At 49.7% G+C, this 230,686-nt stretch carries 199 protein-coding genes, 3 pseudogenes, 3 riboswitches and 1 other annotated feature (2 of these 206 cut by a window edge); of the genes and pseudogenes, 173 read left to right on the forward strand and 29 right to left on the reverse strand.

The features are described from left to right. The 31 genes and pseudogenes from AC4PHM_RS14685 to AC4PHM_RS14835 form a co-directional block, all read left to right on the forward strand. On the forward strand, positions 1-870 hold the 3' portion of the coding sequence (locus AC4PHM_RS14685; protein ID WP_492018483.1) for an HRDC domain-containing protein. The gene continues 180 nt to the left of window position 1, outside the view; only the last 870 of its 1,050 coding nucleotides appear in the window; the start codon falls outside the window, past its left edge; the stop codon is at positions 868-870. 62 nt (positions 871-932) lie between these two features. Next, positions 933-1,412 (forward strand): DUF4365 domain-containing protein, encoded by a 480-nt coding sequence (locus AC4PHM_RS14690; protein ID WP_492018484.1) that lies wholly within the window; start codon positions 933-935, stop codon positions 1,410-1,412. A 91-nt stretch (positions 1,413-1,503) separates the two neighbouring features. Further along, on the forward strand, positions 1,504-2,013 hold the full coding sequence (locus AC4PHM_RS14695) for a hypothetical protein (protein WP_492018485.1): 510 nt from the start codon (positions 1,504-1,506) through the stop codon (positions 2,011-2,013). A 388-nt stretch (positions 2,014-2,401) separates the two neighbouring features. Beyond that, entirely contained in the window at positions 2,402-3,742 is a 1,341-nt protein-coding gene (locus AC4PHM_RS14700) for a topoisomerase DNA-binding C4 zinc finger domain-containing protein (protein ID WP_492018486.1), read from the forward strand. 308 nt (positions 3,743-4,050) lie between these two features. After that, positions 4,051-4,362: a hypothetical protein gene (locus AC4PHM_RS14705; RefSeq protein ID WP_492018487.1), complete on the forward strand. Its 312-nt coding sequence runs from the start codon at positions 4,051-4,053 to the stop codon at positions 4,360-4,362. Positions 4,363-4,552: 190 nt separating this feature from the next. Beyond that, positions 4,553-5,731 (forward strand): M20 metallopeptidase family protein, encoded by a 1,179-nt coding sequence (locus AC4PHM_RS14710; RefSeq protein ID WP_492018488.1) that lies wholly within the window; start codon positions 4,553-4,555, stop codon positions 5,729-5,731. Between the two features lie 123 nt (positions 5,732-5,854). Then, positions 5,855-6,361 carry an immunoglobulin-like domain-containing protein gene (locus AC4PHM_RS14715; protein WP_492018489.1) on the forward strand — a complete coding sequence of 169 codons (507 nt, stop codon included), beginning with the start codon at positions 5,855-5,857 and terminating at the stop codon, positions 6,359-6,361. 404 nt (positions 6,362-6,765) lie between these two features. After that, positions 6,766-7,977: an ATP-binding protein gene (locus AC4PHM_RS14720; RefSeq protein WP_492018490.1), complete on the forward strand. Its 1,212-nt coding sequence runs from the start codon at positions 6,766-6,768 to the stop codon at positions 7,975-7,977. A gap of 589 nt (positions 7,978-8,566) precedes the next feature. Next, on the forward strand, positions 8,567-9,160 hold the full coding sequence (locus AC4PHM_RS14725; RefSeq protein WP_492018491.1) for a type IV toxin-antitoxin system AbiEi family antitoxin domain-containing protein: 594 nt from the start codon (positions 8,567-8,569) through the stop codon (positions 9,158-9,160). Between the two features lie 86 nt (positions 9,161-9,246). Further along, positions 9,247-9,990, forward strand: a pseudogene (locus tag AC4PHM_RS14730) (nucleotidyl transferase AbiEii/AbiGii toxin family protein). Positions 9,991-10,506: 516 nt separating this feature from the next. After that, entirely contained in the window at positions 10,507-11,217 is a 711-nt protein-coding gene (locus AC4PHM_RS14735; RefSeq protein WP_492018492.1) for a methyltransferase family protein, read from the forward strand. 494 nt (positions 11,218-11,711) lie between these two features. Further along, complete coding sequence (locus AC4PHM_RS14740; RefSeq protein WP_492018493.1) at positions 11,712-12,533, forward strand: BRO-N domain-containing protein; 822 nt, start codon at positions 11,712-11,714, stop codon at positions 12,531-12,533. A gap of 1,112 nt (positions 12,534-13,645) precedes the next feature. After that, positions 13,646-13,999: a hypothetical protein gene (locus tag AC4PHM_RS14745; protein ID WP_492018494.1), complete on the forward strand. Its 354-nt coding sequence runs from the start codon at positions 13,646-13,648 to the stop codon at positions 13,997-13,999. 12 nt (positions 14,000-14,011) lie between these two features. Continuing rightward, positions 14,012-14,095 (forward strand): annotated as a pseudogene (locus AC4PHM_RS14750) (hypothetical protein); the annotation flags it as partial. Between the two features lie 21 nt (positions 14,096-14,116). Then, a complete protein-coding gene (locus AC4PHM_RS14755; protein WP_492018495.1) occupies positions 14,117-14,506 on the forward strand; it encodes a VOC family protein in 390 nt (129 codons plus the stop codon). A gap of 355 nt (positions 14,507-14,861) precedes the next feature. Further along, positions 14,862-15,431, forward strand: coding sequence for a YdeI/OmpD-associated family protein (locus AC4PHM_RS14760; protein WP_492018496.1), 570 nt, complete (start codon positions 14,862-14,864; stop codon positions 15,429-15,431). An 895-nt stretch (positions 15,432-16,326) separates the two neighbouring features. Beyond that, the gene (locus AC4PHM_RS14765) at positions 16,327-16,911 is read left to right on the forward strand and encodes a helix-turn-helix domain-containing protein (RefSeq protein WP_492018497.1); all 585 of its coding nucleotides are present in this window, start codon (positions 16,327-16,329) and stop codon (positions 16,909-16,911) included. Positions 16,912-17,261: 350 nt separating this feature from the next. Beyond that, the gene (locus AC4PHM_RS14770; protein WP_492018498.1) at positions 17,262-18,146 is read left to right on the forward strand and encodes a LysR family transcriptional regulator; all 885 of its coding nucleotides are present in this window, start codon (positions 17,262-17,264) and stop codon (positions 18,144-18,146) included. A gap of 311 nt (positions 18,147-18,457) precedes the next feature. Further along, positions 18,458-20,041 carry an acyl CoA:acetate/3-ketoacid CoA transferase gene (locus AC4PHM_RS14775; RefSeq protein WP_492018499.1) on the forward strand — a complete coding sequence of 528 codons (1,584 nt, stop codon included), beginning with the start codon at positions 18,458-18,460 and terminating at the stop codon, positions 20,039-20,041. A 70-nt stretch (positions 20,042-20,111) separates the two neighbouring features. Further along, positions 20,112-20,540 (forward strand): MaoC family dehydratase, encoded by a 429-nt coding sequence (locus tag AC4PHM_RS14780; RefSeq protein ID WP_492018500.1) that lies wholly within the window; start codon positions 20,112-20,114, stop codon positions 20,538-20,540. An 85-nt stretch (positions 20,541-20,625) separates the two neighbouring features. Next, a complete protein-coding gene (locus tag AC4PHM_RS14785; protein WP_492018501.1) occupies positions 20,626-21,600 on the forward strand; it encodes a ketopantoate reductase family protein in 975 nt (324 codons plus the stop codon). 14 nt (positions 21,601-21,614) lie between these two features. After that, positions 21,615-21,989, forward strand: coding sequence for a VOC family protein (locus AC4PHM_RS14790; RefSeq protein ID WP_492018502.1), 375 nt, complete (start codon positions 21,615-21,617; stop codon positions 21,987-21,989). 77 nt (positions 21,990-22,066) lie between these two features. After that, on the forward strand, positions 22,067-22,504 hold the full coding sequence (gene aroQ / locus AC4PHM_RS14795) for a type II 3-dehydroquinate dehydratase (RefSeq protein ID WP_492018503.1): 438 nt from the start codon (positions 22,067-22,069) through the stop codon (positions 22,502-22,504). A 622-nt stretch (positions 22,505-23,126) separates the two neighbouring features. Continuing rightward, positions 23,127-23,936, forward strand: a complete 810-nt coding sequence (locus AC4PHM_RS14800) for a creatininase family protein (protein ID WP_291405551.1) — start codon at positions 23,127-23,129, stop codon at positions 23,934-23,936. Positions 23,937-24,120: 184 nt separating this feature from the next. Then, positions 24,121-25,140, forward strand: a complete 1,020-nt coding sequence (locus AC4PHM_RS14805) for a LacI family DNA-binding transcriptional regulator (protein ID WP_492018504.1) — start codon at positions 24,121-24,123, stop codon at positions 25,138-25,140. A 498-nt stretch (positions 25,141-25,638) separates the two neighbouring features. Beyond that, the gene (locus AC4PHM_RS14810) at positions 25,639-26,391 is read left to right on the forward strand and encodes a YkgJ family cysteine cluster protein (protein WP_492018505.1); all 753 of its coding nucleotides are present in this window, start codon (positions 25,639-25,641) and stop codon (positions 26,389-26,391) included. A 182-nt stretch (positions 26,392-26,573) separates the two neighbouring features. Further along, positions 26,574-27,182, forward strand: a complete 609-nt coding sequence (locus AC4PHM_RS14815; RefSeq protein WP_492018506.1) for a DUF4230 domain-containing protein — start codon at positions 26,574-26,576, stop codon at positions 27,180-27,182. A gap of 138 nt (positions 27,183-27,320) precedes the next feature. Further along, entirely contained in the window at positions 27,321-28,262 is a 942-nt protein-coding gene (locus AC4PHM_RS14820; protein ID WP_492018507.1) for a dimethylarginine dimethylaminohydrolase family protein, read from the forward strand. 74 nt (positions 28,263-28,336) lie between these two features. Further along, positions 28,337-28,903, forward strand: a complete 567-nt coding sequence (locus AC4PHM_RS14825) for a DUF4256 domain-containing protein (RefSeq protein WP_330583806.1) — start codon at positions 28,337-28,339, stop codon at positions 28,901-28,903. 100 nt (positions 28,904-29,003) lie between these two features. After that, positions 29,004-30,356, forward strand: a complete 1,353-nt coding sequence (locus tag AC4PHM_RS14830; RefSeq protein WP_291405561.1) for an ATP-binding protein — start codon at positions 29,004-29,006, stop codon at positions 30,354-30,356. A gap of 123 nt (positions 30,357-30,479) precedes the next feature. Further along, positions 30,480-30,914 (forward strand): DUF1801 domain-containing protein, encoded by a 435-nt coding sequence (locus AC4PHM_RS14835; protein WP_492018508.1) that lies wholly within the window; start codon positions 30,480-30,482, stop codon positions 30,912-30,914. A 211-nt stretch (positions 30,915-31,125) separates the two neighbouring features. On the opposite strand, the gene AC4PHM_RS14840 is transcribed toward AC4PHM_RS14835, so the two are convergent. Beyond that, complete coding sequence (locus AC4PHM_RS14840; protein WP_492018509.1) at positions 31,126-32,133, reverse strand: uroporphyrinogen decarboxylase family protein; 1,008 nt, start codon at positions 32,131-32,133, stop codon at positions 31,126-31,128. A gap of 393 nt (positions 32,134-32,526) precedes the next feature. Between AC4PHM_RS14840 and AC4PHM_RS14845 the strand changes: the two genes are divergently transcribed. The 11 genes from AC4PHM_RS14845 (at position 32,527) to guaA (ending at position 45,002) form a co-directional block, all read left to right on the forward strand. Beyond that, positions 32,527-33,546, forward strand: coding sequence for a LacI family DNA-binding transcriptional regulator (locus tag AC4PHM_RS14845; protein ID WP_492018510.1), 1,020 nt, complete (start codon positions 32,527-32,529; stop codon positions 33,544-33,546). Positions 33,547-33,953: 407 nt separating this feature from the next. Continuing rightward, entirely contained in the window at positions 33,954-34,763 is an 810-nt protein-coding gene (locus tag AC4PHM_RS14850) for a creatininase family protein (RefSeq protein ID WP_492018511.1), read from the forward strand. 88 nt (positions 34,764-34,851) lie between these two features. Continuing rightward, positions 34,852-36,123, forward strand: coding sequence for a histidinol dehydrogenase (gene hisD, locus AC4PHM_RS14855; protein WP_492018512.1), 1,272 nt, complete (start codon positions 34,852-34,854; stop codon positions 36,121-36,123). 62 nt (positions 36,124-36,185) lie between these two features. Next, positions 36,186-36,704: an ester cyclase gene (locus AC4PHM_RS14860; RefSeq protein ID WP_492018513.1), complete on the forward strand. Its 519-nt coding sequence runs from the start codon at positions 36,186-36,188 to the stop codon at positions 36,702-36,704. A gap of 69 nt (positions 36,705-36,773) precedes the next feature. Then, positions 36,774-37,286, forward strand: a complete 513-nt coding sequence (locus tag AC4PHM_RS14865) for a hypothetical protein (protein ID WP_492018514.1) — start codon at positions 36,774-36,776, stop codon at positions 37,284-37,286. Between the two features lie 206 nt (positions 37,287-37,492). Next, a complete protein-coding gene (locus AC4PHM_RS14870) occupies positions 37,493-38,404 on the forward strand; it encodes a carbon-nitrogen hydrolase family protein (protein ID WP_492018515.1) in 912 nt (303 codons plus the stop codon). 439 nt (positions 38,405-38,843) lie between these two features. Next, positions 38,844-39,953: an ABC transporter ATP-binding protein gene (locus AC4PHM_RS14875; protein WP_492018516.1), complete on the forward strand. Its 1,110-nt coding sequence runs from the start codon at positions 38,844-38,846 to the stop codon at positions 39,951-39,953. Positions 39,954-40,159: 206 nt separating this feature from the next. Continuing rightward, positions 40,160-41,527: an ABC transporter substrate-binding protein gene (locus AC4PHM_RS14880; RefSeq protein WP_492018517.1), complete on the forward strand. Its 1,368-nt coding sequence runs from the start codon at positions 40,160-40,162 to the stop codon at positions 41,525-41,527. Between the two features lie 137 nt (positions 41,528-41,664). Next, positions 41,665-42,549, forward strand: a complete 885-nt coding sequence (locus AC4PHM_RS14885; protein WP_492018518.1) for a carbohydrate ABC transporter permease — start codon at positions 41,665-41,667, stop codon at positions 42,547-42,549. Positions 42,550-42,551: 2 nt separating this feature from the next. Further along, positions 42,552-43,436, forward strand: a complete 885-nt coding sequence (locus AC4PHM_RS14890; RefSeq protein WP_492018519.1) for a carbohydrate ABC transporter permease — start codon at positions 42,552-42,554, stop codon at positions 43,434-43,436. 276 nt (positions 43,437-43,712) lie between these two features. Further along, the gene (gene guaA, locus AC4PHM_RS14895; protein WP_492018520.1) at positions 43,713-45,002 is read left to right on the forward strand and encodes a glutamine-hydrolyzing GMP synthase; all 1,290 of its coding nucleotides are present in this window, start codon (positions 43,713-43,715) and stop codon (positions 45,000-45,002) included. Positions 45,003-45,545: 543 nt separating this feature from the next. On the opposite strand, the pseudogene AC4PHM_RS14900 reads toward guaA, so the two are convergent. Together AC4PHM_RS14900 and AC4PHM_RS14905 are read right to left on the reverse strand one after the other, a co-directional pair. Further along, positions 45,546-45,842 (reverse strand): annotated as a pseudogene (locus AC4PHM_RS14900) (group II intron maturase-specific domain-containing protein); the annotation flags it as partial. Positions 45,843-45,881: 39 nt separating this feature from the next. Beyond that, a complete protein-coding gene (locus AC4PHM_RS14905; RefSeq protein WP_492018521.1) occupies positions 45,882-46,127 on the reverse strand; it encodes a hypothetical protein in 246 nt (81 codons plus the stop codon). A 1,002-nt stretch (positions 46,128-47,129) separates the two neighbouring features. Here AC4PHM_RS14905 and AC4PHM_RS14910 point away from each other — a divergent pair. From AC4PHM_RS14910 to AC4PHM_RS14935, 6 genes are all read left to right on the forward strand, one after another. Beyond that, entirely contained in the window at positions 47,130-47,501 is a 372-nt protein-coding gene (locus tag AC4PHM_RS14910; protein ID WP_492018522.1) for a hypothetical protein, read from the forward strand. Positions 47,502-47,706: 205 nt separating this feature from the next. Further along, on the forward strand, positions 47,707-48,297 hold the full coding sequence (locus AC4PHM_RS14915) for a Mu transposase domain-containing protein (RefSeq protein ID WP_492018523.1): 591 nt from the start codon (positions 47,707-47,709) through the stop codon (positions 48,295-48,297). Continuing rightward, a complete protein-coding gene (gene istB / locus AC4PHM_RS14920; RefSeq protein WP_492018524.1) occupies positions 48,290-49,063 on the forward strand; it encodes an IS21-like element helper ATPase IstB in 774 nt (257 codons plus the stop codon). The genes AC4PHM_RS14915 and istB overlap by 8 nt, the downstream gene beginning before the upstream one ends. Further along, complete coding sequence (locus AC4PHM_RS14925; protein ID WP_492018525.1) at positions 49,063-49,242, forward strand: hypothetical protein; 180 nt, start codon at positions 49,063-49,065, stop codon at positions 49,240-49,242. The genes istB and AC4PHM_RS14925 overlap by 1 nt, the downstream gene beginning before the upstream one ends. Positions 49,243-49,916: 674 nt before the next feature. Next, entirely contained in the window at positions 49,917-51,221 is a 1,305-nt protein-coding gene (locus AC4PHM_RS14930) for an MFS transporter (protein ID WP_492018526.1), read from the forward strand. Between the two features lie 285 nt (positions 51,222-51,506). Beyond that, positions 51,507-52,712 carry a glycosyltransferase family 4 protein gene (locus AC4PHM_RS14935; RefSeq protein WP_492018527.1) on the forward strand — a complete coding sequence of 402 codons (1,206 nt, stop codon included), beginning with the start codon at positions 51,507-51,509 and terminating at the stop codon, positions 52,710-52,712. A 324-nt stretch (positions 52,713-53,036) separates the two neighbouring features. Here AC4PHM_RS14935 and AC4PHM_RS14940 read toward each other — a convergent pair whose 3' ends face one another. Beyond that, positions 53,037-54,221, reverse strand: coding sequence for a cytochrome-c peroxidase (locus tag AC4PHM_RS14940; protein ID WP_492018528.1), 1,185 nt, complete (start codon positions 54,219-54,221; stop codon positions 53,037-53,039). Positions 54,222-54,777: 556 nt separating this feature from the next. Then, positions 54,778-56,109: a glutamate-5-semialdehyde dehydrogenase gene (locus tag AC4PHM_RS14945; protein WP_492020523.1), complete on the reverse strand. Its 1,332-nt coding sequence runs from the start codon at positions 56,107-56,109 to the stop codon at positions 54,778-54,780. Between the two features lie 376 nt (positions 56,110-56,485). On the opposite strand from AC4PHM_RS14945, the gene AC4PHM_RS14950 reads away from it, so the two are divergent. The 16 genes from AC4PHM_RS14950 (at position 56,486) to AC4PHM_RS15025 (ending at position 75,817) form a co-directional block, all read left to right on the forward strand. Continuing rightward, a complete protein-coding gene (locus tag AC4PHM_RS14950; RefSeq protein WP_492018529.1) occupies positions 56,486-56,749 on the forward strand; it encodes an NAD(P)H-dependent oxidoreductase subunit E in 264 nt (87 codons plus the stop codon). Then, positions 56,730-58,442 (forward strand): [Fe-Fe] hydrogenase large subunit C-terminal domain-containing protein, encoded by a 1,713-nt coding sequence (locus AC4PHM_RS14955; RefSeq protein WP_492018530.1) that lies wholly within the window; start codon positions 56,730-56,732, stop codon positions 58,440-58,442. Before AC4PHM_RS14950 ends, AC4PHM_RS14955 begins: the two co-directional genes overlap by 20 nt. Position 58,443: 1 nt before the next feature. After that, a complete protein-coding gene (locus tag AC4PHM_RS14960; protein WP_492018531.1) occupies positions 58,444-59,604 on the forward strand; it encodes a SpoIIE family protein phosphatase in 1,161 nt (386 codons plus the stop codon). Beyond that, the gene (locus tag AC4PHM_RS14965) at positions 59,597-61,102 is read left to right on the forward strand and encodes a 4Fe-4S dicluster domain-containing protein (protein ID WP_492018532.1); all 1,506 of its coding nucleotides are present in this window, start codon (positions 59,597-59,599) and stop codon (positions 61,100-61,102) included. The genes AC4PHM_RS14960 and AC4PHM_RS14965 overlap by 8 nt, the downstream gene beginning before the upstream one ends. A gap of 346 nt (positions 61,103-61,448) precedes the next feature. Next, entirely contained in the window at positions 61,449-61,766 is a 318-nt protein-coding gene (locus AC4PHM_RS14970; RefSeq protein ID WP_492018533.1) for a PadR family transcriptional regulator, read from the forward strand. 1 nt (position 61,767) lies between these two features. Further along, on the forward strand, positions 61,768-62,406 hold the full coding sequence (locus AC4PHM_RS14975; RefSeq protein ID WP_492018534.1) for an ABC transporter ATP-binding protein: 639 nt from the start codon (positions 61,768-61,770) through the stop codon (positions 62,404-62,406). After that, positions 62,403-63,179 (forward strand): ABC transporter permease, encoded by a 777-nt coding sequence (locus tag AC4PHM_RS14980; protein WP_492018535.1) that lies wholly within the window; start codon positions 62,403-62,405, stop codon positions 63,177-63,179. Before AC4PHM_RS14975 ends, AC4PHM_RS14980 begins: the two co-directional genes overlap by 4 nt. Before the next feature lie 101 nt (positions 63,180-63,280). Beyond that, a complete protein-coding gene (gene chrA / locus AC4PHM_RS14985; RefSeq protein WP_492018536.1) occupies positions 63,281-64,453 on the forward strand; it encodes a chromate efflux transporter in 1,173 nt (390 codons plus the stop codon). Positions 64,454-64,924: 471 nt separating this feature from the next. Continuing rightward, positions 64,925-65,914 (forward strand): asparaginase, encoded by a 990-nt coding sequence (locus AC4PHM_RS14990; protein ID WP_492018537.1) that lies wholly within the window; start codon positions 64,925-64,927, stop codon positions 65,912-65,914. Between the two features lie 21 nt (positions 65,915-65,935). Continuing rightward, positions 65,936-67,564, forward strand: a complete 1,629-nt coding sequence (gene aspD / locus AC4PHM_RS14995; RefSeq protein ID WP_492018538.1) for an aspartate 4-decarboxylase — start codon at positions 65,936-65,938, stop codon at positions 67,562-67,564. Between the two features lie 216 nt (positions 67,565-67,780). After that, entirely contained in the window at positions 67,781-68,593 is an 813-nt protein-coding gene (locus tag AC4PHM_RS15000; RefSeq protein ID WP_492018539.1) for a DUF169 domain-containing protein, read from the forward strand. A gap of 124 nt (positions 68,594-68,717) precedes the next feature. Continuing rightward, the gene (locus tag AC4PHM_RS15005; protein WP_492018540.1) at positions 68,718-69,188 is read left to right on the forward strand and encodes a (2Fe-2S)-binding protein; all 471 of its coding nucleotides are present in this window, start codon (positions 68,718-68,720) and stop codon (positions 69,186-69,188) included. Then, on the forward strand, positions 69,178-70,038 hold the full coding sequence (locus AC4PHM_RS15010; protein WP_492018541.1) for an FAD binding domain-containing protein: 861 nt from the start codon (positions 69,178-69,180) through the stop codon (positions 70,036-70,038). The genes AC4PHM_RS15005 and AC4PHM_RS15010 overlap by 11 nt, the downstream gene beginning before the upstream one ends. 4 nt (positions 70,039-70,042) lie before the next feature. Next, positions 70,043-72,295: a xanthine dehydrogenase family protein molybdopterin-binding subunit gene (locus AC4PHM_RS15015; RefSeq protein ID WP_492018542.1), complete on the forward strand. Its 2,253-nt coding sequence runs from the start codon at positions 70,043-70,045 to the stop codon at positions 72,293-72,295. A 214-nt stretch (positions 72,296-72,509) separates the two neighbouring features. Then, positions 72,510-74,171, forward strand: a complete 1,662-nt coding sequence (locus AC4PHM_RS15020) for a BCCT family transporter (RefSeq protein ID WP_492018543.1) — start codon at positions 72,510-72,512, stop codon at positions 74,169-74,171. A 128-nt stretch (positions 74,172-74,299) separates the two neighbouring features. Continuing rightward, positions 74,300-75,817, forward strand: a complete 1,518-nt coding sequence (locus tag AC4PHM_RS15025) for an HAL/PAL/TAL family ammonia-lyase (protein ID WP_492018544.1) — start codon at positions 74,300-74,302, stop codon at positions 75,815-75,817. 126 nt (positions 75,818-75,943) lie between these two features. Here the strand turns inward: AC4PHM_RS15025 and AC4PHM_RS15030 are convergent, their stop codons facing one another. After that, complete coding sequence (locus tag AC4PHM_RS15030; protein ID WP_492018545.1) at positions 75,944-78,979, reverse strand: ATP-binding protein; 3,036 nt, start codon at positions 78,977-78,979, stop codon at positions 75,944-75,946. Positions 78,980-79,330: 351 nt separating this feature from the next. Next, complete coding sequence (gene katG / locus AC4PHM_RS15035; RefSeq protein WP_492018546.1) at positions 79,331-81,517, reverse strand: catalase/peroxidase HPI; 2,187 nt, start codon at positions 81,515-81,517, stop codon at positions 79,331-79,333. Positions 81,518-82,011: 494 nt separating this feature from the next. On the opposite strand from katG, the gene AC4PHM_RS15040 reads away from it, so the two are divergent. The 5 genes from AC4PHM_RS15040 to brnQ all read left to right on the forward strand — a co-directional run bounded on the left by AC4PHM_RS15040 (position 82,012) and on the right by brnQ (position 88,615). Next, on the forward strand, positions 82,012-82,566 hold the full coding sequence (locus AC4PHM_RS15040) for a hypothetical protein (RefSeq protein WP_492018547.1): 555 nt from the start codon (positions 82,012-82,014) through the stop codon (positions 82,564-82,566). A gap of 12 nt (positions 82,567-82,578) precedes the next feature. Next, positions 82,579-83,133, forward strand: coding sequence for a hypothetical protein (locus AC4PHM_RS15045; RefSeq protein ID WP_492018548.1), 555 nt, complete (start codon positions 82,579-82,581; stop codon positions 83,131-83,133). Then, positions 83,130-86,021, forward strand: coding sequence for a hypothetical protein (locus AC4PHM_RS15050; protein ID WP_492018549.1), 2,892 nt, complete (start codon positions 83,130-83,132; stop codon positions 86,019-86,021). The genes AC4PHM_RS15045 and AC4PHM_RS15050 overlap by 4 nt, the downstream gene beginning before the upstream one ends. Positions 86,022-86,031: 10 nt before the next feature. Then, positions 86,032-86,937 (forward strand): hypothetical protein, encoded by a 906-nt coding sequence (locus tag AC4PHM_RS15055; RefSeq protein WP_492018550.1) that lies wholly within the window; start codon positions 86,032-86,034, stop codon positions 86,935-86,937. Between the two features lie 340 nt (positions 86,938-87,277). Then, complete coding sequence (brnQ, locus tag AC4PHM_RS15060) at positions 87,278-88,615, forward strand: branched-chain amino acid transport system II carrier protein (RefSeq protein ID WP_492018551.1); 1,338 nt, start codon at positions 87,278-87,280, stop codon at positions 88,613-88,615. A 126-nt stretch (positions 88,616-88,741) separates the two neighbouring features. On the opposite strand, the gene AC4PHM_RS15065 is transcribed toward brnQ, so the two are convergent. Then, positions 88,742-90,370: an amidohydrolase gene (locus AC4PHM_RS15065; protein ID WP_492018552.1), complete on the reverse strand. Its 1,629-nt coding sequence runs from the start codon at positions 90,368-90,370 to the stop codon at positions 88,742-88,744. Positions 90,371-91,074: 704 nt separating this feature from the next. On the opposite strand from AC4PHM_RS15065, the gene AC4PHM_RS15070 reads away from it, so the two are divergent. The 5 genes from AC4PHM_RS15070 to AC4PHM_RS15090 all read left to right on the forward strand — a co-directional run bounded on the left by AC4PHM_RS15070 (position 91,075) and on the right by AC4PHM_RS15090 (position 97,444). Then, positions 91,075-92,373, forward strand: coding sequence for an IS110 family RNA-guided transposase (locus AC4PHM_RS15070; RefSeq protein WP_492018262.1), 1,299 nt, complete (start codon positions 91,075-91,077; stop codon positions 92,371-92,373). 192 nt (positions 92,374-92,565) lie between these two features. Next, positions 92,566-93,282 carry an ABC transporter ATP-binding protein gene (locus tag AC4PHM_RS15075; protein WP_492018553.1) on the forward strand — a complete coding sequence of 239 codons (717 nt, stop codon included), beginning with the start codon at positions 92,566-92,568 and terminating at the stop codon, positions 93,280-93,282. After that, positions 93,275-94,885, forward strand: coding sequence for a hypothetical protein (locus AC4PHM_RS15080; RefSeq protein ID WP_492018554.1), 1,611 nt, complete (start codon positions 93,275-93,277; stop codon positions 94,883-94,885). Before AC4PHM_RS15075 ends, AC4PHM_RS15080 begins: the two co-directional genes overlap by 8 nt. Before the next feature lie 142 nt (positions 94,886-95,027). Continuing rightward, positions 95,028-96,485: a diguanylate cyclase gene (locus AC4PHM_RS15085; RefSeq protein WP_492018555.1), complete on the forward strand. Its 1,458-nt coding sequence runs from the start codon at positions 95,028-95,030 to the stop codon at positions 96,483-96,485. 35 nt (positions 96,486-96,520) lie between these two features. Continuing rightward, entirely contained in the window at positions 96,521-97,444 is a 924-nt protein-coding gene (locus tag AC4PHM_RS15090) for a DMT family transporter (protein WP_492018556.1), read from the forward strand. Positions 97,445-97,601: 157 nt separating this feature from the next. Here AC4PHM_RS15090 and AC4PHM_RS15095 read toward each other — a convergent pair whose 3' ends face one another. The 3 genes from AC4PHM_RS15095 to AC4PHM_RS15105 all read right to left on the reverse strand — a co-directional run bounded on the left by AC4PHM_RS15095 (position 97,602) and on the right by AC4PHM_RS15105 (position 102,303). Next, a complete protein-coding gene (locus AC4PHM_RS15095) occupies positions 97,602-97,991 on the reverse strand; it encodes a secondary thiamine-phosphate synthase enzyme YjbQ (protein WP_492018557.1) in 390 nt (129 codons plus the stop codon). A 182-nt stretch (positions 97,992-98,173) separates the two neighbouring features. Further along, on the reverse strand, positions 98,174-100,243 hold the full coding sequence (locus AC4PHM_RS15100; protein ID WP_492018558.1) for an ABC transporter ATP-binding protein: 2,070 nt from the start codon (positions 100,241-100,243) through the stop codon (positions 98,174-98,176). Further along, a complete protein-coding gene (locus AC4PHM_RS15105) occupies positions 100,240-102,303 on the reverse strand; it encodes an ABC transporter ATP-binding protein (RefSeq protein ID WP_492018559.1) in 2,064 nt (687 codons plus the stop codon). Before AC4PHM_RS15105 ends, AC4PHM_RS15100 begins: the two co-directional genes overlap by 4 nt. Before the next feature lie 399 nt (positions 102,304-102,702). On the opposite strand from AC4PHM_RS15105, the gene AC4PHM_RS15110 reads away from it, so the two are divergent. From AC4PHM_RS15110 to AC4PHM_RS15160, 11 genes are all read left to right on the forward strand, one after another. Further along, a complete protein-coding gene (locus AC4PHM_RS15110) occupies positions 102,703-102,888 on the forward strand; it encodes a hypothetical protein (protein WP_492018560.1) in 186 nt (61 codons plus the stop codon). Between the two features lie 261 nt (positions 102,889-103,149). Beyond that, positions 103,150-103,494 carry a Fe-S cluster assembly protein HesB gene (locus tag AC4PHM_RS15115; protein ID WP_492018561.1) on the forward strand — a complete coding sequence of 115 codons (345 nt, stop codon included), beginning with the start codon at positions 103,150-103,152 and terminating at the stop codon, positions 103,492-103,494. 268 nt (positions 103,495-103,762) lie between these two features. Next, the gene (locus AC4PHM_RS15120; RefSeq protein ID WP_492018562.1) at positions 103,763-105,718 is read left to right on the forward strand and encodes a fructose-1,6-bisphosphatase; all 1,956 of its coding nucleotides are present in this window, start codon (positions 103,763-103,765) and stop codon (positions 105,716-105,718) included. Positions 105,719-106,286: 568 nt separating this feature from the next. Next, positions 106,287-106,790: an acetyl-CoA carboxylase biotin carboxyl carrier protein gene (gene accB / locus AC4PHM_RS15125; protein WP_492018563.1), complete on the forward strand. Its 504-nt coding sequence runs from the start codon at positions 106,287-106,289 to the stop codon at positions 106,788-106,790. Then, positions 106,787-108,166 carry an acetyl-CoA carboxylase biotin carboxylase subunit gene (accC, locus tag AC4PHM_RS15130; RefSeq protein WP_492018564.1) on the forward strand — a complete coding sequence of 460 codons (1,380 nt, stop codon included), beginning with the start codon at positions 106,787-106,789 and terminating at the stop codon, positions 108,164-108,166. The genes accB and accC overlap by 4 nt, the downstream gene beginning before the upstream one ends. A gap of 2 nt (positions 108,167-108,168) precedes the next feature. Continuing rightward, positions 108,169-109,239 (forward strand): acetyl-CoA carboxylase, carboxyltransferase subunit beta, encoded by a 1,071-nt coding sequence (gene accD, locus AC4PHM_RS15135; protein WP_492018565.1) that lies wholly within the window; start codon positions 108,169-108,171, stop codon positions 109,237-109,239. Beyond that, on the forward strand, positions 109,229-110,182 hold the full coding sequence (locus AC4PHM_RS15140) for an acetyl-CoA carboxylase carboxyltransferase subunit alpha (RefSeq protein WP_492018566.1): 954 nt from the start codon (positions 109,229-109,231) through the stop codon (positions 110,180-110,182). The genes accD and AC4PHM_RS15140 overlap by 11 nt, the downstream gene beginning before the upstream one ends. Before the next feature lie 730 nt (positions 110,183-110,912). Continuing rightward, complete coding sequence (locus AC4PHM_RS15145) at positions 110,913-112,589, forward strand: hypothetical protein (RefSeq protein WP_492018567.1); 1,677 nt, start codon at positions 110,913-110,915, stop codon at positions 112,587-112,589. Positions 112,590-112,787: 198 nt separating this feature from the next. Continuing rightward, a complete protein-coding gene (locus tag AC4PHM_RS15150) occupies positions 112,788-112,952 on the forward strand; it encodes a hypothetical protein (protein ID WP_492018568.1) in 165 nt (54 codons plus the stop codon). Positions 112,953-112,996: 44 nt separating this feature from the next. Next, entirely contained in the window at positions 112,997-113,509 is a 513-nt protein-coding gene (locus tag AC4PHM_RS15155; RefSeq protein WP_492018569.1) for a hypothetical protein, read from the forward strand. A 58-nt stretch (positions 113,510-113,567) separates the two neighbouring features. Next, positions 113,568-113,999: a DUF4362 domain-containing protein gene (locus tag AC4PHM_RS15160; RefSeq protein WP_492018570.1), complete on the forward strand. Its 432-nt coding sequence runs from the start codon at positions 113,568-113,570 to the stop codon at positions 113,997-113,999. 171 nt (positions 114,000-114,170) lie between these two features. On the opposite strand, the gene hcp is transcribed toward AC4PHM_RS15160, so the two are convergent. The 4 genes from hcp to AC4PHM_RS15180 form a co-directional block, all read right to left on the reverse strand. Continuing rightward, positions 114,171-115,880: a hydroxylamine reductase gene (gene hcp / locus AC4PHM_RS15165; RefSeq protein WP_492018571.1), complete on the reverse strand. Its 1,710-nt coding sequence runs from the start codon at positions 115,878-115,880 to the stop codon at positions 114,171-114,173. Between the two features lie 118 nt (positions 115,881-115,998). Beyond that, positions 115,999-116,883 carry a Mut7-C RNAse domain-containing protein gene (locus tag AC4PHM_RS15170; protein WP_492018572.1) on the reverse strand — a complete coding sequence of 295 codons (885 nt, stop codon included), beginning with the start codon at positions 116,881-116,883 and terminating at the stop codon, positions 115,999-116,001. A gap of 132 nt (positions 116,884-117,015) precedes the next feature. Further along, entirely contained in the window at positions 117,016-118,110 is a 1,095-nt protein-coding gene (locus AC4PHM_RS15175) for a GerMN domain-containing protein (RefSeq protein ID WP_492018573.1), read from the reverse strand. A gap of 163 nt (positions 118,111-118,273) precedes the next feature. Continuing rightward, entirely contained in the window at positions 118,274-118,819 is a 546-nt protein-coding gene (locus tag AC4PHM_RS15180; RefSeq protein ID WP_492018574.1) for a hypothetical protein, read from the reverse strand. Between the two features lie 391 nt (positions 118,820-119,210). Between AC4PHM_RS15180 and AC4PHM_RS15185 the strand changes: the two genes are divergently transcribed. The 5 genes from AC4PHM_RS15185 (at position 119,211) to AC4PHM_RS15205 (ending at position 122,997) form a co-directional block, all read left to right on the forward strand. After that, positions 119,211-120,170, forward strand: coding sequence for an SGNH/GDSL hydrolase family protein (locus tag AC4PHM_RS15185; protein WP_492018575.1), 960 nt, complete (start codon positions 119,211-119,213; stop codon positions 120,168-120,170). A gap of 306 nt (positions 120,171-120,476) precedes the next feature. Beyond that, a complete protein-coding gene (locus AC4PHM_RS15190) occupies positions 120,477-120,698 on the forward strand; it encodes a sulfurtransferase TusA family protein (protein ID WP_492018576.1) in 222 nt (73 codons plus the stop codon). Between the two features lie 40 nt (positions 120,699-120,738). Then, positions 120,739-121,158, forward strand: a complete 420-nt coding sequence (locus AC4PHM_RS15195; RefSeq protein ID WP_492018577.1) for a DsrE/DsrF/DrsH-like family protein — start codon at positions 120,739-120,741, stop codon at positions 121,156-121,158. An 11-nt stretch (positions 121,159-121,169) separates the two neighbouring features. Continuing rightward, on the forward strand, positions 121,170-122,345 hold the full coding sequence (locus AC4PHM_RS15200) for a cysteine desulfurase family protein (RefSeq protein WP_492018578.1): 1,176 nt from the start codon (positions 121,170-121,172) through the stop codon (positions 122,343-122,345). Between the two features lies 1 nt (position 122,346). Beyond that, the gene (locus tag AC4PHM_RS15205; protein ID WP_492018579.1) at positions 122,347-122,997 is read left to right on the forward strand and encodes an iron-sulfur cluster assembly scaffold protein; all 651 of its coding nucleotides are present in this window, start codon (positions 122,347-122,349) and stop codon (positions 122,995-122,997) included. A 165-nt stretch (positions 122,998-123,162) separates the two neighbouring features. On the opposite strand, the gene AC4PHM_RS15210 is transcribed toward AC4PHM_RS15205, so the two are convergent. Then, entirely contained in the window at positions 123,163-124,056 is an 894-nt protein-coding gene (locus AC4PHM_RS15210; protein WP_492018580.1) for a LysR family transcriptional regulator, read from the reverse strand. A 288-nt stretch (positions 124,057-124,344) separates the two neighbouring features. Between AC4PHM_RS15210 and AC4PHM_RS15215 the strand changes: the two genes are divergently transcribed. The 12 genes from AC4PHM_RS15215 (at position 124,345) to AC4PHM_RS15270 (ending at position 139,374) form a co-directional block, all read left to right on the forward strand. Continuing rightward, on the forward strand, positions 124,345-128,115 hold the full coding sequence (locus tag AC4PHM_RS15215) for a phosphoribosylformylglycinamidine synthase (RefSeq protein WP_492018581.1): 3,771 nt from the start codon (positions 124,345-124,347) through the stop codon (positions 128,113-128,115). A 206-nt stretch (positions 128,116-128,321) separates the two neighbouring features. Further along, positions 128,322-128,810 (forward strand): 5-(carboxyamino)imidazole ribonucleotide mutase, encoded by a 489-nt coding sequence (purE, locus tag AC4PHM_RS15220; RefSeq protein ID WP_291401506.1) that lies wholly within the window; start codon positions 128,322-128,324, stop codon positions 128,808-128,810. 134 nt (positions 128,811-128,944) lie between these two features. Continuing rightward, complete coding sequence (gene purC / locus AC4PHM_RS15225; RefSeq protein ID WP_492018582.1) at positions 128,945-129,649, forward strand: phosphoribosylaminoimidazolesuccinocarboxamide synthase; 705 nt, start codon at positions 128,945-128,947, stop codon at positions 129,647-129,649. A gap of 20 nt (positions 129,650-129,669) precedes the next feature. Further along, positions 129,670-131,127, forward strand: a complete 1,458-nt coding sequence (gene purF, locus AC4PHM_RS15230; RefSeq protein WP_492018583.1) for an amidophosphoribosyltransferase — start codon at positions 129,670-129,672, stop codon at positions 131,125-131,127. Between the two features lie 14 nt (positions 131,128-131,141). Beyond that, positions 131,142-132,218: a phosphoribosylformylglycinamidine cyclo-ligase gene (gene purM, locus AC4PHM_RS15235; RefSeq protein WP_492018584.1), complete on the forward strand. Its 1,077-nt coding sequence runs from the start codon at positions 131,142-131,144 to the stop codon at positions 132,216-132,218. Beyond that, on the forward strand, positions 132,215-133,063 hold the full coding sequence (gene purN / locus AC4PHM_RS15240) for a phosphoribosylglycinamide formyltransferase (protein WP_492018585.1): 849 nt from the start codon (positions 132,215-132,217) through the stop codon (positions 133,061-133,063). The genes purM and purN overlap by 4 nt, the downstream gene beginning before the upstream one ends. After that, positions 133,060-134,592 (forward strand): bifunctional phosphoribosylaminoimidazolecarboxamide formyltransferase/IMP cyclohydrolase, encoded by a 1,533-nt coding sequence (gene purH / locus AC4PHM_RS15245; protein ID WP_492018586.1) that lies wholly within the window; start codon positions 133,060-133,062, stop codon positions 134,590-134,592. Before purN ends, purH begins: the two co-directional genes overlap by 4 nt. A gap of 71 nt (positions 134,593-134,663) precedes the next feature. Continuing rightward, the gene (gene purD / locus AC4PHM_RS15250; RefSeq protein WP_492018587.1) at positions 134,664-135,947 is read left to right on the forward strand and encodes a phosphoribosylamine--glycine ligase; all 1,284 of its coding nucleotides are present in this window, start codon (positions 134,664-134,666) and stop codon (positions 135,945-135,947) included. 530 nt (positions 135,948-136,477) lie between these two features. After that, positions 136,478-136,759: a type II toxin-antitoxin system Phd/YefM family antitoxin gene (locus tag AC4PHM_RS15255; RefSeq protein ID WP_492018588.1), complete on the forward strand. Its 282-nt coding sequence runs from the start codon at positions 136,478-136,480 to the stop codon at positions 136,757-136,759. Further along, a complete protein-coding gene (locus AC4PHM_RS15260; RefSeq protein ID WP_492018589.1) occupies positions 136,746-137,075 on the forward strand; it encodes a type II toxin-antitoxin system RelE/ParE family toxin in 330 nt (109 codons plus the stop codon). The genes AC4PHM_RS15255 and AC4PHM_RS15260 overlap by 14 nt, the downstream gene beginning before the upstream one ends. Positions 137,076-137,386: 311 nt before the next feature. Further along, positions 137,387-137,734 (forward strand): cupin domain-containing protein, encoded by a 348-nt coding sequence (locus AC4PHM_RS15265; RefSeq protein ID WP_492018590.1) that lies wholly within the window; start codon positions 137,387-137,389, stop codon positions 137,732-137,734. Positions 137,735-137,859: 125 nt separating this feature from the next. Then, positions 137,860-139,374 carry a Ppx/GppA phosphatase family protein gene (locus tag AC4PHM_RS15270; protein ID WP_492018591.1) on the forward strand — a complete coding sequence of 505 codons (1,515 nt, stop codon included), beginning with the start codon at positions 137,860-137,862 and terminating at the stop codon, positions 139,372-139,374. Between the two features lie 88 nt (positions 139,375-139,462). On the opposite strand, the gene AC4PHM_RS15275 is transcribed toward AC4PHM_RS15270, so the two are convergent. Then, a complete protein-coding gene (locus AC4PHM_RS15275) occupies positions 139,463-141,082 on the reverse strand; it encodes a PucR family transcriptional regulator (protein ID WP_492018592.1) in 1,620 nt (539 codons plus the stop codon). Between the two features lie 424 nt (positions 141,083-141,506). On the opposite strand from AC4PHM_RS15275, the gene AC4PHM_RS15280 reads away from it, so the two are divergent. The 6 genes from AC4PHM_RS15280 to AC4PHM_RS15305 all read left to right on the forward strand — a co-directional run bounded on the left by AC4PHM_RS15280 (position 141,507) and on the right by AC4PHM_RS15305 (position 148,235). Next, positions 141,507-142,229, forward strand: coding sequence for a DUF5058 family protein (locus AC4PHM_RS15280; protein WP_492018593.1), 723 nt, complete (start codon positions 141,507-141,509; stop codon positions 142,227-142,229). A gap of 13 nt (positions 142,230-142,242) precedes the next feature. Then, positions 142,243-142,965, forward strand: coding sequence for a hypothetical protein (locus AC4PHM_RS15285; protein ID WP_492018594.1), 723 nt, complete (start codon positions 142,243-142,245; stop codon positions 142,963-142,965). A gap of 121 nt (positions 142,966-143,086) precedes the next feature. Next, positions 143,087-144,253: an amidohydrolase gene (locus AC4PHM_RS15290; protein WP_492018595.1), complete on the forward strand. Its 1,167-nt coding sequence runs from the start codon at positions 143,087-143,089 to the stop codon at positions 144,251-144,253. A gap of 156 nt (positions 144,254-144,409) precedes the next feature. After that, positions 144,410-145,684 carry an ATP-binding protein gene (locus AC4PHM_RS15295; RefSeq protein WP_492018596.1) on the forward strand — a complete coding sequence of 425 codons (1,275 nt, stop codon included), beginning with the start codon at positions 144,410-144,412 and terminating at the stop codon, positions 145,682-145,684. After that, a complete protein-coding gene (locus AC4PHM_RS15300) occupies positions 145,681-146,520 on the forward strand; it encodes a DNA-binding domain-containing protein (RefSeq protein ID WP_492018597.1) in 840 nt (279 codons plus the stop codon). The genes AC4PHM_RS15295 and AC4PHM_RS15300 overlap by 4 nt, the downstream gene beginning before the upstream one ends. A 305-nt stretch (positions 146,521-146,825) precedes the next feature. Further along, positions 146,826-148,235 carry an alanine/glycine:cation symporter family protein gene (locus AC4PHM_RS15305; protein ID WP_492018598.1) on the forward strand — a complete coding sequence of 470 codons (1,410 nt, stop codon included), beginning with the start codon at positions 146,826-146,828 and terminating at the stop codon, positions 148,233-148,235. A 77-nt stretch (positions 148,236-148,312) separates the two neighbouring features. On the opposite strand, the gene AC4PHM_RS15310 is transcribed toward AC4PHM_RS15305, so the two are convergent. Then, positions 148,313-149,575, reverse strand: coding sequence for an ATP-binding protein (locus AC4PHM_RS15310; RefSeq protein ID WP_291405971.1), 1,263 nt, complete (start codon positions 149,573-149,575; stop codon positions 148,313-148,315). Between the two features lie 296 nt (positions 149,576-149,871). On the opposite strand from AC4PHM_RS15310, the gene AC4PHM_RS15315 reads away from it, so the two are divergent. The 10 genes from AC4PHM_RS15315 to AC4PHM_RS15360 all read left to right on the forward strand — a co-directional run bounded on the left by AC4PHM_RS15315 (position 149,872) and on the right by AC4PHM_RS15360 (position 161,572). Beyond that, positions 149,872-152,181 (forward strand): ABC transporter substrate-binding protein, encoded by a 2,310-nt coding sequence (locus AC4PHM_RS15315; RefSeq protein ID WP_492018599.1) that lies wholly within the window; start codon positions 149,872-149,874, stop codon positions 152,179-152,181. Between the two features lie 136 nt (positions 152,182-152,317). Beyond that, the gene (locus AC4PHM_RS15320; RefSeq protein ID WP_492018600.1) at positions 152,318-153,304 is read left to right on the forward strand and encodes an ABC transporter permease; all 987 of its coding nucleotides are present in this window, start codon (positions 152,318-152,320) and stop codon (positions 153,302-153,304) included. 19 nt (positions 153,305-153,323) lie between these two features. After that, positions 153,324-155,120, forward strand: coding sequence for an ABC transporter permease (locus AC4PHM_RS15325; protein ID WP_492018601.1), 1,797 nt, complete (start codon positions 153,324-153,326; stop codon positions 155,118-155,120). A gap of 7 nt (positions 155,121-155,127) precedes the next feature. Then, complete coding sequence (locus tag AC4PHM_RS15330) at positions 155,128-156,327, forward strand: ABC transporter ATP-binding protein (protein ID WP_492018602.1); 1,200 nt, start codon at positions 155,128-155,130, stop codon at positions 156,325-156,327. A gap of 14 nt (positions 156,328-156,341) precedes the next feature. Continuing rightward, the gene (locus AC4PHM_RS15335) at positions 156,342-157,373 is read left to right on the forward strand and encodes an ABC transporter ATP-binding protein (protein WP_492020524.1); all 1,032 of its coding nucleotides are present in this window, start codon (positions 156,342-156,344) and stop codon (positions 157,371-157,373) included. Then, positions 157,370-157,579 carry a hypothetical protein gene (locus AC4PHM_RS15340; RefSeq protein WP_492018603.1) on the forward strand — a complete coding sequence of 70 codons (210 nt, stop codon included), beginning with the start codon at positions 157,370-157,372 and terminating at the stop codon, positions 157,577-157,579. Before AC4PHM_RS15335 ends, AC4PHM_RS15340 begins: the two co-directional genes overlap by 4 nt. A gap of 22 nt (positions 157,580-157,601) precedes the next feature. Continuing rightward, positions 157,602-158,186, forward strand: coding sequence for a nitroreductase family protein (locus AC4PHM_RS15345; RefSeq protein ID WP_492018604.1), 585 nt, complete (start codon positions 157,602-157,604; stop codon positions 158,184-158,186). Between the two features lie 122 nt (positions 158,187-158,308). Further along, the gene (locus AC4PHM_RS15350; RefSeq protein WP_492018605.1) at positions 158,309-159,286 is read left to right on the forward strand and encodes a hypothetical protein; all 978 of its coding nucleotides are present in this window, start codon (positions 158,309-158,311) and stop codon (positions 159,284-159,286) included. A 34-nt stretch (positions 159,287-159,320) separates the two neighbouring features. Further along, on the forward strand, positions 159,321-159,830 hold the full coding sequence (locus AC4PHM_RS15355) for a (2Fe-2S)-binding protein (RefSeq protein WP_291405969.1): 510 nt from the start codon (positions 159,321-159,323) through the stop codon (positions 159,828-159,830). A 443-nt stretch (positions 159,831-160,273) separates the two neighbouring features. After that, entirely contained in the window at positions 160,274-161,572 is a 1,299-nt protein-coding gene (locus tag AC4PHM_RS15360; RefSeq protein WP_492018262.1) for an IS110 family RNA-guided transposase, read from the forward strand. A 157-nt stretch (positions 161,573-161,729) separates the two neighbouring features. Here AC4PHM_RS15360 and AC4PHM_RS15365 read toward each other — a convergent pair whose 3' ends face one another. Further along, positions 161,730-163,130, reverse strand: a complete 1,401-nt coding sequence (locus AC4PHM_RS15365; protein ID WP_492018606.1) for an amidophosphoribosyltransferase — start codon at positions 163,128-163,130, stop codon at positions 161,730-161,732. Positions 163,131-163,615: 485 nt separating this feature from the next. On the opposite strand from AC4PHM_RS15365, the gene AC4PHM_RS15370 reads away from it, so the two are divergent. The 28 genes from AC4PHM_RS15370 (at position 163,616) to AC4PHM_RS15505 (ending at position 190,762) form a co-directional block, all read left to right on the forward strand. Then, positions 163,616-164,314, forward strand: a complete 699-nt coding sequence (locus AC4PHM_RS15370) for a hypothetical protein (protein ID WP_492018607.1) — start codon at positions 163,616-163,618, stop codon at positions 164,312-164,314. A gap of 222 nt (positions 164,315-164,536) precedes the next feature. Continuing rightward, on the forward strand, positions 164,537-165,232 hold the full coding sequence (locus AC4PHM_RS15375; protein WP_492018608.1) for a TVP38/TMEM64 family protein: 696 nt from the start codon (positions 164,537-164,539) through the stop codon (positions 165,230-165,232). A gap of 27 nt (positions 165,233-165,259) precedes the next feature. Continuing rightward, positions 165,260-165,994 carry a TVP38/TMEM64 family protein gene (locus AC4PHM_RS15380; RefSeq protein WP_492018609.1) on the forward strand — a complete coding sequence of 245 codons (735 nt, stop codon included), beginning with the start codon at positions 165,260-165,262 and terminating at the stop codon, positions 165,992-165,994. After that, a complete protein-coding gene (locus AC4PHM_RS15385) occupies positions 165,981-166,820 on the forward strand; it encodes a sulfurtransferase (protein ID WP_492018610.1) in 840 nt (279 codons plus the stop codon). Before AC4PHM_RS15380 ends, AC4PHM_RS15385 begins: the two co-directional genes overlap by 14 nt. A 223-nt stretch (positions 166,821-167,043) precedes the next feature. Next, on the forward strand, positions 167,044-167,802 hold the full coding sequence (locus tag AC4PHM_RS15390) for a heterodisulfide reductase-related iron-sulfur binding cluster (RefSeq protein WP_492018611.1): 759 nt from the start codon (positions 167,044-167,046) through the stop codon (positions 167,800-167,802). Next, on the forward strand, positions 167,803-168,393 hold the full coding sequence (locus AC4PHM_RS15395; RefSeq protein WP_492018612.1) for a CDP-alcohol phosphatidyltransferase family protein: 591 nt from the start codon (positions 167,803-167,805) through the stop codon (positions 168,391-168,393). 61 nt (positions 168,394-168,454) lie between these two features. Further along, a complete protein-coding gene (locus AC4PHM_RS15400; protein ID WP_492018613.1) occupies positions 168,455-169,762 on the forward strand; it encodes an ABC transporter substrate-binding protein in 1,308 nt (435 codons plus the stop codon). Beyond that, positions 169,762-171,501 (forward strand): ABC transporter permease, encoded by a 1,740-nt coding sequence (locus AC4PHM_RS15405; protein WP_492018614.1) that lies wholly within the window; start codon positions 169,762-169,764, stop codon positions 171,499-171,501. The genes AC4PHM_RS15400 and AC4PHM_RS15405 overlap by 1 nt, the downstream gene beginning before the upstream one ends. After that, positions 171,501-172,508: an ABC transporter ATP-binding protein gene (locus tag AC4PHM_RS15410; protein WP_492018615.1), complete on the forward strand. Its 1,008-nt coding sequence runs from the start codon at positions 171,501-171,503 to the stop codon at positions 172,506-172,508. Before AC4PHM_RS15405 ends, AC4PHM_RS15410 begins: the two co-directional genes overlap by 1 nt. Positions 172,509-172,656: 148 nt before the next feature. Next, a riboswitch (cobalamin riboswitch) is annotated at positions 172,657-172,852 on the forward strand. Between the two features lie 130 nt (positions 172,853-172,982). Next, on the forward strand, positions 172,983-173,723 hold the full coding sequence (locus AC4PHM_RS15415; protein ID WP_492018616.1) for an energy-coupling factor ABC transporter permease: 741 nt from the start codon (positions 172,983-172,985) through the stop codon (positions 173,721-173,723). A 21-nt stretch (positions 173,724-173,744) separates the two neighbouring features. Continuing rightward, complete coding sequence (locus AC4PHM_RS15420; RefSeq protein WP_492018617.1) at positions 173,745-174,041, forward strand: energy-coupling factor ABC transporter substrate-binding protein; 297 nt, start codon at positions 173,745-173,747, stop codon at positions 174,039-174,041. Beyond that, the gene (cbiQ, locus tag AC4PHM_RS15425) at positions 174,025-174,807 is read left to right on the forward strand and encodes a cobalt ECF transporter T component CbiQ (protein WP_492018618.1); all 783 of its coding nucleotides are present in this window, start codon (positions 174,025-174,027) and stop codon (positions 174,805-174,807) included. The genes AC4PHM_RS15420 and cbiQ overlap by 17 nt, the downstream gene beginning before the upstream one ends. Next, positions 174,804-175,649: an ATP-binding cassette domain-containing protein gene (locus AC4PHM_RS15430; protein WP_492018619.1), complete on the forward strand. Its 846-nt coding sequence runs from the start codon at positions 174,804-174,806 to the stop codon at positions 175,647-175,649. The genes cbiQ and AC4PHM_RS15430 overlap by 4 nt, the downstream gene beginning before the upstream one ends. Continuing rightward, a complete protein-coding gene (gene cbiD / locus AC4PHM_RS15435) occupies positions 175,646-176,851 on the forward strand; it encodes a cobalt-precorrin-5B (C(1))-methyltransferase CbiD (RefSeq protein WP_492018620.1) in 1,206 nt (401 codons plus the stop codon). Before AC4PHM_RS15430 ends, cbiD begins: the two co-directional genes overlap by 4 nt. After that, entirely contained in the window at positions 176,848-177,534 is a 687-nt protein-coding gene (gene cobI, locus AC4PHM_RS15440) for a precorrin-2 C(20)-methyltransferase (protein WP_492018621.1), read from the forward strand. The genes cbiD and cobI overlap by 4 nt, the downstream gene beginning before the upstream one ends. Further along, positions 177,531-178,286: a precorrin-4 C(11)-methyltransferase gene (gene cobM, locus AC4PHM_RS15445; protein ID WP_492018622.1), complete on the forward strand. Its 756-nt coding sequence runs from the start codon at positions 177,531-177,533 to the stop codon at positions 178,284-178,286. The genes cobI and cobM overlap by 4 nt, the downstream gene beginning before the upstream one ends. Then, complete coding sequence (locus AC4PHM_RS15450) at positions 178,283-179,353, forward strand: cobalt-precorrin 5A hydrolase (protein ID WP_492018623.1); 1,071 nt, start codon at positions 178,283-178,285, stop codon at positions 179,351-179,353. The genes cobM and AC4PHM_RS15450 overlap by 4 nt, the downstream gene beginning before the upstream one ends. Beyond that, positions 179,350-180,354 (forward strand): glutamyl-tRNA reductase, encoded by a 1,005-nt coding sequence (locus tag AC4PHM_RS15455; RefSeq protein ID WP_492018624.1) that lies wholly within the window; start codon positions 179,350-179,352, stop codon positions 180,352-180,354. The genes AC4PHM_RS15450 and AC4PHM_RS15455 overlap by 4 nt, the downstream gene beginning before the upstream one ends. Beyond that, complete coding sequence (gene cobJ, locus AC4PHM_RS15460) at positions 180,351-181,088, forward strand: precorrin-3B C(17)-methyltransferase (protein ID WP_492018625.1); 738 nt, start codon at positions 180,351-180,353, stop codon at positions 181,086-181,088. Before AC4PHM_RS15455 ends, cobJ begins: the two co-directional genes overlap by 4 nt. Beyond that, complete coding sequence (cobK, locus tag AC4PHM_RS15465) at positions 181,085-182,317, forward strand: precorrin-6A reductase (protein ID WP_492018626.1); 1,233 nt, start codon at positions 181,085-181,087, stop codon at positions 182,315-182,317. The genes cobJ and cobK overlap by 4 nt, the downstream gene beginning before the upstream one ends. Next, positions 182,307-183,260, forward strand: a complete 954-nt coding sequence (hemC, locus tag AC4PHM_RS15470) for a hydroxymethylbilane synthase (RefSeq protein ID WP_492018627.1) — start codon at positions 182,307-182,309, stop codon at positions 183,258-183,260. The genes cobK and hemC overlap by 11 nt, the downstream gene beginning before the upstream one ends. Further along, positions 183,191-184,711, forward strand: a complete 1,521-nt coding sequence (gene cobA / locus AC4PHM_RS15475; protein ID WP_492018628.1) for a uroporphyrinogen-III C-methyltransferase — start codon at positions 183,191-183,193, stop codon at positions 184,709-184,711. Before hemC ends, cobA begins: the two co-directional genes overlap by 70 nt. Then, a complete protein-coding gene (hemB, locus tag AC4PHM_RS15480) occupies positions 184,686-185,666 on the forward strand; it encodes a porphobilinogen synthase (RefSeq protein WP_492018629.1) in 981 nt (326 codons plus the stop codon). Before cobA ends, hemB begins: the two co-directional genes overlap by 26 nt. Next, on the forward strand, positions 185,666-186,967 hold the full coding sequence (gene hemL, locus AC4PHM_RS15485) for a glutamate-1-semialdehyde 2,1-aminomutase (protein ID WP_492018630.1): 1,302 nt from the start codon (positions 185,666-185,668) through the stop codon (positions 186,965-186,967). The genes hemB and hemL overlap by 1 nt, the downstream gene beginning before the upstream one ends. A gap of 38 nt (positions 186,968-187,005) precedes the next feature. Next, entirely contained in the window at positions 187,006-187,359 is a 354-nt protein-coding gene (locus tag AC4PHM_RS15490; RefSeq protein WP_492018631.1) for a sirohydrochlorin chelatase, read from the forward strand. 4 nt (positions 187,360-187,363) lie between these two features. Beyond that, the gene (gene cbiE, locus AC4PHM_RS15495; RefSeq protein WP_492018632.1) at positions 187,364-188,557 is read left to right on the forward strand and encodes a precorrin-6y C5,15-methyltransferase (decarboxylating) subunit CbiE; all 1,194 of its coding nucleotides are present in this window, start codon (positions 187,364-187,366) and stop codon (positions 188,555-188,557) included. Positions 188,558-188,590: 33 nt separating this feature from the next. Further along, a complete protein-coding gene (locus tag AC4PHM_RS15500) occupies positions 188,591-190,078 on the forward strand; it encodes a cobyric acid synthase (protein ID WP_492018633.1) in 1,488 nt (495 codons plus the stop codon). 66 nt (positions 190,079-190,144) lie between these two features. Then, entirely contained in the window at positions 190,145-190,762 is a 618-nt protein-coding gene (locus AC4PHM_RS15505; RefSeq protein WP_492018634.1) for a precorrin-8X methylmutase, read from the forward strand. Between the two features lie 264 nt (positions 190,763-191,026). Here AC4PHM_RS15505 and AC4PHM_RS15510 read toward each other — a convergent pair whose 3' ends face one another. Together AC4PHM_RS15510 and AC4PHM_RS15515 are read right to left on the reverse strand one after the other, a co-directional pair. Next, entirely contained in the window at positions 191,027-191,767 is a 741-nt protein-coding gene (locus AC4PHM_RS15510) for a hypothetical protein (protein WP_492018635.1), read from the reverse strand. Next, positions 191,751-192,269, reverse strand: a complete 519-nt coding sequence (locus AC4PHM_RS15515) for an ECF transporter S component (protein ID WP_492018636.1) — start codon at positions 192,267-192,269, stop codon at positions 191,751-191,753. Before AC4PHM_RS15515 ends, AC4PHM_RS15510 begins: the two co-directional genes overlap by 17 nt. Positions 192,270-192,412: 143 nt before the next feature. Further along, positions 192,413-192,599: riboswitch (cobalamin riboswitch) on the reverse strand. A gap of 262 nt (positions 192,600-192,861) precedes the next feature. Between AC4PHM_RS15515 and gap the strand changes: the two genes are divergently transcribed. The 5 genes from gap to AC4PHM_RS15540 all read left to right on the forward strand — a co-directional run bounded on the left by gap (position 192,862) and on the right by AC4PHM_RS15540 (position 198,481). Beyond that, positions 192,862-193,941: a type I glyceraldehyde-3-phosphate dehydrogenase gene (gene gap / locus AC4PHM_RS15520; protein WP_492018637.1), complete on the forward strand. Its 1,080-nt coding sequence runs from the start codon at positions 192,862-192,864 to the stop codon at positions 193,939-193,941. Positions 193,942-194,141: 200 nt separating this feature from the next. Next, positions 194,142-195,029 carry a foldase protein PrsA gene (locus AC4PHM_RS15525; protein WP_492018638.1) on the forward strand — a complete coding sequence of 296 codons (888 nt, stop codon included), beginning with the start codon at positions 194,142-194,144 and terminating at the stop codon, positions 195,027-195,029. A 270-nt stretch (positions 195,030-195,299) separates the two neighbouring features. Further along, positions 195,300-196,034, forward strand: coding sequence for a polyphosphate polymerase domain-containing protein (locus tag AC4PHM_RS15530; RefSeq protein ID WP_492018639.1), 735 nt, complete (start codon positions 195,300-195,302; stop codon positions 196,032-196,034). Beyond that, positions 196,035-196,730: a DUF4956 domain-containing protein gene (locus AC4PHM_RS15535; protein ID WP_492018640.1), complete on the forward strand. Its 696-nt coding sequence runs from the start codon at positions 196,035-196,037 to the stop codon at positions 196,728-196,730. 29 nt (positions 196,731-196,759) lie between these two features. Further along, complete coding sequence (locus AC4PHM_RS15540) at positions 196,760-198,481, forward strand: carbohydrate-binding domain-containing protein (RefSeq protein WP_492018641.1); 1,722 nt, start codon at positions 196,760-196,762, stop codon at positions 198,479-198,481. Between the two features lie 153 nt (positions 198,482-198,634). Here AC4PHM_RS15540 and AC4PHM_RS15545 read toward each other — a convergent pair whose 3' ends face one another. After that, the gene (locus tag AC4PHM_RS15545; RefSeq protein WP_492018642.1) at positions 198,635-198,901 is read right to left on the reverse strand and encodes a 2Fe-2S iron-sulfur cluster-binding protein; all 267 of its coding nucleotides are present in this window, start codon (positions 198,899-198,901) and stop codon (positions 198,635-198,637) included. Between the two features lie 137 nt (positions 198,902-199,038). On the opposite strand from AC4PHM_RS15545, the gene AC4PHM_RS15550 reads away from it, so the two are divergent. From AC4PHM_RS15550 to AC4PHM_RS15575, 6 genes are all read left to right on the forward strand, one after another. Beyond that, positions 199,039-199,527 (forward strand): QueT transporter family protein, encoded by a 489-nt coding sequence (locus AC4PHM_RS15550; RefSeq protein ID WP_492018643.1) that lies wholly within the window; start codon positions 199,039-199,041, stop codon positions 199,525-199,527. A 92-nt stretch (positions 199,528-199,619) separates the two neighbouring features. Continuing rightward, positions 199,620-199,734, forward strand: a riboswitch (FMN riboswitch). 193 nt (positions 199,735-199,927) lie between these two features. Then, a complete protein-coding gene (locus AC4PHM_RS15555) occupies positions 199,928-200,527 on the forward strand; it encodes an ECF transporter S component (RefSeq protein WP_492018644.1) in 600 nt (199 codons plus the stop codon). Positions 200,528-200,536: 9 nt separating this feature from the next. Next, entirely contained in the window at positions 200,537-201,778 is a 1,242-nt protein-coding gene (locus AC4PHM_RS15560) for a BaiN/RdsA family NAD(P)/FAD-dependent oxidoreductase (protein ID WP_492018645.1), read from the forward strand. A 291-nt stretch (positions 201,779-202,069) separates the two neighbouring features. Further along, positions 202,070-202,297, forward strand: a complete 228-nt coding sequence (locus AC4PHM_RS15565; protein WP_492018646.1) for a FeoA family protein — start codon at positions 202,070-202,072, stop codon at positions 202,295-202,297. A gap of 3 nt (positions 202,298-202,300) precedes the next feature. Further along, entirely contained in the window at positions 202,301-204,280 is a 1,980-nt protein-coding gene (feoB, locus tag AC4PHM_RS15570) for a ferrous iron transport protein B (protein ID WP_492018647.1), read from the forward strand. Between the two features lie 90 nt (positions 204,281-204,370). Continuing rightward, entirely contained in the window at positions 204,371-204,553 is a 183-nt protein-coding gene (locus tag AC4PHM_RS15575) for a hypothetical protein (RefSeq protein WP_291405608.1), read from the forward strand. 125 nt (positions 204,554-204,678) lie between these two features. Here the strand turns inward: AC4PHM_RS15575 and AC4PHM_RS15580 are convergent, their stop codons facing one another. After that, the gene (locus AC4PHM_RS15580) at positions 204,679-205,203 is read right to left on the reverse strand and encodes a GNAT family N-acetyltransferase (RefSeq protein ID WP_492018648.1); all 525 of its coding nucleotides are present in this window, start codon (positions 205,201-205,203) and stop codon (positions 204,679-204,681) included. A gap of 198 nt (positions 205,204-205,401) precedes the next feature. On the opposite strand from AC4PHM_RS15580, the gene AC4PHM_RS15585 reads away from it, so the two are divergent. Beyond that, positions 205,402-206,604: a sensor histidine kinase gene (locus AC4PHM_RS15585; RefSeq protein WP_492018649.1), complete on the forward strand. Its 1,203-nt coding sequence runs from the start codon at positions 205,402-205,404 to the stop codon at positions 206,602-206,604. A gap of 116 nt (positions 206,605-206,720) precedes the next feature. Beyond that, the gene (locus tag AC4PHM_RS15590; RefSeq protein WP_492018650.1) at positions 206,721-207,422 is read left to right on the forward strand and encodes a response regulator; all 702 of its coding nucleotides are present in this window, start codon (positions 206,721-206,723) and stop codon (positions 207,420-207,422) included. A 111-nt stretch (positions 207,423-207,533) separates the two neighbouring features. Here the strand turns inward: AC4PHM_RS15590 and AC4PHM_RS15595 are convergent, their stop codons facing one another. Together AC4PHM_RS15595 and AC4PHM_RS15600 are read right to left on the reverse strand one after the other, a co-directional pair. After that, positions 207,534-207,848 (reverse strand): hypothetical protein, encoded by a 315-nt coding sequence (locus AC4PHM_RS15595; RefSeq protein ID WP_492018651.1) that lies wholly within the window; start codon positions 207,846-207,848, stop codon positions 207,534-207,536. Positions 207,849-207,867: 19 nt separating this feature from the next. Continuing rightward, complete coding sequence (locus tag AC4PHM_RS15600; RefSeq protein ID WP_492018652.1) at positions 207,868-208,140, reverse strand: hypothetical protein; 273 nt, start codon at positions 208,138-208,140, stop codon at positions 207,868-207,870. Positions 208,141-208,342: 202 nt separating this feature from the next. Between AC4PHM_RS15600 and AC4PHM_RS15605 the strand changes: the two genes are divergently transcribed. From AC4PHM_RS15605 to gatB, 11 genes are all read left to right on the forward strand, one after another. Continuing rightward, on the forward strand, positions 208,343-209,368 hold the full coding sequence (locus tag AC4PHM_RS15605) for a hypothetical protein (protein WP_492018653.1): 1,026 nt from the start codon (positions 208,343-208,345) through the stop codon (positions 209,366-209,368). 5 nt (positions 209,369-209,373) lie between these two features. Then, a complete protein-coding gene (locus AC4PHM_RS15610; protein ID WP_492018654.1) occupies positions 209,374-210,312 on the forward strand; it encodes an ABC transporter ATP-binding protein in 939 nt (312 codons plus the stop codon). Positions 210,313-210,328: 16 nt separating this feature from the next. Further along, entirely contained in the window at positions 210,329-211,771 is a 1,443-nt protein-coding gene (locus AC4PHM_RS15615) for an ABC transporter permease (protein ID WP_492018655.1), read from the forward strand. Next, positions 211,722-212,879: an ABC transporter permease gene (locus AC4PHM_RS15620; protein WP_492018656.1), complete on the forward strand. Its 1,158-nt coding sequence runs from the start codon at positions 211,722-211,724 to the stop codon at positions 212,877-212,879. The genes AC4PHM_RS15615 and AC4PHM_RS15620 overlap by 50 nt, the downstream gene beginning before the upstream one ends. Before the next feature lie 226 nt (positions 212,880-213,105). Then, positions 213,106-213,486, forward strand: coding sequence for a RidA family protein (locus AC4PHM_RS15625; protein WP_291401610.1), 381 nt, complete (start codon positions 213,106-213,108; stop codon positions 213,484-213,486). A gap of 259 nt (positions 213,487-213,745) precedes the next feature. Beyond that, positions 213,746-214,042 (forward strand) — a binding site (T-box leader). A 94-nt stretch (positions 214,043-214,136) separates the two neighbouring features. Further along, entirely contained in the window at positions 214,137-215,165 is a 1,029-nt protein-coding gene (gene asnA, locus AC4PHM_RS15630) for an aspartate--ammonia ligase (protein ID WP_492020525.1), read from the forward strand. A 248-nt stretch (positions 215,166-215,413) separates the two neighbouring features. Then, complete coding sequence (gene pcrA / locus AC4PHM_RS15635; protein ID WP_492018657.1) at positions 215,414-217,801, forward strand: DNA helicase PcrA; 2,388 nt, start codon at positions 215,414-215,416, stop codon at positions 217,799-217,801. A 23-nt stretch (positions 217,802-217,824) separates the two neighbouring features. Continuing rightward, positions 217,825-219,825 carry an NAD-dependent DNA ligase LigA gene (gene ligA / locus AC4PHM_RS15640; RefSeq protein ID WP_492018658.1) on the forward strand — a complete coding sequence of 667 codons (2,001 nt, stop codon included), beginning with the start codon at positions 217,825-217,827 and terminating at the stop codon, positions 219,823-219,825. Positions 219,826-219,918: 93 nt separating this feature from the next. Then, positions 219,919-220,206 carry an Asp-tRNA(Asn)/Glu-tRNA(Gln) amidotransferase subunit GatC gene (gene gatC / locus AC4PHM_RS15645; protein WP_492018659.1) on the forward strand — a complete coding sequence of 96 codons (288 nt, stop codon included), beginning with the start codon at positions 219,919-219,921 and terminating at the stop codon, positions 220,204-220,206. A 21-nt stretch (positions 220,207-220,227) separates the two neighbouring features. After that, positions 220,228-221,691: an Asp-tRNA(Asn)/Glu-tRNA(Gln) amidotransferase subunit GatA gene (gatA, locus tag AC4PHM_RS15650; RefSeq protein WP_492018660.1), complete on the forward strand. Its 1,464-nt coding sequence runs from the start codon at positions 220,228-220,230 to the stop codon at positions 221,689-221,691. 11 nt (positions 221,692-221,702) lie between these two features. Next, entirely contained in the window at positions 221,703-223,142 is a 1,440-nt protein-coding gene (gatB, locus tag AC4PHM_RS15655) for an Asp-tRNA(Asn)/Glu-tRNA(Gln) amidotransferase subunit GatB (RefSeq protein ID WP_492018661.1), read from the forward strand. A gap of 122 nt (positions 223,143-223,264) precedes the next feature. Here gatB and AC4PHM_RS15660 read toward each other — a convergent pair whose 3' ends face one another. The 4 genes from AC4PHM_RS15660 to AC4PHM_RS15675 all read right to left on the reverse strand — a co-directional run bounded on the left by AC4PHM_RS15660 (position 223,265) and on the right by AC4PHM_RS15675 (position 227,774). After that, complete coding sequence (locus AC4PHM_RS15660) at positions 223,265-223,489, reverse strand: MoaD/ThiS family protein (RefSeq protein ID WP_492018662.1); 225 nt, start codon at positions 223,487-223,489, stop codon at positions 223,265-223,267. Between the two features lie 54 nt (positions 223,490-223,543). Further along, a complete protein-coding gene (locus tag AC4PHM_RS15665) occupies positions 223,544-223,879 on the reverse strand; it encodes a MoaD/ThiS family protein (RefSeq protein WP_492018663.1) in 336 nt (111 codons plus the stop codon). 68 nt (positions 223,880-223,947) lie between these two features. Next, a complete protein-coding gene (locus tag AC4PHM_RS15670) occupies positions 223,948-225,687 on the reverse strand; it encodes an aldehyde ferredoxin oxidoreductase C-terminal domain-containing protein (RefSeq protein WP_492018664.1) in 1,740 nt (579 codons plus the stop codon). Between the two features lie 161 nt (positions 225,688-225,848). Continuing rightward, the gene (locus AC4PHM_RS15675; RefSeq protein WP_492018665.1) at positions 225,849-227,774 is read right to left on the reverse strand and encodes a sigma-54-dependent Fis family transcriptional regulator; all 1,926 of its coding nucleotides are present in this window, start codon (positions 227,772-227,774) and stop codon (positions 225,849-225,851) included. Between the two features lie 693 nt (positions 227,775-228,467). Between AC4PHM_RS15675 and AC4PHM_RS15680 the strand changes: the two genes are divergently transcribed. The 3 genes in view from AC4PHM_RS15680 to AC4PHM_RS15690 are tightly spaced (at most 17 nt apart) and all read left to right on the forward strand, a layout consistent with a single transcriptional unit that may run on beyond the window. Beyond that, positions 228,468-229,388, forward strand: coding sequence for an ABC transporter permease (locus tag AC4PHM_RS15680; protein WP_492018666.1), 921 nt, complete (start codon positions 228,468-228,470; stop codon positions 229,386-229,388). An 11-nt stretch (positions 229,389-229,399) separates the two neighbouring features. Continuing rightward, complete coding sequence (locus tag AC4PHM_RS15685; protein WP_492018667.1) at positions 229,400-230,599, forward strand: ABC transporter permease; 1,200 nt, start codon at positions 229,400-229,402, stop codon at positions 230,597-230,599. Between the two features lie 17 nt (positions 230,600-230,616). After that, on the forward strand, positions 230,617-230,686 hold the 5' end (the start) of the coding sequence (locus AC4PHM_RS15690) for an ABC transporter ATP-binding protein (RefSeq protein ID WP_492018668.1). Its footprint extends 947 nt past the window's final position; only the first 70 of its 1,017 coding nucleotides appear in the window; its start codon is at positions 230,617-230,619; the stop codon falls past the right edge of the window.

The following is a 230,686-nucleotide window of genomic DNA, read 5'->3' on the forward strand; positions in this document are numbered from 1 at the left end:
GAGCTGAAAAACAGCTTCATGCCGATGGTTGTCCTGCATGACCTCTTTCTTGAACACGAAGGCTTAAGCGCTCAAATCGATTATTTGGTCGTCACCAAGAAAATGATCTTTATTATCGAATGCAAGAATCTATTTGGCAACCTAGAAGTCAACAGTAATGGTGACTTTATACGAACCATCGGGTTCAATGGCAAGGTAAAGAAAGAAGGCATCTACAGTCCAATTACCCAAAACCAAAGGCACATGGATCTGCTCAGGAAACTTCGGAAGGACAACAAGAGCAATTTCCTTTCGAAGATGCTTTTTGATACCTTTTTCGAGGAGAATTACCAGTCCGTTGTGGTGCTGGCGAATCCAAAGACTGTGATCAATATGAAGTATGTCAAGAAGGATGTTAAAGAGAAAATCATCCGAAGTGATCAGTTGATAGACTATATGAAAATGGCCAATAGAAAAAGCAAAAACGATCCAACGCCGGATAAGAGAATGCTTGAGATTGCCGAATCCTATCTGAGTTATCATAAAGAGAAGACTATAGATTATAGTCAGAAGTATCAGCAGCTGACAGATGAGCCGGAAGTTGAGCAGGAAGTAGAGCAAGCAGTTGAGGTTAATTCGAACTTGATGCCGGCGCCTGCGGTCAATTTGGAAGAAACTGAGGTATACAAGCAATTAAAAGAGTATCGCTTGAAGAAGAGCAGGGAAGAGAATATCAAGCCTTATTACATTTACAACAATGCGCAAATGGAAGAGCTGATCCGTGCTATGCCGAAGACGAGTGATGAAATGATGCGGATTTCAGGCTTTGGTGAGGCGAAGTGCGCGAAGTATGGGGAGGATATTTTGGGGGTGCTGGAGGGGTTTAGGTAGGGGGCTATATGAAATGTAAGTATGTTCATACTTGATGAATTTATTGTTTTGGAGGTTGCCTAATGCCTGACATGAACTGGTCTAGATTAAACAGCTTGCAAATCGGAAGGTATGCTGAGTACTATGCAAAAATGGAATTTGCCTCATTTGGCTTCGAAGTCTATACCTCAGAAGTTGATGACCATGGCATAGATTTTGTTGCAAAAGTCAGAAATGGCAAGTTCCTTGAAGTGCAGGTGAAATCAATAAGAGATAGCAGTTATGTATTAATGAGAAAAGATAGATGGAATATTAGAAACGAAAACCTTTATCTTGTGCTGCTTGTATTTGAAGATGGCAAATTGCCCGATGTATTCCTGATACCTTCAACAGCATGGGTGAATGAGAGTCCGCTTTTTAGATCCAGAGAGTATATTGATTTAAAAAGCAAACCGGAATACGGAATCAACCTATCGAGAAGAAACAGAGTGTTGTTGGATGAATATCGAATCGATATGAGCATAAAAATAGTCCTAAATAAAGATAACCTACAGGCAAAGTAATTGCTGGAACGCGCTGTATTCATTTTATAAAAACAAATGTAGATCTAAAGTATTTCAGCACTCAAATGGCGTATGTTGGGAGAGGATATTTATGAGTAAAAAAATTGATGAGCACCAATTGTCTACCATATTGGACGATTTATATTCAAAGGCTTTGGATGGAGTACCTAGAGTAAGCAAGTCTGTGGATGAACTTGCAGATGATTATCTTCAAAAAGGTGGAAGCATCGAGAAAGCAGCGGATGCTTTTATTAATAATCAAATTACTAAATGTGGGATATCTGGATTTTTAACTGGATTGGGTGGTTTAATCACACTACCTGTAGCGATACCCGCAAATGTAAGCAGTGTATTATATGTACAACTTCGCATGATAGCAGTAGTCGCTAAAATAGGTGGATTTGATGTGCGTTCAGATCAAGTTCAGACACTTGCATATGCTTGTTTAACTGGTTCTGCTATTGCGGATATATTAAAACAGACTGGGATAAAGGTTGGTGAGAAAATAACTGTCTCTGCAATCAACAAAATTCCTGGAAAAGTGCTTACATCAATAAATCAAAAGGTTGGGTTCAGACTTTTAACAAAATTTGGTACATAAGGAGTTGTGAACTTTGTTAAGTTAGTCCCACTTGCAGGAGGCGTTGTGGGTGGTGCTATCGATATAGGATCAACAAAAATAATAGCAAAAAATGCATATAATATATTCATAAAGAATCAGATTCCTAATTATGAAAACAATCAGGAGATCTAATAATTATTTTGTTTCAATGTTGATAACCTACGTGGTACGAACGTTGCTGTACCAAGTCACCTCGAGTGAAGTTGACGAAGTTTTTTTGATGAGATTCAAGCAATAGAAGTCTTTTCAATAATGTTTAACGATAATGTTCCGAAAAATGTGCCAGATACGGGCCTATTCGCTTCTGATAGGATCAAAGAAGTAACAGTGAAATATTTAAAGAAGCAGTAAAGGGGATGATGACAATATGGCACAAAGAACGGTTGCTCTTAGTAATGGAAAATATATTGGAATTGAATCAATCTATACGGTCATCAATGGCCAACAGATTAATATCCCAGAGAAGTTAAAAGAACTTAGAGTGAAGAGCCAGAACAATGAACTGTTTTGTCCATGCGGATGTGGTTCTAATCTGATATTAGTTGCAGGGGATAAGAACCTTCGTGAGCAGCATTTTAGATTAAAGGATTGTGCCTACAACCAGGATTGCAATGTGATTACAGAGGGAAAGATATCTGTAGATTCCAAAATTGTTCTTAAGTGTTGGTTAGATGATAAGCTAAAGGCTACTGACATAGAGTCTCGTGTTCCGATTCAGGCTGTCGATGATATAAGTAGAAAATATGAGTTCTCATTTCTTTCTAGAGAAAAGAAGATTGCGTTGAGCTACTGTCATGAAAGAGTAAATCTTTCTGATGAGAAAATGGAGTTATTGGACAGTAATAGCCAAGGTATTCAAATTATATATGTAGTTGATTGCATGAATGGTGGAAGTGATGGTCAGTATCCGGAAGGGCTTATGAAGATCCAGAACAAACAAGGTTATTGTTTGCTTCTTAATGTTGATGAGGCTGATTATATTTCAGCTTCGATGGAAGCGGTATTCTACGCAAAGAATATTGATGGATTATGGCAGGAGGAGTCTTTTGCAGACGGCCAGTTGAGTGATTTTTTCATAGATGATTATGGAAAAGTAATGTTTACCGGATATACTCTCGATATGATGAAGATTGAAGCTGAAGAACAGTTCAACCGGAGAATTGAGGCTGAGAAAAACCAACGCATTATGGATGAAGATCGTAAACGTGAAGAACGTATAAAACAGCAGGAAGAGGCAGAAAAAGAACGCATCCGCCAAGCAGAAGAAGCTGCCAAACGCAGAACTGAACTCGAGGAGAAACGCAGATTAGAAGAAGAACAGCGTCAGGCTGAAAGGCGAAGGCATGAACAAGATTTCAGAAGTAACATGGAATCTAACTTCACACAACAGGAAACGCAGGTCAAAGATGCTGAAGGGAATCGCTGGATTAAATGCGAATTCTGTGGAAAGATTGCTAAAGATAATGAATTTATCTCTTACGGTGGAGTTGGGCACGTTAATCTTGGAACTTGCAAAGAATGCTCAGCAAATAATCCAAATGTGAAGTTGAAGTTAGAAGAGATGGCTGCAAGTCCGAGATGCAAGTACGATGATAATACTTGTCCAGAGTGTGGAGGCCGATTATGTGAGCGTAGTGGACCATATGGAAAATTTATGGGATGTAGTAATTATCCGGCTTGCAGGTTCAATAGAAAAATCAGAAATTAACTACTAAATTGCGGGGATCCGGGATCTGTACCAGACACGGTCGAAGAAATTTTCCAAATTGCTTCGGCTTTTTTCTTAAGATCAGTAGCATCGCGACGTGATTTCACAAATGCGGATTCCTTACGTTACAACTCTTTACAGATAGGGAAAATCCATATTTGCAATAAATTTGGTTTCTTAAGGGGTCGTTGCATGTGAGAAGCTATAAGCATAAATTAATTATGTTTTATGTTATAGTGGGATGCTTATTGTTAAGCAATATATTCTTCTATAGTAAATTCGTTACAATTCAGAGGGATGTTAATTACATGACGAATATAGCTAATAAAATTAATCTCGCAAAAACGATTAAAAGTATAGATCCAATTAAAACGTTAATATCAGATCGAGATAAAGATTTATTTATGCCTCTATTGGAAGAAATGGCTGTTAAAGGTGGAGATGCATATAGCTTAGAAAATTATGTTGTTTTAAAATATAACAATGGGAATACTCTGTTAGTTCAAACTGCTCAAAATGAAGAAGGAAATTTCTTTATTCAAGATATATTTTTTCTAGACGAACAAAGTTATGATAAATTAATTTGGAGTGCTGATGATGAACAATCCGTACAGTTTTGAGCCGCTGTTCCGACTTTGTGAATGGTAAAATATATTAGGCAGTTTTGGACAAGAAAACACTCCAACTTTGGTCATCAAAACTTGGCAGTTTTGGCCACAAAGTCGTCACTTCCATTCACTTTAATCTTTTGTGACCAGATATGGCTAAAGTACACAGTATAAAGAATTACTGTGAATAAGGGGGATTTTTATGGGAAGGTTTGATCAGGAAATTGAGGCGCTATTTGATACGCTTGTGGACATAAGACGCAGGCTGCACCAATATCCAGAACTGGGCACGGCGCTTCCGCAGACGATTAAAACGATCACGGGTGTGCTGGATCAGTACGACATTCCTTATGAAGTGATTGAAAATTGTGGGATTCTTGCCTGCGTTGGACCTGCAGACGGCAGAGCCATCATGCTGAGGGCGGATATGGATGCGCTGCCGATTGACGAGGCAACCAACCTGGCATTCAAATCGAAGTTGGAAAATAAGATGCACGCCTGTGGACACGATCTTCATTCTGCCATGCTGCTTGGGGCGGGCATCCTTCTTAAACGACATGAGGATCAACTGAATGGCTGTGTGAAGCTGTTATTTCAACCGGATGAAGAAGGTTTGGGCGGTGCGAAAAGGATGATTTATGCCAAGGTGATGGAACAGCCAAAAGTTGAAGCGGTCGTTGGACTCCATGTCGTGCCAGGTCTTTTCCTGGAGACAGGTGACATCATTGGTCAGAGCGGACCGGTCATGGCGGGCAGCATCCCTTTTGAGGTTGAAATTACAGGTAAGGGCGGCCATGGTTCTTCGCCTGAGAATGCGATCGATCCAATTTATGCTGCGGTTCAAATGTATCAGGGGATCACGTCCATAAAAATGCGTGAGGTCAGCGCTCAGGAACCGCTGGTGATGACCATCGGCGAATTTTCTTTTGGGAAGACCTGCAATGTCATTCCCCAATCTGGTCGGATCTCCGGGACAATCAGGTTTTTCAAGAGTGAGATCGGAGAGTATGCGGTCAGAAGAGTTGAGGAAATTGTGATGTCGATCGCCTCTGCGTTGAAGGTTGAAGCTGACTTCAAGAAAGGTGTGTTTTTACCGCCTGTAATCAATGACGACCAGTTGACTCAGAAGCTGTTGTCGTCAATAAAAGCTGAAATTGGTGAAGAAAAAGTCCGGGATTACCAGCATAAATTTATGAGCTCCGAGGATTTCGCATTTTATGGTGCGCTGGCACCTGCCATTTATTTGAATATAGGAGCAGGATCCAAAGAAGCTGGCTATGACTATTCGCTCCACCATCCCAAAGTGTTATTTGATGAAAATGTGATAAGATACGGTGTAGCAAGTCTTGTCAGTGCTGCTTTTGGATTTTTTGAAGCTTAGTTGAGCTTCTTGAAGATGCAAAAGCTGAACGTTCCAAATTGGGATTAGGATGTGTGACCATCGGCATATTACTTTGTTCTAGTGGAAACGCTTTAATTCGTTCGACTGAAAGGGGTAGGACGTGTGAAAATAGTCACGAATCCAACCGGAAGACTTGTGCTCATCTCAGTGGTTATGGTTGCAGCTATCGTTACAGCTCTAATTATCAAAGACTGGTTTACATTAAATGGCGACGAGGAACCTTCTGAGACACTGCTTAAATCAAACGTGTCTGAAGCGCGCTTGAACGGACTCGAGGGTGTTAGTCTTGAGACTGGAGAATACAATCTCGACAGCAATTCGATCGATTATACACTGACGAATGAGTCGAGTACTCCAGTTTACTATGGCGATAGCGTTCTCCTTGAAATAAAATTGAACAGCCAATGGTTTGAGATTCCATATTCCGGTGACATTGGTTTCCTTCCCGTACTAAATCGCCTGGAGCCAAATAAGTCGGTGAAATTTAGTGTACCCATGGAGGTATGGATTGATGTTTCATCAGGAGAATACCGCGTGGTGTTGGAGGTTTCAAATCAGGAGCGAATGGAAAATGTGTACCCAATTTGCGTCAGTTTTTGGATTGAGTGAGGGTTAGCAGACTTATATGAGCTGTCAAATTAATCGTACTGTTAAGAAAATTTCTGAAGTTGATCAACAAATAAACCAACCCATTATCGTTCAATCAGATGATGGGTTATAAAAAACCCGTCACTTCCAAAATTTTACACACCTAAAATCATTTGAAGTTGGGTGACCATCGGCAGAATAAGTCTTTGCCTTAGTCTTTTGTTGCGTAATAAAAGCTGTCATACAATTCTTCTACATAAGTATTGGATATCAAAAATCGCATTTAGTTTCGATACAAAAGAATAGTTGAGATAGTTTCAACCAAGGAATATAATATAGTTAGAATTTTAGTTTCGGTATAAAAGAATTGATTGGATGAATACTATATTAATTACTGCACAAAAAAACTAGAGTGGAGGGGCAAGATGAATCCTAGAACTTTATTTGTGAACCAGTTGTTCAAATATATTGATCTGCCGATGATAAAAATTATAACAGGCGTCCGCCGATGCGGGAAATCTTACTTGCTTAAATTGCTGGAGCGCGAATTAATTCTGAAAGGTGTTCATAAGGAGAATATCATTAGGATCAATTTCGAGTCCTTGATCTTTGACGAAATAAAAGATTATCAATCATTTAATCGATATGTCATAGAGCAGGCAAAACAGCTGAGTGGAAAGGTCTATCTCCTCTTTGATGAGATTCAGGATGTGGATCAGTGGGAAAAAGCCATTCGATCATTCGCCGTTGAACTCGATTGCGATATCTATATTACAGGATCCAATGCACGCTTGCTGTCAAGTGAATTGGCAACCTATTTGTCAGGTCGGTATGTGGAATTCTCCCTGTATCCACTTTCATTCAAAGAATACCTCGATTTTTATCAGATCGATGTGAGCCGGAGCGATTTGGTCGATGCGGCATTTTTCGACTTTTTGAAATATGGCGGATTTCCAGCACTACATCTTCTACCGGACGATGATGACCTAAAAGTTCAATACATCAAAGGTATTTTTGATTCTGTAGTATTGAAGGACGTCATCCAAAGGAACAACATCCGAGATCCTGAGTTGCTTGAAAGAATTTTGATCTACATTATGGACAATATTGGACAAATCTTCAGTGCCAAAAGCATTGCGGATTATTTAAAGAGTCAGGGACGGAAAGTCGGAATAGAATCAGTTTACAATTATATTCGGTCACTTGAAGATGCTATGATTCTGTATACAGCCAGACGATATGACATCAAGGGGAAGAAAATTCTTGAACGAATGGAGAAATATTTCCTTGTGGATCAAGGTTTACGTTATGGTGTACTGGGATACCGGGAGGATGATGTTGCGCAGCTTCTTGAAAACATTGTATTCATTGAACTCAAAAGGAGAGGTTATCGCGTTTTTGTTGGTAAGGATGGCGATACTGAAATTGATTTTATAGCAGAAAAAAACGATGAGAAACTATATTTGCAGGTCACTTACTTGCTGGCATCCGAAAGTGTCATAGAGCGAGAGTATGTTCCGCTGACACGAGTTGATGACAACTTTAGAAAGGTCGTCTTGTCACTCGACAAATTGCCAATTGGGAGGCGCAAAGGGATTGAATGGATGAATCTGATTGATTTTTTAATTGGAGATTAACAATAAAGCGCTGCCGTTTATCATTCAAACAGCATGGGCAGATCCACTAAAATTAGGTCCTGTAAAATATGTTAATTATCGCTGAGTCAGAAAATGATAAAACGAAATGCGGGAAAAAACTAAAATGAAAATGCAGAAAAAACTTAAATAACAAAGCCCGTACCTGGTAACGCCAGTGAAGTTGCGGAAGTTGTTCTTGCAAGAAGTCTGATATATCAAGGTTTTCAAAGGACTCTTTTAAAAAAACAAGTTCATCTCTACCAGGTACAATTAAAGAAATTCCTGAAGTTGATCCACAATTTAATCCAACCCATTATCGTCCGACTCCCGATAATGGGTTATAAAAAACATGCGCCTTCCAAATTTTAACACAAACGAGATCAATTGAAATTGGGTGACCATCGGCAGAGGAAGTCTTTACTCTGGTCTGTTCTTCAGATAGAAAAATCTCGCTGTCACAGATTAGTTGTTAGTTTTATCATGCTTATTTAATTAATGAAACGAGCATGAATGTAAAAGTTGTTTTTGATTATTGTGCTAGTTTGCTGTATGATATGAGCATAAAAACAAATAAAGTGGAGGTGGCAGTGTGGCATTACCTAGTGAACTTCAATCCATCATTACGCAAAAAGGCGGTATTGTGACAACCGCGCAAGCCAATGAAGTAGGGATCTCAAATGAGCGCCTCCGTCTGCTGGTAAAATCAGGTGATTTAGAGCGAGTCAATTTTGGGGTTTATATACTGCCTGATGAAATTTCCGATAAAATGTATATCGCTCAATTACGGCGGCCAAAAATTATCTATTCCCATGAAACAGCACTGTTTCTACACGATCTGACAGACCGTGATCCGATCAGCTACACGGTTACCGTGCCAACAGGCTACAACGCTTCACGGCTTCGAGATGATGGCTTCACAGTTTTTACAATTAAGCGGGAGCTACACGAAATTGGAGTCACGAAGCTAGCGACGATGTTTGGAAACTCGGTCATGGTTTATGATCTGGAACGTACAATATGCGACTGTCTGAGAAGTCGAAACCAGTTAGACATAGCCATCGTGACAGATGCAATTAAAAGATATGCCAGACGCAAAGATAAAAATTTGAATGCGCTTATGCAAATGGCAGAAATATTCCAAGTGACCAAACTTCTCACTAACTATTTGGAGGTACTCTTGTGAGAACGTCTACACAATTAAAAGCTCAGATTCGCAATCTTTCTCATGAGTCGAAGGTGGAAACAGAGGTCCTTCTGCGGAATTTCATGATGGAGCGTTTTTTGGAGCGAATAGCCGTTTCGAAGTACAAGCATAACTTCATTCTGAAAGGTGGCATGCTGATTACTTCAATGGTTGGTATTGACGCGCGTACTACGATGGATATGGATGCGACGATCAAAGGTCAGTCGCTATCTTAGTCAGAATTAACAGCTATTATCGAGGGTATTCTCGATATTCAATTGAATGATGCTGCTGTATTTTCATTTCAAAGTATTGAGGAGATACGGGAGGAAGCAGATTATCCAGGTTATCGCCTATCTATTGGGGCAATATTCGATAAAACACGACAGATGTTAAAAATTGACATCATGACTGGTGACTATGTCACGCCAAAGGAAATTGAGTATGCTTATAAACTGATGTTTGAGGATAGGACTATCAGTATTATGGCATACAACTTGGAAACTGTACTGGCTGAAAAGTTTGAATCCATTATTACCCGTGGTGTTGCCAATACTCGAATGAGGGATTTTTACGATATCTATATATTGACCAACACACAAACTTTTGACGGGAACACGTTCAAGGCTGCTTTAGATAAGACTGTTGAAAAGCGCAGTACTTCCAAACAAATGTCTGATGGAATTACAGATACGATAGTTAGAATTTTGGGCAATCAGACAATGGCTGATCTCTGGCAAAGGTACCAAAAGAAATACTTTTATGCTGCAGACATATCTTGGTCTATGGTGATCAGTGCATTAAATGCTTTAGCAGAAAAAGTAAAGTAATGATCATGAGATATGGTGCTATCGGTGAAGTTGCGGAAGTTGTTTACGCAAGAACCTGCAAATAGCAAGACTTCGGATAGCCCGTACATGGTAACTCCGGTGAAGTTGCTTATGCGAGAATCTGCTTATAGCAATACTTACAAGGGATGTTAATCATATTCCGCTGAAATGGGTTGGCTTATTAAAGATTAATTTGAGGCTGTTGAATTAGTCTAGATTATAAAGACAACTTCAATTCAGTACTCATTTGCTGCTTTCCCAATATCTCTGCTATACTGAGGGAGATAGCCGAAGGCAGCCATCGGCAAAGATCGCCCGTACCTGAGGAATCCAGCGACGCATTTGAATAGCTTGAAGATCGCCTGTACCTAGTCACCATGTTTGAAGTTAATGAAGTTGTTTTTTTTGGAATCTAGTTAGTGCAAGCTTTTCAAAATTATTTAGCGTCATTGTTACGAAAAATGTGCCAGGTACAGGCCTGAATACAACTGCAGGGGCTAATAGGGAGGCGTTAAAATGGGAAATTTGAAAAAGCTTGCCGATAGCACACCTGAGTTTAGAAGAAACGTTATTCGAAGGATAGGACAGCTTGCAGTTGTTGATTTATTGACTGGAGTGTTCTTGTTTGCAGGTGCGGGTACGATCCATTGGCTCTACGCATGGATCTATGTCGCGTTATGCTGGTTGGTTACTTTGTCAGCACCCTTTGTTTCACCGCTGGAAATCATGGCCGAGAGGGGCAGCAAGAAAGAGAATGTTGAGAAATGGGATAAAGTTATTGTCAAACTCCTTGCTTTGAGTGGCTTTAGCATATACTTGATCGCAGGACTTGATTTCAGAATGCGTTTGACTTCTGAATTGAGTATGGCATTGCATATTTGTGCAATATTTGTATTTCTGGCAGGATTCGTTTTGATGGTTTGGGCAATGTATTCTAATCGTTTTTTTTCTACTGCAGTGAGAATCCAGTTTGATCGAGGACACGAAGTTTGTATCAGAGGTCCATACAAATATATTCGTCATCCTGGGTATCTGGGAATGATAGTGTATTATTTAGCTACGCCAATATTTCTTGGTTCATTTTGGGCCATGATTCCTGCAATTATGACAACGCTTTTATTTATTATCCGTACAGCGTTGGAAGATCGAACGCTGATTCAAAAACTTCCGGGATATCAAGAATACACTATTCGAACGCTGTACCGATTAATACCAGGGGTATGGTGATAGGGCTTAGATAGCCCGTATCTGGTAACCTCGGTGAAGTTGCTGAAGTTGCTTATGCAAGAATCTACTTATAGCAATACCTACAAGGGATGTTAATCAAAAAACGAGGTGATTTGTCCCAGGTACGGTCGAAGAAAATTTTGAAGTTGATCAACAACTCAACCCAACCCATTATCGCCCGGCTCGATAATGGGTTATAAAAAACCTACTACTACCAAAATTTAACATTATAAAATCAATTGGAGATGAGTGACCATCGGCAGAGAAAGCTTTGCTCTTGCACATGATTAACACTACAGGTTGAATCCCCAAAATTCATTGCTTTAACAAAGTTTAAGAACGCTTGTTCTTTTGTTCGGTTAGCAGTACAATGATTTTAAAGAGAACACATCTGCAGTGATTAATAGTTGAGGTCAAATAATATCGCATAACAAGTTAATGAGTCATTCATGCTCATGGATTGGAAAACATTACATGTACACTGGAGGTATAAAGTGGATAAGGAGACCGCAATCAAGCTATTTGAAGATAAAAGAGTTAGAGCCTTGTGGGATGAGGATCAAGGGAAATGGTTTTTTTCAATAATTGATGTGGTTGGCATACTCAGCGATAGTGAGAATTCTAGAAAGTACTGGAGTGTTCTTAAAACAAGGTTGAAGGCTGAAGGAAGTCAACTGGCTACAAATTGTAGCCAGTTGAAAATGAAAGCTGAAGACGGGAAAATGCGATTGACTGATGTTGCAGATACCGAGGAACTCTTAAGGCTAATTCAATCAATACCATCTCCTAAAGCAGAGCCTTTCAAAATGTGGCTTGCCAAGGTGGGGAGTGAAAGAATTGATGAGACCGCTGATCCGGAGCTTTCTATAGAACGTGCGTTAGAAACCTACTTAAGAAAAGGTTATTCAAAAGAATGGATTAACCAAAGGCTCAAAACCATAGAAGTCAGAAATGAACTGACAGATGAATGGGATCATCGAGGTGTGCAGAAGGGCTTAGAATATGCAATTCTAACGGATGAGATCACAAAAGCATGGGCTGGGTTAAGTACAAGAGAATATAAAAATTTAAAAGGTTTGAAAAAAGAGAGTTTGCGGGATAATATGACGAACCTTGAGTTGGTTCTGAACATGCTTGCGGAAGCATCAACCACCGAAATTTCAAAGGAAAAGGAACCGGAGACATTTGAAGAAAACAAGGCAGTGGCTCGGCAGGGGGGACTAGTTGCTAATGCTGCCAAGAATCAGCTTGAAGAGACAACGGGCAAAAAAGTCGTTACCAGCAAAAACGCAAATGAGATCAAAAGGCTCAAATAAGCTGACATAAAAAAACCCATTATCGTATGATCAGATAATGGGTTTAAAAAGAATTTCGACTTCCATATTATGACATATGTTAAGAGAGTGGCGAAAAGGAACCATCGCAGCGTATGGAAACTCGTCTATTACCAACACGTCGTCTTCCATACATGACATCAAGTTGAAATGTATTCTTGGCATAGAGCTTTTCCGGTGTGTTCAATTTTTGTGACAACCTACAAACATAACATCACCTTTTTGTATACTTATGATTATAATAATCGTAATTCAACAATATTCTGTGGTATCTATTCTGCTAAGTAAAATAGAAAAAGGTATGAACCCCATGAAAATTATATCAGTCAGATCATCCGGTTCTGGTAACCCCAGTGAAGTTGATCAACAATTAAACCCGCACCCAAAATCTCTTGAAGTTGGGTGACCATCGGCAGAAAAAGTCTTTGCTTGGGCACTTGCTTAACTTGGAACAGCACCATGAGCGAATAGATGAGCAATACTCTTGGACATTAACTAATCACTTATGAAATCGCTTGATCTGGTTCAACAATCAATTCGGACATGAGCAATTCCAGAGTGCCATAGGGTGGTCGTGGATACGAGTCGATATTTCATCTCATCACCCCTTCTTGTTCTTGTTATAGCTCAAAACATTCCTAAAAAGAACTGTTATGTGCAAAAGCCGGAATGGGATTTTGCTACTTTGTCTGTATCTGGTATCCCTAGCGAAGTTGATAAAGTTATATAAGCAAGAATCTAAACATAGCAAAGCTTACAAGATCAAATGAAGAGGGGGCAGCCATCTGCGGAGTTTCTTTGATTTGATTCTATACTAGAGACTGAAAAGCTTATCATGTGCAGATGAGTTGGTAGGGCCTATGAATTCCACACTTCAAAGTCTAAGTGTTTTATTACAAAGTATTGAGGACGAAATCCGATATATTGCAACTCATACTGTGTTGAAAAATATGTTTAATTATCAAAGAATCAGAAAACACTAAAGTGAAATACCAGAAAAAACTTTAATTAGAATCCTGTTAAATAACCCCACCGCAGAACGTTCGTTCTTTAACGCTGCTTGAAGTATAATTAGTATAACGACAACGCAGATAATGAAATCTTTAAAGGCGGCTAAGAATGTCAAAGAGCCGGCTAAAGAGGTAATTCATGCCAAAGGATTCGACATCTTCATTTACACTGAAGATTTTCATAATGAATTCATTTCGCTAACGGATATTGCAAGGTACAAAAGTGATGAGCCATTTATTGTAATCAATAATTGGATGCGAGGGAAAGATACAATTGAGTTTTTAGGGCTATGGGCGCAACTTCATAATCCAGAGTTTAAACCTATCGAATTCGATAGGTTTAGAAAAGAAGCAAGGTACAATGCGTTTACCTTATCCCCCCAGAAGTGGATTGCAGATACGAATGCAATTGGTATCGTCTCGAAATCTGGTCGATAAGGTGGCACATTTGCCCATTCAGATATTGCCATTGAATTTACTTCGTGGATCTCTGCTGAGTATAAACTTTACACTGATAGTGACTGGATCGTATGAATGATTGGAGGTTGGCATATTATGAGATTGGATGGGTTTGGAATCTTCGTCAAAGACATGGCAGCAATGGTCCGCTTTTATAGGGATGTTCTGAATTTTGAAATCCAGGAAGATGAAAATGCATCAAATGTGTATTTGATAAAGGATGGAACCTTGTTCTTATTATATCGTCGGACAGACTTTGAAAAGATGACAAACAGAACCTTTGGATACGCGAATAACATTAATGGACATTATGAAATTGCCCTAAGCGTTGAAAACTATGAGGCGGTGGATTTGGCTTTTAACGAAGTTGTATCAAAAGGGGCAATCCCTGTTTTGGAGCCTGTTACTGAGCCTTGGGGCCAACGCACATGTTATATTTCAGATCCAGAAGGCAATCTGATTGAAATTGGTTCGTTCAATAAATAAAGCCAAGGTAAAAATCAATAGAAGTTGGGTGACCATCGGCAGAAAAAGTCTCTGCTCTGGTCTGTTTTTCAGATATTAAAGCCTGACTATCAAAGACTTGTTGAAAATTTCATGGGTAATCAGATTGTAATTAAGATTATGTTTAATTTCATTTATAGCGCTAATTTGAAAGCAAGTATTTCTTAATTGCAGTTAGTGTCTTTAAGTGCAGATAAAAAAACTTAATCATTTCAGATTCTGGTGAATCTTTTGATGATAGCGTCTTTAACCTGGCAGCCCCACCTCCTACCATTAGTGTGTAGTTTGCTGGAACCGGCCAAAATACAGGTAAGGAAATCATTCGGGGAGGAGAACAATGGAACCTCTTAAAACTTTTTTTACAAGTGAAAGGCAGAAGTGGCGGGAATGGCTTTCTGAAAACTTCGATAAAGAAAATGAAATATGGTTCGTGTTTCCAAAGAAAGCGTCAGGAGAGAAAGGTCTTTCCTATAACGACGCAGTGGAAGAGGCACTCTGTTTTGGCTGGATTGACAGCACTGTTAAGAATTTAGATTCACTGCACAAAATCCAACGGTTTTCTCCTCGGAGAAAGGGCAGCGCCTACTCCAGAGCAAATGTTGAAAGGCTGATTTGGCTTGAGAGTCAGGGACTGATTCACCCAAAGGTCAGAGATCCCATTCTAGTTGTCATTAGCACACCCTACGAATTTCCGGCGGATATTCTTGAAGCAATCAGGCGTGAGGAAAAAGCTTGGGAGAACTACGAAAAATTTCCGGAAGCCTACAAAAGGATTCGGATTGCTTATATTGATGGCGCGCGAAAGCGTCCTGTGGAGTTCAAAAAACGTCTGGAAAACTTTATCAGGAAAACAAAGGAAAATAAAATGATAGGGTATGGAGGCATCGACAAATACTATGCAAAGTAGTTGCACATAAAATCAAGCACTATTCCAAAATCGATTGGAGTTGGGTGACTATCGGCGGGATTTTTTGTATTGTCTTTGTCATTCAGTAAAAAAATATCAACCGAAGCAAAGACAGTAGTTTGATCGCTTGAACTGCAACAAATAGAACTCAATGATTTAATTTATACTTTGAACACTGGAGAAAAATCAATCTGTTTAAAGATATAACTGAAATGTCATGGGATCAATGATCATCAGATTCTGGCACCAAACTTTGAAGACATAGCCAATTTGGATTCGACAGATGGCCTTAAACTCCACGAGATGGTAATGGCCAAAGCCGTGGAGAGTCCTGCAGTGGATCCGTACCCGGTAACCCAGTGAAGTTGTGGAAGTTGTTTGCGTATGAATCTGCATATTGCAAGTCTTTCAAAGGGCAGTAATGAAGAAACAAGTCGAACAGTACCAGATACGGTCGAAGAAATTTTTGAAGTTGATCAACAATTCAACCCAAGCCATTAACGCCTGACCTGGTAATGGGTTATAAAAAATGCAGCTTCTATATTTTGTCATGCTCAATCGGTGTGAGATGGGTAACCATCGGCTGAATTCTTTGCTTTGCTTGTTTCCACAAATTAGAAAAGACCATGAAACAAAGCAGAGGCATCAGCTTTATCCTTTGGGTCACGCGCTTCAAAACACAAGTGATTATAAAACAAACATTGCTCTTATAGAATAGAATCAATAGACTAATGTTGAAGCGCGTAAAGCAGAATTTGAATTACGATTCATTGCTATTTTCATGTTATAAACCGCTTTGTTTGTTTTCTGGGATGGATTTTTGTTTCAATCTCTACGGAGCGTTTATTGTCTGGGAAGTAAAAGATCGATATACTTTGCATGCGGAGGTAATCTTATGCAAAATGAACGAATAGGTAAAGTCATAAAAGTTTTACGAACAGAGCGGAAACTTACACAGAAACAGCTTGCGGATAAATTGGGGATTAGCGACAAAGCGGTATCCAAATGGGAGCGGGGGCTCGGTGCGCCGGAGCTTTCTTTAATTGGTGAGTTGTCTGACGTGCTTGATGTGAGTATAGGCAATTTATTGTCTGGCGATCTATCACCCAATGATTCTTTTGGAGGTAATATGAAGAATTTGAAGTATTACATGTGTAACAACTGCAATAATTTTACCGTTAGCACAGGAAATGCTGAAATTTCCTGTTGTGGGAAAAAACTTGCACCGCAAATCCTGGTGAAAGCAGCGGATGAACAAAAGCTGAAAGTTGAAATGGTTGAAGAGGATTGGTACATAACAAGCAATCATCCAATGACGAAAGAGCATCATATTTCCTTTGTCGCCTTTGCAACTGGTGATCGTGTTCAGATCATAAAGCAATATCCGGAATGGAATTTTGAAGTTCGAATTCAAAAGCGTGGACATGGAATGCTGATTTGGTACTGTACAGAGCATGGTTTGTTCTATCAATTGCTGTAAAAAGCATGAATTCTGGGTAGGGTCGAAGAAAATTTTGAAGTTGATCCACAATTCAATCCAACCCAATCCATTATCCAATTGAAGTTGGGTGACCATCGGCAGATTAAGACTTTGCTCTGGTTTGTCCTTCGGACATAAAAACCTCACGATCACAGGCCTGTTGAAACTTTATTGGGAGGCAGATAGCGCTAAGGTTATTTTTTGTTTTTCTTTAGGCATCCAGTGCCGCAGTTAAAAAGAAAAACAGACTTATGCCGATGGTCGTTTTCGTCTTTCGCTTTTCTGATTGCCTGCAGTGTTTAATGAATGTATGATAAACTGTATACACACAGGTTTTGGAGGTGGAAGACGTGGAGTTTCACCAGTTGGAATATGTTTTGGCTGTAGCGCGATATCAGAGCTTTACCAAAGCTTCGGAGGAGGTCAAGGTTTCCCAGTCCTCGCTCTCTACCCAAATCAACAAACTTGAATCGGAGCTGGGGGTGCGGCTGTTTGAACGGACGACCAGATCGGTACTGCTGACTGCGGCGGGCAAGGAATTTCTGCCCTTTGCTGAGCGGATGATTAATGATTCCAAAAATGTGAAAATGAACATGGAGGAATTTATCTCCGAGGATCAGGGCAATATTTTCATAGGCGTGTTTCCGGGTTCGAAATATTATGGATTTATTGATGAGATTGCCGACTTTAAGAAGAAATTTCCAAATATAAAATTTGATATCTACGAGGCGGAGTGTTCTGAGCTTTTGGCCCTGCTGACAAATCTGGATATTGATGTGGCCTTTCTAAGCGAATCTGCCGAATCTGAAGGGATTAGGTACTATCCCTTGGTTGAAGACCATCTTGTCGCTGTGACGCATGCAAACCATCCCTTCAGCCAACGCCAAAGTATCACGCTGGAAGAGCTGCTGAAAGAACCTTTGATTCTGAATGAGGCGACAACACTTCACAAGAATATTCTTGAGGCGTCCGGCGCCAGCCAAATGAAACCCAATATTGAATTGCTTTGCACTCACGGCCAATTGACAAGCATGCTTGGATTTGTTGCCGCAGGATTGGGCACGACGGTTGTCTCTTCTCTTGTCGCGAAATTTTATGCGGATTGGGGCGTTGCATTTATTGATGTGGAACCGCACATCTCCAGAAAAACCTATCTTGCTGTGCCGGAAGCCAACGCGAGAAGACCTATCGTTAAAAACTTCGTCAATACCATTCAAAATCGCCATACCAGGTAGTCTATTGATAACTTAATAAATGTGATAAATACCCATCGGCTATAAGCATCCCGCTTACGGCTGATGGGTATTTTGTTTGGAAAGGATTAGGGCGTCGGGCGTCAAAGGGTGCTATCAGACGCGGTTCAAAATTCTATTTATTTAAAAATCGAAATAAACTCATCTTAAATGCGAATTGCTTCACAGGTGTCGTGGGCGATATGATTGAATCAGGCGGTCGATAGAAATTTGAATGTTTGACATATGAGCAGTGCTCGGATCTGATGGATGAAACCGAGACCTGAAGTCATTGAATATGAGGAGTGTCAGAAGTGAAGAAGAGATTAAGAAAAGGGAATAAGGTCGCTGTCTTATCCGCGCAGGAAGCGGTAGGGCTGATCCCGGACCAAGCGACTGTGGCTATTTGCGGCGCCGGCGGTGGATTGACTGAAGCGACAGCGTTGATTCTGGGTCTGGCAGATCGATACAAAGAAACACATTCTCCCAAGGATCTGACGTTCTACCATACCTCCGGGTTGGGAGACAGGGCGGACAGAGGGATGTCACCTTTAGCGCTGCCGGGGTTGGTGAAGCGAATTATTGGCGGGCATTGGGGGCAGTCGCCAAGACTGGCTGAAATGGCTGAGCGAAATGAGATTGAGGCTTATAATTTTCCCCAAGGGGTCATGAGCCAGCTTCTTAGATCTTCAGCATCTGGTCACCCGGGTTTGCTGACGCATGTTGGTTTGGGCACCTTCCTGGATCCCAGGAAGGAAGGCGGGCGTCTTAACGAGAAGACAAAAGAAGCTCTGATTCGCCTGATGGAAATCGATGGACAGGAATGGCTGTTTTACCCTTCGATCAAACCTGATGTGGCCATCATACGTGGTACCACTTCGGACACTGAGGGCTATATCAGTATGGAGGATGAAATTGCCTATCTGGATGTGCTGGCTATGGCACAAGCTGCCCATAACAATGGCGGTATAGTCATAGCCCAGGTATCCAGGCTGGTCAAGGCAAGGTCACTGCATCCCAGAATGATTAAGGTGCCCGGCTATCTGGTAGATGCTGTGGTGGTGGTTTCGGATCAGTCTCAGCTATATACGGGGGGTGTCAACCGGTATTTTTCAGGGGACTATACGTTGGATATGAGCCAGTTAACGCCTCTGCCGCTTAATGAACGCAAGCTGATTGCAAGAAGAGCGCTTTGTGAAGTCGAGCCCGGAGATGTGGGGAATGTCGGCGTTGGCATAGCGGACGGCATTGGAGTTGTGGCTCAGGAAGAGGGTGTCGAAGAGGCGTTTACCTTAACCGTTGAACTGGGACCGGTGGGAGGCGCTTCGGCACAGGGCATATTTTTCGGCGCGACTGTTAATATGCAGGCGATGATGGACATGCCGTCACAATTTGACTTTTACGATGGCAGAGGATTGGATGTCAGTTTTTTGAGTTTTGCTGAAATCGACAGGCATGGCAATGTCAATGTCCATAAATTTAATGGCAAAATTATGGGTACCGGCGGATTTGTGGATATCAGTCAGAACAGCAAAAAGGTCATCTTTTGCGGCACTCTGACAGCGGGAGGACTAAAGACCTCTATTGAAGAGGACAAGCTTAAAGTGCTCCAGGAAGGTAAATTCATAAAAATGGTTTCTGAGGTGCCTGAAATCACGTTCAATGGAAAAGATGCCTATAATCGAGGACAGGAGGTTTTTTACATTACAGAGCGGGCGGTCTTCAAACTTGTGGCGGATGGACTGGAACTGATTGAACTTGCCCCTGGAATGGATCTCGAAAAAGATGTGCTTTCTCATATGGCTTTCACTCCGAAAATTTCGGAGCATATAAAACTCATGGATCAACGGCTCTTTAAGCCTGAGCCCATGAATCTAAAAGCTGAATGGGACTTTTAAGGTATTATTCTGGGATATGAATGCAACATAAAAATTTATAAGTGTGATCAATAGAAATGGAGTGTATGATATGAATAGTAAATTACCTTTGAAGGTTGGCGATACCTGTTCTTTTACCAAGACCATAAGCGAGTCGGATGTCTATCTTTTCGCGGGCATTACAGGAGATTTCAGTCAGATGCACATGAATGAGGAATTCATGAAAACCACTCCGTATAAAACAAGGATTGTCCACGGCGTTTTGACCTTTGCACTGGGATCAACCGCTTCAACCTTGATCCAACTTCAGGTCAACTCACCAATACCGAGTGTTTCCTATGGTTATGATCGCCTCCGCTTTGTAAAGCCTGTCTTCTTCGGCGATACGGTAACCGCGGTTTATACGGTGACTGAAGTGGATGAGGACAGCATGAAAACCTTCGCAAAACTGGAGGTACTCAATCAGCACGGACAAGTCTGCACGGTGGCGACACACATCCTCAAGTTTATACCGGCCTAAATCTTCGCCCTCAGAATGTGTGCTGAAAGGCGAGTGGAAACAGCAACAGATAATATTGATTTGGAATTCACGAGGAGGAACCAGAATGAAAATCTGCTTCATTGGTGCAGGCGCCCTTGGCAGCGCGTTGGGGGGAACGCTTGCCTTTCACGGGTTGGATGTGACTTTGATCGATCATAATCAGGCTCATGTTGATAAAATCACCTCTAATGGCTTGAACCTCAAGGAAGGGGATGAAATCAGAAACGTTAAAATCAAAGCGGCAACTTCAACTCAGGGGTTGCCGGTTATGGATCTGATTATTGTTCTTGTAAAATCCTTTGGGACAAAAAAGGCAATTCAGGATGCTTTGCCAATGATTGGGGCACATACCTTGGTGATGTCTCTTCAGAATGGCCTGGGCAATGAAGAGGCCATCATGGAGGTCGTGGGATCTGAACGAGTTATTGGCGGTAAAACCTATGCTGGCGGTGTTTTTCAGGAACCCGGTGAGGTCATTGCCGGGACCATCAACAAATTGACAGTGATAGGCGAAATGGACGGCAGAGTCACGGAGCGCATTAAAAACCTGGCGGAGATTCTGACGGCACATGGTTTGATGACACAAATCAGTGACAATATTGTGGGCATGATTTGGGACAAGCTGCTGATCAACGCAGCCACTGGCGCAGTCAGTGCCCTCACCCGGCTTCCCTATGGCGGGCTTTACAACGTACGGGAAGTGAAGGACGTCGCATTGGAGGCGGTGGCGGAAGGTATCACAGTAGCCAAAGCCAAAGGGGTTGAACTTTCGGTGGAAGATCCGGCTGCGATCTGGTATAAGGCCGCCGCTGGTCTGCCCTATATGTTCAAGGCTTCGATGCTTCAAAGCATTGAAGCCGGGAAAGCAACTGAGGTCGACTTTATCAACGGTCAGATTCTGTATCACGGCGAGCGTCTTGGCATTCAGACACCGGTTAATAAAACATTGGTTGCCATGGTTAAAGGCTATGAGTATTGGATGAAGAATTTCAGCGGAAAAGTCATCCCGGATCAACCCGTGGATTTGCCCCGACTTTAAGGAGGGAAATCAGAATGGCATACGTCAAACGTTCCTACGCGGAGCATGTAGCCATTTTTGTTAAGGATCTAGACTGGCATGTACGATTCTTTCGCGAAGCGCTGGGCATGACGCTTAGGGATGAATCCAAATACCCTGAACAAGTCTGGACGATTGGCGGTATTCAACTGATCTCTGCGCCGGATTTTCAAGGCCCGGAAGGCCGATTGGCGCATATAGGTATTATGACAGAAGATTTGGAGGCGGCACTGGCTGAGATTTACAACTGGGAAGTCAAGGAAATGCCTCAGGGAAGAAATTGGGTTGAATTGCCGGATGGTCTTTGCATTGAAGTGATGCAGGCTGCAAGGCAGTCGGTTACAGAGGCATTAAGCGTACAGCCAAGATGAGGTCTTTCGCTTATTGAACTACAGAATCAAAGTTTAAAAAATATAAATACTAACATAAGATCAGGGAGGATCAAGTCATGAAGAAAGTTCTTATGCTCCACGGCATCAATCACAATATGTTCGGCAAAAGAGATCCCGTTCAATATGGCACGATTACGCTGGATGAAATCAATGAAAAAATGCGAGAACTTGCCAAGGAATTAGGTATTGAGGTCGTCGCTTACCAGACCAATTGTGAAGGTGAAATGTGCCAACGGATTCACGACGCGTTTCTGGAAGGCATTGATGCCATTGTCATCAACGCGGGCGCCTGGACCCACTACAGCTATGGCATCCGGGACGCGCTGGCCATTTTTACCGGTCCAATTGTGGAAATCCATATGTCCAATATTCATGCCCGGGAAGCGTTTCGACACCAATCCGTCTTCGCTGAAATTGCTCAAGGTCAAATCAGCGGATTCGGCGTGGAGAGCTATTTGCTCGGTCTAAGGGCTGCGGTGGCATATATCAAGTAGATAAATTGAAGTTGATCCACATTTTAGCTCAACCCATTATCGCCCAATCCGATAATGGGTTTTAAAAAATCCGAAACTTCCAAATTTTAACACACCCGAAATCAATTGAAGTTGGGTGACCATCGGCAAAAGGAAGTTTTTGCTTTTGGCTGTTACAACATCATCAATTGCAGCGAACAATTACTCTGCATAAGTATTAGATGTGAAATAGTGTATTTGGTTTAGGTACAAAAGAATTATTGAAATTGCTTTTTACATTCATTTGTTTTAAAAGTGATTCAGTTTAGATAATGGAAATTCTATATTTTTACATTATCTGAATGAGACAAAACTTAGTTTTTTCAACGAGTTGAGCCAGATAAAATGAGCGAAGCAACTTGTCTTAAATTTTGTAGGTTCATTTCTCTAAGAAGTTAATGTTATAGATCGTTGAAATCACTGGATTTATTGCAAAATAACTGAAAATAGTGACAATTCCGAATCGCAACTAACGATTATTACATTATATGTAAAATGTGTTCGTTGTACCCTGAACAACTAAACTGTATGATTTGACTGAGTTTTCAATTTGATTATAAGCAATATTATTATCTTACAATTAAAACCAAAAAGGGGAATAGACATGTTGAAAAGAAAATATTTGTGGTGGGATCAGTTGTCAAAAGATGAAATTTTAGAAGATGTTAAAGCGTGTGATATCGCAATTTTACCAATTGGCGCAATTGAGCAGCATGGCCCTCACTGTCCTTGCGGCAGTGACGCATACAACGCAAAAGGTTTAGCAGAACGCATTGCTGAAAAGACAGGCGCAATGCTCCTGCCGCTTATGCAGTACGGTGCACATCCGTATCATCACTGGTATATGCCGGGCAATCTGCCGCTTTCTTATGAAACCCATATTGGAGTGCTGTGTGACATTATTCGTGCAGCCTCATTTACCGGATATAAGAAATTCTTCATTTTATCTGCGCATGGTCAACTCTCCACCACCATGATTGCTGTACATAAATTGGGTCTGGAAGGTTTCTTTACATTATCTTGCCACTGGTATGATTTGCTTAGGGATAACCAGACCGTCCTTTCGACTCCAATGGTACATGCTGATGAGGCAGAAACCTCATTAGCTTTATACATGTATCCTGAATATGTCGATATGAGCAAAGCTATTGATGATGGTGGGGAGCCGCTGGTCAGCAGAGAATTCGTGAGCCTTCCCGGCATGTCGCCAAAACCTGGCCAAATGTTCTATTTTGAAGGCACCATGGCTCGACCTGAATACAAGGAATTGGAAAGCGGCGTTATTGGATGGGCAACGAGAGCGACGACAGAAAAAGGCGAGAAGATCGTTACTGCTACCGTAGATTACATTAGTAAAATCATTGAGGATATCAAAGAGAGATATCCTGTGGGCGTAGTACCTCCGGTTAAATAACACAAAGTCATTTGAAACTTTATAAACTTCCTCGAGAAGTATCTGAGGCATTGCTTTAATTGTCATATAGTGAACATACAAAAACGCTCAAAACCATTTATACAAATGGTTTAAGAGCGTTTCTGCATATCTATTTACTGTTTTTGATTCCTGATTTCGTAACGTTGATGAATGGGGGAGGAGCATGGTTAAAGCAGGCACAGAGAAGCAAAGGATTACTTCAAAAGATGTGGCGCGCATTGCAGGTGTCTCACAACCTACCGTTTCAAGGGTTTTTTCACCGGCAAGCAAAGTTAAACCTGAAACTCGTGATAAAGTTATGAACGCTGTTTTAGAACTTGGATATAAGCCAAATGCTATTGCTCGAAGTCTTACCTCTCAAAGGACAAACATTGTTGGAATTGTAGCTCAGTTAAACAAAGATTTTTCTCTCTACACTTTGGATTTAATTTCGAGAAAACTTCAGACAGAAGGCAAGCAAGTGTTGCTCTTTAACGTTGATACAGACCAGGAATTGGATGATGTCATCTCCAAGGTACTGCAGTACCGGGTAGATGGTTTGATTATAACCGTCACAACATTCACTTCTAAACTCGTAGAAGATTGTGCAAGACAAGGAACCCAGATTTTACTTTTTAATAGACATATGATGGGGTTGAATATTAATTCTGTAAGCTCGGATAATGTAGAAGTCGGGCGAATGGCAGCGAATTACTTATTGGATACAGGACATAAGCGACTGGCCTATATTGGTGGCAGAGACAAAGTTTCATCCAGTAATGACCGTCTGAAAGGTTTCAGAGACCGGATTCAAGAACGGGGCGTCGATAATCCCATTGTAGTGTATGGCGGTGAATACTATTATGAGACTGGCAGAAAAACTGCTGGGCAATTACTTCAAAGACAAGACAGGCCGGATGCAATTTTTTGTTCGGGTGATGTTTTAGCGTTTGGTGCGATGGATGCTGCTCGCTATGATCTGGGTCTCAACATACCTGAGGATGTTTCAATTATTGGCTTTGATGATGTGACGCTTGCCTCGTGGCCTTCCTACTCGTTGACCACAGTGAGACAACCTATTGTGGAAATGGTGGATACGGGCATAGAAATGCTTTTAAAGAGTATTGAAAATAGTGACTTTGAGCCTGAACTGAAACTATTTCAGGGTCAGCTGATCGAACGATCAACGGTGCGAAGATTATAAGCCATTTGAGGGGGTCGCTGCCAGATACCCCCAGTACGGTCGACTAATTTCAAACTCAAATGAAGCTGTGCGACCATTGGCAGAGCACTGGTTTTCAAGGATTTTAAGACATGCCGATGGTCATCCAGCCCACAATTTGCATTGTGTTTTACCCCGATGTGATGGATAATAAAGTTAGAGGTGCCATAGTCAGAGCGTCAGACGAATTTTCACCGCGCCTGACGCAGTAGGCTTTTTTTGGTGCGATCAAATCCTGATCCATATTTCTGTAATTGTAAGGCACCCGGGTTCTGAAAATGGTGCTTGAGAGGGAAATGATCTTGTGACTTTTGACCGGAAAGGGGGGAGGTCAGGCACGTGACTTGAGCGGTGTTAAAAGTATCCGCTGGGAACACTGTCTGACCAAGTTGGAATGAATACAGTATTGTTTGACCGGGTCGTTGGCAAGATTTTTCTGGGGCTGACCGAACTGATGGCGACAGAGTGGATCGTGAACGGATGAAGCCAGTGAAGCCAATGAACCATCTGAAGCCAATGAACGCTGTGAAACCTATGAACTCGATGAAACCAGAGGTCACCATAAGCGAGCCGTTTACCCTGGCATCCATTTCCGACGGAAGACTTTACGAACTTGAGGACCTGGTCAGGGCGGATTCCGACGGGTGCGAAGGCTGCAGTGCATGCTGCTGCGGTGTCGGTGAGCTGGTGAAGTTAACACCCTTTGACATCTATGAGATGAAGCAGGGGCTTGGGGATACCTTTGATGTCTTGCTCGCGAAGCACCTGGAGCTGAGCACCGTTGATAAAATCACGCTTCCGTACTTGAGAATGTTAGGTCCTGATGAACGCTGCAGCTTTCTGAACGAAGTGGGACGCTGCTCAATTCATGCGTATCGACCCAATATCTGCCGATTGTTCCCCCTGGGAAGAGTCTATCAAGAAAAGGATTTCAAATATTTCCTGCAGGTAAACGCCTGTGTGAAGCCTAAACTTAAAAAGGTCACAGTGGAGCAGTGGATAGGCATTGAGAACTATGAGAAAAACAAGGCATTTCTTCTGGCCTGGCATACCTGTCTGAAGGCCCTTGCATTTCGTTTCAAGTTCATTCGGGATGCAGAAGAACTGAAGGCTGCCAATGACTACTTGTTGGAGACGTTCTACCGAAGACTGCCTAATGACAGTGACGATTTTTACGATGACTTTTTTAAGGCCCTGGCTGAAGCCAAGGACCGGTTGGGGATTATTGTTTAGTGACCTTTTTCGAAAGGGTCACGTCTGTACCCATTAGGGTGAAAGAAATTTCTGAAGTGGATCGACAATTAAATTAACCCATTATCGTACAATCAGATAATGGGTTATAAAAAAAGTGTAACTTCCATATTTCACCATGAATAGGCAATGAATAAAGCATCCGCATAGAGGGGGCGCCTACAATGAGAAGGATTAAAGCTGCTCTATTGTCAATACTTCTTATAATAATTATTGGTATAGCCGGATACGTGATCCTTGCGAAAGTGGATTTATTTTCTATTGGAACGAATAAGAGCTCAGAAATATCTTTGGTACAGGACAAGCTGGTGGAACTTTCAGAATGGACAACCCTCAGGTATGATTATAGAAACGTCATAGTAAGCCGTACAGAAAGAAGTCTGTCTCTTCCCATTATTAGCGATATACAATTTGCAGAAACCATTAAGCTCATTGAATACACGGGTTATCTAAAAGCCGGAACAGATCTTTCAAAAGTTGAAATCACGTATGACGAAACATCCCAACAGTATAAAGTCCGAGTTCCAAAATCACGAATACTGGATAATGTTGTGGAAACTGAAAATACGAAAGTTGAAGATCTAAAAGGCAGTATTCTCTCGGATTATCCTACTCAGACCATCTTGGATGAAATAAACGCAAGCAAGAAAACCCTTGAGGAAGAAAAAATAAGCCAAGGATTCTTAGAAGAGGCTGATCTTCGAATAAGCGCCCTGATGATTTCCTTTCTAAAATCCTTTGACTTTGACAATGTGGTTATTGAATTTTATTAAACTTCAGTTGTTGGTCAATATGACCATCGGCAGAAGAAATCTTTGAAGTGTCTCATTATTGCAGCTGAGCATGCACACCTGAATCCGCCGTTATTGAGATATAATTAAATCAGATGAACAAAATGGGAGGTCGCTTGCATGAAGACTACGGACATTGATGCTATACCGGGAGAAAAATGGTTCCCCAAGGAGACGCATTTTATTGAGGATCTGCAGGAATACTGGGGGGACTGGGGTGTTTCATCTGAAGTGGACAAATTGAGGGCGGTTTTGATGAGGCGTCCCGGCAAGGAAATTGAAAAATTTGATGCTAAAGAGGTTCGATTTTCGGAGGTGCCTGTAGATATTGAGTTGATGCGCAGGCAGCATGACGCGGTTGCCAATATTTACAGAGACCATGGCGTCAAGGTCTATTATGTGGAGGAGCAAAGGGAAGATCGCCCGAATGCCGTCTTCTGCAGAGATTTAATGTTCATGACCCCTGAAGGCGCTATAATTTCCAGGCCTGGCATGTCAGCGCGCCGCGGGGAAGAGCGGTATGTCGCTCAAGCCCTGGCAAAATTGGGTGTTCCAATTATTAAGACCATTAATGGCGACGGGATCTTCGAAGGTGCCAATGCCATGTGGGTGGATCGTGAGACCTGTGTGATCTCGACGGGCAGCAGATGCAACCGCAGCGGCTATGACCAGGTGGCGGAAGAGCTGCGCAGAATGGGCGTTTCCAACATCCTGCACATGCAGCAGCCTTACAGCAATATTCATATTGACGGCCTGATGAACACGGCGAGTCATGATACGGTGCTGGTTCACGCCTCGCAGGTGCCTTATGATGTGCTGAATGTGCTGAAAAAGAAAGGGTACAATATACTTGAAGCGCCGTCGACCACTGAAGTGCGGTCGAACTTTGCGTGTAATTTTGTCGCCTTAGAGCCAGGGATGGTTGTCATCCCTGAGGGAACGCCAAGAACGCAGGCGTTGCTGGAAGACAATGGGATTAAAGTTATTCCCGTGGAGGTGTCGGAGATTCTTAAAGGCCGCGGGGCGATTCACTGTATAACGGCCTACCTGAAAAGGGGCTAGGGGGCTAGAGGGCTCGACGGCTCGACGGCAATGCACAATAAAGTCATAACATCTATAAGAGGGAGATGGCTTGGTTGAAAAAAGAAAAAGCGACATTGTCACCGGAACAACGCGCAGAACTTCTCAGTGTATTGAAAATCCGTTTTGAGAAACATAGAAATCGCCATCAGGGGCTTGATTGGGATCGGGTTCAGGAAAAACTGGAGAAGAATGCAGAGAAGCTGTGGTCGCTGTTTGAAATGGAAAGAACCGGCGGTGAGCCGGATGTCGTTTGCGGTGATCAACTATCAGATGAATTCAATTTTTATGATTGTTCAGCGGAAAGCCCAAGCGGACGCAGAAATGTCTGCTATGACCGTGAAGCGCTTGAGTCAAGGAAAGCAAACAAACCAGAGCATAGTGCCATGGGCATGGCGGAAGACATGGGGATTGAGATTTTAACGGAGGAACAATACCGGCAGCTGCAGGCATTCGGAAGCTTTGATACTAAAACGTCGAGTTGGGTGAAGACACCGGACAAGATCAGAAAGCTTGGTGGGGCCATTTTCTGTGATCGCCGCTATGATACGGTGTTTATGTACCACAACGGTGCGGAGTCGTACTATGGTTCCAGAGGATTTCGCGGCGTGTTGAGGGTTTGAGTTTTATCAAGAGAAGAATAGGTATACAAGCAAATAAAAACGATGTATCATAACTGTATCGTGATAAAGTTTATCAAGAGGCAGTTTGGAGGACGGCTTTATGTTTATTGGTAGAGAGAAAGAAATTAAGATACTGGAGAAAAGAGTCAAATCTAAAGGATTTGAATTTGGATTAGTTTATGGCCGAAGAAGAATAGGAAAGACCAGATTGTTGAAAGAGATTGTAAATAAATATCAGGGGATTTACTATGTCGCAAATGAAATGGGACTTGAATATAATTTAAAACAGCTGAGCGCTGTGGTCGCAAGCTATTACAATGAATCATTTACATTTGAGAACTTTGATCAGCTTTTTCAATACATTGCAAAAAGGAGTCATGAGCAGAGAACAATTTTTGTTCTTGATGAATTCACGTATCTTATATCATCAAATGTAGAATTGCTCTCTGTATTTCAAAATGCCATTGATCAATATTTATTGAATTCAAACGTAGTTATGATTCTATCTGGAAGTCACGTTGGCATGATTGAGGATGCCATTTCGTATAAAAAGCCTTTGTATGGAAGAACAACCTTTAAAATTAAAGTAGAGCCATTTGATTATTATGATTCAGCAAAATTTTATCCTAATAAAACGTCTGAGGACAAGATTCGTCTCTATAGTATATTTGGTGGGGTGCCATTCTATACGAGTAAGATAGACGATTCGAAAAGCGTAAAAGAGAATATTGTGGACTTGATAATTGAAGAGGGTTCAATTTTTGAAGACGAAATTGCATTTTTTTTAAGTCAGGAAGTGCGTAGTGTCTCGACCTATGGGAAAATATTGAATGCTATAGCTTCGGGAGCGACAAAACTTAGCGAGATCACTACAAAAAGTGGAAGTGTAAATACGGGTACGACATCGAAATATTTGGATTTGCTTCTTACACTTGGAATTGTAGAAAAGGAATATTGCTTTGGAGAAAATAACAAATCAAAAAAGACGATTTATAGGATTCGAGATCAATTGTTTAATTTCCATTACTCATTCATTGAGAAGAATAGATCCCGAAAAATTATCATGGATCCTGACAATTTCTTTGAGCAAGTTGTGCTTCCTCATTTGGATGAGTACGTCTCTGTTGAATTTGAAACGATTTGCAAAGATTTTCTGAAGAGAAAACATGTTTCTTCGATTCAAGAAATTGGACGTTTTTGGCATAATGACGCGTCGAAGCGTCAGGATGTTGAAATTGATATAGTTATGAGAGCTAATGAGCAAATCTATTTATATGAATGCAAATGGACGAATACTCGAATTGGTATGAGCATAATAAAGAACTTTGAGCATAAGTCAAATTATTTTACCGGTGCGCTTCTTGGATTCTTTTCTAAGACGGGATATAACAGCGATTTGATTGATAAAGGGTATGACTTATATGAGATAGATGATTTATACAATTTCGACTAAATGAAACTGCAAAAGTTTAATAATAACTGAGGTTGAAATCTTGTGGCCATCGGCAGAAATCATCTATGCTTTGTCCAACTGTTGGGATCCTACACTTACAAACAAACGGCAGGAGGCATTCCTATGTCGGAAATAAAGACCAAACAGCACGATCAAGATGTCTTTGAATTCATCAATACCTTCGCGACTACGGAGCAAAAGCGTCAGGACAGTCTTGAGCTTGTGAAGCTGATGCAGGACTTTACAGGGCACCCGCCAAAGATGTGGGGGCCTACTATGATTGGGTTCGGTATGTATCACTATAAGTCGGAGCGGAGCAAGCAAGAAGGGGATTGGCCTTTAATTGGATTTTCACCGCGAAAAGCGGCAATTTCGCTTTACGTGTATACGGGAAACCCGGAACATGAGTATTTGCTGAAGGACCTGGGCAAGTATAAGGTCGGGAAGGCCTGCATCTATATCAAAAAGCTGTCGGACATTGACCAAGAGGCGCTGAAGAGGTTAATGCGGGTCAGTATTGATTTTTTGGAAGAGAAGTATGGTCGGGCAAGTGAGTAATAAAGGACACTATGAAACTTTAACGACCATCGGCAGCGCCTTGAGTCCTTTTAGGGATTTCGTCCTTTTAAGGATTAGGGTGTGCCGATGGTCGTTTATGCAACGTGTAGACATTATTATCTTACAGCAAGAATTTTTCGCTGCAAGGTTCATAGGAGATTAAAGTGATTATTGGATTGTTTTTAACAAAGATTCGTCTGGAGGCAATGCATCAGATGGTTTTATAGTAGTCATCCACTGCATCAAAAAACGCCAGGATGTTGTCCCAATTTGACAGCGGCGGGATATCGCAACCGGAAGAAATAACGAAATTGGGATATTTTGCGCAGTCCTTCAGCAGACTAAGCGTTTCGGCTGTTATAGATTCAACCGTTCCGTTTCTAAACTGTTCAGAAGGTGAGATGTTGCCCATTGCGACGACATTCTCAGGAATATACTTCATCATTTCACGCATATCGATGGCATCTCCAAAGTGGAATGCGGCAGCGTTGGTTCCCAAAATAGAATTTATGCTCGGAATGGTCGCGTTGCCGCAGTTGTGGTAGATGATCGCAAAATTCTCATCCTGGACAGCGTTTACAATTTTCTTGACGTAGGAGGATGAAAATTCTTCAACTAATCCCGGTGACAACAGACCGGCAAGCGGTTCTGCCATAACTATGCCGTCAGCGCCTGCGGCTTTGTAGGCTTTACTGTATTCAATCAGAAAGTCTGTCACTTTTTCAAGGACCAGGTGGACCATGTCTGGATCTTCATAACAATAAATCATTGCTTCTGAGACATCCATTAGTCGTCCAGCCAGTGAAAATGGACCGATTACGCCGCCGAACACAGGCTTGTCATTGATGGACTGCGCCGCCAACCGGATCGCTTCAATGTAAATGCCAGTTCTGCCGCTGCCCACTTCGGGAATATTTAGTGCTTCTGCTTCTTCAATAGTTGATATTATTTTCCCAATTACAGTAGGCACTTCGTCATCGCAAAATTTAATTTTTGAACCGAAGGACTCAGCTTCCACGGATAAATCCATCATACTTACCGCAGCGGCTGAGTTCACTTTTTCTGAGATCAGTTTCATGCCTTTTGCCTGCTGCTTACTGTCAGAAATAAGCTCAACAACACTTATATCCAGCAGTTGGATCGAAGGAAATGACAAGACTGGCATAGCCTTCTTCGTTGGTGATTTAATTATTTCAGAGAACCAATTTGTCATGTTCATAATGCGCCACCTCTTAGGTTTGATTTAGTTTAATTATATTGATTGTTAAATTTTTGTTGTAGAAAATTCGTTTGATTTTTTGTATTATTTTTAACAAATTAAATAAAATACGTCTTCTGTTTTGAATTATTCGGCTTGGAGGTTGGGCTGAAACTGTGGACATTATAAAAGTGTTTGACCGAGCAGAGACATAATTATATAATTCGGAGATAATATTGAGTAATGAAATTTTTAAAGGGTAAAAACAAGTCAGATTATTTCAGATCATGCTAAAATTTAAGTGATTTATTTAATTTTATAAATGAGATAAGATGGTGTCAGGAATTGAAATGATGATGGCATATTTATTTTTGATTAGTTGAGAATACGTATACTTATTTTGGGGGCGCTGGCATGGCTAATAAAAAAATTGAGGAACGCAGAATTACTGCAAAAGATGTGGCGCGTCTAGCGGGTGTTTCTCAGCCAACGGTTTCCCGTGTCTTTTCATCTGATACCAAGGTGGCGCCGGAAACCTGTGAGAAAGTTTTGGCGGCTGTTCTTGAACTCGGCTATAAGCCAAATGCAATCGCTCGCAGTCTTACCTCTCAAAGAACGGACATAATTGGGATCGTCACGCAGTTGAGCAAAGGTTTCTTTCTCCCAACACTGGACCTAATCTCAAGAAAATTACAAAAGGCAGGCAAACAGGTGCTCTTGTTTAACGTTGAGCCTGACCAGGAGTTGGATGATGTTATTTTCAGAGTCCTCCAGTATCAGGTAGACGGTCTGATTATAACAGCGGCGACCCTCTCTTCAAAAATGGCAGATGTTTGTGCCAGACAAGGGACCAAAGTGCTCTTATTCAATCGTTACATCCTGGGGACCCAAGTAAATGCGGTCAGTTCTGATAATGTAGAAGGCGGACGTATGGTAGCCAATTGCTTACTGGATACCGGACATAAACGACTCGCTTTTCTAGGTGGCGGAGAAATGGTGACGACCACGGTGGATCGCTTGAAAGGTTTTGGTGATCGGATTAGAGAACGGGGTATTGAGGATTTTATTATTGATTACGCCGGAGAATACTTTTATGATGCGGGAAGAAGTGCTGGCATACGGTTGCTCCAATTGCCGGACAGACCGGATGCGATTTTCTGTGCAGGTGATGTATTGGCGCTTGGCGTCATGGACGCAGCTCGCCATGATTTAGGATTGAGGGTGCCTGAGGATGTTTCGGTTGTGGGCTATGATGACGTCGCTGTAGCATCTTGGCCGCCTTATGATCTGACTACAGTCAGGCAGCCGTTTGATGAAATGGTGGATACTGGAATTGAAATGCTGCTTCGCAGTATTGAAAACCGAGATTCGGATCCGGAATTGAAACTATTTCAGGGCAAGCTTGTTAAACGTTCAACAGTGAAGAACCTATAATTTAAATTCAATAGATCCAGTTAATTTGACTACCCGTCTTGCGGGTAGTTTAATTTTTTGGAGTGATTATTGATCTGCAGGGCGATGTTACTTTTTAAAAGCTAATAGTCATCATAGGAAAATGCACCGCAAATCCCATTATGAACTTAAAAACAACTTGACACCGTTTATTTTAAGGAGTAATAATAGAGTAAAGCATGAATGCGTATTCACGAATTTGAAAAAGACGAAAAATTATACTCGAAGTTCTTTTTTTAACCCAGTTTTGCTTAGCTTTTGAACTATAATCAGTTTGTTTCATCTATCTTAGGGGATGCCCCATCAAAACTTAAATTGTCAGAATATTCAAACGGACGAGAGGCTGTAACATTATCAATCCATAAAAATTATGAAAAAGGAGAAATGACATGTTGAAGAGAAAGTATTTGTGGTGGGACCAATTATCAAAAGATGAAATTTTGGCAGATGTCAAAGAATGTGATATTGCAATATTACCTATTGGAGCCATTGAGCAGCATGGACCTCATTGTCCATGCGGCAGCGATGCCTACAATGCCAAAGGCTTAGCAGAACGGATCGCTGAAAAGACAGGCGCAATGCTGCTGCCGCTTATGCAATATGGTGCACACCCTTATCATCACTGGTATATGCCGGGAAACCTCCCGCTTTCTTATGAAACTCATATTGGTTTACTCTGTGATATTATTCGAGCTGCGTCATTTACGGGCTACAAAAAATTCTTTATATTATCTGCACACGGACAACTTTCGACAACGATGGTTGCTGTACATAAATTAGGTTTGGAAGGTTTCTTCACCTTATCTTGTCACTGGTATGATCTGCTGAGAGACAATCAAACCGTACTTTCTACCCCAATGGTTCATGCGGATGAAGCGGAGACCTCCCTGGCATTATATATGTATCCTGAATATGTTGATATGAGCAAGGCCGTAGATGATGGCGGAGAGCCGTTAGTCAGCAGAGAATTCGTAAGTCTGCCTGGCATGTCACCAAAACCTGGTCAAATGTTCTATTTTGAAGGCACAATGGCCAGACCTGAATACAAGGAATTGGAAACTGGTGTTATAGGCTGGGCAACGAGAGCGACAACAGAAAAAGGCGAACAAATTGTCACTCAGGCTGTCGACTACATTAGCAAGATTATTGAAGACGTCAAGCTCAGATATCCTGTCGGAGTTGTACCTCCGGTTAAATAGACCGAGTTAAATGCGGTATTGAAGCAACCAAGGTCAGGCATCTTAAAATCACAGTTATATTTTGACAATTTTGAGGAGGCTAGTCAAAATGGCATATGAGTATTTGAAAGAAGCAAAGCCAGCTAAAGCAGAGGACCTCAGTGAACTTAGAGTAACCGTTGCGGATTTGATCCAGCAGGTAAAAGTCGGCGGAGATCAAGCTGTTTACGAATTAGCGAAGAAATTTGATAAGATAGATCGCAGAGCCCTCAAAGTAACGGAAGAAGAGTTTTACAACGCCAGAAAAGAAGTTCAGCTGACACTAAAAGAAGATATTAATTTTGGGATCAACCAAATCAGAAATTTCGCGAAAGCGCAGCGGGAGTCGCTGTCAGAATTTGAAGCAGAAATTTACCCGGGTATTCACCTCGGACATAGATTAATCCCTGTTGAAAATGTTGGTACATACGTGCCGGGTGGCCGTTATCCAATTTTGTCTGCAGCGCAAATGCTGATCGTACCGGCAAAAGTTGCCGGATCCAAACGCGTCATTGCCTGTACACCTCCAAGAAGCGATGGAAAAGTTCATCCTGCTGTCCTTTATGCGGCTCAGGAATCAGGCGTAGATGACGTTTACTGCATAGGCGGCGTCCAGGCAGTTGCAGCCATGGCTTATGGTACAGAAACGATTAAGCCGGTAGACATCATTGCGGGACCGGGAAACAAGTGGGTAACCGAAGCGAAGAGACAGGTTAATGGGATCGTTGGGCTCGACTTACAAGCCGGACCGAGTGAAATCCTGATTATTGCAGATGAAACGGGTGAAGCCGATATCATAGCTGCGGATCTTCTTGGGCAACTCGAGCATGATCCAAACGCGAGATGCTTACTTGCTACAACGTCACGACAATTGGCAGTTGAGACAATCGCAGAGGTTGAAAAACAATTAAGTGTATTGTCAACTGCAGATGTGGCCAGAGTTGCATGGGAAAATCAGGGAGAGGTCGTAGTTGTCTCTGATCTGAACGAAGCTGCGCATGTTGCAAACGACTGGGCGCCAGAGCACCTTGAAATTCACACGAAATATCCTAAAGTGTTGTTGCCAAAACTCACGAACTACGGCGCTGCATTTCTTGGTGTAGAAACCGCTGAAGTGTTCGCAGATAAAGTTGCCGGGACAAACCATACATTGCCAACTGCGAGAGCAGCACGTTATACTGGTGGCGTATGGGTGGGCACTTTCCTCAAATGGCTGACTCATCAGTGGGTATCTCAGGACGGAATGAAGCTGCTTGCTGAAATTACGGTGAATCAGTCTACTATCGAAGGTATGGCTGCTCATGCAGAATCAGCCGCCATTCGTCTGAGAAAGATGAAGTAACGGCAGTCGAGTGGTTTCAGACTTAGCTTAAATTCATCAAACGTACAAGGAGGCTGTGCCGCATGGATCAATGCACAAGTATGGTATTGGAAAGAAAAGAGATCGAAAGCGTACTTGAAAAATCTGAGATCAGCACAACTGAAGAGGCCGTGGCATTTGCTGACGCACTGACAAAAATCATTTGGAACCACAATCAACTCGGGCTGATCTATGACTACTATGATGAAAATGTAGTGTATAAGGGTGCTTATGGTAAAAAGATCACGGGCCCTGACAGTGTTGTTCTTGAATTTTTGGCCATGCAAGCAGCGTTTCCAAATTTGAGGGTCCATATTACAGAAAGCTTTGGCAGAGCCCTGGATGACGGCGGTTATGCTGTCTACCAGCGTTCCTATGCTGAAGGTACGAACTCCGGAACCAGCCAATATGGACCACCTACGGGGAATAAGCTAAACGAGAGCAATTCTATGGGGCAAACGGTCTACCAATTTCATAAAGTCAATACGAGGTGGAAGGTAACGGAAGAGGTGTCGCTTCGCAGCGAGGAAGTCATTGAGAAGTTGCTGAAAAACGAAGCTTAGTGCCTTTAAACGTCATAACCTGTCATCAAGGGATGGAAAGAAGACTTTTATCGAATGGGGGGCCGGGATATGTTGCCTAAGAGAAATAATGAAGAATTTCAAAGACTTCTGAATATAGTCAAACGTGCGGATCTGCAAACACCCGCGGATGTGGAAGAATTTTTTGTGGCATACACCAAATGTATTTGGGATTATAAATTGGTCGGGTTGATCTATGATCATTACACGGATGAAACAGTCATTCACGGTGAAAATGGTGTAAATATAGCTGGGATTGATGCTGTCGTTCACCATACTCTGGAGCGCCTGTATACTTTGCCGGATATGAGGATCAATTTCTCCGGGATTCATGCTTCCAAGGTGAGTGATGATGAGTTCAAGTTCATTCAAATGACTTACCCTGAGGGAACTTTTACCGGGCCATGTCAATATGGACCAGCAAACGGGAAAAAACTCAGCCAGGATAATATCATGAATATGTGCGAATGCACCGTCAAGAAGATCGATGGTGTATGGAAAATCACCGAGGAGTGGGGACTGCTTGGATACAAGAAGTTTCTGTCTCAGGGCAGTACGAATTAAATCAAACGGTTATTAGAATCTATGTCATAAATTAATGCAATTTAATAGTCAATCCCTTCTGACGGCTTAGGCGTTCATCCATTGTAAATGTCACTCATTTGTTTCAACTGGCAAATTGTACATGACGAACGCCGAGCCGTCCATTTTTTACATAGAATCCGAAAAGTAATCCAATGATTCATCTCTGAAGGTCAAAGGAGAAAAATATGACACAGCTCAGCCAGGAAATGAGTATTGCCATTGTCAACTTCAGTGTAAAATCCGGTGATAAAGCAACTAATCTCAAGAGAATTGGAGAATTTGTTGAGGAAGCGGCACATCAAGGCGCGAACCTGATCTTATTCCCCGAAATGAGCTTAACAGGCTATGATTACTATATTGACGACTCGGTCAAGAATGAGAACAAACTTGAGTTGGCAGAGACCGTTCCTGGGGAGGCTACGGATTATATTTCCGAACTGACTAAACAGCATAAACTCTATGCGGTGTTTGGCATGCCGGAACGGGAGATCGAAGGCGGTCATATCTTCAATTCTGCTGCTGTCGCGGGGCCGGAAGGATTTATTGGCGTATATAGGAAAATTCATCCTTATGACAAGGAAAACAAATGGTGTGTTCAAGGTGACAAACCTTTTATGTTTAATACACCATGGGGACCGATTGGTATTGGTATATGTTACGATACTTATCATTTTCCGGAACTTATGCGGTATTATGCCTGGAAAGGCTGCAGGCTATATTTGAATCTCACTGCTGTGATCAGGGAAACCGTTGTGGAAGACGCGCTCCAAGAGGGCTATTTAACTTACTTAAAAAGTGGTGTCTTAATGAACCATATTTTTATTGCAAGCTCCAATCTGGTAGGTCTGGATCTTAAAAATACTTTTGGCGGCGGAAGTATACTTCTGGGGCCACAAGTTGTCAGCAACGACACAATTGCGTATAGCAGCTGTTATGGTGGAGATATTGAGTGTGATTATGAGCGAATGTATATTTCAAAAATTGACCTTGCCTTGGCAAAGAGAACAATTTTTGAGAATAATCCATATACGGCGAAACCTGCTTTCAGGCCTGATTTATACTCGAATTTCTACTCAACTTTCTACTCAACTTTCTAAGATTAAACCATTTATACCGGTTTGAATTATCTGAAAATTGTAATAATTATGTTGATTCAAACATGTAAAAGCGTTATAATAACGATTGAGAATACGTATTCAAAGGAGTCGCTGCATTAATACAAATTAAACATTTCTATTAAATATTGGAAACACGCAACTGATAACCTGTCCATTTTTAGCGAAATACCAAAATTATATTGCATATTGCTCTGATCACAGTGAAATATGGCATCAGATTAAGTGATTCAGTGTGAAGGATCGAAATTTCACTTAGAGATTTGACATTGAACGAACGCTTTTGATATGTGTGAAGGGATCATTTGTTTTAATTGGGCATTATTGTTTTTTTTGACTCAAACAAGAATACGCATGCATTTCGTTCTCTACTCGTACTTTTTTCGAAAGAGTGATTTGAGCTTAGGAGGTATCAATAAAAATGGCAAATGTGGTTTTGGAAAATATTAGCAAGGCTTATGGGGACACCCTGGTTGTTGATAACCAATCATTGGAGATTAAGGACAAAGAGTTTCTAATATTAGTAGGTCCATCCGGATGTGGCAAATCTACAACGCTTCGCATGATAGCCGGACTTGAGGAAATTTCAGAAGGCAATATTTACATAGACGGCCGAATCGTCAATGATGTTCAGCCAAAGGATCGCGATATAGCAATGGTGTTCCAAAATTACGCCTTGTATCCGCATATGAAGATTTATGATAATTTGGCGTTTGCGTTGAAATTGCGTAAATATTCAAAAGCTGAAATTGATGAAAGAGTCAAAGCTGCTGCTAAAATGCTCTCCATTGAGGAGTATTTGAATCGTAAACCAGCTCAACTTTCAGGCGGACAAAGACAAAGGGTCGCGCTGGGCCGGGCAATTGTCCGTGAACCAAAAGTATTTCTAATGGATGAGCCTTTGTCAAATTTGGATGCGAAGCTCAGAGTTCAGATGAGAACAGAGATCAAGATGCTGCACGAGCGTTTGAAAGCGACCATGATTTATGTCACCCATGATCAGACGGAAGCTATGACAATGGGAGACCGCCTTGCGGTTATGAAAGATGGCATCTTTCAGCAGGTGGATACACCGCTGGAACTGTATAGCCGACCGGTAAATAAATTTGTTGCTGGCTTTATTGGTTCGCCGCATATGAACTTTGTAGAAAGTCTCTTAGTCTTTGACCAAGGTGAATGGAGTCTCAATATTGACGCGTTTAAGCTTGTACTGGATCAAGATAAAGTGACCGAAAGGATGAAATCTTTTTCAAATAAGAAAGTCATTTTGGGCATCCGTCCTGAGGACATTTACGAGGCCTCCAGAGATAAGACCCATTCTTTGAACAATAAGGTCATGGCTCGGGTTGAAGTGACTGAACCAATGGGTTCCGAAACGTTTGTCAGTCTGAGGATCAACGATAAAAAGGTGCTCGCAAAATTGACAAGTGCATTTAATGCTTCCTATGGAGAACCTTGTGAGTTGGCTTTTGATATGTCTAAATGTCATATTTTTGATATTGAAACGGAGGAGAACATCAGCCTGCGATAGTCGGGCTGAATTAAAGTGTTTCTTGGTTAATCCACCGCAGAGAATTGGATCAGGAGACTCCAAGACCCAGTTCTTTGGCAGTTCATAAATCTAGAATTAGAAGGAAATGACGCAAGACAGTAACTGAATCCAATTCAGGTTAGAAGAGAGGTGGAGAAGCAGTTTTTATTTAGGGGCAAGAGAATGATCATAGGAGGGGAAAAGTAATGTCGAAAAAGTTGTTAGTCATCTTTATCATTCTAAGTTTAGTTCTAACTGGTTGTAGTTCGCAAGTCGCACCTGAAGTCGCTGCAGAAAAAGAATTAGAGTATATTGAATACAATCTGCTGGCAGGAAAACCTTTTGATGGCGAAACTATCAAAATCCTAAGTACTGCTGGTACTGTTCCTCAATTTTTAGCGATTAAGAATATGACGGCTGAATTCACAGAATTAACAGGAATTAACGTAGTTTGGGATTATGTGGCTTGGGATGCTTTCCAACAAACTTTTATGACTGAAGCCACTGCAGGTGCAGGTACATATGATCAGCTGGTCTGGATTGATGCATGGGGTGCAGGCGCACAAAACTATCTCCTGCCTTTAGATGACTATATTGCTAGAGACAATATTGATATGAGCGATTATCCGGAAGGTTTCCTTCAAACGGTAAAAATTGGAACAGACAACATTTATGGTATGCCGCACCGTGGCAACGGACTGATTCTGTTCTATAATAAAGCGATCTTTGATGAGCTTGGACTTCAACCACCTGCGACTTGGGATGATTTTGTCACGGTTTCCAAAGCAGTTGAAGAAGCAAAAGGATTCAAAGGCACAGCGCTTCCTTATACCATTAGTAACGGCCAGAACCTCATGGTTTGGTATGGTATGCTGTGGGGCAAAGGCGGAGATATCTTCAATGAGAATTGGGAACCAGTCTTTAACAGTCCTGAAGGCGTAGAAGCTACTCAAGACTATATTGATTTCTTACTCAAGGACAAAATCGTACCTGAAGGTGCCGTCACTTGGACCGAGGGAGAGACAGTCACTGAACTGCTTCAAGGAAGAAGTGCAATGAACGTGACTTGGTCGTGGCGTTATGAGAGCATGACGGACCCTACACAAGCTGTTGAAGGCGTCCTTGGCAACATCGCTATGGCTCCGGCACCTGTCTATCCAGGTCAAAAGGAATCCGTCAACTACGCTACAAACTTTGCGGTCAGTATTTCAAAGGACTCCAAACATAAAGACGCGGCTTGGGAATATATGAAGTTCATGAACAATGCTGAAGTTGAAAAACGTCTGGTTATGGACAAATCCAGCCCTGAAACCAGCACAGTTGTGACCATGCACTCGTCAAATCTGCTGGATCCGGATATCAACGCACTTCATGATGATCTGCAAAAAGTCACTTATGAAGTGCTCAAGTCATCCAGAGCACTGCCTATTACGCCTATGTGGCTGCAGGTTCAAGGTGTTTTGGAAGTTGCCATGAACAAAATGGCTTCCGGTGAGCCGGTTCAAGCATCGCTGGATGCTGCTGCAGAAGAAGTAAAAGGTATTATGGAGCGCGCAGGCTACTATAAGAAATAAGTCACATTCAAAAATTTCAGTGAAGCACGGATTCGTGCTTCACTGAAATAACCATTGAAATTATGACTGACAGAGAACATAAAAACGTCCAACATTTGGACTCTGGCACCAAGGCATCTCTGATTGGGGGTACATAAGTGAGTGAGCTTCGACCTAAAGCGATTAAGAAATATCTGATTTTGCTGCCTGCATTGATAGTAATCATACTGACCTCGACTTATCCAATACTCTATTCATTTTGGTTGGGCTTCCAAAGATGGATGGTTTGGGAATCGCCGGCACCACTTGGATTTGTGGGCTTTGAAAACTTTGTCCGTGGATTTGCAGATCCTAAATTTCAAGAGGTCGTTGGTACAACTGCCCTATATACTGTGATTTCAGTTTCCATGTCAGTTGGAATAGGTCTCGGGATCGCAATGCTGCTTCAAAAATCCGGGAAATTGAATACGGTCATTAAAATGTTTTTAATCTTTCCGTTTGCAGTAAGCCCTGCACTCAAAGGCTTTACGTTTAAATTCATGCTTAACCCTTCATTTGGCATTCTGGACAGATCAATAAAATATATTTTCCCGTTCTTAGAAAATGTGGTTTGGTTAAATCATCCCTTCTGGGCACTGTTTTGGCTGGCAATGTCCGAAGTTTGGGGATGGGCACCTCTCGTTGCTTTAATGTTTCTTGGTGCTCTGGGCTCGATTTCACCTTCAATATTTGAAGCAGCAAAACTTGATGGAACCAATAATTTTCAGCTCTTTATACATATTACATTACCTTTACTTAAGCCGGTCATTTTGGTAGTCACGTTACTCAGAACCATTTTTTCACTTAAAATGTTTGATCAAGTTGTAACTATGACAGGTGGCGGACCTGGCTCATCGACACAAGTAATTAACTACTTCATTTATCAGACAGGATTTCGCTTTATGGATATGGGATATGCAGGCGCTTTGGCTACGACTCTGGTAATTGTGATGACAATCATTGCGTCAATATATGTCCGTACTCTTAATGGTAAGGAGGCGTAGTTATGGAAGCGCCGCAAAATATGATAATGAAGGTTAGAACGATGAATAAGACAAAGTCTCGGATTTCTGTCAAAAATTATGTGCTAATAATATTGGAAAAAATGCTTCAGATCTTGGTACTTTTGTTTGTTCTATTTCCCATCGTCTGGATTATTTTGACAGCATTCAAAAGCTCCACTGATGCTTATTCGACAAGTCTCTTGTTTAAACCGACGCTCGACAATTTCAGAACAATAATTGCTCCGCCTTATAGCGTGGGGCCACTCTTTCGAAACAGTATAATAATTTCCTTCGCTACCGTGGGCATCGCAATCCCTTTGGCGGTCATGGCGTCCTACGTGTTTTCACGTTACAAATTCAAAGGCAGCAACAGTTTGCTGGTCTATATCCTCATGACACAGTTTATTCCAGCGGTAGTCATAGTCATGCCGTTTTATATGCTGTTCAGAAATTTAGGCATGCTGGATACAAAGGCTGCGCTGATTACAGTTAACTTGTCGGTCGCTTTGCCGTACGCCATATGGCTGCTTAAGGGCTTTGTAGACGCCCTTCCAAAAGAAATTGAGGAAGCGGCATTGATCGATGGCTGTACTCAGCTGCAAATGTTAAGACACGTTGTTTTTCCTCTTATTGCTCCCGGAGCCATTACCACCGCCGGCTTTGTGTTTGTCGGTGCGTGGAATGAATTCCTTTATGCCATGATCCTTTCTAGAACAACATCTTCAATGACGCTGACGATTGGCTTAATGAATACCTTGGGGCCAAGAGGCGTCATCTGGGAATACATGTCAGCCGTTGGTTTGTTGGTCATGATTCCTGTCTTCCTGCTATCGTTGACTATTCGTAAGCATTTTGTTCAAGGGTTAACCATGGGTGGCGTCAAATAGCTTTTCAATTTGGGGATTATCTTAAGCACAAAAACTATAAAAATCTATTCGGAAGATGGTCTCTTTAAACGCAGGGGTCATCTTCTTTTTTTTGGATCTGGAAGGGTACTGATGAGATTCAGTAAGAACCAGTACTTTGCCGATGGTCGACCATCGGCAGTATTCGTCTTTGGAGCTAATAATTTGAATCTCCTTAGAGTATTAATGTTGGATACCCTGGTGTTGTGGTAAAATGAACCCAATAATACCATTCCAAGACTAACCAGGAGGGACTTTATGGAACAGGACAAAATATTGATTATTGATATGGGCAGCACCAGAAATACTTACATTGCAAGAGAAATCAGAGAGATGGGCGTCTTTACAGAAATCCATCATCACGACATGACCGAGGACGAGCTCTCGAAAATCACCAATATTAAAGGCATCATCCTAAATGGCGGACAGAATCGTGTTGTGGATGGGGTTGTCATTCAGGCTTCCGAAGCCCTCATGAAGGCGGGCATTCCGGTTTTGTCCGTGGATCATAACGGCAGCGCGCCGTGGCCGGAAGAGGTCGAGGTGCGGCTTGAAAAACTGCAGGCTTTTATCTTTGGGGCGTGCAAGGCACAAGCCAACTGGAATATGGAGAACTTCATTGCTGAGCAAGTCGCTCAGATCAAAGCTCAGGTAGGTGATGGCAAAGTTCTCCTCGCGCTTTCCGGCGGGGTGGATTCATCTGTCGTGGCGGCGCTTTTGATCAAAGCCATAGGCAAGCAGCTGACCTGCGTCCACGTGAATCATGGCCTCCTTCGAAAGGGCGAGCCGGAGGAAGTGGTTCATGTGTTCCGGGAAGAGATGGGCGCCAATCTGGTTTATGTGGATGCGGTGGATCGCTTCCTCGACAAGCTGGCTGGGGTATCGGATCCGGAGAAGAAGCGCATGATCATAGGCGCTGAGTTCATCCGCGTCTTCGAGGATGAAGCTGGAAAGCTTGAGGATGTCAAGTTCCTGGCTCAAGGCACCATTTATCCGGATATTATTGAGTCCGGCACGAAAACCGTAAAGGCAGTCAAGAGTCACCATAACGTGGGCGGACTTCCAGAGGATCTGGAATTTGATTTAGTAGAGCCGCTGAAGATGCTGTTTAAGGATGAAGTGAGGGCGTGTGGCTTGGCACTGGGGCTGCCGCGCAGTATGGTATTCCGCCAGCCGTTCCCGGGTCCAGGCCTTGGCGTTCGATGTATAGGCGCTATTACGCGTGACCGTTTGGAGGCAGTGCGCGAGTCGGATGCGATTCTTCGAGAGGAGTTTGCGAAAGCAGGCCTTGAGGGAAAAGTCTGGCAGTATTTTACGGTGGTGCCGGATGTAAAGTCCGTGGGCGTGCGCGATCACAAACGCAGCTTTGAGTGGCCGGTGGTGCTGCGTGCGGTCAACACAGTGGATGCAATGACTGCCACTGTTGAACGTGTCCCATATGAAGTGCTGGAAATAATAACACACCGTATCACCCATGAAGTGAAGGGTGTTAACAGAGTGCTCTATGACCTGACGCCAAAACCGGCGGGGACTATAGAGTGGGAATAGACTGGCAGGGTCCTTTGGACCCTGCCTTTTTCTGTCCGTAGGACAGAAAAACCCAACAGGCGTAGGCCTGTAGGGAGGCTATTCACGAAGGATGCCGCTGAGCGGGGATTTGCTTGATTTGGGGTAATGGAGGGATGAAAGATTCAAAGATGGTGTAGGTGAAAAAAGGTGTGAGCGTAAGCAGCATCCGAGGGATTGTGACTCTCGCGCGATAGAAGTTAGAAAAGCGTGCGCGCCCTGCCTTTTTTCTGTCCGTAGGACAGAAAAACCCAACAGGCGGCGGCCTGTTGGGAGGCTATTCACGAAGGATGCCGCTGAGCGGGGATTTGCTTGATTTGGGGTAATGGAGGGATGAAAGATTCAAAGATGGTGTAGGTGAAAAAAGGTGTGAGCGTAAGCAACATCCGAGGGATTGTGACTCTAATAAGAGAGTGTTTAGAAACGAACTTCTATAAACTGGTCGAGTAGTTCAAGCCTCGCGGCTTTTCACCCTCACAGAACCGTGCATGCGCAACTAACGCACACGGCTCTTCGCTTCAACATTCACGTCAGATAACTAACTCCAGCACCAAGATTATAAATCATCACATTAGTTTGCACTATAGGGAGCGGGTATTTCTGGAGAAACTTGACATAGCCCGCCAGGTTGAAACTTTTTCTCTGGCTCCGACGGTTCAACCAACGAAATAGCAGTTTTCGTACTTCTGTCACAAAATAACCTACACTTCGTCTGTTTCCCCTGACTCCGTAGTAATTGATGTGTCCTTGCACCTTGCTTTTCATGATTTTCATAATTTCTTTTGTCGGTAATGTCCTATTGTCACGCATCCATTCTTTGCATCTTTTGAGACTGGCTTTATATTTCTTCTTGCTCGTTTTTTACTTGATCTCTTTGAAACCAAATTTGTTTGGGTTTTTGTCTATATAAAATGTGAACCCTAGGAAGTCAAATGGATCAGTGTCATCTTTATCATCTTTACGTTGGTAAAGTTCGATGATTCTTGTTTTGTCCTCGGCGACTTCCAGCTTGAATTTAGCCAGTCTTTCAATGAGTGCGTTGTAGAATTTGATGGCGTCTTCTTTGTATTCGAAGCAGAAAACGCTGTCGTCTGTGTCCCTCACCATATAGGCTCTCCTCTGCAGTGTTTTCTGAACAACTTCTCGAACCATAAATCCAGAACATAGTGTAGATAAATATTGGCGAAAATTGGGGATGCAACACCACCTTGTGGAGTACCTTGTGGTGTGTCTTTCTTTATCCCCGCTTGAACAATGCCCGCTTTGAGTATTCTTTGAATTAGTCTTATGATGTTTTTATCCCGAATCTTGTGTTTGATAAATTTGATCATCCATGTGTGATCTACGTTGCAAAGAAACCCTTGATGTCAGTATCCTCTACGAAATTTATACGCGTTTTATTCACTATTTTTCGTAGCATTTTGATCGCGTCATGGCAGCCTCTGCCGGGTTAGTATCCAAAGGAGCAAACAAGAAATATTTCTTCGCAGATGGAATTCAGAACTTTTGCGAGGGCTGCTTGTACCGATTTATCTTAATACGCAGGTAGTCCAAGTGTCCTTTTGGGATCCGTGCCTGGTTGAATAATCCGGACCAGTTTGAGCCACCGTTCCGACGAGCCAGAGCCACTTGTCCGATGTTTTAGAGCCACCATTCCGATCAACGGAGCCATCCGATAGAATAGTCATGGCACAAAAATGTGACCAAATATTCTAAGGAGGTTCTAATGAAGAACATCAGAGAAATTCTACGGCTGAAAAGCCAAGGGATCAGCGAACGAAACATCGCATCAAGCCTGAAGTGCTCAAGGAATACGGTGTCCAAAGTATTGCTAAGAGCCAATGAATTAAATATCAGGTGGCCACTGGAAGTCGATTATACAAATGGAGAACTGGAAGAGCTGTTTTTTCCGAAAGAAAGTGCTTCGGCAAGTACCCATCGTCCTCCTAATGTTGAGTACATCCACTCGGAAATGAAAAAACCCTCAGTTAATTTAAGGTTGCTTTGGTTCGAGTACTGCGAAACCTGTAAACAGTCTAAGGAACTACCGTTGATGTATTCTCAGTTCTGCAATGTCTACCAGAAGTATGCACGTCAAAACGTGCAACGATGCATATACCCAGAAAACCAGCTGAAGCGATTGAAGTAGATTGGGCAGGGCAAACAGCATACATCTATGATCGCGAGACTGGTGAGGAAATAGATGTCTATCTGTTTGTTGGCGTCCTCTCGTATAGCCTATATGCTTACGCTGAAGCCATCTATGACCAGTCAAAAGTGAGTTGGATCAACGCTCATATCAATATGTACAACTTCTATGGCGGGTCAACACGGATCCTTATTCCAGACAATCTAAAAACAGGCGTTACTAAGCCTGATACGTATGATTCGGTGATCAACAAAACTTATGCAGTGATGGCAGAGTACTACAACGCTGCTGTATTACCGGCCAGGATTAGGCGTCCCAAAGATAAAACCTAGTGCGGAAGGAACTGTTGGCGTTATTTCCACTTGGATTATTGCAGCGCTTCGCAATAGAAAGTTCTTTAGTTTTCATGAACTAAATATTGCAATACAAGAAAAGCTTGTAGAATTCAACACAAAACCATTTCAAAAAAAGAACGGAAGCAGGTTATCTGCATTTGAAGATGAGGAGCAACCCTACCTTCAACCGTTACCTGCTTCCATGTATGAAATAGCTGTCTGGGCTATAGCAACCATACAACCTGATTATCTCATAAATGTGGATGGAAACAAGTATTCAGTTCCTCATGTGTTTATTGGTAAACAGGTGGATGTCAGATACACTGGAAAAGCCATTGAAGCATTCTTTCACAACAACAGAATCGCCTCACATACCAGAAGATATGGGATTTGCGATCCGGTTATACTGCCAGAACATATGCCCGAGTCCCACAGACAGTATCTAGCCTACACTACTACCAATTTCCTTGAGTGGGCAAACGGAGTTGGGCGTTTTACTGAAACCGTCATGAAAGCTCTCCTCGCTGCAAACAAGGTCGAAAGACAGTCGTACCCCTCATGCAAAAATTTGATGAAACTTGCAGACAAGTTTTCCGTTGAGAGAATTGAAGACGCCTGCGAGCGCGCGCTTGCTTACACTCCAAGCCCTAGTCTCAAAAACATTCAGATGATTCTCAAGACAGGACAGGATCGAGTAAAACCCGAAATAGATAAAACTATGTCCCGACCTAGTGGACAGTATGGCATCACTAGGGGAGCCGCATACTACGGAGGAGGAAAATCCAATGATTAACCAACCTACCGTTGATAAACTTCATCTTATGCGGCTTAGCGCTATGGCTGATGCTTTTCAGTCTCAAAGTGGCGACCATTCCTATGATGGCCTTTCCTTTAGTGACCGTTTCGGAATGCTTGTAGACGCAGAATACCAGAAAAGGCGATCCACAAAACTTCAGCGTGCAATTAGGACGGCTGCATTTCGATTCCCAGATGCGTGTATAGAGGATATAGAATATCACGCTGACAGACAATTAGTGAAATCTGATATTCTTCAACTATCAACCTGTCGTTATATTACTGAAGGTCATCATATCCTATTAAAAGGGGCTGCAGGTAGTGGAAAAAGCTATCTTGCGTGTGCCTTTGGTAATGCAGCTTGTAGAAGTTTTTTCAAGGTTAGGTATATCCGACTGCCAGAATTGTTGAATGATTTGACCGTTGCAAAGGGAGAAGGAACATATAAGAAAGTGATTAAAGCTTACCAAAAGTTTGACTTACTGATCATCGATGAGTGGCTTCTTAAACCACTTTCAACGAATCAGGCTATGGAGTTATTTGAGATCATTGAAGCCCGAACAAGAAGTGGCTCAATGATTTTCTGCACTCAAATCGATCCTCCTGGTTGGTACGAACGTATTGGAACTGCTGAGGATGGAACGGTTTCTGAAGCGATTATAGACCGCATCAAGCATAACTCTTATGAAATATTCATTGAGGGCGATATGTCTATGAGGGAGCGCCACGGACTGAAATCTAACAGACCAGGGGGATCCTACTGATGGGTCAAGAAAATTACAAAGTGCGATATGAAGAACTTCATGGTATCTTTGATGAATTGCTGTTTGCACACCAACAAGTCCTAATTGAAGTTGGAGAATTGCGAACTGAAAACGAAATCCTAAAAAGCATTTTAGATAAACAGGGCATTGAGATACCCAGCAGATACAACGATTTTTAGCAGGTTTAATAATAAATCTTGGATATGCCACTTCGGTGGCATATCCATAAAACTTCAGAGTTGCTCTGTCGTCCGAGATCAGTGCACTCTTTTGCCGAGACGGGCGCTCTGGTTTACCGTGATACCTGCTCTCTTACGACGAAATATTCAAACTACCTCAACTCGACCGATCGCAGACAGAAGCGTATATCAAGTCACATATCGATTATGCCGAAGGCGCGAGTGAAATCTTCACAGAAAAAGCGGTAGATGAAATCTACAAGTACTCTGCTGGTACACCAAGAGCGATCAACAAGGTATGCACCCATTCTTTGATGTTTGCTGCACAACGGGCTAAAAAGCTGATTGATGATCACATGGTTAAAACGGTGATCTCAGCGGAATTACCTTGATCGATCTGGCCACATTACATGATGTTTTGTGGCCATCCATTGAACAAACGACGGCAAAGTTAGTGAGCTAATTTTGGCAAGTTATGCGAGCAAGGCATGGACAGAGCTAGAGAGCAGCAACACACGTGAATGTAAAAAATAGCCTCATTTGGTAAAGTGAAATTATTTTCATATTTATCAAAATACTTGTCAAAATTCGAAATATTCTTACGTTGAAAGCCTCTGAGTTTATGTGGTATTTTATAATAACTAAAACCAAGAGAAAGCGGAGGCTGATCGACAGTGATACAAAGCAATCAGGGCTATGTTCTGGACCGACCGGAAGTCAAGAAACTCGAAAAATACAGATGGGTAGTGTGGACCATCTTGGCACTCACGTATGTTTTTGTTACCTTTCACAGAATGGCAACCGGTGTTGTCAAAGCAGAGCTGCAGGAGACCTTTGGAATTGGCGCTGCTCAGTTCGCGACTATTGGATCAATGTATTTTTATGCCTACTTCATTATGCAGATCCCTTCCGGCATCTTAGCGGACAAGATCGGTCCTAGGAAAACAGCAACGTGGTTTTCAATTCTGGCCGCGATTGGATCAGTGATTTTCGGTTTGGCACCAACCTTGGAAATCGCGTACCTCGGAAGATTTATCGTGGGGATTGGGGTCTCGGTTATCTTCATTTGTCTTATCAAAATCCAGTCTCGCTGGTTCTATTCTAAAAACTTTGCACTGATGATTGGTTTCGTTGGAATGGCCGCCAACACCGGCGCGCTCATGGCTCAAACGCCGCTGGTTTATGCAACTGGGGTACTTGGATGGCGTACGACGTTCGTCGTCCTTGGAATTATGATGCTGTTTTTCGCCGCGTTGACAAAAGCTTTCGTCAAGGATGATCCAACTGAGATGGGGCTGCCGGGGATGGATGAGCTTGAAGGAAGACCATCGGCAAAGTCTGATGTTAAAGTGATGCCAGCGCTGAAGTCAGTGCTGTCCAACCCGAGAACCTGGACGGTCTCAATCGTCAATGTTGGAATGTACGTAGGTTACATTGTACTGCTGGGGCAGTTTGGCGTGCCGTACCTCATGGAATCCTACGGGCTGGAGCGCGTTCAGGCGGCGAACATGATCATAGCTGCTGTCGTGGGGTCTGCCGTAGGTGCCATGGTGATTGGGTACGTTTCCGACCGAATCAAAAGAAGAAAGCCGGTGCTGGTGGTGCTGAGCGTCGCTTCGCTGATTGGATGGCTGTTGTTTGTTTATGTTGGAATCCCTGTGGCAATCCTGCCTGTGTTCCTGTTCCTGCATGGCTTTGCGATCACCAACTTCACCATGACATGGACCATAGCCAACGAGGTCAACGACAGAAGGCTTTCAGGCATTGCGACGGGTGTAGTGAACTGCATAGGCTTTGCAGGGGCTGCCATTGTGCCGGTATTCATGGGCAGAATCCTCGACACCTACAGCGCAATGCCGCAGGTTGGCTATGACAAAGCGTTCTTGATTCTGATTGTCGTGGTTACTATTAGTGTCCTGGCGTCCTTCTTTGCTAAGGAGACAAATGCGGTGAATGTGTTTGAGGCGTCTGCGAAATAAGAACGCTTAGAAGTGCGCTTCATTTTAGGTGATGAGTACCTTTTGGAGTTTTGAGTAAGATTAACTGAGATGATGCGTTCATAGGAATGCCCGCAGTCTGCGCGTCGACTGCGGGCATTTTATTTTGAAGTATGACGATGTAAATAACAGTTCTTTGCCGCATGTCGTAAAGGTATGATAAAATGATATCCAGAGTCAGTGATCTGGAGCGGAATCAAGCGCAAACTGAGGCGCGGACGCTCGGGAAATGTGCTTGTCGTCAATTCCAGGCTGGAGTGATATAAAATGAATATTGGAATTTTTACAGATTGTTATTATCCGCAGATCAACGGCGTCGTCACCTCGGTCATGACCCTTCGTGAAGAACTTATGCGGCGGGGGCATCATGTAACTATTGTCACCGTGCAGGTGCCGGGTTATAAGAACTCGTCCGACGGCGTCATAAGAATCAAAGCGATCCCAAAGATAAAACTGATGGATTTCAGAATGGCGCTGCCGCTGTTCTACCAGGATTACCAGCGCATCAGGGATCTGCAGCTGGACGTGATCCATACCCATACGGAGTTTACCATTGGACTCTTTGGGCAGTTTATGGCCAGCCGCCTGAAGATTCCTATGCTGCACACCTACCATACCATGTATGAAGACTACACTAACTATATTCTGCGGATCAAGCGAGGGCGCGGGCTGGTCAGGCACTTCATGCGACATTCAAGCAAACGGTATGTCAGGCGCTATGACGCGGTCGTCGTGCCATCCCTTAAAACAGAAAAAGCGCTGCGAAGCTATGGGATTAAGAACAGCATTCATATTCTCCCGACGGGGATTGACCTGGCAAAATTTCCGCGCTATGAAAAGGATGATCCCCATCTGGCGGCGCTGCGTCAAAGTCTGGGGCTTGGGGATTCGACCAAGGTCATCCTGTCTCTTGGGCGCGTTTCTGAAGAAAAGAGTGTGGATGTGATTATTGCACAAATGGAGGCACTGTCCGCGCGGATTAGTGACGTCAGGCTGCTGATTGTGGGAGATGGTCCTTATATGGCGACGCTGCAGCGGTTAGCGCTGGAAAAGGGGCTGGAGCATCACGTGCAGTTTGTTGGACGCGTGCCGTGGGAAGAGGTGCCCTTTTACTACAGCCTTGCGGATGTTTTCGTAAGTGCCTCCAAGACTGAAACCCAGGGGCTGACCATTCTGGAGGCCATGGCCTGTCAGGTGCCGGTGGTTGTCTATGAGGACGACAATGTGGCCGATTTGATCAGGGATGGCGTGTCGGGCAGGCTGTTTAAGACCTCTGAAGTGTTGACGCAGTGTCTTGAAAGCGTGCTGCTTAATCCTGATAAAGCTGAGTCGCTTGCGGTCAGCGGCAGACAGGTTGCGGCTTCGCTGTCCACGGAGAAGTTCGGTGAGATGGCGGAAAAGCTTTACTTGGGTCTGCTGGAGAGAACTGTTGAAATTGAAGGCGATGCAGATCGGGCTTCAATATCTCTTTAAACGAGGGGAATGGTTCTGTAGGCTGTGAATTGATGAGCCAGAAGATTGAAGCAGCGGATCGACGAAGGCTTATGAGTTGAAATTGACATGACCATCGGCAGAATGATTTTACAGCTTTTAAAAGTGCTGTAAGGCAATTTGCCGATGGTCATTTTTCATGCCAAAATTCTTTACCTTAGACCCTGAAATCGATGATCATTGAAGCTTAATAAAGCTCAACGGAATCGAAATAAAACGCGCCGGTATCCGAATTGTCAAATAGAATCTCAATGGGATCGATCTGCGTCAGATCCACAATTTTGAATGTCATTGAATTATGAACGTTTATGGCTGAGTTACGACATAGCCATCAGAGAGGGTTTTCATGAAAGCGACGAGGGCGGCTTCTTCCTCAGCGGTAAGACCGAGGTTGCCAAGCTCATCTGTGTTGACGGTGGCTGGGTATTCTGGTTCCGGCCAATCTTCCGCAACGACGTCTCTTGTATTATAGAAATGCGTAATGTCTTCCAGTGATTTGAAGTAACCATTGTGGCAGTAAACCTTCACGAATTCAGGGTATGGTCTCAGATCCACGTTTCTGAGGGTTGGAACTTTGAATTTCCCGAGTTCAGACATGTAGATGTCTTCCTCAAAGCCGGCAGCCTCGAGGAACCCCCCAAGTCCTAAGTCGATCCATTCAGCGTCATCTGGATTCCATTTTTTAGGCATGGCGTAGAACGGATTATCGGGATTTTTAGGAATCCCAAGGTTGTCGTAAGTGAAGTCGGTGAAGAGCGGCTTATCACCATCTGAGATATGACAAGCGGAGCACATGGCCTTACCTTCGAATAATTCAAGGCCCCAAGCTTCTTCATCGGATAGCTCAACTTCACCCATTAAGTAATAGTCGAATTTCGATGTAAACGGATTAACTTCGTCGCTACGCTCATAGGCGGCAATGGAACGGGCAATGCGTTCATAAGTGCCAGCTACATCTTTCGCAAAATCCAGGGAGCCTGGTCCCCAAACTTCTTCGAACAGATCCGCGTAGTCGGATTTTGCTGCCATGAGTACAACCGTTCTCGCATTAGGCATAGCCTGTTCGAGTGGATTCAAAAACGGGCCCTGGGCTTGCTCAGCCAATGGATCGCCAAGGGTCCAGCCTGTAGCGCGGCCATCCCAGAACATGCCGCCGATCCAAAGGTCCTCAGTCTCATCAAAATAGAGGATTGGACTTTCCCCACCGTAGGCAGCGGTTGGAGGTTTGCGGTTGCCGAAGCGGGTGGTTATAGCACCGGGATAAATGGCAAAGGTGTCGTTGATCTCTGAGTCAGGCCCTACAAACCCAACCTCAGGCGCATGGCAGGTCGCACAGGACATGGTGCCGTTGACGGACAGGTTTTCGTCAAAGAAGATTTCCTTGCCCAGTTGTTCCATAGGAGTCAGCTCGGTGTCGCTCGCAGAAAAAACAACAAGCGTGAAAATTAAGGCAATGGAGAGGAGTAAAGAAACCAACACTTTCCTTTTCATGGTTAACAATGCCTCCTTACTAAATGGGGATTGGTTCAGGAGAGTCTATTGGCCATAGGCAGCACCTCAAAATGGAATTAATGCTGTGATATTAAGTTGTTTCAATGGATTTGAGCGCTGAAAATCTATTTCGCTGTTATGTAATAAGCTGAATATCACAGGTGTATGGTTGACATAATATTCATACCCAGAGAGAGTAGATTTAGACAGTTGTTAAACATTCGAGAGAAACGAAGTGAATAACTGGCATTGAGGATCGAATATACCAACGGCAAAAAGAGACATTAAATGAAGGAGAATAAGGCTGGCCAGCAGCCCTATGACTACTGCGACTATCACATATTAATCCCGATTCTCCAGTGAAGTTGAAAGTCAATGTCGCAAGCTCTGGCACCAGATCAAATCCTGTCCGCGTCACCAAGTTCAAGTTGGTGACAGTCACCAAGTTCATTTCTGTCCGCGTCACCAACGACCTTCTTCCAATAAAAAAACAGCCCGCTGTCAAGCGGGCTGTTAACATTTTCAATCCAATTCCACCTTTTCAATCCAATTCCATCTAAAGCGGGCAGTCCTTGTTCAGTGCCTCATGCTTGTAGGTCAGTTTGCCGGAGGCAAACTCGCCTACGGTTTGGCCGTGACCAATGAGCTTGTATTTGTAAATCATCAGACCGTCCAGACCCACCGGGCCTCTGGCGTGGATTTTGCTGGTGCTGATGCCGACCTCGGCGCCGAAGCCATAGCGGAAGCCATCGCTGAAGCGAGTGGAGCAGTTCCAGAACACATTCGCGGAGTCGACCAGGGTCATGAAGGTCTTGGCTGCGGCCTCGTCCTCCGTGAGAATGGCGTCAGTGTGGCCTGAGCCGTAGGTGTTGATGTGTTCAATGGCGTCTTCGAGGCTGGACACGACTTTGATGGAGAGCTTATAGTCGACGTACTCCGTGCGCCAGTCTTTTTCAGTGGCTTCGCCGATTGAAATAATTTTTCGGGTCTGATCACAGCCGACCAATTCTACGTTCTTGGCTTCCATTGCCGCCTGAATCTTTGGCAGCAGACGCTCCGCCACGCTTTCATGGACGAGCAAAGTCTCCATGGTGTTGCAGGCCGCCACGTACTGGGTCTTTGCGTCGACGAGGATTGGGAGCATTTTCGCCTCATCTGCGTCTGGGTGGAGGTAGATGTGGCAGACACCATCGGCATGGCCAAGCACTGGGATGCTGGAATTATCCATGATGTACTTGACGAAGTCGTTGGAGCCCCGCGGGATGAGCAGGTCGATGTCGTCGCTGAGCCTCAGCATCTCGCTTACGTCCGCACGGGTCTCGATGAGCTGGATCCAGCCCTCCGGAAGGCCCGCTTCCACGCTGGCCTCAGAGATAATCTGTGCCAGGATCCGGTTGGTGCTGGCCGCTTCGGAGCCGCCCTTCAGGAGCACGGCGTTGCCGCTCTTGAGGCAGAGGCTGGAAATCTGAACCAGGGCATCCGGCCGGGACTCGAAGATGACGCCAATGACGCCAATAGGGCAGCTGATCCGGTAAAGGTCAAGGCCATTGTCCAGCTGCGTGGCGAGTTTGGTCTGGCCGACGGGCTCGGGAAGCTTGATCAGGCTGCGGATGCCTTCGGTGACTTCAGCGAGCTTTTCGTCTTCAAAGCGCAGGCGCTTCAGCAGCGGGGTATTAGGGCTTTCCGCCTCGACGCGGGCGCAGTCCTCGCGGTTCGCCGCAATGATGTCGCTCTTTCTGGCCTCGAGCTTGATCGCAATGGCCTCCAGAGCGTTGTTCTTGGTCTCGGCGTCCAGCGCCGCCAAGCGGATTGACGCCTTTTTCGACGCGTGGGCACGTTCTTGTATACTCATGGGATTCACCTCATTTAGCTTAGTTGTTGGTTCAATATTATATCACAACTGGGGTGAGGGGGGAATGGGGAGACCATCGGCAAACTTTTTTGGCTAAAGCTTGCTCAGAACGGTTTGCCGATGGTCATAGGACTTACACTATCGCTCAAACTTTATCCATCAAGTTAAAATAATAACAAATATGACTGGTGAATTAAGTACTGGTTTTAAAAATAAAAACATAGCAATTCGAAGGACTGAATGAATGTGTAAAAGTATTTACGGCTGACTTGCGCGCTCTAAATAAAAAAAAATTACATAAAAAAAACAAAAAAGCCCGCAATGTTGTTAAAATAATAACAAAATAGTATACTTTATACCAGATAGCGATTCACATCCACATGGATACCACAACCGACTTAAGGAGGTTATTATGATAATTCAAGTCTGCATTGGAAGCGCCTGTCACCTGAAAGGCTCCTACAAAGTGATCCAAACCCTCAAGGGACTGATTGAGGCGGAGGGGCTGGAGGACCAGGTCATCCTCAAATCGTCCTTTTGCCTTGGCGCCTGCTCCGGCGCGGTTTCGATTCAGGTCGACGAAAACCCTGTGGAACCGCTGCATCCCGAAGAGGTGGTTCACTTTTTCGAAGACCGTGTCAAAGGGGTGACGCTGCGTGAAATTCATAGAGTTTGATCATCATAAGTGCGACGAATGCTACAAATGCCTGCGCGTGTGTCCCACCAAAGCCATCAAGTTCACCGACCACAGCCGCGACATCATGAACAGCCTTTGTATCAAGTGCGGGCTGTGTCAGGCCAGCTGCCCCCAAAGTGCGCTGACCATTCAAAATGACCGGCACCAAATCAAGAAGCAACTCCATCTTGGACGTAAAATTGCCGTCTCCCTCGCGCCCTCCTTTCCCGCGGCCTTTGAGGACCAGGATCCCAAAAGGATCATCACCGCGCTCAGGACCCTGGGGGTAACATGGGTTGAGGAAACAGGTGTCGCGGCGGAGCTGGTCTCCAGAAATTATGAAGCCATGCTGGAGACTATGGGGACGGAGAATGTTCTGACTACCTGTTGTCCATCCGCAAACTACCTGGTTCAGCACTATTATCCCGAGCTTCTGGACGCCATGCTGCCGGTGGTTTCGCCCATGATTGCCCACGGGAAGCTCCTCAAGGAAAAGTATGGGACGGACTGCTACACCGTATTTATTGGGCCGTGCCTGGCCAAAAAGGCGGAAGCGGAGGAAACGCCTTACATAGACGCAGTATTGACCTTTAATGAACTGGCGGCGTGGCTGGAAGATGAGGGGATCTCCTACAGACAGCTGGCACCGGGGGTCTTCGATGAAAAAGCCACCATCCGGGGCATGGCTTATCCCATGGGCGGGAGCCTTTTTAAGAACGACCGCCAGACGCCCATTCACAGCGGGTACAGAATGATCCGCGCGGACGGCATTGACCGCTGCAAAGATCTGCTGGAAACCCTTAGAATAGGCGGCATTAAAAATTACTGTATAGAAATGAATATTTGCAGCGGCAGCTGTATTAACGGGCCGGATATGCCCCACGATGGGCTGAAGTTCTTCCAGCGTAAAGACCGGATGCTGGATTACCTGAAAGCCCACGCCGACCACCGGGAGTTGGATCAGTTGCTGTGCGACTGTTCCTCGGATTTATCCTTCAAGCATGACTTTGAAGCTCATGTGGTTCAGCTGAAAAAGCCTTCTCAGGAGGCCTTGAATGAGATCCTGCGCAAAATTGACAAATTCAGTGAAAAGGATCACCTCAACTGCGGGGCATGCGGCTATGATACCTGCCTCGACAAGGCCATAGCCGTTTACAATCAGATGTCAAAGCCCCAGATGTGCCTGCCCTATTTGCGTTCAAAGGCAGAAAGTCTCAGTATGGCATTGTTTGAGCATACACCTAATCTGGTGTGCGTCCTGGATCACCAGCTGACTATAGTGGAGTACAATCCTACTTTCGCCAAGACCTTCGAAATGGAATCGCATTCCCTTAAGGAGGTCCCGGTAGTGGCGTTCCTTGATGGCGCGCTTTTCAGAGAGTGCGTCAGGACGGAGAAAAGCGTCTTTGGGCAGAGGGTACATCTTGAGACCATCGGCAAAGTCTTGTATTGTAATGCCATTTATACGGAGCGCTTTATCTTGGGGATCATGACGGACATGACCGCCTTCGAGAAGAGCCGCCGGGAGCTGGCGGCCGTGAAGGAGAAGACGCTGGTGGCCTGTCAGGAGGTCATCAACAAGCAGATGCGCGTGGCCCAGGAGATTGCCAGCCTGCTGGGGGAGACGACCGCGGAGACGAAGGTCAATCTCAACCGGCTGAAGGAGATCGTGATGATGGACGAGGGCTATTGAGATGGGAAAAACGGAAACCTATATTGACGTGGCCCTTCACGCGCTGAACAAGAAGGGGGAGGAGCTCTGCGGCGATCAGGCGGACCTCTTCAAGTCCGACGACGAAATTTTCTTTGTGATGGCCGATGGTCTCGGGAGCGGCGTCAAAGCCAACATTCTGGCGACGCTGACGGTCAAAATCGCCATGACCATGCTGCGGCAAGGGGAGTCGCTGGAGGAGACCATTGACACCATCATGCAGACCCTGCCGGTGTGCAGTGTCAGAAAGGTGGCGTATTCGACTTTTTGCATGGTTCACCTGAAAAACGACGGCCGCTGCCGGCTCATTGAATATCACAATCCGCCGGTGTTCTTCTGCAGGAACGGCCGGATCACCCCCTATGTCAGCACCTATGAGACTTACGGGGACAAGGAGGTCCGGATCTCGGAGCTTGAGCTGGGGATTGGGGACTATCTGACCATAGTCAGCGATGGGGCGGTGCACGCGGGGGTGGGGACCATGCTCAACCACGGGTGGGAGTGGCCGCACATTGCGGCGTTCCTGAACCGCCAGCAGCCCAAATCCGCTGAGCTGATCTCGAAGACCTTGATTGAGACCTGCAACAACCTATACGGCGGCCTGCCCGGGGATGATACCAGCGTGGCCACTCTTATGCTGGTGGCGCCCAAGGTTACTCGGTTGTTTTCGGGGCCGCCGGTGCAAAGAGAGCAGGATCATGAGGTGGCGGCGCGGTTTGTTCAGGGTTCGGCAAAGCGGGTGGTCTGCGGCGGCACGGCAGCCAATTTGATGGCCCGGGAGCTGAATCGAGAGCTGTGTTGCGAGATGGATTATTATGAGCCGTCCATTCCGCCGATTGCCCACATCAAGGGCATAGACCTGGTGACGGAGGGGGTGCTGACGCTGAAGCGGGTGTCGGAAAAGCTGGAGGACTATGCCGATGGTCACATAATCGCCTTTGAGAAGCCGGACGCGGCCACGCTGATCCTGGACCTGTTGATCAATGACAGTACCCATATTGAGTTTTGGATTGGGAAGGCCATTAATCCCGCCCACCAGAATCCGGATTTTCCTTTTGAGCTGAGCATCAAGCAGAACATACTGGACAGGATCATAGCGACGCTGAGGCAGATTGGGAAGATTGTGACGGTACAGTATGTTTAAGGAAGAGGTGGTCGCTGTGAGAACCTTTGAGAATCAAGTACAGCTTGTCAAATATGAAGTCTTGAAAGAGGTCGCCAGACTGGCGTTTCAGGATCAGTTGGAGGCGCTTTATGTGCGGATCCCGAAAGTTGTGGATCCCGGACCGGAGCCCAGGTTCAGGTGCTGTATCCATCATGAGCGGGCCGTGACCAAGGAGCGGATCAAAATGGCCATGGGGGGCACGCCGGCGATCCCGGGGGTCGTCGAAGTTCTGGATGCAGCCTGCGACCAGTGCCCCGTCAGCCGCTATAAGGTAACTGAATCCTGCCGGGGCTGTCTTGCCCACCGCTGCCAAGGGGCGTGTCCGGTTAGCGCGATCCAGATGATCCAGGGCAAGGCGATCATCGATGAAAGCAAGTGCGTGGAATGCGGGCGCTGCCAGTCGGCCTGCCCCTACAACGCCATTGTCGACAACCTGCGTCCCTGTATGAGAGCCTGCCCTGTGGAGGCGCTCTCGATCAACGCTCAGAAGAAAGCTGTGATCGATTATAGGAAATGCATCCAGTGTGGAGCGTGTGTGTATAACTGTCCTTTTGGTGCCATTCAGGACAAATCTGAAATTGTGCCTGTAATCCGAAAGCTGATGGCCGCCCGCCGGCCTGGCGCGCCGCAGGTTTATGCGGTCATTGCCCCGGCCTTCGCGTCTCAGTTCAACTATGCGAATCTTGGGCAGATCATCACCGGCATTAAGCGGCTTGGGTTCAGGGATGTGGTTGAGGCAGCCCTGGGCGCGGATTTGGTGGCGGTGCATGAGGCGGGGGAGCTGCTAAGTCATTTGGAGAATCACCACTATATGACAAGCTCCTGCTGCCCGGCATTTGTGGACTTTGTTCACAAGAAGCACCCGCAGGTCCTTGAAAATGTCTCTGGGACGGTGTCGCCCATGATTGCGGCGTCGAAGCTCATCAAAGCGGTGGATCCGTCTGCAGTGACGGTGTTTATTGGTCCGTGCATTGCCAAGAAGGCTGAAAAAGCGCTGCCTGATCTCACTGGGATCACGGATTTTGTGATGACCTTTGAAGAACTGCTTTCGCTTTTGGATGCCCGAGAGATCCACCTGGAGGAACTTCCGGAATCCCCGATGAACAACGCTTCTTACTACGGAAGGATCTTTGCCGGGGCAGGGGGGCTGTCTAAGGCGGTGGTGGCTACGGCGCTGAAATTGGCGCCGGATTCAGACGTCAAAGCCGTCGCCGCTACAGGCGATGGCATCAAGGCCTGCGATAAACTTTTGAAGCTGGCCAAGGCCAATCGTCTGGACGGCAACTTCATTGAAGGGATGGCCTGTGAGGGCGGGTGCATCAAGGGTCCTGTGGCGCTGCATCATGGTGCCAAAGACTTGAAGGCACTGGAGTCTTATGCCAAGCTGGCGCTCGAAGAGGATGCCATTGCCGCCACGAGGATTTTTGGTGAGGTGGAGATTAAACTGAGGCGGAAGTTGGAAAAGGAATTGGCGTAAGGGAGTGCGAAAAAGGGTGAAAAACGCTGCTGGCGGTCGTTAAATGACCACTGGCAGCGTTTTTCGTTCATTATGAACGAAAGATGTGGAAGAGGATGGTGCCCCATCTGAGAATGGATATCGCAAGCTCTGGCACCGAAAAAAAAGCTGTCCGCGTCCCCAAGTTGAAAGCTGTCCGCGCTACGCGCTTGAATCGCGTCTGCAACCACCAACTTCCACACGGGTTGACGAGCAGAGAATCCCATGTTACAATGATATCGAAACGCGATAACGAAAAACGAAATTGAAAAGCGAAATCAACAAATACAACGATAACCACGAAAATCACAATCAAAGCGAGGTTCCTATGAGCGGATACGTCAATAAAAGACTGTTTCAAGGCTTTATCCTCCTCCATATCCTTCACCACGCCAGCGAAACGCCGGTGTTCGGCAGCTGGCTCATTGAAGAGCTTTCGGAGCATGGGTACAAGCTCAGCCCTGGAACGCTCTATCCCATCCTGCACCATTTGGAAGAAGAGCAGCTTCTGGAGCACTATGAGGAAAACGTCAATGGCAAGATCAGAAAATACTATGTCACCACGGAACAAGGTCTGGCAGAGCTGAACGAGGCCAAGCGCTACCTCGCCGAGTTGACTAAAGAGATTGGCATCATGGAGGCCTAACATGTTTGAAATTCGAGATTTGAAATACCAGGAGATCCTTGAGATCCCAGCCCTCAGCCTTAAACCGGGCGTGACAGTCATAGCAGGCGCCAGCGGCTGCGGGAAGACCACCTTTTTGCGGCTTCTCAACAAGTCTATTTCTCCTACAGCGGGGAGCATTACGTATAACGGCATAGAGCTAAAGGAACTGCCATCAGTAAAATTAAGACGAGAAGTCCTCCTGCTCTCCCAGCAGCCGGCGATCTTCAATGGAGACCTAAGACACAACCTGGAGATAGGCTTTAAACTTCAGGGTAGAGCGTTGCCTTCCGAGGAGGTCATGCTGGAAATGCTGCATCAGGTCCATTTGAATAAGGCGCTGGAGACTGAAGTGCGGCTTTTGTCGGGTGGTGAGAAGCAGCGGCTGGCCATAGGCAGAGTATTTTTGCTGGCGCCGGCGGTCTTCCTTCTGGACGAGCCATCCTCAGCGCTGGACGACGCCACGGAGGAATCCGTCATCAGCCTGGTGGTCGAAAAGGCGCGTCGGGATGGGCAGTCCATCATCATGGTGACCCATTCCAAGGCAGTGGCGGCTCAGTTCGCGGACGAGATCATTGAACTTGCGGATGGAAAAATCAAGGACAGGGGGGCGAGGTCATGAGCGGGGTCATGACGCTTTCCATATGGCAGGTAGCACTGTCCTATGTCTTTGTCCTTGTAGTACTGAGCATCCTCATCAAACGGGGGATCCGCAGAGAGCGCGAGCTGCTGCTGGCGTCCCTCAGGATGACCGTGCAGCTGATCCTGACGGGATACGTGCTCACCTTCATCTTTGAAACGCCCAGTCCTTGGCTCACGCTGTTCATCATCACCTTCATGGTGGCCTACGCGATCCGGACGGTGTTTCAGAAGTTCAAGGGCCGCCTGTCAACCTCTTTGAAGAAGACCATTGCAGGCGCCATGGCAGCCGGCACTCTTTCGTGTATCTTCTACTTCATACTGGTCGTGATCCAAATTGATCCCTGGTATCAGCCCCAGTATTTTATTCCCCTTGCGGGCATGATGATTGGGAATTCAATGACGGGCATCTCCCTGGGGGTCAAATCCCTGCTGGAGGGCATGACGACCCAGCGCCAACTGGTGGAGGACGCCCTGAACCTGGGGGCGACACCGAAGATGGCGACCCACGACATCATCAACTCCACCTTTGACGCGGCGATCATGCCGACCATCAACGCCATGCTGAGCATGGGCGTCATCTCCCTGCCTGGCATGATGACAGGCCAGATCTTGTCCGGGACGGCGCCCACCACGGCGGTCATGTACCAGATCGCCATCATGCTCGGGATCCTGGGTTCTGTGTCGCTGACGGTCATTCTCCTGCTCCAGTTTGGCTACAAGAGCTTTTTCAACGATCAGGACCAGCTGGTGTGATAAAAGAAAAAGCTTTTGCCGATGGTCACTTAACACCCAACCAGAGGATCAACCTATACCGGATTGCTGCCACCAAACAACCTTACAGTTAAGGAGGCATTATGAAAAACCATAAATGGACCAGTTTTCTCAAAGACGTCTTTATCTGTTCCCTCGGATCTTACGGCGGACCGGAAGCGCACATTGGGGTATTTATAGATCAATTGGTCACTAAAAAGAAGCACTTGACCGAGGAAGAACTAATTGAACTCGTCGCGCTGTGCAGTATCCTTCCGGGGCCGACCAGCACCCAGACCATCGTTGCGATTGGTCACAAAGTGGGCGGGCCCATGCTGGGCTTTCTGACCATGCTGGTCTGGGCGCTGCCGGTATTAGTGCTGATGACACTTCTTTCCTTCTTGTATCAATTCCTCGATAGGCTTAATATTTCAACTGACAGTCTCCGCTATATTGGCCCTCTGGCGGTTGGATTTATCGTCGTCGCTGCCTTTAAAATTGGCGGCAAAGTCGTGACCAATCGGCTGACCGCCCTCTTGATGGTCTTTGGCGCCGTGACGACCTACTTCATCAGATCCCCGTGGATTTTCCCGATGGTCTTATTAATCGGCGGCGTCATCAGTGTGCTGGCGTCAGGGGAAAGAAACGTATGGAACCACGTGAAGCTCAGCCCGCCGTGGCGCTACTTGGCAGCATTCGCGGGCCTCGCCATTGGCAGTGTCATATTGACCCTGACCTGGGACAATATCCTGGTGCACCTCTTTGAAAGCTTCTACAGATATGGCTACCTGGTTTTCGGTGGCGGCCAGGTCGTCGTGCCGGTCATGTACAGTGAAATGGTGGATATCCGCCAATATATGAACAACCAGGAATTCCTGACGGGGTACGGTCTCGTGCAGGGCCTCCCGGGCCCAATGTTCAGCTTCAGCGCCTACGTGGGCGGCATGGCGGCCCGGAGTTATGGAACTTTTACTCAGGTGATGGCGGCTGCGCTGAGCGGCATCGGCATTTTCCTGCCGGGTCTGCTCCTGATCTATTTCGTTTATCCGGTGTGGGAGCGGCTCAGACAAATCCGGGGCATCAAGATTGCCCTGAAGGGGATCAATGCCATCGCGGGCGGCATGATTGCCGTGGCCGCAGTGATCGTTATGCAGAAGAGTGGTTTCCAGCTTGATAACCTATTGGTGTCCGCTGTTACGATTGTGCTGCTGCTGACGAAGAAAGTTCCAGCGCCAATCATAGTGCTGCTTGCGCTGGTGGCGGGATTTGTGATGTGAAGGTAAAAAAAGGAAGGAAGCCGGTTTCCCAGGAACCGTCTTCCAAAAAGGAAACACCCCCTCAACCAACAGGCCGCCGGCCTGTTGGTTGAGGGGGTGTTTTTCCTTGTAAGTGTCATCCCCACTGAGAATGATTTTCGCGGGCTCTGGCACCAAATTAATTTCGGTGTCAGACACTCAATCGAAACCGGTGTCAGACACCCAACTTAAACCGGGGACTGACACTCAACTGATTTCTGTCCGTCACCAACCTGAAAGTTGTCCGCGTCACCAACCTCACAGCTTTATCAGCCACGCGAAATTTATGTCCCGAACAGTCCTTAAACTGACACCTTATTTTTCTATGGTGTTTTCACTAATCTATTAAAGAATCGTTGTCAAAAATCAGAATATTCCATGCTATCGTCCTGTAATTTCAAAATCAACTTCATTATAATGGGGTCATAGATTAGACGTTTTCGGAGGTGTTCCATGAAAAATAAAAAAGTTCTGATTATTTTTACAGGCGGTACCATTTCTATGAAGAACGACGAGAAGACCAATGCTGCAATACCGGCCATGACAGGGGAAGACATTTTAAATCTGGTTCCGGAGATCAAAGACATAACGACCCTGGAATTTATCAATTTTGGGATGATGCCCGGACCGCATATGACCCCGGACCACATGCTGGAGCTCTCGATTCTCATCAACCACAAGATTGGAAAAGAGGACTATGATGGCATTGTTGTGACACACGGCACGGACTCCCTGGAAGAAACAGCCTATTTTCTCGATCTGACCTATGATCAAAAGGCGCCTGTCATATTTGTCGGCTCCATGAAAAATTCGACAGAGTTTGGATGGGACGGACCGGAAAATTTGATTGCCGCAGTTCGAACTGCAATAAATGAGGATGCTGAGGGACGGGGTGTCATGGTGGTAATGAACAACGAGATTCATTCCGCAGCGCAGGTGACGAAAACGAAGACGCACACCATCGACACGTTCAAGAGCAAGGATTTTGGACCCATTGGGTTTGTTTCACGGGATAAAGTACATTTTTATTATTCATACACGAAACGGCAGTATTTCAAAATATCAAAGGTTGTGAAAGACATCGATCTAATCAAATGCGGTTGTGGTATGGATGATAAATTTCTCAGATTTTCAGTGGATTCCGGGGCGAAGGGAATCGTGGTTGAAGGCCTGGGTAAAGGGAATATCCCTCCCACTATGGTCTCGGGCATCGACTATGCCATCGGGAAAGGGATTCCCGTTATTCTGGTGTCGCGCTGTATTATGGGACGCGCCATGGACGATTATGGATATCCAGGTGCCGGACGGGACTTGACGACTAGAGGCGTGATCCTTGGAGACAACTTGCCAGGGCAAAAGGCCAGAATTAAGCTGATGATTGCTCTAGCTTCTACAAGTCGTATGGAAGAAATCAAGGATATCTTTGAGAAAAACTATTATTAAGGTGAATGGAGGTTCACACTTATGAGCAAGAGTATTCAAAGAGAAGAAATCGAAAACATCTATGGCAAGGTCAGTCCTTTCGAACTGAAGGACAAGCTGATCAGCTACGCCAGCGAAGCCAGAGAAAGCGGCACGAGGATGCTGCTCGACGCAGGACGGGGGAACCCGAACTGGACAGCTTCAACCCCAAGAGATGCCTTCTTTACCTTCGGTCATTTCGCAGTTGAAGAAACCAGAAGAACCTATTGTGATGGTGCACTCGCAGGAATGCCGCAAAAAACAGGGATCGCGGAACGCTTTTATGCCTACGCGGATCGCAACAGCAGCGCGCCGGGTATAGAGCTGTTAAAACAGATGATGGATTATGGGGTTTCCGTCAAAAGCTTTGACCCGGATGCCTTTGTCCACGAGCTGGTCGATGGCATTATTGGCGACAATTACCCGTTCCCTGATCGTATGCTGCGTCATTCGGAGCAGATCGTCCTCGACTATCTCGTTCAGGAGCTCAAATATGACTTGGACGCTGGTCAAATTAAGCTCTATGCGGTAGAGGGCGCCACGGCGGCCATGTGTTATATCTTTGATACCTTGATTGCCAACAACATCTTCTCTCAAGGGGATACTATCGCTCTCATGACGCCAATTTTCACCCCTTATCTGGAAATCCCGCATCTACCGAGATATAACTTTAAAGTGGTTGAAATTAAGGCCTCGGAACTCAATGAAAAAGGCGAGAACACATGGCAATACCCAAAATCTGAAATGGACAAGCTTAGAGATCCGTCCATCAGGGCGCTGTTTATTGTCAATCCAAGTAATCCGCCGTCGGTGGCAATTCATAAAGAGACCATTTCCTATCTTTCGGAGATTGTCAAAGAGGATAACCCGGATCTCATGATTATTTCGGACGACGTCTACGGCACCTTTGTGGAAGGGTTCAGTTCTTTGATGAGGGAGATCCCTTACAATACCATCGGCGCCTATTCTTTTTCGAAATACTTTGGCGTGACAGGCTGGCGACTCGGCACCATTGCACTCCACGAGGACAATGTCTTTGACAGACTTCTTGGAAGGCTTGACGAGAATAAGAAGGCGCGGGCACGACGCAGGTACTCGGCGCTATCTATCGAGCCAGAGTCCATAGCTTTCATGGACAGAATTGTCGCGGACAGCCGACAGGTGGCGCTCAATCACACTGCTGGCCTATCGACACCTCAGCAGGTCCAGATGGTGTTCTTCTGCCTGTTCGCACTGATTGACCGCGACAACGTCTATAAAAAGCAAACCATCAGCCTGCTGAAAAAAAGGCAGAGGCTTTTGTTCGAAGGCCTCGGCATGGCGGTCAGGGAGGACCCTAACGACGCCGCCTACTACACGCAATTTGACCTGCTGCAGTGGGCCGTGCAAAACTATGGAGAAACTTTTGCCAATTACCTTCAAAAAACCTATAAGCCGGTGGACATTCTCTTGAGGCTCGCGGAAGAATCAGCTATTGTGCTGCTGAGCGGCGGCGGTTTCAGCGGTCCGGAGTGGTCCATACGGATTTCCCTCGCCAACCTCAGCGACGAATCGTATTCTACCATTGGTGTGGTGACCAGAAAGATCCTGAATCACTATGTGGAGGCGTGGAAGGAAAGTCAGGGGCGGTAGGGCGCTGCTCGTACCGTAAACCTAAGTATAAAAAGCTTCAAAGTTTGAATTGAATGACCATCGGCAAATGTGATTTTAAAGCGCTTATCATTTAAGGCTTTAGAACGCGCTTGCCGATGGTCATTTTTTTCACACCTCACGCAGAAAATCCATACCTCATTCTTTAGCCTTTTTATAGACACCTGTCTGATATTAATACTTTAGGGAGGCGATTTAATGTCTAAACAAACCGTTGGCACTCAAATTGAGAAACTTTTAGGCCTGGAACGCAAACTTGTAGGCGTGAAATTTATATTCGACAAGCGTGACTTTGAGGAAGAGTCTGCACCAAGAGTGAAGTACAAAATGTCCTACTGCAGTATGGTCAGAATGGCTTCGGAAGGAAAGAGCTTTAAGGCGGATCTGGACAATTTTCTGTGTGTGGGCTCGGCAAAAGCTCTGGGACTAGTCAAACCCGACGCCCGGGCCATCTCCGGAAGAATTTATTATAGCTTCGGGATTTATGACAGCCTGGGGACGGCAAGAAATGTTCAGAAAGACGTTACATTTCTCGATCATGAGGCAACAGCGGTGGTGGTCAAGCCGCTGGAGGCTTTTGAGAACCGTCCGGACGTGGTGTTGATGCTGGTCAATCCTTATCAGGCCATGCGCGTGACACAGAGCTATGTGTACTACAGGGGCACGCCAAAGAACATCAAAATTGCCGCCAACTCCGGGATCTGTTCAGAGTGCACCGCGACGCCCTATGACACCAATGACCTGAATGTGTCACTCCTTTGTTCCAACACCAGATACGCAGCCAAATGGCATGACCATGAAATGGGCATAGGCCTGCCGTATGGGATGCTAAGCATGATTCATGATGGACTGGTCAAGACCGTTAATCCATGCGAACCCAACGAAAGAAAAGAGGCCATTCTGGAGCGCCTCGGAGATGATGAAGTTGCAGGGAAGATCATGATCAACAGCACTTACTTTAAAGCCTCAGGGAATGGCCTGTCGGGCAGCAAGAAAGAAAAATTGAAATAGTTAGATTTATTAGACGATTAGAAGGCGGCATTAAGATACAGTGATTTTGTGAAAAGAAAGACATATCGCTTCTTTGATTCAAGTGAAGCGTTTTGGATCAAGTGTGGAAAGCGGGAGGCAAAGTATGAAAATTAACCTGACCATTAATCATGAAAATAGAGAAGTCGAGGTCGAACCTCTCGAGAGGCTGATAGACATGCTGCGCAACCGTCTTGGACTGACCAGCGTCAAGGAAGGCTGCGGCGAAGGCGAGTGCGGGGCGTGCACTATTATTGTGGATCAGAAGGCGGTCACGTCCTGTACCATGCTGGCAGTGCAGGTCAACGGGTGCGAGGTGCTGACGACGGAAGGGCTCCAGCAGGGTGGTGAACTGGACAGACTTCAGGAGGCGTTTATAAACAATGGCGCCATCCAGTGCGGCTATTGCACGCCGGGTATGCTGATGTCGGTCAAGGCGCTGCTGCTTCAGCGGCCGGATCCATCCAAGGAAGAGGTCATAAAAGCGATAGAAGGCAATCTCTGCCGGTGCACGGGGTATCACCCCATCATCAAAGCGGTGGAATCTCTGAAGGAGGAAGCGGTTCATGGCCAATAAGATCATACAGCCGGATAATATGGCAGCTTTACTTGAATCCCTTCAGGGGACCGGCAAAAAAATCATGGTCGCCGGCGGAACCGACATTATGATCCGCATGAGAGCCAATCCGCCGGAAGCGGCATTGATTATTGATCTGTCACATATGGAAGCCCTGAAAGGTTGTGACATTAATGAAGAAGGTCTCCGAATAGGCGCTATGTGCACTATGACTGAGATCTGGGAATCTTCGCTGGTACAACATGCTGCGAAGGTGCTATCCTGCGCGGCGTCCCAAGTGGGATCCACTCAGATTCGGAATCGGGCGACCATCGGCGGGAACGTGGCTAATGCAGCTCAGTGCGCGGATACCATTCCGGCGCTGATCGCGCTGGATGCCAGTGTTGAATTGATGAAAGCAAACGGCGCGACAAGAAGGATCAAAGTTGAAGATTTTGTGACGGGGATTGGAAGAACCCTGATCGACGAAACCGAAGTGGTAACGGCATTTGTCATACCTGCCTGGAACTTAGGCAAGGCGGGCGGCTACTGTAAGATTGGCTCGCGCGCGTCTGTGACCATAGCTAAAGTCAATTGCGCCGGGATTTTCAGCTTCAGCGGCGGCGTCATCAGAGAGGCCAGAGTGGCATTCGGATCCCTTGGTCAGAGAGGCTTCCATTCAAGTCTGGTCTCAGAAGGACTAACCGGCATGACGCTGGATGAATTAAAGACAGAAGCGTTTATCGAACTATTCGTTCAGCAGGTTGAACAGGCAATTCCGGGAAGAGTATCACTGGCTTACAAGCGTTCGGCAGTGAAGGCGGTCGCGGTGTCTATTGTTGAACAGGCTACTTCAGAGTATCGAGGGTGATGGGATGGAAACAATAAAATATAAGGTTGTCGGCCAGTCCGTCCTCCGGCTGGATGGTCTTGAAAAAGTTACCGGAACAATTAAGTATACAGGGGATTACACAGCAGCAGGCATGCTATACGCCCGGCTGGTCACCTCCGATCAAGCAAGCGCGAAAATTTTGAGCATAGATTCAGCAGAAGCCCTTAAAGTGCCCGGTGTCGTAAAAATCTATACAGCCGCAGAGGTGCCTGAAACCCTTTACAGCGCCCATAACTGGCTGATGGACATGAGCGATCTGGAGGACGAACCGCTGCTGACCATGGAGCCCAAACATGACGGCGACCGGGTAGCCATAGTTGTGGCTGAGACTGACGAAGCGGCGATCTCTGCGGCCCGTCGCATTCGGATTGACTATGAGCCGCGGCCTGCGGTGCTCGATATTGAGACCGCGCTGAATGAAAATTCGCCTGCGGTTCACCCTTATGGCAATGTGCCCTTTGATACCGTCAAAGAATTTGGAAGCTTTGAAGAAATTGTCTCAAAAGCCAAATACATAATAGACGACACGGTGACAACGCCAGCCCAACACCACGCGGCTATAGAATGCCACGTTTGTCTGGCGTCTATGGAGGATGGGGTCCTGACCCTGAAAACACCTTGTCAAATCACCTTCCAGGTCCAGATGATGCTGTCGAGAATCACAGGGCTTCCAATGACCCAGGTCAGAATTATCAAAACCCCAACGGGTGGTTCCTTTGGCGGGAAAAGTCAGCCGGTCCTCGAGCCGCTGTGCGGCTATCTGGCCTATGATCTAAAGAAACCGGTTCTGATGACCATGGACAGGGCTCAGAGCATAGTCTCCAGCAGGAGGCGCAATTCTGTCAGAGGCCGGATCCGGCTTGCTGTCAGTGAAGAGGGTAAAATCCTGGGCCGGGACCTGGATGTTGTGACAGATACAGGGGCTTATTTCAGCAATGGCGCTGCGGTGTCCATGGCCATGCTCAAAAAATCCGTCAGGCTCTACAAAATGGAAAGCCAGCGGTACAGAGCCAGAGCGGTCATCACGAATACGCCGGTGGGCGGCGCGGCCAGGGGCTACGGCTCCCCTCAGATTCACGCGCTTACGGAAATCAACATTGAGAACGCTGCCAGAGCACTTAAGCTCGATCCCCTTGACTTCCGACTGGCCAACATTGTCAGCGGCAGCGACGCTGATCCCATGGGCGGTCCCGCCCTCGGAAACGTCCAGATTGAAGCTTGTCTGAGGCAAGGTGCGGCGCGTTTTGGCTGGAAAGAAAAATATCTTAAGGCACCGGACAACGGTCGCTATAGAACAGGCGTTGGTATGGCGGCTATTGTTCATGGCAACGGCTACTTTGGCGGGTATCCTGAATTCACTGCCATTCAGCTGACTCTGATGCCGGATGGGACCATCCTGGTCAATTCCGCCCTTCACGACCTTGGGTGCGGCACGCTGACCGTGGCATCCCAGATCATCTCAGAAGCCATCGGCGTCGGACTTGAAAAAGTTCGCGTTCTAGAAGCGGATACCCTAAGGTCGCCTTATGATCCGGCCGGAACCCAGGCATGCCGCGTCACCTTTGTCTGTGGTGAAGCCGCGAGGCAAGGTGCCGAGCAGCTGAAAGAAAAAATTATTCGCAGAGCCTCAGAGCTTTTGGAATTGCCGATGGTCACGCTTCAACTCAAAGACAGCATCATCACGGATCTTTCCGGCTTACCCCTTATGGACCTTCCGACGCTGGCATCGAAATGCCATCGCAGTTTTGGAGAAACCCTTTGCGTCAACTTCGACTATCAGGCCAGCGCCAACCCAGGCTCCTATGGCGCGAACTTTGTCGAAGTAGAGGTGGATACCTGGACTGGATTTGTACAGGTGAAGCAAATCGTCGCAGCACATGATATCGGAAAAGCCATCAATCCGGAATTCGTCAAAGGTCAGATCTACGGTGGAATCCAGATGAATCTGGGCTACGCGCTCTGCGAAGAGATTGTTGTGAACGAAGATGGCAGAGTGAAGAACAAAAGTTTTTCCAAGTATCACCTCATCAATGCACCGTCAATGCCGCCTGTGGAGATTGTCCTCATTGAGGCGGGAGAACCGGGAGGTCCTTATGGGGCGAAGAGTATTGGAGAATCCTCTTCTGTGGCCACGGCACCGGCGGTGATCAATGCCATCAATCACGCCCTTGGGACTCGTCTGTCCGTTTTGCCGGCAACGCCGGAGCGCATCATTGAAGCGCTCAGTGATAACTAAGACATAGACTGCAGAGAAAAAGAAACTTCGAAAATCATACGGAAAAAGGGGCGTGAACCAATGAACTAAAGAAGCGATCAATGATATAATCCAAGAACAGCAGTTTCATTCGGCCTTATTGTTTAACCGTGCGTCATGCATCTCGTTATAACACGATATTCTCGAAATTGAATACATGGTTGTCTGGCAGTCAGATCGTGAGGGAGGTAATTCTGTGAGCAATAAACAAGAGTCGAAAGGGAATAAAAAGTTTAACCAGGGAACGAAGCTGCAAAAAAACGCCATCCGCTGGGAAGTTTTTACGCCGGCCTATTTGGTCATTGGCAGTGCTGCTGTCATAGGCATTGTCAACAAAGAACTTTTAACAACAAGTGTAATGAACTTTTTCTTCTGGTCACTGCGCAATTTCGGCTGGCTGTTCCAGTGGACCATTATGGCCGCGTTTGTCTTTACCGTAATTATGATGTTTTCCAAGTATGGCAACATTCGTCTGGGTGGGAGAAACGCCAAGCCTAAATTCAGCTTTGGTACCTGGTTCGCCATGACACTCACCGGCGGGGTGGCCACCGGCATTGTCACCTGGGGTGTCAACGAGCCTTTGATCTATTACGGAAATGTCTGGGGCGAGCTTAATACGCTGGGGATTGAGCCTAATACCACTCAAGCGGCTGTCTTTGCCATGGCACGTTCCTTCTATAACTGGACTTTTGTCCCTTACGCGATCTACGCCTTCTGCGGACTCTTGGTCGCCTACATTTACTTTAATAAGCGGGAGCGCCTGGCCGTCACCTCTACCTTGAAGCCGCTTTTTGGCGAGAAAGTCACTAAAGGTTTATTTGCAGGCATCGTGGATATGCTCGCTATGCTGGGTCTTGCCATCGGCATAACAACAGGCATTACCATGTGTATTACCTTAGTCATGTCGGGCTTAAAAGGTGCTTACGGCATTGAATCCAGTGTCCCTCTGTTTGCGGGGATCGGCATTTTCATCATCTGCATGTTTACTTTTTCATCCTATGTAGGCCTTGAAAAAGGTCTTGCAAGACTCGGGAAAATGAATGCATGGTTCTATTATTTTCTTTTGGCACTTCTGTTCGTCACCGGCCCAACGGTCTACATACTGAGAATTGGCACAGCGGGTGTTGCGGAATGGCTTCAGAACTTCTTCCGATGGGGACTTGATCCTATCGACATAGGCGGCGAGGCACTGACCATGTATTGGACGCTCTTCGACTGGGCATTCTGGGTTGGATTCGCGCCTGTTACCGGCATCTTCCTGGCTATGATTTCCTATGGACGTACCATTCGTGAATACATGATCGTGAACTGGATTCTTCCATCAATATTTGGTATTGTCTGGTTCTCTGTCTGGGGCGGCAGCGCTATTCATATGCAAACCACTGGTGTTGTGGATCTCATCAACGTCATTAATGAAGGTGGCGCGGTCGCAGCCCTTTGGGCATTTCTCGACAACCTGCCGTTTGGCCTTGGCAGAATTATTATTCCGTTTAACATAGTCGTCATTTTAGTTTCTTTTATCACAGCTGCGGATGCGACTTTGACCAATATTGGATCCATGTGTATGAAGGACGTTCCTATCGGCACCGAACCACCTGCTATGGTCAAAGTGGTTTGGGGTGTGGCCCTTGGCGCTGTCGCCATTGTTATGGCAGCCTTTGGCGGCGGGGTTCAAGGCGTCGACGGTGTCAAGGCATTGGCGGCTGCGAGTGGATTTGTCGTGTTGTTCATTTTCGCCATTCAGTTGGTGTCGTTCTTTAAGTGCTGGTTCATGGACAGGATCATTGAAGAACCTGATGACGAGCCCTCAGGTGAAATCATGAAGTCTGAAACCTTGGTACCGGTGGTAGAGGAATAGCCTTCAATGACTTCGTGAAACGGGCTGATTCCTAAGGGAGGAAGCCCGTTTCTAAATGACTGTTTATCTGAGTGATGCAACTTCTGTCAGGTCAATAAAGAAGCGCAGGAAATGGAGGAAGACGGACAATGAAAATGATTTTGGACGGCCGCAATCTCACTCTGGAAGAGGTTTACAGGATTTCAACCGGCAGCGTTCAACTAGAGATTGCTGGCGACACCATTGAACAACTCCAGAAGACCAGAGACCTGGTCTACAAGCTGGCAGACAGTGATGTACCAATTTATGGGTTCACCGTAGGTGTTGGCTGGAACAAAGACAAGCATGTCTTCGGGAGTTTTTTTGAACAGTATAACCGGAACTTGATCTATGCCCATTGCTGTTCAATTGGACCGGCGCTTTCTGAAGAAAAGGTCCGGGCGGTATTGTTGGCGCGGTTGAATACACTATTAAGCGCCAGAACCGGCATTCAACTCGAAATTGTGGAGATGTACAAGGAATTTCTGAACCGCGGAATCCATCCGGTCATTCCTGCCCGAGGCAGTGTCGGTGAAGGGGATATTGTCAATCTGTCTCATGTGGGACTGGCAATGATTGGTGAAGGAGATGTGTTCTATAAAGGCAGCCGGGTGGCAGCTATGGAAGCACTTGACGCTGAGGGATTGAAGCCTATAGTTCTCGGACCTAAGGACGGTCTCTCTATTGTCTCTTCCAACGCCCTCGCCGCAGGAACCGGCGCTTTGGTGTTTGAGAAAGCCAAGCGCCTTGTTGAAGTGGCCAATGCCGTCTATGCACTGTCTGTAGAAGGATTGGATGGCAATATTACACCGCTCAGGCCTGAGCCGAACGCAGCCAGAAGAATGAAGTCTCAGAGTGTGTGCGCTTCTGGGATGCGTAAGCTTCTGGAAGGCAGTTATCTAGAAAAGAAGGGTATCACCAAAACGCTTCAGGATCCTCTTGGATTCCGCTGTGCTTCGGCAATTAACGGAACTGTTCTGGATGCGCTGGACTATATTCGGGAATTGCTCACTATTCAGCTTAATGCGACAGATGATAACCCATGTATTATTCTCGAAAATGAAGAAATCATCTCCTGCTGTAATTTTGAGATCACAAACTGGGTCCTTGGCTTTGAACTGCTGGGACAAGCTGTGGCACACCTGGCCAGAAGTGCCTGCCACAGAACGATTAAACTGTCCACGCCGCAGTTCACAAACTTATCGAGGTTTTTAAGCCCGCGCGAAGGCGAAGTTCAGGCGTATCAGACAATTCAAAAACCGTTTACTTCCTTGGATGGCGAGATCCGCCATCTGATGAATCCTGCCAATACGGATTACTTCTCCGTTGCTGGAGACATTGAAGACCATGCGACCAATGCGCCTTATGTCATTGAAAAGACAGAGAAAATTATTGACAACGCCTTTTATATTTTAGGCATTGAGGCGATGCATGCAGCACAGGCTGTCGATCTTAGAGCGGACGTTGAGATGGGCAAGGGTTCAAAATTGCTTTACGATGCGATTCGAGCCAAAGTACCATTTTTGGACAAAGATAGACCGCTGACGCCGGATATTCAGGCAGCCTATGAAGTACTTAAGAGTGATGCGCTTCTTGAAGGGCTCCGATCAGTTGCGGGAGAATTGTAATTGGTAATTTTCGACGCGGGAATGCGTTATAAGTCCTCTTCAAATTTCAAATCAAAATAAGAAAAAAGGACGACCTCAGTGTTCGAGTTTTCTCGACATCTTGAGGCCGTCCTTTTATTGCTTCCTTTAATTGAATTGACTGCACTCTCCGCAGATGCCGTGAATATCCTGAAGGACCTTTTTTTCGTAAGTGAAACTATCATTGTCATTAAAGTAGCGAATGGCAGCTTTACAGTAACTGTTGTCATCAAAATTCAGATAATTGCTTAGAATTTTTGAGGGCCTGCTGTGCCGCGTCAGACTGCAGAGTTCGGCTTTTACCCGCAGCATTAAGCCTGTTTCGTAGACGCGTCCAATCAGTATGACTTGATCGTCAGCCTTCTTGAGATACTCCAGGCAGCGCTTATAATTGCCCTCCCGATAACTGATCAGCGCCCAGTAAGCATAAGCGGGGACTTGTCCCCATTTGAAATCCAGGTGGTCATAGAAATCAACAGCTCTGCTTAGATTTTCTGCAGCTTGGTCCATTCTGTCAGCATCATATAAGGCAATGCCTTTGCCACATAAGATGAGCGGCAAATGGCTGATAAAACCTTGGTCGACACAAATTTTCTCAGCCTTGAGATACCAGTTTAATGCGCCGTCGGTATCGTTTTGCAGTCGTCTGCTCTCACCGAGATAATAATAGGACGCGACAAGATTCAACGCGTAGGGTTCTCTATATTCAGATCTGCTGAAAATTTCAGCGGCGCTCATGAGGAGTTCCTCGCCGTGCTTGAACCGGTTCATCAGAAGCATGAGATAGCCTTTCAAGCGGATGAGTACGCCGAGTTCACCTTTGTCGGCATGATTCTTGAAAATTTGAAAGGCTTGATTGACATAGATCTCCATCATCTGAATCCGGCGTTGATTGATGCAGTGAAAGATTAATTGAAGGTAACCTTTGTATACAAAATCCATCAAGTTCAGATTTTGAGCAAGGCTAATCATGGTCTGAGTCAGTGAATAGCCCAGATCCACATCTCCTTTGATCAGATGATAACGACTGATCATGTTGAGATATTCTATCTGAATCAGGCCTTGAGTGTCTGCCTCCGGTACAATTTTCATCAGTGTATCTATTCGCTCAATTTCCCGCTCAATAAAGGACGTGTTATAATCTTGCCGACTGTGCATTCTGAGGATTGCCTGGTCACGAATCCGAGGAAAGAGTTCGTGACTGAGCTCAAGGTAGTCGAATAGATTCAGGATTCTGTACTGGAGTTGGGAGCGTTTGTCTCCGCTTCTTTCAAAATGATAGATTAGTTTTGGGTAAATAAGACGGTCTGAGGGTTTTCCGGTAAGCTGATCACGGAAATACTCCCCGATACGCTTATGAAGAAGTCTTCGCTTGGTAGCGCTTTGACCTTCATAGATGAAGTCCTTCAATTTCTGATGGGAAAAGGTGTACTGGAGTTCATTGGTATCAAGCGGTACTTCCCGGATCATATCGCTCTGAATAAGTTCTTCTGCAATGTCCAATAGGACAAGATCGTCCTTTCCGGTCAGGGCGGAAATGTCTTCCCATGAGATCATTTCAGGAAATATGGAAAGCAGTTCTGCTATCTTTCTGGCATCCTCACTCAATCGGTTGAAACGGGAACTAAAGATATGGCGAATTTTCTGAGGAAGCTCTTTAAAAGATTTATGTCCTTGCAGGCACTTAAGAATTTCTGTCAAGTAAAGAGCGTTGCCCTCTGATTCAGAATAGATCATGGTTTGAGTTTGAGAATCAAGAGACATGCCCTCCAGATAGGCTGAAATAAACTGATCTGTTTCATCCTTTGAAAAACGTTTTAGCTCAATATGATCAAAGTTCTTCAGGCGCCTTAAATTGGATATTATATACCAAGAGACATCAGCGCTTGAAGAACGCATTGTGGTGATAAACAACACATCTCTTCCGGTGCCGGTTTCTGAAGCCAGACGCCCCAGAATCTCAAGGCTCCATTCGTCCAGCCACTGAATATCTTCAAGGCAGATTATTATTGGACCTTGCTCGCGAATTTGCGTAATGAGTTCCACGATCCCTCTCAGAATTGCAGAAAAATAAAGAGGGTCCTGTCTGTCAATCTGAGCAGATGACGTACTGTGGTCAGGCTGCATAAAAGGCGGGAAGGCTTTTGACAAAATGTCCATATAGACGCCGTCAGGTTTAAGATCATTTTGCTCAAGCAAGTCGCCCAATTTCATCACCAGAGGATGCCAAGCACTCAGCCGATGATTTTCATCACCTTCATGACAAGTGGTTTCAATAACTCGGCATCCTAATCCCTCTGATAACTCAGAAAATTTTCTTAACAATGTTGTTTTGCCAACACCGGCTTCACCGGAGATCAGCATGAGACCGGATTGCCGCTGTTCCGCAACATATTGGCGGAACTGATTCAGCCTTTCCATTTCGATTCCTCGACCAATAAAATGGACCAGAGACGGAGGTGTATTCTTGTTCACAGTTCTTCGCTTTCCTAAAACACTTTTAAAAAGCTGAACGGTTTCAGGCTCGGGTTGTAGTGAAAGTTCAGCATCCAGTACTTTTTCAAGTTGATTATAGAGTTCAATGCTGCGGCTGATTTGGTTCATTTTTTCATAGTGCTGCATCAGCGCTCTTACAGAAGCTTCGTCATAGGGGTCGAGTCGGATCAGGCGTTTATAAAGAAATTCCGGATTGCCTCCGGTTTTCAGTACTTCAGCAAGTTTTGCCTTAATCTCGCTGACCGTCTGTTCACGAAATGCGTCTCGTGTAAAGGAAATCCATTCATCAAAGGCTGGGATATCTTTAACGACAAAATCCTGAAGAAATCCTTGATCGTTTTCGATACTTGACATCAGATCGGATTCGAACTGGATTTGTTCTGACAGTGTAATCATACGCTGTCCCAGATTTTCAAAAACTTGAAAGCCAAAGGCCTGACGTATGGAATAAAGCGCGTTTCTCAGGTTTTTTCTGGCGTTTTCTTCCGGTTCATCCGGCCAGAACACCGTCATGAGTCTAAAGCGGTCTACCGTCTTGTGATAGACCGCGTAATAAAAAACCGCTTCAGCTTTTTGATACTTAAATGAAATTGTCTTGTCGTTTAATGTGACGCTGGGGATCCCTAGAAAATTGACTTTGACCTTCATGGATTCTTCTCCTTAAATGTGGCTGAAGCCTTTAAAACATGGGGATACAGACTCTCTTATACTATACCACATGGCACGGGAGAGGACCAGGAAAGTGAGCGTGAAGGCGGGTTAGGAAATGAAAATGGAAGAGGGTGTCTGACGCCGACTTCCACTTTAAAAGGAAACACCCCCTCAACCAACAGGCCGCCGGCCTGTTGGTTGAGGGGGTGTTTTTCCTTGTAAGTTTTACATCCACTGAGAATGATTTTCGCGGGGCTCTGGAACCAAATCAATGTCAGTGACAGGCACTCACTTGATTGTTGTCCGCGTCACCAAGTTGAAAGTTGTCCGCGTCACCAACTGCACAATTTAAAACCGATCCGCATTCATCACCTTATTCCAAGCCGCGACGAAGTCTTTCACGAACTTCTCCTTACCGTCTTCGCTGGCATAAACCTCTGCAACGGCTCTCAACTCGGAGTTAGATCCAAAAATCAGATCCACTCGGGTAGCGGTCCACTTGGTCTCGCCGGTTTTTCGGTCGGAGCCCACGAAGAGATCCGCGTCGTCGGTCATTGGCTTCCACTGGGTGCCCATATCGAGCAGATTGACGAAGAAGTCGTTGGTCAGCTGTTCAGGGCGCTTGGTGAAGACACCATGAGGGGCTTTTTTGTAGTTGGCGTTCAGTGCCCGCATGCCGCCTACGAGGACGGTCATTTCAGGGACTGTGAGGCCCAGGAGCTGGGATTTGTCCACCAGGAGTGCCTCTGCAGAGACTGCATATTTGGCTTTGGTGAAGTTGCGGAAACCATCGGCTAATGGCTCAAGGACGGAGAAGGACGGGACGTCGGTTTGCTCGAGAGTGGCGTCGGTGCGGCCAGGGGTAAAAGGCACCACAACCTCAAAGCCGGCATCCGCTGCAGCCTTCTCAATAGCCGCGCAGCCGCCCAGGACAATTAGATCGGCCAGTGACACTTTCTTGCCGCCGCACTGGGCGCCATTGAAGTCGGCTTGGATCTTTTCGAGGACGCCCAGGACCTTCTGCAGCTGCTCCGGTTGGTTGGCCGCCCAGTTCAACTGAGGCTCCAGGCGGATGCGAGCACCGTTCGCGCCGCCCCGCTTGTCAGAGCCGCGGAAGGTAGAGGCGGAGGACCAAGCGGTGTAGACCAGTTCAGAGACTGACAGTCCGGAAGCGAGTATTAAGGCCTTCAATACCGCAATATCCGCTTCATTAACCAGCTCAAAATCCACTGGCGGAACTGGATCCTGCCAGATCAGGTTTTCAGCAGGGACTTCCTTGCCCAGGTAACGGGATTTCGGTCCCATATCCCGGTGGGTGAGCTTGAACCAAGCGCGGGCAAAAGCATCTTCAAATTCCTTAGGATTTTCCATGTAGTGACGGGCTATTTTCGAGTAGGTCGGATCCATGCGAAGGGCGAGGTCGGCCGTGGTCATCATAGGGGCGTGTCGTTTGTTCGGATCATGGGCATCCGGCACCGTGGTTTTGGCTTCCGGATCTGTTGGAATCCACTGCCATGCGCCGGCCGGGCTCTTGACGAGATCCCAGTCATATTTGAACAGGGTCTCAAGATAGCTGTTGTCCCAGTCGATCGGGGTCGGCGTCCAGGCGCCTTCTATGCCGCTGGTGATGGCGTCTCCGCCCTTGCCGCTGCCAAAAGTGCTCTTCCAGCCAAGACCCATCTCTTCAATAGGCGCGGCCTCCGGTTCCGGACCCACGTGAGTAGGGCTACCGGCACCGTGGCACTTGCCAAAGGTATGGCCACCGGCGACCAGCGCGACGGTTTCTTCATCATTCATAGCCATGCGGGCAAAAGTCTCCCGAATGTCCTTGGCGGAGCCCAGGGCGCTCGGCTGTCCATTCGGGCCTTCAGGATTGACGTAGATCAGGCCCATCTGAACGGCAGCCAGTGGATTTTCGAGATTACGGCCATCGGAGTAGCGCTTGTCGCCCAGCCATTCGCTTTCAGTGCCCCAGTAGACGTCTTCTTCAGGCTCCCAGATATCTTCACGGCCGCCTCCGAAGCCAAAGGTTTTGAAGCCCATGGATTCAAGGGCGCAGTTGCCTGCGAGGATCATCAGATCTGCCCAGGATATGCTCTTGCCATATTTCTGCTTGACCGGCCAGAGCAGGCGCCTTGCCTTGTCCAGGTTGCCGTTGTCCGGCCAGCTGTTGAGAGGCGCGAAGCGCTGATTGCCCGTGCTTCCGCCGCCGCGGCCATCCCCCATGCGGTATGTACCGGCGCTGTGCCACGCCATGCGGATCATCAGCGGGCCGTAGTGCCCGTAGTCGGCCGGCCACCAGTCCTGGGAATCTCTAAACAGGTCATACAGATCTTTTTTAACAGCGTCGAGGTCGAGTTGTTTGAAGGCCTCCGCGTAGTTGAAGTCGTCACCCAGAGGATTTCTTGCCTTACAGTTTTGATGGAGGATTTTAAGGTTCAACTGGTTTGGCCACCAGTCGCGATTGGTTGTGCCGCCGCCAGCAGTCGAATGCTTCGTCATGCCTGTTACCGGACATTTACCGTTCTCACTCATTTTTGGACCTCCTTAGATAGAATTTGAATTGCTCTAATTTTATACCCGAATCAAATGCTGATTAATCTAAAAATAACGAAGCGGCGGACGCCAACTGACCATGGGTAAAATGTTTTGAGGAAAACAGGAAAAAATCGTCAATAACAATTATTGAACGTGCATAAATTAAAAACATTAAAATAAATATACAGAAATAATCACAGTTGCAGTAATTCATATTTCAGAAATTGAAACCCACAACTCATTTGAGAGGATCAACTTTCGATTTTTTCACCCAGTGCAGGGCCCATTTCCTGTAGATTTAGCGGTCTTTGAGGCTTTGATTAAAATTTTAGGGAAGACAGGCTATCATTATAAAAAAAGTGACACAATTCGTGACCAAAATTTACAAAATACATAGCAAGTTAACGTAAAAAGCGGTATTATAATCCAAAGAGATTGAATGATCAAAAACACTCAATAAAAATCCTATTACACAGGAGGCGTCAATGTCTATGGAGCAAGCAAAAACCAGGCCCATCTCAACTATTTTCGGTATGATGATCAGTCCTGGGCCAACCGTTAAAAAAGCCCTGTCGGGCAGACAATGGTATCTGGGCCTGATCGTGTCCACTCTCGCGTTTGCGCTTTTTTTCCTGCAAACGGGTCTCGACCTGTACAAGACAGGTCAGAAGAGCTTCAGCTTCGTCGCGCTCAGCGCAGCGACCGGGGCCGTTTACGGTCTGCTGGTCATCCCGGTTCTCGGTGTTCTCGTCTGGTCCATTTTGAAAGTGGCCAAGACGGACAAAAGCCTTAAATGGGCAATCTCCTCATTTTGCCTCAGCTACAGCGGCGCGCTGATTTACGGCTTGATTGGCGTCGCCTTCTCCCTGGTCCTCGGCTGGAAAACATCCATGGCCTTTGGGGTCACCGGCGTCCTTTGGGCTATTGGGCCTATGATGGTCGGCCTTCGGGAAATGAGCGGCGGAAAGACGGTACTTGGCGTCATACTGGCGACGCTGGTCGGAAGCTTCGTCCTGCTGAGCTGGGCACTGCTCGGCAACTATTAGGGGGTGTAGGACTTGAATAGCATCGATGATGGAAGATTTTTAAGAAACTGGGTCAGGCGCCTGTGCTTCATCACCTTTGGCCTATGCGCTTTCGCAAACCCGCTGGAGCCCCTTTCCCCTTACAACCTGGCTTTTGGTGCGCTGTTCGGACTTTTCTTTGGCTGGCTCTTCAAGCGGTTCCTCTATCTGTTCCTCGCCGCCATGAACGGTCCGGTGAAGAAGGAATGGGGCAAAAAAGTTATGCGCTATCCGGTCGAGATGGGGATGCTTTTTCTGGTTCCATTTGCCGTCATGCTGGCTTTGGCAACTTTTGTGCTGAAGTGGAACAACGCGGCAGCATTTATCAGCGCAGGGATGATGGCTGCAGGTACGGCAACCGCCATTGAAGTCAGCCGCCTCAGAGGCAAATCCATGATCCGCAATACTGTTGCGACCTCGGGTGTCTCCTTTTTATTCAGCTTTCTCTGGACCTACGCACAGCCGTTTCTGTTCCGCGCGCCGGGGCTTATCGAAGGTGGAATCACCTTTGTGCGTTCATTGCTTTCAGGAGGAGGTGGCTTGTCTTGAGACATTTCACAGTTAAACTTTTAATCGCGTTATTAGTCACAGCTCAAGCGCTGCCTTTTGTAACATTAACCAGGACCGGACCTGTCCCGTCCTTCGCCGTCAGCGTCAGAGAGGAAAGTGTCCGGGTCAGTGCGCCTTACGAAAAGGTACTGGCTAGCGAAGGCGACTGGTTCACAGGCCGTCCTTCTATAGGAAGCACATCCTCCTTAACGGTGGATTATAATGGGGAGATTCTGGTGAGCGAAGCATCCTCCCCAATCAGCTTCACCACCCGTGAAGAGGCGCTGGTCAGCGAGATTTACGTCAGCACCGCAGCAGGCGAGAGCCTGACCCTCGTGGATGAGGCGGGCAACCTGTATCCGGGATTTGAAGCAGTTCGCGTCAGTGAGGACACGCGGGTCTTTCAAGCGCCTGGGGATGTCAGGCTTCCGGCGGGCAGTTATACCGCGGAGGGTGCTTCAGGAGATTTTGTAATCAAAGGCGTGAATGCCGATGGTCAGTCGCGCTACAACGAACAGGTGGTCGAACAGGCAGCAGAAATTCTGGGAGTGCCGGCCGAACCGGTGACTGCGGGGACTGGGGCGGCGGCAGCGGAACCATCGGCAGCATCCGGCGCTGAAGGCAAGCGTCCTGCCATGTTTGTTCTGGATGACACCTACCTGATTGACGAAATTATGCTCAACACCTTCAACAACGGCATGGGCGCGGCACCCGGCATCATAGCCATCCTGGATGATTCCAACCAGGTGATATATACCCAGCAGGCCTACGGCGGGAAAGTTGGAACTCTGGCCAACGGCCTCTGGATCGTCAAGCCGGGGATCCTGCTGCCGGCGGGGACGTATTACATAGGCGCATCTGATCCCTCTGTCATAGGGTACGACGCTGCCGGGGAGCCCATGTTCTATCTGACGGCTTACCCTACGATCCCGGAAGCGCTGGACGTGACCGGAACGTATAAAATCAACGTGGACACAGCTAAGACCTCAACCATTATGGGGCCAGTGTCTGGGGCGGCAACCCCATTTTTGACGGATTTTGAGATGACCGCGCTTCATAAAGAGGGCTTTGTGGAGCTGATTGGCACTTATGAAGGCATGCCGGTCTCTCAGAACTGCGAGATCATCAGCGAAACAGAAAATGGACTTGTGGCAGTGTTTGATTTCGCCGCAGACTTGACAGGTCTGCCTTATAAAGCCAAAGTGGACACCAAAGTGGAAGTGACCTTCGCTCAGGACGAAGCCGGGCTTGTGACAGTGTCCTTTGATGGCGACGCTCACTACAGCCGGGCGGCCAGCGGGACGCGCGGCGCGGACGACAATACTTATGTGGTCAGCGGCAGCGGCAGCCGGGTGACGACGGAGCTCCCGCCTTATGTCATAGCGGCCCTTGGCGCTGCGCCAAGTGTTGGGAACATTCCTGGTGCGGATTCGCCGTTTCAGAATGCTGCGGGCATTTTGTTTCCGCCGCTGGTGGGCCTTGTGGTCAGTGTGATGCAGGAGGCTTTGAAGAAGAAGGAAGCGGCCAGACAGGCGGGCAAACCTGCTCGTGATAAAGCTTGGTATAGTAAAAAATACCCAGGAAAAACGGATGAACAGCTCGCCTGGATCATGCTGGCGGATGCCATGGGAAGCACCGATGAGCCGGATGAGGGCGATGCAGTGTCTGCAGGCGACAATGAGGCGACTGAAAGCTCAGGCAGTTCAGAGGATTCAGGCGGCTCGGGCGGTGAACAGGATTGGTCCGGAGATGAGGGTGAGACCGGGGCGGATTATGAATCTGAACCGGAATATGAACCGGAAGCCGAGCCTGAAGCGGAGCCGGAGCCGGTGACAAAACCAGAACCGGCTGCAGAACCAGAGCCAGGGAAAGAAACTGAGGCCGATGGTCAGAAGACCGCCGAAGGCGCTGCAACTGAAACAAAAGAGCCGGAGACTATGGTGCTCAAGACTTCGGCAAGAGGCGCTGAAAGCCTCTATGTCAAGGATCCTGCAACTGGTGAATGGATTAACGCTGAAACCGGCGGCGTCCTCGACTACGAGGACTATAAGGCCAATGCGGAGGATAAGTTCGCTCAGGAGCTGGCAGTGATTGAAAAACAAGCTGCAGACAACCAGAAGCCGGATGAAGAATTCGCGAAGGCTATGAAGCAGATTGAGGACGACTTCAAGAAGGATCAGTTCCTTCAGAAGATGGAGAAAAAGTACGGCACGGACAAACTCGGCCTGATTAAGGCCACCATTACCCAGCGCGCAGAGCAGGAGCGGGAAAACTTCGAAACCTGGCAGCGCATCGGTGATATAGCGGCGGTGGGCGAGGTCAGTTCCAAGGTCGTTCTCGCGGGCGCAGACACCGCCATTGACATCATGGGCGAGACGGTCCCGGGCGGGAAATACGTGCGCGCGGGCTATAAGGTCGCAAAAGGGACTATAGGATCCGCTGCGGAAAGCCAGGCAAAAGGTGACGGTTGGGGCGCTGGCGCCGCGGAAGGCTTCGTCAAAGGCGTTGGCGACGCAAGCGGCGACTTTGTGAAGAATCCATATGCGAAAGCCGTCATTACAACCGCCAGTGAGTCTGCCGGGTCCGCGGCCGGCGCAGCCCTCAAGGGTGAGGATTACATCCAGGCAGCACAGAATGGTTATGTAGACGGCGTCTATAAAGTGACGGTGGGCGCGGTTTCGGACTATGCCCTCGGAAGTGCACCGGATGTGGACCTGCCGGATGTGCCAATTAGAGTGGATTCAACACTCAAGAAAATCTTTACGAGCAAGGGCGCTCAGGACAAGATGAAGACGGCGTTAACGGATGAGTTCATCTTGAAGCCTAATGCGCTGGAACCTGCGAAGAATCTCATTCAGGTTGAACTTCCTCAGTTTGCTAAAAAATAGGAGGGGTATCATGCAACTCAATTTTAACACTTTGGCCTACCTGGCCGGTCTCTATAAAACAGACAACAGTTTGAGCCCCTTGAAAAGCGCTGGAACAGGGGATCTGGTTCAGGGTGAGGCTCTTTTAAAGGAATCCGGAATCCTGACTGAATCCGGGATCAGAAATGAAGCCAAAGAGATGCTGGAAGTCTTGGCAGCGCCCCAGCGTTCTGGCCGAATTGCCATTCGCGAGGGTAATGCTTTGATTGAGAAAATTGGCTTTCGAAAAGACGAGGCGTTTGCCCTTGTGGAACGTATGGAGGAAGGGCTGGAGGTTACAGCGCCGGCGACACTTCAGCCAACGCTGCTGGCGCTCTCACAGGTCACCGGAATGTCCCGTGTGATTGGCTGGGATTTGGAGGTTGGGCTGCCATCGGCAGAGGCACTGGTCTATCTGGGGCTGGTGGATTTATACAGAAAGACAGCCATGCTGGGGTTGTGGCAGGTCGGTGCACCTGACGTGACTGTCTCCGCGCTGGAGACTCATCTGAGCGAGCCGGTACCGGGTTCGCTCGTGGCAATGGTCAAGGGGAGGCAGGACGGTGGCACTTTGACGATTGATCGGGCTGAACTCACCAGCATCTTGAATCGCCTCGAAATGGTGAAGATTCTCGAGGGTGATCAGGTCAGGCTGACAGGGGATCATGCGAAGTTTGCCATGGCGTTTCTTGTGCCGAGAGCCGTGACCACTCTGGAGGTGTACAATCTTTCGGAAGATAAGATTGCCGGGAATGAAGCCTTCGTGATCAGCGCCGGGCTGAACGAGCATCTCCTCGTGAGGTTTGGGGCGGACCAGTGGAAGCTGTCGCTGGTGTCCGGAAGCTTTGTGTTGAAGATGATTGAAAACGTTCTGAACGCACCAGAGCTGGAATTCTAGCGGCGAAGTGAGGATCTGTGATCTTGTGGCGTTAAATTAACTTAAGAGAGGGCCTGCCATGTTGGCGGGTCCTTTTTTAGGTGATGATCAAAATAATTTTACAAGATGACAGAATATTTTTACAGATCCTATGGTTGAATACAGGTTGGGTGCTCGTTAAGGACATTTAAGCGTGTCGGCGAGGATCAAAGATATGCTGAAACACGGCTTAAATACCTAAACCCATCGGCAAAACAAATTATTTTTTGATTGCTTTAAAAAATGACTGTTTGGCATCCCTCTTGCTTTATAGATCGGTGACGTTATTATTCAACATCATCATAAAGAAAGTAGGGGAATTATGGAAAACAAAAACATGTTTCGTGACGCAGTGGTAGTGGGCTTTGCAATGTTTGCCATTTATTTTGGCGCCGGCAATCTGATTTTCCCGCCGTTTATTGGTTTTGAGACGGGAGCGAACTGGGTCTCGGGGTTGGTGGGCCTTGTTCTGACAGGCATCGCGCTCCCGATCCTCGCTGTCGCGGCAGTCGCGAGCGCGGGCGGCACCTTCAAAGATCTCACCCGCCCTATCACCCCGTGGTTCTACCAAGTTTACAATGTCCTCGTCATGATTGGCGTCGGTATGCTCATCACGATCCCGCGGACGGCGGCGGTTGCTTATGAAACCGGCTTCAGCGTGATTTTGCCGATGGTCGACCCCGGTCTCCTGAAGCCCATCGCCATTATCGCTTTTTTCGCACTGACATATTACTTCGCCAACGACAAATCCCAGGTCATTGACAAGGTGGGCAAAGTGCTGACGCCGGTGCTGCTTCTCATCCTCGTAGGCATAGTCGTTTTGGCGGTTGTCAACCCGCTCGGTGTGCCGGTCGCGACGGAGCTCGCGAATCCTTTCTACTTTGCTTTCACCCAGGCGTATCAGACGGGAGACGTTCTGACGGGGCTCCTCTGTGCGGTGATCTTTGTCGAAGCGCTCCGCGGCAAGGGCTACACTGAAAAGGCGAGCAACATCAAGATGATTCTTCTTGCGTGCGTCGTCGCGTTTGTTGGTCTCTTTGTGGTCTATGGCGGCCTCGAATATCTTGGCGCGACAGGTAACAGCCTGTTTGAAGCTGGCACGGATCATACCGTACTCCTCACCGGTCTTGTGCAGAAGCTTGTCGGCAACGGCGGATTGTACGCTCTCGCAGTTGCGGTTGCCCTCGCTTGCTTGACAACCTCAGTTGGTTTGACGGCGGTTGTGGCGGACTTTCTTAATGGCATTTCGAAGCAAAGGATCAGTTATAAAGTCGGCGTTGCCCTCACTTGCGGCATTGGCGTCATCCAAGCCATGGGCGGCGTTGCCAAGATTATTGTCATTGCTGGACCGATCTTTATGGGCATCTACCCAATCTCCATTTTGCTGGTGATCCTGGGCCTCTTCAGCAAGTTCATCCCTAACGATGGTGTTTGGAAGGGCTCCGCATTGTTGGTTGTCCTCGTCAGCTTATACGACTCCTTCTCAATTATTGGAGCCATTGCTGGGTTCCAGCTGCCGGCGGCTTTAACCAATCTCTACATGGCGATTCCTCTCGCGGGCCAGGGCTTTGCCTGGATCGTGCCGGCGATTGTTGGCGGTATTGCGGGTGGCGTGATTTTCAAGGGCAAGAAGAGTGAAGCGGTTGTGAAAACAGCTTAGGGTTGGTTTTGAAATGAGTGTAACTGGAAGTCGGTGTCAGACACCGACTTCCACAAAAAGGAACTCAGCACCGTAAGGCACACGGCCGACGGTGCTGAGTTCCTTTAATTTCGAAGTATATGTACGCTATTTTAACGCTCTCTCATACACCAACGCCCCGCCCATATACGTCTCCAGAACTTGAGTCTGGCCGATGTTCATAGGGTCAATCTCCAGGATGTCGCGGTCGAGGACGATAAAATCTGCTTCGCAGCCAGGCGTGAGCTGTCCAACGCCTGGGAAGCCAACGACCTTGGACGCCTCTCGGGTATAGAGTTCGATGGCGGTGGCTGAATCGACACGGTGCTGTTGGCCGTTGTCGGTGCCATCATAGCTTGTGCGGGTGACCGCAGCCTGGATGCCCACGAAAGGATTTGATGGGTCTGCCCAGGAGGTCGCCGGCGCGTCTGAGGAAAAGGCGAGCTGGACACCGGCGTCGAGAATGGAACGGACAGGATAAGCAGTCTTCGTGCGGCCGTGGCCAAGGTTATTGAGATAGCTCTCGATTTCCGCAAAAAGAAACACTGGCTGAGTGACAAAGGCAACGCCCATTTCGGCACACTTTTTCAGCGCCGTCGATGTTGGCATGGCAGCGTGTTCGATGCGAAGCTGAGGGGCATCGGCTTTCTGGTAAAAGGTATCGATGATCATGTCGATGGCTTTTTCGCCCATAGCATGAGCGAGTAGCTGGAGATTGTGGGTCTTGGCATAAGCGCCGGCGGCGCTGAGTTCGTCCGGGGTGATGGTGGCCATGCCGCAGTTGGCAATTGGATCATCACCCTGGTGTTCGGAAAGAAAGGGCGGGTCGACCCAGGCGGTTCTGCCGGAAACGCTGCCATCGGCTAAAGTCTTGACACCACCTACAAAAATGGGCTGGTTGTGATCGAGGCGCTCAGGGGCAAAGGGTGGCGCGTTCTTCAGATCATCCCACACGTAGTAGAGGGCGACGCGCTGGCGGAAACCGGCCTGGCGGGCGGCGGTGTAAAGGTCGTAGTAATCCGTGGGGCCTGTGCGGGCAAACATTTCAGTGACGCCGGTGATGCCCTTGGAAAGCAGGGTAGTGCTGAGGTCGGCAAGGCGGGCGGCGGTTTCTGCGAGTTTTTTCTCTGGGAGGGCTTTGAAGAGCAGCTCCCGGGCAGTTTCGTAGAGGATGCCATTTGGTTCGCCGTCCGCATCGCGGCCTATGGCGCCGCCAGCCGGATCCGGCGTGTTGCGGTCTATGCCGGCGAGTTCCAGGGCCATGCTGTTGACAGAGTAGATGTGGGCACAGGTGCGCATCATGCTGATGGGGGCGTCGGTGGTCGCTCGGTCCAAGTCGTGGCGCGTCGGGGTGCGGCCTTCTTTCAGCTTGCCTTCGTCGTAGCCCCAGCCTTCGATCCAGACGCCGGGGCCTTGGGATTCGCGCCTTTTGCGTATGTGATCAATCATGTCTTCAATGGAATAAAGGGCGGGCGGGGTGCAGGCAATCTGAGCCGCGGCGCTGGCAAGGTACACTGGGTGCATGTGGGCATCGATCAACCCTGGCAGGACCCTGCGGCCTTTGAGGTCGGTGGTTGTGGGCTGAGAGGCCTTAGCCAGGGTTGTGTGATCGATGTCGGCTTCGTTTCCAATCCACACTATTTTTCCGTTTCGAATGACCATGGTGTCGGCATAGGGCTGCTTTGGGTTGGCCGTAAAAATCCGGCCGTTGGCAAACAACTTTTGCTTTTGTTGCATTCAAATCGCCTCCTAAATCTTGTCTTCAGTAATCGCAAATATTGTGCCAATTCTTGATTTTCTCTTCGTCTTGTAGTGGTAACGACTTGAGAGCTTCATTTAGGCCGCTTATGTGGATTTTGAAAACTGCTCAGGACTAAGGAGTGTTTCTGAAAATCAATAAGAATGCACTTGAGTGGGAGAAGTTGTAAAAATAGTTTTACATTTGTGCAGGGGTGGTTTATGACTTTTAGAATGCATGGGATTAGGGGGTCAGCGCACTCATTGAGAGTCATCTTCACATGCTCTGGCACTGAATTGAATTGAGTGTCAGGTACTAAACCAAATCTTGTCCGCGTCCCCAAACCAAATCCCGTCCGCGTCCCCAACTTGTAAGATAGAGATAGGTTAGATAAGCACTTGATGACCGAACGTTCCTTGAAAACTAAGTATATATTGTTCAGATGAATCAGAGGCTCAATTGTTGATGAAAGCCAGTCTACATGATGTTATAATCTCACTTGTCAGAGAGATAGACATGCTCCCCAACTGGATCCCTCATCTCGAGGCTTTATCCGCGATTAAGAGTGTCACTCCACAAGAACGATTCGATGTTTAGCTGGTTGGGCCACCTTCGTGTGTTACCCGTTTCAAACGCAAGTTTGTTAGACGTTCTTCATACAGTGGAAGCTCTGATTCATTCTGTACGAAAGGTTGTGCTAGTTTTGTCCCGATTTATTGATGATTTTGTAGTGGGCTTCGATGTCTCTTCAGAGTTTTCTTTTGTTGCCATGTTAGAGCCGTCGGGTGCTCTGATTCGAAAACCTTTTCGAATTGATCACAACCCCTCTGGATTCCAAAAACTATTAGAGATTCTCAAAAACGAAGAAGAGCGGTTACAACGAAAGCCCATCTACTTCGTAGAATCTACGGGTATCTTTCATTTACCACTCTTCTTCTTTCTGAGATCGAATGACCTCAAAGGATTTGTCCTCAACCCTTTGTCTGTACATTCTATCAAAAATCTTGACATAAGAAAAGTGAAAAACGATTCAAAAGATGCTGAAAAGATTGCAAAACTTGCGAAGTATCAAAACGTTAAGTTTTCAATTATTCCTGAGCCCCAAGTCCTCGCACTTCGTATGATGGTAAGAGAGTACTATTCACTCTCTGATACTATCACTGAAATGAAAAACCGGCTTAGCACAGATCTTTATCTACTGTTCCCTGGATATAGAAAAGTCTTCTCAGAGCCTTATGGCAAAGCCTCTTTGGCGCTTCTAAAGGACTTTTCAACCCCTATGGATATCTTATCTGCGGAGCGCTCTATACTCATAGAATTGATTGCTAAACATGGTCGTAAAGGTGCGTCTTGGGCTTCGAAGAAAGTGGATGGACTACTTGAGTATGCTTCCAATGCTGCTTCTATGCCCATGGAATTCTCAATGCTGGGGATTAAGATAAAAATCTGTGTGGATAATATCATAAGTCTTCAAAAGAATTTGGAAAGCATCGTTAACAAGATCCGTGAAATTGTTAATTCTATGGACTTTCCGGCAACAGTTAAACGTCAAATCGAGCTGATAGACCAACTCCCTGGAATAGGCTACATTTCCGCTGTAACACTGATCGCCGAGATCGGTGATTTTAGGATGTTCAAGTCCCCAAAGGCATTTGTTGCATACTTTGGCATTGATCCAAGTGTTAACGAATCAGGGAAGTTTAAAGGGGATCAAAATAAGATCTCCAAACGAGGCACTCGAATTGGGCGAAGAGTCCTGTTTACGGTTGCATTAACCGCAATAAGTACTAAGAGCAATGGCGAGGAAGTCAACCCAATCCTGAGGGACTATTATCAGAAAAAATGTGGAAGCAAGAAGAAAAAAGTTGCACTCGTTGCAGTTATGCATAAGCTATTACACTATATTTTTGCAGTATTGCGAGATGATAAGCCATTTGAAGTCAGACAGCCAGAAGAACACCAATCCTGGAGAGCGGCAAAACTACAACTTATAGCTGCCTGATTCAATGGAATTGAAAAATAGCCATTGTTCGTACTTTTCAATGGCTTAGTTTGTTGTACCCATTTTTTAAACTCAATTTTTTATCTTTCTTAAAGAAAAGAATTGACTTTCCTTAGCTGGTCTAAATTGGGTATTCCGGCCCTGAAAAGGGTATACAAAATTGTGGAAAATCATTGAACCGGAGGGTTGAACATGATGCTGGAAATCCGAAACTTTTCAAAAACCTACAAAGGCGGCAAGAAGGCCGTCTCTAACCTAACACTAAACATTGAGCCGGGAGACCTCTACGGCTTCGCCGGTCACAACGGCGCAGGGAAGACCACCACTATCAAAGCGATCGCAGGCGTACTGGACTTTGAAGAGGGGGATATTCTGGTGGACGGGAGCTCCATCCTCGAAGATCCCGTGGCCTGCAAAAAGAAACTCGCCTACATACCGGACAACCCGGACCTCTACGATTATCTGACAGGTATTCAATACCTCGAGTTTATTGCGGACATCTTCGAGATTCCCTCAGCTGCCCGTGAGACTCGCATCCGCCACTATGCAGAGGAGTTTGAACTCCTGAGCGACCTTGGCGATTTGATCGGCGCTTACTCCCACGGCATGAAGCAGAAGCTGGCCATCATTGCCGCGCTGATCCACGAGCCTAAGCTGATGATCCTGGACGAGCCCTTTGTGGGACTGGACCCCAAAGCTGCCAAGACATTGAAGGACATCTTTGCTCAGCTTTGTCTAAACGGCGGCGCGATCTTTTTCTCCACCCATGTGCTGGATGTCGCGGAGAAGTTATGCAACAAAATTGCGATCATCCGCCAGGGCGAGCTCGTCATCGCGGGGCTGATGGATGACATTGTCGGCGACTCGAGCCTGGAAGAAGTCTTCCTGGAGCTGACGGACCATGCGTAGTCTATGGTCACTCACAAGACTCCAGCTGCTGGGATGGTTCGGCCTCAACAAAGCCCTACATACCAAGATCCCAGGTCAAAGGCGCAAGAACCTGTTCGCCGCCATAGGCGCCTTGTTCCTAATCGTTTATTTCACAGGCATTTCCTATGTTTACAGCGACCAGGTCGGCAAAGCCTTCGAAACCGTCGACGCCTTGCCGCTCCTGCCTGGCCTCATGATGGCCACCGCCTCGCTGGTCACCCTGATGACGACCATCTACAAAGTCAACGGGACACTCTTCAGCTTCCGCGATTACGATATGATCATGGCTCTGCCCGTCAAAACCGCGGTCGTGGTGGCAAGCCGGATGATGGCCCTCTATCTGCTGAACATTGGCTTCGTCCTGATGGTCATGGTGCCGGCTGGTGTGGTCTATGGTCTTCGCGCCCAGCCGGAGCCGCTGTTTTATGGCCGCTTTGCGGTCTCCCTCCTCGTGATCCCATTTGTGCCCATAGTCGCGGCAACTGTCATAGGCATCCTGATCCACCTGGTTTCGGCCAAGTTTCGCTATAAGAACCTGATCAACATCCTTCTGTCCGCCGCAGCTGTGCTGGTGTTTATGGCAGGATCCAGCTCGTTCAACGCGGAGGGCGTCAACATTGCGGACATCACAGGCGCGCTGACAGGTTTTATCAACAACCTCTATCCTCTGGCGGGCTTCTATGTGAATGGCGTCGTTTTGGGACAGACTTCAGCCTTTTTGGCCTTTCTGCTGTTGTCTCTGGCGGTTTTCGCGGCATTTGCTGCTTTGGTGGGCTATCGCTTCAAACGGATCCATTCCAGACTGACCGCCGCCTCAACCCGCCGCCGGTTCGTCATGGGGGCTCACCCTCAGGAGGGCGTAAGCGCGCTGCGGGCTATGTATAGTCGTGAGTTCAGACGTTATTTTGCCTCGCCCATCTATGTTCTGAATACCGCGTTTGGCGTGATTTTGTTCACCGCCATGTCGGTGGCGCTCATGTTTTTCAGACCGGAGTCCATCGGCCAGCTCCTTGAAATGCCTTACTTCGCGGGCTATATCAACCGCATGGCGCCGCTGATGGCCTCGACCTTCATGGCGCTGTCCTCCACGACGGCCTGCGCCATTTCCCTGGAGGGCAAGGCCCTTTGGATTGCCAAGTCTGCGCCGGTGAAGGCCATGACGGTCTTTCACAGTAAGCTGGGTGTCAACCTGACCATGACCCTGCCGGCGGTGCTGGTCAATGGCCTGCTCCTGATGGGGGCCTTAAAAACAGGCCCTGCCGACAGTCTCCTCCTCCTAACCCTCCCCGCCGCCTACGCCGTATTCATGTCCCTGGCAGGTCTCGTGATCAACTTGCGATTCCCGCTTCTGGACTGGATGAGTGAGACCCAGCCTGTCAAACAGAGCGCCGCGACGCTGATCACGCTGCTCGTTGGAATGGGAAGCGTCGCTGGGCCTTTGACGCTGGTCATCAAATACCCTGAGCTGAACGCCCACTGGGTGTCCTTTGGGGTGCTGGTACTGCTGGTCATCTTGAGTGCCGGTCTGTACGCCTATTTGGCAGCGCGGGGCGAAAAGCTTTTAAAAGGGCTGGAAGGTTGAGGCTGCTGAGAAGGCGAAATAATCCCTTTCTTATGTCAATGGAATTTAGTATGATGAAGAGGAATGAAACTGGGTGTCAGTGGCTGTGCCTATTGACCCCCAGTTTCATCACCTCATTCAATTTTGCAAAGGATGGAACTCGATGTCCTCTGGATCAGCGTCACATCAGGAAAGAGAGCTCGCTGAGCGGTATAAATTTTTGACAGACAATATGGCAGATTGTATCTGGCTTCTCGACTTTAACACCGGGCGATTCAAGTACATCAGCCCGGCTATTTTTGCGCTCAGAGGGCTAACGCCTGAAGAGGCTATGAAAGAGAGTCTTGGGGACGCACTGTCGCCTGAATCTCTGGAAAAAATGAAAGCGATCACGGCCGAATTCATTCCAAGATTCCTGGCTGGAGACCCGGAACTCGAGGGTCGGAAATTCATTTACGAGCTCCAGCAATTTCACAAGGATGGACATTTAGTCGATGTTGAAATGTCGATTCAAGTCATCAAAACAGAAGTCCCCGGTGCGGTTGAAATCATAGGCGTGACACGGGACATCTCCGAGCGCAAAGTTCTTGAGCGGGAACTCATGAAGGAAATCGAAGCCAAGAATCAGCTGATTGAACAGCTGAAGGCCTCTGAGGCCCAGCTGTCGGAACTCTCAATGGCGTTAAAACTGAAAAATGAGACGTTGGAAAAGGTGACCATTACAGATCAGCTGACAGGCGCCTACAACCGCTTTTATTTTGAAAAACGCGCCATGGGTGAGATCGATCGCTCCCGGCGGTATGGTACACCGCTTTCGCTGCTGATTTTTGATCTCGATTTTTTCAAGAAAATCAACGACCAGTGGGGCCACGGCTTTGGAGACTCGGTGCTGAAGCGGATGTCGGTTGAAGTTATGAGTACGATTCGGTCTACGGATCTCTTCGCACGTTGGGGTGGTGAGGAATTTGTCGTCCTCATGCCCGGTACATCTCAGAAAAGTGCTGTGATGGTTGCGGAAAAACTGAGAAAAGCGCTGAGTCAAGTGCTGCATCCGACCATCGGCAGAGTCACTGCCAGCTTTGGGGTGGCTGAGCACCGCTATGGCGAGCAGTTGGAAAACTGGTTTACCAGAGCAGACCGGGCCATGTACCGGTCTAAGGGCCACGGTCGCAACATGGTGTCCGAGTGGAGCGATCACACCTATCTGACAGAGTCGTCTGAAATGGTCTGGAATGAAGAATGGGCCTGCGGCAATGCGCTGATCGATGAAGCCCATAAGACGCTCTTGATCTATGCAAATGGTATAGTGGCCATGATGCAGCAGGATGTGCAGCCCGACGAGCTGACCCAGGCTTTCGATCAGCTGCTTGAGCATGTGGCGTCACATTTCAAAGAGGAAGAGGCGATCCTGAAACAAGTGGGATACCCGGCCGCGACTTTTCATGTGCGCTTTCACCAACACCTTCTGTCGAAAGGGCTGCAGGTAAAGAAATTGATGCTGGAGGGCCACGTGGTCAAGTCGGACATGATCCTGTTTCTGATGGATGAGATCATTGTGGGACACCTCTTGACAGAAGATGTGAAGTTCGTTCCGTGGGTTCGGGGCGAAGAGGGCGTCTAAAGGTCATTTTCGCATTGAAGGAGGCCAGCAGGCAGATGCAGAAACAAGATTCAAAACGATATCAAAGACCTGCGGACAGCCTCTCATCAAGTGATACTGCGCAACTTGGCCACAGAAGGGGGCTGACGGAGGCGCACCTCGCCGTCCTGCTCTTCGGTCTCGCGGGGCTCTTTGGTAAGTGGCTGACGCTGCACCCGCTGGCGATTTCTCTGGGACGGGTGTGTTTTGCGGTGCCGTTCCTTTATGTGATCATGCGGGCTCGCGGCGAGAGGATTCGCCTGAATCAGCGCCGGGACTACGTGGTCTTTCTGCTGCTGGGCATTGTCCTGGCGATCCACTGGACCGCGTTCTTCATGGCGATCCAACTGTCGACCGTGGCCGTTGGCCTGCTGACGTTTTCGACCTTTCCGGTCTTCGTGACCTTTATTGAACCCTGGATTCTGAAGAGCACCTTTCGATTTCAGGACGTACTCATTGCCTTGGTGACCATGTTGGGTGTCAGTCTTGTCATCCCTGACTTCAGCTTAAGCAATCAGGTGACCTTGGGCGCCCTGTGGGGTATTCTGTCCGGCCTGACCTTTGCGCTGCTTTCGGTCCTCAATAAGAAATATGTGGCCCAGTACCCCAGCCGACAGGTCTCGCTGTATCAGTTTGCTGCTGCGGCATTGGTACTACTGCCCATGGTCATCCCCCTCAAGCCCGCCCTGGATGTGCGTTCTTTGGTCTTGCTGGCAATTCTGGGCGTCGTCTTCACCGGGATTTCCCATACGCTCTTTATCAGCAGTCTGAAGCGAATTAAAGCTCAGACCGCCAGCGTCATTGCCAGCCTGGAGCCGGTCTATGGGATTTTGGCAACGGTGGTGCTGCTGGGCGAAGTGCCTGGACTGAAGGAAGTGGCGGGGGGCCTTATTATACTGTCTATGGCTTTTGTGGTGACGAGAAGACAGGAAGGGCATTAAAAATGAAAATCAGTTTGAATAACAGGACAACAATAAATCGCTGAATTGGCTAATTTATAACCATTTCAGCGATTTATTGTTTGAAAAGACCTAAACATTTTAAAACGTAAGCCCCCGTCGCCGGGGGCTTTTCTGCTTATGAGAATGTTTTATCAGCTTACCTCTCAAAAAACTGTACTTCAACTTGACGATTTCTCGGCCCGTCAAACTCACACAGATAGATGCTCTGCCATATGCCCAAGCTGAGTCTTCTATCTTTGACGGGAACCATTACCGAGGATCCCATCAGCGAGGCTTTGATATGGGCGTGGCTGTTGCCTTCCGCGTGGCGGTAAGGACCATGCGCAGGGTAGGTTCTCTCCAAGGCGGCCAGCATGTCGTGGACCACATCCGGATCCGCATTTTCATTAATGGTGATGCCAGCCGTAGTATGAGGAACGAACACGGCCACGAGACCGTCCTTCAGGCCGTGGTTATGAACCTCCTCCCGGATGAGTCGGGTGATATCAATCATTTCCTGAGGTGCGGTGGTGCGAATGTCGATCAAGGGAAAGGCCTCCTTCTATGGATAATGTTACAGATATATGCGGTTCGACGGAGAGGTGGACAGAAATGGTTTTTGCAATACAAACGTTCATTTGAACGTCAGTGAGAATTGTTCTCGCAAGCTCTGGTACAATTTTTATTTCTGTCCGCGTCCCCAAAGTTGAAGCCGTCCGCGTCACCAAGTTAAATCCCGTCCGCGTCCCCAACCCACTGCAGCCTGTAGAGGTCATAATACAGCCCCCTGCGATTCAGGAGCTCCTCGTGGGTGCCGGTTTCGCGGATTTCGCCATCGTGGAGTACCAGGATGCGGTCGGCATGCTGGATGGTCGAAAGGCGATGGGCAATGACAATGGTGGTGCGGCCGTGGGTCAGCTTGCCTATAGCATCTTGGATCAGCTGCTCCGTCTCGGTGTCAATGCTGGAGGTGGCTTCATCCAGGATCAGAATCCCCGGATCATAGGCCAGAGCCCGGGCAAAGGAGAGGAGCTGGCGCTGGCCGGTGGACAAAGTGGCACCGCGCTCATAGACCCGCTCGTGGTACTGGCCCGGCAAGCGGCTGATAAAGTGGTCCGCGTTGACCCGTCGGGCCGCGGCTACCGCGGAAGCTTCAGAAATCGAAGGATCCCCCAGCGTAATGTTTTCCAGCACATCCCCCGAAAACAGGAACACATCCTGCAGCACTACACCTATGCGGCGCCGCAGGGAGGCCTTGTCGTAGTCACGAAGATCCGTGCCGTCAATCAGGATGCGGCCAGCCCTCACATCATAAAGCCGGGACAACAGGCTGATGATGGTCGTCTTTCCAGAACCGGTGGCGCCCACAATGGCCAGGGTTTCGCCCGGCGCAACCTCGAAGGAGACGTTTTTCAGCACCGGCTCATCGGTGTGATAACTGAAGGAGACGTTGTCGAAGACCACATGGCCCTTAAACGCACCGTCTTCCAAAACCTTTTCACCATTTGGCAGACTGGAATTTTCCTCAAGCAGGAGAAAGATCCGCTCAGAGGAAGCCATAGCCGATTGTAATATATTAAACTTCTCACTGAGGTCAAATATTGGCTTGAAGAACTGATCCGTATAGGAGACAAAAGCGATCAGCGTCCCCAGCTCAATCACCCCCTGAAGCACCCTGCCGCCGCTATACCAGAGGAGCAGGGCCAGAGCCACCGTATAGAGCAGGTTCATGCTGGGGCGGAAGACCCCGAAGACCCGCACCTCTGACATAGACGCGTTCAGGTGGTCGCGGTTGATCTCCTCAAACTCGTTCATGAGTGCTTTTTCCTTGCGGAACTGCTGGATGATGCGGATCCCGCTGAGATTTTCGCTCAGCGTCGCGTTGATTCGGGCGATTTTGACCTTGACTGCCCTATGGGCCTCCCGGGCCTTCAGCCGGAACAGATAAGAGGCTAGGATAACCAGCGGCACCGTGGAAAGAGAGATCAGCGCCAATTTCCAGTTCAGGGACAGCATGATGACCAGGGTTCCGAGCAGCAGCAACAGGTCATTGATGAGATGAATCAGGACGTCCGTGTACATTTCGCTGATGTTTTTCATATCGCTGGTCACCCGGGTCACCAGTCGGCCGACAGGATTGCGGTCATAAAAGGACAGGGACTGTCCCAGCAAGTGATCATAAAGATGCGCCCGCATGTCGTAGACCAGGCGCTGGCCTACATGGTTCAGGATCAAAGTCTGGACGTAGCTGATGGCGAGGGCGCCCGCTAAAAGTCCCATGAAAACCAGGGAGAGGCGGATGATGGCGGCTTTGTCGCGGGAGATGAAACCATCGGCAGCTGTTTTGGGGAGCAGTGAGCCGCCCCGCTGGTCAATAGCCGCTTCCACCGCCCCCATCTCAGATGGCGGGACATAGCCCGGCAGCAGATAGTAGTCGCCTTCGAGCTTCAGGAGCTGGGCGGAAGCTGCGTTTTCATAAGCTTCCGAGGCACCGGCCTTCTCGAGCGCATCCACCCGGGCGTAGTAGCGGCCCTGAAATTGCGCCACCGCAAAGCCTTCAACCGCCGGCTCTGCCTCCAGCACCTTCCACTCCCTGGCGTAGCCGGAGATATGGTCATCAATGACTATCTTGATCAGGTAAGGCCGGATCAGGTCCACGGCGGTGACAAAGAGGAGCAGGATCCCGCTCAGGACCAAAAGTTTGACATAAGGCTTTGTAAAACTGGCAAGGCGCTTGAAAATGGCCAGATCGAAGGACTTCTCAATCTGCTGCTCCTCAAACTGCGTGTCGCGCTTCATAGGTCCTGCACCTCCTCGGTGTGACGCGTCTCAGCGCCGGTTTGTGGGCGTGGTTTCCAGTCGGGCCCGCCGGACCTGCCGCCAAGCTTGTCTTCCAGCTGCTGGCGGTCATAGAGGTCCCGGTAGTAGCCGCTGAGGGCCAGAAGCTCGGCGTGGGTCCCGCTTTCCGTGATTTCGCCGTCCGTCAGGACGTAAATGCGGTCGCAGTCCTTGACGGTGGAAATGCGGTGTGAGACAATCAGCACCGTTTTTTCTGCGAGTGCGTCGTTCAGGTGTCGCAGGATGGCCTCCTCCGTCTTGGTGTCGACGGCGGACAGTGCGTCGTCCAGGATCAGGATGTCCGCGTCCCGGTAGAGCGCCCGGGCTATGGACACCCGCTGCTTCTGCCCGCCGCTGAGGTTCACGCCCCGTTCGCCCAGCAATGTGCCGTAGCCGTACGGGAAGCTGAGGATCTCGTCGTGGATGCAGGCGGCCTGGGCGGCGCTTTCAATGGTCATAGCCCCTTCAAAGACAGAAATTTGGCCGATGGTCTCGGGATGAAGCCCCTGAGTCGGGGTGGGTTCTGTGACCATCGGCAGCGCGCCCTGGACACTGGCGGCCTCAAGCGGCGAGTCGTGGTAAAAGCGGATGTTGTCCTCAATGGATTTGGAGAAAAGGAAGTTGTCCTGTGGCACCACGGCGAAGCGGTCTTTGATGGCGCGGGCGGTCAGCTGGTTGAGGTCGTAACCTTCCAGGAAGACTTGACTATTGGTCGGAGCCCAGGTTTTCGTGATCAGCTGGAGCAGGGTGGTCTTGCCGGCACCGGTGCGGCCAATCAGCGCGATTTTTTCGCCTTTTTGGATGCTGAGTCGGATGTCCTTCAGGGCGGGGCGGGTCTGGCCGGGATAGGTAAAGGTGAGGCCTCGGAGCTCAATTAAAGGCGCAGGTCCAAAGGCTTCCTGGCCGATGGTCGTTTGTCCCAACTCTGTCTGAAAGTTTGTTTTCTGGCTGCTGGCATTGTTGGCGGAACTGGCGATGGTGGATCTGGCGTTGTCGGAAGGCGTCGATGCAATGGATCCGGTTTTCTTAGGCTCCAATGTACCATAGACAAAGGACGGCTTCGTGTCGAAAACGTCGTTGAGCCTGGAGAGAGAGGCGGAGCCCCGCTGCATGACGTTGACGACCCAGCCCAGGGCCATCATGGGCCAGCTCAGCATGCCCACATAGGAGATGAAAGCCACGAAGGCGCCCACGCTGATGCGGCCGTCAATGACGGCCCGACCGCCGAAGAGCAGGGTCAGCACCAGACTGACGGACCCAATGGTCCGGACCAGCGGAAACAGCCCGCCCCAGAGTCTGACCAGCTTCATGTTCTCCTTGTAGTTCAGGTCGTTGGAGGCTTTGAACCGCTCTTTTTGGAAGGGCTCCCGGGTGTAGGTCTTTACAATGCGGATGCCGGAGAAAGCCTCCTGGGTCAGGTCCGTCATGTCTGAGAAGGCCTCCTGCACACGTTTGAAGCGGGTGCGCATCAGTCTTCCACCGTAAAGGACCAGGGTGGCGATAACGGGCATGGGCAGCAGTGCGATCAGGGTCAGCTGCAGGTCGGCGGTGATCAGCATGAAGATCAGGGTCATCAGGGTGATGAAGATGGCATCCACCAGCATGACAGTACCGATGCCCATGGCGTGGCTGACCGCGACCACGTCGTTGGTGGCCAAGGCCATGATGTCGCCGACCTTGTTGACGTTGAAGTAGTCCGTTCTCAGGGTCTGGACGTGGGCATAGAGACGGTTGCGGAGCCAATACTCCGCTTCCCTGGAGGTGCCGATGATCAGGATGCGCCAAAAGTACCGCCCTGTCGCCACCAGAATAGCGATGCCTAGGATCAGGGCGATGGTAGTCAGAATATCACTGCTGCTGGCGGTCTTTTCCGCGAGCTGATCCGCCAAACTGCCAATGAGCCGTGGCGTAATCAGCTGAAGAAGGTCGATGGCGATGAGGATGAGGACGCCACCGGCGAGGTGCCAGCGCTTTCTTTTCAGGAAGGGTTTAAGGTGTTTCAAGAGTGGGGCTGAAGGCATGGGGAAAAGACCCCCCTTTCGGTTGGGTTGGGTATTATCATTATAACATAAGCGTTTGAGCAGTGGAGTGGGTAGGGGGGGTCAAAAACCATCGGCAAAAAAATCATTAAAAAAAGATAAATTTCAACTGAAAACTGTTTTCATTTCACTGGATGTGTTGTATAATGACTTTGGTGATAGACAAATCTAATGCATTCCGTTATGATCATAGAAAAGATTTATAAGCAGTGCGACATCACGGTCGGCATTCGAACATGAAATGGAGGATTTAGCATGAAAATTCAAACGAACCAGGAGACGATCGACGAGATCAAAAAAGTCCTGGATTCTCAGCAAGGCGCTCCAAGCAACGTGCGCATTTTCGTCGCAGGCTATGGCTGAGGCGGCCCGTCACTCGGTTTGGCTCTGGATGAGCTGAAGGATACGGACGTTGTGGACAATAGCAACGCAGTAAGTTTTGTAATGGAATCTGAGCTTTATGAATCATTTGGCGACATTAAAGTCGAGTTCGTAGGCAACGGCTACCACGTCGCGCCTGCAGAGCAGGCTGAGTCAGAGTGCGGCAGCTGCAGCGGCTGTCACTAGGATTTAGAAGCGTGAAGCGTTAAAAGGTGAACTGTTTGAAGGTCTCTTGCGAGCCCTTCAGACAGTTTTTTCTTTTAATTGGGGGACGACATTACTACATCAGAAAATTTTACCAAAGCGTGTCTTGCATTAAAAACTTAAATCGTTGACAATGGTTCTCACCAGGGCATTCCTGGGATATAATAGAGTTGTAAATTAATTATATTCCAAAAATCTGATGAAGGCTAGAAACCTATCAGGTCCTTGAATAGGAGGCACCATATGTTGAGAGTAGAAACCAATCCAGAAACCCTTGCAGAAATTGCCAAAGTCGTCGAGTCGCAGGAAGGTCCTAAGAATGTCAGGATTTATGAAGCAGGACACGGCTGCAGCGGTCCGTCCCTCGGTCTCGCCCTGGATGAAGTCAAAGAGACGGATTACAAGCATAAGCAAGGGGACGTCAATTTTGTCATAGACAAAGAACTTTTCAGAGATCTGGGTGATATCAAGATTGAGTTCGTCGGTAGCGGGTATCTCGTCGTGCCGGTCGTACCCGTCGAAAAGGCCGGAAAGGCCGAATCGGGCTGCGGTGGCGGCTGCGGCGGCTGTGGCTGCGGCGGGCATTAATTTCTGTCTTCGTTTTGTGGGAATAGGCGCCTGCAGCTGTGCCTTTTGATCCCTTCGTCCGAAAAACTAAGATTCTGTACTACGAATTGGGGACCAGAAGCCGGATGGCTGTTGGTACCCAATTTTGTGTTTTTGAGATGAAACTCGGTGTCAGCGGCTGTGCCTATTGACCCCCAGTTACATTGACCCCCAGTTTCATGTTTTTGGGGAAAGGGACCATCGGCAGGGTATTTATTACTGGCGACTGTATAATTTCGGAGGTGTCTTCATGCCCTATGATCTTGACTATCTAAAGCTGCTATCCAAGCAATACCCGTCGGTGGACGCGGTAAGCACGGAAATAGTGAATCTGAGCGCCATTGTGCTGCTGCCCAAGGGGACGGAGCACTTTTTGGCGGACATACACGGGGAGCACGAAGCTTTTGACCACGTCATGCGCAACGCGTCGGGTGTGGTCAAGCGGAAGATTGATGACGTCTTTGGGGAGACTCTGTCTGAGTCGGAGAAGAAATCCCTGGCGACGCTGGTGTACTACCCCCGGGAGAAGCTGGAGCTGGAGCGGGGCGCGCGGCCGATAGAGGAAATGGCAGCCTGGCATGAAGCCATGATGCTGCAGCTTGTTCGGCTCTGCCGTCAGGCGGCGTATAAATACACGCGGTCCAAGGTGAGAAAGGCAATTCCGGCGGAGTTTCAGTATATTATTGAGGAACTGCTTCACGAAAATGAGCACGATACTATGAAGCAAGGCTATTATCAGGGAATCCTGGACAGCCTGACGGCGATAGGGCGGTCAGAGGATTTTATAGTGGCGATTGCCGAGCTGATCCGGAAGCTGGTGGTAGATCACCTGCACATCATTGGGGACATCTATGACCGGGGCAAAGGGGCCCATCTGATCATGGACACCCTGAGGCGACACCACTCGGTGGACATTCAGTGGGGGAACCACGATGTCTTATGGATTGGAGCGGCCTGCGGCTCGGATGTCTGTATGGCGGACGCGATCCGGGTGTCGCTGCGCTACGCGAACCTGGAAACCCTGCAGGAGGGTTACGGCCTCAACCTGTCGCCGCTGGTGAGGCTGGCGCTGGACAAATACGCCGGCAGCTACGCGCCGACCTTTCAGGTTCGAAGCAAAGAGGAAAGCTTAGGTGAAACGGACCTGGCACTGCTGTCCAGGATGCAGAAGGCCATTGCCATAATCCAGATGAAGCTGGAGGGGCAGTTGGCGCTGCGGCGTTCTGAACTGGGGCTGGACCACAGGCGGCTTCTGGAGAAGGTGGATCTCGCCGGAGGAACGGTTGAGATTGACGGCGAACGCTACCCGCTCCTGGACACGGTGTTTCCGACCTTGGACCCCTTGAAGCCCTATGAGCTGTCCGCGGAGGAGCGGGAGGTGGTGGACCGTTTGAGGCTGTCCTTCAAACATGCCACGGAGCTGCAGAAGCACATCCGGTTCCTGGTGGACAAGGGCGGCATGTACAAGGTGTTCAACGGGAATCTGCTCTATCACGGCGGGATTCCGCTGACGTCGACTGGGGCGTTCGAGACTTTTGAGCTCTGCGGGAAGCCGCTAAAAGGCAAAGCCCTCCTCGACGGCTTCGACGACTGTGTCCGCCGGGCCTACTACGCCAAGGATCCGGACGAGAAGTCCCAGGCGTTGGATGTGGTTTGGTATTTGTGGTGCGGCGAAAAATCCCCGTTGTTTGGAAAGAGCAAGATGGCGACCTTCGAGCGCTACTACGTTGAGGCCAAGGAGACTCACAAAGAGGTGAAGAATCACTACTATGCCTTCCGGGAGGATGAGGACGTCTGCGTCCGCATATTGAGTGAATTCGGGCTGAACGCGGAGACCAGCCACATCATTAACGGCCACGTTCCGGTTAAGGTGGTCAAGGGCGAGATGCCCATCAAGGCTGGCGGCAAGCTGATTACCATTGACGGTGGACTCTCTAAAGCCTATCAGAAGGTCACGGGCATCGCCGGCTACACGCTGATCTTCAATTCTCAGGGGATGCATCTCGTTTCCCATGAGCCCTTCGAGTCCAAGGACCGGGCGATCCGCGAGGATCTGGACATCCTGCCGACCAGCGTGTTCATTGAGAAGAATCAGGCCCGGATGCTGGTGGGGGACACGGACAACGGGGCGGTGCTCAAGAAGGATATTGAGGCGCTGAAGGCGCTGCTGCAGGCTTATCGGGATGGGTTGATCCGGGAGAGGTAGTTGAATTTCGAAAGTGGTATCCGCCGCCAACTCCATTAATTGTTATTCCATTTAAAAACTTGGCCGATGGTTATTTGAATGTCAGATGTGACGTCAAACGACCTTCGGCTAAAGCTTTTTTTGAAAGATTATTTTAAAGAGTACATGGCTCAGAAATGATTAATACAAATATGGAGGCATGGACTGAATTGTGTCTGAATTGTAGTGGGTGTCTGTCCCCGATTTCGTTTTTGTCCGCGTCACCAAAATGAAAGCAGTCCGCGTCACCAAGTTGAAATGTGTGCCAGATCTTTTTTTTGCCGATGGTCATTCAACTCAAACCTCTTACGCAAGGCGTGAAGGATTCCGTCAGACATGTACCACGCAAAGCCCATTGACTTCGCTTCGGTTCAGGGCTGCGCCCTATATAAACACTGAATACGCCGCACTTCAGAGTGCAAGCTCTCTTGCGCACGGCATATTCAGTGTTTATGCACGTCTGTTAGCCATCGCAAATATGCGTTGTAAATGAGGGCGGATCATGCTATATTGTTTGGTAACAACATCTGATATTAGTAGGAGGTACTAAATGGAAATTCGTGAGATTGAAATATTGCTTCAAGCCTTTAACGCGACGGATCTGACCAGAATGGCCTATTCTAAAGATGGCATCAGCTTGGTGCTGGAACGGCAGACGGAGCCACTGGTCACTGTCGAGAGACCTGTTGACCTCCGCCCTCAATTTAATTCACAGGCTGCTACGGTCAATGAAAGCATGCCAGTGGCTGCAAGCATACCGGCTGCCGCGGTTTCCGCTACTGCCCCCGCAGCTGAACCTGTTGCCTCATACGCAGATCTGATCAAGGCGCCGCTGGTGGGTGTCTTCTATGCCGCTCCGGCTCCGGACGCAGCACCCTTTGTTACTGTAGGGCAATCAGTCAAAAAAGGCCAAACCCTCTGCATTGTCGAAGCCATGAAGGTCATGAACGAGATCCAGGCAGAGTGGGATGGCGTGGTCGAGCAGATTCTGGCTAAGCCTGAGGACATTGTCGAATACGGCCAGCCGCTCTTCAGCATTAGGAGGAACGGATGATCAAGAAAATCTTAATCGCGAATCGCGGTGAAATCGCAGTGCGGGTCATTCGCGCCTGCCGGGAGCTGGGGATTCAGTCGGTAGCAGCCTATTCTGAAGCGGACCGCGAGTCCCTCCCGGTCCTGCTGGCGGATGAGGACTTCTGCATAGGTCCCGCCAGCGCGAGGCTCAGCTACCTGAACGCGAATGCCGTGATCCAGGCCGCCAAGGCCACCGGCGCGGACGCCATTCACCCGGGCTATGGCTTCCTCTCAGAAAACGCTGAGTTTGCCGATGGTTGCCGCGCCGCCGGCCTCATCTTCATAGGCCCCGACGCAGAGCACATCCGAATGATGGGTGACAAGGCAAAAGCCAGAGAAGTCATGCAGAAGGCCGGTGTCCCTGTCGTACCAGGCACCGAGGGCGCGGTGGACGACCTTGAGACCTTACGTGCCGAAGCGGAGAGAATTGGTTATCCCCTGATGGTCAAAGCGGCAAGTGGCGGCGGCGGCAGAGGCATGCGGGTGGTCGATTCGCCGGAAATGCTTGAAAACGCCTGGCAAACCGCCAGATCCGAAGCCAAAGCGGCCTTTGGTGATGATCGAGTTTACCTCGAACGCAGAATTGTGAAGCCTCGCCACGTGGAGGTCCAAATTATGGCAGATACTCACGGCAACGTTCTGACCCTGGGTGAGCGGGACTGCAGCCTTCAGAGGCGCAACCAGAAAGTCATTGAGGAATCTCCGTGTCCGGCACTGACCGAAGCGCAGCGCCAAGGTCTTTACAAGGCTGCGGCGGACGCCGCGAGAGCGGTTCAGTACATAGGTGCCGGCACCATTGAATTTTTGCTGGACAGCACGGGTGAGTTTTACTTCATGGAAATGAACACCCGGATCCAGGTGGAGCACCCGGTGACGGAAATGGTCACCGGCATAGACCTGATTCAGGCCCAGATCCGTGTGGCTGGGGGAGAAGCGCTGAGCCTGAGACAAGAAGAGGTTCGCATCCAAGGGCACGCTGTGGAATGCCGCATCAATGCCGAGGATCCGGCCTTGAATTTCCGCCCTGCTGCGGGAACCGTGGAAGCGCTGCATTTGGCAGGCGGCTTTGGCGTGCGCAACGACTTTTTCATCTACCAGGATTACAAAGTGCCCCACTGCTATGATTCCATGCTGGGTAAGATCATTGTCTGGGGTGAAACCCGGGCAGAGGCGCTGAACCGCATGAAGCGGGTTTTGGATGAAACCATCATTTCTGGGCTCAAAACCAACCTTGAATTTCAAAAAAGCCTCATTGAGCTGGAGGACTTCCAGTTCGGAGAGTTTCATACCGGTACTCTGGAGGCCAGCCTGGATGACCTCATCCTCACCATGAACCAGAAATTGAAAGGGGCTTAATCATGAAGCTCGATTTTCTCAAAAGAAAGAAATGGGTCAGACTTGAGCTGTCCAATCAGGTTGACAGAGAGGCTGCGGCGTTGAGAGAAGCGGCGGGTCTGCGGCAGGCCTTATCGACCCCGTCTGTAGCTTCTGCCCCGCCTGTGACGTCTCCAGCTCATCCTGAAGTCTTATCCCATAACACAAAAATAGCGCGAAGTATGACGGCTGCACCAACGACTCCAGGTCCAGACGAAGCCGCATGCCCAGGCTGCGGCGCGATCCACTTAAAACAGCGCTGGGAGCGCAACTTCAAGGTCTGCGACCAGTGCGGCAAGCATGGCAGAGTCAACAGCCAAGAACGCGTCGCCCAGCTTCTGGATCAAGGCACCTTCAACCCCATAGCCAAAGAGGTCACCTCTGTAGATCCCCTTGCTTTTCCCGGTTACCAGGAAAAGCTGGATAAAGCCATGTTACAGTCGGAAGCCGGGGATGCGGTTCTGACCGGTACGGGACTCATCGATGGTATCCCGGCGGCCCTTTTCATCATGGAGCCCGACTTCATGATGGGCAGCCTTGGCAGCGCGGCTGGGGAGCGGATTACGCGCCTCATTGAGACTGCCATAGAGAACCGTGTGCCCGTCATAGGCTTTTGTGCCTCAGGTGGCGCCCGCATGCAGGAGGGGATCCTTTCCCTGATGCAGATGGCGAAGACGTCGGCGGCGCTTGGGCGACTATCGGCAGAGGGTCTTCCTTATATTGCGGTTCTCACGGACCCGACCACCGGCGGCGTGACGGCCAGCTACGCCATGCTGGGGGACGTGATCCTGGCAGAGCCGGGCGCGCTCATAGGCTTCGCGGGCCAGCGGGTGATCGAGCAAACCATCCGCCAGAGCCTGCCCGAGGGTTTCCAGAGAGCAGAATTCCTGGTGGAAAAGGGCTTCGTCGACCGCATCGTCCACCGGGCGGAGATGAAAGCGGTCCTCGCGAAGCTTCTTAGGCTGCACGGATTCGCGCCGGCGTTGGCAGAAGCCCCATCCGCAGCAACTTCCACAACTGTAAACGTTAAGGGAGGTGAAGCCCATGTCTCATAAGCTGGATTTCGAAAAGCCAATTTTTGAGCTGGAGGAGAAGATCCAGGGACTGCGCCAGTTTGCTGAGGATAATGACCTGGATCTCAGCGCAGAAGTCCGCAAGCTCGAAGACAAGGTGTCTGAGCTCAGGCGAGAGACCTTCAGCGGCCTGTCTGCCTGGGACTGCGTCCGCCTCGCCCGCCATCCGGGAAGGCCGACCACCCTGGATTTCATTGAGGGCATCTTCGACGACTTCATAGAGCTCAAAGGCGACCGGGCTTACAGCGATGATCCCGCTATGGTCGGCGGCCTGGCCATGCTGGAAGGCGTGCCGGTCACGGTTTTGGGTCATCAGAAGGGCCGGGACACCCTCGAGAACATCCGCCGGAATTTCGGGATGCCGCATCCGGAGGGTTACCGCAAAGCCCTTCGACTCATGCAGCAGGCAGAGAAGTTTGGGCGACCTGTGGTTACGTTTATTGACACTGCCGGCGCCTACTGCGGACTGGGTGCCGAGGAACGGGGCCAGGGTCATGCCATTGCCAGCAACCTGATCGCCATGGCGGGGCTCAAAGTCCCAGTGATTTCTGTGGTCATTGGCGAAGGCGGCAGCGGCGGCGCTCTTGGCATAGGCGTAGCCGACCGGGTTGCTATGCTGTCTTCAGCAGTTTACTCCGTGATCTCGCCGGAAGGCCTCTCCAGTATTTTGTGGAAGGACGCGACCAAGGCCAGCGAAGCGGCGGCCGTTATGAAAATGACCGCCAGGGACATTGAGGCCCTGGGCGTTATTGATGCCATAATAGAAGAGCCCCTCGGAGGGGCCCACCGCCATCAGGCTCAGACCGTTGAGGCGGCTGGGAAGTGGATCAAGGAAACTTTGGGTGATTTGAGGGCGCTTCCTCTTGAGACCCTCCTCGAAAAACGGTATGACAAGTACCGGGGGATGGGGCAGTACGAGGGCTAAGTGATACAGTGAGAGTTAGTGTAAATTTACACTAAGCTCTGGCACCGAATTTGAGTTGGTGACAGGCACCAATTTGGTTTTTGTCCGCGTCACCAAAACAGAAGCAGTCCGCGTCACCAAACCCTCAAAACAGGTTTTGTACAGTAAACGAGACAAAAGACACGACCATCAGCTGGATTAAAGCGTTCAAAAGCTTTAAATCATCTTGCCGATGGTCGTTTTATTTTGCTGACATCAAATAATTTCAAAACTCGCTCTATAAACTGCAACATTCTTGCTTCTGTATTCGTTTTATAGTAGGAGGGGTGAAAAACGTGAAAAATGTGTGCCGTCGGTCATTTTTCCCACACAAACACTTAATTTTACAATGTGATATAATTGAGGAAGAATCTGCATATTCAACGTGGTAATTTCACTTAAGGAGCAACTCGACACAGCAAAGTTTGATTGATATTGTTGTTATGACTTTGGGTGACCATCCGCAAAACGCTTAAAGGCTTTAAGTGCAAAACTCTGCCGATGGTTGCGCCCACCACCCACCACCCACCACCGCCAAAGCTGGCAGCCTCTTTGAAGGAGGACATTATGAATAATAAGACTTTAAGGTGGATTATCATAGCGATTGCAATCCTGATTCTTTTGTTTTTTATATCTATGATTGCCGGGAATCCATTTCTGTAGGAGTGAATTCAATTGGTTTTCAAACTGAATATTGTTTGGAGGGATTTGTTTGAACCCGCGCAGCGCGTTAAACCCTTTATTTCAGAATATGAGAAAAAGGTTCACAGCTTCGATAGGCCCATTACTGCTCTTGATTCTACTGACAATGTCTATGATGATGCTCCCAACTTTCAGTGCCCAGGTGGGCAGCACAGTTCGTGTGACCCTGCCAGCCTTCAAGGTTACACTAAATGGTGAAGTCATGGACCCGGCCTTCAGTCAGTACCCTGTGATCTTCTATAAAGACATCACCTATTTTCCTATGACGTATACGTATTGCCGCTTCCTTGGGCTCGAAACTACCTGGAAAGGCCAGAAAGAAGGCCTTTTGATTGAAGCGACAGGCGTCACGGCGGCTTACAGGCCATACATAACGACTGTGAGAAACAGCAGGAGCCAAACAGCCGTGATCCCTGCCTATCCAATCCAGATCAATGGACTAAAAATTGATCAAACTAAGGAACCCTATCCGCTTCTTTCATTTCGCAACATTACCTATTTCCCCATCACCTGGAAATTTGGCTCAGAGGCCTTTGGATGGGATTACCATTTTGATCTTCAGAATGGCTTGGTGATCAGGTCCAGTAATCCTAAATTAAATCAAATCCGACTTTCCGACGACTGGACTGAAGCGGGGGAGGACAACCCGCAGAAGCCTATCGCGATCACCACTGAACATATTTATTATCAGGGAACGAAAGGACGGATCATGCAGGCGTCATTGGCAGATCCACTCCGCTCATGGCAGGTTTATCAGCTGCCCGTTTGGTCCTATGGTGATGGCACCACTTATGTAAATGCAAGCTTGACGGGTAATAATGGCGACCCGCTGCTATCCTATCACCAAGGCGGGGCAATTATGGGCTCTGATGTGCTGGTCAGCTTAAAAGCGGATAGCGCGACTGCCGTTTTGAATGAAGGTTACTATTATTTTAAAGCCTTTGGGGATGACAGCGTCAGAACCTATACCGGTCCTGCCCCAAGCGGCGGCAATCTTGAGGTAAAAACATCAACAACTGACTGGAAAAAAGCCGGAAGTTCAGATTACCTTTATGGCTGGGCGTGGCGCTCGGACGGTGCCAGCAGTGGCGGCACAGGCTCTGACAGTGTTTACAAGTCAGGCGACCAACTCTACCTCTTAGCCTTCGATCTGACTAAGCCGGGCAGCACGACGGGCATTTATAGAGTGAATCTCCAGACGAATGACACGGTCCGGGTTGTTGACAGGGAAGTGCTCGGTTTCCAAATGGACGGTGAGACCTTTTATTACCAAAGTGGCGGCAGCCTCGATCGCTACGATTTGAATGAGAGCAAAGAAAACCTGATGAAATCTCCATTAATACCCCCTAATGGCATCCATTGGTTTACAGCCTTGAATGGATCCGTCTATTGGCAGGACGCACAGTCACGAATGCTTTACGATCAGACGGGCAAACCGGTCCAGGACGGCGCGCCGCTCCTTGAGGCACAGTTAAAAGGAGACCAAAATGAGTTCCTGGTGTGTACCTTTGAGGATCAGCCGGCTACAAAATATATAAGCATGATCCTTGGCCGCCATGGAGATGTGGTTTTTAAAACTTCCGACCGGATGAGCTTGGAGAGTGTGATGATATCAGGGAATACCCTCTATTTCTACAATCTGACGTCGGGCACCGTCTGCGTCGGGTCGCTGGCAGGGGCTTTTTAGGGTACGGTTAGAGTGTTATCATCAGCGCAGTCTGATCATGTTTGAGAAAGGGTGGGGGTGGGTGACCATCGGCAAAACGCTTTAAGGTTTTAAGTGCAAAGCTCTGCCGATGGTCCCTTATCCGCCCAGCACCGCCAAATATGATAGGGTTTTTGTAGGAGGACGTTATGAGCAACAAAACATTAAAGGAGCGATGGCATGCTGAATTTTGACACCGCATTTATTGTTCAAATCATCAATACGATTTTACTGGTCGCAGTGCTCTATCTGGTCTATGCGCTGCTTTTCAAGTATCCAAAGCACAACAAAAAAAGATTTGAAAGCATTGAAAAGCGTATTGAGGACATTGAGAAGAAGCTGTGATTGGGTGCTCACTTTTAATATATATTTTACTGGAGGGAAGCTAAATGTTGGGTGGCGTGACATTATTTTGGGAGCAAATCAGAAAACGAAGTTGGCTCGTGCTGCCGCTGGTCCTTTTCATATTATTGCTGCCCTCCAGGAAAGAGATTAAAGATGAATTTCGAGTGTTTGATTATGCGGGTGGAGATCAAGAAGAAAAAACCTTACAGCTAGAGATCACCTTGACCAAACACAACAGAATGTCTATGGTTACAAGCAAACATGATGCTGTGATTGTGGTGGAGGGTAGAACATACAGGTATCTAGCCGACAATTTTAATCGAAGAGATGCTGCTTATCTGCCCCTGGGGATGAGCTACTTTGAATTTGGCATATTGCTTCCGGATGAGGATTTTTCAGAGTTTGTTGTTCTCTTTGACGAGGATCATCACTTTATAGAAAGTGACACGCTGAAATTCGTGGTGTACCCGCAGCGCAGTGAGTTGGAAGCGAGAATGCTATTGGAGAAGCTGCTTGAGTACAATGCATACGATCCTGAGAAGCGGACTTTCTATTAAATTAATGAGTCTCTTTTGGGTTATTGAATCCAGGACCTTGTAAAGGGAGTGGATAGTCGTGATTAAATCTGTCACAAAGTATATGCTCTTGGCGGTTCTATCTATTGTAGTGGTTGGCCTTTACTGGCTGCTGATCCGTCCAAACACCTACAGCTATGACACAGCCTTAAAAAATGGGGATGTCGTTATGGGTGCCAGTGGTGTCGCAAATGTTGAAAAACTGCATGTGTTCATTGAAAACACTAAGCGTGGCCAGGCTGTTCAAATAAGGATCACGGCTTATTCAAAAGAGGGAAGTCCAATAATTTTCGATTTGGAATTCGATGGTGAAATCATCAAGTGCACAAGCGACAACACCAGGGATAGGTACGGTATAACACTCTTCAAAGAGTATGGAGAGTATAATAAGGTGACTAAAGATGAACGAAACGATTACTTTCTAATTGACGAAACCGGAAAATATGAAGATCTCTGGATCTTTCAGGAATAGTTCGGTCGAATAATTGATCGCCTGGGGAGTGGGATGACCGGAGAAGATTAAAATGCAATCAGTTGTACTGCCAACCCTAATCCAAACATCCTAGAAATCCCACAAAATAGTAACAGCCTCTTCCCGCTTTGATCGCCGGAAGAGGCTGTACACATTTAGGTTAACTTTTAACTAAGCACCCATAAACATCTTGATGTCTTCGTCTACGGTACCAATACCGCCAATGCCGAAGGTCTCAACGAGGACTTTAGCCACGTTTGGAGAGAGGAATGCCGGAAGCGTTGGTCCAAGGTGGATGTTCTTGACGCCCAGGTGGAGCAGGGCGAGGAGAACGATAACAGCCTTTTGCTCATACCATGCGATGTTGTAGGCAATCGGAAGCTCGTTGATGTCGCCCAGCTCAAAGACTTCCTTGAGCTTCAGCGCAATGAGGGCAAGAGAGTAGGAGTCGTTGCACTGACCGGCATCGAGGACTCTTGGAATACCGCCAATGTCGCCAAGCGGCAGCTTGTTGTAACGGTACTTCGCGCAGCCTGCAGTCAGAATAACCGTATCCTTTGGAAGTTTCTCAGCGAATTCTGCATAGTAGTCGCGGCTCTTCATGCGTCCGTCGCAGCCTGCCATGACGAAGAACTTCTTGATCGCGCCCGACTTGACCGCGTCGACCACTTTGTCTGCCAGAGCAAAGACCTGCTCGTGAGCGAAGCCGCCAACAATGGTGCCAGTCTCGATCTCAGTCGGAGATGGAAGGGTTTTAGCCAAAGCGATAATCGCAGAGAAGTCCTTCTTTCCATTTTTATCCGCTTCAATGTGAGTACAGCCCGGGAAGCCGGAAGCGCCCGTCGTGAAGATTCTGTTCTTGACCGCGTCGCTCTTAGGCGGCACAATGCAGTTCGTGGTGAAGAGGATCGGGCCGTTGAAGCTCTGGAACTCTTCGAGCTGCTTCCACCACGCGTTGCCATAGTTGCCCGCGAAGTTGTCATATTTCTTGAACGCCGGATAGTAATGGGCCGGCAGCATTTCGCTGTGGGTATAGACGTCCACGCCGGTGCCTTTCGTCTGCTCCAGGAGCTGCTCCAGGTCTGCCAGGTCGTGACCGGAAATCAGGATCGCAGGGTTCTTTTTAACGCCAATGTTGACTGAAGTAATTTCAGGATTGCCATACTTGGAGGTGTTTGCGCCGTCCAGGAGGGCCATCGCTTTAACGCCGTATTCGCCGGTTTTCAGGGTCAGCGCTACAAGCTCGTCCGCGCCGAGACCGTCGTTCAAAGTAGCCGCCAAAGCCTCATAGACAAAAGCGTAGATCTCGTCGCTCTCTTTGCCAAGGTTCAGAGCATGGTGCGCATAAGCCGCGTAGCCCTTGAGGCCATAGATGATCAGCTCGCGGAGGGAACGGACATCTTCGTTTTCAGTGGCGAGAACGCCAACACCAGAAGCTTTCGCCAGCATGTCCGCTTTGGAACCAACGGTGAAGACGGCTGCATCATGAAGGCTTGAGACCGGAATACCCTTGGACGGCGTCTCGTTAGCGAGGCCGAGGAGCTTCTTAAAGAACCCGACTTCGACTGGAGGGCCAGCGACGACCATAGCTCTCAGGTTGTCTCTGAGGGTGATCATCTTGTTGATTTCTTTGACAAACGCCGCGTCGTCAAAGTTGGCGTTGGTGATGGTCATGAACAAGCTCTTGAGTACTTCGTGGTTGACTTCGCCCAGGTCCTTCGCGTCGAGGCCGCCCTTGATGACAATATCAGAAACCCCTTTGACTGTGTAGATGAGAAGGTCCTGAAGGTTCGCGGTCTCCGGCTGCTTGCCGCAGATGCCGACAACGTTACAGCCTGTACCCTTTGAAGCTTCCTGGCATTGATAACAAAACATTGACATAATATACCCCTTTCGGTGTGTGCGCTCTTGAGCGCTTAGTTTTTGTATTTGAAACTCATGGGCTTATTGTGTCATGTTTTGAGGGGAAAGGATGTAACGCAAGTTACGGAAGTGAAAGTTATGATTCAATTTTTTCTTGATTTCGATTTTGGGGCGAATTTACCCCCTCATACTCAGTGTGCTTCTTCAGCATTGCCTGAACGAAATCCTGCATCCTGTCAAAATGACTGCCCTCCCAATACACCCGCCCACAGCCGCGGCACTGGCTGAAGGCTTCAAAATCCTCAGCCACACGCGGCGGCAGCCTGTCCAGAATCTGCGCCTTTTCTAACTCGTCCAGCAGCCCGTTGCAGACTATACACCGCGTCAGCGGCCGGATCCTGTCCCACAGCTCGAACCGCTCCACCACTTCCTGAAGCTGCTCTTTCGCCGTTCTTGAAAAGACGAGCCCGCCGATGGTCACCTGCCGCCTTTTCAGCAGCCCCCGGTCAAAGGTCAGTAAAATACGTTCTTCTTTTTCGGCGATCCCGGCAAGCACTTCGTCAGTGGCATTATTGCTGTATAGGGTGTCGAAACCCAGCATCCTCAGATATCCAGCCAGTTTCCCCAAGTGGACATCGAGAACAAACCGGGGTTCTTTCGGCAGCTCGGGCTGAACCGACTGTAACTCCGACACGTCCAGAGACACAAATTTCGGATATACCGCGATCCGCTCGCCGCCCTGAAGGCGGTGGTCCAGGCTGACTGCCAAACCATCGACGAGTACGATAACTGCCTCAGTATGGGGCACCCCTGCCGACTCAATGGCATATTTTACCGTAGCGCCCTGGCATAATGGCTTTTGAAGTGTTTTCTGCCTGTTCTCAGGCCGGAGGCACTGATTGAGCGGACCGTAAAAGCGTAGGGTGACAAACAGCTCAGCTGTTTTAGCCTGGTCAATCTCATGTGTTGCCGCCTGTGACTGCTCGCTGCCGGCATCCAAGATTTTTTTGGTTTCAGTCATTGAGATCACGCCTCCTTAGAAAAAAGACGCAGAGGGTTAAACCTCTGCGCCTGATCAAAGCCACACTCAAACTATGATGGAAGTAGGTCTCTGACACCTTCTTCCACACCTATTTCTCAGGCGCCAAAAACCCTACTCCAGCGGCTCATCCAGCAGCACGTGGCCTAAAGTCTCGCCAATGCGGCCCTCCACCAGGATTTGCACCTTGTCAATGCCTTCAAACTGCTTGAGGGTCTGGACTATGGAGCCCAGAGTCATCAGCTCTCCAGCACTCCCGCCCGGATGGTTGTCCAGGAATTCCTGGGAGAAATCGACGGTGCAAATGCCGCTGTCTATGGTGATGCCCAGCAGCTGCGTGCCCTCAGGGATAGTTGGATAAAGATCCGGACTCTGAGGTCCCCAGATCAGCTCCTGAACGGCGGCTTTGGCGACGGCGCCATCAGCGACCAGGACGGTGCGGGATTCGGGCAGGACACCATCGGCATCAGGGGTTGCGAAATAGAGGTCCATAGTGACTTCTTCCAGCATGCCGCTCATGAAGAGGCTGTAGGAGGCCGGGAAGTCGCCGCCAGTGAGCTCGAGGAGCTTCTCGACGGAGATGACGCCCACGCCTTCGCGGATCACGCGAACTTCGTAGTAGTCCGAAGCTGCGTCGAGGTAGCGAACGGTGTACTGCATAGCGCCGTCCACCGTTTCAGCAGCTTCGATGGTGCTGTTCAAGGTGACTTCTTCGCTGGTTTCCGGATCGACCACGTTTTCCGTCCAAGTGGTGCCCACTTCAAACGGCAGCTTGATCAGTGTCAGCTGGTCGAATTTCGAGTCCAGCATCATTTCTTCGGTCTTCTCTTGGACAATCGAGTTGCCGCTGAGGATGTACTTCAGGGTCAGAGCCACGTCCAGGTTGCCTTCGCCCCCGGACATGTCCGCCATTTCGCCTGAGATCTCATAGACGCTGCTGTCCTCGGATTCGACAATCGCATCCAGCGTCATGGTGTGCCCGTATTCCGCGAAGCCGTTGTAAATCCAGGTGTAGCCAATTTCAGTTGGCAACAGGGCGGAGAGGGCTTCTTTTTCGAATACCACTTCCGCAGGCGGTTCTTCAGGCGGGGTCACAGGCGGCTCGGGTGGTTTGGCGCAGCCAGCCAGGGCGAAGATGAAGAGGAGAAGCGCGGCCGAGAGCAGGGTGCTTGTTTTCACGTCTTTAAAAATAAATCTATTGGACGTCATGGTGAACGCTCCTTTCGAGGTGAGTTTGGATTTCGCAGCGGTTACAACAGGTTAGACGAATACGTTCAGCCGATGGTTCCTATGATCCAAACCCAGCAGCGATGAAAAAACATCAGCCTCCAACTGACACAGCTGTCCGACAGAGGCTGACCGAATTTATTCCTTATACATCCCCGGGCTTCATCTGGTCGTCAGAGCCTTTGCGGATGACCTTGTATTCGCCGGTTTCGGTGTTCAGGTCGTAAATGCTGAAGTTGGTGTCGATGTCAAAGCCTTCGAAATGCTCCGCGACGTTGATGGACGCAGAGCCCTCCTCGCCGCTGACGATCCTGTGGAACACGTACTGCGGCCAGACCAGCAGGGCGCCGCCCTCATAAAGGAGCTCCCCGTTCTTATAAACGGCGTGAGGCGTTACCGTAAAACTCTCGATTTTGCCGTGAGCCGGTGTATAAATTTCCACGTGCCGTGTCCCACTGAGGACAATGAGGTTGTCCCCCTGGCATGGGTGCATGTACCATGGCCGCGCCACGTCCCCGACAGGTCCTGGGGAGACCGCGGCTTTCTCGTGGAGCACCCGGTCGATGGACCCGATCTTTGAAGCGATGATGTCCAGCGGAAACAGGTCGAAGACCACGCCGGGGGTCTGCCTCAGGAGATTGAGTTTATAAATGCTGTATAATCCAGGAACTTGCTCGATTAAAGTGCTCATGTACAGGCCTCCTTTTAATTCTAAAGTCAGAAAGATTTCGATCCTTTGAGCCCATTCATACCCACAAGTGGCGTGGTGCAGGCAATAATTTTAGAAAAAACTCAAGACCATTTTTGCCGATGGTCACCCAACACCCCCTCTCGTTTGTTTGAAAATATGCAAAATGGGGAATAATTAATATGGAGGAAGAAGGTGCCAGGCACCTTCTTCCGAATTTGAAAGAAGAACGGAAGAAACTCGGTGTCAGACACCAAGTTTCAGCTCACCCGAAACCCGGTGTCAGACACCTGGTTTCATTACTTCAAGTGAATTACAAGAGAGGCAGAGGATGCGTATGAATCATGGGTCGATCATTTCGCGTTTATAGATAAATAGGAGGTGGAATTGAATCATGAAAAAGAGATTACTTACCGTTTTGATGATCTTGATTCTGCTAGTCACTATGATGCCGATGCAGGCATTTGCGGAGAAGCCGGATGCTGAAGCGGGTCTCAAGTATTTGAATATTGGGGATTCGATTGCTGCGGGGCTTAGTGCTTTGCCAGATGATTATTTTGCGCATTATGCGGGGTATTTGGGGGAGGAGATGTTGTATAGGGCTTATAATGGGCCTGGTATGCTGCCTAATCTTCCTAATCCTATGATGTGGACTGACGGCGCAGTGAATTTGGGGTTCCCAGGACTGGATAGTATGGAGCTTCTTGAACAACTCGAGGCAACAACCCCGAACGCGCTGCAATTATTCGTCGCACAAGCCGATGTCATTACCATAAGCATTGGCGGGAATAATTTGCTGACACCGGTGATTACGTCAGTTTTTCAAATGTATGGGTTAATGCCTGGCATTCATAATGAAGTGGAATTAATGGTTGCTATCACGGGTTATGGCGAAAACGTTTGGAATGCAAATCTTGATTTGTTTACTATGTCAGCCTTAAGCTCTGAACCAGGGAGTCTAGGCTGGTGGCTCGAAACACGAACTGCTCAATTCTTGGAAGACTGGCCAGCCATTCTGGATAAAATTGAGGATCTGAATCCTGACGCTCAAATCATCGCCATGACACTCTACAATCCAATTGAAAAAGCAGACAATGAGGCGCTTTTCAATCGCTACGAGGAACTGGTTCGTCCAATGAACATGGCCATGAGAATGACTCAAAACAGAGCTGCTCTGGCTAACGTCGCCAACGCCTTCAGAAAAGAGCCGGACGCAGTGGCATTCAGGCTGACTTGGATGGATGCTGGTATGATGATGCCACCGGTTCTGATCGACCCTCATCCAACAACCTTAGGTCACCAATTAATCTTTGAAGAACTCATGAAAGTCAGAAATCCAATGTCCTTCAAATAACGTTTAAATCAAGCAATGTGCTTGTTTTCACAAAACACCATCCTTTAGCCCGTGCTCGGGTAACGAGCATGGGCTTTTTCCTTCTTTGTTGGAAGGCGGTGCCTGACACCGCCTTCCAACCTGGCCCTTGTCTTTGCCAAAGTGCCATTTCAAATTTATTTAAAACATACCCATTTATATGACTATAAATGGGTATAAATTAATGAATAGTAAGTCGATATAAACACCCATGATGTGGGTCAAACTTTACTTAATTTATACAGCCACACCTGTTCAACCATCCACACAGAAAGGAGGGTTTGGTCGATGTCAGAAATAAAGGTGGACGTCAGAGGCGAAACGTGTCCGATTCCATTGGTAGAAATGCGCAAAGCCCTCAGAAAAGCCGCCGAGGGAGACTTTATAGAAATCATTGGAACCCATCCGGCCTCTCTGAAAGAAATTCCAATGGCGGCCAACGCCTTGAATGTTAAAATCATCAGCGAAGAGCAGCAGGGCGAGGTCTGGACCATCAAACTGCAGAAATAAGAAGTGAATTCAGCCGATGCACTGAAAAGGGGATGTCACTATGGCTGAAAAGGCAACCATTATTGTTCACAGCGGAGATCTGGATAAAATGTACAGCGCTTTGATCGTCGCGAACGGGGCGTTATCAATGGGTATGGAAGTGTCCCTGTACTTTACCTTCTGGGGTCTGCTGCGACTGAAAAAAGGCGGCTTGAGCAAAGGACCGCTGTCAAAACTGAATCTCTTTGGACTTGGAAGAGCTATGATCAGAAACAGGATGCATAAAGCCAACGTCGCTTCATTGGAACGACTTATGGCGGACTTCAAAGAGCTTGGCGGCAAAGTCATTGCCTGCGAAATGACCATGGAAATTATGGGCGTGAAAAAAAGCGACTTGAATGAAGACCTCATTGACCTCTATGGCGCTGTGGGAACCTATATTCAGGAAGCCAGAGAATCCGCCATTACGTTATTAATCTAAGGGTGAAAACTATGATTCAAAAAATAATCTATATGGATAACGCGGCTGCGACGAGACTGGATGAAGCCGTGTTTGAAGCTATGAAACCATGCTATTTTGAGAATTATGCGGTGGCGACATCGGAATTTGGCTATTCCCAGGGGCTGGAGGCCAGAGAGACTTTGGCGGAAGCCAGGGCCAGCATCGCCGGCGCTTTGGGCGCAGCGCCTGAGGAATTTATCTTTACGTCTGACAGCACAGAATCCAGCAATCTGGCGCTGAAAGGCGTTGCCAAGGCGCTGGGAAACAAGAAAGGCAAGCACCTCATTGTCTCCAAGATTGAGGATTTTCAAGTTCTGCAAAGCGCAAGGGCCCTCGAAAGACAAGGCTTTGAGGTGGATTACCTGGAGGTGGACGACCTTGGCTTTGTGAAGCTGGACCAGTTGGAGTCGCTTTTGAGAGAGGATACCATCCTGGTGTCGATTCAGCATGCCAATCATGAGATTGGGACGGTGCAGGATCTTGAGACCATCGGCAGGCTTTGCAGTGAAAAAAATGTGCTGTTCCACACGGATGCCACCCATACCTTCACCCGGCTGCCGCTGGATGTCCGGCGCATCAATGTGGACCTGATCACGGTCTCCGCCCACACCATACACGGTCCGAAGGGCATTGGCGGGCTTTACGTGCGGCGGGGGACACCTTTAGAAAAAATTGCCGATGGTGGCTTTCATGAATTCGACCTGAGAGCGGGCATCGAAAATATTCCCGGCGCCGTGGGGTTTGCCAAAGCGGTGTCGCTGGTGACGGAAGAGGAAAACGCACGCCTCAAGGTCATGCGCGACAGGCTCATTGAACAGGTCGTCGCAAAAATCCCTTTAGTGACGCTGAATGGGGATCCCCAGAAGAGAATCCCCCAAAATGCCAACCTCTCCTTTCACCATGTGGAAGGCGAGTCCATCACCCTGCACCTGGACATGTACGGGATCGCGGTGAGTACGGGTTCAGCCTGCTTCAGCAGATCCCTGGAGGCCAGCCATGTGATGATGGCCATCGGTGGAGACCACGAGCGTGCCCACGGGTCCATTCGCTTTACCTTTGGCAGGTATAACACCATGGAAGAAGTTGACCTGGTGGTGGAGACTTTGGCGACTATTGTTGAGAATCTGAGAAGAATCAGTCCTTTGGGCAAACAGGGAGGCGTGTAAAATGGCTTTTCCTTATAATGATACAGTTTTGGAACATTTCAAAAATCCGCGCAATGTCGGTAGAATTGAGGATGCGGACGGAAAAGCGTCTGAAGGCAGCCCGGCATGCGGAGACATGGTCTCGGTTTATATCAAGGTAGACGAGGAGACTAAAAAAATCACGGACATCAAGTTTGAGTCTTATGGATGCGCCTCCAACATTGCGACGGGCTCGATTATTACGGAGATGGCCAAGGGTAAAACCTTGGAGGAGGCTAAACGCATCACCTGGCAAGAGGCGTCCCAGGCCTTGGGCGGGCTTCCGTCCATCAAAGCCCACTGCTCGGTACTGGCAGTGGAATGCCTGCGGAGTGCCATCCTGAATTACGAAGAAAAGCATGGCCTGGTCGTCAATCTGGAACCGACAACGGAGGAAATAGTACGAAAAAAACTGAGAAGAGTCATGAACCCTATGAACGGTCTGGACATGGTGGCCACAAACCTGGTCAAAGAAATAGTGGTCAGTGAAGGCGTGATTCGCGTGGTGGTGGATCTGCCTGAAGACCATCAATTCGCGGCGACGATCAAGGAAGAAGCCAAAGAAAGACTGGAGAATTTGTGGGACGTGAAACAGGTGATTATTGAGTTCTCCCGTACCTGGCAACGCGAGTGAAGTTAATGAAGTTTTTTTGTTGAAACTTTGTGATTGCAGACTTTTCAACTTAATTTAACGTTGTTGTTCCGAAAAACGGGGCAATAGGCGCTAGCCGCAGGTACGGAAAAAAGAAGTCGCCCGCAAATTTAACATAAATTTGTGGGTGACTTCTTTTCCATGTCCTTAAAACGCCCCCCGCATAACCTCCAGGAACGCCTCCGCAGCGCTGGTCAGTGGCAGATGGCGGCTGTGAATCAGACAGAGATCTGTGGACGGAACCGGCTCCTCGGTCGCCAGAATCACCAGGGATTCAGGCGCATTTTGCATGGCCATCCTCGGCACGAAGCCAATCCCGACCCCGCTGGCGATCATGTCCACAATGAGGTCCACGCTGCCGAACTCAAACTCCGGCTCGAGGTGGATCTGATGGCGTGCCAAAAAATCGTCCAAGAGCCGGCGGGTCGTCGAGTTCTTTTCAAGGGTGACCAAAGGGTGCCCGGCCAGCTCAGAAAGGCTCAGTGACCGCCCGAGCAGCCCGTGGGTCCCGGCGTAATCCGCAGAAGAAATCCAAACATTCTTCTCTGAAGCCAGCCGCAGGTAGACCAGGTCCTTGTCCTCCAGGGCACCGGTGTGATTCACGAGGGCCAGGTCCAGGGCACCCTCCCGAACGCGGGACTTCGATACCGGTGATGGTCGGTTCTGGATCGACAGCCGGATATTGGGATATTTCCGGTGAAAAGCTTGCAGCGGCGTCATCAAAATATACCGGGAGAGCGTATCGCTGGCCCCAATCTGCAGATGCCCGCGATCCAGCCCCTGCAGCCTGAGCAACTCTTTTTCACCTTTTTCAATGCTTTTGATGGCCTGGCTGACAAAGTCGAAGAGGGTCTCGCCCGCGGCCGTCAACGAAACGGTGCGCCCCTTCCGGTAAAACAGCGGCATCCCCAGGGCGGTCTCCAGCTGCCGGATGGACTGACTAACCGAGGACTGTGTGACGAAGAGGACTTCTGAGGCCCGTGTAAAGCTCTCGTGAAGGGCCGCGTAGTAGAAGACATTATAAAGATCCATGGAATTCATGCATTAGCGCTCCTTATGATTTTGATTACTATAATTAATTATTATTATAAAAGATCTGATGATACAATCAAGAAGAATCGAGAACAATCGAGAACAATCATCGGGGTACGAATGTAAATAGTCGTGAATGCGGGGTGGTGGGGAAGGAACCATCGGCAGAAAAATCTTTAAAAAGAGGGCTTTGCCGATGGTCCCTGAACCCCCAACCCATTATCAACGCCATTGTCGTCATAAGGAAGCTCCGGCGCGTGCCGGACATGATCAACATAACCAACAAGGAGGAAAATCATGCAAGGTGTGAGAAAGTTTGTCCGAAAAATCGAGGCGCTGGACGTGGAGAGCGCCGGGCTCACCGGCCAGATCAGGGACTTTTTGAAGATTGGCGCGGTGAAAAAGGCAGAGGTTTACAACGGGTATGACATCTTTGGCCTGGAGCCTGCGGAAGTGGCTCAGGCGGTGCAGCACGTGTTTTCCGAGCCCAACGTGGACCTGGTCAGCGACGTCTGGATGCCGGAAGCTGGCGAGACGGCGTTTGCCTATCGTTTGCTGCCGGGGCAGTATGACCAGCGGTCGGATTCCGCGGTGCAGCTTCTGACCATTCTGAAGCTGGGGCAGGATCCCCACGTGGTTTCCTTTAAGGCGGTGCGCCTGAAGAGTGAGCGGCCTCTTTCGGCGGATGAAGTGCAGGGGATTAAACGCTTCCTGATCAACCCGGTCGAGGCCATGGAAATTTCACTGGTTGAGCTATGCCCGGCGGAGGTGATTCAGCCTGACGCGCCGCCTGTTGAGGTTCTCGAAGGTTTTAGAGACCTTACAGAAGACGCGCTGGAGGGTTTCCTCGCGTCACACGGCCTCGCCATGTCGAGCGAAGATCTGGCTATGGTTCAGGCCTATTTCAAGAACACGGCCGGCCGAGATCCAAAGATGACCGAGCTCAAGGTTCTGGATACTTACTGGTCAGATCACTGCCGTCACACGACATTTATGACCGAGCTGAAGGATATTGACTTCTCCGAGGCGACCTATGGCCCGCTTCTGGAAGCTTATGACAAATATAGACAAAAGCGCGCAGACATTGCGACTTCCAAACCCGAGTCCCTCATGGATCTGGCGACCATTCAGGCTCGTTGGCTGCGAAAGCAGGGCGGCCTTGCGGATGTTGAGGTGTCGGACGAGATCAACGCAGCGACCTTTATGGTGGACGCGGCCTTTGAAAACGGCGAGACCAAGCCTTACTTAGTCATGTTCAAGAACGAGACCCACAACCACCCTACGGAAATCGAGCCTTTTGGCGGCGCGGCGACCTGTTTGGGCGGCGCGATCCGGGATCCGCTCTCGGGACGCAGCTATGTCTACCAGGGCATGCGCATCACCGGCTCCGGAGATCCAACGGAGAGTCTTGATAAAACTTTGCCTGGAAAGCTGCCTCAAAGGGTCATCACCCGGGGTGCGGCGAAGGGCTTTTCTTCCTACGGCAACCAGATTGGCCTGCCTGCAGGTTATATCCGCGAATACTATCATGAGGGCTTCAAAGCGAAGCGCATGGAGGTGGGTGCGGTTATCGGTGCGGCACCGGCGGAAAACGTGAAGCGACTTCAGCCGGCGGTTGGCGACAAAGTCCTCCTTATTGGCGGCAAGACGGGCATTGACGGCCTTGGGGGTGCGACGGGCTCTTCCAAGGAGCACGACGAGTCCAGCCTAGCGACCTGCGCTTCTGAAGTCCAGCGCGGCAATGCGCCGGAAGAACGCAAACTCCAAAGGCTCTTCAGCACGGCAGACTTCGCCAAGCGCATCAAGAAGTCAAACGACTTTGGCGCCGGCGGCGTGTCAGTGGCCGTTGGGGAATTGGCGGACAGCCTGGACATCCAGCTGGATGCAGTAAAGACGAAATATCCGGGTCTTGGGGCCATAGAGCTGGCGATCTCAGAGTCTCAGGAGCGCATGGCGGTGGTCGTGGATCCTGCGGATGTGGAGGCCATTGTGGCGTTAGCGGCAGCAGAAAACCTCGATGCTTATGAAATTGCACAGGTGACGGATTCCGGTAAACTCCGCATGTTCCTGAAGGGCGAGGTCGTTCTGGAACTGGACCGCGACTTTATCGATTCCAGCGGTGCCAGCAGAAGCCAGGTCATCAAGGTGACTGAGGTGCCTGGGGCTAAGCCTGGAGAGGGCTCGGGAGAAGCTGGGGACAAGGTCATCATGTCAGCGGAAGAGGCGGAAGAGGCCCTGTTGGCAGCGGTAACGGACTTGAACGGCGCGGCTCAAATTGGCCTCGTCGAAAATTTTGACAATACGGTTGGCGCTTATTCCATTTTGATGCCGTTTGGCGGCGCGCGGCAGATGTCGCCGTCCATGTCCATGGTGGCCAAGCTGCCATCGGCTGATGGTACTTCTTTGACAGGCACAGTGATGAGCGCAGGCTATGCATTGAAAGCGCTGGACCGGGATCCGTTTGTGGGCGGCGCCATGTCCGTGGCTGAAGCGGTGGCTAAGGCGGTGCTCACAGGGGCGAAGCTCGAACGCATTCACCTGTCCTGCCAGGAGTATTTTGAGCGGCTGGGGTCAGACCCGCTGAAGTGGCAGAAGCCTTTCAAAGCTTTGTTAGGCGCTTTGTACGCCATGGACGCGTTTGGTCTTGGGGCCATAGGCGGCAAGGACTCCATGTCCGGCACCTTTAAAGATCTGAATGTGCCGCCAACGCTGATTGCCTTCGCGGCAGCAGCTGTGGATGTGAAAAACGTCGTCTCCACAGACTTCAAATCCGAGGGCAGCACGGTCTACATGGCAGATGTGGCCAGAGACGCGGCGGGACTGCCGGATCTCGCGGCTTATGCGGCCAGACTGAAGGAAGCTCAGTCGCTGATTGAGCATGGCGTCGTACTGTCTGCTTCTGTCGTGGAAGAGGGCGGCGTGCTCGATAACCTCTTTAAGATGGGTGTCGGCAACGGCCTTGGCGTTAAGCTGAGCTCAAAGGAATTGCCTAAGGCGGGCTTTGGTGCTCTGATCCTTGAAATTGACCTTGCCAGTGCGGATGTCATGCCGGCAGATTGGCTGATGCTCGGCGAGACACAAAGTACTTACCGTATTAACGCCCAGGGCGGCGGTGTGGATCTTAAGAAGATTGAGACGGCGTGGCTGGAGCCACTGGACAGTGTGTTCCCGCGCTGCAAGCCTTATGCGGATTCGCCTCTTGCGGCAGAAGTGCCACCTGCCGGTAAGAAGAAGGAGAAGCGGGAAGTGCTTTTTGGGGAAGATCGATCACAGATCAACATTCTCAGAGGGGTGAAGCCTAGAGTGTTCATTCCGGCGTTCCCGGGGACGAACTGCGAAATCGACACGGCGCGGGCCTTTGAACGGGCGGGGGCCGAGGCTGAAGTGATCATCTTCAGAAACAGGAACTTGGCGGACGTGGAAGCGTCTATTGAGGCCTATGTGAAGGCTATAGAAAAAGCACAGATGATCGCGCTGCCGGGGGGCTTCAGCGCCGGGGACGAGCCGGATGGATCCGGCAAGTTTATCAGCTCGGTGTTCAAGAACGCGGGGATTAAAGAGGCGACCATGACGCTGCTGAAGCAGCGGGACGGCTTGATGCTGGGGATTTGCAACGGGTTCCAGGCGCTGATCAAGCTGGGGCTGCTGCCATACGGCGAGATCCGGGACCTTGGGCCTGAGGATCCAACGGTAACGTACAATCAGTGTGGAAAGCACATTTCCAAGATGGTGCAGATCGAAGTGGTGTCCAAGAAGTCGCCGTGGCTGGCGCGGGCGTCTGAGGGCGTGCGTTACAATGTGCCTTTGTCCCACGGTGAAGGGCGTTTCTTTGCCAGTAAAGCGCAGTTCGAGGCGCTGCTGGCGGCGGGCCAGGTGGCGACGGTGTATTCCAGGGGCCACAACCTCAATGGCTCTGCCTTTGGTGTCGAAGGGCTAGTGAGCGCGGATGGCCGGGTGCTGGGCAAGATGGGCCACTCGGAGCGGATGACGTCTCACACCTATTTGAATGTGCCGGGTCAGTATGACATGGAGATTTTTGAGGCTGGCGTTGATTACTTTAATAAGTAAAGTGTGTTCAACTGGAGAATGGGCGCAGATTAGCGGTTCGAATAAAGAAAACAGGTCACGATGAGGTCGTTGACTTTTACTGATCGAACCGCTAAATTTGCCGATATGGTCTTGATAAGACGCTGGATGTGGGGTAGAATAAAGTTAAATTAAGAACGTTAATGTCGATAAAACAGTAAAATGTTCGTGTTTTGGGAGGGTGTTCAATGAAAGTTGCAATTATCATGGGAAGCAAATCGGATCTTGAAGTCGTGTCAAAGGCGGCGGAAGCCCTTGAGCAGTTTGGGATTGAAGCGGAAATGAGAGTCATGTCAGCGCACCGTACGCCGAATGAAGTCATGAGCTTTGTTGCAAAAGCTGAAGAAAATGGGTTTGAGGCTATCATTGCTGCTGCTGGCAAAGCAGCGCATTTGCCGGGTGTGATCGCGGCGTTCACGGTGCTTCCGGTTATTGGACTTCCAATCAAGAGCAGCTTTATGGATGGGTTTGACTCGCTGCTGTCTATCGTTCAGATGCCTTCCGGCATTCCGGTGGCAACGGTGGCGGTCAACGGTGGCGACAACGCGGGCATCCTGGCGGCGCAGATCGTCAGCGTCAAGTATCCTGAAGTGCGCGAGCGCCTGAAGGCCTTCCGCGAGAAGATGCGTCAGGACGTCGTGGCGGCGGATGCGTCCATTCAGGGGCTTCGCAAGTAAGGCAAGGGCATTTGGAGAGGCGGGTCTGGTCGGTGATGGCGAACTGTCGCGTTGGAAGCGCCGTGTCATTTTGATGAAAAACGAACATTGTAACTTGTTTACTAAGAATATCTCTTTGAGGAGGATTTGTTTAAATGGAAAAGCGTGAAATGATGTACGAGGGAAAGGCGAAGCGTGTTTATAAAACAGATGACGAAAGACTTTACATTATCGAGTTCAAAGATGACGCGACAGCGTTTGATGGCAAGAAAAAAGGGACCATCCACGACAAGGGCATCCTGAACAACAAAATCAGTGAAGGCCTCTACACGATGCTGGAAGCAGAAGGCATCCCGACCCACTTCGTCAAGCGCCTCAGCGACCGCGACGTCCTCGTCAAAGCTGTCAAGATTATGCCGCTGGAAGTGTTGGTCAGAAATATCGCAGCCGGCTCCCTCACCAAGAGACTTGGTATTCCGGAAGGAAAGCAGCTGCCATTTACGATCCTCGAGTTCTGCTTGAAAGATGATTCCCTCGGTGATCCACAGATCAACGAAGACCACATTCAAGCCATGGAACTGGCAACTCTTGATCAAGTGGCTCAAATTAAAAAATACGCCCTTAAAATCAACGAGCTCCTCACCGCTTTCTTCAAAGCCAGAGGCATTACCCTCGTCGACTTCAAACTCGAATTTGGCCTTTATGGCGACCAAGTCATTCTCGCCGACGAAATTTCTCCTGACACTTGCCGTCTCTGGGACGCTGCAACGGGCGAAAAACTCGACAAAGACCGCTTCAGACGTGACCTCGGCAATATTGAAGAAGCTTACCAGGAAATCCTCAAGCGCCTTGACAACTAATAAGGATAGGAGCGCTGGAAATGTGTGAAATGAAGTGGGATAAGCTTGGTGAAGAGTGCGGGGTCATTGGCCTCTACACGAGCGACGCGGATCACATTGCGTCCATGGCCTGCTATGGGCTCATCGCGCTGCAGCACCGCGGCCAGGAGAGCGCGGGCATCGCGGTGAAAAACGACAGCATCAAATACTACAAGGACATGGGTCTGGTCCAGGAGGTCTTTTCCAACGAGACCCTGGCGAAGCTTCATGGCACTGCCGCCGTTGGTCACGTCCGCTATTCGACGACGGGGGACTCCAACGTCGCCAATGCCCAGCCTCTGGTGGTCAAGTACCGAGGCGGTTCGATCGCTCTCGCCCACAACGGCAATCTGGTCAACATAGGCAAGATCCGCGACCGGCTCGAGGACGACGGCGCCATTTTCCAGACCTCCATAGACTCTGAAGTCATTGCAGCTCTGATCGCCCGAAACTTCAAGCTTGGCCTGAAGGAAGGTCTGACCGACGCCCTGAAGCAGCTCCAAGGCTCATTTTCCCTCACCATCCTCTTCGAGGACAAGCTTATTGGCGTTCGCGACACCAACGGCCTCCGCCCCCTCATCTTAGGGCAGTTAGCCGATGGTGGCTACGTCCTGGCCTCCGAATCCTGCGCACTGGATGTCCTAAGCGCTGCCCCGATCCGGGACGTGGAGCCCGGCGAAGTCATTCTCATCGACGACAAAGGCATTGAAAGCTTTCAATTCGCACCAGCCGCCAGACGCGCCGTCTGTGCTTTCGAATATGTGTACTTTGCCAGACCGGACAGCACCATTGACGGCGTCAATGTCTACATGTCCCGCCGCAACGCCGGACGCACCCTGGCCATAGAACATCCCATTGAGGCGGATGTGGTTATAGGCGTACCGGATTCCGGAACCAGCGGGGCCATAGGGTACTCGGAAGCCTCCGGCATTCCTCTGGGCATAGGCCTCATCAAGAACAAATATTTGGGCAGAACCTTCATCCAGCCGGACCAGAAGATGCGCGAGCTCTCGGTCCACCTGAAGCTCAACGTTCTAAAGGAAAATATTGCGGGCAAACGCGTCGTCATGATTGACGACTCCATAGTCCGGGGCACCACCAGCAAGAAAATCGTCCAGATGTTGAGAGACGCAGGGGCCAAGGAGGTGCACATGCGCATCACGTCGCCGCCGGTGGCCTACCCGTGCTTCTACGGCATCGATACGCCGAGCCGCCAGAACCTGGTTGGGGCTCAGATGACGGTTGAGGAAATCGGGAAACGCATTGGCGTTGACACACTTGGCTATTTGTCTCCTGAAGGACTTAAGAAAGCCATCGGCCTAAAAGCCACGCCACTGCTCGACGCGGTGCCGAATCCAGAGGCGCTGTCCGAAAGCGGGATCTGCCTGGCCTGCTTCAACGGCGATTATCCAACGGCGGTCCCGGAATCCGCTGACAAATTCCAGTTCGAGAAACGATAAGGAGGAAGTGTGCCATGTCGCAGCCAGATGTTAAAGATAAAAATGAGACACAGGATTCAAAAGACTTGAAAAGAGACGCTTACAAGGCCGCGGGGGTAGACGTGGAAGAGGGCTACCGCGCCGTGGATTTGATGAAAAAATATGTGAAAACCACTCATGACAGCCGCGTAATCGGTGGCATTGGCGGCTTTGCCGGCATGATGACCCTGGGCGGAAAATTCACTGAGCCGGTTATCGTCGCCGGTACAGACGGCGTAGGCACCAAGCTTAAGCTGGCCTTTTCTCTGGATCGCCATGACACCGTGGGCATTGACCTGGTGGCTATGTGCGTTAACGACATTCTCTGTCAGGGCGCCCAACCGCTGCTGTTCCTGGATTACATCGCGACAGGCAAGCTGAAGGCGGAGCAAGCTGCAGAAATCGTCAAAGGCGTCAGCAACGGCTGCCGTCAGGCGGGCGCTGCGCTGCTGGGCGGCGAAACCGCTGAAATGCCTGGCTTCTACGCTGAAGGTGAGTATGACCTAGCGGGCTTTGCCGTGGGTGTCGTTGAAAAGAGCGAGATCATCACCGGCGAGCGGATTCAGGAAGGGGACGTGGTCCTCGGTTTTCCATCCAGCGGTGCGCACTCCAACGGCTATTCCCTGCTCAGAAAGCTCTTCGCAGAGGAAATTGCCGCGCCAGAGGCAACGGATAACGCGAAGGCCATCACCAAAATGCTCCTTGAGCCAACCCGTATTTATGCACCGGAAGTTCGTGTGCTGATGCCCCGCTTTGACTTGAAGGGCATGTGCCACATCACCGGCGGCGGCTTTCAGGAAAACGTGCCGCGCATGCTGCCGGAAGGCCTTGGTGTTGCCATTAACACTACTGCCTGGAAACGTCCGGAAATTTTCAATCTCATTGAAGCCAGAGCGGGTCTGACCCCGGCTGAGCTTTTTGGGACCTTTAACATGGGTATTGGGTTCATGGTGGTGCTCTCCGCTGAGAATGCGGTTCAGGCCCTTGAAGCCCTTGCCATTGAAGGCTACGAAGCGTATAAGATCGGTGAGATTGTCAAGGTGTCTGCCGGTAAGGACCGCGTGATTTTATGATCAGCGCTTTTCAAGACAAAGAGGGCGGCACTAGGTTGCCTTACGGCGCTTGGTCGCCTTACGGCGCTTGGTCACCTGACGGCGCTTGGTCACCTGACGGCGCTTGGTCACCTGACGGCACTCATTCATCCAACTCCACCCTGGATTCTGACGTAACGGCGGGCGGCGCTCATTCTTCTGTGAATGGGCGGCCGCGGATCGCCGTTTTCGTGTCCGGTGGCGGGACCAATCTGCAGGCGCTGATTGACGCTGCGGAAGAGAACCGAGTGACTGAAAGGAACCGAGTGACTGAAAGGAACCGAGTGACCGAGGGGAACCATCGGCTAAACGCACTAATAGTTCTGGTTATGGCAGACCGGCCGGGTTGCTATGCGCTGGAGCGGGCTGAAAAGCACGGGATCCGTGGCGAAATGATCGATCGAAAGGCAGGGTCACCTGAAGAGCGCGAACAGAAAATCCTGGCGCTTCTGGAGGAAGTCGAGGCTGACGTGATTGTCCTGGCGGGATTCCTCGGGATTCTTGGGGCGGGCATTATTGCGAAATACCAGGACCGGATTGTGAACGTTCATCCGTCCCTGATTCCGAAATACTGCGGCAAGGGCTTTTACGGGCACCATGTCCATGAAGCGGTCCTGGCGGCTGGGGATACAGAGACCGGCGTTACCGTTCACCTGGTGGATGAGGGCGTGGATACCGGCCGGATTCTGATGCAGCGAAAGGTCCCGGTGTTGCCGGGGGATTCGCCGGAATCGCTCTATGCCAGGCTGCAGCCTGTGGAGCATCAAACATTGGTCGAAGCGGTTGGAAAGTTGATCGCGGAGAAATTTGGGAGGTCTGAAGCGTGAGAAGAGCATTAATCAGCGTCAGTGACAAGCACGGCGTGGTCGAGTTGGGCATGCGCCTTGCGGCCATAGGGTATGAAATTCTGTCGACGGGCGGTACTTATAGAGTGCTTCAGGAGGCGGGTGTCAAAGCGACGGAAGTCAGCGAGGCGACGGGTTTTCCGGAGTGCTTCGACGGGCGCGTCAAAACCTTGCACCCGGCGGTTCATGGGGGGATTCTGGCTCGCCGCGATTCGGAAAAACATCAGCGCGAGGCCATGAAGCTGGGCATTGAGATGATCGACCTCGTGGCGGTGAACCTGTATCCGTTCCGGGCGACGGTTCAGAAGCCGGATTCGACTTTGGAAGATATTATTGAAAACATAGATATTGGCGGGCCAACTATGCTGCGTTCTGCGGCGAAGAATTATAATGACGTTATTGTTTTGTGTGATCCTATGGATTACGAGATGGTTCTTGAGCCTCTTGAGCGAGGTGAGGCCATCCCGACGGATGAGCGGGCGCGTCTGGCGCTGAAAGTGTTTGAGCATACCTCGCACTATGATGCCATGATCGCGTCATTTTTGGCAAAGACTTTCCGGCCTGAGGGCTTTGGCCGCACCCTGACGCTGCCCTTTGATGTGGTGCAGCCTCTGCGTTATGGTGAGAACCCGCATCAGAACGCGTGGTTCCTGAAGGATGCCCTGCCTGCTTCTGGTGCATCGACAGACTTTGTGCAGCTTCACGGAAAAGAACTTTCTTTCAATAATTTGAATGACCTGGATGCGGCAGTTCGCATGGTGCGTGAGTTTGTGGAGCCGGCGGCTGTGGCGGTCAAGCATACGAACCCTTGCGGCGTGGCGGTGGGTCACGATTTGGCGACGGCTTATGTCAAAGCCCATGACGCGGATCCGGTGTCCATCTTTGGGGGCATTGTGGCTCTAAATCGCAAGGTCGACAGGGAGACGGCGCTGGAGATGTCGAAGACTTTCCTTGAGATTATTGTGGCGCCGGCGTTTGCGGAGGAAGCACTGGAGGTTCTGAAGGCCAAGAAGAATATCCGGCTGCTGACGCTGCCTACGAACCAGACCTTTGAGGATGCTTATGATCTCAAGCGGATCGAGGGCGGCCTGCTGATTCAGCAGGTGGACTCGGAGCCGGTGGGCATGGAGCTCAAGGTCGTCACGGACCGCATCCCGACTGAGGATGAGATGCATGACCTGCGCTTTGCCTGGAGCATTTGCCGTCATGTGAAGTCCAATGCCATTGTGGTCGCCAAGGGCGGCGTGACTTTGGGCGTAGGACCGGGACAAACCAATCGCGTCGGTGCTGCGGAGATAGCCTTGAAACAGGCGGGTGCTGGAGCCAAGGGCGGCGCCCTGGCGTCGGATGCTTTCTTCCCATTTGCGGACTCGGTGGAGTCTGCTGCGGCTGCTGGGATCTCAGCGATTATACAGCCGGGCGGTTCTGTCAATGATGACAAGGTGATCGAGGCGTGCAACCGGTACGGAATCGCAATGGTCTTTACAGATGTGAGACATTTCAAGCACTAACCAATCTGGGATGCAATAATTGGTTTTGACGAATCAACAATTTTACGACTATACCACCGGGAGGTAGATTCATGCGGATCTTGGTAATTGGCAATGGCTCGAGAGAGCATGCTTTGGGCTGGAGGCTGTCGAAAAGTAATCACGCGCCAAGCCTTTTCTTTGCGCCGGGGAATTTTGGAACGGCCCTGGTCGGGAAAAACGTGGCAATTGGCGTGTCAGAAGTGGAGGCGCTCAAGGCGTTTGCGCTGGAAGAAAAGATCGATTTGACCCTGGTGGGGCCTGAAGTGCCTTTGGTGGCTGGTGTGGTCGACGCGTTCCGCGAGGCGGGGCTGGTCATTATTGGTCCGGACCGGGCAGGGGCGCAGCTGGAGGGCAGCAAGGCTTTTTCCAAGGAGTTCATGGTGAAGTACCAGATTCCGACGGCGGGGTATGGCGTGTTTACGGACGTGGAAGCTGCGAAGGCGGCGCTGCGCAGCTACGCGCTCCCGGTCGTGATTAAAGCCGATGGTCTCGCCGCCGGCAAAGGGGTCATCATTGCTCAGAGCTATGAAGAGGCGGAGCAAACTTTGGCGGAGATGATGCTGGAGGGCCGCTTTGGGGAATCCGGTCATACGGTGGTGCTGGAGGAGTTTCTGAAGGGCTTTGAGGCGTCGATTATTTGTCTGGTGGATGGTGAGACTATATTGCCGCTGGAGACTGCCCAGGATTACAAGAAGATTTTTGATGCGGATCTCGGTCCGAACACCGGCGGCATGGGGTCGTATTCGCCGAGTAAGTTTGTGGATGCGGCTTTGATGGCGGACATTGAGGCCCGGGTGCTTCAGCCGACCTTAAAGGGGCTGCAGGCAGAGGGTTTTGATTTCAGGGGGATCATATTTATTGGTCTTATGATCGATGAATCCTGTCCGACTGGTCTTGCTGACGGGATCAAGGTCCTGGAATACAATGTCCGCTTTGGTGATCCGGAAACGCAGTCTTTGATGGCGAGACTGGACAGCGATTTTGTGGATGTTTTGCTGGCGCTGCATTATCGTAAGCTGAGTACGTTGAAACTGGCATGGACGCCGAAGGCAGCCGTCTCAGTTGTTCTGGCTTCTATGGGTTATCCGGATGAGTTTGAGCCGGGAATGGAGCTCGATTTTCCTGGGACGCAGACTGAATTTATGCCGGAGGTGACAGCATTCTTTGGCGGCGCTGTTCTGAAGGATGGAAAAGCTGTGACTTCAGGTGGTCGTGTGGTCACGGTTACCGCAGTGGGTGATACCCTGGACAGCGCTCGTAAGAAGGCATATCAAGGCGCGGAAATGATTCGGTTTGGAAATAAGTATTGCAGGAAAGATATTGCGAAGTTTTAGGGGTTTTTGAAGGCTATTTGTAAGGTATGGTTAAAAGGAAGGACCAGGTGCCGGCGGCTAGAACGCCGCTTACATCCGGTCTTTCCTTTTTTCGGTTGGAAGTGGAGTGTAAATTTACACCTAATACCCTGTAAACACTAAAACTCGACATTCAACAGGTTAAAATTCCGCATTGCTGCGTTGTCGTTATCCGCGATACTGCCTAGTATCGCTACTTCCTCCGCCTTGCACTTCGAAATTTTACCGCAGTTGTATGTTATAGTTTTAGAATTTACAGGGTACTAGCTCTGCGGCTATGGCCTATTGCCCCCAGATTGAAAGCTGTCCGCGTCACCTGTTTCGTTTTTGTCCGCGCGGCTTGCGCCTATTGCCCCCAAATATTAACTGGTGCCTGTCACTCACTACAATTCTCAAACAATTTAGGGTTAGAAAATTATTTTGATTTGGGTGTGAACAAAATGGGCGATTTGTAGTAAAATAATAGTAGAATTATAACTATAAACTGCTATTGCTTTTAAGGGGGCATCATCATGATCATTAAACCTTCAGCCAGTATTCGTCAAAACTACAATGAAATCGCTGATTTATGCAGAGAAACCGGTGAGCCCGTTTATCTGACCAAGAATGGCGAAGGGGATCTCGTGGTTATGGATTTGTCCTCCTTCGTCAAGCGTGAGAAGATGCTGGCACTTAGGGAAAAACTCCTGATGGTTGAAGAAGAAAGATCAGCGGGAAAAATAGGTGTTACACTTGAGGCATTAGAACAGGAATTGGACCGCATTTTGGATGAGGCCGAGTATGAGAAGAAGTGATAATGATAATGAATACACGGTGATCATCTCGGATGCTGCTCGTCAAATGCTGATTGAACACATTCGATTTTTAGCTCAAGCTGACGCGGATGCAGCCAGAAAAATTAAAACCTTGCTGTTGGATTCAATTCGGACTTTATCACACTTTCCTGAGAGACATCCCTTTATATCAACTGATTTTTTGCCAGCCAACAAATATCGGAAAATGGTCATTGAGAAAAGGTATCTCATCCTTTATCAGGCCAAAGAGCAGTTTGTCTTTGTAGATTGGATCATGGATTGCAGACAGGACTATAGGTGGTTAATCAGGTATTAAGTAAAAATAGCCGTTAGATCATGCATTGGGATTTCGCGGGTCTAACGGCTATTATTTTTGTTTGAAAGTGAAAATTTACACTAAGCTCTGGCACCAAATTCAAAGCTGTCCGCGTCACCAGTTTCGTTTTTGTCCGCGTCCCCAAACTCATACCGGTGCCTGTCACCCACTACAATTCTCGCGCAATTTAGGTTTACGGTTGGCCAAATTGTGGTATAGACTATTTATGTGAGGATGCTGTTCGAGGTCCTATGTACACCAGACAAAACACAGTCGCCACCCCAAATAAAATCCAACACAGAGGTGATCCCATGCCAATAGGCCATATCAACGATCTTGAAGGCAAGCCCATCATCAACCCTGAGGTTAAAGGCGCTGTCATGAAGGTTCCGGTTTCCAAAGAAGAAGGCTGGACGGACCATGTCATGCGCGTATTTGAGATTGAAGGCTATGGCTACACGCCGCGCCACACCCATCCTTGGCCGCACATCAACTATGTGCTTGAAGGCTCCGGAACCCTGTTCCTACACGACAAGGAAAACCCTATCGAGGCCGGCTCCTATGCCTACGTGCCAAGCGGTGAGCTCCACCAGTTCAAAAACCTGACGGACAAGCCGCTCAAGTTCATCTGTATTGTCCCTAATGAGGGCCATTACTAGACGCAGCACAGGGACGCCGCACTAGAAACTGCAGCGCCCGATCCGGCGATCCAAAACAACCAATCAAAACCCTTCGAGCTCCCACCAGAGCGCGAAGGGTTTCTACCTATAAAGGGGGTACCGCCATGGAACGGTATGGCATCATCGACCTCGGGTCCAACTCCGTGCGCATGAACATAGTCAACGTCTATAAGAACGGCTCCTACAGCCTGGTGGACCAGGCCAAGGTCATGGTCCGGCTCTCGGAGGGGTTAGCCGACGGCGGCACCCTCAAACCCGAGCCCATAGCCAGAACTCTGAACGCCATCAAGCTCTTCAACCAGCTCATCGACGCCTATGGGGTCACCAAAGTCGTTGCGGTCGCCACCGCCGCAGTCCGGCAGGCCTCCAATTCTTCCGACTTCCTGGGCGCGGCCCAGCGCGAGCACCAAATGACCTTCGAGGTCATCAGCGGTCACGACGAGGCCTACTACGACTACCTGGGCGTCGTCAATACCATTGACCTCAAGGATTTCCTCATGATCGACACCGGCGGCGGCAGCACCGAGCTGGCCTGGGTCGTCAACCGGGAAATCAGAGAATCCATCTCTTTGCCCTTCGGCAGCGTCATCCTGACAGAGCGCTACCTCAGCGACGCAAACCGCCTAAAAGGCCTTGAAAAAGCGGAAAAATTCATCCGAAAGGCCTACAAGGAGGTCCCATGGCTGAAGGAAGCCAAAGGTCTGCCTGTCGTTGGCCTGGGCGGCTCACTGCGCAGCGTGGCCAAAGTCCACCGGGGCAAGGACCCCCTTTCCACCGTCAGCCTGCACAATTACAGAATGCCCGGCAGCGACCTCGAAGCCTTACTTGCGGACATTGTCAAAACCCCGCCGGACAAAGTCGCCGACCTCCCCGGCATAGGCAAGGACCGCTCGGACATCATAGCCGGCGGCGTCCTGCCCCTGAAAGTCCTCGCGAATGTCTTGGCCCTGGAGTTGTTTGTCGTCAGCGGCAACGGCCTGCGGGAAGGCTTGTTTTTCAGCCGCTACTTCAAAGAAAAGAATTTGCCGATGGTCGTGCCCTCCGTCCTGGATCACAGCCTCGAAAACGTCCGCAAGCGCTTCAACGTCGACAATCCCCACACGGCACACGTGCGGAAACTGACCCTGCGCCTGTTTGACGCCCTGAGGCTTCTGGGGCCGTTCAGCGATGATGAACGAAAGCTCCTGGACGCCGCCAGTCATCTCCACGACATTGGGATGCACATTGAGTACTACAATCACCACAGGCATGGGTTTTACCTGGCGTTGAACGCAAGGCTTTGCGGCCTGACCAACGAGGAGATTGTCAAGGTCGCGTTTCTGGTAGGGCACCACCGGGAGTCCAAGCTGAAGGAGGACCTGGACCGGTACCGGGGTGTCATGGGCAAAGAGACCATGGACCGCCTCAGACGGCTGGCAGTACTGCTGCAGATCGCCGAGCGGATCGACCGGAGTGAGTCCCAGGTGGTGGACGACCTCGTGGTGACGCCGGGTAACGGCGAAGTGGTGATTCGGCTGGTGTCGGAGAAGGACACGGAGCTTGAGTGTGTGGCGACCATGCGTATTGCGGAGGATTTTGAGAAGGCTTATGGCCTGAAGATGCGGGTGGTGCGGGCGTGAAATCCTCAACATAATACAATAATGCAAAAAAGAGATTAAGCCGATGGTGTCCGTCCAAGACACCATCGGCTAAAATTTTTTGTAATCCTTAAATCAATTTGAGCAGCAGCTCCAGCCTGAGGCGAATGGAGGGGTCTTCGAGATCCACAGGCAGCAAGTCCTCAATTTCTTCCACGCGTTTTCTCACGGTGTTGATGTGGAGAAACATCTTTTTGGCGGTGTTGCTGAAGTTCATACGACACTCCAGATAAGCTTTGAGTGTCTCGATCAGCTGGCCGGAGTCATCCCTGGCGCGAAGCTTGTTGAGGTCGCGCATCATAATCTCGATTTCATCCCCTTGCACGTCGATCCATGCCAGAGCGCCTAACTGTGAGTACCTGAAATACGCGCAGTCCGGACTGATCAGCTTGCCCATATCCAGTGCTCTCAAGCACCTATGGTAGTTTCTGTCCAGCTCGTGAATGATGCCTGGCAGATCTGACACGCCAAACTCAAACACGCCGCCTTCCAAGTCCAGGACCAGGCGCTGGTTAAGCTTTTTGAGCTTGGCCTTCAACTCATTCAAATAACTGCCTTCTTCAAGGTGCTCTGTGTTTCCAAGGAGAAGGAGGCAGTGATGGTCATCCAGCAGAGCGGTCCTGCATTCTGAGCTGCTGAAGATGCCGCGAATGGAACTGCGGATCAACTCCCGGTTCTGATGCAGTGAAACCTCACTTTTGTTTTGCCGGATTACAACGGTGTAATAGGCAGCGTCCGGGTTGAGATTAAGTTCGGACGCATGAGAGCGGATCTCCTCCGGCCTGGTCAAATTTCCGGATACCAGGGCGTTGACGAAGCTTTCAAATCCAATGTCGCCAATACTTTGAGTCACAATAATCTGTTCATATAATTCCTGAAGCAGGAGGTAGCCGGTTCTGAGGGCAAATTGGTCGAAGTAGTCAATCAGACCGGTGGCTTCCAAAACTACAAAATAGGCTTTAATTTTGTTCTCCACTGTAATAGGGACAGTGATCCAGCTATAGGGCTTTTCATACTTTGGGTTAAAAACGCGATATCTCGCCATTTTTAAATTATCGCACAGAGTTTCCTTGCTGAAATCAAAGGAGGGATTCCAGAAATCCTCTGGTTTCATATCCTGGGAGATCGCCTTAAAGCGATCCGAGCTGTAAAAGGCTTTGTCATTGACCAGATTGTAGATCATGGTAGGGAAATCCATTTCGATTTCCATGGCGGTCAGAATCCGCTTAATTTTTCTGATGTGATAGGAAAGGTCAGAGAGGTTATTGAATTGAAGTTTTCCTATGTTGAACTGCTGGATATTTTTATTCATGACAATGACATTGAGCATATTCATGATTTCCATCCAGGGAACGCCTTTCGGGATGCTCAGCAGCGGCACGTCATAGTCGTTGCAGGCCTTGATCAAGTCTGCGGGGAACTCATCGAGATACCTGCCCAACTTGATGCCAACGCAAGAAATTCTCTGGAATGTTCCTGATTCAATGTGAGGTGGCAGCAAATCAGGCTTCTGTTTAAAGACGTAGCCTGATGAAATCAGGAATTCTCTGCCGCGTGTAAAGGCAAATCCATCCGGCGCGTCCAGTACGGCGACGCCTTGTATGTGTTTATGGACTCCTTTATGACCTGCGACAACCGTAAATTGGCTAAAGAAATCCTTTTCAAGAATTTCAGCGACAGAAATGCCCATGCATTCACCTTCCCGTTAATAACTATTAAAAAGAGTTATAAATATAGGTTTATTATAACGGTTTCTTATGCACCTTACAAATTGAATTCACAAATTTTGTTTAAAATTAGGAAATAAATGGTGATTTAGATGCCAAAATGGTCAATTTTGTGAAAATATTTTCTTTGTAAGACTGTTTTTGAGAAATTGTGTTTTTGTTTCACATTTCTTTTTCAAATCTAAATCTCTTTGCGATGTAAAGAAGGTTACAAAATGATAACTTAATATTCAGAAATTATAAATTATTTTATCAGGAGGTTTGAACACGAATTATTTGAAATGGACAGCGACCCGCTGATGTGGATTGCCACATGGAAGGCTGTCTCCCTCGTACTCGTCCAGGAACTCATCTTCGCGAAAAAATCTTATTAAACGGAGGTTAATTATGAAAGAAACATTGGTAATTGCAAATAACCCAATAATGTGGATTTTGGCTCTGATTATTATTGCGAACGTTGTTGTTCAATGCTTTATTTTCTATCGACTGGCAAACAAGCACGTGAAGGAAACATCCATTATAAGTCCAAAACAAGTTAAGGAAGCTTTTAAAATTGGTTTCATAGGAACCATTGGTCCGGCTTTTGCGGTCTTTGCCGTAGCGGTGGCTCTGATTGCGCAAATTGGTGGTCCTCTTACTTTAGCCAGGGTTGGAATCATAGGATCTGCTGCATTTGAAATGATTGCAGCTGGAATTGGCAGCGGCGGTACTGCAGGAACACCGGATTTTGCGCCTAAAATGCTCTCTGCAGCAGCTTGGGTTATGACATTAGGCGGCGCAGGATGGTTGATTGTTGTATTCTTTGCGACTAAACATATCGATAAGCTGCAAGCAACGGTCAAAAAAGCCAATCCACTCACAATTGCTTACATGTCTGTCTTTGCTCCTTTTATCATATTCTTTTCCCTGGCTTATAAAGAAGTCATCAATAAAGGTCTTTTGGCTAAAACAGTCACTATTGCGCCTTTAGCGGCCTTGATTGCTGGTGCCTTATCCGTTGTGGCTGTAAATATAATTGTCTCAAAAGACAGTTCTAAAAAATGGCTTAAAGATTGGGCAATGGGCTTCGCGGTTGTTGCAGCTATGGTCGTAGGCACCATCTTAAGATAAGGGGGCAAATAATATGACAAATAATAATCAAAATCCAAAGCAATTTCATAAAGACGTTCACTTTTGGGGTCAGCTTACCATTGCAGTCGCATTCCTTTGCACCTTGACGATTCCGCTCTATCTGACCTTTGTACTGGGCCATCGTCCAAACTCCGCGGACATCATCAGCGGCATGATCTCCATAGCGGGCTTTGTTGGAATCGTCTGGTTTGTTGAACCGATTTCATACTTCCCAACCTTAGGTCCGGCTGGAACCTATATGTCATTCCTTTCAGGCAACATTGGCAACATGCGTCTTCCTGTAATTGTTGGTACTCAAGAAGCGCTTGGACTTGCCCCAGGATCAGAAGAAGCAGAAGTTGCCGGCATATTTGCCCTCATTTCATCCACGTTCACCAACTTAACTGTTTTGGCAGTGGTTCTAGTCGCTGGCCAGGTTCTGATCAATGTCTTGCCCCCGGCAATCGTGGCTTCATTTAACTTTGCTTTGCCTGGCATTTTGGGCGCAATGCTCGTTATGATGGGTTCTAAGGTAAAAACGCCAAACTTGGTCGCATTAGTTGCCATTGGAACTGCGGCCATGGTAATCGTACGCTTTCTGCCAAAATTCTTGCCTGCTAATATCGCAACACCAATATCCCTTGCGGACACAGGCCTGATTGCAGTATTTGGTATTCTTTACTCCGTCTTGATGGCAAAGAAAGATCATGCCAAACAAACTGCAACACAAGCATAAAATTTAATGTTTCGAACCTGTAAGTTTAAAACTGGTTGATTGACTTAATAAAGACAATGACGTAAAAGCGCCGCGGGCTTCAGAAATGAAGCCTGCGGCCTTCATCTGAAGGAGGATCAAGATGTCAGACATGTTAAAGAAAGCTCAGGAAATCGAATCTTATGTCATTGATATGCGCCGTTACTTCCATGAAAATCCGGAGCTCAGCTGTCAGGAATTCAAGACCCAGGAAAAGATAATGCAAGAACTGGATGCTATGGGCATCTCTTATGAAAAAGCTGGAAGCACTTCTTTGATTGCAAAAATCAACGCCGGAAAAGGCAGCAAAACGGTCGCGCTGCGTGCGGACACAGACGCACTTCCGGTTATTGAACAATCCGGAGTACCATTTACATCGAAAAATCCAGGCGTCATGCACGCCTGCGGCCATGATGCCCATACAGCAATGCTGCTCGGCGCAGCGAAAATTCTCTCCGAAATGAAAGAAGAACTGCCGGGTGAAGTCAGACTTTTTTTCCAGGAAGGCGAAGAGTTATTTGCAGGTGCGAATAAAATTATCGCTGCTGGCGGTATGGAAGGCGTAGACGCGGTTTTCGGCATGCACGGCATGCCTGGCATGAAAACTGGGTACTATGATCTGACGCCAGGCTACAGAATGGCAGGCTGTGACACCATTTACATCAAGTTTGAAGGGATATCCGGCCATGGTTCAGCGCCGCACAAGGCCAAGGATACTATTCATCCTGCGTGTATGTTCGTTAATGACATTCAAGGGATTGTCACAAAAAATGTGGATCCATTAGAGTCCGTAGTCCTTTCTGTTGGCAAGTTCGTTGGCGGCACCAAGGCGAATATCGTAGCAAAATATACTGAACTGGACATTTCCATGCGTTACTTTGATCCAAAGGTCAGAGAAATTGTCCACGCGGGCATTCAGCGTCACGCAAAAGCGATTGCTGACATGTATGAGCTTCAGGTTGAGGTCAATATTGAGCCGAGCGCGGTTGCGCTGCGAAATGATGAAGTTGTGACCCAAATTGCAAGTGAAGCAGCTGAGAAAGTGTTCGGTTCGCAGCGTAATATCGAGACCAGGAAATTAATGGGCTCAGAGGACATGCCGTTTTACTTCCAGCACGCGCCGGGCGCCTTTGCACTTCTGGGTTACGAAAACGAAGCCAAAGACAGCATTTACTATCCTCATCATGAAAAATTCAAATTGGATGAAGACTACTTCAAATTTGGCACCGCCCTCCATGTGCAATTTGCCGTGGACTTCCTGAATAAATAAGATCACGGACGCAGTGCCCTGATCTCTTGAACCCCAAATAATAATTTCAGCAGCCTGCAGATTGAGTGATATAATCAATCTGCAGGCTCTTTTAAAATGGTTTGGATTTGATTCACCGAAAAAAGTTCGTTATTCGCATAGAAATGAGGGCTCAACATGAAAGCGCTTAAACCTTATATCCTGGCAGCAGCCCTCGTCGCCGCTGCCTCGCAGATAGGCATCAGTGTGCTGAACGCAGATTTTAGAATTTCTGCGGGCATCATTGTTTTCGTCTTGATCCTGAACTGGGATCAGCCTCTTAAGCCCATTCAGCTTGGGGTCGTCTCCGGCCTTTCGGTTTATGCCTTAAGACTCTTCATCTATGCGCTGACCTATGGGCGTATCCAAGAAGTTTGGGTCTCCTACCAGTTTGAAATTTTGTTCTATCTGTTTTACAGCATCATCTATCAGGTGCTTAGCCGATGGACAGCCAGCGACCAACTCAACCGCCTCGCCATAGTCCTGTTTATCAGCGACCTGGGCGCTAATCTGATCGAGATTTTCTCGAGAATCCTGGTCTCCGCCTCCCCTTATGATGCTGAGATTACCATAACTCTGTTTTTTGTCGCGCTGATTCGCTCGCTTCTGATCTGGATCGTGCTGAACGGTCTTCGTTATTACAAGATTCTGCTCCTTAAGGAAGAGCACGAGGTCAGATATGCCCGTCTGGTTTGGCTGACGGCACAGCTGAAGTCCGAGATGTACTGGATGGAAAAGAACATGGAAGAAATAGAGAAGGTCATGACTAATGCCTATACCCTGTTTGAGGATATCAAGTTCGACCAGAGACGCGAGGGCTGGGGCGAGCAGGCGGTCACCATTGCCCGGGACGTCCATGAAATCAAGAAGGAATACGAACTGGCGGTCAGGGGTATTAAAGAGCTGACAGCGGATGCGGTCGTGGTTGGGGGAATGTCGTTTAAGGATATCTGTAAAATTCTCTATGATTCCATGGAGCGGGAAATAAGGGGCTTGGCATGCCGGATTGAGTTGGAGTTTGAAACAGGTGAAAACTTCTATACGGTTAAGCATTATTTTCTGATGTCCATTTTGAGAAATTTAATGTTAAACAGCATTGATGCTGTTGAAGCGGACACAAAAGAAGGTAAAATAAAAATGCTCCATGAAGCGGATCGGGATCATCACTTTTTTATAGTTTCGGATACGGGTCCGGGCATTGAGCCGGAAGATTTAGCCCATATTTTTACGCCGGGATTTTCAACCAAGATCAATTATGCCACCGGCCATATCAATAGGGGCCTGGGACTCAGTGTGGTTCAGAACATAGTGGAAAAAGAGCTTTGCGGCACCATAGAGGCGGAGTCCTTCAAGGGCCAAGGGACGACTTTTCGAATTACCATTCCAAGGGTGGATTTGGAGGCGAATCAATGAGAATTTACATTGTGGAAGATGACAACAATGTCATGAAGCATCTGAGTCATATCATAATCGATTTTGATCTGGGGCAGGTCGTGGGAACGGCTAATGACGGCGCTCAGGCCTATGAAGAGATCCTGACGCTGAAGCCGGATTTGGTCCTTGTCGATTTGCTTATGCCTGGCAAGGACGGCATCACCTTGGTTCAAGAGGTGAAAAAAGTAAATGCTGGCGTCCAATTTGTCATGATCTCGCAGGTATCCTCCAAAGAAATGATAGGGAGAGCCTATCAGAGCGGCGTCGAGTATTACATTTCCAAGCCCATCAATGCACTTGAAACCCAGAGTGTCATTCAGAAGGTCAAGGAGAAGATCAACCTCAGCAGAACTTTGAGCCAGATTCAGAATATATTTGCCACCTCTTTGGAGCTGACTTCTGAGGTTGTAAGGGACAACAAGGAAGAGGAAATCAAAAGAATTTTTCAGAAGATTGGCATTGTCGGAGAAGCGGGGAGTCAGGACATCCTCAATATCGTTAAATATCTGCTCGATAACGGAAAGAGTATGACGGATTTTACGGTGAAGGAAATTTGCGGCAAATTTACAGATCAAACCAAGAGTATGGAACAGAGAATCAGACGGACAGCGACCATCGGCATGACAAATCTTGCGCACCTAGGGATTGAGGATTACATGAATGAGACCTTGAACGAATTCGCAAACAGCCTCTACAGCTATGAGCAAATCAAAGTCGAGATGGATTACATAAGAGGAAAGAGCAAGAAGCGCGGCAAAGTAAATATTGGAAAATTTATTGACGGGCTCTTGTCTTACTGCAGCGTCAAACTATGAATGTTTACTGTCCCGGCGGGTTGCACCGCGCGGGGCATTTTTTTATTGGTGGAAGAAGGGGTTGATAGGCGTTAGCCGCTGACACAAACTTCCACCTCGCAGTTTCTAACGGAAGTTACAAAAAAGTTAAACTAAATTATCTGACTATTACGAAACCGTTTGAAACTTTCTGAAGGTTGTCGTTTAACATTAATTTAACAGATGAGCAGTCGACATTAATAAAAAAATCTGATCAACCACGCAATATCTTATAACTTCGCAAGTGTTTGAAATGACAGTAAACAAAACGAAGAGGAGTGGGTAAAATGGAAATGATGAATTTTGTTGTCGATGCAGTGAATAAGGTTTTATGGGATTACATATTGATAGTGGCATTATTCGGAGTCGGAATTTACATGACAGTGCGGCTGCGATTCCCGCAGTTTACAAGACTGATCCCGGCACTAAAAAAAATGGTAACTGCAATCATTAAAAAAGAAAAAGCGGAGGAAGGCAAAATGTCGCCGTTCCAAGCGCTGGCGACTTCCGTTGCGGCTCAGGTCGGCACCGGCAACATAGTCGGCGTCGCGACGGCAATCGCAGCCGGTGGCCCGGGCGCTGCCTTCTGGATGTTGATTTCAGCCTTCTTTGGAATGGCGACAATCTTTAGTGAAGCCGTTCTCTCCCAGAAGTACCGTGAAGAGAAGAACGGAGAATTGGTCGGCGGACCGGCATATTATATTAAAAATGGCCTTAAATCAAAGCCTCTGGCCATGTTCTTCGCGGTTTCCTGCATCATTGCTTTGGGCATTGTAGGTGTCATGGTACAGTCGAACTCCGTAGCGGGCTCTGTCAGCAGTGCCTTTGGCGTCCCGGTATTTGCAGTCGCCGGCGTCCTGGCCGTCGTCGTCGCCCTAATCCTGATGGGCGGCATGGGCAGAATCGCTTCCTTCGCTGAAACCGTTGTGCCTGCCATGGCGGGTCTCTATATTCTTGGCAGCTTGCTGATTATCGTCTTCAACCTTGAGAATTTATTGCCGGTCATCAAAATGATTGTCCTTGGCGCCTTCGCGCCTCAGGCGATCGGTGGCGGCGTTCTGGGCATCACTGTACAGCAAACCGTTCGTTTTGGCTTGGCGCGCGGGCTCTTCTCCAATGAGGCTGGCATGGGCTCAACCCCTCACTCCCACGCGGTTGCGGACGCGAAGCATCCTGCGGAGCAAGGCTTCACCGCAATGATTGGCGTTTTCATCTCCACCTTCCTGATTTGTCTGTCTACGGTTATGGTCAACTTGGCTTCCGGCTCTTATAACGTTGGTATTTCAGCGGCGGAGATGACGGCTTCAGCAACCGTTATGACACAGCTGGGCTTTGCCTCAGGGTTCGGGATCTTTGGCGGCATGTTCCTTTCAACCTGCCTGTCCTTTTTCTCACTGACGACCATTGTAGGCTGGTATTTCTTCGCGGAGTCCAACGTCAAGCTGGTTTTCAACTCCAAGGCTCTGACATTGAATGTATTCAAGGCCGTGGTCATTGGAGCCTTAGTTACAGGGACACTCATTGACGCGACCTTTGTCTGGAAGCTGGCGGATCTGTTCATGGGCATCATGGCGCTTCCGAATATCATCGCCATACTCTTGATGTCCAGAGAAGTCATTGAAACTCTGAACCATTATGACAGTACTCAAGAAACGGCGGAAGCGCTGCCTAAGTTCGAGGCGGAAATGGCAGCATAAGATGAATTGACAACAGGCAGGGAATTGGTTCAATAGACCAATTTCCTGCCTGTTTAAGTTTTTGACTTTAATGCATTTCAAGGTTTCAAACACCCAAGAGGCACAACATAGACGCCGTCTTCTCTTTTATAGGCAAATTCTGTTGCGCTTAAAATCATTAAGAAGGATGGATTTCCCATTTTATCAGTGTCTATTCGATTTGCGAATTTTAAAAGATTTTCTGCGGCAAGGTCAAATTCATTCGCGCCCATTTTGACTTCAACGGCTGCCCAGCGGCCATCTCGAAGCACTAATACCGCATCTGATTCCAGACCTGTTTTATCTCTGAAATGATAGAGATTTCCACCTAATGCATCCGCATAGACACGCAAGTCTCTTATGCATAATGACTCAAACATGTATCCAAAAGTGTTAAAATCTTTCAGCAGCCTCTTGGCGGAGATACCCATAACAGCAATGGCTATGGAGGGGTCTGTGAAATGTCGCTTAGGTGAGGTTCTAAGCGGCGTTTTTGATCGCAGGGATGGATTCCAGGCAGGTAAGTCTTCCACAACAAAGATCCGAGATAAAGCGTTCATATAAGAGGATACAGTAGGAGCGGATATGCTTTCATCACTGCCCTCCATATCTTTTTTTAAAGTAGTTAAGGAAGCCTCTGTTGATAGATTTCTAGCAATGGAGCGCATTAACGCCCGAACTTTGTCTGGACTTTTTTCAACATTATCTACGCGGGAAATATCTTGATGAATAACTGCATCGACATAATCCTGTACCCTCCGTTCAGCTATCTCAGGATCGGAGCCGATTGAAGCAGGCCATCCGCCCCGGGCAATGAGAGTTGCAAGTTTTTCTATACTGACGGGATTGATTCCAGAGAGATCATTTGGATTCTCAAATAAATCTAATATTGAAATAGTTCCGTTCGAGTCTTTTGACTCATAAAGGCTCATGGTTCTCATGCGCAGACGTGAAATCCGACCTGTGCCAGTGTGAGAAGTCATATTATCTGCCGGAACGGCTGACCCAGTTAAAATAAATTGCCCGGTTTTGTCTCTTTGATCTACAGTAAATCTGACAGCGTCCCATAAAATGGGCGCTATTTGCCATTCGTCCAAGAGTCTTGGTGAATCTCCTTCAAGTAATAGGGATGGCTTAATGGAAGCGGCTTGTAAATGCGAAGCTTGTTTGTCAGGGTCTTGCATAAACAGTACACTTTTTGCTGCTTGTGATGCGGTGCGTGTTTTACCACACCATTTTGGACCTTCTATTAAAACAGCGCCAGAGGCTTGAAGTGCTTTTTTTAGCAGTTGATCTGCAATCCGAGGCAAGTATTCACCCATAAATGTCCCTCCAAAGGATTTGGCTTGGTTCAAGTATACACTATTTTATGTTTTGGCTCAATTTCATTTTATAATTTGGCGCATTTTCATTTTTTGTTTTGGCTCATTATAATTTTGTGATTTGGCTTGTTTTCGATTTGTGCTTTGGCTTGTTTTCATTTTATGATTTGGCGCAATCTGACTTTGCAATAGGACTTGTTATGTCTTCCTCGTTTAAATTGCAAATTTTGGGTATCAGTCTCTTATGAGCTACGTAAGCGCTCAAAACTGACATCCAAGTAAAGGGGAGGAGAGTCATGAAAAAAGTACTGGGGTTACTGCTGGTTTTACTGTTGCTTATGTCCCTCGCCACAGGCTGTACAGGCAAGGAAGAGCCGGCGCCGGAGCCTGAGAACACCACGCCGCTGGTCGTAGGCTATCAGGCCTTCAGCCAGAAATTCAGCCCGTTCTTTGCGACTACGGGTTATGACATGGAGGCAACGACGCTGACGCAAGTTCAATTGCTCACCACGGACCGCGTCGGCGGCATAATCTACAATGCCATTGAAGGCGAAACCGTCAACTATGAAGGTACTGAACATGAATACAAAGGGGTCGCAGATATCAACGTCGACTATGACGAAGCGGCAGACCTCACCACCTACTACATAAAAATCAGAGATGATGTCAAGTTCAGCGACGGCGAAGTCATGGACGCGGATGATATCATTTTCAGCCTCTATGTCCTTTCAGATCCGTCCTATACCGGCTCATCCACCGTCTATTCTTTCCCGATTCTTGGAATGGTCAATTACAGAGAGAACAACTCCAAGGCTGAAGAGCTGGCAGTCACCCCTGAAGAGCTCGCCGCCGCCATGGAGAATCCGACTGAAGAAATGAAAACGTTTATGTCTGGATTTGTCAGCGATGTGCTCACTTCGGAGCTGGATTGGGTCAAAGGCATTTATGGAGATCCAAATTACGAGAAGTATACTAAGGACTACCCGGTCGCGAAAGACCTGTTCGCGTTTTTCTATGGCATAGATGAAACCTATGATTCCACTGCAGTAGCGGATGAGGCAACGGTTGTGGCAGATGTAACCGCCCAATACGGCCCGGACTGGAAAACCCTTGGTGCTAACTACGGCGGCAGTGAGAGTTACTTCGCCGCGGATATTGAGAAAGAAGTCAGCGGCATGGTCCTCAAAGACAAGCTGGCCGCTTCGGATGGCACCGAGGTCCTTAATATTGAAGGCATCAAGAAACTCAGCCAGACAGAAGTGGAAGTCAAGTCGAAAGGCTTCGACGCCTCAGCAGTTTACAGCATTTGCGGCATCCAGGTCGCGCCGCTGCACTACTATGGCGACGTTGCCATGTACGACTATGACAACAACAAATTTGGATTTACCCGCGGCGACCTCTCCGGCGTAGATGCCAAGACCACTATGCCGATGGGCGCTGGTCCTTACAAATTCATAGAATATAAAGACAAGGTCGTCTATTACGAAGCGAATGAACACTACTATAAAGGCGCTCCAAAAACTAAATACCTCCAGTTAAAGGAAACGCTGGATGCTGAAATGATTGCCGGCGTAGGTACTGGTGTCATTGACGTCGCCAATCCATCCGGTACAAAGGCGAAATTTGAAGAACTCAAGTCATACAACAGCAACAAAGAGATCAATGGCGATAAGATTGTCGCCAATTCCGTCGACAACCTGGGTTACGGCTACATAGGGATCAACTCCAAGACGGTCAACGTCAAGGGAGAACCTGATTCCGAAGCCAGCAAAAACCTGAGAAAAGCCTTCGCGACCGTCTTCGCCGTCTATAGGGATGTCGCGATTGACAGCTATTACGGGGATGCAGCAGCCGTCATCAACTATCCAATTTCCAATACCTCCTGGGCAGCACCTCAAAAATCGGATCCTGGTTACGAGGTCGCTTATTCCAAGACTGTAGAAGGTCAGCCAATTTACACAGAGGGCATGGTAGCGGAAGACAAGTACACAAAAGCACTCAGTGCTGCCAAGGACTTCTTTAAGGCTGCAGGTTATGTGTATGATGAAGCGTCTGGCAAGTTCACCGCTGCGCCGGAAGGCGCAAAGATGGACTATGAAGTCATAGTCCCTGGCGACGGCACTGGCGAACACCCTGCCTTTGCGATTCTGACCGATACCAAGGCAGCCCTTGAAACGATTGGCATCACTCTGACCATCAATGACCCTGCGGACGCCAATCTTCTTTGGGATACCCTTGATGCCAACACCCACGAAATGTGGACGGCGGCGTGGGGATCTACCATCGATCCTGACATGTATCAGGTCTATTACAGCAAAAACGGCAAAGGTCTGGGCGGTACAGACAGCAATAGTTACAATATTGCGGACCCTGAACTGGATGAGCTGATCATAGCCGCCAGAAAGAGCCCGGATCAGGAATTCAGAAAAGCGACCTATAAACAATGTCTGGATCTCATCCTCGACTGGGGCGTTGAAATTCCGACGTATCAGCGCCAAAACCTCGTCATCTTCAGCCCGGAGCGCGTCAACATGGAGACCGTCACGCCGGATATCACGACTTACTGGGGTTGGATGAATGATCTGGAATTGCTTCAAATGAAATAATTAAACCACGGAGGAAAATGGTGACTTTTGCCATTTTCCTCCCTTAAAATTCATTTGAATTTACTTCATAATTTTCACTCAAAATGACAGCAATAAAAGGCTCCAATCAGACAGAATATAGAAGTGGGGGCTCGCGATGCGCAGATATGTGCTGAAAAGACTTTTTATTTCAGTGATATTGTTGTTTTTTGTTTCCCTGATCATTTACATGATAATGCGAAGCTTGCCGACCTCCTATGTGGAAGCCCAGGCGAGAACCCTGTCCATGAGACCGGGGGCCAAGAGCTATACAGACTGGCTTATTCAGCTTCAGCAGGCCTATGGACTCAATATTGGTCTTGTTCCAGGTTTTTTCAAGTGGATGTCAAATGCCATTACAGGAAATTTTGGCGATTCGTGGGTGTTCAATGTGCCGGTAACCCAGAAATTCACTGAGGTCATCTGGGACTCCTTCATTCTGGCCTCCATTGCCATGGTGCTCCAGATCCTAATTTCCATTCCTCTGGGGATCCATGCCGCCCGGAAGCAATACAGCAGATCGGATTACGCCATAACAGTGTTCGCGCTGCTTGGCATATCACTTCCGACCTTTTTTTTCGCCACCGTCCTCAAACTGATCTTCTCGGTTTGGCTGGGATGGTTTGACCTATACGGCAAAGTCGGCCGGGACTACATGCAGCTGGATACCTTTGGCAAGTTCATGGACGTCTCCAGCCATTTTGTGCTGCCCATTATGACGCTGACCATTATAGGCGTCGGAAGTCTCATGAGGTACACCCGCACCAATATGCTGGAGGTTCTGAACGCGGATTTTATCCGGACTGCCAGAGCCAAGGGCCTTTCAGAAAGGCGGGTCATCAATTATCACGCCTTCAGGAACACGCTGATCCCTATAGTCACCATTTTGGGCGGCTCCCTGCCAGGGCTGTTCGCCGGCGCGCTGATCACAGAGACGCTCTTCCAGATCCCGGGCATTGGCTATACCGGTTATCAAGCCATGGTCAGCGGGGACATCCCCTTCACCATGTTTTACATGATATTTCTGGCTGTTCTGACGCTGCTCGGCACCCTGATCGCGGACATTTTGTACGCGGTTGTCGACCCAAGGGTCAGGATTAAATGAGGGAGGTGACCCTGAGACTATGATGGATCGTGAAGAAAGCATCCAGATCAAATACAAAAACCACAAAGTCCTTCATGAAAACAAAAAGCCCGAGGAGCACCTCAGCGAATCCGGTGCGCTGTCAGACGAACAGCGGCTCAAGGTCCTGTCGCCGGGCATGCTGGTCATCAAGCGATTTTTGAGGAATAGACTCGCGATCATTGGGCTCATAATCATTGCGTTTATGTTTGTCTTTTCCTTCGTTGGCGGCCTGGTGTCTCCTTATGATGAATCCCAGGTGTTTAAATATATAGGGACCATGTCAAAGGAATACGCCAGCGTCACTTATAACGATGAGTACAGAGTTGTGATGGCCGATGGTCGCAATTACGACAACGCCGCCCACGCCAAATTCATACTGGCAAGAAACACCGGAAAGACGACCTTTAATTCCGGAGATACGGCCTATTTCATTGTGGAGGAAGGGGACGCCTTTTACAGAATCGTGTCCTCGCAGCCCATAGCGACTATTACCAGCTTCAGAGGCATTGTCGCCATTAACGCGCTGGATGGCGAGACTTTGACAGAAACCCTCCGCATTGCAACCACTGAGGCGATCCTGAACGGCGCGACGCAGTTTAACTCTGAAAGTGTGCTTTACACGGTCACGCAGAACGGGAGAGAGTATGTCCTTGGCAGGACAGGGGATGCAGCTATAGAATCTAAGAATGTATTGGAACCGGCAGTCGCGGGAACGACCATCGGCTTCAGCTTTGCTTATGAGGCTGAGAAGGCGGTCAGGGCTGAGGGGGTCAGCATTTTCGCCGTAGACGGACAGACCTTTGAGATTGAAGAGGAGCAAGACCTTTCGGTAATCTATGCTGTGACGGATGCCGGAAAAACCCCTTATGCCATTTTTTCCAGAATGGCGATTCAGCCTATTTCCCAGGATGTATTTCTGAGCCTGGAGTTCAAAAAGCAACTGATAGAGAGTATCGCAGCGGGTGAAGCTGGTTTTGTTCAGGCGGACCAGTCCGGCGCTGAGATTGAATATAGCCTGTCGAGACTTAACAATGTATACACCGTCAAGTCGGATACACTCACGCATTTGATTTCCATTCACGAGAAGCCGTCAAGTACCCATTGGCTGGGGACAGACAAGCATGGGATGGACGTGATGACCCGGCTGATGTATGGCGGCCGCATCTCCCTGACCATAGGCTTTATTGTCGTGCTGCTGGAGTCCGCGATTGGGGTCATTCTGGGGGGACTTGCCGGTTACTTTGGCAAATGGGTGGATATGCTGATCATGAGGATTGTGGACGTCTTTAACTGCATTCCTTTCCTGCCGCTGCTGATCATCCTGGGTTCAATTATGGACACTCTGGAGATCGATCCTCAGCTCAGAATCTACTATCTCATGTTTATCCTAGGCATTATGAGCTGGCCTGGGATTGCGCGCATGGTCAGAGGCCAGATTTTGTCCCTCAGGGAGCAGGAATTCATGATCGCGGCTGAGGCTACTGGGTTGTCGGTGGGCAGACGCATTTTTAAGCATCTCGTGCCAAACGTGGTTCCACAGCTGATCGTTTTCGCGACCATGGGACTGGGCAGTGTCATTCTCTACGAATCGACCCTGAGCTTTCTGGGACTCGGCGTCAAGTTTCCGCTGGCGTCCTGGGGCAACATTATCAGCGGTGTGACAACCGCTTACGAAATGACGAACTTTTGGTTTGTCTGGATTCCTGCCGGCATGCTGATCCTCCTGACGGTGCTGGGCTTTAACTTTGTCGGTGATGGTCTCAGAGACGCCTTTGACCCTAAAATGAAACGGTAGGTGCGCTATGGAGCGAAAAAAAGGCATGATTCAAAATTGGTTTGGCAGGAAAAATGGCCGGGGCTCCGCCAAGAGCGTCAACTACATGAGCGCCAAGGAAATTAGACAGATTTCGAGGGAGAACCGAAGAATTACCGACGAGTTAGAACGAATGAGAAACCGGGAAAATGTGCCGGAGTCTGAATACGTGACAGCCATGAAGGATCCGGGAAACATCCTGGAGATTGAGGATCTCAACACCTGGTTTTTTACGGACATTGGGACAGTGAAAGCGGTAGATGGGGTGAGTTTCAGCGTGCCAAGGGGCAAGACGGTGGGCGTCGTGGGTGAATCCGGCTGCGGCAAATCGGTGACGGCCTTGTCCATCATGCAGCTGGTGCAGAGGCCCCAGGGACAGGTGGTCAAGGGAGAACTCCGCTTCAGAACGGACGACCTGACGATTGATCTCGTCAAAATACCAACAGAAAAAATGCAGAAAATCCGAGGCAACGAAATTTCGATGATCTTCCAAGAGCCCATGACCAGCCTCAACCCGGTGTTTAAGGTTGGGATGCAGATTGATGAGGTCATAGCCCTCCATAATGAGGGCATGAAGCGTGAGGAGGTCAAGGCCAGAACTATTGAAATGATCAAGCTGGTGGGCATTGCCAACGCGGAGGGCGTCTATGACATGTACCCTCATGAGCTGTCCGGAGGCATGCGGCAACGCGCCATGATTGCCATGGCGCTGGCCTGTAAGCCAAAGATGATCATTGCGGATGAGCCGACCACGGCACTGGATGTGACCATTCAGGCGCAGATTATGGATCTGCTCAGGCAGCTGAAGGACCGGATCAACAGCAGCATCATGCTGATTACCCACGATCTGGGGGTCATTGCTGAAATGGCGGACTATGTGGTGGTCATGTACGCAGGCCGGATTGTGGAGCAGGGGACGGCGGCAGAAGTCTTTCACCACCCGGCCCATCCTTATACGGTGGGTCTCATGGCCAGCAGACCGAGCCGGATCAGGAACACTGAGCAGCTCTACAGCATTCCTGGCTCGGTGCCAAATCCTATTGATATGCCGAACTACTGCTATTTCAGGGATCGCTGCAACAGGGCGTATGAGGCGTGTAATGGGGACTATCCGCCTACATTTTCAATCTCCGGGACACACAGTGCTGCCTGCTACCATTATTCTGCTGTAAACGAGGTGGGAAAATGAGTGAGGACAAACGGATGAAGGAAGTCAGGTTTGAAAAGCGATCGTCTGGGGTTTCGTTATCAGAGGCTTCGCTGCTGGAAGTCAAAAACCTTAAGACTTATTTTCCTATCTCAAGCGGGTTGTTTTCGAAGGTTAAGGGGTATGTCAAAGCAGTGGATGACGTCAGCTTTTCCATCCGACGCGGCACGACCATGGGCTTGGTGGGGGAGTCGGGGTGTGGGAAGACGACCATCGGCAAAACCATCCTTAGGCTGACGGAGATGTCGGGCGGGTCGGTAACCTTCAACGGGATTGACATTCACGCGCTGGACCGCAGGGCGCTGAGGGCGCTTCGGCCCAGGATGCAGATCATTTTTCAGGATCCTTATTCGAGTCTGTCGCCGCGGATGCCGGTGGGGGAGATTATTGGTGAAGCCGTCAGAGAGAAGCGGCTGGTGGCGCCGGAGGACTTTGATGATTACATCACCGGCATTATGAAGGACTGCGGGCTTCAGGAATACCACAAGGACCGGTATCCTCATGAGTTTTCCGGTGGGCAGCGGCAGCGGATCTGCATTGCCCGGGCACTGGCGCTGAATCCGGAATTTATAGTCTGCGACGAGCCGGTGTCGGCCCTGGATGTGTCGATTCAGGCGCAGATCATCAACTTGCTGAAGGCGCTGCAGGCAAAATACGGGCTGACCTATTTGTTCATTTCCCATGACCTTTCGGTGGTCGAGCACATTTCGGATACGGTGGGGGTCATGTACCTGGGCAATCTGGTGGAGTACGCGGACAAGGCCTCCATTTTCGACAACCCACTGCACCCTTATACCATGGCGCTGTTCAGCGCGATTCCAGTACCGGACCCGGACGTGAAGACGAAGCGCATTATTCTGGAGGGCAGCATTCCGTCCCCGGCGAATCCGCCGGAGGGCTGCAAGTTTCATACCCGCTGCAGCTATTGTATGGACGTTTGCAAGGTGGAAGTCCCTCAAATGCAGGCTATGGGCGCGGACCATCAGGTAGCGTGCCATTTGTATAAGGATGGGAGGCGGATAGGATGAGACTTTGGGAGGACGTCGAGATTCCCATCAGAGAGGTGGAGGACCGCGCGGGGGTATATATTTCTGGTTCGGGGCTGGACATGAGCCGCAGGGAGGCTGCGGAGCTGACGCGGTCTGCGCTGGCGGCAGGTTTGGTTGTGGGATTCGCCTTTATCTTTGGTTTTTTTCTCTTCATTCTGTTCGCGACGAAGGTTTGGTTCAATTAGGTTGAAATGAGGTGGGCAGAGTATGAAACTGGAGAACAGAGAGTTCGACTATGAGGTCATTGAGGAGATACAAACGCGTTGGTCCCCGAGGGCTTTTGATCCTGAGCGGGAAGTGCCGGATGATGACCTGATGGGCATGCTGGAAGCGGCGCGCTACGCGCCTTCCTGCTTTAATGAGCAGCCCTGGCGCTTCATTGTGGGCCGGCGGGGTGATTCGAATTATGAAAGGATCAAAGCGGCTTTGACGGATTCAAATAGAGAGTGGGCGTACAAGGCTTCGGTCCTTATGATGATCCTCTCTGAGCAAAACTTTGACTATAATCAGAAACCTAATCGCTGGCATTTATTTGACGCGGGCACGGCTTGGGGATATCTTAGTCTGGAGGCGGAGCGAAGAGGGCTGATCACCCATGCCATGGCGGGCTATAGCCGGGATCAGATTCGGGAGGCGTTTAATATTCCGGAGGATCTCAGTATCATTGCGGCGGTGGCTGTGGGTTACTATGGGGACAAAGAGGCACTCAGTTCAAAGAATTTCGAAAAGGAGAAGCCGTCTCCAAGAAAATCGATTCAGGAGATCTTGTTTCAGAGCGAAATGAAGGACTGAAAGTGGCTTTGTGATACGCTTTAGTAGCGAGGAGACTTCGTGGTAAGCGGGTGTTGGAATGGGGTGTCAGACTCCCGCTTCCAACGCCTGGGCGTACAAGAATAGGAATATGAGGTGGCTGTATGACTCATCATAAGATAGAGGACTCCGCCAGAGTGATAGGAACCGTTACTCTGGGTGATGGGGTTTACGCCGCTCAGGGCACTGTCCTGAGATCGTATGGGGATTCGGTGAGCCTTGGCAATCAAAGCATGGTTCTCGAAAACTCGGTTGTGATTGGAACGTCCGCACATCCGGTGGTCGTTGGAAGTAAGACCATCTTTGGACACAAGTGTATTGTCATTGGTGCTGAGATTGGAGATCTATGTGAAATTGGCAATGGGACTATTTTTCTTCCGGGTTCAAATGTTGGGGACTATTGTATCTTTGGAGAGGGCACCATTGTTCCTCCTGGAAAAGTCATCCCGGATGAATCCGTGGTCGTCGGGCGGCCGGGGCGCGTGATCAGAAGGCTGACAGATGAAGATAAAGCCATGATCTCTAGGATGCGGGGTCATGATGTGACTTTAACGCCTGTTGTGGGACATCAACTCCAAATAGAACCGAGAGAGGGTGATCTTATGGGGAAGCTTTATCCGTTTGGCAGCAAAGTGCCTGTCGTGGATGAGACGGCGTTTATTTATGATACCGCTGAGATCACAGGGGATGTGGTTGTTGGCGCGCGCTCAAAAGTCGCCTCCGGGGTTCGGATTATAGGCAACACCCATGGCCCGGTCAGGATTGGCAACAATGTCCAGATTCTTGAGAACTCGGTCCTGCATTTGCTGCCTGACAATGCGCTGATTATTGAGGATAACGTGACGATTGGTCCAGGCTGTATTGTGCATGGATGTACGATAGGCGCCGGATCCGTGATTGAAGCGGGGGCTATTGTCTGCGATTATAGCGTTTTGGGCAAGAATACCCTGGTGAAGTGCGGCAGTTTGGTCAAGCAGCGCAGCGTGGTGGAGGACCATCAGATCGTGGAAGGGTTTCCGGCGAGGGTAGTCGGGGTTAATACAGAAGTGTTGAACCGGCCGGATTGGGCAATCAGGGAATAATCATGACGAAGTAAATATGTGAATGAGGGCGACTATGAAAATTTTTGGCGAAGCAGGAGTGATTAACAAACCTTGCCCCCACTGCGGCAAACTTGGGCGGCCGGTGGGCGGCGTTACGGTGAAACATTTGGTCGAACGACTCTGTCAAGACAAAGTAATTGCTGAAGCTGGCTATTTCATCTGCATGGAGGAGGCCTGTGATGTCGTCTATTATGAGGCGTCAGGGGACTTAAGATTCTTAAAAAACGAGGTTAGTGTTCCCATTTGGTTCAAGAACGACGCTGATCCTAAATACGCCTGTTATTGCAGTCGTGTGACTTTGGAAGATGTCATCCGAGCGGTTGTCGATCAAGGCGCGAACAGTGTGAAAGAGGTCAACCAGCTGACTGGCGCTATGAAAAACGCCAACTGCAAATTGAATAATCCTCTTGGCGTATGCTGTCAACCGGTGATTCAGGAAACCATCAACCAAGGGAAGCCCATGAGGGGTGAAGGAAACTCGGTGTCAGACACCAAGTTAAGCTTACGGAAACTCGGTGTCTGACACCGCCTTCCGAGAAAAAACAAAGAGCTTGTTTAAGGAGACCGTCAGGCAGACTCATTAAACAAGCTCTTTAAATGTTACAATGAGATTGCAGTCCGCGTCCCCAACTTGTAAGATAGAGATAGGTTAGATAAGCACTTGATGACCGAACGTTCCTTGAAAACTAAGTATATATTGTTCAGATGAATCAGAGGCTCAATTGTTGATGAAAGCCAGTCTACATGATGTTATAATCTCACTTGTCAGAGAGATAGACATGCTCCCCAACTGGATCCCTCATTTCGAGGCTTTATCCGCGATTAAGAGTGTCACTCCACAAGAACGATTCGATGTTTAGCTGGTTGGGCCACCTTCGTGTGTTACCCGTTTCAAACGCAAGTTTGTTAGACGTTCTTCATACAGTGGAAGCTCTGATTCATTCTGTACGAAAGGTTGTGCTAGTTTTGTCCCGATTTATTGATGATTTTGTAGTGGGCTTCGATGTCTCTTCAGAGTTTTCTTTTGTTGCCATGTTAGAGCCGTCGGGTGCTCTGATTCGAAAACCTTTTCGAATTGATCACAACCCCTCTGGATTCCAAAAACTATTAGAGATTCTCAAAAACGAAGAAGAGCGGTTACAACGAAAGCCCATCTACTTCGTAGAATCTACGGGTATCTTTCATTTACCACTCTTCTTCTTTCTGAGATCGAATGACCTCAAAGGATTTGTCCTCAACCCTTTGTCTGTACATTCTATCAAAAATCTTGACATAAGAAAAGTGAAAAACGATTCAAAAGATGCTGAAAAGATTGCAAAACTTGCGAAGTATCAAAACGTTAAGTTTTCAATTATTCCTGAGCCCCAAGTCCTCGCACTTCGTATGATGGTAAGAGAGTACTATTCACTCTCTGATACTATCACTGAAATGAAAAACCGGCTTAGCACAGATCTTTATCTACTGTTCCCTGGATATAGAAAAGTCTTCTCAGAGCCTTATGGCAAAGCCTCTTTGGCGCTTCTAAAGGACTTTTCAACCCCTATGGATATCTTATCTGCGGAGCGCTCTATACTCATAGAATTGATTGCTAAACATGGTCGTAAAGGTGCGTCTTGGGCTTCGAAGAAAGTGGATGGACTACTTGAGTATGCTTCCAATGCTGCTTCTATGCCCATGGAATTCTCAATGCTGGGGATTAAGATAAAAATCTGTGTGGATAATATCATAAGTCTTCAAAAGAATTTGGAAAGCATCGTTAACAAGATCCGTGAAATTGTTAATTCTATGGACTTTCCGGCAACAGTTAAACGTCAAATCGAGCTGATAGACCAACTCCCTGGAATAGGCTACATTTCCGCTGTAACACTGATCGCCGAGATCGGTGATTTTAGGATGTTCAAGTCCCCAAAGGCATTTGTTGCATACTTTGGCATTGATCCAAGTGTTAACGAATCAGGGAAGTTTAAAGGGGATCAAAATAAGATCTCCAAACGAGGCACTCGAATTGGGCGAAGAGTCCTGTTTACGGTTGCATTAACCGCAATAAGTACTAAGAGCAATGGCGAGGAAGTCAACCCAATCCTGAGGGACTATTATCAGAAAAAATGTGGAAGCAAGAAGAAAAAAGTTGCACTCGTTGCAGTTATGCATAAGCTATTACACTATATTTTTGCAGTATTGCGAGATGATAAGCCATTTGAAGTCAGACAGCCAGAAGAACACCAATCCTGGAGAGCGGCAAAACTACAACTTATAGCTGCCTGATTCAATGGAATTGAAAAATAGCCATTGTTCGTACTTTTCAATGGCTTAGTTTGTTGTACCCATTTTTTAAACTCAATTTTTTTATCTTTCTTAAAGAAAAGAATTGACTTTCCTTAGCTGGTCTTCAGGTTGGGGACGCGGACTGTAATATTTCTTTCTATTCTTTCCCCGTCCAGCAATAGGTGCAGAGATTTTCTTCTCCAATCCCAATCGCATCCACCATGTCGTGGATGTTTTGGAACTTGAGGGTGGAGAGGTTGAGGCGTTTTCGGATGCCGTCGATCATCATGCCGTATTTCTCGGAATCCGGATCGCAGTATTCCTTCAGGGAGTCTGGAATTTTGCCTTCAATGTCAATGATGACCTGTCGTGCCACCAAGTCCATTTCCGACCGTGAGGTAGAAAAATTGATGAATTTGCAGCCGAATACCAGCGGCGGGCAGGCGGAACGGATGTGGACCTCTTTGGCGTTGCAGCCATAAAGCAGTTCCACAGTTTCTCTCAGCTGTGTGCCGCGGACAATTGAGTCGTCGCACATGAGAAGACGCTTGCCTTCCACCAATTCTGGAATTGGCATGAGTTTCATGCGCGCGACGAGATTTCTCACTTCTTGGTTTTGCGGCATAAAGCTTCTGGACCAGGTAGGTGTGTATTTGATAAACGGTCGTCCGAAAGGAATCTTTGACTCGTTGGAATAACCTATGGCGTGGCCGACGCCAGAATCCGGAACTCCGGCTACAACATCGATTTCCTCAGTGTCATTCTTTGCCATTAGAGCGCCATTTCTGTATCTCATAAGTTCAACGCTTTCACCCTCGTAGGTTGAGGACGGATAGCCATAATACACCCAAAGGAAGGCGCAAATCTTCTTTTCTTTTCTTGCGGGCACAATCTTCTCAACGACTTCAGGCTTCAGCAGAACAATTTCACCAGGGCCGAGTTCGTAGTCAAAGACATAACCCAAGTTAGCAAAGACACAGGACTCAAATGTCACACAGTATGTATCCTCTTTCTTGCCGACAATCAGCGGCGTTCGTCCATATTTATCACGAGACGCGTAAACCCCGTCCGAAGTGAGAAGCAATATGGAACAGGAACCCTGAATCAGCTCTTGAGCTCTTTTTAATCCGTCTACGAAGGAGTTTTCCGTATCGATGATCGCAGAAACCAATTCTGTAGGGTTGATGACGCCTCTGCTGGTCTCCATAAAGTGGACCATACGATTTTCAAAAGCGGCGCCTATGATTTCATCCACGTTGTTGATCTTGCCCACGGTGGAGATGGAGTACTGACCAAGGTGCGAACGCACGGTCAAAGGCTGAGCTTCTGCATCGCTGATGCAGCCTATGCCCATGTTGCCTTTGAAATTTTCAAGTTCATTTTCAAATTTAGCTCTGAACTGCGTATTAGAGATGTTGTGAATTGCTCTATGGATGGAGCTGCCATCCAGAATAGCCATACCGCCTTTGCTGGTTCCCAAATGTGAATGATAATCCGTACCGAAAAAGACATCAAAGACACAATCCTTTTTGGAAACTACCCCAAAAAGTCCTCCCATTGTTACACGCTCCCTTGGCAATAGTGTTAGATTTGGTTATTTTAGAGAATAATAATAAAAAGTTCGTGAAAACTCTAAAATTTATGACTCGCTTTTGTTCTATGATACAGTATACAAAGAAAAAGTGCAAATTACACGAATTAAAAAGCAGAACAATAGATTAATGTACATTATTTTGGTTTTGCCAGTCATGTGGGCGGGAAAGGGCGGTTTAGACAGTCAAAGTTCAGGTGAATGGGACCATCGGCATATCTTTTAAATGTGTTGGCGGACAATGATGCCTAAAACATAATTAATTGTTCGGGAATGGTGTGTCATTAACTTCTTGAATCGAGATGTGTTAATCATCAGAACATCCTATTGGCGTTTTATGACAGAGAATGCTACGATTTCACACAGATGGAGAGTTTTGACCAATGGTTTGTATGCCTGAAGGTTTAAACTCGGAAACATCAAGCGCATTTTTCATCACAGGGGTGAGGCATTTGGATCAAATCGCACTATCCACCGCAGCATTCTGCCTCTGGGACATACCGCCGGAGGAAAAGCTTTTGATTGGCCGAAAATTGGGCTTTGAACATATAGAAATTGCACTCAGCACGGAGGTCATGGTTCGAAAGTTCCTCGATTTTTTGAACACGAATGAGCTTGCTGGAGGCTTTAACCAGATCGCGCTGCATGCCCCCTGGCATGGCATTGCTTACGGCAAAAACGCCAGATCTGAAAAATTGATCCTTCAACTCACTGAAATAGTTGACCGGCTGGAAATTAAGTCTGTCGTTGTTCATTGCGACTGCATTCAGAATTCGGAAAGTCTTGCTTCCACTGGCCTGCCTGTCGTTCTTGAAAATACCGCCACACCTGGAAGCTGGGAACGATTTTCAGAACTGCTCAATGCTTACCCGTGGCGCGTATCCCTCAACCTGAATAAAGCCTCTCGAGATCATGGTCATGTAGAAAGAATTCTTGAGTCTTGGCACCACAGAATTGAGCGTGTACACCTCAGCGGACATGTGGACAGTCGTGGGCGCATGCCTCTTCAAACCACCCGGCAACTGCATCTGCTGGAAAAGATTAAGGGCTTGAGGGTGCCGATGGTTTTGGAAGGCCTCTTTCCCCCGGGAAATACACTATCGATCGCAGAAGAGCGTCATTTAGTCGAGACGATCATCTATGATGATTGAGTAAGAATTTTCAATTGGAAATTCAATCTATAGTGTTTTATAAAGCTGCAGCAATTGAAAAAACTGATGATTCCGGCGGAACGATCATTTTTTTCTATTGGAAAATCCGGGTCAGATCTTATAAAATTACTACAGTTAAGACTAAACTAATTCGGTTGAAATAACGCTCAGTAGAGCATATAGGCCTGGAAAGGTTTTTATGCAATTAAAGGTGGGCAGCGTATGAAATACATAGGTAAGAAAAAACTTATTGCAGCTTTGATGCTAACGGTGATGCTCCTGACTTGCCGTTTTTTTATGTCTTCAGGAATGCTTCACAACATGGATGCTGAGAGGGTAAAAGCCTATATTGCGTCTTATGGGTTCTGGGGTCCTGTCATCTACATGATCATGTTTTCGGTGATTCCCTCAGGGTCCATTATCGCCATTGCAGGTGGCATGGCTTTCGGTTTGTATTATGGTTCAGTCTACACCCTTATTGGCGCTGTTATAGGCGCGAGTGTGGCTTTTTATGTCTCGAGACATCTCGGGCGGGAAGCTGTTGAAAAAAGGCTGCATGGTAAGATGAAACGCTTTGACGAACACATCCAGCGTGGCGGATTCTTGATGATCTTGATCCTGAGGCTGATCCCTATCATCCCCTTCAACGTCGTCAGCTATGGGGCGGGTTTGACCAAAATCAAATTTATGGATTACTTTTGGTCCACTTTGATTGGCATTATTCCCGGTGTCCTGATTTTTACCAATTTAGGAGATAAGGCTCTGGACGTCAAATCCCCTGAGTTTCTGATTGCGTCAGGATTGCTGGTCGCAATGATTGCAGCATCCATTCTGCTGAAAAGAAAGTACTCTTTCGACGATTTACAGTCAATAATTCTAAAACGGGAAATTAATAAAGGCAGTACTGCCAAACTTTAATAATGTTTGCTTAAACTATGAAATGGAGTGATTAAAATTAAAGCGTTCTTTAAGAGCAATCTCGGAAAAATCTCAGCAGTGCTGCTGGTTGTGGCCATTTACCTCTTGGTACCCGCTGTCAAAGTGAACGTCAACCAGGCGATCTTCATCCTTCAGAACGTTGATGTCGATCTTGCCAGACAATACATATTAGGATTTGGGGTCTGGGCGCCTGTCGTCTCGTTCCTTCTCATGATGCTTCAGTCTTTATTCGCCCCTCTGCCGGCGTTTATCATAACCTTTGCCAATGCTGCGCTGTTTGGCTGGGTTTACGGCGCGATCCTGTCCTGGTCCAGCGCCATGGCCGGCGCGGCACTGTGTTTCTTCCTGGCTAAGTACCTTGGCCGCGATTTTGTCGAAAAACTGTCGTCCAAGTCGGCAGTCCAGATGATTGACGATTTTTTCAAAAACTATGGCAAATACGCGATCCTGATCGCCCGACTTCTGCCGTTTATCTCCTTTGACATTGTCAGTTACGCTGCCGGTCTTACCTCAATGAGATTTTGGCCGTTCTTCATTGCTACAGGGATTGGTCAGCTGCCAGCGACAATCATATATTCTTACATTGGCAGTATGCTCACAGGCACTGCCAGAACTTTTGTCATGGGTCTTCTGATCCTGTTCGCAGTCAGTACTCTGGTCTTTCTGCTTAAAAAAGTATGGAATGATAAAGCGAAAAATCCAAAAAAAAAGAAGGAGGAAAACGTCATTGAACGTACATAAGAAAAAACTGTCGGTACTGCTTATGTTAGTCTTGACACTGGCGGCTGCGCTGTCGGGCTGCGCGCCTGCTGCAAGCCCGCAAAGCCCTGCAGAATCAGAACCGGCTGGGTTTGACCTGTCCGTCTACAAGAATAACGACTTCCTGATCACACCTCAAGATCTCAAAGCCATGTTGGGCAGTGAGGACTTGGTACTCGTCGACGCCAACAAGCCCGACGTTTACGGCAAAGAGCACATTCCAGGCGCGATCAGCGCTGGGCTTCATTCTTTTTCCAACACTGTGGGTAAACCTGGTGAACCAGGCTGGGGCACCATTCTCGACAAGGACGCCCTGACTGAAAAACTTAACGCTATGGGCATTAACAATGAAAAAACGGTTGTCTTTTATTCCGACGTCTTCAAAGGCCCGGGTGCCGATGGTCGCGCCGTCTGGCAGCTTCAAATGGCCGGCATGGACAATGTCAAGCTGTTGGTGGGTGGCCTCAGCTACTGGAAAGAGCTTGGCTACGAAGTGACTGCTGAGGTCTCTGAACCAGTTCCAACAACGGGCGTAGTTCTAAAAGACTATGACGAGAGTTTCGGCGCTACAAAAGACTATGTCTTTGAAAATCTAGGCAAGCAAGTGGTGATTGACGTCAGAACCCCTAAGGAATATGGTGGTTCTCAAAATGCCGGAGAACCTAGAGGCGGTCATATTACGGGAGCCACAAACCTCCTCTGGCTGGACCTGCTCAATGAGAACGGCACGCCTAAGTCTCCGGAAGAGATCACCAAAATCATGGCAGATGCCGGTGTTTCACCGGAAGACGACTTCACCCTCTACTGAACTATGGGCATCAGATCTGGATACACATCCATGATCCTCAGAGCCGTGGGCTTTGAGAACGTTAGAAACTACGAAGCGTCCATCTATGAGTGGGGCGGAGATGCGTCCATGCCAATGGAAAAATAGTGTCACCTCAGGGCTGAACTCGTAAGCGAGTCACAGCCCTTTTTATCCATAATGCCGACTGAACATGGTTTGGTTTTGTGACTGAAAGGAAAGAGCTATGTATAGTCAATCTGCAAACTGGGCTACAAAGATCTCCGGACTTGAGAAATTGTTGTTTCCATGGAAAGCTGCGAAGATAAAAAAAGGTCGCCCGGTATTTTTCCCTGGATGCAACCTAGTGAATTTTCTACCGGAAACAGCTTTGATGACGGTCAATGTTTTAAGCGCTTATGACTGTGGCTGGATGTTTGATTGCTGTGGAAAGCCTCTGAGTTTAAAAGGCGACCAAACTGGCGCGGCAGCCATTCTCAGTCGAATTGAAATGGAAATCAGACGACATCAGATCCCGGAAATGATTGTGGCCTGTCCAAATTGCCATCAGGTTTTCAGTAGGACTCTCAGTATTCCTGTGACGGATATTTATGATTTTCTTAAACGAGAAGGCTATAAGCTGGTGCCGAACTCGGTGCCATTCAGGGTATTTACCCCTTGTCCGGATCGCGGTACCGGGAAAATGGCTGGCTCTATAGAAGCCCTCCTTGGATCTGAAATCGTCGGTTCTAAGGGCCTGCCTTGCTGTGGTCTTGGGTTGAAACAGCCAGCCAAGGCAAAGGAGGCCCTAAAGATCATTCGAGAGACGGCGCCGGAAATGAAAGCCTACTGCGCCAGCTGTTATGGGCATCTAAGCAAAAACGGTGTGAAGATGACGGGACATGTATTGTCGGAGGTCATGGGGCTGGAGGAGAGACCATCGGCAGGGCTTAAAAAGGCTTTAAACCGGCTTCGGCCCAAACAGTGGCAAAGGGAGGAAAAGTGAATGCTGGATTCCTACGGACGAAAGACCATAGATCCGCCTGTGCGGCTTCTTGCAAGGCTTTTTCACCGCGCGGGTCTGACCCCCAATGTCGTGACCATGGCGGCTTTTGTTGTGGGCTGCGCCTCAGCCGGACTTTTGGCTTCGGGTCATCCCTGGTGGGGGGTGCTGGCGCTGTGGCTGTCCGGGCTTTTGGATGTCGCGGATGGTGAACTGGCCAGACTGACAAAGTCCCAGAGTCCCTCCGGGGCGCTTCTGGACCTGATTCTGGACCGCATGGTGGAAGCCCTGGTTCTTCTGGGAATGGTGCTTTATACGCCTGAGCTTGCCGTTGTGGTCATCTTGTTCCTGATCAGCGTTATCTTCAACTTCTCGACGTTTTTGGCCGCCGGTGCGTTAATGACGAATGCCGGCAAAAAGAGTATGCATTATGATCCAGGTCTGATTGAGCGAACGGAGACCTTTGTTTTTTTCACCGCGGCCATCCTGCTTCCGGACTACAGCCTATGGATTCTGGGGGCATTGACGGGATTGATTATTCTGACTGGCATTCGAAGATTTTTTCAGGTGTTTGATGCGCTGAGGCAGTCTTAGGCTGTTGAGTCGGCACAGCCTTTACGGCGTCATAAAATAATTGAAGGTAAGGAGAACTGCTATGCGCTTAAGGAACGGAAACCAAATAGAAACTAGAAACCCAAACAAAAAGCTTCTGAGCTTGATTCTCGCCGGCGTGCTTGCTGCCGGCGCCCTGGTGGGCTGCGGTCAAACCACGCCAGCCGCAGAAAAGGCAGATCAGACTGCTGCAACCTTCGCCAGCTGGTCTGAAGTGGAGGATGCCGGCCGTGACAAAACCGTGACCATTTTAATGTGGGGCGGCAATGAACTCGTCAACACTTACATGGATCAGACTGTCTCAAACTATCTAAAAGAGACTTATAATATAACCTTGAACCGTGTCCCTATGAACCCGCCGGAATATTTGAGCCTGCTGCTCAATGAAAAAACCGCCGGCGTGGCAGAGGGCTCCGCAGATCTTCTCTGGATCAATGCGGAGAACTTCAGGACTGCTAAAGAGGGCGGCCTGCTTTGGGGGCCTTATGATCAACTCCTTGAGAATCAGGGGAAGTATTATGAGACGTCCGCCGGCGACCTGAACTCCGACTCCGGGATCCCCATTGAAGGCATGGAAGCCATCTGGGGCAGAGCGCAGCTGGTCTTGACTACAGACGTGTCCAGAGTCGAGGCACCACCAAAATCCTATAAAGCCTTGCTGGAATGGGTCAAAGCCAATCCGGGGCGTTTTACCTATCCGAATCCCATGGAAGACTTCGCAGGCAGCGCCTTTGTCAGAAGTGCCCTGTATGAATTGACCGGGGAGAGTGACTGGAGCGCTGATTTAACAGAAGAGGCATTCAAAGAAAAAGCGAAGCCGGTGATGGATTACTTCAATGAACTGAAGCCTTATTTATGGCGGGAGGGGACAACCTATCCATCCAGCCAGGCGCAGCTGGATGAGCTCTTTAAGAACAATGAAGTCGACTTCACAATTGGCTTTGAGCTAGGCAAGACAGCGGGTCAAGTGGCAGCTGGCGAGTATCCAGAGACAGCGGAGGCTTATGTGTTTGATACCGGGACCATCGGCAACGCGCACTATCTCGCAGTGCCTTTTAACGCCCCACAGAAGGCTGCGGCGCTGCTGACCATCAACGCCCTGCAGAGTCCGCAGCTCCAGCTTGAGAAGTTCAAACCGGAGGTTTGGGGGGACATGCCTGCCTTTGATGCGGCGGCACTCACAGAAGAAGAAAAAGAAGTGCTGAAAGCCATTGAGGCTGAGGTGTTTCCAATGCCTCTAGAGGCGCTGGTGGAGCGGCGTTTGCCAGAACTTAAGGCAGTATACATTGACTGGATTGAAATGCTCTGGTCGGAAATGGCTGGCGTAGGCGTCCGTACTGGAGCGAACTAATGGAAGGGCGCCGGGCAACGTGGCGCTTCTGGGCACAGCTGATCCCGGCCATGATTCCCATTGCGCTGTGCCTGGTGTTTGGACTGGCTGAGGTTTTGAAACTTGCTTTGGGCTATGTGCCAATCCTGGACATGAGAGCGGTGACGCTGGATTATTTCTCGTCATTGTGGCAGCGTCCGGATTTTTGGCGGGACGTGGTCTACACTGCCGGACTCAGCGCCTCGGCCGCATTTTTGATTGTCCTTATGGGCGCATTCATAGCCTGGGCGCTCTCGGGAAGCAGTCGCCTGGCCATGAAAGTACTGATCAGCCTCTGCCTCGCAGTAACGGTGATTTTGCCTTACGGCGTCGTGGCGCTGGCGACTCAGTCGCTGCTGGGTCAATCTGGATTTCTGGCAAGGTTGGCAGCCCAGTGGCACTGGATTGAAACGCCCTCTGAGTTTCCAGTCTTCCTTTACACACCTTTTGGCCTTGGACTTTGGTTTCCGTATGTATGGAAAGGCAGCGCTTTCGCGGCGCTGATCCTGAAACCGTACTATGACAAAATCCGCAATACCTTTGAGCTCGAAGCCAGAACCCTTGGCGCCGGCGGCCTGACCCTGTGGCACAGCCTGTATCTGCCTTCGTCGGCCGGACTCCTTGCGCTGGCAGGTGGCGTCATGTTTGCCTTCATTTTTGGCAGCTTTGAGGTGCCGGTGTGGCTTGGAGCATTGAAGCCCGAGCTGCTGCCTGCCAGATACTATGCGTTGCTTCTTCACCCAGACCTTCACAGACTGCCGGAGCGGATGGCGCTGGTGATCACACTGGCAGTATTGTGCCTGGTTTTGACGTTGTTTTTTGTCGCGCTGCTGCATCAAGCCTTTAAACGAGGGCTGGGCTATAAGCACTGGCTGGCGCCGCTGAGTCGAAAGCTTGGTGTGACCCCGCGGTCCGGGGAACGTTCAAGGCTGATGATAGCCTGGCTCTATGCCTTAATGATTTTGTTACCTATGGTCTGGTTTCTCCTCTATGGTCTGTCACCCTCTCTGAGATTCCCTCAGCTCATGCCTGATTTTTCTGGTGCTGTGAGGCGCGCCTTGAGCGTCGTGTCTGACCCCATGCTGCAGAAGGCTTTAAAACAGAGCCTGATGATCTCAGGGCTCACCGGGGTGCTGGCGAGCTTTGCTGGTTTTTGCGCCGGGAGGGCCCTCTCGAAAAAGAAGGCTGTGAAGGGGCGATCCGCAGCCATGGTGATCCTGGCTTTGCCGCTGCTGTTTCCCGGTGTAGTATTGATCACGGGGGCACAGATGGCCAGCATCCGGCTGGGCTATTACGGCTCCTGGCTTTCCGTGGTAATCTGTCATATTGCCATAGTCGTTCCTTACGCTGTGGGGCTTCAGTTCCAGTATCAAAGCCAGTCGGGTCATGCCCAAGAAGAGGCGGCAAGAACCCTGGGCGGACGGCCTCTGGATTATCTTATCAGAGTGCTGCTGCCCTCGACGCTGCCGCCGCTCATCCTCAGCTTTTCCCTGGCTTTTTTGATGTCACTGACAGAAACCTTCTCTACGCAAATGACCAGCGGCGGTCGAATCACCACTCTGGGAGCGCTGCTGATCCCCGCGCTGGAATACGGAGATCTGTTCAGGGGCAGCCTGTATACCATAATTTTTATTTTAATCAATGGCAGCCTTTTTCTGATGGCTCATGCCGTTTCAAAATCCTGGATCAACCGCTCTGACTACAGAAAGGAAACCCTATAATGCTGCGACTGATGGCGCTTTCAAAAACCTATGAGCATAGAAAAGTCCTGGAGGACATTACCTTTGAGTGTTCCCGTCCGGAACTGGTAGCGGTATTGGGGCCTTCCGGCTCAGGCAAGTCGACGCTGCTTAAGCTGATTTCCGGTTTGGTACGGCCTGATGGCGGAGGTCTTGAGCTGAATGGCAGGGACATGGCCGGGCTCCCTCCTGAGCAGCGGGGCATAGTCTACATTTCTCAGGAGCCATCCCTGTTCACCCATATGACCGTTCTGGACAATTTGTGCTATGGCGCGGACATTCGCGGGATTCCCCGAAAAGAAATCACGGCGGAGCTGCAGCGACTGATTCGACTGCTGGAGCTGGAAGGCCTTGAAAACAGGTATCCAAGAGAATTATCCGGTGGTCAGAGACAACGGGTCGCCATAGGCCGGGGCCTCGCGGTCAAGCCTTCTGTGCTGCTTCTGGACGAGCCCTTCTCAAGTCTGGACCTGGCGCTGCGCACCAGCATGGGGCAGATGATCCGCAGTATTCGCGACAGTTATGAGGTTACCATCATTCTGGTGACCCACGATCCCGGCGAAGCAATGGCTTTCTCGGACCGCATCATGCTTCTGAGTGAAGGACGACAGCTTCAATGCGGGACACCTGCAGACTTATACCGGCATCCAGTGACTCTTCTGGCAGGGCGGATGCTGGGCAGACTCTTGCCGCTGCCGGAGGCTCTGTCAAATCTGGGGGGACATGGGGCGTTGCCCATTATAGAACTTCGGGAAGAGCGCTCTGAGGGCATCCAGATCCTGAGGCGCTGCTACAGGCCGGAATCCGTCGTTCTGGTTCGAGCAGGGGAGAAGGACGAGGGGGCTTATAGAGTGGGCCGGGTGAGCCGGGACGGCCTTGAATGTCGTTACCAGTTATTAAGTGCGGCTTCTGCCGATGGTTTTGAAATCGTCACAGCGCAAAAAAGTCAAATCGTGGTGAATGACGTGGTGAAGCTGGCGTGGGTGTGACGGAAAAATGGAAAATTAGGGTTGCCTCCAAGCCACTATGGGTCAATGTTCAAGGTGCTATAGGTATGGAGCGCACTGGCCTTGGCAGAGTGAAAGTTTTCCTTCAACTTCTTGACAAGGCCAAAGTGATGATTTATGCTTGACTCAATTGAATGAATCCAGTAAAGGTTTGCCAGGAGAAATCCTGGCAATTAAAAGGGAAGTCGGGTGAAAATCCCGCGCAGTCCCCGTTGCTGTAAGGTGGAGTACACTTGCTTAATGTCACTGATGGCTAGTCCATTGGGAAGACGCAAGATTGTATGATGAAGCTGAGCCAGAAGACCTGCCTTTATTGTAGTTAGCATTTTTCTGCGTGGAGACGGAAAAGGTTATGATGAGGCATGCTATGTCTCTATGATCGCAATATGACTCTGACGCTTTAATGCGCCGGAGTTTTTTTTATGCCTTCGCGCCCAAATTCATGGAGGTGTCATAATGTATACAAAAATAGCCAAGACAGCAATTGCATTGTCGTCAGCCGCCGCCCTGATCCTCTTGGCTGCTGCACCAGCCGGAGCCATGCACATTATGGAGGGTTTTCTGCCCCCGCTGTGGGCACTGATCTGGGGATTTATCAGCCTGCCGTTTCTGGTGGCGGGATATTTTTCGATTAAAAGGCAAGTTGAGGTCTCGCAAAAATTTCTGGTGCTGATTGCCATGTGCGGCGCCTTTGCCTTTGTGATGTCCTCACTGAAAATTCCTTCCTTGACGGGAACTTGCTCCCATCCGACAGGCGTTGGCCTTGGCGCAATTCTATTTGGACCCTCAGCCATGGCCATTATTGGCGTTATAGTTCTGCTGTTTCAGGCTTTTTTTCTGGCCCACGGCGGGCTGACGACCCTGGGCGCCAATACCTTCGCCATGGGCATTGCAGGGCCTCTGGTTTCGTTTTTAGTGTATCAGCTCATGAAGCGCTTAAAAGTGAAAAGCAGCACAGCCGTTTTTCTGGCAGTGTTTTCGGGCAACATGATGACTTACATAGTTACGGCAACGCAGCTCGCCCTGGCACATCCGTCAGATGGCGACGTTATGACGTCCCTGTTCAAATTTCTTGGCATTTTCGCATTGACACAGATTCCTCTGGCCATCAGTGAAGGACTGGTAACCGTAGTTGTTTTCAGCGTCCTTGAAAAATATAACGGCGAAGCGCTCAAAGCGCTTAAAGTCATAGCGTAAAAGCGAAAGGAGCACGGCAGCATGTTGAAAAAAAATCTGATTTTTATTGCGTTGACCCTATTACTCGCGGCTGTACCCGTCATAGTTTTAAAAAATGCCGAGTTCTCGGGGGCTGATGGCATGGCTGAAGAGGCGGTTATGGCCATTGATCCGGAATATGTGCCTTGGTTCGAGCCTCTGATTGAACTTCCCAGCGGCGAAGTGGAGTCTTTGGTGTTCAGCCTGCAGGCCGCTATTGGAGCAGGTGCATTAGGGTTTATCCTGGGCAGGATGACTGCCGGCAAGAAAGAGGTTGACAGTCGTGCTCAGCAGGGATGATGCAGTGCTCAGAGCCCGAATTGCAAGGGTGAATCCAAAGTCAAAGCTGCTGTTTGGCTTCTGCGCTACCGTGACCCCGCTGTTGGCGGATCATGCTGAGTTTAGTTTCATAATGATTTTTATCATAGGGACCTTAACGCTTCGCAGCACGGAACTGCGTGTCAGCGCCTACCTCAAATTGCTGGCCCTGCCTCTCGGATTTCTTGCCATGGCTGTCCTTCCGCTAATGCTGCAGGCTCATGCTGAAGGGACTTCGCTAATCATTGGCGGGTCTATGTTCGGCAGGATTATTGGCATAGACCCAGAAGCTTTTGCCGATGGTTTCGATACCACCCTACGCAGCCTCGCAGCCGTCAGCGGCATGTACTTCATTCTGCTGACAACCCCCATGTCCGACCTTTTTTGGGCGCTGAAGGAATTTAAAATGCCGACATTGCTGATCGCCCTGATGTCGTTGATGCACCGTTATATTTTCGTCTTCTTGACGGAGCTCAGAACCATGAAAACCGCCCAGACTTCACGACTGGGTTATGTCACCTTTGAACGGTCTGTTCATTCAGCGGGACAGCTGATCGCAAGCTTATTTTTGAGGGTCTATATCAAATGCGACAGGGTTCATGACGCGCTGGAGTCCCGTGGTTACAGCGGCGACTTTCAGCAGCTTGAGAAGCAGTACGAGTCGGGCGGCGCACTTGTTTGGGGTGCCGCGGCAATGGCCTTGCTGGCAGGTGCGACGGTATGGCTTGAAAGGAGTGGGCTCGTTTGAGCGTCATATTGGAAACTCGAAATCTGACTTATGCCTATGACCATCGGCAAAAAGCACTGGACGCGGTGGATCTTGAGATTGAAGAAGGCCAAACCACCGCAATTTTGGGCGGGAACGGTTCCGGAAAATCGACCTTATTCCTGAACCTCAACGGGGTGCTGAGGCCGAGTGCGGGTGATGTGCTTTACAGAGGCCAGGCGATCTCCTATGGGGGCAGCGCTATGATGGCGCACCGAAAGCGGGTCGGTATAGTGTTTCAAAATCCGGACGACCAGTTGTTTTCGACGGACGTGCGAAGCGATATTGCATTTGGGCTGTTGAATTTAGGTTTATCTCAGGCGGAAGCGACCCAGCGGGTGGAAGCTGTCATGGCGCAGGTGGGTGTTTTGGAATATGCTGACGCGCCAACCCATGCCCTCAGCTTTGGACAAAAAAAGCGGGTGGCGATCGCGGGGGTACTGGCCATGGAGCCGGAGGTCATCATTTTGGATGAGCCGACGGCGGGGCTGGATCCAAAAGGGGTCAGCGATATCTTGTCGCTGCTTTTACACCTCAGGAAGCAACAGCGCGTGACTGTCATCTTGTCCACCCACGAGATCGATCTGGTGCCCCTGTACTGTGACAAGGTCTTCGTGATGGATCAAGGCAAGGTCGTGATGCGGGGGACGAGCAGCGAGATTTTTAAAGCGCCGGATCAACTCAGAATGCATGATTTGAGATTGCCCAGGATTGCCCACCTCATGGAGATTTTAAGAGACAAGGATGGGCTGGAACTTGAGGTGGGCGCGGCGACCATCGGCCAAGCCCGTAAAAGCTTTTTGAAGTGGGTGAGGCGCGGATGACAACTGATTTTGGTGTTGTGGTGAAGCGTGGAAAAGCCCTTCGATATGGGTATACCACAGGGACCTGTGCCACGGCGGCTGCGGCGGCTGCGGCGGAAATGCTGCTTAGCGGTAAGCGGGTGGATAAGGTGCGTGTCACATTGCCCGCCGGCGAGGAGATTGAGCTTGAGACAGTGCATCCTGAGGTGATGCCGGACTTTGCCCGCTGCGGGATTTGCAAAGACGCAGGGGATGATCCGGATGTCACCCATGGCATGGAGATTGTGGCGGAGGTTCGGTTTAAGTCTGGGGGAGCTGCGGGTACTGCGGACGTCGCTATTACAGGCGGTCCAGGCGTAGGTGTAGTGACGGCCAGAGGTCTGCCTTGCGCGGTGGGGGAGCCGGCGATCAATCCTGTGCCAAAGAAAATGATTTTGCAGCATGTGGAGGCGGTGGCGGCCCGGCATGGTATTGAGGGTGACCGCGGTTTGATAGTTGAGATTTCGGCTCTGAATGGCGAGGAGATAGCGAAGAAGACCTTTAATGGCCGTTTGGGCATTCAAGGCGGTATTTCCATCCTGGGGACTACGGGCATTGTGGAGCCTATGAGCGAGCAGGCGCTGATCGATACAATAAAGGTGCTGATAGATAAGGCGTCCCAACAGCATCCCGAGGTTGCTTTGATTTCGCCGGGCAATTACGGCAGGGACTACTGCAGTGAGGTTTTGAAGATCGATCTGGAAACCGGCGTGAAGTGCTCAAATTACATAGGCGAAACGCTGGATTACCTGGTTTATAAAGGTTTTAAAGAGATTTTGCTGGTGGGTCACGTGGGCAAGCTCGTGAAGCTGGCAGCGGGGATTATGCAAACCCATTCGTCTATGGCGGACGGCCGGATGGAGATCCTGGGCGTGCACAGCGCCATGGCGGGGGCGCCGCCGTCGCTGGTCCGTCAGATCATGGCTTGCGGTACAACGGATGAGGCTATTGAAGTCCTTGACGCGGCAAAACTGACTCAGGCGGTCTTCGACTCAGTCATGGAGCGGATCTGTTTTCAATTGAATTACCGGACTCGCGGTGCTATGAAGGTGGAGGTCATCCTGTTTTCTGCTCAGGACGCAGTGATTGGAGAGACGGACGGCGCTCAGGCGCTGGCGGGAAGACTTCGAAAAGACTTCGGAAAGACTTCGGAAAGACTTAAAGAAATGGGGCATATGGAATGACTGAAAAAAAAGGCAGGTTTTACAGCATTGGCACCGGCCCGGGAGATCCGGGACTTCTGACGCTGAAAGCCGTTGAAACCCTTAAGACCTGCAAGGTGATAGCGGTGCCGGACAGCGGCGCGTCGGAAAATGTGGTGCTTGGCATAGTGAAAGCGCATTTGGAAGATCAGCGGATTGTCTGCTGTGACATGCCAATGACGCGGGACAAAGATCTTTTGGAAGCCAGCCATCAACGAGCGGCGACGATACTGGCAGCCTATCTTGAGGCGGGTGAAAATGTGGGCTTCCTGACGCTGGGTGATCCCACCATCTATTCCACTGCGCTTTATGTGCATCAGCGGATTTCGGGCATGGGCTATGACACAGAGGTGATACCGGGGGTACCTTCTTTCTGCGCGGCGGCAGCAAAGTTAAACGTTCCGCTGTGTGAGGGCAGTGAGATGCTGCATGTGGTGCCGGCGTCCTATTCTGATCTGGAGGGTGGGCTTGGTCTTAAAGGCAGTATTGTGCTGATGAAGTCAGGAAAAAGCGCTGCCAAAGTCAAAGCGCTGCTTGAGGGCAGACAGGCCATGGCGGTGGAGCGGTGCGGTTTGCCGGGTGAAAAAGTACACAAGGCGCTCAGCACCTGGACTGAGGATGCCAGCTACTTCAGCGTGCTGTTGGTGAAAGGGGAAAACTCATGATTTATTTTGTTGGCGCAGGTCCCGGCGCGCCGGATCTGATCACGGTCAGGGGAAAAAATGCGATTGAAGCCGCGGACATTATCATCCATGCCGGCTCTCTGGTCAATCCGGCGCTGCTGGAGGGTGCCAAAGGGTCTTGTCAGTGTTATAACAGCGCGGGCATGACGCTGGAAGAGGTCATTTCGGTAATGGCGGATCCTTTGAACTTGGGGAAAAACATTGTCAGGCTCCATACCGGAGATCCGTGTCTCTACGGCGCCATTCGCGAGCAGATGGACTTACTGGACCAGCACGGTCTCGACTACGAGGTCATTCCGGGGGTCAGCTCCTTTATAGGCGCAGCGGCGGCTCTCAAGGCGGAATACACCTTGCCGGAGGTCAGTCAGACTGTGATTTTGACGAGGATGGAAGGGCGAACCCCGGTGCCGGAAAAAGAAGACATTGCAAAGTTGGCCGCTCACGGCGCGACTATGGTCATATTTCTCACCACCACCATGCTTGGGGAGCTGTCCAGGCGCCTGATCCAGGGCGGCTACGCGCCGGACTCGCCAGCAGCCATAGTCTATAAAGCCACCTGGCCGGATGAGCGCGTGGTCCGTACTACTGTCGCCGAGCTGGAGCAAGCCGCGGATGCCAATGGTATCCGGAAGATGGCGCTCATCACTGTTGGCGGCTTTCTGGGACAGGATTATGAGCGCTCAAAACTCTATGATCCTGGTTTTACCCATGAATTCAGGGAGGCAGTACGGTGAGACTGGGTCTTGTGAGCTTTACAGCTCGGGGGCGGGCTTTAGGTGAGCATCTGCTTGATGGACTCTCTCAGTCCAACAAAGCAGAACTAGTCCTCTGGGATAAGTCTCAGATCTCGCTGAAGGCTTTCATCGCCGATCATTTCCGGTCCTTGGACGGGTTCGTTTTCATAGGCGCTATAGGGATAGCCGTTAGGCTCACTGCGCCCTATCTTGAATCCAAGGCGCAGGATCCCGCCGTAGTCGTATTGGATGAAGGAGGACGCTATGTCATTCCCATTCTATCCGGCCATCTGGGCGGTGCGAACAATCTGGCGCGAGACATTGGGCGCCTGATTGGAGCCGAGCCGGTGATCACAACCTCAACGGACGTTCATGGAATTTTTGCCGTCGACCCCTGGAGCCAGAGGCAGGGTTGTGAGATTTTGGAAATAGACAGGATCAAGCACATTTCCGGCGCGCTCCTGGACGGTGAGCCGGTGGGCCTGGTCTCTGACTTTGAAATCTGCGGAGAGCTGCCTGCGGGTCTGACCCCGGCTGACAATACCTATTTCAGCGGTTCGGTAGGAATTTGTGTGTCTTTGGATGAGAAGAAGCAGCCTTTTGAGAGAACCCTGCATATTGTGCCCAAGTGTGTCATCTTGGGTGTTGGCTGCAGGCGAGGAACGGTGTTTGAAGACCTGGAGCGCTTTATCATTGAGACGTTGGCTGAGAATGACATTTCACTTAAGGCTGTGGCGGCTATAAATTCCATTGATTTAAAGAATAATGAACCTTGCTTGCTTCGGTTCAGCGAGACCTATGGCATTCCCTTCAAGACCTTCAGTGCCGGGGAGCTAATGGCTGTACAGGGAACCTTTGAACGATCCGCGTTTGTCGAAAGCATCACTGGCGCAGACAACGTCTGCGAACGCAGCGCCATGGCTGCAGCGCAAGGAGATCAGTGGAGGTCTGGCACCGAGTTTCGTTTGGTGTCAGACACCGAGTTTCGCCGATTGATCATCACAAAGCGTCAGAAGTCGGGCATGACTCTGGCGGCAGCCATCGAAGACTGGAGGTGCGAATTTTGAACATCATAATGGCGGGGATGGATCACTCTATGGCAGGGATTGATTTTCGTGAGCGGTTTTCTTTTACTAAGCCTAAACAGGAAGCCATTTGTGATGCCCTGAAGGCGATGGAAGGCGTGCGTGGCGCCGTCCTTCTCTCGACCTGCAATCGAACAGAGATTTACCTCTCACTGGATCTACACAAAGAGTGTGATCCGTTCCTAAAGTTGTGCAGGGCTGCCAGCTTCGACGTGATTCCGCCAAGGCAGCACTACAGAATCCGAAAGGGCCGGGAGGTATTCTGGCATCTGTGTCGGCTGGCTTGTGGCCTCGAATCTCAAATTCTGGGAGAAGACCAAATCATCACTCAGGTCAAAGAGGCAGCGGCACTTGCCAGAGGCTGCGGAGCCGTGGACAGCTATCTTGAGGTGGTCTTCAGAACTGCCATAACGGCGGCGAAGAGGATCAAGACCGCAGTCAAATTTTCAAAAGCAGAGAACTCGGTAGCACTGAAGACGCTGGCAATTCTTAGGCAGGAGCTGGCAATCGAAAGACCTGGACGTGTCCTCGTCATAGGGAACGGCGAGGTGGGCAAACTGGTTGCGGACACGCTGGCCCAAAACGGCTTTGAAGTCGCTATGACCCTGCGGCAGTATAAATACAGGGATAATGAAATTCCGGAAGGGGTGACAGCGTTTGATTATGGGGAGCGGTACCATAAGCTAAGTGCCTTTGACGCGGTAGTCAGCGCGACCGCAAGTCCCCATCACACCCTTGCCTTTGAGGCGTTGAAAGACATAGCGTCGCTGCCTGGAATCATGATTGATCTGGCAGTGCCCAGGGACATTGACCTGGAGATTGGCCGACAACGGCAGGTGAAGCTCTATGACATAGACACCATTGCAAAAGGGGCTATTGAGCAATCAAATCAGCTGCAGTTTCAGCAGACGGAAGACATTATACATAAATACCATGGTGACTTGATGAAGTGGCATCACTATAAGGAGCGCATATCCGGATGAAGAAAATCTATGTGGTGGGTCTTGGCCCCGGAGATGAAAAATATATGACCCAGGCAGCCCATGCAGCGCTGATGGAAAGCGAGATCATTGTGGGCTACGATCTTTACGTCGAGCTGATCAAGGCACTGATTGAGGGAAAAACCGTCCTTTCAACCCCAATGAAGCAGGAAGTGGCACGTTGCCGCATGGCGCTGGAGCACGCCCTTGAGGGCAGAACTGTGGCTATGGTATGCAGCGGTGACGCTGGGGTTTACGGCATGGCAGGTATAGTCATGGAGGTCGCCAGGGAACATCCGGAGGTCGACATTGAAGTTGTCAGCGGCATCACGGCCGCCGTTTCCAGTGCCGCAGTCCTTGGAGCACCTTTGATTCACGACTTTGCCATCATCAGCCTGAGCGATCTTTTAACACCCTGGGAGAAGATTGAAAAGCGGCTGAGACTGGCCGCGGAGGCAGACTTTGTCATCTGTCTCTACAATCCGTCCAGCATGAAGCGCAAGGATTACCTTAGGAAAGCCTGTGACATCATCTTGGAACATCAGTCGCCTAAGACGGAATGCGGTTATGTCAGAAATATTGGCCGGGAAGGCGAATCGGCGGTGCTCTGCAGGCTGGAAGATTTGCGTGAAGCAAGCGTTGACATGTTTACGACCGTGATCATAGGCAACAGTCAAACAAAACAGTTAAATGGGCGGCTGGTGACGCCGCGAGGGTACAGAGGGCTGGACGCATGACTCAGCGCAGGATCTTGATTTTGGGGGGCACCACCGAGGGCAGACTATTGTTTGAGCAGCTTCAGGACCTTGGTATTCAGGCGGATCTCCATGTGGCAACAGCTTACGGCAAAGAACTTGTTGCAGGAGGGGCGCAGGGTTTTGTTGAATCAGGCCGCCTCGATGCGGAGGGAATGGTCAGCCTTTTTCAGCAGCGCATGCCGGAGATGGTAGTCGACGCTACTCATCCATATGCGGTGGAAGTCACCAAAAATCTGAAGTCAGCCTGCGAGACCGCGGGCATTCCTTATCTGCGTCTGAGCAGGGCGGCGACCGAGGCTGAAGGCGTGATTCTTTGCGAGACAATTGAAGAGGCTGTCGCATGGCTGGATCGGCGTTCGGGGGTGGTTCTTTCGACCATCGGCAGCAAAGGTCTTCATCACTTGACGGGCATCCGGGATTACGAAAACCGGGTGTATGCCAGGATCCTGCCGCTGGCGGAGGCTGTGGAAGGCGCAGTGGCGCTGGGGTTTAAAGGGAGCCATCTGATCTGCATGCAGGGGCCCTTTACGGTAGAAATGAACCTGGCAATGCTCAGGCAATATAAATGTGATTATTTATTGACTAAAGATTCCGGCGCCAGCGGCGGATTTGAAGAGAAGCTTGCAGCGGCGAAGGCGTCTGGGGCTCAATTGGTGCTCGTGGGCCGTCCGAGTGATTCCGGTGGGCTGTCCTTTGAGCAGGTGCTCAGGGTGATTACAAACCGGGAAGAGGCGCGGGCGCCTGAGGGCAATCTGACTTATTTTCCGATGTATGTAAACCTTCGCGGAAAGCGCGTTTTGGTTGTCGGTGGCGGGAAAATTGCCGCGCGCAGGATTGAGACGCTTCTGAAATTCGATTGCGACATCACGGTGGTGTCACCAGAGGCAGATGCCGCTGTTCTGGCACATTGCAGCGGCAAGAGACTGACGCTTCGCGTTCGGCGGTACAGCGAGGGAGATCTGGAGAGTGCGGACATGGTCCTCGCCGTCACGAATGACAGGGAGGTCAACCGACGTGTTGGAATTGAGGCAAAGGCCCTGGGGATCCCTGTGAGTGTCGCGGATGCCCGTGAGGAATGTGCGTTTTATTTTCCAGCAATAGTTGAGTATGATGGCATTGTCATAGGACTTAGCAGCCAAGGCCATTCGCATCACGGCGTATCGGCATTAGCGAAGAAATTGAGGTGGATCTTGAATCATGAAAATTAAAGTGGGCAGCAGAGAAAGCCGGCTGGCGGTAATCCAGTCGGAAATTGTCATGGCGGGCATCCGCAGCTGGGTGCCGGGCGCAGAGCTGGAGCTCGTGACCATGAAGACTACAGGCGATATTATTCAGGACCGGACCCTTGACAAGATTGGAGGCAAAGGGCTCTTCGTCAAAGAGCTCGACCTTGCATTGGCTGCGGGTGAGGTAGATCTCACAGTTCACAGTTTTAAGGATATGCCTATGGACATTGACCCGTCTCTGCCGATAGTCGCGGTTTCAAGGCGCGAGGATCCCAGAGACGTTCTGATTCTGCCTAAAGGTGTGTCTTCGCTGGATTTGTCAAAACCAATAGGCTGTTCCAGCACCAGGAGAAGCCTGCAGATTCGCAGTCTTTATCCAGGGTGCCGAGTTGAGCCCATTCGCGGCAACGTGCTGACTCGGCTTGAAAAGCTTGATAGCGGTGCGTATTCAGCGATCGTGCTGGCCAATGCAGGTCTTAAAAGACTGGGCCTTGAGGAACGGGTCAGCCGTATTTTTGAAACTTGGGAAATGCTGCCCTCAGCTTGCCAGGGCGTTCTTGCCGTTCAAGCGCGAAAGGGAGAGGATATTTCTTTTCTGAAGGGATTCCATGACAAAGAAGCCTGGGATATTTCTCTCGCGGAGCGCAGTTTTGTCAGGACTCTGGATGGAGGCTGCAGTTCACCGGTGGCCGCGTACGGGGAAATGAAGGGCGGCGGAGAACTGGTGCTCACGGGACTCTATGTGGATGAGGCTACAGGACGTTATTGGATTATGTCACTTAGGGATCACAGGTCCAGGGCGGAGCAGCTAGGCGTGCGGCTGGCAGAGGCCATCCGAAGAAAGGGGAATTCAGAGTGTTTGAAGATAAACCAAAACCGGGGAAAGTCATATTGGTCGGAGCAGGTCCGGGCGATGCTGGACTAATGACCATCAAAGGCTTGCAGGCGCTCAGGCAGGCGGAGGTTGTCGTCTATGACCGTTTGGTTGGCGGAGGAATTTTGGAACAGATCCCTGAGCAAGCAGAGAAAATATATGTAGGAAAAAACGTCGGTCACCATGTGGTGCCTCAGGAACGGATCAATGAGATTTTGTTGGAAAAAGCCCTTGAAGGCAAACGCGTGGTGCGGCTTAAAGGCGGAGACGGCTTTGTTTTTGGCCGCGGCGGTGAAGAGCTTGAGGGACTTGGAGTACACGGCATTCCATTTGAAGTGGTGCCGGGCATCACCTCTGCCATTGCAGCGCCAGCCTATGCGGGCATACCGGTAACACACCGGGAGATTAGCGCGTCCCTTCATATTATTACTGGCCATTTGAAGGATGGCGCTGAGCTGAAGCTGGATTATGACGCTTTGGTTCGGCTGGGAGGGACCCTGATTTTCATGATGTCGGTTTCGGGTCTGCCTGAAATAGCGGCAGGTTTGATCCAGGCAGGTATGTCTCAGGAGATGCCTTGTGCCGTAGTTGAGAACGGCACGCTGAGCAGTCAGCGCAAGCTGGTGGGGACCTTGTCCATGATAGATTTGGCGGTGAAAGAGAACAAGGTTAAATCTCCGGCGGTGTTCGTGGTGGGCCATGTCTGTCAGCTCTCAGAGCGCTTTGACTGGTTTTCGGCTCTGCCGCTTCTTGGAAAACGTATTCTGGTCACCCGGCCGAAAGCAAACGCTTCAAAACTGAGCGAGCGGTTAAGGGCGCTTGGGGCAGAAGTTGTGTTGGCACCCTCGATCAGAACACGGGCGGTGTCCTTCGAAATGCCTGACCTCAGCCCGTATACGGTTTTGATTTTCACCAGTGCGGCGGGAGTATCCAGCTTTTTTGAGGCCATGGACCGAGTGGGGCTGGATGCAAGAGCCCTATACGGCAAACGTATTGCAGCTGTAGGGAACGAAACGGCTGCGGCGCTTAAAGCCTGTGGTTTGAAGTCGGATTTTGTACCAAGTGTCTTTTGCGGAGAAACGTTGGCGGAGGAAATGCTGGCGTCGAGCTGGATTGGTACGGCTGACCGCGTTCTGATCGCAGGGGCGGCAGTGATGTCTCAGGCTTTGCCTGATCTTCTCAAAGCGGCTGAAATTGAGTTGACGAGTCTTGTTGTCTATGAGACCGAAGCGTTGCCTTGTCAGGCTATGGAACTTGAGGCTTTTGACTGGGTGACCTTTACCAGCGCCAGCTGTGTGGAGGGCTTTGTACGTTGCGTAACCGATGCTCGAGAGCGGCTCAAAGGTGTCAAAGCCCTTTGTATAGGCGCGCAGACGGCAGCTGAAGCGTCGAAATACCCCATGGACATTGTCGTTGCCAAAGAGGCAACCATTGATGCCATGGCAGAACGAATTTGCGAGGAGACGGTGAAAGAAAATGAACATCAGACCAAGGAGGCTTAGAGCCAACGAGAACCTCAGAACGTTGGTAAGAGAGACCAGGGTCAGCTCAAGTGCGCTGATCCAGCCGCTGTTTATTAAGGAAGGCGTCAATATCAAGGACGAGATCAAGTCCATGGAAAATAATTTTCACTATAGTCCCGATCGCTTGGCCGAGGGGATTGAAGCTGGACTGGAGGCGGGTGTCAGCAAGTATTTGCTCTTTGGACTGCCCCTTCGCAAGGATGACACCGGCAGCGAAGCCTGGAACGACCGGGGTGTGATCCAGCAGGGACTCAGAGCGGTCCGGCAGCGTTTCGGCGACTCGGTTTACTTAATCACGGATGTCTGCCTCTGTGAATATACAAGTCATGGGCATTGTGGCCTTCTAAGCGGCACGTATGTCGACAATGACTCGACGGTGGAACGCCTGGCGGAGGTGGCTCTGTCTCACGCTTTGGCCGGTGCGGACATGGTAGCGCCTTCGGATATGATGGATGGCAGAGTAAAGGCGATTCGAAGCAAGCTGGACGCTCATGGGCAAATTCACACACCAATCATGTCCTATTCTGTGAAGTACGCGTCATCCTTTTACGGGCCGTTCAGGGAAGCGGCGGGCTCTGCACCGGGCTTTGGAGACCGGAAGACCTATCAGATGGACTGGCACAACGCTTCGGAGGCGCTCAAGGTGGCGGCAATGGATGTCAGGGACGGCGCGGATCTCCTTATTGTGAAGCCGGCGCTATCCTATTTGGATGTGATCCAGGCGGTTTCCTCTGAGGTCAATGTCCCTGTCGCGGCTTACAACGTCAGCGGAGAATATGCCATGATCAAAGCAGCCGCCAAGCTTGGACTTATAGACGAATATGGGGCCATGTGCGAAAGCGCAGTCTCTATGTTTAGAGCAGGCGCTGATATTCTGATTACTTATTTTGCGAAAGAGCTGGCTTCAGCGATCCGAAAAGGGGACATAGGCTAATGAATATGACTTCAGAAAGCTTGTTTGAAAGAGCATCCAAGGTCATGCCGGGAGGCGTCAACAGTCCTGTACGTGCTTTTGGCGCGGTGGGTGGATCGCCGAGATTTATCCAAACGGCAGAGGGTGCGAGAATAACGGATGTTGAAGGAAAGACCTATCTTGATTATGTACAGTCCTGGGGTCCCATGATTTTGGGACATTCGCATCCTGTGATTCTCGACGCCGTATCACGTGTGATGGGACGAGGCCTCAGTTTTGGCGCTGCTACAGAACTTGAAGTGGAAATGGCGGAGCTTATGACCTCTGTGGTTGGCCCTCTTGAAATGGTCCGCATGGTCAACAGCGGCACTGAGGCGGTTATGAGTGCGCTCAGAGTGGCCAGGGGCTTCACGGGAAGAGAGAAGATCATTAAATTCGCGGGCTGCTATCACGGCCATACAGACAGTATGCTGGTCAAGGCCGGATCCGGAGCTCTGACATTGGGGACGCCGGACAGCGGCGGGGTGACTCGTGGAACCGCTCAGGACACGCTGATTGCCGGGTACAATGACTTGAATTCTGTGGAAGCGCTCTTTAAAAGCAATCCTGAGGAGGTCGCCGCGGTGATTGTCGAGCCCGTGGCAGCCAATATGGGCGTGGTCCTTCCGGAGGCGGGCTTCCTGGAGGGGCTCAGAGCATTGTGCGACCGCTATGGCTGTCTTCTCATCTTCGATGAAGTCATTACCGGCTTTAGGCTGGGGCTGGGCGGTGCCATGGCTAATTATGGCGTCGAGGCAGATCTGGTGACCTATGGGAAGATCATAGGCGGCGGATTGCCGGTTGGAGCTTATGGCGGCCGGCGTGACATTATGAATAGAGTCGCACCGTCGGGCAATGTTTATCAGGCTGGGACACTTTCGGGCAATCCGGTGGCTATGGCGGCGGGCATCGCGACATTGAAGCAGCTTCGCGACAATCCTGGGATATATGAGCATATAAATACTTTGGGGAAACGTCTTGCGGCGGGCCTGCGCACTCAAAGTCCGTACACGGTCAACCATGTAGGTTCACTGGTCTCTCAATTCTTTACCCAGGCGCCGGTTCGGGACTATGATTCAGCTAAGTCCAGTGACACCGGAAAATACGCGGCACGCTTCAGATATTTGATTCAAAATGGCATCTATACTGCGCCGGCCCAGTTTGAAGCGCTCTTTATCAGCTATGCCCATACGGAAGCGGACATTGATGCAACGCTGGATGTGATGAAGCGTTTTGACGTGGATAATGTTACAGAGGCGTTACCGTCCGCGTCCCCAAACTGAAACTTGTCCGCGTCCCCAAACTTTAAGGAGGAATTGTCATGAAAGGTGTATTGATTTTAGCCCATGGAAGCCGGGAAAAACAGACAGAGGAGACTTTCAACACGGTTGTGGATCTCGTGAGAGACCGCGTGGAGGAAGTTGTCGAAACGGCTTATATGGAATTCTCGGAAAAAAATATTGCTTATGGACTCAATGCATTGGTAAGCCAAGGCGTCACAGAAATAAAAGTAGTGCCCTATTTCCTTTTCAAGGGTGTCCACTTGAGAAAGGATATTCCTGAAGAAATAGCTGAATTCCTTGAGGGAAAATCAGGCATCGTTGTCACTATTGCCGAACCGCTGGGGTCAGACCCGCGTCTCGCGGAGATTCTCGCGGAACGCATAAAGGGCTGAGGCCATGATCGTTCAGATGATTGGCATTGGAGCGGGCACGGAAGCGCTTCTAACCCAGGAAGCCCTTCGGAAAATCAGGGAAGCAGACCTTGTTCTGACAAATGAGAGACTGTTCGAAGCCTTTGAGTATCTGAATCCCAACACAAAGAGCTGTACGCTTTCTGAAATCGAGGCACAGATCCGTGAGCACATGGGTATGAGCAAAGTCGCCATCCTGGCCTCGGGAGACGTAGGGTTCTACAGTCTGTCCAATACCCTCAAACCTGTCCTGGAGGACGTTCAGGTCGAATGGGTCAACGGCATCAGCAGTCTGCAGTATCTGGCCGCCCGCCTTAAACAGGACTACAGCAGCGTCAAAGTCGTCAGTGTTCATGGACGGCACCGTTCGGTGATCCCTTATGTCAGCTACCATGAAAATATATTCGTCCTGACCGGCGGTGCCCACAAAGCCCATGATGTCATTGCGGACCTGGTGCAGTCGGGGCTTGGCAGTGTGCGGGTAACTGCAGGCGAAAATTTGTCTATGGCAGCGGAAAGGCTGATCACTGCTGAAGCAAATCAACTACAAGACCTCAGGTTTGACAACCTTTCGGTTCTGTGGATCAACAATCCCAAGTACGTTTCCCGCACGAACACGCTTTCTGACGAGGACTTTGAACGGGGATCGGTGCCCATGACCAAGGGAGCTGTCCGGGAGTACAGTCTTGCGAAGCTGGATATTCAGCCCGGGGAAATCGTCTTTGACATTGGGGCGGGAACGGGATCTGTGGCTGTGGCCATGGCGAGGCGCGCCCATGAGAGTTTTATCTACGCAGTGGAAAAATCACAGGATGCCATAGAACTGATCCGCAGAAACAGGCAGAAACTGGGCGCTTTCAATATCAAGCTGATTGAAGGTACAGCACCGGAGTGTCTGGAGGACCTGCCGGCACCGGATAAGGTGTTTATCGGCGGTGCCGGGGGAAAGGTCGACGCGGTGATGGATGCTGTACTCAGTAAGAATCCCAGAGCGCGGATCGTTGTCAATGCAATAACCCTTGAGACACTTCAGGAAACACTTCAATCCTTCGAGAGGCACAATTTTCGAAGTCAGATTCAGTGCCTGGCAGTGACGGAGGTTGAAGCAGTTGGAAGGTACCATATGATGAAGGCGCAGAATCCAATTTACGTGATGATGGGTGAGTGTGTGGATGGGTGACCATCGGCAAAAAAATGAACTGGAGTGGGTGCAGTGGCAAAGGCAATTATGATACAGGGGACGGCTTCCAATGCCGGTAAGAGCTTGGTGACTGCCGGGCTGTGCCGCATTCTGGCTCAGGATGGCTATAAGGTTGCGCCGTTCAAATCACAGAATATGGCCCTGAATTCTTTCATCACAGCAAAAGGTCACGAAATGGGCAGAGCCCAGGTTATGCAGGCAGAAGCATGCGGGATTGAGCCGGACGCGCGAATGAACCCAATTTTACTCAAGCCGACCAGCGATCAGGGCTCACAGGTGGTCGTCAACGGGGAGGTCCTCGGGAATATGAGCGCCTCAGCATATTTTTCCATGAAAAGGACACTGGTGCCTGAGATCATGAATGCCTTCGAAAGTCTTGCAGCGGAATATGATGTCATAGTCATTGAAGGGGCGGGAAGCCCTGCGGAAATCAATATGAAATCCCAGGACATTGTCAATATGGGGATGGCGAAGATGGCCGGGGCGCCAGTGCTGATCGTGGGCGACATTGACCGGGGCGGTGTGTTCGCTTCCCTGGCAGGGACCATGCAGCTTCTGGAGGAAGAGGAGCGGTCCATGGTGAAGGGGACCATCATAAACAAATTCAGAGGGGACCGGACTATCCTTGAACCGGGATTGAAAATGCTTGAGGGCATTACGGGTGTGCCGGTGGCTGGCGTCATACCGTTCAAGTTTTTTGAACTGGACGATGAGGACAGCCTGACGACGCGATTTGAGACCCGCGGAAGCCAGGCGGACCAAGTGGACATTGCGGTGATCCGGCTCCCGAGAATTTCAAACTTTACGGATTTCAACCCCTTTGAGAGATTTGATCAAGTCACGCTGCGGTATGTTGGAAGTATTTCCGAGCTGGGGCAGCCGGATCTGATCCTGATTCCGGGTTCAAAGAATACCATGGCGGATCTTGTGTGGCTGCGGCGCTCCGGCTTCGAGTCAGCGATTCTGGCTCATGCGGCTTCCGGCGCGCCGGTGATGGGCATCTGCGGGGGCTATCAGATGCTGGGCCTGACCCTGTCGGATCCGTATGCCGTGGAGCACGGGGGTGAAATGGCGGGTCTGGGTCTCCTCGAAGCAGAGACCGTTTTTGAGGCTCAGAAAGTTCAAAAGCAAGTAAAAGGAAGGATTTCTGAGGTGGGAGGCATATTTTCTGGGATCTCGGGGATGGATTACGAAGGCTACGAGATTCATATGGGTGTGACGACAGGTAGCCTTCCGGTTGTCCATGATCAAAATATCTATGGCAGTTATGTCCATGGCCTGTTTGACGCTGCGCCAATAACCCATGAGATGGTCCGCGCGCTCCTTCTGAACAAAGGCATTGAGCCTGCGTTTGATGCCCTTGGCTTTGAGCGTGGGGGACTTTCGGAGATCAATGCGTTTAAAGACAGACAATACAACTTGTTGGCCGAACATTTGAGAGCGTCCCTCGACATGGATTTCATTTATAAGGTCCTGGATGAAGGTTTGGGGCAGGACTGAAAACAGGACGCATAAAAACGTGGTTAGCCGATTGTCGCGGTACGCACCGGATTGGAGTGGTGGCACATGAAGATAGAAATTGTAAAACCTGCGGAAATAGAAACCCGGAGTTTTGAAATCATTGGGGAGATTCTGGGTGAAAGAGTTCTCGATCCCGAAAATGAAGCAGTCATAAAAAGATGTATTCATACCTCCGCAGACTTTGATTATGCGGATAACCTGCATTTTTCAAGTGGGGCAACCAGGCGGCTGGCGGAAGCGATGCTACAGGGCGCGGACATTGTGACAGACACTATGATGGCACAGGCTGGAATTAACAAGAGCAAGCTTGGGCAGTATGGTGGTCAGGTCCATTGTTTTATGGCTGACGAGGACGTAGCTAGGGATGCGGCTGACCGAGGTGTCACCAGAGCGGCTGTGTGCATGGAAAAAGCTTGCGACCTAAAAAAACCGGTAATTATTGCTGTCGGCAATGCGCCAACGGCTCTGATCCGTCTGAAAGAACTTATTGAAGAAGGCAGGATTATGCCGGTGGGCATAATTGCTGCCCCTGTCGGGTTCGTCAATGTCGTTGAATCCAAGGATCAAATCATGGCACTGGAAATTCCACATATTGTGGCCAGAGGGCGAAAAGGCGGCAGCAATATAGCGGCTGCGATTTGCAATGCTTTGCTTTATCGTTGAAATCTTGCTTTTGTGTTGGAGTTTCAAAAAAAGGATTTGAAAAAGCCGTCAGAGAACTCGTTAGTTTGAGCGATCTGGCGGCTTTTGGTTTTGAAACGAATATTGTCCCGCTTTTATCTGGCAGAGGTTCAGGTGACGTCCGCAGGGTAGTGCATAGAATGGCGGTGACGACTTAGCGGGTTTCGTCGGCTAAGCAGGGACCCAGGGAACCAATGAAACCAGAGGAATTAGTGAAACAATTGGAACAATTTTAAATAATGATTCCTAAACCGCAACAGAGCCAATAGCAAAACACGGTACATTAAACCGAGTCAAATCCAGCGTGGCCTGATCTGAGGTAAACAAAAGCGTCGTGCAGGTGCCGGCAGACTTGTGGAGATCTACCAGTGCTTCGGCGCCGTGGTTAAGCGCCAGCGTGCCGCCTGCCGCCGTCGCCAAATCACAGCCTTCTGCGAAAATACCCCTTGAGCCTACAGGCCAGATTTCGATGACTTCCGGAGAATCCAGCAGCTGACTCAGTGTAGAGAAATCCGCGATCTGACTTTCGTCATCTGCCAACTCCTGACCGACTTTGGGGATCCCGGCGATAAAGACATGGCATCCTGGCCTGGACTTTCGCTGCTCAAGGGTTCTGTTTTGAAGCATCCCAATTGCCGTCATGCCCAGGGCGGTTTGCTCGGTGGGGACATTTTTTTCTGTACTGATGGTCAGCGGAAGATCCGGGTAACCCGCTTCTGCCATGGACTCGCGAATGCCTTCCAATAGGGCTTCTCCGGTAGGGTCTGGCTCGCAGCAGATGGCAGCAGTCAGGGCTGCGGGAATGGCCCCGGAGGATAGCACTTCCATCAGGACAACTCGGGTTGTCAGCCGCGCCACGACCTGTGGCGCGGCTTTAACCTTATCAAGGGGCTTTAATCCAATACCGCCGCAGGAATCACAGGCGATTGCCAAAAACATGTCCCGGCTGATTGGATGCAGATCCAAATCCCTATATTTTTTGGTCACTGACAATCGCCCCAGCCTTTTTAAGCGCGTTTGATTTTTCCAAGGCAAGATGGACCATGAAGGCCACAATGACATTGATCAGGCTGCCAACAGTCAGTGGCAGCACCATGGCAGCGAAAAAGCCCATGCCAAAGCCAGGGAGCAGCATCAGCATGGCAGGCGAGGCAACGCCGTTGAGAAGTGTGGCAATCACAACCGCGAGATAACGGCTGACTTTTCTGAACAGGAGCCCGTAAACCCAGCAAATGACGGCCATTTGAACGCCAATCAGGAGGTGGATAGGCAGCGTCAGTGGAAAACCTGCGCTGGCCGCAGTCATAAGATGGCCCAAAAGTCCAATAACTGCACCGGGAATAGGACCAAGAAGTGAGGCTGCCAGAAAGGCCGGCATGGAATCAAAGGCCACGGTGCCGGTAGGGCTTGGCAGTTTGATGACTGAGCCAATAAAGCATAGGGCAATGAATAGGGAGAGCAGGACGATTCTTTTGAGATTGTTTTGCATACGATTTACACCTCATTCAAATTTTGTTTTGCAAGGCTACAGATGGCATTTGAGGGCAGAGAAAACAAAAACAAAAAAGCCCGCGGCTATTAAACCGCGGACTTTACCATCATCCAATCCCTACTGTTCTCTATGAACACAAAGAACATACAGTATTTCAGGCAGGTCTCCTGGCTAAGGGTCATTGTGCTGCCTCGCCTTCCCAAACCGCAAAACAGCGGAGGTGGCATGCTGAGGGCACTCGCCATTTACAGTGACGGGATCGCTCAGGACTCTCACCTGATTCCCTATTCTCCCAAGTAGTTGGGCACCTGAATACGTTGATTCACTTGTCTGAAACCTTTGCTAAAAGTAGTGTAGCGAAAAGTTCACCGGGCGTCAAGTCAAATATATTTTGTTTTTTTAAAATCAAAAATTCTTTTGCCGATTGTCACAAGTTCCAACGTCAGACATTTCAATGGATACAGCTTAGATTTACATTTTGGTGGACGTATAAAGTCCCGCTGGACAAAAATCGAAACACCTGCTAAATTGGAATTATAGAAGTGATCATAAAATCAATTGCATAGAGTATGCAGAAGGAGTGTTTAGTATGATTAAAATTGGAATCAACGGATTCGGACGAATTGGAAGACTTGTTCTGAGAGCGTCTATAGCATATGATAACGTCGAAGTGGTGGGGATCAACGATCCCTTTGTGGACGCCGAGTACATGGCTTATATGCTGAAGTATGATTCGGTCCATGGAAAGTTTGACGGCGAGGTGACTGCCGAAGCGGGCAAACTTTTTGTCAACGGCAAAGAAATCAAGATCTTCGAAGCCAAAGATCCTAAGGACATTCCGTGGAAATCCTGCGGTGCGGCATACATTGTTGAGTCCACCGGTGTTTTCACGACTCAGGAAGCCGCGAAGGCTCATTTGGAAGCTGGCGCCAAGAAGGTCATCATCAGCGCGCCATCCAAAGATGCGCCCATGTTTGTTATGGGTGTAAACTCTGATCACTACAGGCCGGAAATGGACATTGTGTCCAATGCTTCCTGCACCACAAACTGCCTCGCACCCCTCGCCAAAGTCATACATGAGCATTTTGGCATTGTGGAAGGCTTGATGACGACGGTGCACGCGACAACGGCAACCCAAAAGACGGTCGATGGTCCATCCAAAAAAGACTGGAGAGGCGGCAGAGCTGCCGCGTCGAATATCATCCCATCCTCAACAGGCGCTGCCAAAGCGGTTGGGGAAGTCATTCCCGAACTGAAAGGCAAATTGACAGGCATGTCCTTCAGGGTGCCTACGGTCAACGTTTCTGTGGTAGACCTGACCTGCCGACTTGAGAAGCCGGCGACTTATGAGGAAATCAAACGAGTCGTTAAAAGCGCGTCAGAAAACGAACTGAAGGGGATCCTCGGTTACACGGAAGACGCTGTTGTCTCAACGGATTTTCTCGGTGAATCCCGTGTATCTGTCTTTGATGCCAACGCAGGTATCAGCCTGAACGAGCACTTTGTCAAATTGGTTTCCTGGTATGACAATGAATGGGGTTACTCCAATAAAATTGTCGATTTGATCTGCCATATGAATGCCGTTGACCATACGGTTCTTGAAATTACAAAAGAGAACAGAAAATTGAAGGATGCAGTTGCTGCGAGCACGAATTCAAGAGCGTCATAATCGAATGGTAGAAAAAAGAAGAAACTCGGTGTCTGACACCGAGTTTCTTCTTTTTCAAGTCATAGATGCTTTGTCGCTAAAATGTCTTTTTATTTTTCTTTTCAGGTTCAATTAAGGATGGTATTCTAAAATGTAGAGAAAAGGTCTGCTGAGCGCTATAAACCATCGGCAGTAGAAAAATTGAAAGGGGCTAGTTTAGAGTGAAGAGCAATTTCAGAGTTATCATGGTCGTCGTAGTGATTATTACGATGCTCGCGGGCAGCGTTTACATTGGAGCGGGTGCTTTCAGAACGGCAGGCAGCGGGAACACAGTGGCGACAGTGGGTTCGGAGAAGATCACCAAGGACGAACTGTATGACTACATGGTCAAGCAGAGCGGTCAGCAAGCGATTGACACATTGGTTTCAGAGAAGATCATTGAACTCGAGGCAAAGAAAAACAACGTCACAGTTGAAGCGGCGGAAATCGACGAAGAGATCGCGTCCTATGAGGAAATGTACGGCGGCAAAGAGGCTCTCGAGAGCGCGCTGGCTTCCAGCGGCTTTGACATGGATTACCTCAGGGGCAATATTGAGACGAACCTCAAGATCAAGAAGATTCTGGAGCCTACCATTGAGATCACGGATGCGGAGATTTCTGAGTACTTTACAGCGAACAAGGCATCTTTTGACCAGCAGGAGCAGGTCAGCGCGCGACACATTCTGGTTGAGACTGTTGAAGTCGCCAACGAAGTGCTCGGCAAGCTGAATGCTGGCGACGATTTCGCGGCGCTCGCGAAAGAGTATTCTGTTGACACTTCCAACAAGGACAACGGCGGGCAGCTCGGCTTCTTCGGCAGAGGACAGATGGTGCCGGCTTTCGAAGACGCGGCATTTGGCGCTGAAATTGGCAAAGTCGTCGGTCCGGTTGAGACGGATTTTGGCTTCCACTTGCTGATCGTGGATGAGAAGAAGGAAGCGGTTGAAGCAACGCTGGACAGCAAGAAGGAAGAAGTCCGCGACGTGCTCCTCGACCAGAAGATTCAGTCCCAGGTCACGACTTGGCTGGACGAGAAATACAAAGAGTACGACATCAACATTACTTTATAGTTCACACAAGATGTAAAATTAAGCCTTCCGGTTGGAGGGCTTTTTTTTTTATGAGCCTATTGATGCAGAAGTGGAAGAAGGTGTCAGACACCTTTTTCCACTTCATGATGGAAGGCGGTGTCTGACACCTTCTTCCTTCAGACACCTTCTTCCACTTCCCTGCTTTCGTTTCGCAAATTCTTCCCGCCTTTTAAGGCTCCTTTCAGGTTGGTGGGCTATGATGAACTCATAAGAGAGAGGCACACTCTATTCTGTCAAGAGGTGATTCAAATGATCCAAAGCGCAAAGCCGCAAACCGTATTCAAGCGCTATGAGAAGAAATATCTGCTCAGCCGCGACCAGTATGACCGCCTGCTTCCCTTGCTTCAGACAAAAATGATCCAGGATGACTATGGGATGCATACGATCTGCAATCTATACTTTGATACACCGCAGTATGATTTGATCCGGACGTCTATCGAAAAACCGGTCTATAAAGAAAAGCTCAGGCTTCGCAGCTACGGCGTTCCCGGCGCGGACGACAAGGTCTTCATTGAGCTCAAAAAGAAGTATAAAGGGGTCGTTTACAAAAGGCGCGTGAGCGTTTCATTAAGAGAGGCTGCCGATTATCTCGAAACCGGCAAACACCCGGAAACGGACAGCCACGTCCTAAGTGAAATCGACTGGTTCCAGAACATGTACCATACGATGCCAAAGATCTTCATTGCCTACGAGCGCTGTGCCTACTTCGGTGACGAGGATCCCAACCTGAGAGTGACTTTTGATCAGGGGATTCGCTTTCGCGAGACAAACCTCGATCTGTCCTTTGGGGACTGGGGGCGTACGCTTCTTGAAAGCGGACAAGTGCTCATGGAGATCAAGATTCCCGGCGCCATGCCGCTCTGGATGAGCAGAATGCTGTCTGAACTTGAACTCTATCCGGCATCCTTCTCAAAATACGGGGTCTGCTACAAAGAACATCTAATCGATGAAATGTTATCTAAGTGCATCAGGGAGGCGGTCTAAGTGCTTAACAGTTTATTCTCGACAGCGTCAGCAGCGGCGGCCACGACGTCGTTAACCATAGAAAGTCTGATCATCGCCACGTTGGCGTCACTGCTGCTGGGGCTGGGTGTCGCGGGGATCTACATGTTCAGGAATACTTACAGCAAAAGCTTTGCTGTCAGTCTTGTGCTGCTGCCGGCCATGATCCAGATCGTTATCATGATGGTCAATGGCAACGTCGGCGCCGGTGTCGCGGTGATGGGGGCGTTCAGCCTGGTGCGATTCAGATCCATTCCCGGCAGCGCCAGAGAGATCAGCAACATCTTCCTGGCCATGGCCATAGGACTCACGACGGGCATGGGGTATGTTTGGGTGGCGATGATGTTTCTTGTGATCATCGGCTGCGCGTCTATGCTTTTAACGGTCTTTCGCTTCGGGGAACAGCCCCTGGAGCAGCGGGAGAAGGAGCTGAAGATCACCATACCGGAAAACCTGGACTACAACGGCGTTTTCGACGACCTGTTCAATAAATACACGAAAAAAGCTGAGCTGATCCAGGTAAAAACCACCAACATGGGCAGCCTATATGAGCTCAAGTACCATATTTTTATGAGGGAGGCCGGCACAGAGAAGGCGTTTATGGACGAGCTCAGATGCCGAAACGGCAACCTTTCCATTTCGTACGGGCGGGTATCTTCCCAGAACGCCGAACTTTAAAACAACCCATTTGAGAGGATGAGTCCGCCATGAACCCACTATTAAAAAAGATCACTTCGATGAGAAAATTCAGGACCAAACTCATAGCCCTGGCGCTGGCGGGTGTGCTGACGCTGGGGATGCTGACCGGTTGCGGTCAGATGCAGTCTGTAACCCAGGCGGCGTCAGGGACTCGGGTCACAGAAACCGAGGTTGCCGCGACGGGACTGGAAGCACAGGACACTGGCGCGGCAGTGCTTGCCGCCCAAGGTTTCGAATTTGACGAGGAAGATTTTCTGACGACCTGGGAGGCAGCCAGCGCGACTAAAGTCGCTCTGGATGGCAGCAGCATTACCGTGGAGGGCCAGGGCGCAGTCGCGGAGGGCAGCACGCTGAGGATCAGTGCCCCCGGGACCTACGTCCTTTCCGGCACGCTTGATCAGGGTCAAGTAGCCGTGAACGTTGGCAATGATGAGGAAGTGCGGCTGGTTTTGGACGGCGTGACGATTACGAATCAGGGTGCGCCGGCGATCCTCATTGAGGAAGCGGACCGAGCTTATATAACTCTGGCAGAGGGGTCGATCAACACTTTGACAATGGCAGCGGCATTGACGGCTGCAGCGGAGGCTCAAGGGGTATCTGACACCGCGGTTGAAGAGACAGAAGACTCGGATGACGCTGCGGACAGCGTTCCAGATGGCGTGATCTACAGCAAGGGCGACCTGACGCTGAACGGCAGCGGGTCCCTGAAGGTGAACGGCAGTGCCAAACATGGCATAGTCGGCAAGGATGACCTCAGGATCACAGGCGGCGTCTTTGACATAACGGCAGCGTCAGACGCGTTCCGTGGCAAGGATTTGATCGCGATTCACAGCGGCGAGTTTGAGATCCTGGCGGGTGCGGATGCCTTCCAGTCCGGTAATGCGGAGGAGGCCGACAAGGGCTTCATTGTGATTGAGGGCGGCCGTTTCCAAATCAAGTCGGGTGCCGATGGTCTCCAGGCCGAAACCGCGCTGGTCATTGAAGACGGCGACTTCGATATTGAGTCCGGCGACGATGGGATCCACGCGGATGTTTCCGTGCTGGTCCTGGGCGGCGACCTTGAGGTGTTGAAGAGCTACGAGGGCCTTGAGAGTGCGGAGGTCACGATCCAAGGCGGCAAGATCAGCCTTGTCTCGAGTGACGATGGCATCAACACCTCCGGTGAAAAAGGCTTATCCCTCGAGGGCGGCTTTGTCTCTGTCAATGCGGAGGGCGACGGCATTGACCTTAACGGCAGCGGTGCCATGAGCGGCGGCACTCTGCTGGTGCACGGCCCGACGAACAGCGGCAATGGCGCCATGGACTACAACGGTGACTTTATCCAGAGCGGCGGACTGCTGATCGCGGCGGGCAGCTCCGGAATGGCCCAGGGACCAAGCGCGAGCTCGACCGAGCTCTCAGTTCAGATCTTCCTGACGAGTCAGGCAGCAGGGTCGCTGGTCAGGGTAGAGGCTGAAGATGGAAAAGTTATAGCGGCTTTCAGGCCGGTTAAGGCCTTCTCGTCGCTGGTGGTGGCATCCCCTGAGTTTGTTTCCGGTGAGACTTATCTCGTCTATGTCGGTGGGAGCACCACGGGGGAAGAGGCGGATGGCCTGGTCACGGGCGGAGCGTTTACAGGTGGAACGGAGGCGGTGAGCTTTGAGATCTCCGGATCGGTGACCCAGGCAGTCCAGGAAGGCGCAAGCGCTGGCGGCGGCATGAGAGGAGGGATGAAACGGCCGGGGAACTAGGTTTCAAGTCAGTGACGCGGACAAGTTTCAAACTGGTACCAGAGCTTGTCGTCGCAGGCATTGCAATTAGAGGATTTTCAACCAAACATCCAACAAAAAAGCGCCCTCCGCGGGCGCTTTCCTTTTATGAAGTTCTTTTTACAGCGTCTCATCCTACTCCACCTTAAACGACACATCCCCTTTGGGGATGACCTGGCAGGCGAGCCTGACGCCATCCTCCAAATCTTTCTTCTTCAATTTCTTATCTTCTTCTTTGGTTGGCTTATTGACCTCTCCGGAGAGGATCGTCACCGTGCATTTGCCGCACTTGCCCTTGCCTCCGCAGGAATCCGGAATGTCGAGCCCCATCTTCTGAGAGAGCGACAACAAATCCTTTTCTTTATCGTCTTTATACTTGAGCACACAGCTGAGTTTACTCATGATGAAACGCCCCTTTCACTGACTTATAGACTACGTAATTTAATTTTACCCGTTTAGGTCCTTTGTTAATCTACTATTCGTTGACAGTCCTCTGGGTCTGTGCTATGGTCATATGTGTAAAAAAAGAGGTGATTAAAATGAAAAGAAGAAGTATGGCCCGCAAAATCGTTGTGACAGGTATTGTCGCAGCGCTATACGCGGCTTTGACCATAGGCCTGGCACCAATCAGCTACGGCGGTGTGCAGTTCAGAATCTCGGAAGTCATGACGCTGCTGGCGTTTATCAACCCAATGTATATAGGCGGACTGACCCTGGGGTGCTTCCTCGCGAACCTCGCAAGTCCTCTGGGCATTGTGGACGTGATCTTCGGAACGCTGGCAACCTTCCTAAGTGTGTTCATGATGTCGAAATCGAACAATATATTCACCGCGTCCCTTTGGCCGGTGCTGTTTAATGGCGTGATCATCGGCATAGAGCTTTGGGCGGTCTTTAAGCTCCCGCTCATTCTCACCATGCTGCAGGTGGCGCTTGGGGAATTTGTCGTCGTATCACTCCTCGGCGTTCTGGTCTTCCGCTATGGGATTCTCTACAATACGCAGTTGATGGACATACTCAACCAGCGATAGACTTTAACCGCGGACCAAGCTGAGAAAGTTTACAAAGACCTGACTATTGACGCGCCGAATTCCTAGTGTTATAGTCATATTGAACTGAATACAAACATCTTCAGGGCAGGGTGCAAGTCCCTACCGGCGGTATAGCCCGCGAGCCGAAAGGCTGATCCAGTTGAATTCTGGAGCCGACAGTTAAAGTCTGGATGAAAGAAGAGTTTTCTTTGTTTTTTGACCCCTGGAGTTTTTTGCTGCCGGGGTTTTTTTATTCTCCCAAAGTGATTGGACCAAGGTCAAAGCCGAGCTACGCGGCAATCGTTCATTTGCTTGCGCCGGCCACACACCACTTAACCTGCAGCACCCGTTGCCATTCCACCCGCCAACATCCCACTAATTCTATCAGGAGGTCTCCACTATGAATCTCAGAAAATCCATTACCATTGCCCTCATGGGCGTCTTGTCCTTCATTATTATGTTCCTCGAATTCCCACTTCCCATCTTCCCGGAATTTATGAAAATTGACCTTTCCGACATCCCGAGTATTATTGTGGGCTTCGCTTTCGGACCGCTTTCAGGCGTCGCCGTTGAACTCGTCAAGAACATTCTCCACCTCATGAGAACCACGACCGGCGGCGTCGGCGAGCTCGCTAACTTTATTGTAGGCTCAGCCTTTATCATCCCGGCGGCGCTGATCTACAGAAAGCGCCAAACCATGCCGGCCATGATCACGGGCTTTGTCCTCGGCACAGTCAGCATGTCGCTGGTGGGCGCCATAGCCAACTACTACATTCTGATTCCATTCTATCAGAACTTTATGCCCCTCGACGCCATCATAGGCATGGCAGCCGCTGTCAACGCCCTGGTCGTGGACCTGAAGTCCTACATTCTCTATGTCGTCATTCCTTTTAACGCAATCAAAGGCATTGTCATCAGTATTCTGACAGCTTTGGTTTACAAACGCGTCTCTTCTGTAGTGCTGAAAAATATCTCCGACCAAAAATGGGCCAGCAGGTAGTCCCCCCAGATGACGCTGACTTATGACTGGATCGTCATAGGCGCGGGCGCCGCAGGTTTGTTCGCGGCAGCTCGCGCAGCTGACGCGGCAGCGCCCCCATCCGTACTGGTTCTGGAACGCGGGACGCGCGCGGGACGGAAAGTGCTGATCTCCGGCGCCGGACAGTGCAACTTTACCCATGCCGAAAGCGTGGCAGACATGGTCCGCCACTACGGCGACAAGAAGAATTTCGTGAGACATGCCATAGGCAAGCTTGACGCTGAGGCCTTGATCCAATATTTTGATGCGCTTGGGCTTCCAAGCGTCGTCCGCCCGGACGGCAAAGTCTTCCCGGCGTCCTTTGCTGCTGCGGATCTCGTCGAAGCGCTGCTCCAAGAGGCGAAGCGCCGTGGCGTCCGCTTCGAATTCAACCAGTTCGTTGAAAAGATTATGCCGATGGTCGAGGGCGGCTTCCAAGTCGCCTGCGGGGATCAGACCTACCGCGCCCACAAAGTGCTTTTGGCATGCGGTGGCAGCTCCTACCCCATGACCGGTTCTGACGGCGCCGGACTTCGACTGGCAGCCGGCCTTGGACTGGAGACAGTCCCGCAGCGGCCAGCGCTGGCACCTGTCTATCACAATGATCGTGCTCTGCACAAGCTCGCAGGTGTCGTGCTCCCGGGAGCGACGTTTAAATATCGGGATTCAGAGGGCGTCCGTCCGTTGACGGGAGATCTCCTCTTCACCCATACAGGCCTCAGCGGTCCGGGAATTTTAGACGGATCCCGCTGGATGAAAGCCGGCGGACTCCTGGAGCTCAGTTTCACAGCCCTTGACGCCGCGGCCTTCGAGCAAGCTCTTCTTGAAGCGGCTTCAACTCATGGCACCAGGCAGCTCAGCACCGTGATTCGTGGGCTGGTACTGGCCAGATCCCTTTCGGAGTTGATCGAGGGTTATTTGGGTGAAGAAGCGTGCAAGACCACTATGGCAAGTTTATCTAAAGCTATGCGTCAGCAGGTGGTGAAGCTGGCCACGGCCTATGAAGTCAGAATCACTGCCATGGGTGCCCTGAGAAGTGCCATGGCGACTGCCGGAGGGATATCCAACCGGGAAGTGGTCGGCCGCACCATGATGGCCAAGCGACTGCCGGGCCTCTATTTGGCAGGCGAAATGCTGGATGTGGACGGCGATACCGGCGGCTATAACCTGCACTGGGCGTTTGCCTCGGCGGCCCTCGCCGTAGCCTCGGGTAACGACACCGTTGTAAAATGAATACAATCCAATGCGCTTTAGTATGTCCTCGATGTTCAGAGGGGGTGCTGGAGCGCTTTGTATTTTCAATGGTTTCGGGTAGATCCCCTCGACATAGGGGATGTATCTGAGTTTTCTGTCTATGAAATAGTTACAAACGAAAATTCATGCCAATCGTTAAAATATTGATGAATCAATTGACAACCTCTATCAACTGGAGTAAAATGATATTGCAAATGATAATTGTTATCAAATGAAAACAATTGGTGATTTTACTTATATTTTACATAGGTTGCGCTAGGAGGCACAGTTATGTCACTCATTGATGCAAAAAAAGGACAGTGCGTTATTCTTGAAAACATTGAGTACGGACATAAAGTCAAAAAGAAACTTCAGGATATGGGTCTGACCCCGGGTGTCCGTCTCTGTGTGGTCTCCTCGGGATTATTTGGACCAATGATCGTCGACGTCCGTGGATCCAGGGTCGCCCTTGGCCGCGGCATTTTAGGAAAAATCACAGTCAGAAACGCGGAGGCTTAATTCATGGATATTTTTAAGATCGCTTTGGCGGGCAACCCCAACAGCGGAAAGACGACTTTATTCAACGCCCTGACCGGGAGCAACCATTATGTGGGGAACTGGGCGGGCGTCACAGTGGAAAAGCGCGAAGGGCGCATGCAGCACGCGGAGCATATCATGGATATTGTCGATTTGCCCGGCATTTACAGCCTTTCGCCCTACACCCTTGAAGAAAAAATCTCACGTGATTACATCCAAAATGAAAATCCGGATGTCGTGCTCAACATTATTGACGCGACTGCCCTGGAGCGCAACCTGTACCTGACCCTCCAGCTGATCGAGCTGGGCAGGCCCGTGGTGGTGGCGCTGAACATGATGGACGAGGCGGAAAAGAAAAATATTCAGCTTGACCTCGAGGGTCTATCGGCAGCGCTTGGCGTGCCGGTGGTGCCCATAGTCGCCCTCCGCAAACGCGGCCTGCCGGAACTGCTGGAGTCCGTGGTCACTGCCCATCACACCAAGTCTACATATAAACCTCGTCGGTTCAACTACGGCGAAGAGGTCGAGGCTTTCGTCCGGGAAGTTGAGCTGAAGCTGCCCAAGTCTCTCAAGGCGGATCACGACCCGCGCTGGATTGCCCTTAAGCTGTTTGAGCACGACATTGAAGTGCAGAAGCTCGTCAGCCCGCTCAAATTCGACAGCGGTCACGACAGTCCCGACCGCATGGCAGATCTCCGTTACAGGGTGATTGGGGAGATGATCAGCGGCACGGCGTCCCTTGAGGCGATTGCCTTTGATCCGCTCACAGACCGGATTGACAGGGTGCTTCTCAATCCGTTTCTGGGCCTTCCGATCTTTGGCCTCGTCATGTGGCTCATGTTTTATCTGACGTTTAATTTGGGCGGCGTGTTCGCTGACTTGATTGATGTGTTCTTCGCGGAGCATCTCTCTTCATGGGTAACAGCCGGCCTTGAATTCCTGCAGGTGGCGCCATGGCTGGTGTCCCTGGTTGTCGACGGCGTCATAGGCGGCGTGGGCGGCGTGCTTACCTTCGTCCCTAATATCGCCATAGTCTTCGTGATGATTTCGTTGTTGGAAGACACGGGTTATATGGCTCGGGCGGCTTATCTGATGGACCACTGGATGACCAAGGTGGGCCTCAACGGCAAAACCTTTATCCCGATGGTCTTGGGCTTCGGCTGCAACGTGCCGGCCATTATGGGCACGCGCACCATTGAGAATGAAAATGACCGCCTGATCGCGATCCTGATCAATCCGTTCATGTCCTGCGGCGCGCGGTTCCCGGTTTATGTCCTGTTTGCGTCGGTGTTCTTCCCGGGTAATGAGACTGCAGTCACGTTTTCCCTCTACATTTTGGGTATTTTCATGGCCATGGCCTTTGCCATGATCTTCAGAAAGACGCTGTTTAAGGGTGAGCAAAGTCCGTTTATTATGGAACTGCCGCCTTACCGTTTCCCTAAGCCCGGGGATCTTGGCATTCACGTCTGGGAAAAGGTTCGGGGTTATCTGATCAAAGCGGGTACGGTCATCTTTGGTGCCAGCGTCGTGCTTTGGTTCGTTTTGAACTTCAACTTCAGCGGCCAGGTTCCGATCACGGAGAGCTTTGGCGCGACCATCGGCCACTTTATTGCACCGTTCTTTGGGCCGCTTGGCTTTGGGACTTGGCAAAACGCACTGTCCCTGGTTTCGGGCATCATTGCAAAGGAAATTGTTGTGGCGAATACGGCCATTTTGTATGGGCTATCTGAAACCGCCGGGGTCGCGGAGTTTGGGCCGGTGCTGTCACAGGCGTTTACACAGGTATCGGCATATGCCTTCATGGTCTTTGTCCTGCTTTATACGCCTTGTGTTGGTGTTATTGGCGTCATCAAGCGCGAGACGAACTCCTGGAAGTGGACGGGGTTCTCGGTCCTTTATCAGCTGGTCGTGGCCTGGATCGTGGCATTTGTCGTCTACCGGATCGGACTGTTGTTCTTTGGCTAAATATGACATTGCGTTATTGGTCAGGTGCCCGCTGAAGCAGTTTAAGTGCGGGATCGGGAGCGCTGGCTTTATGGGAAGGAGAGGTTTCAAATGGGTGGAGTTTCAACCTTTATCATTGCGGCTTTGATCATTGGGCCGGGGCTGTTCTTTTTGGCCAGGGCGCTTAAGCGCGAAGCTGTGGACGGCAAGTGCCCGAGCTGCTCGCATAAGGATGGCTGCGGGACCTGCGCCAGCAGTTCCATCGTGAATTTTAAGAGTTCAAACGGTAAATAAGTGGCGCGGCTGATGTGTCTCGAATGAGTCACTAATGAGTGTCAGATGAGTGTTAAATAAGTCCCAAATAAAAAAGACCACGTGTGTGGTCCTTTTTATTTGGGATTTTATGCGTGTGACGAACCCTACATTTCTGAGGGGCGTTCAATGACATAAGAGTGAACGTCCGCTTCGTAAAAGCGTCTTGGGTCGGTCAGGTGCATGCCGATTTTCTCCAGGAATCGTTTTGACGCCCCGTGTTCAGGTCTGGAGGCCGCCACGATGCGCTTCAGGTCCAGGACCTCAAAGCCGTAGCGGATCAGGGCGGCCCCGATTTCTGCCGCGAAACCCTGGTTCCAGTAGGTCTTTTGAAAACGCATGCTCATTTCAATTTCTTTGGAGTGGTCGACGTGCTTGAGGCCCGCCCAGCCCACGAAAGCGCCGTTGTCCTTGAGGACGACGACCCAAATGCCAAGACCAGGGTGTTTTTTGTAGTACTGGCGCTGGCGCTTGACCGCTTTCTCGCAGTCTGAAAAACTGACTTCTACACCAGGGTAGGAGATGGCATGGCTCATGACTTCCGGATCATTTTCGAGCACAAAGAGCTCTTCGGCGTCTTCCTCGATGAATTCCCTAAGCAACAATCTTTCGGTTTCCAGGATCCTTTGCATGGTCGCCCTCCTCTCCGTCAGATAAGTTCATTCGCGTTACACTTTTACCCAAAGTTGGCGTGGGATAACGCGGTATTTAAAACTAGGTGAACTGGGTGTGGTGAAACCAGGTGTCTGACACCCAGTTCCACCTCTTCTTCCCGCTCTTTTATCAAAGTGTTATAATGTATCCATTAGAAGTTGGGGAGGCTGGCGGCTGTGAGTTTTTGGATTTCCAAGGTGCTTTTGGGGACTTTACTTATAGCAGGACAAATTTTTGAAGGCGCTGCCGATGGTCGCCTGGCCCTCATTATATCCATTTCGCTGCTGCTTTTTGTTTTTAATGCTGTTCGTCTGCCGGGGAAACTCGCAAACCCTGCAGCACTTTTGGAGATTCTGTTCACAGTAGCCCTTGAATCAGCCTCTCAATACGCGGTCAATCCGTTTTTTACACTGATCTACGTCGTGTTAATCTTCGAGCGGGCTTATGGATCGCGGATTGCAATTATTCAGGTCACAGCGGGGGGCTCTCGAGGTGCTAAAGGGCTTTCCGGTCGCATGGAGGAGAACAAATTGACGCTGTCCGGTCTTTGGATCGCTGCGCTGGTTGTGGGTGCTTCCGTTAAATACGGTGAAATTTTAAGGCGGGATCCGGCCTATTTTGATCTAGGCGCGGCGGTACAGTTCCTCGGACTGCTCATTTCTGTGGCCGTGGCACTGCGATTTGCTCAAGGCTACCGCAGGGAAAGAGATGAACTGGCACGCCTATCCCGAGAAATTGAAGCCTTTTCTGCTGTCAAGGAACAGAAGCGAATTTCCAGGGAGCTGCATGACGCTTTGGGTCACGCGCTAACCACACAGATCATGAGGTTGGAAATGGCGGATCATTTTCTCGATGAAGGGCGTACGGGGGATGCCTATGAGCAAGTGGCCTCTGCTAAGGCAGAAGGCCGCAGCATGCTCAGGGCGGTGCAGGAAATTGTCACGACTTTAAGGGAGCCAACATGGACGCTCTCGGATTTTGAGGCTTTGGCGGCTCAGAAAGAGGATTCGGCTGCAACGGGTGGCGATCTCCAGATAGGGTTTGAGTTTGAGGGTGACTTTTTAAAGCTCTCCTCCAGAGCCAGCCACATCCTCTACAGGGCGCTTCAGGAGAGTTTGACGAACGTTCGGCGTCATTCAAACGCCAAACATGTATTGGCATCGCTCACAATTTTGGATGACGGCAGTGCGGTACTTATAGTCGAGAATGATGGCCCGCTGGTGTCATCGACGGTTGTCCCCGGCAACGGCCTTCAGGGCATGCGGGAGCGGGTATTGTCCTTGGGTGGCACCCTGAACTTTGGTCCTGATCCAGGAGGCGGCTTTCGAATAGAAATTTCGCTGCCGCCACAACAAGTTGGTGACGCGGACAGAATTTGAGTTGGGGACTGACACTCACTTTGATTTGGTGCCAGAGCTTGTTTGACTTATATAAAGTTTATAAGCGCTTGTTTACAAGAAGGAAATTCATTTCAACTTCAAGGAGTGAGTTTTGCATGATCCGAGTCGTGGTTATAGATGATCAGACGCTTTTGGCAGAAGGACTTAAAATGCTGCTTTCCAGAGAACCGGATATTGAAGTGGTCGCTGTTGGCGCGAATGGAAGGGAAGCTATTGATCTGGTCGAAAGTTTACAGCCCGAAGTGCTGCTGCTGGATATCCGCATGTCCGAAATGGATGGCGTCGAAGCCGTCCGAAGACTGAGAGCCCAGGGGGAGAAAGTGAAAATCATCATTCTCACCACCTTCAACGACGACCAGTATATCCATGAAGGCATGGCGCATGGCGCTCAGGGCTATCTGCTCAAGGATGCTGCTCCGGCTCAGATTGCGGAAGCCATCCGGGTGGTGGCTGGTGGAAGTTCGGTCATGGCACCCGGCGTGGCGGAGCGGGTGTTCAGGCGTAAGTCCACTGCTGACGACAAAGATGCGTCGGACTCTTCAACCTCTGTAGAAACGCTGCCGCTCTCATCCATTAAGCCCGAACTTAAGCTCCCGGAGTGCTTCAGAGATCTGACGGAGCGGGAACGGGATATTGTCGCCCTCGTCGCAGAAGGGAAGTCCAACCTCGAAATTTCTGAGACGCTTTATCTGACTGAAGGCACGGTCAAGAATCACCTGACGAAGATTCTTGGGAAATGTGGCTTGCGGGATCGAACCCAGCTGGCCGTCCTATGGATCAGAGGCAGCCTGGAGTAGCGGTGGGGGCTGATGGTGACCATCGGCAAAAGATGAAAAGAGGGGGAGTGGAGGCCAAGTACAGGCAGCCACTTCCCCTCGCTTGATTTCAATGTCTTATGCAACGCTTTTTCAACTGTTCCAGAAGTACCTGAAGATCACTGTAAATACCAGGATTTGAACGATAAACACTTTCAGCAGGGCACTGACTGCCCGGCCCGGGCCGTTGAACCGGTACAGCTTCGAGGCTTTGAATCCCGCGGGAATCCAGACCGCCAGCAAAACAACCGAAAACAGGCCGATGGTCGCCACATACTCCATCAGCGGATAACCGAGGATCCGCCCGCCGGACATGATTTCCGGAATAAACGGCACAATCACCGCACTGAGGAGCCAGCCGCAGAAAGCCATCAGCCAGCCGCCGCTTGATTTATGGGATTCTATCATACTATCACCACCTATGTAATCAGTGCGGGAACATCAGCTCCGCCGTGGTCCAGGCTGCGACCAGGAGCCCAACCAGCACTGGGATCAGGAGCAGGATGGCCCGACCTTTATGAAGGAAAATGGAAATCAGGCTGAGAATCAAACCGGCAAAGGCGAAGAGCGCAATGAGCGGAGACGGAAGAGGGAGTCGAACCGCTTGCGTGAACTTCAACGCCATAAGGATGACAAACAGCACACTCAAGGACACGGCCCATTTACCGGCGCTGTCTTTAGGCACTATTGAAATTTTCATAATTCGAGCCTTCTTTCATGATGAGTATGACGCAGGGTGGGTTGGGTTAGTTCCGTGATGCCTTTCATGTCATTTATACCCAATTCATGACTCAAGTCACCCTCACATCATGACTTAGGAGAGGAGAAAGCTTTTCAAGGAAATGCTACACTGTGATTAGAATATAACACAACTGTGATAATTCATGCGAGGAGTGATAGAGATGTTGGAGATGTTAGAGGGAAGCTGGGGGACCATCGGCAAAAAAATCTTTAGCTTTAAAGGAAAAAGCGCTGTGGGGCTGGTTCTGATCCTGGTGCTGGTCATGACAGCAGCGGGGTGCTCGGGGGGTGCCTATGACAGGCTGATAAAGGCGGAGGCGAAGACGGACGCGGCGGCGACCGGCGTCACAATGACGCGGATCACGCTGGAAAACAATTTCGATACTTCGGGTATGACGGCGGAAGAGTTGAAGATGGCAAACTACATGAAGAAAGTCACCTACGAGGGGACGGCCCGTTTTGACCATGGGCTCGAGCAGGCGGCCAGCGACCTCTACCTGAGCATGGGCGGGATTGGATTTGATGCTGAGATTTACACTTTTGGCGGGGAGACTTACGTCAAACTGCCAGTCATGAAGAAGTACATGAACGTCAAGGATCTGATGAAAGTTGAAGGCGCCCAGGCTTCGGCCGAGGCGAAGGGAGAGTTTCTCTCTGAGGCGGCGCTGGAAAGACTGAGCGACATTTGGAGCTCGGTGGCAACAACCGACAACGTGAAGAAGACGGGCAGCGCGCTGCTGAGAACGGATTCCGGGGACTTGAAGACGACCCGGTACACAATCGAGGTGGACTCTGAGGTGGTTCAGGCGGCCCTGATCGAGTCAGCAAAGGTGATTACAGAGGATTTGGCAGAGCGTAACACCCAGGCGGATTTTTCCGCGGCCATTGGAGAGATGGCAGAAATCGAGATTGACGAGGTGTCCATGATCTCTGAGATTTCCGCCAGCGGCTACGTGGTCAGAGATGAAGTGGTGATCCGCTATCGCCAGCCGGGGCTCGAAACAAGCATTCGCGTCGAAATCATCCGCGACAAGCTGGATGAAGCGGTCGAGCTGAACCTGCCTGAAATCACCGCCTCAGAGCTGTATACCAGCGAGGAGTTGGACCGGGAAATGCCGGGGGCGCTGGATGACCTGCTTGGCACTTTTGGGATTCAAACCACTAACGACACAAGCGAGGCGAGGTGAGCATCATGCTGCAGACCATTGAACTAACGAAGCGCTTTGGTGCGACCCTTGCGGTGGATGCGCTGTCCATAGAAGTCACGAAGGGCGACCTGGTCGGCCTGTTGGGTCCCAACGGCGCAGGCAAGTCGACGACCATTTCCATGATCGCGACGCTGATCGAGCCGGACAGCGGAAAAATCCTATACAACGGCCAGGATCTTATGGCGCATCCCGAAGCCATCAGAAAGGGCCTCGGCTTCGTGCCGCAGAACATTGCCCTTTATCAGGATCTGTCCGGCCGTGACAACCTCAAATTCTGGGGGCGGCTTTACGGTCTGAAGGGGGATCTTTTGAAACGCCGAATCGATGAGGTTTCTGAGATCATCGGGATTTCTGACCGGCTCAAGGACAAGGTCAAAGCTTACTCCGGCGGCATGAAGCGCCGGCTCAACATAGGCGCTGCGCTTCTGCACCAGCCCGACTTCCTGATCATGGATGAACCCACGGTTGGCATTGACCCCCAATCCCGCAACCATATTCTGGATGCGGTGAAAACGCTGAACCGCGAGGGGATGACCATTCTCTATACGAGTCACTACATGGAAGAGGTCGAGGAGCTGTGCCGGACTATTTATATCATGGATCTTGGGAAACTGATCGCCTCCGGGACCAAGGAAGCCCTTTTGGCGGCGGCCGGTGGCGGCGAGGAAGTGACGGCGAAGTTTGAGACGGTGTCGGACGCGCTAATCAGTGGCCTAAAAAACCTGAATGGCCTGATCGCCCTGGCACAGATGCCCGAAGCGCCTCAGACTGTGACCCTCAGCTTTGGGGGCGACGGTGGCCACCTGAAGCCGGTGATAGAGCTGGCGACCGAGCTGGGACATCCGCTTCTTTCCGTGGACGTCAGCAAGCCCAACCTGGAGTCGGTGTTCCTGAAACTCACCGGCAAAGCCCTTAGGGACTAGAAAGGCGGCGGAAAAGATGGGGTCTATGATGTGGTCTCTTTGGAAGAAGGATTTCAAGACTTATATGGCGGACCGGCAGGCGCTCTTTACGATCTTTCTAATGCCAGTGGTCATTTCGACGATTTTGGGCTTTTCGCTGCAGTCCATGTTTGGCACGGCGGGCGGGGTGTCTCAGATAGAGCCTCTGGAGCTGGCGGTGGTCAAGGGGTATGAGGGTGCTGGCCAGGGTGAATCCGGTAAAACGGGTGAGGGTGCTGGTGGGGTGACCATCGGCAAATCTTACAGCTTTGAGGCGTTTATGGAGGACCTGTCAGCGAATCCGGTGGGGGCGAGGGTGGTCGCGGAGATGGGTGAGGATCAGATGCGCGGCTATTTTGAGGACGTGGACCCGGAGGCGATTTTCTTTGAAGATTTTCTGGGGTCGCCTGAGCTTGGGGAGACGCTGCGGTACACGGTGACGGATCTGGCGACGGCGGAGCAGCGACTGGCCGCGGATGAAATCGATGGGATCGTGGTGATGCCTGAGAATTTTATCCGGGGCATGTACGTGAACCTGCTGACGCCGCTGAGGTCTGAGGTGGAGATAGCTTTTGTCGAGAATTCTGCGCACGGCGTGAGCTCGAAGCTTGCGAAGATGATGCTGGATGGCTTTGCCGGGTATCTGGACAGCGTGATTGACAATAAAAATGTGCTGATTGAGCAGCAGATCGCGGCGGGGATCGCCCTGGAGGGCACGGACTGGGGGGCGCGGCCTGACAGCGGGCTGACCCTGGAGCAGCGGGGCGTGCGGGCTCTTGAGCCGGTGGACAGCAAGGGGTATTACACGGTCGCCATGATGTCCATGTTTCTGCTGTTTACGGCGGCGCTGGGGGGCTACCTGCTCCTGGAGGAGAAGCGTCAGCTGACCTATGACCGCCAGCGTGCCGCAGGGCTTAGCCGATGGTCGATTCTGCTCGGCAAGCTTGCGCTGATTGACGCGGTGGCGCTGATTCAGATTGTTTTGATGATGGTCTGGTCAACGCTGATTTTCAGGGTTTCCTGGGGATCGCCTGTGGCACTGATGGTCATTACACTGGCAACTGTGTTTGGCATTGGGGGTCTCGGACTGCTGTTCATGACGGTGGCGGCGGCCTTTGACAACATCATGATTTCCAGAGTGTTTGAGAACGGGCTGAACCAGGTGCTGGCGCTTGTGGGCGGTGCGTATATCCCGATCGAGACCATGCCGGCGCTGATTCAGAAGATTGCTTTGCTGCCGATTAATGGCGTCGTCCTGAAAGCATATTTATACAACATGATGGGGTACAGCCTGCCGGAGCTGATGCCGTATGTGGGACTCATCCTGTTAAACGGTGTGGTGTTTTCGGTGGCGGGCATTCTGGTGTTCAGATTCAAGGAGGTGAAGGCGCATGTTGACCATACTGTACAGACGGCTGTGGATGCAGAGTCAGTCCTATAAGATTATGCTGGCTATGACGCTGATCGCGCTGGTCATCAACTTCGCCTTTGCAGGCATGAACCAAAATTATGAGCCGGCCCTGGACGTGGTGGACCTGGACGGGACGGTGATGTCGGCGGCGTTCGCGGCGCGGCTGTCTGAGATTGACGGGCAAAGGGTGACGGTGATGGACGCGCTGGACGAGAAGCGGGTGCAGATGAAGGTCGCGGGGGCGCTGGTGATTCATGAGGGGTTTTCGGCAGCTTTGGTCGAGGGGAAAGTGCCAAGGCTGGAGCTGGTAACCCTCAAGCAGGACGCCGAGGTGATGACCCTTGAATACAATATTGAGCGGGCCTTTGACCAGTTTATGGCGTACAGGTCCCTGGCGCTGGATTTTGAGGCGGCGGCCGCTGAGGCGGGGGTCGAAGCTGAAGATGCCTATGAACGGACCTACAGCCGTCTTGTCGAGGTCAACGATGCCCGTGAGACTTTGAAGGTAGTGACGGAAGGCGGATCTCAGAGGGATTTGAACGCGGAGATCGGCATGTACCGGATTCTCGGTTTCCTGATTATGTTTACGGCGTTTACGACGGTGATTGCCGCGGCGGAAATTGTGGAGGAAAAGCACAACTATACCTGGCAGCGGACGCTGGTGGCGCCAGTGCGAAGACTGGGCATCATAGCCGGACACGTGGCTGTGGCTTTTGTGGTTGGGATGATTCAGCTGGTGGTGACGCTGATGGCGGGGCAGTATTTGTTTGGCCTGGAGTTTGGGGCAAACATGGGCGGCCTGCTGGCGGTGGGGGCCCTTTATATCCTGACTATGGGCGCCTTTGGGCTGTTCGTCACGTCGTTTGCCAAGAGCCCGAATGCCCTGGGCGGCATTGTGTCCATTCTCCTCACGTCCATGGCTATGCTGGGGGGCTGCATGTGGCCGCTGGAGATGGTGTCCAGCAAGATTCTGATTGCGCTTTCCTGGATTACGCCGCATAGGTGGGCCTTCGACGCCATGCGCGCCATAGGTGCCGACGGTGTGACCCTGGCATCCCAGAGCTTTGAGCTGATGATGCTGGCCGCCATGACAGTGCTGATGATGGGCGTGGGCGTCCTGCGGCTCCGGGCGGAGTGATGAGGTTGGTGACGCGGACAGGTTTCGATTCGGTGACGCGGACAACTTTCACTTTGGTGACGCGGACAACTATGAAAACAGGGACAGAGCATGCGATAATTGTTCTCAATAGTATTGCCTCGAGAGTTCAATAAAACGCGATCCATTCTTAAGGGCATCACTTTTAACACAAGGAAAGTTCGAACATGCTATAATAGAGATAGTCCAAATTTTAGGAGGCGTGTTCATGACAAGAGTCGCTTATGCTTCGCCGGGCGCAGTTTCCGTAGGCCCGTATTCCCATGCGGTGGATTCAGGGGAGCTGGTCTTTTTCTCAGGCCAGACACCCATTGACAAAGAGACAGGCAAGCTCAAAGAAGGCGGTATTCAGGAACAGACCCGCCAGTGCTTCCTCAATTTGTTCAGCGTCCTTGAGGCTGCAGGGCTGACGCCGGACGAAGTCGTCAAAGTCAATGTCTTTCTGACGGATATGAACAACTTCAAAGACATGAACGAAGTTTACGAAAAGCAGTTTGAGGCGCCGTATCCGGCGAGGACGACCATCGGCGTGGCCTCCCTGCCACTTGGCGCGGATATTGAAATCGAGATGATCGCAAAAAAGCGATAAACTGGTGAGCATGCAGAAAGGTAATTTTCAATGACATTACAACGTGGATCAAGCCAGAGCCCCTCAACAAAGAGCTCTGGCTTCTTTTTGCCGATAGTCAATTGAGAGTCATTATCGCATGCTCTGGCACCGAAGTAAAACCTGTCCGCGTCCCCAATCTGAAACCTGTCCGCGTCCCCAACATCAATTATGAACTTTTTTTAATAAACCCCCTTGACGTGTGGGCCGGTTTGCATTATTATAACTGTCAAGATCAAATGAAATGGCAGTGACGGGAAGAGTAAGGTTTCTGACGACCCTTCAGCGAGCCGGGGATGGTGTGAGCCCGGCAGGCAAGCGTTACCTGAAGAACATCCCCGAGCTTTCGACCGAAAGCTGTCCGGCCCCGGTTCAATACCAAAGGCCCCAGACGAGTAGATTCGAACGGACCCCAACCGTTACAGTGGGCACGGTATCGCGCTAGTCAGCGCCGTATCGCAGCGAGGTGACCGCGTCAAGCAAGTGCTAAAGCGGTAACCAGGGTGGCAACGCGGAAGCAAGACCTTTCGTCCCTGATATTCAGGGATGATGGGTCTTTTTTAATGCCGTCATCACCACCCATTGACGAGGAGGAATTAACCATGACACCATCCCCAATCATGAAATTCAACATGCCGTACACCACATCAAAATCACAGCGTTTGCAGATCCCAAAAAACTACACGCCGAAGCTTGGCCTGCTGGAAACCGAGATCGCCATTAAACGCATTAAAGACTACTTCGAAAGACGCTTGGCAGAGTCCCTCAACCTCATGCGCGTCTCCGCACCGCTCTTTGTCCGCCCGGAATCCGGTCTCAACGACAACCTCAACGGCGTCGAGCGCCCGGTCGGCTTTGACGTCAAGGACATGGAAGCCGACGTCGAGGTCATCCACTCCCTGGCCAAATGGAAGCGCCTCATGCTCCAGCGCTACGGCTTCAAAATGTACGAGGGCCTCTATACCGACATGAACGCCATCCGCCGCGACGAAGAGCTCGACAACCTCCACTCCATCTACGTGGACCAGTGGGACTGGGAGAAAATCATCGATCGCAGCGACCGCACCGAGGAAAAACTGAAAGAAATCGTCCGCACCATCTACAAAGTCTTCAAGGAGACCGAGCAGTACCTGGCTGCCATCTACCCGGCCCTCGGCAAATCCCTGCCGGAGGAGATCTTCTTCATCACTTCCCAGGAGCTCGAGGACCGCTTCCCGGGCCAAACGCCAAAGATGCGCGAATATCTCATCACCAAAGAGAAAAAAGCCGTCTTCCTCATGAAAATCGGCAAAGCCCTCAAATCCGGCGCGCCCCACGACGGCCGCGCCCCAGACTACGATGACTGGGAGCTCAACGGCGACATCCTGTTCTACTACCCAATCCTCGACTGCGCTCTGGAGCTCTCCTCCATGGGCATCCGCGTCGACGAGAAAGCCCTTGAAGCCCAGCTGCACATCGCCGGCGCCGAGGAGCGCAGAACACTGCCGTTCCACAAAATGCTCCTGAAAAGCGAGCTGCCCCTCACCGTGGGCGGCGGCATCGGCCAGTCCCGCATCTGCATGTACTTCCTCCAGAAAGCCCATATTGGCGAAGTCCAGGCCAGCGTCTGGCCGGACGACATGATCCACGAGTGCTTCGAAAACAAGATCTATATTCTGTAAACTTATCAGATCCCGGCGCCTCATCTGCGCCTTCCAACAGGCGGCCCCCACAAGGGCCGCTTGATTTGTGTGGACCGTGACCATCGGCTGAATCATTTGCTTTCTTAAGACTTAAGTACAAAAACTTAGCCGATGGTCCCCTGATCACCCCCCCACACGTCAGTCTTTATGATATAATGATTCGATGAGGCCATTACCCCGAACTGGCCATAACGTACAAATTTGCTCTAAGCATATCCAGGGAGGACATGATGGATTTAAACAAGTTGAATGAATCACAACGCGAGGCTGTCGTCACCACTGAAGGACCGCTGCTGGTCATGGCGGGCGCCGGATCGGGCAAGACCCGCGTCCTGACGAGCAGGATCGCCTACTTGATCGAATCTTTGTCGGTCTTTCCAAGCGAAATCCTGGCATTTACCTTTACGAACAAAGCCGCCAAAGAAATGCGAAGCAGGGTGGAAGGGCTGATCGGATCCGTCTCCGGCGGCATGTGGATTGGCACGTTCCACGCCCTCTCGGTCAGAATGCTGCGCAGGGACATAGAGAAGCTGGGCTACACCAAGGACTTCGTCATCTACGATTCAGACGATCAGCTGACGCTGCTCAGGCAGGTGGTCAAGGCCCTGAACATCGACGAAAAGAAAACGCCGCCCAAGCACTTCAGAGCCAAAATCAGCGAGGCCAAGAACGAAATGGTGTCGCCTGAAGACTATACGGGCCTCTACGGCAACGACTACGGCAGCCTGCAGGCCGCCAAGGTCTACGAGCTGTATCAGAAGCGGCTGAAAGCCAACAACGCCATGGACTTCGACGACCTGATCCTGAAAACCGTCGAGCTCCTGACATCCTTCGATGAGGTTAGGGCCTATTACAACCGAAAATTCCGCTACATTCTGGTGGACGAGTATCAGGATACCAACAAGGCCCAGTACCGTCTGATTAAGCTTCTGGCTAACCCCCAGCACAACGTCTGCGTCGTCGGAGACCTGGACCAGTCAATCTACGGCTGGCGCGGGGCCGACATCCGAAACATCCGGGATTTCGAAAAAGACTATCCGGAGGCAAAGACGGTGATCCTGGAGCAGAACTACCGCTCCACGGCCCACATTCTGAATGCCGCGAACGCCGTCATTCAAAACAATACGCAGCGCAAGGAAAAGAATCTGTGGTCCACCCGCGGTGACGGCGAGCGCCTGAGATATTACCAGGCCTATGACGAGCGGGACGAGGCCAGATTTATTGCAGAGGAAATCGAAAAGCTGCGGCGTTCAGAGGACAGAAAATATACGGATTTCTGTATTCTCTACAGAACCAACGCCCAGTCCCGAGCCATTGAGGAAATGATGCTCCGTCAGGGCATTCCGCACACGGTTGTGGGGGGCTTTCGCTTCTACGAGCGCATGGAAATCAAAGACATGATGTCCTACCTTCGCCTGATCCAGAATCCGTTCGACGGCATCAGCTTCAACCGGGCCATAGGCGCTCCAAAGCGCGGCATTGGTCCAAAGACCCTGGAGATCATCCACAATGAAGCGGACAGTCGCGGCGTGTCCGTGGTGGAAGCGGCAGTAGGGCTTTTGAAGAGCCACACCATCAGCGGAAAGGCAGGGGCGTCTCTTTCTGAGTTTATCCAGCTGATTCTCGACATGGCGGCCCAGAAAGAAACCATTGAAGTGGCGAAAATTGCAGAAGCGGTTATTCAGCGCTCCGGCTATGAAGACGCGCTGAAATCCGAAAATACCATTGAGTCCCAGACGCGCCTGGAGAACCTCTATGAGCTCCTGTCCGTCTCAGCAGACTTCGATCTGCGTTCCGGCGGCGGCAGCCTGGAAGATTTCCTCGCGGAAATCTCCCTGGTTTCAGATATTGACGGTATGAAAGACGAGCAGGAAGCCGTGGTCATGATGACCCTTCACAGCGCCAAAGGACTGGAATACCCGGTCGTCTTCCTGGCGGGACTCGAGGAGAACCTGTTCCCAATCTCAAGAGCGCTGACCAGCGACGACGACCTGGAAGAGGAACGGCGTCTGGCCTATGTGGGCATGACCCGGGCGGAAGATCGTTTATATCTCTCCAGCGCCTTAAGAAGAATGCAGTTCGGCAGTCTTCAGGCCAACCTGCCATCCCGGTTCCTGGAAGAGGTGCCGGAGTCGCTCATGGAAAACCATGGTCAGACCCGGGCTCAGATGACAGCTCAGCGGGCATCCAAACCAAGACGCCAAGATGCTAAAGTCAAACCGACCTATGCGTTTGGCTCAAGCTATCTCAGCAAGCCTGAGGCCGGCGGCTACAGCGGCGGCGGCTTTGGCGGGAAGGGTTACGGCGGCAGCGGAGCTGGTGCGGCCGGCGGCATGACCGGCGCCTGGGGCAAAGCGCCTGCAGACGCAGACTTCAATCAGGACGCGGACCCTTCCGAACTTGCATTTACAAACTCAGACATGAATGCAGACGCGAAACCAGAACGGGAAGACGGCCTCAGACCGGGCTCCAAAATCCGTCACAAAAAGTTTGGCATAGGCACCGTTATTTCTCTTGGTACGCCGGATAACCGAAATATCACGACCATAGCCTTTGACGGGGCGGGCATCAAGAAACTCGATTTGTCCTACCTGCCTGTTGAAGTGATAGATTAAATAAACACTTGGGGAGGATTTTTGTGGACCCAAAATGGACTGAAGACTACGAAGCGCTGATCCGTGAAATTGAGCACCACAACCATCAGTATTATGTGCTCGATCGACCTGAAATTACGGATTATGAGTATGATCAGCTCATGCAGCGCCTGCTCGCCCTTGAAAGCGAGCATCCGGAACTCAAGACCCCGGATTCTCCGAGCCAGCGCGTAGGCGGCGCGCCCCTGGCTGCCTTTTCCCAGGTCAGCCACGCAGTCAGACTCCTGAGTCTCGACAATGCCTATGACGCAGGGGAAGTGGAGGCCTTTATTCAAAGGATCGACAAAGAGCTGGGCACCACCGCGGCCTTTGTCCTGGAATATAAGATCGACGGCCTCAGTGTGGCTCTCCGTTACGAAAATGGACGCTTTGTCCAGGGGGCAACCAGGGGAGACGGCGAGACCGGCGAAGACATCACGGAAAACCTCAAGACCATTCGCTCCATCCCCCTCAGACTGACCGAGCCGCGCACCCTCACTGTGAGGGGTGAAGTCTTCCTGCCAAAAGAAGGATTTCGCCAGCTCAATGAAGAGCAGGAGCAAAACGGCCTTCAGACTTTTGCCAATCCCCGCAACGCCGCCGCCGGATCCCTGCGGCAGCTGGACAGCCGGATCACCGCTTCGCGTCCGCTGGACATCTTCGTCTTTGATCTGCTCAGCGGGGAACTGAATGCGAAGACCCATGATGAGGGCCTCACAGAGCTCAGCAGCCTCGGCTTCAAGGTCAGCCACGGCAGACGCTTCGAAAACCCCGAAGAGATCCTCGACGCCCTGGATCAAGCCGAAACCCAGCGCCACAGCCTGCCCTTCGACATTGACGGCATGGTCGTCAAAGTGGACAGCTTCGCTCAGCGGGATCAGTTGGGCACCAGAGCGAAAAGCCCGCGTTGGGCAGTCGCCTTCAAGTTTCCGCCGGAAGAGGTGGAGACGACCCTCAGGGACATTACCGTCCACGTTGGGCGGACGGGTGTCATCACTCCGAGGGCCGAATTCGATCCCGTGGAAGTCGCAGGCTCAGTCATTGCCCGCGCTACGCTCCACAACCAGGATTACATCCGGGAAAAGGATATTCGGATTGGCGACAGAATTGTCGTCCAAAAGGCCGGCGACGTCATCCCGGCAGTGGTGCGGGTTCTGACAGACCGGCGGCAAGGCACCGAGCAGCCCTTTGAGCTCCCTGCAAACTGTCCGGAGTGTGGCAACGCCACTCATCGACTGGAAGGGGAAGCGGCCCTGCGCTGCCTGAACCCAGGCTGTCCGGCACGCTACCGACGGGGAATTGAGCACTTTGTGTCTAGGCCAGCCATGAATATAGACGGCCTCGGGGAGTCTATCATCAGCCTGTTGATTGCGAATGGCCTGATCCGCGGCATTGCAGACCTCTACACCCTGAGGGACCAGCGGGAAACTCTGATCAGCCTGGAACGCATGGGGGAGAAGTCTGCAGACAATCTGCTGAAGGCCCTCGAAGCCTCCAAGGAAAATCCGCTGTGGCGTCTGATTACCGGCCTTGGTATTCCGTTGATTGGCGCTCAGGCCGCGAAACAGCTGGCCCGAAGCTTCGACACTCTCGAAGGGCTGATGGCCGCAGACGTGGAGGATCTCGTGACGCTGCCGGAGATCGGCGCCAAGATGGCGGAAAGTCTCGTCAGCTACTTCCGCGATCCTGCGAATCAGGTGACTATTAGCCAACTCAAAGCCGCAGGCCTGAATTTCAAAGGGGAGCACAAGGCAGAGACCGGGCCGCAGCCTTACGCGGGCAAAACCTTTGTGCTCACGGGCACCCTGTCCGGCTTTACCCGGGACGAAGCCAAGGCTCAAATTGAAGCCCTGGGAGGAAAAGTGGCAGGCAGTGTCAGCAAGAAGACCGACTTTGTGGTCTATGGCACCGAAGCCGGCTCGAAGCTCGACAAAGCCCTGTCCCTGGGCGTCGCCACGCTGGATGAGGCTGAGTTCCTCGCCATGCTGGAAGCCGCGAAAGTTTGAGCTTAGCCGCAAAACCATAAAAAAGTTGGCCGAGGGTGTTGGAACCCCACCCCCGGCCAACCCAAAATATTGATTCGAAACGGAGGTCTTTTAATGGCGATCACCATCAAAGACGTCGAGCATGTCGCAAAGCTCGCGCGCCTCGAGTTCGAGGAAAATGAAATTCTCGCCTTTACAGAAAAGCTCGACGCCATTGTCGGGTACGTGGAAATGCTTAATGCTGTCAACGTAGAAAACGTCGATCCGACCTATCATATCCTTCCGGTAAAGAACCGATTCAGGGAAGACGAAATTCAGGCTTCACTGGAACGAGACGCGGTTCTGACCAACGCGCCTGACCGGCGCGGCGGCTGCTTCAGAGTGCCGCGTGTTGTGGAATAGGGGGCGCTGGGAGAGATGGAGATGAATAAAAACATGTATGAGTGGACGCTCCACGAAGCCCGTCAGGCGCTGCGTGACGGCCAAGTCACTTCTGTGGCGCTCACAGAGGCGATTTTTGAGCGCATTGAAGCCGTTGAGCCTAAAATCGACGCCTTCATTACGCTTTTAAAAGAAGAAGCGCTGGAAAGCGCTCGGGCAGCTGATGCAGCCTTTGCACGGGGTGAAGACCTCGGAGACCTGCACGGCGTGCCTATTGCCATCAAAGACAATATGTGCACCACGGGCATTCCAACGACCTGCGCGTCCAAAATGCTGGAGAACTTCCGCCCGCCTTATGATGGAACTGTAGTCGCGAAGCTGAAAGCAGCCGGCGCGGTTATTGTAGGCAAGACAAACCTGGACGAATTTGCCATGGGCTCTTCTACAGAGAACTCAGCCTTTAAAGTCACGCGCAATCCTTGGAACACGAACTATGTGCCAGGCGGATCCTCTGGCGGCTCAGCGGCTTCTGTTTCCGCAGGTGCGGCTTACGCGTCCCTTGGCTCTGATACGGGCGGCTCTATCCGTCAGCCGGCGTCCCTCTGCGGCCTGGTAGGCCTCAAACCGACCTATGGCCTCGTTTCCCGGTATGGCCTGGTGGCCTTTGCCAGTTCCCTGGATCAGATTGGTCCTTTCACCAAGGACGTTGAAGACTGCGCCATCATGATGAATGCCATTGCAGGCTATGACGTCAAGGACGGCACCTCGATCCAGCAGGAAAAGCCGGACTATAAGGCCGCTTTGATTGATGACGTCAAAGGACTGCGCATTGGCTTGCCAAAGGAATTCTTTGGGGAGGGCATTGCTCAGGAAGTCAAAGACGCGGTTCACGCCGCTGCCAAGATTTATGAAACCTTGGGCGCGACCGTGGAAGAAGTCAGCATACCGAATGCCGGCTACGCGCTGCCAATTTACTATATCATTGCCTCCTCGGAGTGCAGCTCAAACCTGGCCCGCTTTGATGGCGTCCGCTACGGCTTCCGTGCGCCTGAGTTCGAGGATTTCAACGATCTGTTCGCCAAAACCCGCACCCAGGGCTTTGGCGAAGAGGTCAAGAGACGGATCATGCTGGGCACTTATGCCCTCAGTTCCGGTTACTATGATGCTTATTATAATAAGGCCATGAAAGTCAGAACCCTTCTCAAGCAGGACTTTGACCGGGCTTTTGAGTCTGTGGATGTCCTCCTGACGCCGACTTCGCCTACGGTGGCCTTCAAAATTGGCGAAAAAACTGATAATCCGCTGGAAATGTACATGTCAGATATCTGTACCGTGCCAATCAACATTGCCGGCGTACCGGCCATGTCCCTTCCATGTGGCTTCAGCGAGGGCCTTCCTATTGGCATGCAGCTGATTGGAAAACATTTTGACGAAAAGACGATCCTGCGTGCAGCCTATGCCTATGAACAGCATACGGGCTACGCGCAGCAGCGTCCGTCACTTTAGGAGGCGCAGTCATGTCAGAGATGAAATTTAAAACCCTGGTCGGTCTCGAGATCCACGCGGAGCTCGCGACGGCTTCCAAGATGTTCTGCGGCTGCACGACGACCTACGGCGGTGACGTCAATACCCATTGCTGCCCGATCTGTCTTGGACTTCCCGGCACGCTGCCGGTCGTCAACAAACGGGCCATTGAGTTCGCGATTCAGACGGGGCTGGCCTTCAACGCCAAAATTGCAAAAAAGAGTAAGATGGACCGCAAGAATTATTTCTATCCTGATCTGGTCAAGGCATTCCAGATTTCCCAGTATGACATGCCCCTTTGCGAGCATGGTCATGTGGATATTGAAACGGCTGCCGGCAGAAAGCGCATAGGCATCCAGCGGATCCATATTGAAGAGGATACAGGAAAATCTCTTCACGCAGAAGATGGCTCATCCCTTCTGGATTACAACCGCTGCGGTGTGCCGCTGATTGAGATTGTCACCATGCCGGATATGTCGAGTGCTGAAGAAGCCGGCGCGTTTCTGGAGCTCCTCAAGTCGACGCTTGAATATATTGAGGTCAGCGACTGCAAGATGGAGCAGGGCTCGCTGCGCTGTGACGTCAACGTCAACGTGGTCAGCGAGGATGGCACGGTGAAGAGTAATATCACCGAAATCAAGAACCTCAACTCCTTTAAAGCGGCTATGAAGGCCATTGAATTTGAGACGAAGCGCCACGTTGAGCTGCTTGAGCGCGGTGAAAACACCCTCAAGGAAACCCGCCGATGGGATGATGCCAAAAACGAAACCTTCCATATGCGCACGAAAGAATTCGTCCAGGATTACCGTTATTTCCCGGAGCCGGACATTGTCGACTTTGAAATTGATGCGGATTGGATCGAGCGCTTGGAGCTGGAGCTCCCAGAGCTACCTGAGGCACGTAAACACAGATTTATTTCTGAATATGGCATTCCTGAGTATGATGCCGGCGTCTTGACCTCAACACGTCAAATGGCGGATTACTTTGAGACCTTGGCAATTCGTGTGGGGGATGGCAAACTCTCCAGCAACTGGATTATGACAGAGCTCATGCGCCGTCTCAAGGAGGAAGGTCTGGAGCTGGATGCCCTGCGCTTTACTGTTGAGCAGTTCGCCGAGCTGATCGCCATGGTCAAGGATGGCACCCTGAACCAAAACGCAGCGAAAAAGGTCTTCCGCCGTCTATTTGAAGAAGGCGGGGAGCCAAAGGCTATAGTCGAAGCGGAAGGTCTTGTTCAAACCTCAGATACGAGTCTGATTAAGGAAACTGTCGATTCGGTGCTCGGTGCCAATCCGCAGTCCGTGGAAGATTATAAAAACGGCAAGGACAGAGCGTTTGGATTCCTCGTGGGCCAGGTCATGAAAGCCTCAAAGGGCAAGGCCAACCCGCAGGTGGTCAATGAGCTTTTGGCAGAGGCCCTTAAGAATTTGTAATTTAAGAGAAAAGAAATGTGGGAGGCAGGGAGAGACATTCGTCCCCGTCTCCCACAAATAAAAACGAGGAAGCGCAGTTTGCTTCCTCGTTTCTGTTTATCTATGAAGTTTTCCTGGTGTCTTCAACCCCCGCCAACCGCCGGGAAAAAGGCTACTGTATCGTATTCGGACAAACGGGTATTGAGCTTGCAGTGCCTGCCGTTAATCATGATGATGGCGGCTTCGCTTTGCGGAATGCCCAGAAGATTGAGAATATCACCCGGGGTTGTCGTTTCGTGAATCTCCAGATCCATCTCTTTTTCGTGCTTTGCCCTTAATGTGGCAAAAAGTTTGACTTTGATTTTCATGAGCCCATCCTCTTCTTAGTTAAACAAAGCGCTGCAGTTAAAATCATACAGCCCTCATTCATCCTCTTTAACGAGTTTGAAGTTGGAGGCGTTCTTCTGGTTTTTACCATAGAAGCCGAGGGCAACCCGGTATGGACCGGGACAGCCTGGCGGTAAGAAGGCGACTCGATCACCGGGATGAATGATGGCATCCAAGGCGTGAACAAATCCGTTCACGAAGATGACCTCGACCTCGTGCAGCTTAATCTCAAGCTTTTCCGCCAGCTGAATCCCGGTTAGCGGCTCCAGCAAGTGAAGAATGACAGGCATGGTGCCGTGTTTCTTTCTCAAAAAGGAATCGAGGTGAAGGAATCCTCTAATTTCAGTTGCCGATGGTGTTGGATCACTCATACCTGATCACCCTCCCAGAGGCTTTCAATGTACAACATGGCGGGTCATGTCGGCCGCAAAACACTTTGTTAAAAGTTGTAAACCTCATCAATTTCTTCCGGTGTGAAATCCCAGACTTGATTATGCGGCGGGAGCGCCTCGTACTCAAAGAATTCAGGAAGGCGGTCGTGAGCATTCGTAAATCCGGCTCTCTTATTGAAGTCCCGCTCGACCTTTAAGACGGATTCGCCGAGCTTGTCGACATCCTCGGAAGTCAGGGACAATCCGTATTGCGCATTGATCATATCGATAAGCGCCTGATAGCCTTCAGGGCTGTCTGCGATGCCAAAGTAGACAAACAGACACATACCGGTACTGTCAACCGCTGCAGTTCCAATCTGCATAGCCCGGGCATACTCGATCTGGCCGTCTTTTTTGAGCGGGTCAAGGTCGCCGCCGACCTTAAGAATGTTGCCGGAGACACAATAGCCTGCGGTATGATCAGCGCCCATGGTAGTCGTGGCATAAGTTAAGCCTATGCCTTTGACAGCTCGAGGGTCGTAGGCCGGGATCGCTTGATCCTTGACGACTGGGGTTCTGTAAAGTCCACAGACTTTGCCAACGACAGCGCAGCCGCCGCCCAGGATTCTGCCGAGTGGGGTTGGAACAGCAATCTGCTTGATTGCGTCCAGTGCAGCCTCGCCGTCACCCCAAGGCAATAAGCCGCCTTCCATAGCCGTCGCGATTGCGACGGAGACTTCGATACTGTCCACGCCAATATCATCCATGGCGCGGTCTGCATAGGCGATCAGGTCCAGATTTTTGATGCCGGCGTCAGCGCCGAGAGCCCAAATCGTTTCATACTCAAAGCCGCTTGTGATATATTTGCCTTGTTTGTCCGGGTACCACTGTGAGCATTTGATTATGCAACCTCTGTGGCAGCCGTGGGAGACCTTGCCGTCGCCGCCGCGCTCAGTAATGGTCGCGTTCATGGTTTCGCCGGAAATGACGTCATTATGATCAATGCGGCCCTGGGTAAAGTTGTAGGAAGGAAGGCCGCCGGCCTCGTTCAGAATATTGACCAGGACGTCCGTGCCGTAGGCTGCGAGGCCCTGACCTGATACCGGATGGGAAAGGAGGGCGCTTGCGAAGACTTTCGCGGCGGCTCTGAATTTCTCAGGCTCTGCGATAGGCACAGTGCCCGCGCCAGTATCATCCAGAATGACAGCTTTAACTTTTTTGGAGCCCATAACAGCCCCCAGGCCACCGCGACCTGCGCTGCGGATGTTCCCTTCCGGATCCTTGAACGATATATTGGCGGAAGGCAGACGGTGCTCGCCGGCAGGACCGACTATGGCGATGCCAACGTTTTTCCCGTGCTTCTCAGTCAAGAACGCAATGGCGTCATAGTTGCCGCAACCGCCCAGAATCTCGGCCGGTGCTTCTTCAATGACAACGTTGTCCATAGAGACTTTGATAACGTAAAATTTGTCGTCTTCCGGCATGCCTTCAATGACTAATGCCTTAATGCCCATTTTGGCCATCTGTTGAGAAAAGACACCGCCGGTGTTGCACTCTTTAATGGTGCCGGTCAGCGGGCTCTTGGCACCTACTGACAAGCGACCGGAGTTTGGCGCGGAGGTGCCGCTCAGCAGGCCCGGTGCAAAAATCAGTTTATTGTTCTTTCCAAGTGGATGGCAGGTTGGTTTAACTTCATCATTGACGAAGCTGGAGGTGAGGGCGCGGCCGCCAAGGCCTATGTATTGATTTGGGACAGCTTGGGTCTCGATTTCCTTGGACGACATATTCACGCGGATAAACTTGTTCATAAAACGCCTCCTTATACTTTGTTGCCAACTAATATTGCAAGTATTATGCCAAATAAAAAGACCGCTGTTTCCAAGTGGTCTAATGCAAAGCAGATGAACTTTATAAGTAGAGTGTTCTGAAGTTGAACAATAATTACCTATCGAAGCTGTTCGAAAACGGATCACTGATCAAATGTTGAACAATCAATTTTAAAAACTTCGATATTTCGGTAAAGGGTATTTCTTGCAATCCCTAAAGCTTTAGCGCTTAACGAAATATTCCCGTTATATTTATTCAGGGTACGGATGATATGGCGCTTCTGAATCTCGTTCAGCGGCAGGTCAGTGTCCTGCTCTCGCGGGATTTTCAGTAGCGGCAGGCTTGGATGTTCAACAGGATCCAAAGGCTGCAGACGATTGATCTCCGGCACGGACTCGGTGTTGATCAGCAATTCAATGTAATTTTCCAGTTCTCGGATATTACCTGGCCAGTCATAGTCTTGCAGCTGCCGGATTTGATCCTCACTCAACTGCAGGGGTTTCTTGTTCAGCCGCTTGGATATCCGGTCTGTGAAAAATTCGATTAAGAGTGGGATATCATCCTTGCGTTGTCTTAGAGGTGGAAGGATAATTGGCAGGACATTCAGACGGTAATATAAATCCTTCCTGAAGTTGCCCTTGGCGACTTCCTCCTTGAGATCTTTGTTGGTCGCCGCAATGATTCTGACATCCACGACGAATTCCTTCATACTCCCAACCCGGCTGATGGTGCCTTCTTCAAGAACCCTGAGAAGTCGTGTCTGCATATCAAGAGGCATTTCACCGACCTCATCCAGAAATAAGGTACCTCCATCTGCGATTTCAAATTTTCCGGGATTTCCGGAGGTCTTGGCGCCTGTGAAGGCGCCTTCTTCATAGCCGAACAGCTCAGCTTCAATCAACGTCTTTGGAATCGCACCGCAGTTCAAAGCCACGAAGGCTTCCTCGCGCCGGTCGGAGTGGTTGTGGATGGCTTGGGCAAAAAGCTCCTTGCCGGTACCGCTTTCTCCCAGAATCAGAATGCCTGAACGGCTGTCAGCCACTTTTTTGGCGAACTCGACGACTTTGGTAAACTGTCTGTTTTCGCCTATGATCTTGTCAAAAGTGTAGACGGCTTTTCTGCCCATGATCCGGTTGGCGAGCTTTCGGATCTTTTTGACATCTTTAAAGACCATAATTATGTCTATCAATTTTTTTTGGCTGTTGATGATGGGGTAGGTGCTCAAGTTAAGCATGGCTTTATTTTTTCTTGAGTTGACCACAACCTCCTCATCCGAGAAACCGCGATGAGCCGATGAGGCAGACAGAACCTGTTCCCAGCCCTCAAACAGCTGCCAGACTTTCATAGTTCTGATCTCACTCTGAGTATACCCGAAGAGATCAGGGACGAAGTGATTCACGGTTTTGATGGTGCCGTCGAGATCCGCGGTCAGAATGCCTGCGGAGATGCTGTCAATAATTGCGTCGTTGTAAAGCTTGGCCATTTCCAGAGCGACATTGTATTCCTGAACCTGAAGCATCCGCTCAATGGCTTTGGCCGCAGCCACGACCATACCGAGGGTATGAGGGTGAACCAGCTCGGAATAGCCGGTCAGATCCAGGGAGCCAATAATCTTGCCGGTGGAGTCACAGATGGGTGAAGCGGAGCAGGTCCACTTGTGATAAGCCTCAATGTAATGTTCATCCCCTGAAACCTGAACTGGCATTCTCTCCACCAGGGCTGTCCCCATGGCGTTGGTCCCAATGTTGTTTTCATCCATGAATGCGCCGGGCATCATTTTGTATGAGAATGCCTCGGTGAGAATGGACTCATCTCCAATGATGGAGAGGATGCAGCCTTCTTCGTCCGTCAGAAGTGCAAAGAAATCCGTCCCTTTAACAAAATTATAAAGCTGATTCATGAAGGGCTCTGCAGTTCCAATCAGAGCTTGGTGATCTGATAGCCGCTCAAACAGCGGCTCTCCATCCAAAATGCGCTTGCTGTAGACTCTGTCCCGCCCGATGTTCAGCGCATCGCAGCGCTGATGGGATCTTATGATAAACTCTTTGGTCGAAGATGGTTTTTTCACAGCAATGACCTCCTGCTTGAACCTGATACTATAGGGCAGGTTGGGTATTCGTTTGACTGCTAACCTGAGTTATGAGTGTAAGCAGTTAGATAATTAATAATGCTCTAAATTTGAACATTGTGACGTAATGGAACATTTCTGAACAAATTATAGCACAGCACACCATCGATCACAATCCAGCAGAATGAAACGGTGACCGAAAGACGGCATAGGTGCTTCGATTCCGCTAGAAGGCTGGGAACGGAAGCTTTCAATCGTGTTTTAGTAAGGGGTATGTGCTGAAGGTGCCTTGGTTTACACAATAATGAACGTTTGATAATTATTAAAAAATGCAAGAATGTCAGTGCTGGTGCTTCAAACGAATAGGCGGCGTCGTGACCATCGGCCAAATTCTTGCCTTGAAGAGTTGGTAAATCACAAAACATCTGTATTTGACGTACAAAAGATTACCTAAATGTTACAAAACCTTAAATTTAGATTTCGCTGTAGCCATTGATAGTTGCGGGCTGGTGGATTAATATAGGATTAACGTGAACGGCAAAGAAAATTAATAATTTCGATCAGCTCGCAAGGTGTGACGCGAAAAATTGATAATGAATTCCGCACATTTCAAGTCGCAACAGATGGGATTGCAATTATTGAACTTTGTCAAAGGCACAAAGAATTAGAAATTATTTGAAAGGAGCTGAGAATTTGGGCAAGTATATCATCCGAAGATTAATCTCCATGATCATCACTCTTGTCTTTGTCGCATCCATTACCTTTTTTCTGATGCACGCAGTACCGGGCGGCCCGTTCCAAAGTGAAAAGGCGCTTCCTGAGGCCGTCATCCAGGCGCTGAACGAGAAGTATCATCTCGACGACCCGCTTTGGAAGCAATATCTCGACTACATGAAGGGGGTCTTCACCTTTCAGCTTGGTCCATCCTTCAAGCGCGTCGGCACAACGGTCAATGATTTGATTGTCGCAGGTTTCCCATACTCCGCAAAGCTGGGCTTCTTCGCCACGCTGGCAATTGTTGCTTTAGGCATACCGGCGGGCATCATTTCCGCTTTGAAAAGCAACAAATGGCAGGATTATCTTGTCACCATTCTGGCGACCCTTGGCGTCGCGGTCCCAAGTTTTGTTCTGGGCGCACTTTTTATCTTTATATTCAGCTCCAAGCTTGGTTGGCTGCCTTCCTTCGGCCTGACCAGCTGGAAGCATTATATAGGACCGGTTATTGCGCTTAGTGGTTTTTCGCTGGCTTTCGTTGCACGTCTGACCAGATCGAGTGTCTTGGAAGTCATGCAGCAGGACTACATAAGAACAGCCAGAGCCAAAGGTCTTCCTGAGATCGTCGTCATTGTCAAGCACGCTCTCAAGAACGCTCTGATCCCGGTTGTCACCTATCTCGGCCCAATGATTGCAGCAATGATGACAGGATCCTTTATTGTTGAAAAGATTTTTGCGATTCCCGGCATGGGCAAATATTTCGTCGAAAGTGTCAGCAGCCGCGACTATACGGTTCTGATGGGCACGACGATCTTTTACGCCGCCTTCTCCATCACGATGATTTTCGTGGTCGACATCGCTTACGGATTTATCGATCCAAGAATCAAACTCGGAGATTAGGAGGGCTGACCATGACAGATCAATTTAAAATAACACCGGACCTATGGGAGCCAATCGTCATAGAGGACCGGGAGAAGGACAAGATTGTCCGAAAGAGTTTGACTTATTGGCAGGATGCCTGGCGGCGCCTCAAGAAAAATCATTTGTCCATGATTGGTCTTGCTGCGATCTTTCTTCTGGCATTGGCAGCCATTGTTGGCCCGAGCTTGTCACCCTATTCATACTCGGACCAGGATCTCAACATGTCGAACATGCCACCTCGTCTTGAGCTCCATAAGCTTGAAGACGGATCTTTTGTCCATGTTCACAAAGAGTACCGTCTTTATGAAGTCTCTGAATCCGGAGAAATCTTGAGCCGCATTCAGCATACCAAAGAAGACGTCATCAATAAAACACGTGAATTTGAATTTAACGGCAATGAAATTGTCATTGATTATAAACTTGCCGCCATCAACAAAGATGTTCCCAATGCCCCCAAATTTACTTTAACAATTAATGGTCAGCCAAATGAAACCGCAGATAAGACAGTATGGAATAAGACTTATTTGTTCGGCACGGATACCTTGGGCAGAGATATCTTTGTCAGAAACCTCTACGGCGCCAGAATTTCACTTTTGATCGCTCTTGTCGCCACGATTGTGCAATTCTTTATAGGTGTCATCTACGGTGGTGTCTCCGGCTATGTTGGAGGCCGCGTGGACAACTTCATGATGAGGGTTGTCGACATAGTCGATACGATTCCGCTCATGCTGTACGTCATACTGCTGATGGTAGTTTTAGGTGCGGGGCTTATGACCATTATCATAGCGCTGGGATCGGTTTATTGGGTCCGAATGGCGCGTCTGGTCAGGGGTCAGGTCCTCAGTATTAAAGAGAATGAATTCATTTTGGCGGCACGAACCCTGGGTGCGAGTCCGTGGAGAATCATGGTACGCCATTTGATTCCAAACTCCATGGGCGCAATCATTGTCTCCCTGGCTATGATGGTGCCAAGTGCCATCTTTACGGAATCCTTCCTTAGCTTTATAGGTCTTGGCGTCAGTGCCCCTCAGGCTTCCTGGGGAACATTGGCGAGTGACGCCATGGGCGGGCTCAGAACTTATGCTTATCAGCTGTTTGTGCCTTCCTTCTTTATCAGTATGACGGTCCTTTCCTTTAACTTCCTTGGGGACGGTCTGCGAGACGCACTCGATCCAAGACTTCGCAAATAGAAAGGAGCGACGAACAGATGACGGAAAAAATACTTGAAGTCAAAAATATGAAGACTTCGTTTTATACGCATGTCGGTGAAGTTCAAG

The sequence above is a fragment of the Acidaminobacter sp. QWL-03 genome (genome assembly GCF_058683855.1).

Coding starts and splice junctions, on each gene's coding strand:
- hcp (WP_492018571.1), bottom strand. CDS start 115,880: ATGTCAATGTTTTGTTATCAATGCCAGGAAGCTTCAAAGGGTACAGGC.
- AC4PHM_RS14850 (WP_492018511.1), top strand. CDS start 33,954: ATGTTGAAGAGAAAGTATTTGTGGTGGGACCAATTATCAAAAGATGAA.
- AC4PHM_RS15565 (WP_492018646.1), top strand. CDS start 202,070: ATGTCACTCATTGATGCAAAAAAAGGACAGTGCGTTATTCTTGAAAAC.
- AC4PHM_RS15315 (WP_492018599.1), top strand. CDS start 149,872: ATGAAAAAAGTACTGGGGTTACTGCTGGTTTTACTGTTGCTTATGTCC.
- AC4PHM_RS15515 (WP_492018636.1), bottom strand. CDS start 192,269: ATGCAAAACAATCTCAAAAGAATCGTCCTGCTCTCCCTATTCATTGCC.
- AC4PHM_RS15255 (WP_492018588.1), top strand. CDS start 136,478: ATGATCATTAAACCTTCAGCCAGTATTCGTCAAAACTACAATGAAATC.
- gatA (WP_492018660.1), top strand. CDS start 220,228: ATGAATAAAAACATGTATGAGTGGACGCTCCACGAAGCCCGTCAGGCG.
- AC4PHM_RS15200 (WP_492018578.1), top strand. CDS start 121,170: ATGATTCAAAAAATAATCTATATGGATAACGCGGCTGCGACGAGACTG.
- purE (WP_291401506.1), top strand. CDS start 128,322: ATGAAAGTTGCAATTATCATGGGAAGCAAATCGGATCTTGAAGTCGTG.
- AC4PHM_RS14820 (WP_492018507.1), top strand. CDS start 27,321: ATGAAGACTACGGACATTGATGCTATACCGGGAGAAAAATGGTTCCCC.
- AC4PHM_RS15055 (WP_492018550.1), top strand. CDS start 86,032: ATGCAACTCAATTTTAACACTTTGGCCTACCTGGCCGGTCTCTATAAA.
- AC4PHM_RS15175 (WP_492018573.1), bottom strand. CDS start 118,110: ATGACGTCCAATAGATTTATTTTTAAAGACGTGAAAACAAGCACCCTG.
- AC4PHM_RS15190 (WP_492018576.1), top strand. CDS start 120,477: ATGTCAGAAATAAAGGTGGACGTCAGAGGCGAAACGTGTCCGATTCCA.
- gatC (WP_492018659.1), top strand. CDS start 219,919: ATGGCGATCACCATCAAAGACGTCGAGCATGTCGCAAAGCTCGCGCGC.
- asnA (WP_492020525.1), top strand. CDS start 214,137: ATGCCGTACACCACATCAAAATCACAGCGTTTGCAGATCCCAAAAAAC.
- AC4PHM_RS15075 (WP_492018553.1), top strand. CDS start 92,566: ATGATGCTGGAAATCCGAAACTTTTCAAAAACCTACAAAGGCGGCAAG.
- AC4PHM_RS15615 (WP_492018655.1), top strand. CDS start 210,329: ATGGGGTCTATGATGTGGTCTCTTTGGAAGAAGGATTTCAAGACTTAT.
- AC4PHM_RS14875 (WP_492018516.1), top strand. CDS start 38,844: ATGGCAAATGTGGTTTTGGAAAATATTAGCAAGGCTTATGGGGACACC.
- AC4PHM_RS15345 (WP_492018604.1), top strand. CDS start 157,602: ATGAAACTGGAGAACAGAGAGTTCGACTATGAGGTCATTGAGGAGATA.
- AC4PHM_RS15080 (WP_492018554.1), top strand. CDS start 93,275: ATGCGTAGTCTATGGTCACTCACAAGACTCCAGCTGCTGGGATGGTTC.
- aroQ (WP_492018503.1), top strand. CDS start 22,067: ATGAAGAAAGTTCTTATGCTCCACGGCATCAATCACAATATGTTCGGC.
- AC4PHM_RS15340 (WP_492018603.1), top strand. CDS start 157,370: ATGAGACTTTGGGAGGACGTCGAGATTCCCATCAGAGAGGTGGAGGAC.
- AC4PHM_RS15390 (WP_492018611.1), top strand. CDS start 167,044: ATGTATAGTCAATCTGCAAACTGGGCTACAAAGATCTCCGGACTTGAG.
- AC4PHM_RS14765 (WP_492018497.1), top strand. CDS start 16,327: ATGCAAAATGAACGAATAGGTAAAGTCATAAAAGTTTTACGAACAGAG.
- AC4PHM_RS15670 (WP_492018664.1), bottom strand. CDS start 225,687: ATGAACAAGTTTATCCGCGTGAATATGTCGTCCAAGGAAATCGAGACC.
- purM (WP_492018584.1), top strand. CDS start 131,142: ATGTCGCAGCCAGATGTTAAAGATAAAAATGAGACACAGGATTCAAAA.
- AC4PHM_RS15140 (WP_492018566.1), top strand. CDS start 109,229: ATGTCTCATAAGCTGGATTTCGAAAAGCCAATTTTTGAGCTGGAGGAG.
- AC4PHM_RS15195 (WP_492018577.1), top strand. CDS start 120,739: ATGGCTGAAAAGGCAACCATTATTGTTCACAGCGGAGATCTGGATAAA.
- AC4PHM_RS15115 (WP_492018561.1), top strand. CDS start 103,150: ATGTTGAGAGTAGAAACCAATCCAGAAACCCTTGCAGAAATTGCCAAA.
- cobJ (WP_492018625.1), top strand. CDS start 180,351: ATGAAGAAAATCTATGTGGTGGGTCTTGGCCCCGGAGATGAAAAATAT.
- cobK (WP_492018626.1), top strand. CDS start 181,085: ATGACTCAGCGCAGGATCTTGATTTTGGGGGGCACCACCGAGGGCAGA.
- AC4PHM_RS15625 (WP_291401610.1), top strand. CDS start 213,106: ATGACAAGAGTCGCTTATGCTTCGCCGGGCGCAGTTTCCGTAGGCCCG.
- AC4PHM_RS15600 (WP_492018652.1), bottom strand. CDS start 208,140: ATGAAAATTTCAATAGTGCCTAAAGACAGCGCCGGTAAATGGGCCGTG.
- AC4PHM_RS15415 (WP_492018616.1), top strand. CDS start 172,983: ATGTATACAAAAATAGCCAAGACAGCAATTGCATTGTCGTCAGCCGCC.
- AC4PHM_RS15295 (WP_492018596.1), top strand. CDS start 144,410: ATGAAAGCGCTTAAACCTTATATCCTGGCAGCAGCCCTCGTCGCCGCT.
- AC4PHM_RS15305 (WP_492018598.1), top strand. CDS start 146,826: ATGGAAATGATGAATTTTGTTGTCGATGCAGTGAATAAGGTTTTATGG.
- AC4PHM_RS15545 (WP_492018642.1), bottom strand. CDS start 198,901: ATGAGTAAACTCAGCTGTGTGCTCAAGTATAAAGACGATAAAGAAAAG.
- AC4PHM_RS15530 (WP_492018639.1), top strand. CDS start 195,300: ATGATCCAAAGCGCAAAGCCGCAAACCGTATTCAAGCGCTATGAGAAG.
- AC4PHM_RS14935 (WP_492018527.1), top strand. CDS start 51,507: ATGAATATTGGAATTTTTACAGATTGTTATTATCCGCAGATCAACGGC.
- AC4PHM_RS15595 (WP_492018651.1), bottom strand. CDS start 207,848: ATGATAGAATCCCATAAATCAAGCGGCGGCTGGCTGATGGCTTTCTGC.
- AC4PHM_RS15180 (WP_492018574.1), bottom strand. CDS start 118,819: ATGAGCACTTTAATCGAGCAAGTTCCTGGATTATACAGCATTTATAAA.
- AC4PHM_RS14915 (WP_492018523.1), top strand. CDS start 47,707: ATGTATGAAATAGCTGTCTGGGCTATAGCAACCATACAACCTGATTAT.
- AC4PHM_RS14910 (WP_492018522.1), top strand. CDS start 47,130: ATGCATATACCCAGAAAACCAGCTGAAGCGATTGAAGTAGATTGGGCA.
- AC4PHM_RS14865 (WP_492018514.1), top strand. CDS start 36,774: ATGTTGCCTAAGAGAAATAATGAAGAATTTCAAAGACTTCTGAATATA.
- AC4PHM_RS15325 (WP_492018601.1), top strand. CDS start 153,324: ATGATGGATCGTGAAGAAAGCATCCAGATCAAATACAAAAACCACAAA.
- chrA (WP_492018536.1), top strand. CDS start 63,281: ATGAAAAACCATAAATGGACCAGTTTTCTCAAAGACGTCTTTATCTGT.
- AC4PHM_RS15015 (WP_492018542.1), top strand. CDS start 70,043: ATGGAAACAATAAAATATAAGGTTGTCGGCCAGTCCGTCCTCCGGCTG.
- feoB (WP_492018647.1), top strand. CDS start 202,301: ATGGATATTTTTAAGATCGCTTTGGCGGGCAACCCCAACAGCGGAAAG.
- AC4PHM_RS15185 (WP_492018575.1), top strand. CDS start 119,211: ATGAAAAAGAGATTACTTACCGTTTTGATGATCTTGATTCTGCTAGTC.
- AC4PHM_RS15330 (WP_492018602.1), top strand. CDS start 155,128: ATGGAGCGAAAAAAAGGCATGATTCAAAATTGGTTTGGCAGGAAAAAT.
- AC4PHM_RS15290 (WP_492018595.1), top strand. CDS start 143,087: ATGTCAGACATGTTAAAGAAAGCTCAGGAAATCGAATCTTATGTCATT.
- AC4PHM_RS14940 (WP_492018528.1), bottom strand. CDS start 54,221: ATGAAAAGGAAAGTGTTGGTTTCTTTACTCCTCTCCATTGCCTTAATT.
- AC4PHM_RS14830 (WP_291405561.1), top strand. CDS start 29,004: ATGTTTATTGGTAGAGAGAAAGAAATTAAGATACTGGAGAAAAGAGTC.
- accB (WP_492018563.1), top strand. CDS start 106,287: ATGGAAATTCGTGAGATTGAAATATTGCTTCAAGCCTTTAACGCGACG.
- istB (WP_492018524.1), top strand. CDS start 48,290: ATGATTAACCAACCTACCGTTGATAAACTTCATCTTATGCGGCTTAGC.
- AC4PHM_RS14870 (WP_492018515.1), top strand. CDS start 37,493: ATGACACAGCTCAGCCAGGAAATGAGTATTGCCATTGTCAACTTCAGT.
- AC4PHM_RS14810 (WP_492018505.1), top strand. CDS start 25,639: ATGAAGCCAGTGAAGCCAATGAACCATCTGAAGCCAATGAACGCTGTG.
- cbiE (WP_492018632.1), top strand. CDS start 187,364: ATGATCGTTCAGATGATTGGCATTGGAGCGGGCACGGAAGCGCTTCTA.
- AC4PHM_RS15170 (WP_492018572.1), bottom strand. CDS start 116,883: ATGACTGAAACCAAAAAAATCTTGGATGCCGGCAGCGAGCAGTCACAG.
- brnQ (WP_492018551.1), top strand. CDS start 87,278: ATGGAAAACAAAAACATGTTTCGTGACGCAGTGGTAGTGGGCTTTGCA.
- pcrA (WP_492018657.1), top strand. CDS start 215,414: ATGATGGATTTAAACAAGTTGAATGAATCACAACGCGAGGCTGTCGTC.
- hisD (WP_492018512.1), top strand. CDS start 34,852: ATGGCATATGAGTATTTGAAAGAAGCAAAGCCAGCTAAAGCAGAGGAC.
- AC4PHM_RS14720 (WP_492018490.1), top strand. CDS start 6,766: ATGAATCCTAGAACTTTATTTGTGAACCAGTTGTTCAAATATATTGAT.
- AC4PHM_RS15065 (WP_492018552.1), bottom strand. CDS start 90,370: ATGCAACAAAAGCAAAAGTTGTTTGCCAACGGCCGGATTTTTACGGCC.
- AC4PHM_RS15000 (WP_492018539.1), top strand. CDS start 67,781: ATGTCTAAACAAACCGTTGGCACTCAAATTGAGAAACTTTTAGGCCTG.
- hemC (WP_492018627.1), top strand. CDS start 182,307: ATGAAAATTAAAGTGGGCAGCAGAGAAAGCCGGCTGGCGGTAATCCAG.
- aspD (WP_492018538.1), top strand. CDS start 65,936: ATGAGCAAGAGTATTCAAAGAGAAGAAATCGAAAACATCTATGGCAAG.
- AC4PHM_RS14840 (WP_492018509.1), bottom strand. CDS start 32,133: ATGAACATGACAAATTGGTTCTCTGAAATAATTAAATCACCAACGAAG.
- AC4PHM_RS15280 (WP_492018593.1), top strand. CDS start 141,507: ATGAAAGAAACATTGGTAATTGCAAATAACCCAATAATGTGGATTTTG.
- AC4PHM_RS14705 (WP_492018487.1), top strand. CDS start 4,051: ATGACGAATATAGCTAATAAAATTAATCTCGCAAAAACGATTAAAAGT.
- AC4PHM_RS15300 (WP_492018597.1), top strand. CDS start 145,681: ATGAGAATTTACATTGTGGAAGATGACAACAATGTCATGAAGCATCTG.
- AC4PHM_RS15405 (WP_492018614.1), top strand. CDS start 169,762: ATGGAAGGGCGCCGGGCAACGTGGCGCTTCTGGGCACAGCTGATCCCG.
- AC4PHM_RS15665 (WP_492018663.1), bottom strand. CDS start 223,879: ATGAGTGATCCAACACCATCGGCAACTGAAATTAGAGGATTCCTTCAC.
- AC4PHM_RS15210 (WP_492018580.1), bottom strand. CDS start 124,056: ATGAATTCCATGGATCTTTATAATGTCTTCTACTACGCGGCCCTTCAC.
- gatB (WP_492018661.1), top strand. CDS start 221,703: ATGTCAGAGATGAAATTTAAAACCCTGGTCGGTCTCGAGATCCACGCG.
- AC4PHM_RS15285 (WP_492018594.1), top strand. CDS start 142,243: ATGACAAATAATAATCAAAATCCAAAGCAATTTCATAAAGACGTTCAC.
- AC4PHM_RS15350 (WP_492018605.1), top strand. CDS start 158,309: ATGACTCATCATAAGATAGAGGACTCCGCCAGAGTGATAGGAACCGTT.
- AC4PHM_RS15400 (WP_492018613.1), top strand. CDS start 168,455: ATGCGCTTAAGGAACGGAAACCAAATAGAAACTAGAAACCCAAACAAA.
- AC4PHM_RS15685 (WP_492018667.1), top strand. CDS start 229,400: ATGACAGATCAATTTAAAATAACACCGGACCTATGGGAGCCAATCGTC.
- AC4PHM_RS15490 (WP_492018631.1), top strand. CDS start 187,006: ATGAAAGGTGTATTGATTTTAGCCCATGGAAGCCGGGAAAAACAGACA.
- katG (WP_492018546.1), bottom strand. CDS start 81,517: ATGAGTGAGAACGGTAAATGTCCGGTAACAGGCATGACGAAGCATTCG.
- AC4PHM_RS15085 (WP_492018555.1), top strand. CDS start 95,028: ATGTCCTCTGGATCAGCGTCACATCAGGAAAGAGAGCTCGCTGAGCGG.
- AC4PHM_RS14785 (WP_492018501.1), top strand. CDS start 20,626: ATGAAAATCTGCTTCATTGGTGCAGGCGCCCTTGGCAGCGCGTTGGGG.
- AC4PHM_RS14970 (WP_492018533.1), top strand. CDS start 61,449: ATGAGCGGATACGTCAATAAAAGACTGTTTCAAGGCTTTATCCTCCTC.
- AC4PHM_RS14790 (WP_492018502.1), top strand. CDS start 21,615: ATGGCATACGTCAAACGTTCCTACGCGGAGCATGTAGCCATTTTTGTT.
- AC4PHM_RS15260 (WP_492018589.1), top strand. CDS start 136,746: ATGAGAAGAAGTGATAATGATAATGAATACACGGTGATCATCTCGGAT.
- AC4PHM_RS14905 (WP_492018521.1), bottom strand. CDS start 46,127: ATGGTGAGGGACACAGACGACAGCGTTTTCTGCTTCGAATACAAAGAA.
- AC4PHM_RS14815 (WP_492018506.1), top strand. CDS start 26,574: ATGAGAAGGATTAAAGCTGCTCTATTGTCAATACTTCTTATAATAATT.
- AC4PHM_RS15575 (WP_291405608.1), top strand. CDS start 204,371: ATGGGTGGAGTTTCAACCTTTATCATTGCGGCTTTGATCATTGGGCCG.
- AC4PHM_RS14780 (WP_492018500.1), top strand. CDS start 20,112: ATGAATAGTAAATTACCTTTGAAGGTTGGCGATACCTGTTCTTTTACC.
- cobM (WP_492018622.1), top strand. CDS start 177,531: ATGATTTATTTTGTTGGCGCAGGTCCCGGCGCGCCGGATCTGATCACG.
- AC4PHM_RS15100 (WP_492018558.1), bottom strand. CDS start 100,243: ATGAAGCGCGACACGCAGTTTGAGGAGCAGCAGATTGAGAAGTCCTTC.
- cobI (WP_492018621.1), top strand. CDS start 176,848: ATGACTGAAAAAAAAGGCAGGTTTTACAGCATTGGCACCGGCCCGGGA.
- AC4PHM_RS15620 (WP_492018656.1), top strand. CDS start 211,722: ATGTTGACCATACTGTACAGACGGCTGTGGATGCAGAGTCAGTCCTAT.
- AC4PHM_RS14700 (WP_492018486.1), top strand. CDS start 2,402: ATGGCACAAAGAACGGTTGCTCTTAGTAATGGAAAATATATTGGAATT.
- AC4PHM_RS14990 (WP_492018537.1), top strand. CDS start 64,925: ATGAAAAATAAAAAAGTTCTGATTATTTTTACAGGCGGTACCATTTCT.
- AC4PHM_RS14980 (WP_492018535.1), top strand. CDS start 62,403: ATGAGCGGGGTCATGACGCTTTCCATATGGCAGGTAGCACTGTCCTAT.
- AC4PHM_RS15335 (WP_492020524.1), top strand. CDS start 156,342: ATGAAGGAAGTCAGGTTTGAAAAGCGATCGTCTGGGGTTTCGTTATCA.
- purF (WP_492018583.1), top strand. CDS start 129,670: ATGTGTGAAATGAAGTGGGATAAGCTTGGTGAAGAGTGCGGGGTCATT.
- AC4PHM_RS14710 (WP_492018488.1), top strand. CDS start 4,553: ATGGGAAGGTTTGATCAGGAAATTGAGGCGCTATTTGATACGCTTGTG.
- AC4PHM_RS14880 (WP_492018517.1), top strand. CDS start 40,160: ATGTCGAAAAAGTTGTTAGTCATCTTTATCATTCTAAGTTTAGTTCTA.
- purC (WP_492018582.1), top strand. CDS start 128,945: ATGGAAAAGCGTGAAATGATGTACGAGGGAAAGGCGAAGCGTGTTTAT.
- AC4PHM_RS15365 (WP_492018606.1), bottom strand. CDS start 163,130: ATGGGAGGACTTTTTGGGGTAGTTTCCAAAAAGGATTGTGTCTTTGAT.
- AC4PHM_RS14960 (WP_492018531.1), top strand. CDS start 58,444: ATGGGAAAAACGGAAACCTATATTGACGTGGCCCTTCACGCGCTGAAC.
- AC4PHM_RS14950 (WP_492018529.1), top strand. CDS start 56,486: ATGATAATTCAAGTCTGCATTGGAAGCGCCTGTCACCTGAAAGGCTCC.
- AC4PHM_RS15215 (WP_492018581.1), top strand. CDS start 124,345: ATGCAAGGTGTGAGAAAGTTTGTCCGAAAAATCGAGGCGCTGGACGTG.
- AC4PHM_RS15120 (WP_492018562.1), top strand. CDS start 103,763: ATGCCCTATGATCTTGACTATCTAAAGCTGCTATCCAAGCAATACCCG.
- AC4PHM_RS15030 (WP_492018545.1), bottom strand. CDS start 78,979: ATGAAGGTCAAAGTCAATTTTCTAGGGATCCCCAGCGTCACATTAAAC.
- AC4PHM_RS15540 (WP_492018641.1), top strand. CDS start 196,760: ATGAACCCACTATTAAAAAAGATCACTTCGATGAGAAAATTCAGGACC.
- AC4PHM_RS15555 (WP_492018644.1), top strand. CDS start 199,928: ATGAATCTCAGAAAATCCATTACCATTGCCCTCATGGGCGTCTTGTCC.
- purD (WP_492018587.1), top strand. CDS start 134,664: ATGCGGATCTTGGTAATTGGCAATGGCTCGAGAGAGCATGCTTTGGGC.
- AC4PHM_RS15420 (WP_492018617.1), top strand. CDS start 173,745: ATGTTGAAAAAAAATCTGATTTTTATTGCGTTGACCCTATTACTCGCG.
- AC4PHM_RS15395 (WP_492018612.1), top strand. CDS start 167,803: ATGCTGGATTCCTACGGACGAAAGACCATAGATCCGCCTGTGCGGCTT.
- AC4PHM_RS15580 (WP_492018648.1), bottom strand. CDS start 205,203: ATGCAAAGGATCCTGGAAACCGAAAGATTGTTGCTTAGGGAATTCATC.
- AC4PHM_RS14735 (WP_492018492.1), top strand. CDS start 10,507: ATGGGAAATTTGAAAAAGCTTGCCGATAGCACACCTGAGTTTAGAAGA.
- AC4PHM_RS14860 (WP_492018513.1), top strand. CDS start 36,186: ATGGATCAATGCACAAGTATGGTATTGGAAAGAAAAGAGATCGAAAGC.
- AC4PHM_RS15270 (WP_492018591.1), top strand. CDS start 137,860: ATGGAACGGTATGGCATCATCGACCTCGGGTCCAACTCCGTGCGCATG.
- accC (WP_492018564.1), top strand. CDS start 106,787: ATGATCAAGAAAATCTTAATCGCGAATCGCGGTGAAATCGCAGTGCGG.
- AC4PHM_RS15275 (WP_492018592.1), bottom strand. CDS start 141,082: ATGGGCATTTCTGTCGCTGAAATTCTTGAAAAGGATTTCTTTAGCCAA.
- AC4PHM_RS15375 (WP_492018608.1), top strand. CDS start 164,537: ATGAAATACATAGGTAAGAAAAAACTTATTGCAGCTTTGATGCTAACG.
- AC4PHM_RS14695 (WP_492018485.1), top strand. CDS start 1,504: ATGAGTAAAAAAATTGATGAGCACCAATTGTCTACCATATTGGACGAT.
- AC4PHM_RS14925 (WP_492018525.1), top strand. CDS start 49,063: ATGGGTCAAGAAAATTACAAAGTGCGATATGAAGAACTTCATGGTATC.
- AC4PHM_RS15265 (WP_492018590.1), top strand. CDS start 137,387: ATGCCAATAGGCCATATCAACGATCTTGAAGGCAAGCCCATCATCAAC.
- AC4PHM_RS14755 (WP_492018495.1), top strand. CDS start 14,117: ATGAGATTGGATGGGTTTGGAATCTTCGTCAAAGACATGGCAGCAATG.
- AC4PHM_RS15355 (WP_291405969.1), top strand. CDS start 159,321: ATGAAAATTTTTGGCGAAGCAGGAGTGATTAACAAACCTTGCCCCCAC.
- AC4PHM_RS15610 (WP_492018654.1), top strand. CDS start 209,374: ATGCTGCAGACCATTGAACTAACGAAGCGCTTTGGTGCGACCCTTGCG.
- AC4PHM_RS15590 (WP_492018650.1), top strand. CDS start 206,721: ATGATCCGAGTCGTGGTTATAGATGATCAGACGCTTTTGGCAGAAGGA.
- AC4PHM_RS14890 (WP_492018519.1), top strand. CDS start 42,552: ATGGAAGCGCCGCAAAATATGATAATGAAGGTTAGAACGATGAATAAG.
- accD (WP_492018565.1), top strand. CDS start 108,169: ATGAAGCTCGATTTTCTCAAAAGAAAGAAATGGGTCAGACTTGAGCTG.
- AC4PHM_RS14835 (WP_492018508.1), top strand. CDS start 30,480: ATGTCGGAAATAAAGACCAAACAGCACGATCAAGATGTCTTTGAATTC.
- AC4PHM_RS15150 (WP_492018568.1), top strand. CDS start 112,788: ATGCTGAATTTTGACACCGCATTTATTGTTCAAATCATCAATACGATT.
- AC4PHM_RS15205 (WP_492018579.1), top strand. CDS start 122,347: ATGGCTTTTCCTTATAATGATACAGTTTTGGAACATTTCAAAAATCCG.
- AC4PHM_RS15320 (WP_492018600.1), top strand. CDS start 152,318: ATGCGCAGATATGTGCTGAAAAGACTTTTTATTTCAGTGATATTGTTG.
- AC4PHM_RS15660 (WP_492018662.1), bottom strand. CDS start 223,489: ATGAAAATCAAAGTCAAACTTTTTGCCACATTAAGGGCAAAGCACGAA.
- AC4PHM_RS14975 (WP_492018534.1), top strand. CDS start 61,768: ATGTTTGAAATTCGAGATTTGAAATACCAGGAGATCCTTGAGATCCCA.
- AC4PHM_RS14800 (WP_291405551.1), top strand. CDS start 23,127: ATGTTGAAAAGAAAATATTTGTGGTGGGATCAGTTGTCAAAAGATGAA.
- AC4PHM_RS14760 (WP_492018496.1), top strand. CDS start 14,862: ATGGAACCTCTTAAAACTTTTTTTACAAGTGAAAGGCAGAAGTGGCGG.
- guaA (WP_492018520.1), top strand. CDS start 43,713: ATGGAACAGGACAAAATATTGATTATTGATATGGGCAGCACCAGAAAT.
- AC4PHM_RS15505 (WP_492018634.1), top strand. CDS start 190,145: ATGAAGATAGAAATTGTAAAACCTGCGGAAATAGAAACCCGGAGTTTT.
- AC4PHM_RS15550 (WP_492018643.1), top strand. CDS start 199,039: ATGAAAAGAAGAAGTATGGCCCGCAAAATCGTTGTGACAGGTATTGTC.
- AC4PHM_RS15310 (WP_291405971.1), bottom strand. CDS start 149,575: ATGGGTGAATACTTGCCTCGGATTGCAGATCAACTGCTAAAAAAAGCA.
- AC4PHM_RS15605 (WP_492018653.1), top strand. CDS start 208,343: ATGTTGGAGATGTTAGAGGGAAGCTGGGGGACCATCGGCAAAAAAATC.
- AC4PHM_RS15040 (WP_492018547.1), top strand. CDS start 82,012: ATGGAGCAAGCAAAAACCAGGCCCATCTCAACTATTTTCGGTATGATG.
- AC4PHM_RS14745 (WP_492018494.1), top strand. CDS start 13,646: ATGAAATCTTTAAAGGCGGCTAAGAATGTCAAAGAGCCGGCTAAAGAG.
- AC4PHM_RS15155 (WP_492018569.1), top strand. CDS start 112,997: ATGTTGGGTGGCGTGACATTATTTTGGGAGCAAATCAGAAAACGAAGT.
- hemL (WP_492018630.1), top strand. CDS start 185,666: ATGAATATGACTTCAGAAAGCTTGTTTGAAAGAGCATCCAAGGTCATG.
- AC4PHM_RS15105 (WP_492018559.1), bottom strand. CDS start 102,303: ATGCCTTCAGCCCCACTCTTGAAACACCTTAAACCCTTCCTGAAAAGA.
- AC4PHM_RS15090 (WP_492018556.1), top strand. CDS start 96,521: ATGCAGAAACAAGATTCAAAACGATATCAAAGACCTGCGGACAGCCTC.
- purN (WP_492018585.1), top strand. CDS start 132,215: ATGATCAGCGCTTTTCAAGACAAAGAGGGCGGCACTAGGTTGCCTTAC.
- AC4PHM_RS14805 (WP_492018504.1), top strand. CDS start 24,121: ATGGTTAAAGCAGGCACAGAGAAGCAAAGGATTACTTCAAAAGATGTG.
- AC4PHM_RS15025 (WP_492018544.1), top strand. CDS start 74,300: ATGAAAATGATTTTGGACGGCCGCAATCTCACTCTGGAAGAGGTTTAC.
- AC4PHM_RS14965 (WP_492018532.1), top strand. CDS start 59,597: ATGTTTAAGGAAGAGGTGGTCGCTGTGAGAACCTTTGAGAATCAAGTA.
- AC4PHM_RS15410 (WP_492018615.1), top strand. CDS start 171,501: ATGCTGCGACTGATGGCGCTTTCAAAAACCTATGAGCATAGAAAAGTC.
- AC4PHM_RS14845 (WP_492018510.1), top strand. CDS start 32,527: ATGGCTAATAAAAAAATTGAGGAACGCAGAATTACTGCAAAAGATGTG.
- AC4PHM_RS15005 (WP_492018540.1), top strand. CDS start 68,718: ATGAAAATTAACCTGACCATTAATCATGAAAATAGAGAAGTCGAGGTC.
- cbiD (WP_492018620.1), top strand. CDS start 175,646: ATGACAACTGATTTTGGTGTTGTGGTGAAGCGTGGAAAAGCCCTTCGA.
- AC4PHM_RS14690 (WP_492018484.1), top strand. CDS start 933: ATGCCTGACATGAACTGGTCTAGATTAAACAGCTTGCAAATCGGAAGG.
- AC4PHM_RS15010 (WP_492018541.1), top strand. CDS start 69,178: ATGGCCAATAAGATCATACAGCCGGATAATATGGCAGCTTTACTTGAA.
- hemB (WP_492018629.1), top strand. CDS start 184,686: ATGAACATCAGACCAAGGAGGCTTAGAGCCAACGAGAACCTCAGAACG.
- AC4PHM_RS15560 (WP_492018645.1), top strand. CDS start 200,537: ATGACGCTGACTTATGACTGGATCGTCATAGGCGCGGGCGCCGCAGGT.
- gap (WP_492018637.1), top strand. CDS start 192,862: ATGATTAAAATTGGAATCAACGGATTCGGACGAATTGGAAGACTTGTT.